Source organism: Nostoc sp. DedVER02 (genome assembly GCF_034530675.2).
In the GTDB taxonomy this organism is placed as follows: domain Bacteria; phylum Cyanobacteriota; class Cyanobacteriia; order Cyanobacteriales; family Nostocaceae; genus Nostoc.
This window is the reverse complement of sequence record NZ_JAVRCP020000001.1, coordinates 115,343-346,028: the sequence shown is the minus strand read 5'-3', so window position 1 is coordinate 346,028 and position 230,686 is coordinate 115,343. Positions and strand designations below refer to the sequence as shown.

Below are 230,686 nucleotides of genomic sequence, written 5' to 3'. Positions count from 1 at the left end.
CCAGCATATTCAGGAATCTTCTAAATTTCAGCCACATTCTGGCTTGAGACAAGCAGCGTCTTTTCCTGGCTATACCTTAATTACCCCACCGGCAGGAGAAGAATCAGAAAACTCTGCTTTCTATACCAAATTACAGACTTACCAACAGGAACTTTTGCAGTTGCCTGTAAACCGTGATTTGATTGTACCTCTACCTCCTGCTAGCTTCCATCTAACTTTAGCGGATTTAATTTGGGACAATGCTTACCTTGATGCCCGCGAAAAAAATCCCAACTTTGACGAAGAGCTAACCTCTTGTTTAGCCGAAACGTTTCAGCAATATCAACAATTGATGACAAACAGGAGTCATCCGATTAAATGGCAAATGCTGGGACTGATACTGATGCCAAGAGCTATAGCCGTTTGTTTAGTACCCCAAGATGAAAGCTGCTACGAGGAAATTATTAAATTTCGCCGAACAATTTATCAAAACCCCAAGTTAATTGCTTTGGGTATTGAGCAGCATTATCATTTTACAGCCCATGTTACATTAGCCTATTTTGGAGAGGTTTCATCTGATTTAGATCGGACAAGCTTTAGCACAAATCTTTCTCAATTGAATGAAAAATGGCTGTTTAATTTGCCAGAATTTTCGATTCATCGCGTCGAATTGCGGAAGTTTGACAACATGACACACTATTATCGTGAACCAGACTGGCCGATTTTAGAATTTTAAATCATTAGTTAGTAGTTAGTAGTTAGTAGTTTCCACTCACTCACTGACAACTAACTACTGATTAATTAGTTATTAGTTATATCTGCCTGAAAATAGATAAATTTATTCAAAACCCGTTTATTTCAAACCAATTTTTTAATTTGCGGGTACATTATAACTTTCAGTTACCCAATGCGTTGCAGGTGGCGGCGGCTTTAATGGATGCTTATGAAGCATTTGTGACCAATGTACAGCTTTAAAGCGGGTGACAGAGTTGAGGCTTCTGATGGTGTGTGAGTTGGAAAGCGAGAACCCGTAATATACGCCCTTGGCGATCGCTCGTAGTAAAATACTAGATGCGATCGTCTCAACGAGGATATAAACATCAGGTGTATGACAAGTTTAACCCAAGTACAGAAAGTAATCTTTACATATATTAAAGTAGAACGGTTACAGGAGTACCAATGTTAACTAGTTCATACAATGCAATTACATCTTTATTGAATATCCGAATGCAACCATGAGATATAGCTTGACCTATGAGTTTTTCCTGATTTGTACCGTGAAAGGCTAAATGAGATGTTTTATATATCTTAAATACAATCACACGTTTTCCTAATGGGTTGTTAGCACCTGGCATGATAATATGACCAGTCTTGAAGTTCTTAAAAATCGGGTCTTTTTTCTTGTAAATAACTCGGTAGTTACCTAGTGGAGTTTCCCAAGCAGGTTTACCAATAGCAATAGGAAAACTTTTTAATACTTGTTTTTTGTGATATACATAAACTCGACGCTCACCCCGGTTGACTATGAGACGAGTTGCTCTTATGGGTTTGTTTTTAGCTGGTACTATTTTAGGTAGAGATTGTGATTGTTGCGTAATCGTTTTAGTCGCAAATAATTGATTTGAATAGCTGGATAAAGAACCTCCTGCATAACACAAAACAAAAGTTACCAAAATTAATATTTTTGATTTTATAAACATTTTAAACAATACAATTTTTTCTATTGACATTGATATGTCTATAAGAATCCGGTTTGATTAATGAAAAATTTTTAAGGCAAAAGCTTTGCTGAACAATGAGTCTAATCTTACTATGCTTTCAAAATTCAATTTAGATTCCTATATTTTAAGCTAAGAAGAAAAACATCAACCTCACCACAACGCACGTATTGCTTGATTATCTAACTCTTGTTTTACTTGTTGAGCTATTTGGTTAGCCCATTTCTTCGATCTTTCCTCCTTAAGCATAATATTGGTTACACTTGTTTCAAAGTCTGGTATCTTTCCAGCTAGCTCTATCTGATTTTGAACAAATTTTACATATTCTCGCTCGTGTTCTGCTAGTAGCCTCCATTCTTTGGGAATATTATTGTTAAATTGTTCTGTGAGTATTATGTAGTTAGATGATTCCTTAATATTTTTTTCTAGTTGAGTAAGAGTTAGCTGATCTATTTGATTTGAATGTATAGATTTTTCTGATTGCTTTACAACTTTTAATGTATCCAAAAATGTTTCTAAATATATCACCTTGGTTCTAATATCTATATAAAGATTAGTGTCAATTTTTTGCTTTGTTGGCAATTGTGCATTAATAGTATAACTGACTGGAATTATATCAGTATTTTCATAATTTTTTTGCATATAATTTAAAAATCGTTTTGAGTTTTTAACTAATGTTCTTATTGTATCCGTGAATTGATCAATTTGTTTTTCATTGTGTTCCAAAGATGACACTGCGGCCCTAGCAGCATTGCTTAAATTAGAATTGTCTAGGGATGCAAAGAGACTGGTGTTCATCTTACGGTCAACAAAATCAGGAAATAGAGCAAATGTTTTTTCCCAATCTACTTTCTGTAAATCAGATTTTTCTGCAATATCTGTAGAATCTTTATTCTCAGATACTAATAACAGATTTTCAGATTTTCTATCTGACTTTACTGCCCTAGTAATCCTATAAACAACATCTACTTTATCTTGTTTTACTTCTCTAGAAACTGCTGCATAAACTACAGTAAATATACTAATGAAAACAAAAGTTGTCCCTAAAATGTATTTAGTGTATCTCAACATATCTCCTACCTATTTAAACTAATAATTAATTATCATGAGTTACTTTTTCAGTATTATTAGAAGCTAACTTAGTCTTATTAATAATCTTATTCCAAGCAATTAAACCTATAAGACTTGCAAAAATACTACCGATTAGTATATGAAATATCATATCAAATAGGAAATTGGCAGTACAATTTTGGTTAACGAATTTACTAGGATTAGGCATAACGGCAGCAGAAACACTACTGACAGCGAAGCCAGTACCCACTAAGGTAATTACTAGTTCTAATCGTTTTTCCCGTTCTTGAGCAGCCTCTTCTAATTCTTTTTTGGTTTTTTGAGCCTTATCTTCCTGTTCAGCTTGGTAAATTGCTACCATATCACGAATTGTATCAATCAACTGCTGAAATAACCTAGTGCCAGGTTCTAAATGCCGATGATAGACTTGGATTTGAGCTATATACAGATTTTTGGTTACGTCTATAAAGTCTTGTAAGAAAGATAAATCATTATCCTGTAATTTCCTCAGTTCGTTGAAAAGAGATTCGTAATTTTGAATATTGGTTGCGATCGTATTCTCGTCATCTGCTAAATTCCGTAGAAGTTTTGAGTACTCAATTGCTTTTGTAGGTAGTTGAAGTAGCAATTCTTTGAAATCTTTTAGTTGTTTAGACCTATCATTTGATATTGCAATTTTCTCAAAATCTTCGATATTTGTTTCTAGTGTGCTGTAGAGTTTTTCTGCTTTCTCAAAACGTGATTTACTGTTGTTATAGGCATATAATATTTTGTGGTAATTGCAAAAAAAATACATTAACTTTTTAGAGACTTGATAAGTATTCTTACAAGTTTTGTGATTTCTCAACCAAACTAAGATGTGGTGTTGTTTGGATGGCTCTGTTTCCCGCGTCTTATATTCAAAAATTGGGTTGCCTAGTAGCTTACATTGACCAGTTAGTGAAGGTGGGGTTTGATTACCAAAGAGTTTAACAACACAATCATCTGCTATTATTTGTAGTTCTTTATGACTATAATCTGGAATTTCAGCATATATGAATAGAGTTTGCCCTATAGATGCCTTGATAGATTTAAGCAGCAAGAGCCCTCTCAGATTAAGAAGTTGTACTAGTTGCTCTAAGGAATTACAGAACAGGGTGAGATCAATAAAGTAAGTATCATGAAGCAGCCAGGGTGAAAGAGAGCCTTTTAGTTCATCTTTGTATTCTGTTAATCGGAACTTGAAATATAAAGTGCCGTCCTTCGACGAGCGAAGTAAGTTTTGTTCATTAACTTTTAATGGGTTTTCTGCATCAGTATTATACTTACCTTGTTGATAGCAAATTAGTTCCTGTTTCAGGTCTTGCAGTGCAGAGATATGGAGAATGTTTCCTAGTTCTACTAAATCCTCCCAAAGTTTTTCAGCCTCTTTCCAAGTATTATCTGGCCCTTTACTAATGTCAGTACGCAGATGGTAAGCGTAGAGAGAGAGCGTGAATATTGGCTGCTTTGGCTTTTCAACTGAGGTTATTTCACTCATTTCTTAGCTTGGGTAATTAGGACTGAGAGGGGGGTTCGCTTTGAGATGATGGTTTGTCCTGACAGGAAGGTTCGCTTTGAGATGATGGTTTGTCCTGAGAGGAGGGTTCACTTGGGCGAACAATATTATTTAGCGATTCAAATGTATTTGGTTCTTGTGTATATCCTCCCGCCCCCCGGCTAGCTGAAGAACTATTGTTTTGTAGTTTGCGAAGCGCATTCTGAATTTGATTATAGATTTGGGGACGTTCTTGACACCATCGAGCTATTGCATCTGATTGTTGTTCAAGTGATTGTTGCTCAAGCAGGTTTTTTCGTAACTCTGCTAGAGAGGCACGATCCTCTTCTGTAAAAAGTGTAGAGTAGTTTTGTTCGATTTCCGTAAAAACTTGGATAAATTGATTGTGCAAAAAATTCATTCGTTTATTCCTTTATTGACCGATGGCACAAAATGCAGCCCAGTGATAAGGCTCGCAAAAAGACTGTTTTTCACCCTGAGCTTGCGAAGGAAAATAGGCTGGTAGAGATATTTTATATGTAAGACCAAGAGACGATTCTTCAATCCACTGTTCCCATTTCACTTTCGTCAAATCCCGCAACCAAATTTGAGCTTGGTTAAGTGCAATGGCTACTGCGCCTTCTTCTAGTTGGGTCAACTCCTTTCTATGTTTTCTCTCTTCCCTATGCTTACTTAAGTTTTCGTAAAATTTGATCATCAAAATGGCTGTGGATTTGTCATCCGCTGCCCAAAAACTAGCGACGATGCTGGGGCTACCTGCAACCAGAAAGCCACTGGGCAATCCGATGTATTCATCACTGATGCTATCAGGGTCTACCATCGCTGTTTCGCAGGCAGAGAGAGTGACAAGGCGGCATTTATCGAGAGTGAGTCCAAAAATTTCGGCTAGGGTAAGTCTTCCATCTTCTTCTTGTTTCTCATTTTTATCTGAGGATTTGCGTTCTGAATTTTTGGGTAGTAGCAGTGCTGATTCTAGGGGAGATGCCAAATTAAACTCACCATGACAGGCGAAGTGGCAACAATGAGATGAATGCAACTTCTCACTTTTTTTGAGAGTATCTTCGTCAATGTCTTCGTTTTTGAATTTATCTTGAGGGGCAAAAAATGATTTGATAACATCAACTTCTAACTCGTCGTAATGCAGATTATTTTTGGAATTTTTGACAGCAAACAAATTGTTGAATTCAGTACGTTGCAGTCTTTGACTTCGTTGCAACAATTGGCAGCTAGGAGCATAACTTACGCCTCCCTGAAATGTGTCTAAAAGGCATTCATCCTGTTGTTGGCATTTATCCTGTTCTTTGGGAAAAGGTAGCGCATGTAATGGCAACAAGTGCAAGAAGTGATGGGGGACTAATATCAATCGATTACAGGTTTTAGCAATCGGAGATAAGATTTCCTTTATATGTAAAATCTTTGCTAATTCTCCCAAACGGCCAGTCAGTTCGCTGTTAAACTTCTCTTTTTGTTCTGATGCGTAGTACATCATCAAATATTCTTTGTACCATTTTTTTAATTTGTCTAAGTCTTTATCGGATGAGAATGTCCAAAAAAGAGGCGGCTGTTTACTCTGCTGCTCTTCATTACGTGTGATAATAAAAGTAATAATTTTATTATTAGTTATATACCACTCGACGATTGCAGTACCCTTTTTAATAAGGGATTGAATCTCCTCAAAACATATCTTACTAACTTGCTGAGTAAATTTAAAATCTGGATCTATTTTGCTAATTTCATTCAGAGCTTCATCCCGTTCTCGTCTCAAATCTTTTAATTTTTCGTTGATGCCATCTATGATTTGTTCTATTTCTTTTATCGGTTTCTTTAATTCTTTTCCAATTTTTATTAACGCTTCCTTACCTTCTTTTTGCCGATATGCACTTGAAATTTTTCTTCGTAAATCATCAAGATTTTTGCAATGTTTTTCATAATCTTCTTGATTGCAGTCGCGGTATAGTTTTTCTTGGGGATATAAACTTTTGTTATCTAGGAGTTCAACAAGGTTACGAGCTTTACTATGTTCTGCATATTCTATAGCACGGGCAAAGTACTCAGGCTGCTTTAGACCTAGTTTTAAACAAACTTCTATTATACTTTGGTAATAAAAGTTACATTTTTCAGCCAATTTTTGTTTATCTACTTCAATATCAGAACCATAAATTATCTCACTTCGCATGTATTCTGTAATATCAATGGCAACATTAAAAGCTTTATATGCTTCTTCATTTTTATTAGTGCATTTGTAAATGTATCCTATATAAGCTTGTGTTATTGCTAACTCTTCGGGAAAATCCTCACGGTTATAAACTTGCAAATTTGAGTTAAAAGCCTTAAATGCCAACTTCAGATTTTTTTCTTTATCTTGTTGTGCTATTTGTAAATAAGCACTACCAAGATTATGCGAATTTGAGTTAAAAGCCTTAAATGCCAACTTCAGATTTTTTTCTTTATTTCGTTGTGTTCTTTGTAGGTAAGCACTACCAAGATTATTTTTAATTCTAGCCTGTTGACTAATATGGTTATCATCCATTAAGGCTTTTAAAACTGAATTAAAAGCATCAATTGCTTCTTCAATCTCTCCCGCCTGAAGATAAGCATTACCAAGGTTGTTCTGAGTTCTTGCCCAGTCTTCAAGAGACTTATCACGAGTATAGCCTGTTAAAGCTGAATTAAAAGCTTTAATTGCTTGTTTTAAATTATCGGCTTTATCTCCCTTTTCCATGTTCAGATAAGCATACCCGATTTCATTTTGAGTCCACGCCCATTCATCAGGAAAATATTTATCTTTGTAGACTTCTAAAGCTGAATTAAAAGCTTTAAGTGCTTGCTTCAAATTATCATACTTATCTCCTCTGATTCTGTGACAGTAGGTTATACCAAGATTATTTTGTGTGCTTGCCCATAGTTTATTATCAGCTTCATGAATGCGGACTTCCAAAGCTAAATTGAAAGCCTCAATCGCTAGTTCCAAGTTTTCCCCTGCCTCACCCCTTATTCGGCGATTGTAAGCACAGCCGAGTTCATGTTGAATCCATGCCCAGTCTTGGCCGCCATTGGTGGTTTTTAGTAATACTTGATAGCCAGCAATAGCTATTTCTGTATTACTGGCTTGACTACCTAGAGGAAAAGACAACATAAACCGACTAAATACTGCGATAAATTGGGCAAATTTTCCCTTTTCTTCTAACTTTGCTTTAGACAGTTGATCGATTGCCCAAGTTTGCAACTCATCAGCAAAATCATCATTGAGTTTGTCTAGGTTTTCTTTTAGTATTTCATGAGGACTTTTCCTGCTTTCTAGAGCTATTTGTAATACCTGATCCAATAAATTCATGATTCTTATCTAATGTGTAGTACTTAATAATTACCTAAAAGAGTATAAATCACAGGCGCGATCGCACTCGTCACAGATGTACAAGCCAAAACCAAGTAGATATACTAAGTCTAGAAAAAATATTATTGGCATAGAAACTTACAGTACTTTTAGCGATATTGAGGACAGTGCTAATTTGCTGGCGATTCTTGCTCTTTGCGGTGCAAATCGCTCAATTTTAGGCTGTCCATCCGCTCTGCTAGCTTGGCTGCTATGGTAGGTGGAATATAATTTTGACTTTTATTATCAACAGTACAAATTGTATCCAAAAGTTCATTCGCTTCATCTCCTTGAGAAAATAGCCTTTTGTAGGCGATTTCACAGTCAGCATTTTTCTTGGCATAATGCGTATGAAATTTATCTAGTAACAAAAATCATTTTTGCATAACTAGTTCTAAAAAATGCTTGCAAAAAGAGTCAACCTAAAAAAATACCTCTTTAGACAGATGCTTATTTTATTTTTCAATAAAAATAAATTATATAACTACAAAAGACTAAACACAATTTCCGTATTTATTCATAAATCATGATACATTTTTATTTTACTTTTCTCAGATTGCCTATATACCCATATATATATGTATAAATCTTAAAGTGAAATGATATTAGGCGATATCAGCTAGATATAAACCATTTTCGCGTTAATGAAAGAAGATGCTAAGAAGCTTCCAAATAAAAAAAGAATCAATCGCTTTGGTAAGCAGGGGGAGAAGAAATCGGATAGTCGTATTGGATACAGAATTGAGTATTTTAATTTTTGGATGTCCCCAAGCAAATCTAAGTTTGTCAAATTTCTGCACATATAAATAAATGGACAGCTAGTTGTACACATAGCAGAGAAAATAAGCTTAAAGATAAATTCTATGATTTTGTCTTTTAGGTAAACCTAGCTTTTTGTCAATGTTCTAAATAAAATTTCTAGCCTAAAATTCCGGTTGTTTATAAACGAGATAAACAGCTTCTAAAAATACATCAGGTGTCACAGCTTCTGGCAACTTTTCTAAATTAATAATAGCTACTACTTGCTCAGCTAACTTTAGAGATAGTGAGGCTTTTGCTTTTGATGACATTGTAGATCGTCGTTGTAAATACTCACGAATAACAGCAAAATCATCGGGTAATAATTGCGAAAAATCGGCGATTGGAATTAACTGTTCGTGAAGTATCTTTGCCTGTTCTGAAATCGTCAATGTTGCAGATGCAGTGGGTGTTTCGGCTTGAATTACAATTGTGCCAGCAGCCAAATCACCTAAGCGTTTTTCACGACTACCCAACATAATTAAAAAAGCGCCAATAAACAACGTCTCATCAAAGGGTCGCAGTAGGGCACGTAGAGTTGCTTGTTGTAGCCCGATGAGTCTGCCATCATCTCGAACCACGCGAATTTTAGCAACCCGTTTCCCAGGGGTTTGCCCAAACCATAAGGTTTCAAAAAATACAAAATAGCTAATGTAAATTGCAAAAGCGATAATGAAGAAAATTGCTAAGAACCAAATATCTAAACTTGGTAAATTTGTAAAAGTATCTTCAATAAAATTTATCAACTGGGTTGAGAAAACAGTCCACGTAAGGACAAACAGAACCAAAGTTACACCCAGCACAGTATAGTCAATTAGCAGTGCTAAAGCTCGATTTCCAATTCCCGCTAGAGTAAATTCCAACTCCACACTTTCTGGAGTTTGGAATGTGATGCGATTAAAAAAGCGCATATTTTAATCAATTGAAAATTATATAGAGTTGAATCAAAGTGTTGAGCTAACGAAAATCTTGTGTAGGAGGTTTTCGTAACTGTAAACCTAGACCCTCACGCCGAGTTCGCAAGTCCAAGTATAAAACAGCTTTTAATGCTTGCCAGAATGGCATTACTAAAACTCCACCTACTAAGCTGCCCACCCAAGAAATAAAATACACAATTCCGTAGATAATAGAACCTTGCTCAAGCTTTAAGAGGAATAAGCTAGGTATATAGTTTAATACAAACAGTAATGGCAGTGTAACGAAAAAAGCAACTAAAACAACGCCTTGAATGCGAAGTACTGAGGCTTTAGTTAATTCCCAACTTCTAGAAACACTTTCGCCACCATTAATATTTTCCTCAACTGCTAGCGGTACCTCAGCTATAACCCAACGCGAGTAGAACCACGTTAGTCCCAACAACAAAATAATTACCATTAAAATTATTGTCAATGTGGTTGTGACTATAACACCAGCAGTACCTAATATCCCCCCTAATAAAGCTACTAACAAAGCAGATAGAATACCACCTGCGATCGCCAATCCAAAATAAACTACCAGCAAAGATATACCTACTTGAAAACCAACTCTTAAAAATGACCACAGACGAGGATTAATATGACTGCTGGCATCGTGGACACTTTCAGGTTGGTAAATTAATTCTCCAAAAGCCAAGCGTGAAATTAGTCCAGAGATGGCTGCATATTTCGCCCAGCCATAGATCGGAACTATAATCCACAAGTGAGCGATCGCAGCCAATTTCAGATAAGTATTCAGATGAGAACGATACAACCGCACCGCAGCACTGACAACATTCCCTACACTCAGTGGTTGTATCTGGCCGGAAGATCCAAAATTTTCAGACATAATGGCAAATTTACCTTGAAACTACGGAGTTCAATTTGAGGCTATCTTAAGCTAAGTTAAACTCAGTGTTCCCAAAATTCATGAATATTCAACGTTGGATTGCGCGACGAGAACCAAATTGGCAGCGTTTGGATGCCTTATTAAAGCAGATAGAAAAAAAAGGCTTAAAGTCCCTACGCGCAGCAGAAATTAGAGAGTTAGCGAGTTTATATCGTTCAGTAGCGGCAGATTTGGCTCGTGCCCGTACCCAGCAAATCGGTAATACTTTGATACAAAGTTTACAATCTTTAACAACTCGTGCCTATACGCAAATTTACCAAGGTTCGCGGCGACAAGAATGGCAGGCAATCCTAGAATTTTACAAATGGGGATTACCATCTATAGTTCAGAAAACATTTCCATATATTGCTGTTGCGACAGCGCTGTTTCTACTAGGGGCGCTAGTAGCTTGGTGGTATTCCTGGCAAAACCCCAGCTTTATGGCTTTGATCGTACCTGAAAGTTTGATTACCAAGGTGCGAGATGAGCATAAATTATGGATGGGGTCAATTGTCGGTGTTGAACCTCTGGCATCTAGTAGTATTACGATCAATAACCTGTCAGTATCCTTTGGTGCTGTTGCCGGTGGTATTACCGTCGGGCTATACACAGCCTATTTGATGGTATTTAATGGCTTATTAATTGGTGCTGTTGGTACTTTAGTTGGTCAAAATAATCTGGCTTATCCTTTCTGGGCCTTTGTATTTCCGCATGGTTCTTTGGAATTACCCGCAATCTTTTTTGCTGGGGGTGCAGGATTTTTATTAGCAAGAGCAATCTTATTTCCTGGTAAATATCGTCGTGGAGATGCACTAAAGTTTTACGGTTCTCAAGCAGTGCAGTTAGTATTTGGGATTGTACCAATGTTGATAATTGCTGGTACAATCGAAGGCTTCTTTTCACCTAATCCCAGTATCCCTGATGCAATTAAATATCTGGCAGGAATGGGATTATTTATACTTTTGGTATTGTATTGTAGCCGCAAGCGAACATTAAATAATTGAGTTAGGTGCGAATTAGTAAATTGAAAAAATATTTTAGAATAAGGGAAATGCTTTTCAGTTAATACTTCACTATGTAAAAAACATCATAAACTAGAGCTAATAAAATCATGGTACAAACACCAAATAAGATATTGACCCTAGAAGAGTTTCTCGCACTACCAGAAACTAAACCGTATTGCGAGTACATAGACGGTAAAATCATTCAAAAACCTATGCCTCAAGGAAAACATAGCACTATTCAAGGAGAACTCTGTCCTACAATCAATTCTGTTATCAAAATCCAAAAGATGGGTTGGGCTTTTCCAGAATTACGTTGCACTTTTGCAGGACGTTCTATAGTTACCGATATCCCTGTATTCTCTTGGGGAAGGCTTCCTGTAGACGAGAATGGTGATATTGCCAATACATTTGCCGCAGCACCCGACTGGATAATTGAAATTCTTTCCCCAGAACAAAGCCATACAAAAGTTACAAAAAAAATCTTACACGCTCTCAATCACGGGACTCAAATGGGTTGGTTAATTGACCCTGATGAGCGCTTTATTGCTGCTTACCCTGCGGGACAACAACCTTTACCTTTTGAGGAAACTGAGTCTGTTTTACCAGTGCCAGAATTTTGTCAGGGGTTACAGTTGACGGTAGGTGATATTTTGGGATGGCTAAAGGTGACTGCGTAACAAATATTTTGTTCAATCTAATTTACTATTTTTATACTTAAAATATATATGCCAAAACGTATCATCACTGGATTATCTGATGAACAACAGGCAATGCTTTCTATCTATATAGAGAGAAGTGGCGATCAATACAAATATCAACTGAATCAATTGAGCAAGAAAAAGTCGCAGCAGTAATCAAAGCTGCTTATGGGGTGAGTGATTATCCTAAGCCTGAGTATATTATTCTATGATTCTGTGTAAATGCACAACCTAACAACGAATAATTTAGGATTGCTACTTAATTTCAGATATTCACCTATAAATACAGATTTTTTATCTCTTTTCTACATGAAGAGATAATCTTAAAGTTGTGTGATTTACTCACTCTCCATTATTTATATCAAACTTAAATTTTTCATCAACATATTTTTATTAAACTAATCTAGACACTCAGATGTCAATAAAAAACATTTTTATAATTAAGATTTAAACACATCTTAATATGTTGTTTATTCATCGTTAACCATGAAAAATGTAACTTGATTAAGGCTGTAATCACAACAGGAAAATATTCCTTCAAGTCAGAGGTAATATGATTTTTTCGACCACCATCTTGAACCGTGTCGTTGCTACTTCATTGGTGACAACTTCTATTGCAGTTAGTCCATTTTTTGGTGCGATCGCACAAGCCGAAACTCTTAATGGTGCAGGAGCAACTTTTCCCGCTCCGCTTTACGAACGTTATGCTCGTGAAGTGAAGAAGAAACATCCAGACTTGAAAATCAACTATCAAGCAATTGGTAGCGGTGGTGGTATTCGTCAAGTCATCGCTGGAACCGTTGACTTTGGTGGTAGCGATGCTGCAATGAAAGATGATGAAATCGCTAAAGTCAAAAATGGTGCAATCTTAGTACCCACAGCAGGCGGTGCAGTTTCTGTGGTTTATAATCTTCCAGGTGTTAATAATCTCAAATTGTCCCGCGCTACATTACCAGCAATTTACTCAGGTCAAATTACCAAATGGGATGACGCGAAAATTAAAGCTGATAATCCAGGTACTAATCTACCAAATCAAACAATTAAATTTGCTGTTCGCGCTGATGGTAGCGGTACAACTTTCATTTTTACAAATCATTTGAGCGCCATTAGCAGTTATTTTAAAGGCAGAGTTGGAGCTAACACTGCTCCAAAATGGAATCTACCAAATGTTCTCAAAGGCAAAGGGAATCCAGGCGTAGCTGCTATAGTATCTCGTACTCCTGGCTCAATCGGTTATGTAGAATATAGCTACGCTGTTCAAAACAAGCTTAAATCAGCGCTAGTACAAAACAAGAAAGGAGAATTTGTTGCTCCTTCTTTACAATCTGCAAATGCAGCTTTGTCAACTGTCACTTTTCCAGCTAATTACCGCGTTTTTGTAGGAGATCCAGGACAAGGTTATCCCATTGTCGGTTTGACTTGGATGATGGTTTACAAACAGTATGGTAATTCTGCTAAAGCTGATGCGATTAAGAAATGGATTAATTGGGTATTGAAAGATGGTCAACAGTATAATGATGACCTCAACTACACCAGAATTCCATCTGATGTGGCAAATCGTGTCCTTCAAACAGTAAATAGCTCTGTCAAACCTTAATTTGCAATCTTTAGGATTTACAGAGAAAATATCCCCCAACCCACTTAAAAAGGGGGATTTTAAAATTCCCCTTTAAAAAGAGAGAATAGGGCGATGAATTACTAATATTCTCTCCTACTAAAGTAGTTAAAAATTCATTCTAGTAGTAATAAAAAATCTATTTTATTGATTTGTAATGGCAAATTCATCAGATGATTCAAATCTAGGCGATGAAAGTTTCAACCTAACTGGCTTTAGTGGCACAAATTTCTGGTTTGACCAAGGTTTTACACGGTTAGTATACTTTTTTGCTGCGATCGCTGTTGCAGTATTATTTTTGATGAGTTGGGTAATCTTATCCGAAGCTCTACCAGCTATTAAGCAGTTTGGACTGGGATTTTTGTGGGGAAAAGATTGGGATACAGGTAATCAGATTTTTGGTGCATTACCCTATATTTATGGAACTTTGGTAAGTAGTGCGATCGCTATTTTATTTGCTGTCCCTGTGGGCATAGCAGTAGCCTTAGTCACCAGTGAAAATTTTTTACCTACATCGCTGCGAACTATCCTAGCATTTGTTGTTGAATTGATTGCAGCAATTCCTAGCGTAATTATCGGTTTATGGGGGATTTTTGTCTTTATTCCAGTTTTAGAACCTCTACAAAAATGGCTAGCTAGCACGTTTAAATGGATACCACTGTTTAACACAGAAGATCCTTCTGGGACTAATATGTTGACTGCTGGAATTATTCTAGCCATCATGATTTTGCCCACAATGGCAGCAATTAGTCGTGATGTTTTAATGGCTATTCCTAAAGAATTACGCAGTGCATCTATGGCTTTGGGTGGTACTCGTTGGGAAACAATTTTTCGAGTCTTGTTACCATCTGGATTTTCTGGAATTGTGAGTGCAGCCATGCTTGCTTTAGGACGTGCTTTAGGTGAAACAATGGCCGTTACTATGGTGATTGGTAACTCTTCTCAAATCAGCGCTTCTTTACTCGATCCAGCTTATACAATTCCCTCTGTATTAGCTAATGAATTTGCCGAAGCGGAACCGGGATTACATATAGGTGCTTTAAGCTATTTGGGATTGATTTTATTTGGGTTAACTTTAGCAGTAAATATTGGCGCTGTACTATTGGTGAAGTGGGTTGGTAGGAAAAATAAATAACACTTTATCATTTAGAAAAACCTTTATTCATCAAACCTTGTAAAACTTATGAGTGGTTATATTCAGTCAGAAACGGATAAATCTTTGGCGACAGAATTATGCAGTCCTCTGCCAACAGAGCGAGTAATATTTACATACACAATGAATGCGATTGCTTTTGGTTTCGCAGGTCTAGCACTCATTCCTTTATTATCAGTTTTATGGGAAATTTTCATCAGGGGAATATCTGGACTCAAATCAGAAATGTTTGTCAAAGCAGTTATTGATAATGGCTTTGGGAATGCCATTCTAGGAACCATAATTATGGTGGTAATTGGTGCTATTTTAAGCATTCCCACAGGGATTATGACAGGAATTTTTTTAGCAGAATTTGGACAAAGCAACATAATTGCTGGTTTTGTTCGTTTTGTCACCAGTATTCTTACAGGCGTGCCTTCAATTGTTGTAAGCGTATTCGCTTATGGTGTGATAGTTTTAGTAACTAAAGGATTTAGTGCGATCGCAGGTGGTTTCGCTTTAGCTGTAATTATGCTACCTGTGATTATACTGACAACAGAAGAATCTTTGAAACTGATTCCCACATCTCAACGTCTCGCCTCTGCTGCTTTAGGTGGAACTCGCTTCCAAACTACTTTTCGTATTGTTGTTACTACTGCAATCCCCGGAATTACTACAGGCATTTTATTAGCTGTCGCTCGTGCTGCTGGGGAAACAGCACCCTTGATTTTTACCGCTTTATTTAGTCTAGATTGGTCAGAAGGATTGTTAAGTCCAACAGCTTCTTTACCAGTATTGATTTTTAACCTCTACAACGACCCTGACCCAGAAAAAAGCCAGTTAGTATGGACTACTTCTATAGTGCTACTCGGCTTAATTTTATGTGTAAGTATTATTTCTCGTTTAGTTATTAGACAGAGAAGAATCAAATGAAAAGAATACAAAATTTAAAAGTCAGATTTCATCAATCCAAATTAATTATTAGTTGTTTTGAATTATCTCTTAGTTTAAAACCACTAAATATCATATAGCAGTCCTAAATGAGTAGTGAAAAATATAGATAAAAAAACGAACTGCAATCGCGCAGCATCTCGTTAGAGAAGAAAGAGACATGTAATTTTCACAAATAATTGATGACTGCTATTTTTAGTAAAATCTTTAAATCTATTTGTTAAATCACCGTTTTCTATTATTCATTCTAACTTTTGAATCCTGAATTATGTTTTGATAATTTTTTATTTCGCACCTTCGAGCAAGCATGAGTAACCTAATTCCAGCTATCAAAGTTAAAAATATCAGTTTTTACTATGGCACAACCAAAGCAATTGAAAAGGTATCAATAGATATTTACCAAAACCAAGTAACTGCAATTATTGGCCCTAGTGGTTGTGGTAAATCTACCTTCATTAAAATTCTTAATCGCATTAGCGAATTAGAAGGGCCTGTGAAAGTTGAAGGAAATGTAGAATTTTTTGGTCAAAATATTTACGATCCTCGTGTCAACATTAATCGGTTACGCCGTCAAATTGGTATGGTGTTTCAAAAACCGAATCCTTTTCCGATAAGCATTTACGAAAATGTTGCTTACGGAATGAGAATAGCAGGTAGACATTCAAAATTGGAATTAGATGAAATAGTTGAATCTGCACTTCACAGCGCTGCTCTTTGGGATGAAGTAAAAGATAAGCTCGATAAATCAGCTTTAGGGCTTTCTGGTGGCCAGCAACAAAGATTGTGTATCGCCCGTGCTTTAGCAGTCAAACCGAAAGTTCTATTGATGGATGAGCCTTGCTCGGCTCTTGACCCCATCGCCACGATGAAAGTTGAGGAACTGCTTCATAGTTTACAGTCTGACTTGACAATTGCGATCGTTACCCACAATATGCAGCAAGCTGCTCGCGTTTCTGATTTTACGGCTTTCTTTAGCACCGACGAAAGTCGCATTGGTCAGATGGTTGAATTTGGTGCTACAGAGCAAATCTTTAACAACCCACTAGACCCTCGTACCCGCGACTATATTTCAGGGCGTTTCGGTTAAGGTATGTTCTAGTAGGGGCGCATAGCTATGCACCCCTACAAATTTCTGTAACTCATCTGATTCGGAACCGCTATATTTATTTTTGTCGAATTATCTCGCGTTATAAGATGCTCATAAAGTGGACTTTAAAAAAGTTACTAATTTATCTTTATAAATAAACTAACTCCTCATTAACCATGAGGAGTATATGATATTAATATTTTTATTTCTACATAGCTCAGAACTTACGCAAACAATGGACTAAGAGAAAGATTTTCATATAGGAGAAATTCATAAATGGCTTCTACCACATATAATTTTGCGTAAGTCCTAATAACTATTTTAAATCGAACCAGACCAAATCCTTTTTCATAATAAAGATGGCATGTAAGTAAAGGCAGGAAAAAAGGGTATAAAAAGTTTATAAGAGAGAAATTTTGAAATATAGCTTTTATATAAATATCTGTTAGCAGTTTATCTGCTGCATGACTACTGTATAACTACGTAATTTCCATGAATATCTCCTTTTAGGAGTAACATAGTGAAACAGCTGCGTTGATTTGTACTGTTTTACTTAATTAAGTTTTGTTTCACCGTTTTGGGAATATGAGTAAACTAATTCCAGCCATCAGAGTCAAAAACTTCAGCTTTTATTACGACACTCAAAAGATAGTTGAAGGCGTGTCAATGGATATTTACCAAAACCAAGTCACGACAATTATTGGTTCTAGTGGTTGTGGCAAGTCTACTTTTCTTAAATCGTTAAATCGCATGAGTGAATTAGAAGAAGCAGATGTAAAGGTTGAAGGAAAAGTAGAATTTTATGGACAAAGTATTTATGAGCGTCGTGTCAACATCAATCGCTTGCGTCGCCAAGTTAGTATGATTTTTCCCAAGCCTAATCTTTTCCCTATGAGCATTTACGATAATGTTGCTTATGGGGTGAAATTAGTTGGATGGCATCCAAAAGTAGAATTAGATAGGATTGTTGAGTCTGCCATCAAAGCTGCTGAACTTTGGGATGAAGTGAAAAATAAGCTGCATAAACCCGCTTTAGAGCTTTCTGGTGGTCAACAACAAAGATTATGTATTGCCCGTGCTTTAGCAGTCAAACCAAACGTATTGTTGATGGATGAACCTTGTTCGGGCCTCGATCCTGCTGGTAGCATGAAAATTGAGAATTTGATTCACAACTTACGTTCTGAATTAACAATTGTAATTGTTACTCACAATATGCAGCAAGTTACTCGTCTATCTGATTTTACTGCTTTCTTTTATAGTAATGAAAATCGGATTACTCAAATGGTTGAATTTGGGACTACGAATAAAATCTTTACTAACCCAGTGGATTCTCGCACCCGGGACTACGTTTTCGCCCGCGTTAGTTGAAGGGTTTCTAAAATTTCAGCTATTCAGAGGTCTATGACATAGTGGAGGCAGAAATTAAGGTTGAATTTAATTTTTGCTTACTTTGAGGTCTTCTTGGGTTGGGCAATGCAGGCTGACATTGACAGTCTTTTTTTATACTATATACTTAAAGAAAACTATCTGCCTAGACCACCTGAACCATAAGATGAAATGTCCTCTGTGCGAATCTACTTCATATTATAAAAATGGTCGTTGCAATGACCAACAGAATTACCTCTGCAAAAATTGTGGCAAACAATTTTTTGAGTCTGCATTACCTTGTTCCCTGCAAATGGACTTGCTTGCTAACAGCAATGGACATACGAAAGTATCTAATACTGATGAGGCGGAACTTTCTTTAGTAAAAAACCTGTCAGAAGAAAAAATCACAGAGCAAGGTCTTGGCTCTTTTAATTTTATATTAGCTGAAGAATTGCTGCAAACTATATTATCGCCTGATTGCCTAGAATCTTCTGTGTTCAGCCAGTTGCTCTTAAAAATTCAGCAAAAAAATGATATTAAAGATAAGTTAGAAATAGGAATATCTCTTTTACTTTTGGATGCAGAAAACTTAAAATTAGATATTAATTCCGAATTATTTTTAGCCAGTATTTGTAAATTTCCTCTCCAAGTTAAAATTGCATTTGCTAACTGGAAAAACCCCAGTATTGGGAAGCAAGATATTGAACTATATAATCGTGGTTATCAACTTGTCCATGTGCCTGAAGGGAAAAATAGTGCTGATGCAAAAATGATTGCATTCGGCGCTTCTATCTTACGCTCTTATCCAAGAGTTAAAGAAATATTAGTCTGTTCTAGCGATGGAATTTTAATTCACCTCTGTAACGAACTTCAAAATCAGGGATTAATTGTCTATTGGGTACGTAGACAAGGACAAAATTTGCATATAGACAATCGAAATACTGGCAAATTAATTGATTATTCCTTAGCAGTTACAACAGAAGTTCCATCCTTTGAAAAAGTAAAAGTGGCTGAGACAATTCAACATTTAATAAAAATTGAAGAGGAGTCAATCAATGCTAAATTAGACAGTTTGGTGGATGTGGCAATTTCATTTCAAGAAAAATGCGAAATCGAGATTAAACATAATCCAAGTTTCCCAGAAATTGAGAAAATGATTTCGATTTTAAATAACTCACTTACAGAATCTATTCAAGAGAAACAAGAGGATTTTACGAAAACATCTAATGAAAAAATATTAGACGAATTACTATTTAAAATTATTCAATATATACAAATTAATTATCCTACAACTAAATTATCTGTGTCTAAGCTAGGTTCAGAGTTACAGAAAATAACCGGAGAATCTCCTAATTCAATTATCAAAAAATTAAAGTTGGGTTCTAGTTTTCTTAAATATTTAAAATCGTCTCCCACATTTACATTAAAAGCGAGTGGGAAAGAATATGAGGTAACAGCACTACTCTGGGAATAGATATTTTCTAGATATTTACGCACAACCTGAGCCTGTAATCCAGTATTCTGTAAACAGATGTAAAGAAATATAAATATTACAATGCAGGATAAAGTTGTCGTTATTGTCGGTGCTAGTGGTGGTATTGGTTCAGCTTTAACACATAAACTTGCGCCCACCGGAGTCCGGTTGGTATTAGCTGCGAGAGATGCAACTCGTTTAACAACACTAGCTACCGATTTAGCAGGGGAAGTTTTAACCGTTCCCACCGATATTACTGACCCCCAACAAGTAGATACTTTGATAAAAAAGACGATCGCTGAGTTTGGTCAAATCGATATTTTGGTAAATGCAGCTGGTGCTGGTATACTCAAACCCTACAATAGCCTGGAACCTGCTGATTTAGACAAAATGCTAGATGTCAACTTAAAAGGCAGCTTTTACACTACTCAAGCGGCTGCTGAAGAGATGCAAAAGCGCAAGTCTGGTCACATCTGTAATGTGGTAGGAATTCTGGGCAAGCATTCGATGGGGATGGCAGCTGCTTATTCTGCTTCTAAGTTTGGTGTTGTCGGTTTTAGCAAGTGCATGGCAGAGGAACTGAAGCGTTTTGGTATCAAGTTCACGCTATTCTACTTTGGTGGGGTAGATTCTCCCTTCTGGGATAATGTCAACTTAAAAGTAGACCGAAAAAAAATGCTCAGTCCTGAAACTGCTGCCAATGCAATTTTCTTTGCCCTTTCTGCCGAACCGCAAGCTGTGCCAATGGAAATTAATATTCAACCTGATAGTCATCTGTTCTTTTAGAGTGGGAGTTCGCCTAAATAATTCCTGCTTAGGAAGGACATGAAAATCTAGCAAAAGAGGCAAAATTTACAGATATATAAGCTGCTATGCTTGATTTTCAATATCTATGAAAATTGATCACGTTCATTTCTATGTAGAAGACGCGAAAGTATGGCGGGATTGGTTTGTACACCATCTTGGTTTTCAACCAGTAGCCGATCGCAGCAATTCATTTCACACTTGTACAGAAGTGGTGAAAAGCGGTGCTGTGTGCTTTTTTCTATCTTCACCACTGTTACCCACAAGTCCAGTAGCGGAGTTTTTGCGTAAATATCCCCCTGGTGTGGCAGATGTCGCTTTTGCTGTGGAAGATGTGGAAGCTGCGATCGCACTTGCTCAAAAACACGGTGCTACAATCCTACAACCCATCCAGGAACGCCAAATAGGTACGGCACTTCTCAAGTGTGGCAAAATTGCCGCTTGGGGTGGATTGACTCATACATTGATAGAAAAGTCATTTGTCAGTAGTCCTTCGTCATTGGTTTTTGACAAAGGACAAATGACAAATGACAACACTTTTATTGCCATAGATCACGTAGTCTTAAATGTGGCAGTTGGTGAATTGGAAAGTGCTGTGGCTTGGTACGAGAATATTTTAGATTTTGAACCCCAGCAGGCTTTTAAAATTAAAACCAATCGTTCTGGTTTACACAGCCAGGTGATGGTTTCCCACAACGGTAGCGTCCAATTACCAATTAATGAACCAGCTTCCGGAAATTCCCAAATTCAAGAATTTTTAGATATCAACCGGGGGCCGGGAATCCAACATCTTGCCTTGCGGACAAATAATCTTGTAAGTGCGATCGCTAAATTACGTGCCAGTGGTTTATCCTTACTCTCAGTTCCTCAAACCTATTACACCCAGCTAAAACAGCGTCCAGGATTGCCTTTATCACTTTTAGAAATTGAGGCGATCGCTCAACAAGAAATTCTCGTAGATTGGCAAGAATATACTTCTGCCGGGGCACAACAAATCGCGCCTTTATTACTGCAAATTTTCACCCAGCCAATATTTGAACAGCCGACATTTTTCTTTGAATTTATTGAGCGCCGTTCCCAAGCTAAAGGTTTTGGCGAAGGTAACTTTCGCGCTTTATTTGAAGCCATTGAAAGCGAACAAATTAAACGTGGTACTCTTCAATGATGCCTGAGTACAAAATATCAATTGAAATTCAGCCAAAAAATAGCCATATATCTGAGATAAACTTAATAAAAATTAACTTTTTCCGCCGATGCTAAGACTGATTACTGACTTCGACGGCCCAATTATTGATGTTTCCGAACGATACTACCGTGTTTATCAATTCTGCTTAGAGAAAACCCGTCGCCCAAACCAAGAAGTGCAAGAACTTCCGAAAGCGGAATTTTGGCAGTTAAAGCGATCGCGCGTTCCTGAAAAACAAATTGCCTTAAATTCCGGGTTAGATGAAGCTCAAGCTCAAGAATTCGCCCAGTTGCGGCGGCAAACTGTGCATACAGAAGCTTATTTCAACTACGACACTCTCGCGCCTGGGGCTGTGGATGCACTGTTAAAAATTCAACAAGCTGGAATTGATTTGGCAGTTATGACTATGCGCCGAGTTCGAGAACTAGATTATGCTTTTAAAAAACACGATTTAGCGAGATTTTTCCCAGAAAATCGTTGTTATTGCTTGAGTAACGACTACGTTAAAACTCGTGATATTGAAGATAAGCCCTTGTTAATGGCTAGGGCATTAAAAGAACTACCTCTGGCTACTGATACTTGGATGGTGGGTGATACCGAAGCCGACATCACCGCAGCTAAAAATTATGATATTAAGGTGATGGCTGTGGAATGTGGTATCCGCGATCGCACTCAATTAGAAATTTACCACCCCGATTTAATTGTTAAAGATTTCAGCGCTGCTGTAGATTTAGTCTTAAAACCTAAACACCTTGTCTAGAAAAGCTATGTAGCTGTCACAGATTGAATTAATTAATCGTATAAATTAAAGCAGGAGTCAGAATAGCAATTCTGACTCCTGACTTGATTATTTGAGAAGAACACATATAAACCATGTATTCTTTATAAAAACTTGCTTACAGGTAGTGGTTTAACGTAGAAAACTACTAACCAACCACAACAATATAAACGTTACGACAGTAGAGAACTGATTCGTTCCCAGAGTGGTAAATGATGATATTTGTGGTAAGAGCCAGCTAGCAACTAGTCCCCCAGCAATTAAGCCAATGATTAAACTTATCAGGGTAAACAAAACTGCTCGGCCAAATTTACCTTCCTTGCGATTGAGGAAGTAAATACTGGTGCCTACCCCAACCACCAATGCTAACTGCAAAATCTGCTCGCCTCCCTCTGGATAAAACAAGCTGATAGAACTCAAACCAAGGAACCAAGCTCCTGGTAAAAGTATATCCGCAGATGTCGGTTGATCCAGCATCCGTTGTAGCCATGCAGGTGACTGCTCACGAGGTGTTGGACTTTCTTTAGGAGGTGATTGCACTCGCAACTCTGGAAACCGGATACGCTCAGGGACTTTAATTTTACCTTCCTGGCGCATCCGTAAGCGATCCATTAAAATCGCATCGTAAGCCGCTTCAATTACTTCTAAATGCTTGGCATCGCCACTATGTTGCTCGAATAGGCGATTACGAGCATCCTGAATTTCATCGAAGCTAGCCTCTTCTGATACCCCAAGTTTTTCGTAGGGATTTTGATCGCTCATGGGAGTTTGTTACTTCAGCCTCAGTCAGCGGCAGTCTTTTGTCGAATAAAAAACAGCTTTAGGTTTTATTTTAATCGAAACTAAAGTTTCTATCTATTTTATGCCCTACCAGGATAGTAGCACGGGTTAGTTTGATTGACTTTGTTGTTTCAATTATAGTCACTTTAACATATCACTATAACTCCGTGTATATCCTCATGTCGTTGCTTAATTCTGGCTTTAATCTAGAATTTGAACGGAAGATTACCTAAAATCCAGAGTTTTTATGAAAAAACCAACTTTACTGCTTTCAATTTGGCAAAAATACTATGCCCTAATAGAGTTTTTTTAATTATACTGAATAATCGCTTGTGGTATATATCCGCAGATCGATTTAAAATTGAAACGTTTTAAGTAGCCACCTAACTAGAATCAAGAAGGTCTTTTGGTGTCAAGAACTCTTGCGGCTAAAGTCAGAGCGCTTATCTACTGTAATTAACAGAAGTTTCGCGTTCTCATTGCCCACAATCGCTGATTACAGTATTTATTTGTGAACGATCAGGATTCTCATACCGTAGCCATGTAGATTCTTAGTTAGTACCAAAATGGCAACTGCGTTTTTACGCAACTCTCTTATTAATCTTACGAATTTTTGTGCAAAGTAATGGTCACGGCTCCTGCTAAGATTCTTGTAGTTGACGACGACCCTGCGGTTCGGAATTTAATCCAACGCTTTTTGATTAAGCAGAACTATCAGGTGGAGGCTGCCGAAGACGGAAAGACAGCCTTAGCTCTATTTGAGCAATTTAACCCTGATTTGGTGATTCTAGATGTGAATCTACCAGATGTAACTGGGTTTAACCTTTGCCAAGAGATGCAAAGTCGTAATGGTGTTTTTGTTTTGATGTTGACTAGTCGTGCTGACGAAGCTGACAAAATTCGTGGCTTTGCCAAAGGTGCTGACGACTATCTCACTAAGCCTTTTGGATTGGGAGAGTTAGAAGTCAGAGTCGGAGCAATTTTGAGACGTCAGCGAGTGATAACGACTGCCGAGCAGAAACGCTTGGTATTTGAAAAACTGATGATCGATCCGGTGCGACGGGAGGTAGCGCTTAATAACCAAGCAGTACCTTTAACTGCTCTGGAATTTGATTTGTTACATTTTTTAGCAAGTCATCCAGGTAGAGTTTGGCGGCGTGCAGAACTCATCCAAGAGGTGTGGGACTATGAATATGTCGGCGACCAGAGGGTTGTAGATGTACATATTGGTCAAATTCGCAAGAAGATTGAAATTGATGCTAGTCAGCCAGCATTAATTCAAACTGTACGTGGCGTAGGCTATAAGTTTGAATCTCCTGCTCACCCTCAACAGTTGGAAGCTAAATCCTGAGTTTATAGTCTAGAGTTTTTTAACTCTTGACTGTTCACTCTTGGGGTAGTGATTAAGTCGGTCGGTGCAATTCAAGCTAACTAGTGGGGGCTGTCATTTGTCCTTTGTCATTGGTCATTGGTAAAAGTTTGCAGTCTGTTTACGTTCCGTAACATAGTTGGATTTATTTCTGACGACTTATCTTAGTAAATTTCATTGGCTTTAGTGAAAGACAAATTTAGACAATCAAACATAAGTAGATATTGCTCAAATACAGACCAGACAGTTATTTGAGCTATTTGGTTTATCCATTTAAAACAGTGAACTTTCTCGCCTATCCACTGAAAAATATTTCTTTCGATTTGACTGTATTAGCAAATATAACGATGCTGAAGGTAGAGTTTGTAGGGGCACATAGCTCGTTAATTTAACCTGAAATCAGCAATCATAAATATCGTCTACTGTATTTGCAAGTTTCATAACAAGTAGTTTAAGCTCTTGTTTTAACCTTTTAAGAGACTTCTAGTTAAAAAAATATCTCATTGTAGGGGCGCAATATCTTGCGCCCCTACAAATATGCAAATAATTTGGGATAATTTATTTTCTGCAAGCCCCTAAGATCAGAATCTACTGATCTTTTTTGTTGTAATATTGCCCCGATATGCTCGATCGCTTCACTATTGGTCAAAATCCCATAAATGGGACACGGTAAACTGTGTCCCATACTAGAGCATGATTTAGAATAACGCCCCGTAATTCGTAATTAAATAGGGGTTTATACCCACGTTTTTATAAACGGCTTGTTTTGTGTCGGGGTTTAAATCCGTCATAAAACATAACTACGAATTACAAATTACGAATTGTTTAAATCAGTACCTATGGGGTATCTAGTAAATTGGCTGTTGCGGGTGATTCAATGCTGGGCGTTTCTACTGAGGAGTGATGGAACAAAGTTTCCAGATAAACTCGGGCAGCGCGGCGATCGCTATCTCCATTTTGGAGTAAAAACAATGATAGTGCCGCCGTCAATACCCTATTTTCATCCCAATCGGGATGGGTTTCTAAGTAGTGTTTTAAGGATTCGTGGAGTGTTTCGGGAATTTCTGTAAAGATGCTAACCGTTGATTTCATGAGATTTTCCTCCTATGAGGATAATCAAAAGGGACAAGTTGTTTGCAGTAAAGCGCCAATTGGCTTCCTCACCCTTACGGGTGATGCCTCCGGCACGCCAAGGGCAAACGGTAGTAACTCAAGAGGGGAAACCCCCTGACGCTCGCGGACTCGCTAACGCTGCGCTATGGCGCTAGCCTCTCCCTTTGGGAGAAGACCGAACTACCTCACCACTCTTTTGTCAGTCCGGCAATCTACGCTTACATCTTAGGTAATATATTTTACACATTTGATGCTAGCAGTTAAACGAACTACAAGAGCAAGCCGAATCATTGTGCGCCAAGAGGGGGTGGGTTTGTCAATGCTGCGAAATGTTAAAAACGATTGTATAAAAAATAAATACGAACGAGATAATCAGTGTTAGAGCCTATTTTTCGTTACTTTACTTTATAAAAACTCAGTCCTTGAAGTTCCTTAGCACTGTTAATTAACAATCCCCAGTCAGAGGGTAAGAAGCCTATTAGCTCGTAGTCAACCTGTGGAAAACTGTTAAAATCCCTGTGGAAACCCTGTGGAATGAGTCAGAAAAATAGCAGGCAATGATAAGAATTACAAAAATGTCATCAGACTATGACATATAAACTCATGAAATTAGCTTCTCAATCTCAGCTATCATCGTGGCTGCCTTCGATACATCCCCAAGTCTGGATTTTCGCAATTGGTAGATTTCTCTCGGAAGTTGGCACCGGCTGTACCCTGTTTTACGCCCCCATTTTTTTTGTGAATGAGGTCGGTTTATCCGCAACCAGTGTTGGGGTAGCCTTGGGTAGCGCCTCGATTTCCGGCATTGTGGGGAGGATTGTAGGTGGTTCTTTAGCTGATTCTGACCATTGGGGTCGCCGCCGCACTTTGTTGCTAGCCACGGCGATTTCAGCAATTGCTTCTCTAGTTTTAGCTACAACCAATGATTTTACTATTTTGGTAATTGGTAGCTTGATTAGCGGTTTAGGCATAGGTTTTTATTGGCCTGCGGCTGAAGCTGTTGTTGCTGACGCTAGCCAGATTGACAATCGCCGCGAAACTTTTGCGATCGCACGACTGGCTGATAATCTTGGGTTAGCGATCGGAATTGCGCTTGCTGGATTTTTAATCGCGGTAATTGGGAGTTATCGATGGCTATTTGTGATTGATGCCATTTCTTTTCTGCTGTTTTTTGGGGTTGTCTATGTAGGAATTAGTGAAACTGAACAGCAGCAGATAGAGGAATCTGAAAAGATAGAACTTTTGGCTTCTTGGATGGCAGTATTAAGCGATCGCCGTTTCCTGGTCTACATAGCAGTTAATATATTCTTTACAATCTATATTTCTCAAATTCATAGCACCCTACCGCTTTACTTCAAAAACTTTGTTATCAAAAGTACTAGCGAAGGATTTGCTCAAACTACGATTAGCGTTTTATTTGCTTGGCATCTGGTGTTCGCCATCATCTGCCAGTTGCCTGTAACTAGCATCTTAAAACGCTGCTCTCACACGCTCGCGCTTACGGTTTCCGCTATTCTCTGGGCAATTGGTTTTGGCCTAATTTGGGTAAGTGGCACTGCCCTATCTGATAATTTAGTTTTGGTAGCGTTGGCATTGGGAGTATTTGCAGTTGCAATTGTTTCTTATACCCCATCAGCTGCTTCTTTAGTGACTGAGTTGGCCCCGGAAAATCAACGCGGCGTTTATTTTTCCATCAACGCTTTGTGCTGGGCTGTTGGCTCATTTATTGGTCATCCGTTGGGTGGATGGGCATTAGATCAACCGCAAAATATTACTGATAGTTTATGGCTAGGATTTATCTTGAGTGTGGCGATCGCTGTGACAATTTTACAGTATCTCAATCGAATTTTAGCTGAGTAGGGGCACTTATTTAGGCAGGGGAGCAGGGAGCAGGGGGAAAGAGGCTTTTTTGATTTTTGCAGAGATGCGGTAATCATAAGTGATTAACCAAACTTGAGATGAAACCCTTTTTGCAGGAAAATTCCAGTATTCTTTCTCCTCTGCCCCTTGCTCCCTGCCCCCTTTCCTCCTCACTGACGACGTTCTTGCAACTTACGATATACCGATTTTAAATCCACTTTATGATGAGCTAAGGCAACCAAAGTATGATATAGCAAATCAGCCACTTCACCTGCGATCGCATCTGCTTCATCATCTTTAAAGGCCATTACCACCTCAGCGGTTTCCTCACCGATCTTTTTCAGAATTTTGTTATCGCCACCTGCGAATAATTTACAGGTATAAGAATTTTCAGTCGGATGATCGCGGCGATCGCATATTATTTGAAACAATTGCGACAATGTATCCCCTGGTGGTGGGACAATATTTCCTTCTATTTGGTGAAAGCAACTGCGTTCTCCAGTATGACAAGCAACATCTCCTAATTGCTCTACCCCTATGAGCAAGGCATCACTATCACAGTCATAACGGATACTTTGCACTTTTTGAATATGTCCAGAAGTCGCCCCTTTATGCCAAAACTCTTGCCGGGAACGGCTCCAAAACCAAGTTTCTTCAGTTTCTAAAGTTTTTTGTAACGATTCTTGATTCATCCACGCCATCATTAGGACAGTGCCATCCAAATAATCTTGGACAATTGCAGGCACTAGACCCCGTTCATCGTAGCGAATTTTTTCAACAGGGATAGCGTTATGCAGCGATCGCGAATCGTTAGAAGACATACCAGCTAGTTTGCTCTAGTGAGAATAAATCATCACTTCACGATACCATTCTGAATAGAGCAACTGAGATGTTTTTTTGAATTTCACTATTTTCTCTAGCTCTAAACAAGAATATTCCGCTCCATAGCAGACTGCATCTTGACAGCACTTAACGCAACTTTGTGAGCTTTTGATGCCTCACCATACCAATGGATGCCCGAGTTAAAAGCTGCTCGGTAAAGATCCTGGTATGCTTCAGATAACCGAGTTTGAATATCTAGAGGCAAGTCTTTATTTGACTTACATAACATATTGTTATTTTTTTGTTCAGCTATTTATATAGGATAGAAATTCTGAGTACTTTTTGACACTATTCTAAGATAGAGCTTTTTATTGCCCACTGTTAGGAGAGAACCTTGGTAAATACCACAATTAAAACAACAAAATCACAAGAAATCTTTGCCGCCGCTCAAAACCTTATGCCCGGAGGAGTCAGTTCTCCAGTTCGTGCCTTTAAATCTGTAGGTGGACAACCCATCGTTTTTGACCGTGTTAAAGGCGCATATATTTGGGATGTAGATAACAACCAATATATAGACTATGTAGGCACTTGGGGCCCAGCTATTTGTGGCCATGCTCATCCAGAAGTAATTGCAGCGTTGCATGAAGCTTTAGAAAAAGGTACCAGTTTTGGCGCTCCCTCCGCGCTAGAAAATGTTTTGGCAGAAATGGTCATCGATGCTGTTCCTAGTATCGAAATGGTCAGATTTGTCAACTCTGGAACTGAAGCCTGTATGGGAGTTTTGCGGCTGATGCGGGCTTTCACCAACCGAGACAAAATCATCAAATTTGAAGGTTGCTACCACGGACACGCCGATACATTTCTAGTAAAGGCAGGTTCTGGGGTTGCCACACTTGGCTTACCAGACTCACCAGGAGTTCCGAAAGCGGCGACTAGCGGTACTCTAACCGCGCCTTTCAATGACCTAGAATCCGTCAGAGCTTTGTTTGAAGAAAACCGCGACGAAATTGCTGGCGTTATTCTTGAGCCAGTTGTTGGTAATGCTGGATTTATTGCACCTGATGCGGGTTTCCTAGAAGGATTACGGGAACTAACTCACGAGTATGGAGCCTTATTAGTATTTGACGAAGTGATGACAGGCTTCCGCATTGCTTACGGTGGCGCTCAAGAAAAATTTGGTGTTACTCCCGATTTAACAACCTTGGGTAAGGTGATTGGTGGTGGTTTACCAGTAGGAGCTTATGGTGGTCGCCGAGATATTATGTCAATGGTTGCCCCTGCCGGCCCCGTATATCAAGCTGGGACTCTTTCTGGTAATCCTTTGGCGATGACTGCTGGGATTAAAACTTTAGAATTGCTGCAAAAACCAGGTACTTACGATTATCTTGAGCGGATTACTAAAAAGCTTGCAGATGGTTTGCTGCAAATTGCTAAAGAAACTGGTCATGCGGCTTGCGGCGGTCAAATTAGCGCCATGTTTGGCTTATTTTTTACCTCTGGCCCAGTTCATAACTACGAAGATGCGAAAAAGTCTGATACAGCCAAATTCGGACGCTTCCATCGGGGTATGTTAGAGCGTGGTGTTTACCTAGCACCCTCTCAATTTGAAGCTGGGTTTACGTCCTTTGCTCACACCGAAAAAGACATCGATCAAACTTTAGCAGTTGCACGGGATGTAATGTCTAATCTGTAACCTGTTAAGGGATTCTCAAATAAACTATCGAACAGAATTCAGGAGTCAGGAGTCAGAAAACAGGTATGAATTCTGTACGAGTGGCGGATAGCGACACGAGAAGGCGAGTCTTCTCGCTTGGCGCTAGCCTCATCACTCAAGTAAGGTCACACCCAATACGGTTCGGTTAAAGGGGAAAGGGAAAAGGGGAAAGGTTTTGAATACATCCTTTACCCTTTTCCCGCAAACCCATTCCCCAAACCACAAGGAAAATGAAAAATGCTTATCCGCACCGTATTGAGGTCACACCTTCGTCATAATTTTGCAATGGCTTTGTCAATGCGATATGCAATATTTAACCTACATTAAGTATATTCATGTTAACAAGGCAAAATTAATTGCCTTTTATAGTTCTCTAAATTCCCCTTATATCTCATAGTCTACAAAAACTAATTCACAAGAAGGCTCTCACCTTCCTGGTGAGAGTTTTGTTTATAGATATTTAAATTATCTGTAGGGTAAGGCATTTTTTCGGAGTCAGGGTTGGAGCTAACTTTAGAAGATATACCAATCATGCTGTAGTTTGCATGGCAATGCTTATAAAAGTATAAAAACCTGCCAAAAGTATTGTGATAAAAATGGTTCTACCCTTGAAGGAGCTACGAAGTGCAGAACAATAAGTCATTTTTTAGTGTACAAAAAATATTAATAGCGTTGCTTGTCTTGAGTACCACCACGATGATGTTTATCAAGTCAAGATTGTCTGAGGCCGAAAGTACAGAAAATATAAATGTAAACAATCTATCAACCAAGGTCGGAACTCAACAACAGATTGAAGAATTAAAAGCAACTATGCTTAAAATTTGGCAGCAACAGGCACAAATAAGGGGTCTCTCCTATGATGTCCCAACAAGTTTTCAAGGGGCAACAATTACTGCGGCAAAACTTACTCCTGAGCAGAAAGTAATTGCTCTCACCTTTGATGATGGGCCATGGCCTGATAGTACCGCCAAAGTACTGGATATTCTTAAACAAAATCAAATTAAAGGAACATTTTTCCTCATTGGACAGAACGTGAAGAATTATCCCAGCTTACTGAAGCGGGAAATTGCTGAAGGTCACGTAATTGGTAATCATACTTGGCATCATTGGTATCAATTTTTGAATCCACAAGCAGCCGCTTATGAAATTGACCACACAGCAGACCTGATTTATCAAGTGACAGGTATTAAAACAAATCTGTTTCGACCACCAGGGGGAATCATGCACAATGGGGTAGCTGATTACGCTAGAAATAGCAAATATGCTATCGTCCTCTGGTCATCTGACTCTGTAGACTACTCGCGTCCTGCTGTACCAAAGTTAATTAATAATGTGTTCAGAAAAGCCAAACCAGGTGGAATTGTGCTGATGCATGATGGTGGTGGTAATCGTTCTAAAACTGTACAAGCTTTACCAGAAATTATTGCCAACTTTCGAAAACAGGGCTATAGCTTTGTTACTATTCCTGAACTTTTAGAAATGCAAGATAAAGACCAAAAGCTGATGGCAAATCAAAAGCAAAACCATTAAGTGCAGTTGCCAATTTATAGCAACAGCCTTGGTAGTTAGGACATCAACAGATGATGAAACTTAGACACAAAAAGACTTTTCACCCAGTCCCTAGTCTCCAGTGCCTTGCTATAACTCGCCGTTATTAAAATAAAAAAACCGTCCAAAATTAACATTGAACGGAATTTTTATTTATTAATACTTTACGCCAAGCTAATTCTGTTACCGATTGTACTAATATCTACGAGTTACAAGTCGGGAGGCAACATTACCTGGTCGATTGCATGAATCACGCCGTTAGTGCCTGTGATGTCTGCTTGTGTCACTTTAGAATCATTAACAGTTACACCAGTACCAGGATCGACCTTAACGTTGATTGCGCCACCTTCAAGGCTTTTAACTTCACCAGACTTCAAATCAGTGGACAAGACCTTACCAGATACTACATGGTAAGTTAAAATCTTGAGCAATACTTCTTTGTTGGCTGGGTTTAACAATTCTTTCAAAGCATCTGCTGGCAATTTAGCAAAAGCTGCATCAGTGGGTGCAAAAATAGTTAAGTTATCTTTGCCTTGCAAAGCTCCAGTCAACCCTGCTGCTTTCAAAGCTTTGGTTAAGGTTTTAAAAGAAGCGTTTGATTCTGCCAAGGCTAACAAGTTTTTACCTTGATTGTTGCTTGCCCCTGGAGGAGTTGTAGTAGGTGTTCCACTGGGTTGAGTTTCCGGGGTTGTACCTGGTGTGGGTGGTGTTGGCTCACTAGGTGTAGCGCTACCACCACGGTTATAAGGAGGCTCATTGAAAATACTTGGTCTGGGATTTGTTACACCACTTCTCTGCGCTACTTGTTTGCGCTTGATATTACCCTTTTCTATTTCGGAAGCAGCCTCAGCAGGTGTGTACTGAGCGTTTACTTGAAGGCGTTGACCTTTGTTATAGGGGGCTTCGTTGAAAATACTGGGGTTAGGATTTAGTACCTCTTTAGCTTCAGATGGTAAAGTAATGAGAAGGCTTAAACTAGTAAATCCTGCTATGCCTGCTAAGGTGGTCAGCAATTTGCTGTTATTTGTCTTCATAAATTTTGTTTGTCTTTTTGTTCACACATTACATAAAGATTTATAACATTTTGCTATGCACAAAATCTAACCATAGAGGGAAGTAAAATTTTTTCCCGGAAGAGTTTTTGTTAGTGAGGTCAAATATCTAACCTTGGATGAAGCTGATAAGTATAAAATATACTTACCACATATTTTATGTAATAAGTAAATTTTTTCTATTACACCAACAATTAAAAAGCCCCACTTGGTGTAGCCTCAACTCTCAAAAAGTATGAAAACTTCACATTTATAACGTAGGAGTTACAATAAACTGTAAGAAACACTACACTTAAGTGCTAATTTATATACAAAGCAGTACGTAAATTAATAGGTGATTAAAAAGTCCTAAATCCCACACGCAATAAGGCAATATCTCGGAATTAGCCATTAATTATTCAACAAAAGCACAGAAACTAATTACCTAGATATCCTAACGTAGTCTCACAGTGGCGGAACTTAAAGTAACTGCTGAAAATTTGCAACTGAGGGGTTAGGTTTATTTATGTATGTCGTATGAAATTATTTAATTATTTGATATTTGAATCAGAAAATCATACTTTTTAAATCGATGATTTCGCCAAAAATCAAGCATGAGTTCAATCATAATCTCAACTAGATAGACAAAAAGCAACTAATGTAAAGAAAAATTACTTTAACTAAAGATACAATTGTAAAGTTTAAGAAGTTGACCAGTTATCAGGTATACAACATGCTGGAATTATACCAATGGGAACTATCTCAATACTCAGAGAAAGTACGCCTAATTCTAGACTTTAAAGGATTAGATTACCGCAAAATAGAGGTTACGCCTGGGATTGGACAAGTAGAACTGTTCCGGCTGACTGGTCAGAAGCAAGTCCCAGTATTAAAGGATCGTAATAAATATATTGCGGATTCTACGGAAATAGCTAAGTATTTAGACTTAGAGTATCCCGATCGCCCAATAATACCCCAAGATCCCAAAAAACGGGGTTTAACTTTGTTGATAGAAGAATGGGCTGATGAGTCTATAGGCATCAAAGGACGGAAAGCACTATTTGCAGCAGTAAGTCAAGATCAAAATTTCCGCAAGTCTTTATTACCCACTTCAACACCAGATATATTTAAAAGTCTGGTTGGAGGAGTACCTACTGACTTACTGACAGTGTTGGGTTTTGGAGTAGGCTATAGTCCAGATGCGATCCAATCAGCGATCGCATCTTTAAAACAAGACCTAGAAGCGTTAACGTTATTATTGGCAGATAGTCCTTATTTAACTGGCGATGAGCCGACTTTAGCTGACTTAGCAGTAGCTGGCTTATCGATATTACTCAAGTTCCCCCCTGGCCCCTATCTGGATTTACCAGCTTCCCTTAGAGGTAAAGGATTACCAATTTTTTCAGAGAATATAGATTATGAACCATTCTTTACCTGGCGCGATCGCATTTACACCCAATTCCGTAAACCATTAATCAGTACCACTTCACCAACAGGGAGTGCGCCAACTTCGATTCAGATTGATTAGATAATTGGGCATTGGGCATTGGCGATGGGGCATTGGGTGGAGAATGACCAATAACCAATGACCAATGACAAATGACAAATGACAAATGACAAATCAGATGAATTCGGGACAGCCATTAGGTTCGGTCATTCAAGGTTCTCTAACTGAAGGTTTAGAAGTACGATTGCATCCTGACATTTCTGTAGAAGATATGCGGGTTGGTAAGTTTCTTGTTGTGCAAGGGATGCGATCGCGCTTTTTTTGTATGCTGACAGATGTAGCATTAGGCGCTGCTAATGCCCGAATTATTGCTAATCCGCCCAATTGGGAAGACACTTTTTTACGAGACGTTCTAGCCGGAAGTGGTACTTATGGTACTATCAACCTCGCGCCGATGTTGATGTTCACTCCCGAAACTGAAGAATCTTTCTCCCCAACAAATGGCAAATCGGCAAATCCCTTTATCCCATCGGTGACGGGTTTGGCTTCATTTGTGCCACAAACCAGCACGACGATGGAATTGTTGCCTGTTAAAACTATTCCTAGCCACTTTAGTCAAGTTTACGAAGCAAGTGTTGATGATTTTCGCCGCGTATTTGGTTGGGAAGATGACCCCCAAAGGCGTAATTTTTCCATCGGGAAACCTTTGGATATGGATGTGCCCGTTTGCATCGATTTAAACCGCTTTGTGGAACGGAGTAATGGGGTTTTTGGGAAATCTGGTACTGGTAAATCCTTTCTAACACGGCTACTTTTAGCTGGCGTTATCCGTAAAAGTGCGGCAGTCAATTTGATTTTTGATATGCACTCTGAGTATGGCTGGGAAGCCGTTGCAGAAGGGAAGAACGTTAATACAGTTAAGGGATTAAAGCAACTTTTCCCTAGTAAAGTAGAAGTTTATACCCTCGACCCAGAATCTACAAAGCGCCGGGGTGTGCGTGATGCTCAAGAACTTTATTTGAGTTACGAGCAAATTGAAGTTGAAGATATTAAGTTATGTAGTCGAGATTTAGGACTCTCCGACGCAGCCCTGGATAACGCCAATATTTTATACAGTGAGTTTGGCAAGTCTTGGATTGTCCAACTGCTAAACATGACTAACGAAGAAATCGAGATGTTCTGCGACGAGAAGCGGGGACACAAAGGCTCGATTATGGCATTGCAGCGCAAACTATTGCGGATGGATAGCTTGAAGTATATGCGAGCGGTTTGCCCCCAAAATTATATTAGTAAAATTGTGCAATGTCTGGAATCTGGGAAGAATGTTGTGATAGAATTTGGTTCCCAGTCTAATATGCTCTCTTATATGTTGGTGACGAATATGATCACCCGACGTATCCACGAGCATTACGTCAAAAAAGCAGATAAATTTCTGCAAAGCAAAAATCCTAGCGATCGCCCCACGCCGTTGATGATTACCATTGAAGAGGCACATCGTTTCCTTGACCCAGCAGTGGTACAAAGCACTATCTTTGGGACTATTGCCCGTGAACTGCGAAAATATTTCGTCACACTTTTGGTAGTTGATCAACGTCCATCGGGTATTGATAATGAGGTTATGTCCCAGATTGGGACTCGGATTACCGCTTTGCTGAATGACGAAAAAGACATTGATGCGATTTTTACGGGTGTATCTGGTGGTAGCGGACTGCGATCGGTACTGGCAAAGTTAGACTCTAAGCAACAAGCTTTAATTTTAGGTCACGCCGTTCCCATGCCAGTAGTAGTACGTACCCGTCCTTACGACGCAACTTTTTACGAAGAAATTGGTGAGCCAGCCTGGGAAGAAAAACCTGACGCGGAAGTATTCGCTGCTGCTGAACTCGCCAAAGCTGATTTGGGATTCTAAAATTATTTGTCATTTGTCATTGGTCATTAGTCCTACCCTGCGGTAAGTTGCTGATTTAATCTACATCAAGATTAATCCGCTACCGACCAATTCCCAATCCCCAATTCCCAATTCGTAACATCCCCCATCCTCACAAGAAAATAAGTTCGGTTATCCGGCTAGTTCTTGGCAACAGAAGAGGGGTTTTTGGGGTCACTATAGATATAGTCAGTAATTTCAAGGAAGCCTAAAAGTTTTTTCCAAATGCGTAATTTTGGATTATAATTTAAACCTTTATCTTAAGAGACTTTACTATCTGGCTGATTTATCGTAATATAAAGTAAGTAAAAGTCATAACGACTTCGGATTTATTAGTTGCTGTCATTAACTACCTAGAAAAATAATTCTCAAAAATAACCAGTGTGCTTATAAGAGATTGAAAAATTTAGGGAAGGTAGGGGAACCTATCTTGGGAGCTTACCGTCTTCATAACGGCTGTAGCAATTGATAATTGTTTTTAGTAGCTTCCAATATTTTTTGATAGATTTACTACCTTTATCGATCAATTTTAGTAAGAAAAAATACATTTTATTTACGGAGTAGAGGACAACGCACCAATGCCTACTGTCAATACCCAAACGGAAAACCTCAACACCAGATTCACGGCTGATATGGTGCGAACCTATCTGCGAGAAATTGGTCGTGTACCACTGCTAACCCGCGAACAAGAGATTGTCTATGGGAAGCAGGTTCAACAAATGATGACACTCATTGATGCCAAAGAGGTTTTGGCGAAGAAACTGCACCGCGAACCAGAGATGTCAGAGTGGGCTGACGTGGTTCACCAATCGGAAACCGAGGTACAACAAACGGTGGCGCAAGGTAAGCGGGCAAAGCAAAAAATGATCGAAGCGAATTTGCGCTTGGTTGTTGCTATTGCGAAAAAATACCAAAAGCGAAATATGGAATTTCTGGATTTAATTCAGGAAGGAACACTAGGATTAGAGCGGGGTGTGGAGAAATTTGACCCAATGAGAGGTTATAAATTCTCGACTTACGCTTACTGGTGGATTCGCCAAGCAATTACCCGCGCGATCGCTCAACAAGGACGTACTATCCGGTTGCCGATCCACATTACCGAAAAACTGAACAAAATCAAGAAAGTGCAGCGTGAATTGGCTCAAACCTTGGGGCGATCGCCTACACCAGCTGAAATTGCCAAAGAACTGGAACTCGAACCGACTCAGATCCGCGAGTACCTGAACATGGCGCGTCAACCAGTATCTTTGGATGTTAAAGTTGGCGATAACCAGGATACTGAGTTGCAAGAAATGCTCGAAGATAGCGGCCCATCACCAGAGTATTACACCAACCAGGAATTCTTACGCCAAGATTTGAACAACCTGCTAGCAGAACTAACCCCGCAACAGCGAGAAGTTTTAGCCCTACGCTTTGGTTTAGAAGATGGCAATGAAATGTCATTGGCGAAAGTGGGTGAGAGATTGAATCTCAGCCGCGAACGTGTCCGTCAACTAGAGCATCAGGCTTTGGCTCATCTGCGTCGCCGTCGCGCCAATGTCCAAGAATACATTGCTAGTTAAATGTGGAGACGCGAAATCCTCGCGTCTCTACACTACCTTAATGATGCGCCTCCTAAACTTCAGGGGGCGATTTTTTTATTAACCTCACCCAATGGCATGAATCTATTGAATGAAGAATATATACTCTAAGTGGTGGTAATCTAAGATGGTTGAGCTAGATTGAACAAAAACTTTAGTTTTTGACAGTTTTCTTTTTTGGACAATAGTAATATAAATCGTGAACAGAGTCTTTCACAATTAAGACTTGGTTATAGTTTAAGTAAGTTCTAGAGAACTTAGTTGATTTTTTAACAGGAGAAGTAGGGTGCTTAACAACCTTTATCAGTTCTTATCTCCCCGCCAGTGGGGAATTTCCCTAGCAAGCTTAGGCTTACTTCTCGGTTTGGGCTTTATAGGCAAGCAGACTCAAGTAGTACCGGTTGCAAATTCTCCATTATCATCGGCTCAAATCCAGAAAAGCAAAACCTCCGAAAGCTCCCTTTTGTCTCAGTTAAGAAGAGTTAGAGAAGAAAGAAGTCAACAGAGAGCGGCTGCTGGGGAGACAGGGATTTTTATGCATAAGAGCGGAAAAACACTTCCTACAACCACAGCGCTGGTTCCAGATTCTCAAGGAGAAGGAGCAACAAAAAGCGCAGAAGGTTTACCAAAAGTGAATTTTCCTGTAAAAGATGGAGTTTATCTCTATGGTCAATCACCAAAATCAAACCAGCTTGGTCAAGGTTACATCATATTTCAGAAGCAACAAGACAAGATAACTGGTGCGCTGTATATGCCCCAGTCAGAATTTAATTGTTTTCAGGGTACGCTCAACAAGTCGGGAGAACTGGCAATGACTGTTAATAGTACGTCAAATGAAGCCAGTACTCCGCAGTCAAATCAGGTAGCTGCAAACAACACACTACCTAGAGTAAGTGAAGATGATTTCAGAAGTTATCCTTACTCTGTGGCTCTGCAAGACTTTTATCAGTTAAATTCCATCACAGCTAGCGATCGCCGCACGTTGCAAATGTGCAATAATCTTTAATTTAATACTCAATTCCTGGTTGTGCTTTAACACCTTGATCGCGGAAAGGGTGCTTAATTAAGGTCATTTCGGTTACGAGGTCAGCACGCTCAATTAAACCAGCAGGTGCGCCTCTGCCTGTAAGAATAACGTGCTTATTAGCTGGTTTTTGCGCCAAACCCGCCAAAACGTCCTCCAATGGTAAATAAGCCATTTTGAGGGCGATATTAATTTCGTCTAACAATACCAGTTGAAAATCTGGGTTGCGAATATATTCTAATGATTTTTCCCAGGCGGCGCTAGCTTTGTCTAAATCGCGATCGCGGTCTTGAGTTTCCCAAGTGAAGCCTTCGCCCATTGCGTGAAATTCTATCTGATCTTCCCAAGAACTGAAAACCCTTTTTTCAGAAGGTTCCCAACTTCCCTTGATGAATTGAACGATCGCTACTTTATACCCGTGACCTAGCGATCGTAACACCATGCCCAAAGCCGCAGTAGTTTTACCTTTACCGTTACCAGTATTTACAATAATTAACCCTTTTTCTGGTACGGCTTCTGCTATACGCTTGTCTTGCACTTCTTTGCGTCGCTGCATCTTTTTGCGGTACTGTTCATCAGTCAGAGATGATGACATTACCTCATCAATTAAGCGCCCAATTTCTTGGTCTTGGTTTAATTCTTGTGGTGTATCGTTTTTCATTAACCTTGTCTAGAAATAACTGTTAAAACTTTCGAGGAGGAACCGATATTCTGTTTAGAATTTAATTTTAGCTAAATCACATAATTGAATATGTCCAGCAAGATTTTTATGTAAAGATATTGATTCTGTGCTAATTTTATTTAACATAATTTCCAAACAAGTATGTAAAACTATATGATATACAAATTTAATTTCTAATTAGAGTTTAATATTACTATTTTAAATAATTTAATATGTTCATTAAAGTAATTTCTCAATATAACTTTGTTATTCTATCCTTTGCTACAGTCATCAGTTAAACTCCCAACTGAGGATATTAGCTTAACTATCATGTAATTGTGCGTTTATGAATGCTGCTGCGTCCATTTTTCCCACAAAGGGCGAACATCCTCTGGTTGTCCATCATAGTTGAGCAATTCGTCTGAAATTATCACCCATGATTGGGCACTGCGTGTCCAAATGTTACCCACTGGACGTAGCCAACTTGTATCATCTAATGTTCCTGCTTTGACGTTAATAGTGTTTGGGTTGTAAGTCCGTTCATGGAACAATCGCGTTCCGCAGTCGCCACAGAACAGGTTATTTACTTCACGTCCGTTATCACTTTTCCGAGTCCAAGCTTTCGGTTTTCCCTGAACAATTGCAACAGCATCTCGTGGTACGGTAAGAGACATTCCAAAAGCACTAGAAGATTGTTTCTGACACTCCTTACAGTGGCATAAATAGAGGGTTAAGGGTTCAGCGTGGATTTCATAACGAACCTGTCCACATTGGCAACCTCCAGTATATGGAATCATAGGTTTTGTTTTATCTCCTTAAAAATTATTCTAATAAACCTTGAGCCGATAAGTTTTATAAGAAGTTTATCAAGACCGTAAGCCTAATGAGATGTGAATGATAATATTCTCACCTTCTAGTTGATAATCCCAGGAGTTTGATATGAATAGTAACACTCGTTTACAGATGATTTTAGCTGATACACCTATTGATACAGTATTATCTGCGATCGCTCAACTAAATTTACCTAACTGGTGGTTAGCCGGTGGTGCAGTCAGGAACACCGTTTGGTCTTCGATTTTTGGTAATGACTGTAAGTTAGTTATTAAAGATTTTGATATTGCATTCTTTGATATAGAGGGAAATCGTTCTCAAGAACTAGCAGCAAAGACGACTCTCACAGAAAAATTTCCTCATGACGAGTTTGATGTCAAAAATCAAGCCAGTTTTGCTCGTTGGCGACTTGGTAGCAGACCTTATACTAGTACAGAAGATGCGATCGCAGAGTGGCTACATACTGCTACTGCTGTCGGAGTTCGATTAGATGCACAAGGCCAATGGCAATTTTTCACTCCCTACGGATTGGATGACTTGTTTGATGGCATTATTCGACCTACGCCAGTACATACTCACAACGTTGATGCCCATAATAAAGCATCTGGATTTTTACAAAAATGTTCTTATCTGCGGTTAGCGTAAGGATACAGTAGATTTTCATTTAAATAAGGGGGCGTACAGCTAGCTGTTCGCTCCTACGAATTATCTATATTTCACTGGATTCAGGATACTGGAACCACAATGTTAATAATTTTCTACCACTGGGAATAATTAAATTAGAACCCCTTTCAAAACAGGATGGGGAATAATACTACTTTATAGGCAAAACTCAATGCCAAATCGTACTGGATACCAAATCAACTCGACTCTTCATGAAGGAATCCAAACAATTATTTATCAAACACAAATACCAAAGACGCAACAGCGAGTTATTCTCAAGTTGCTTAAAAATGAATATCCTACCCTCGAAGCCTTTACTCGTCTGAAAAATGAGTATCAAATTCAGCAAAGTTTAGACCATCCCAATATAGTTAAAGCTATTAGTCTGGAAACCTTTGGTAATCGTGTAGGGCTATTGTTAGAAGACTTTGGCGGTCAATCTTTAGCCGAAATTCCTCAAACAGAAAATTTTGATTTAATTAGCAACTTAAATATTGCTATTCAACTGACTAAAGCTCTAGATTATTTACATAAACACCAAATTATTCATAAAGATATTAAACCTAGCAATATCATCATTAACTCCGAGACAGGCATTGTTAAACTCACTGACTTTGGTATCGCCTCCCGCCTCAATAAGGAAAATCCCCAATTTAATAACCCTAATTGCGTTGAAGGCACACTTGCCTATATGTCTCCCGAACAAACGGGGAGAATGAATCGTATTCTTGATTATCGCACTGACTTTTATTCTCTCGGTGTGACTTTATATGAAATCCTCACTGAGAAAACACCATTTTTAAGTAAAGATTCCTTAGAACTGGTTTATAGCCACATTGCTGTTCAACCGATAAATCCACAGTTATTAAATCCAAAAATTCCTAACGCCATCTCAGAAATTGTACTGAAGCTGATGGCGAAAAATGCAGAAGATAGATATCAAAGTGCTACAGGATTATTAGCAGACTTAGAATTATGCCTTAACCAGTTAAAAACTGAGGGTAAAATTACTGATTTTATTCCAGGTCGTTTAGATGTCTTAAGCCAGTTATTAATCCCTCAAAAATTATATGGTCGTGAAAACCAAGTTAATGAACTATTAGCTGCATTTGAGCGTGTTACATCTGGAACTAGTGAAATGATGCTAGTTTCTGGTTATTCGGGTATTGGTAAATCAGTTTTAGTTAATGAAGTTAATAAACCTATTACTCAGAGAAAAGGTTACTTTATTTCTGGTAAGTTTGACCAATTAAAGCGTAATATACCTTACGCCTCTTTAATTCAAGCTTTTGCTTATTTAATGCGATATTTACTTACAGAAAACAATGAAAAAATAGAAATATGGCGTGAGAAAATATTATTATCTTTAGGAACAAATGGAAAAGTTATTACCGATGTTATTCCAGAAGTAGAACTAATTATTGGTACACAGCCAGAAGTGGCCCAAATCGGGGCAACAGAATCACAAAATCGCTTCAATCGAGTTTTTAAAGAATTTATCCAAGTTTTTACCAAACAAGAACACCCTTTAGTCATATTTTTAGATGACTTACAATGGGCAGATTCAGCTACGTTAAATTTAATCCAACTCCTCATCACTGACACTGACACCAAACATCTATTGTTTATTGGTGCATATAGGGATAATGAAGTTAGTGCAGCACATCCTTTAATTCAAAAAATAGAAGAGATTAAGAATGCTGGCACAGTTGTTAATAATATTGTATTGCAACCTTTAGATTTAGATAATGTGACTCAGCTAGTTACAGAAACTTTACAACAAACAGATATTAACCATAATAAAGAATGCAGCGCTTTTGGCAATAAAATTATCGAACTAGCTGAATTAATTTCTAACAAAACAGGTGGAAATCCATTTTTTATCACACAGCTTATTCAGGCGCTTCATCAAGAAAAGCTTTTAACATTTGACTTCATAAATGCTCAATGGCAGTGGAATTTGGAAGATATTCGAGCGATTGGAATAACCGAAAAAAATGTAGTTGAGCTAGTTGCAAGTCGAGTAGAGAAACTGCCAAAATGTACGCAAAACGTTTTAAAATTAGCAGCTTGTGTAGGTGATAGATTTAGTTTAGATGTTTTATCAATAGTCAATGAAAAATCACCTTCTTTGACAGCCAATGATTTACACTCGGCTTTGCAAGCAGGATTAATTCTACCTTTAAGTGAAGCTTATCGTATTCCTTTAGTTTTTAATCAACAAGAAGCAGTTAATTTAAACTTTGACACTTCACGAGTAGGTTACAAGTTCTTGCATGACAGGGTACAACAAGCAGCATATTCGTTGATTCCAGAAGAACTCAAAAAATCTACTCACTTAAAAATTGGGAAATTGCTTCTACAAAATATTCCAAAGGACGAAATAGAAGCTAATATTTTTGATATCGTCAATCAATTGAATGTAGGTATTGTTAATCTAATAGAGCAATCGGAAAAAACTGAATTGGCACGATTAAATTTAATTGCAGGGAAAAAAGCTAAAGCTTCTACGGCTTACGAAGCTGCACTTAAGTACTTCACAAATGGGATAGAACTTTTAAATATAGATGCTTGGCAAACTGAATACACATTAACTATAAGTTTATATGAAGGAGCCGCAGAAGCAGCTTATCTGGGCGGTAATTTTGAACAGATGCAGCACTGGGCTGAGGTGGTGCAGCAAGAAGCCAAAATCCTTTTAGATAAAGTGAAAGTCTATGAAGTACAGATTATCGCTTCTATCATTCAAAGCAAGCAATTGGAAGCAATTCAGTTAGCAGTATCAATTCTGCAATTGTTAGGAATAAATTTTCCAGACGAACCCACATCAACTGATATTCAGCAGGGAATGGATGAAATTGCTGTTTCTTTAAAAGGGAAAGCGATCGCAGATTTAATTAACTTACCATTAATGTCCGATCCTAACAAGATTGCAGCCATGAGGATATTAATGGGAGTTCTCCCTGCGGCTTTTCAAACTGCTCCTGCAATGATGCCGATTATTGTCTGTAAAATGGTTAATTTGTCCTTAAACTATGGTAATACAGCTGTATCTGGCTATGGTTATAGTCTTTATGGCTTACTTCTTTGTGGAGTTCAAGGAGAAATTAATTCTGGCTATGAATTTGGTAAATTAGCTTCTAGTTTGGTGTCACAATTTGATTCTCAAGAACTCAAGGCCAAGATTCTAACAGTTGTTAGCGCTCATGTTATGCACTGGAAAGAGCATATTAAGGAGACATTAACATCATCAATGTCTGGATATGCTAGTGGTTTAGAAACCGGAGATTTAGAATATGCTGGCTATTGCGGTTACATTTATCCCTATCATTCATTTTGGTTGGGTAAGGAACTTTGGGTTTTAGAAAAAGAACTAACAGCTTATTGTGAATCGCTGAAAAAAATCAATCAACAAGTAGCTTTAACTTGGAATTTAGTATATTTACAAACAGTTTTCAATTTGAAAGGTAATTACGAAAATATAGACTGTTTAATTGGAGAAGCCTACAACGAGCAGAGTATGCTGCCAATTCATCAACAAGTAAATGACCTTTACACAATTAATCATTTATTTGTCAATAAACTAATGCTCTCTTACATATTTGGGGAGTATTTTAAGGCTGTAGAATATGCTGCGATCGCAGAAAAATCTTTAGGTGGCGTAACAGGGTTATTTGTTGTTCCACTCTTTTATTTTTATGATTCTTTAGCACATTTGGCAATATATCATACTGCTAAAGAGACTGAGAAGCAAGGTATCTTAGAAAAAGTCCAAGCTAATCAGCAAAAAATGGAACTCTGGGCTACTCATGCTCCCACGAATCACTTACATAGATTTTATCTAGTGGAGGCAGAGCGCTATCAGATTTTGGGCCAAAAGCTAGAAGCAATGGACTATTATGAAAATTCTATTGCCAAATCTCAAGAGAATGGTTTTCTCCAAGAAGAAGCTTTAGGCTATGAGTTAGCAGGAAAATTTTATCAGTCTCTAGGTAAAGAGTTAATTCATCAAACTTATATAACTAAAGCCTATTATGCCTATATTCGTTGGGGTGCGATCGCTAAAGTTAAGTACTTAGAATCAAAGTATGTTTTTCTAGTAGGACAAACTACCACTGTAGAAACTACTACCTCCAAAATAGATACAATTCACTTTACTACTACCACAACTACTAATAGTAGTTTAAGTGACTTTTTAGACTTTAATACATTCATAAAATTTTCGCAAGCGATTACCAACGAAATTGTTTTGGAAAGTTTATTAGGCAAGCTAATCAAGATTTTATTAGAAAACGCTGCCGCCCAAAAAGTAGTATTACTCCTACTTAAAGAGAATAAACTATATATCGAAGCTTCTGGAAATTCTGCTGACGATGTAGTAACGGTTTTAAGCTCTATTCCTGTTGAAACCTATCAGTATTTACCGCTCTCTGTGATTAATTACGTTTTTCGCACTCAACAATATCTTGTATTGAATGATGCAATAACTACAGAACCATTTAACTTGGATATTTATATTCAGGAATCTAAAACAAAATCAATCTTTTGCTTGCCTATAATTTACCAATCACAGCTTACTGGTATTATTTATCTAGAAAATAAGTTGTCATCAGGAGCTTTTGTTACAGAAAGAGTAGAGGTATTAAAAGTCTTAGTTTCTCAAATGGCTATTGCCATCCAAAATGCCCGTTTGTACACCAGAGAACAAGACAAATCTAAAGAATTAGAACAGTCAATCAAAGATTTACAAGAGACACAACTACAACTTATCCAAAGCGAAAAAATGTCTTCGCTAGGAAATTTAGTTGCAGGTGTAGCACATGAAATTAACAATCCAGTTGGTTTTATTACAGGTAGTATTGCCCAAGCAAAAGATACTGTTAATGATTTAATAGACTATTTACAACTATACCGAGAAAAGTTCCCGAATCCTGGTGCTGAGATTGAAGAAAAAGCCGAAGAAATAGATATAGATTTCCTGCTAAAAGATTTACCCAAAATGATTGATGGGATGACAGTAGGGACACAGCGCATTCGCAATATTAGTACTTCTCTCCGTACTTTTTCACGCGCCGATACTACATCTAAAATATTAGCTAATATTCATGAAGGTATCGATAGTACTTTGTTGATTTTACAGCATCGTCTGAAAGCTGATCAGAAACGTCCGGCAATTCAAGTCATTAGAGAGTATGGAAATATCCCATTGGTAAAATGTTATTTGGGACAATTAAATCAAGTTTTTATGAATATTATTGCAAATGCAATTGATGCTTTAGAAGAAGCAAATATTGGTCGTAGCTTTATAGAAATTCAAGATAATTATCCAAATATTATTACTATTTTAACTAATATAAATGAAGGCAATAATTTGACAATTAAAATTAAAGATAATGCTAAAGGTATGTCAGAAGATGTTAAAGCTTGTATCTTTGAAAACCTATTTACTACCAAAGGTGTAGGAAAAGGTACAGGATTAGGATTATCTATTAGTCGCCAAATTATAGTAGAAAATCATGGTGGAAGTTTGATTTGTGAATCAGTCTTGGGGCAAGGAACACAATTTATAATTTCTATTCCCATTTTGGGATAGTAATTTCTCAGAGTAAAGACACACTAGCAAAGCTATAGCCACAGATACCCGAAGGGTTTGATAATTCGGGTACTTTGTTTATCACTAAGGATTCAAGTATTTTATTTTTTAAACTGTTGAAAAATATCATTTTAATATCAGTAAAAATATTTAAGTCGTAACTTGATTACTTAATCAAATAAACACACATTTGAGCATATTTAGTATTTAAAACTTTATGTGTTACTTGCTATTATAATAATTAATTGTATGCATCAAGCCTTGTAGTAAATTTTTAAGTTATTAACTGAGATAAAAGTAAGTTGTAACTAAATATTTTGCAGATTTAGTTTGATTATATTACTTAAAATATCAGTTATTAGTTTAGTTTACAGCAAGTTAGAAGATGCGAAAATAGTAATAATTAAGGTGGTTATCCTGTGGAAAAAAGAAGAGAAGGTGGGCGGATAGTTCCAAGAGCTATCTCGTTTTTCTTAAATAAGATCGCATTGATTGTACTTGCAGTCACTCTTGTGCTGTTTATTGGAGGTAGGTTTGAGCTAGCAAGCGCAACACAACCTAACGCCGAATTAGAAATTCAAAAATTAACATCTTGTTATGCGTTGGGAACTGATGCCATTGGTAGAGGAAATCTTCTAGAGGGAAAAAATATTTATCGCAACTGTTTTACTCAAGATGCAGTCCTCACTGCCATTTTTCCTGATGGGACAACTCAAACAAATTATGGGACGGATTCTTGGGCGGATTTTGTCTATTCAGTATTTCAAGGAAATGGTTATACAGCTACCCAACACTTGATGGGTACGATAAACATCTCAATTGAGAATAATAAAGCAGTGATGACTTCTTATCTCCATGCGACTCACAAGCGTTCGGAAACTAGCATTGATGTCGCTAATGGTACTTACGAAGATCAAGTTGTCAATGTAAATGGAAACTGGAAAATTCGTAAACGTACTCTCAAACTCATCGATTTCTTGAATCTCAGTTCACCAACGGTTGAGTCAGCAAATACTAATGCCCGAAGCAGTAATTCTTCAGCTAACTTTGTAAGACCAAAAATGTCCGGTTTCAAGAATTAATCTTTCATATCGTATAAGTAAAAAGTAAAAAGTAAAAAATACTTTTTACTTTTTATTCTGTTTAATATATGAATAAAGAAGTTCCCGTAGGCGTAGCCCGTCGTAGATATCGCTCTGAGGATTTACAATTAAGCATGGACTGTTACCGCCACTTCCATTACTTACAATAACGACAGTAATACCAGATTTTGGACACACTCCTAAACAACTAGTGTTAACCACTCGAAATTCACCCCATAATCCCTCAAATTTTAAACGAGATTTTAACCAATTTTCTAGGTCTTCGGAAGGTGTTGAACTTTTGCTAGTTGGATGAAAACTATTTGATTGCTCGTTTGCACATTGTGAACACACAAGTACCAAACCAGACTCCCACTGGGGAGAAACGTTGGGAATAGATGTGTATAACGGGTGAGAATTTATTAATGGCGATGTCTGCTGAGAATCCGATGCAAAACTCTTGATGATACGTTGGAACAATCTTTTAATACGCTTGAGCAGTTTTTTCATAGACAACCACTTAGTTCTGTGAACAATGTGAATTGAATAAAAAGACCTCTCCCTAGTTTTACTACGTAAAACCGTCCCTCTCCGAGGCGGAGAGGGAGAGAGTTGAACTAAAGTTCAAGGAAGGGAGAGGTTTGTTCAAGAGAATAGTGGAAATTTTTCGTTTAGTCTGTTCTGGTACAACATCTCAATAATCAGCGCTTCTGAGCAATTTGCTGCAAGTATGCAATTAGCTGTTCTCCGGCGGTGTCAATGTGTCGTTTCAGTAACCTGACAGCAGCTTTTGTATCGTGCTTTTGACAAGCATCTAAGAGTTGATAGTGTTCCTTTTGCGATCGCTCTTGGTAATCCATCTGTGCTAATTGTACGCGAACATAGCGATCGCAATTAATGTGTAAAGTTTTAATCATCGCCAGCAACCGGGGACGTTCAGCAGTGGCGTACAGCGTCGCGTGAAATTCCCAGTTGAGTTTTGCCAACATACCTGCATCAGTTGCTTGATTTGTCGCTTCCAAAATCACAGCAGCTTTTTCTATATCTGTTTCCCTGAACTTAGGTATTGCTAATTGCATCGCTTTCACTTCCAAAGCGCTACGAATTTCACAAATTTCTTGCGCCTCTTGTGCTGTCAACACCGATACAATCGCACCACGATTTAAATGCAGTGTTACTAATCCTTCTGCTTCTAGCTGCTTAAGGGCTTCGCGCACGGGAATACGACTAACGCCAAATTGAGTGGCGATTTCATCCTGTCTCAGAGATTGTCCTTCCTGAAAAATACCGCGCAGAATCGCTTCCCGCAAAGCATCGGCAATTAAATCTGGCGTACTGCGTTGTTGTTGCAGCACATTGGCTGCTAAGTCATTTAAGTTCATATTATATATTGTATACAAAATACAAAAGATTGTATACAATATCCAAAGTAAGTTTTTTAAATATCCCTTCAATACCACGGGAGACATTTATGAGCATCGCATCTCAACCAGACAGAGTTATTATCTTCGACACCACGCTACGGGATGGCGAACAGTCACCAGGCGCAACCCTCAATGTAGAAGAGAAATTAGCGATCGCTCATCAACTAGCTCTGCTTGGTGTCGATGTAATTGAAGCCGGTTTTGCCGTCGCTAGTCCGGGAGATTTTCAAGCTGTTAAAAGCATTGCCGAACAAGTCGGAATACCTGGTGGGCCGATTATTTGCAGTTTAGCTAGAGCCATTCGCCAAGATATTCACGCCGCCGCCGAAGCTTTGAAAGGTGCGGCTCGTCCGAGAATCCATACGATGATTTCTACCTCAGATATTCACCTGAAATATCAATTGAAAAAGTCTCGTAGCGAAGTATTAGCGATCGCATCAGAAATGATTGCTTATGCCAAATCCTTTGTAGACGATGTAGAATTTTCTCCAATGGATGCTAGCCGCACTGAGCCAGAGTTTCTTTATGAAGTTTTGGAGATGGCGATCGCAGCAGGTGCAACTACAATCAATATTCCTGATACTGTTGGTTACTGCACACCCAAAGAAATCGGAACTCTGATTCAGGGAATTCGAGAAAACGTTCCTAATATCGATGGGGTGATTTTATCCATTCACACTCAAAATGATTTAGGTTTAGCGACAGCTAACGCTTTGGCAGCAATTGAATATGGCGTGCGTCAGGTGGAATGTACCATTAATGGCATTGGGGAACGAGCAGGTAATGCAGCTTTAGAAGAGATTGTAATGGCGTTGCAGGTTCGCAAACCATTCTTCAACCCTTACTTTGGTCGTCCCGTTGATGCCGATACACCCTTGACTAATATTAAGACTCAGGAGATTTATAAAACCTCATCCTTGGTTTCCCAATTAACCGGAATGCTGATTCAGCCCAATAAAGCGATCGTCGGAGCAAATGCTTTTGCCCATGAGTCTGGTATTCACCAAGATGGGATTATCAAGCACCGCGAGACTTATGAAATTATGGAAGCTGCTGCGATCGGTTTACCAGAAAATCGGATTGTTTTGGGCAAGCACTCAGGAAGAAATGCTTTCCGTAGCAGGCTCAAGGAATTGGGTTTTGAATTGAACGAGGCGGATTTGAATAAAGCTTTCAATCGGTTCAAAGAAGTCGCTGATAAGAAAAAAGAAATCTCAGATTGGGATTTAGAAGCGATCGTTCGAGATGAAACGCAGATTCAAGTAGAAAGTGGCTTCCAAATCGAACACGTTCAGGTAATTTGCGGTGACTGCACTTGCCCAACTGCAACCATTACAATTGTTACCCCCGATGGCAAAATTCTCACGGATGCGAGTGTAGGCACTGGCCCAGTGGATGCGGTGTATCAAGCAATCAATCGATTGGTGCAGATTCCCAATCAACTAATTGAGTTTTCCGTCCAATCTGTGACTGGCGGAATTGATGCACTGGGAACTGTGACAGTTCGCTTGAAGCATCAAGAACGGATATTCTCTGGACAAGCATCTGATACTGATATCGTAGTAGCCGCAGCTTACGCTCATATCAACGCTCTAAATCGCCTGTATCGTTATTTGCAAACACAGAGATCCCATTTTGATGAGATGAACCCTGCTGTTGTCTCTGGGTAGATTCTGATGCGTTGTTTGATACAGCCATGAATCGTTGATGTAGAGACGTAAAATTTTACGTCTCTACAAGAGTTTTGGTTGCACAGCTAAGTACAGTTTTGGATAAAATCTTAGCGTATTGGCGTTGCAGATGGACGCATTGGCATTGCAGAGGGACGCATTAGCATTGTAGAACGACGCATTGGCATTGCAGAGGGACGCATTAGCATTGTAGAGGAACGCATTAGCATTGCAGAGAGACGCATTGGCATTGCAGAGAGACGCATTGGCATTGCAGAGCGATGCATTGGCATTGCAGAGAGACGCATTGCCATTGCAGAGAGACGCATTGGCATTACCAAATTTGACTTGCTACAAATTTAATGAAATGCTGTACTAAGCTGATGCGCGTCTAGATTGTACATTGCAATTGTTAAGACTATCCTTTGTCGATGGTCATCTGTCCTTTTAAATACAAATGACAAATGACAAATGACAACATCTTTTTTACCCCTTTGAATACTGAATTAGTGTTCTAGCATTATGTAAATGTAAGACAAAAACAATGTCTGGATGATAATTATGAATCAACAATTAGAGTTGAATGAATACAAACAACAGATTGCCGATTTATACAGCCGCAGAGGCCAAACTTATGATGAGGGCGATTGGCATCCTCGAATTGCTCATCGTTTGGTTGAATATGCACACATTAGCCAAGGACAGCATGTTTTAGACATTGCAACTGGGACAGGCATGGTGGCGATTGAAGCAGCACAGCTTGTCGGTTTGGCAGGTCGAGTTGTTGGAGTAGACATTTCAACTGGGATGCTTGAGCAGGCAAAACGCAAGATTGAGGCGTTGGCGCTGAATAATATTGAGCTTGTACTCGCGGATGCCGAGAAACTGAACTTTCCAGCCAACAGTTTTGATGTTGTTCTATGTTCCTCAGCCCTGATTTGGATGGCTGACGTTCCAGCCGCATTACGCCTTTGGCATCAATTCCTCAAACCTGGTGGACTAATTGGTTTTCATGCATTCGCAGACACAGCTTTTGTGGAAGGGGTAACACTGCAAAAAGTTGCTGAGAAATATGGTGTTTCACTTGCATTCAGTAAACCAACAGGCACTATTGAAAAGTGCCATAACCTAATAAAAACAGCAGGCTTTGAGGCGATTGAAATTAAGTCTGAGCAAGATGGTATTTATATTAGCTTAGAACAGGCAAAGCAAATGTGGGCTGGAAGTTCTCGTCCAGCACCTGGGCAATTTCTAAATCCCCTTTCGCAACTCTCATCTGAGCAACTAGAAGAAGTGAAGGCGGAATTTGAAACAGAATTGGCAGCATTAGTGACGGAACAAGGAATTTGGAACGATCTCACAATTCTTTATACCTTTGGTCGCAAGCCACAATTAACCTCTCCCTGACTTGAACTAAAGTTCAAATCTTTCCCTCTCCGAGTCCGAGAGAGACGGTTTTGCATAGTAAAACCAGGGAGAGGTCTTTTTCATTAGGCGAAATACAGTTCAGATCAGAAATGCGCTGACCGGTCTTGACATCAGAGAGCCTTAATAGTATATTTGTACTATTAAGGCACTTAAGTGTTGCATAAAACTTTAACACTCCCGATTACGCCAACAGGAGAGCAAAATTAATGAAGCTATCTAAGGTAGACTTGAGCAGTTTAGTAGCGATCGCTCATTCTGATGGATATTTGCAGTTGTTGCTCGATCGAGGCGACGAACTAGAGTTTTTGGAAATTCCAGCGCCGATACAAGCTTATGAAGGATTGCAAGAACTGAACGAGGCGATTGCTGAAACGCCTGCACTACCCTTTGAAGAAGAACCAATCGCTATGTTACCAGTTAGCTCATCAATGGCGATCGCTGTCGGATATGATCGCAACGAACAAATTTTGCAAGTTGAGTTCCAAAGTGGATCTGTTTATCAATACTTAGGCGTAGACGAGGATACTTGGGAAGATTTGCATACTTCCGACTCAGTTGGCAGCTTTTTCAATCAAGAGATTAAAGGCAGATATGACTGCGATCGTCTAGATAATGCAGATTATAGTATTGACTAATTAATAAATCTAACAAATTCTGGGAGTTTAAGTCCCCCGCAACTAACAACGTTTTGTTTTGTGGCGGGGTTTAAATCCCATTTGCATTACTTAATTACGAATTACGAATTACGAATTACGAATTACGAATTACGAATTATTTTAACGTGCCCATTGTTGCAAGATATAACCATAAAAAGCGTCTTTATCAACCTGATCCATTGCATAAATTTTCCGACCACCAGGAACTACTTTAGTACGTCCCTGACTCACTCCAGTGGTGACAATTTCTGTTTCCCATTCGCGCAGTTGATAAAATTCTGGATGTCCTAGATAAGCTGTCGCCAACACATCCCAAAAATAATAATCTTGAGGGATAACTAGTGCATAACATTGTCCGGCTAAATCAGAAATAGGATAGTGGCGTTGTCGCCCCATTTTTTGCACTAACTCTGATGTGACTGGGACATTATTAGTTAAATCCAAAGGACACATAATAATTTCAATCTGCGTTTCCCACACCCGCGCCGCCGAAACTGCGTCCCAATAAACATTCCATTCGGCGGAACCATCTTGTCCAGCTTCTAAACTTTTTTCCACATTACCGGAGACATTCAAAGCACCTCCCATCCAAACAATTTTGTGAATCTTGGCTTCAATGTCGGGTGCTTCGTCTAAAGCTACTGCTACAGTGGTCAATGGCCCAGTTACCATCAACGTTACAGGGCTTGATGCGTTACGTAACACCTCGATCATGAAATCTTGGCCTGTTTGTTTAATCAAAGGCGTAGTGATGGTTTCGTGTTGATTGAGAATGGGAAGATGGTCAACGATAAACGAATCACGGCGATAGAGAGTAGGAAATGGATTGATGCCACGTACAGTACTTTCTGCAACTGAAATATGAGAAAATCCCATCAAATCGAGAATTTTACGTGTAGCGCTAACAGCCGGTTGGACATAACAATCAGCCGGTGTGACAACAACGCCGAGGAGTTCAATATGATCCATCGTCAACAGCAGCATGGTTGCTAGATAATCATCTACACCACCATCGTGATCCATTAATACAAGTTGTTTTGACATAAAAGGAGAATTAATATGGATAAGTTTATGGAAACTGCAATTCAAGAAGCAAAACAAGGCAGACAAGAAGGCGGAATTCCGATTGGTTCGGTTCTCGTCAAGGATGGTCAAGTTCTCGGCAAAGGGCACAATAAACGTGTGCAAGATGGCGATCCTGTCACTCACGCCGAAATCGATTGCCTTCGCAATGCTGGGAGAGTTGGCAGCTACAGAGGTACTATACTCTATTCAACCTTAATGCCGTGTTACTTATGCGCTGGGGCAGTGGTGCAATTTGGTATTAAAAAAGTCATCGTCGGAGAATCCAAAACTTTTCCTGGTGCTAAAGAATTTATGGTATCTCACGGTGTGGAAGTAATTGATCTTAATCTTGACGAATGCGAACAAATGATGAGTGAGTTTATTGAAACTAACCCAGAACTTTGGAATGAAGATATCGGTAATTAGTTAGAGGATGTCTGAAAACTTTTTGGTATTGTATTTGAGACTTGTAGATCCCCTTAAAAAGGCTACGGTGTACACACAAGTCTTTTAAAGCTGCTTTACACCTTGACTTGCAATGCCAATGCATCGACTTACAATGCCAATGTATCGACTTGCAATGCCAATGCATCGACCTGCAATGCCAATGTATTGACTTGCAATGCTAGTGTATTGACTTACAACGCCAATGCATCGACCTGCAATGCCAATGTATTGACTTGCAATGCTAATGCATCGACCTGCAATGCCAATGCATCAATTCGTAAAGATTAGCTTACCCTACGTTACGTACCAATTACCCCTCTTCTGTCACTTTCCGAGTATTCTTAATAAAAGGATTAAAAGAAAAAACTCTGGAAGGTAAGCAGGGCAATGGATGTAGAATTACAAATCCTGAAACATTTGGCTAGAGACGCGATGAATCGCCGTCTCTACAATAATCAGCGATCGCCTGTTGAAGAATCGTAATACCGTTTTTTTTTGTAAAGCTACGCCAAATTTCCTTTGCTTCTTATTTCTTTCTTTATGTCCTTCTCTGATGAGACGCTGCGCGAATGCGTCCTTTGCGGTTCGTTCCTCATATAGTTCGACGCACCTTCATACAGAACTGGTATTACAGGAAAAGTAATTACAGCTTCCGGAGTCAAGCCCACTGTTAAGGTGATATGGCCAAGAGATAACTTTTGGATTTATGGTGCAATTGAACCATTGACAGGAGATCATTTCCTTTATGAGTACCCGAAACTGGATGGCGAGTGTTTTCAACAGTTTTTGGACTGGCTATCTCAACAATTAGGCTCAGATTACGCTATTTTACAGGTTGACCAAGCACCTGCTCATACAAGTTCAGCAATTTGTTGGCCAGAAAATATTATTCCTTTGTTTCAACCACCTTCAGCCCCTGAACTCAATCCCATTGAAAGGCTTTGGCAACTCCTCAAAAAACCACTCAAAAATCAACTTTTTTCTTCTTTACAAGCTTTACGCGAGCGCATCCAAGAAATATTCGACCAACTTACTTTTGAGCAAGTAATTTCTGTCTCTTCTTATAACTTTATCCTAGAAGCTCTTTTCTATGCAGCTTCACATGAAATTGGTATTATACCTGGAATGGCTGTAGCTCAAACAGCTACTAGCAATAGTAATGAAATTGCTATTAACTCTAACAATTTACCTAGTAATTCTACTTCTGTTAATTACTTTCAGCCTTTCAATCTAGTTACTTTTGCGTATCAGGGAGGTTTGAAGCAGCACGGAATTCCTAGTGGTGAAACACTAGTATTTGAAACTCAAAACAAAAAGCTTATTGCAGAAGATTTGGTGAAGGCTGCTGTTAATGCACATAAATTACCATCGCAAGTTTTAAACGACCAAAATTATCTAAGTGCAGTTAATTTACAACTCAACGCATTGCCTGATTATGCTGCTGCTGATTGATTGGTTTTTCTTATATTTTTTATAAAGCTAAATCTTATGAGTATACTATAATCGTGTGCTTCTTACCAATATAAATAAAAGCTTTTATATATAGCGATCGCTGCTGTATAAAACAAAGTTAGATATTCACAGAATTTGTACCTATAAGTTCTGTTATTGTGTGCTGAAGGCACAGAAAATCGTATAATCAACAACTTATCAAGTAAAAATTTCGTTTTCTATAGAGAATGACAGAAGTAATTAGAACAGGGAGCCTAAATAACATCGAGTCCATTGAATTTGAAAAGCAGTGTTTGCACCAAGCCAGAGAAATAGGCGATCGCAACAGTGAAGTCATTTGTTTAGCAAGTTTGGGCAATGCTTATCAGTCCATTGGGGAGTACCACTTGGCAATTGAGTTTTATCAGCAGTGGTTGGATATAGCAAAAGAAATAGGCGATCGCTTCGCACAAGCCAAGTCTGTGTCTGGATTGGGCAACGCTTATCAATCACTGGGTAAATACCAGCGAGCGATTGAATTTTATCACCAGTGGTTGAGTATTACGCGAAAAATAGGCGATCGCACAGGGGAAGGCATTTGTCTAGGAAGTTTGGGCAATACTTATGAATACCTGGGCAAGTACGAGCAAGCGATTGAATTTTATCACCAGTGGTTGAGTATTACTAGAAACACAGGCGATCGCACTGGAGAATGTATTTGTCTAGGAAGTTTGGGCAATACTTATGACTCATTGGGACAGTATCAACGGGCAATTGAGTTTTACCATCAATGGTTAGAACTGACAAAATTGAACTGCAATGCCTACGGTGGGCAAAGCCAACGCAATGGAGAGGGCATGGCGCTCAGTGCTTTGGGCAGTGCTTATAAGGCATTAGGACAGTACCAAAGAGCAGTTGAATTTTATCAGTATTCATTAGAAATCAGAAAGAATCTTGACGATAAAAATGCCGAAGCAAATACTTGGTTTAATTTAGGTTTGGTGTTAGAAAAAATCAATCGAGAATCAGAAGCAATGGATGCCTTTTGCAATGCTCGTAGTATTTATCACACAATGGGAATTGATGCAAGTTTGCAAGATTGTAACCATGCGATTGAGCTTCTTTCTGAAAATGTTTCAACCACAGAATCTCGCATCGGACTTGGGAAATGGTTCAGTCATTTGTCACATTTGATCAAAACTGACTCTCACCAATAACATTTTCAATCACTGATTCAGGCAATATGAGGATATTTTAAAAGCTTTTGACTATTTTTAATTCTAAAGATAGATTAAAATCCACTTTTAAAATATCCTCTGAATTGGTGAGGTTATATCAAGAAGATGGGTATTTATTGAATACCGCAACTGAGTTTTTGCCATCAAAGGCAAACACGGTAAACGGGTCTTTTTGATTTCCTATCTCCATCCCAGGAGTGCCTACAGGCATTTGGGGGACAGATAAACCAACTACATTTGGCTTTTCTTGCAGCAAACGTTTGATATCATTTGCTGGGACGTGTCCTTCGATGACATATCCATTAACAATTGCCGTGTGGCAAGATGACAAATTATCCGGCACGTTGTACTTTTGTTTAACTGTTTCAATATCAGGCGTGGAAAAGTCTGTAATTTGAAAACCTTGTGTCTTTAAGTGGTCAATCCACCCGCCACAACAGTTACAAGCGGGGCTATGATATACAGTGGCATTTAACGTTGTTGATTTTGATAGTGTCTGTTTATCTTGGATACGTTTAGTAGTACTTATCAGTTGAGCATTAGCTGCAACAGAAGCAGGAAAAACAGCTTGAGCATTACTTATAGGAGCAGTGCTTCCCAAGATGCCCAACGTCCCTACAGTTAAACAAATTATTACCACTGCACGCAAAGCAGCACGCACCAAGGTGGAAGGTAAAGATTTTTGCCAGCAATAAATAAATTGTTTGTATGACATCTCAGACTTCCTAAGTACAATATTGCATAATTTTGTTGTAACAAATTCTCTTCAAAAAAAACTCTGTATACTTTGCGCTCCTGTGCGAAAACAGTACGCTTTGTCAAGCAACGCCAATGCATCGCCTTACAATCCTAATGCATCGCCTTACAATCCTAATGCATCGCCTTACAATCCTAATGCATCGCTTTACAATCCTAATGCATCGCCTTACAATCCTAATGCATCGCCTTGCAATGCCAATGCGTTGTCTTACAATGGCATTGCATCGCTTTACAACGCCAATGCATCGCCTTGCAATGCCAATGCGTTGTCTTACAATGGCATTGCATCGCCTTACAATGCCAATGCATTACTCTGCATTTAAAAAGACTGCGAATCTTATACGGTAGAAGTCATTGCAAGAGTGCTAGTATGTCAAATATTGGCATTTTGCCGATTCTAAATTGTTCTTTTAGAAGACAACTCTACGACATCAGCCCTTAGTTTTCATATTCTTGTTTCGGCGAAGGTACTGAACTATTAACCCATTTGCACCACTTGTAGGACAACAGCAAGCCATAGAATTACTCACTCAGGCTGTCAGACAAAAGCGAGTTGCTCCAGCGTATCTATTTGTGGGGCCAGATGGTGTAGGAAGAAGTTTAGCAGCCAAGTGCTTTGTGGAATTGCTATTTTCTAGCGAGATGGGAGTCACTGCGGCTTTACAAAACCGTTTGCGTCAGGGGAACCATCCAGCTTTGTTGTGGGTGCAACCAACGTACCAATACCAAGGACAACGATTAACACCAACAGAAGCGGCTGAAAAAGGACTTAAGCGTAAAGCACCACCTGTAATCCGGCTAGAGCAAATTCGGGAAATTACCGAATTTTTAAGTCGTCCACCCTTGGAAGCGCCGAGAAATGTGGTAGTGCTAGAAGAAGCTCAAACAATGGCAGAAGCCGCAGCCAATGCTTTACTTAAAACCTTAGAAGAACCGGGACAGGCGACTTTAATTTTAATTGCACCTACACCTGAGTCGGTTTTGCCAACCTTGGTGTCACGCTGTCAACGCATTCCTTTTTATCGTTTAAATGCAGAGTCTTTGGCTGTTGTTCTCACGCAAACAAATCATCAAGAAATTTTGCAAAATCAGGCAGTATTGAATATAGCAGCTGGCAGTGCGGGAAGTGCGATCGCATCTTACGAGCAATTACAAGCTATTCCCTCAGAGTTACTCGAAGATTTGAAAAAAGCCCCTGCTTCGTACCGCAAAGCTTTAGAGTTAGCCAAAAAAATTGATAAAGATTTAGATACAGAAGCTCAACTGTGGTTAGTTGATTATCTTCAGCAATTTTACTGGCATCTTTGGCATCAACCTAGTATTATTAACCAGCTAGAACAATCTCGCAAATACTTACTTGCTTACGCTCAACCCAGGCTAGTTTGGGAATGTCTGCTTTTATCTATATGTCAGAAATAAAATCCTATTTGCTAACTCTTACACAAAAGCCTCAAACCTTTTAGCAATATTAAATAATATTACTTAAGTACCTATGATTAATTAGTACTAGTGTATTATTAAGATCGAGCTACGTAAAATGTCTCGTAAAGAATGCGGCGAGTTGAAAAGACATTACCCAAAGACACTGAAATTTGCTCAACTTTCAAAACTTCATAGCAAACAAAAGCCTTGTGGGGGATGACCAATAAAGGCTATCCGATTATTATTTTTGAAGATTGTACCTCTGACTTATGATGAACTTCTTGCAGACAATTCCAGTTCTTTTTTTAGGGGCTATTTTGGCTGTGCTTTCCCCTAAAGTTTGTGCTGCTTTCAATGTTCAAGAAGTAGCTAGTCTTGCCCAAGCATCAAGCAATTTGCCAGTAGTCAAATCAGCAGGATTGTCCCCCGATATGGATGTACCTTGGTCAAAAGCCGTGAGAATCGTTGACCCTTTTGAAGGGGAGTTTCTTGGGGTTTTTGACCGCAACTCTTTAGGTGGTTATTTGTACCGTGAGGGTTCAACGCAAGTTCTTAGTTTGTGGACTCCTTCAAGTATTCGAGTCCTCGTAACACTAAATTCGGGTCAAGCAATGTCTTCTTTCTATACCGCAGGTCGAGTATATTCTAGACCTGACTTTATTAGGTTTGTCACTACCAAGAAAGTCGGTAAACTTTTGGTCAAGGTTAGGGAAAAAGTTTTTCAATTAGACGGTTCAACCGGCGCATTTCCTGTCAATAAAGAATTAGCCACTGCTTTAAAAAATGCTCCAGATGAGAATTTAAACATCAGACTAATCTTGGAAGGAGGCCAAACTGTTGATAGCGAAATTGGCAAAGGCACGGTGAAGGCTTGGCGCAGCATTTATTAAACTATATCTCCAGGAAGCTATGCCTACGCATTTTTAACCTAACAACTAATCAAAAGCTGGTATGGGCAATATTTTTCAACAATCAACGGCTAATTAAAGAAAGACTTTGTGTTTCTCTAAGTGGTCACAACTTCTGCCCTGCGTAAATTGATCGCACTTCACCGTTACGACGGATGACTGCTTCACCATTACTAACCTCTACAAGTGTCCAACCGCTTTCACCAATGCTTTCACCCATATTGATGCGGCGAGTCACACCGTCAATTCTAAACAAAGCGGCAGATTTGTTACCTAACTCTAGCAATCCTTCTAAGGTATTGCTTGGAGCAACTGCGATCGCAGTTGCTGGATATACTTGTTCTTGGGTAATAGTTGGTTCTGACTCTGGCGCAAGTGCTGCCCGTAATGGAACCACTGGTAATGCAGGCAGAGGGTTAGGTGTTTGACGCACGGTAATAGGTGCAGTTCGTCCAGCTACAGGTTTTAGTTCTGCTTGGACAGCCGCAGCCAACATACTGACGTTTACAGGCTTGGCAGCTTGTTGCACTTTATTTAGAGCGCTTTTCACAATATTAGGTTGATATCCCTGCAACGCACTGGCAACTTGCGGCATTAGCATAGGACTACCAGGAATTGACGGCAGTGCATTGTGCATTGGCGACGGCGCTTGATAAACGGGAACATAGATCCGCTCAACAACGCTTCCAGAACGGTTAGGGGCTGGTGGTGTATTGTTAGCTAGAAGTGGAAGTGGTGGTAAATTACCAGTTGTTTGGCCGTTACCAAGAGCTATTTGATTAGTATTTCTTTGACTAGAGAATGCAAGTATGCCAGATTTTTGATTGCTTTTTAATTCTTGCTTGTCTATAACTGCTAGCGATCCCAGCATATAGTCAACCAAATCTGCCTGAATGTCTGTTTGTGACTGCCTTTGCGGTACTAGCACTTGCTGGGTGAAGTTGGGATTGAAAAGGTATACAACTCCAGACTGCACTAGACAGAGAATACCAGCGATCGCCACACCTAAAGTTGTTCCCACAATCAGCAATCTGCCCAAAGCCCGACTACTTTTATGGCGCTTTCTACTAACTGGTTTAATACTGCCATTATTAAAGACAAAGGTACTCAAGTGCTTGTGGTTATCTTGAGTAACTGACTGTCCGTTTGGTAATATAATCTGCGGTATCGTAACTGTATGCAACACATTTTCTGGAGCTTGGGAGGAAACTCCAGCAAAAGACTGGCTCGATTTGTTCTGACTACCGTGCCTAATGGTTTGAGAAGGAAGATTATCACTAACATCCAGAATGTAGTCGATATCGGCAAAGAGTTCATCCATTAGACCATCAGCATAGTTATCTATCGACCAAGGCTCGTTGGCGATTAAGTCTTCTGATGGTTCTGGTACTAGGAGACGGGTGCTGGCTTCTTGTAACATAGACGTTCTGGGTTATTGCTAGGACGAGGAAACGCCGCGCCTACTGCCTGGGAATTAGGATTACAGATGAGATATCCAATCCGCCGTCTTCTGGAGACGAGTTGGTTGAGCGTTGGTATTAAAATCAACTTTAATCTGGGGATTGTGGATGATAGCAGTACTAATATTTATGTCATCTATCATACCAATCTCCCCGCTTACTACTATACTCAGTCTTTATCAAGTTTGTGTTAAGCTAACGCTGGAAAATCTTGCTGGCTCTTGGTTTTACGCAATTCTAAATATAATAATAAAGCGTTGACATCGGCTGGGTTTACACCACCGATACGTGCAGCTTGACCAAGAGTGAGTGGTTTTACGTGGGTCAGCTTTTCCCGTGCCTCTTTGGATAGGGTATCAATTGTTGTATAGTCCAAATCCGCAGGTAACTGGCGGTGGGCTTGGCGGGCAATTTGGTCAATCTGATTTTGTTGCCTAGCGAGATAGCCAGAATACTTGATGTCAATTTCTGCACCTTCTTTCTCGGCGCGGTTGAGGTTGGGGTTTCCTAGTCCGAACCTGTCAAGGTCAACGTAATGAAATCCCGGACGGCGCAGTAAGTCGTTGAGTGTAATTGAACCTTTAATTAATTGTTGGGTATCAGATGCGATCGCTATTCCCATTTCATCATGTTCTTTAACTCGTGTAGCTTGCAATCGTTGTTTTTCTGTGGTAATATTACCCTGTTTTTTGGTAAACATATCCCAACGGCGATCGTCAATTAAACCAATTTCTCGTCCCAAGGGTGTCAAACGTTGGTCGGCATTGTCAGAACGCAGTAATAAGCGGTACTCAGAACGACTCGTGAGCATCCGGTAAGGTTCGCGTAAATCTTTTGTACATAGGTCATCAACTAGCGTTCCAATGTAGCTTTGCTCGCGGGTAAACACAATCATTTCTTGAGAACGAACAAATCGAGCCGCGTTAATTCCTGCTACTAGCCCTTGGGCTGCCGCTTCTTCATAACCTGTAGTACCGTTAATCTGCCCAGCACAAAACAGTCCAGCAACCTTTTTGGTCATCAGTGTGGGGTAGCACTGAGTTGCTGGTAAATAGTCATATTCCACAGCATAAGCTGGACGCAGCATCACACATTTTTCCAAACCAGGGAGAGTCCGCAACATAAGCAGTTGCAAATTTTCTGGCAACCCTGTAGAAAACCCTTGGATATAAAGTTCGGGTATATCTCTTCCTTCTGGTTCAATAAAAATTTGATGGCTTTCCTTATCAGCAAAGCGCACAATTTTATCTTCAATACTGGGACAATAACGCGGCCCTTTGGCTTCTACCCAACCGCCATAAACTGGCGACAGGTGCAAATTATCTTGAATTAGGCGATGGGTTTCGGCGGTGGTACGGGTGATGTAGCAAGGTATTTGTTCCCGTTCTACCCACGCATCCGGGTCAAAACTAAACCAGCGCACATCTTCATCTCCTGGCTGGATTAGCATTTTACTATAATCTACCGATCGCTTATCTACCCGTGCTGGGGTTCCAGTTTTGAGTCTTCCGGTTTCAAATCCGAGGCGATTTAGGGTTTGTGTCAATCCTTCAGCCGCAAATTCTCCAGCGCGTCCGGCTGGCATTGATTTATTACCAACCCAAATTTTGCCTCCTAAGAAGGTGCCAGTTGTCAAGATAACTGCTTTACATTGGAACCCTACACCAAAATAAGTTTCAACACCAATGACTTCATCGTTAGCGCCTAGCACCAAATCTGTCACCATACTTTCCCGGATTATCAAGTTTTCTTGATTCTCGACAATATTCTTCATCACTGCTGCATATTCGCGCTTGTCCGTCTGGGCACGTAATGCCCAAACAGCAGGCCCCCGTGAAGAGTTGAGGATACGTTTTTGCAGGTAGGTACGGTCTGCTACCTTACCGATTTCTCCGCCGAGTGCATCTACCTCATGAGTCAACTGAGATTTGGCCGGCCCACCCACTGCTGGATTACAGGGTTGCCAAGCGATTTTATCCAAGTTGAGCGTCAATAACAGGGTACGACAACCGAGGCGTGCAGAGGCAAGAGCCGCTTCGCAACCGGAGTGACCTGCACCGACGACTATGACATCAAAAGCGTCTTGGAATTCAACGGAATTGTGCATGGTCATACTTACAGGATCGGCAAGCTTAGAGTTCTTTTCAATTTTAACTGTTCCAGTGGTTTCAGGGATGTAACTTTCTAATAAAAAAGTTATCAAATTTACTAGTACTCAAATAGAAACAAGTTTTAATTCGGGTATTAAATAGAAAATATATTTTTTTAAAATTTATGACAAAATTCCGGGTAGTTATAAGTTATCAATACCAGATATTTTCATCAAGCCATTACCTTTATCCTTGAATCAACTAAACAATTATTTAAAAATGAAAATCACCATCAAAAAGCAAAGAGATATTACTAGATTTATTAGAAAGGCAAGTTTCATTATTATAGTGATCGGGATGATTTTTATCTTAGTAGCTAGTAATGAGATTACCCATCACAAATTTGCTATAACTGCACAACCATTAAATGTATGCTCTACTAATACTTCATTATCTTGTATTGATACCTCTAAAGAGATAACATCAAAACCATTTATTCCCAACCCGCAATTAAATGCAAAAGAGCGTTTTTTATCTGCGGTTAGCCATAAATTAGCCACAATTCCCCAGGCTGGTACTTATGAATATACTTTGCTGCGAACTTATGGTGCAGTTTTTGTAAATCAAGATGTTGGAATTAAACTACCGCAAAAAAATATCCTGATTAATGAACAAGAAACCCAAGAGTTTCAAGCTACTTTAACAATGGTTCATGTTGATGGCACTAATGATTGTTATTTACAGAAATCGGCAGCTGACGCTCTAAATAAAGCGCGAGTTCAACAACATATACCACTAAAATCTGGTTATGGTTCTGGTGATTGTACTCGCACTTTTAACACGAATTTAAGATTTTGGCAAAAATATGCCAACAATCAAACTTTGGCAAAAGTTCAACAGGGCAAGGAAACAAAAATTCTCGGTTTAGTTGCACCTCCAGGAACTTCACAACATCTCTGGGGATTAGCAATTGATTTACGTGTAGGTAGTAAAGAACAAAGAAAAGCTCTTAATGAAAATGGTTGGTTTCAGACTGTAGAAAATGATGTTCCCCATTGGACTTATGTGGGTTTAACTGAAGATAATTTACCTCTGTTTGGTTTTAATAAACAAGTAGTCAGAGGTATTATTTATTGGATTACACCACTTTAATTGTTAGATAGTATGAAAACTTGGGAATACTAATCTAAAAGATGTATTGTCAGGGATTTAGCTATGCCAAACGAAGCTGCTAACCAGGAGCAAAGTTTCCTGATCGATTTATTAAGAGCAACTTATCAAAATCAGGAAGTATATCCAATTCTGCAACATAACTTAAGCAAACTCAACGATAATTTAGCTTTGATGTTGCGAAAATGGGTCAGCGATCGCTTTGCTAAAGAACCTGCCAATGCTAGTAATATAGTTGGAGTTATTGTCAAGCTTAGTAGAATTATTCAAGGTTTTGAACAAGGGAACCCTGCGAGTAATTTAGAAATTGCGATCGCAGGTTATGAATCAGTTTTACAAGTGTGTACCCGTGAAGCATTTCCCAAAGAATGGGATATCGTTCAGCAAGCTTTGATAACAGCTTATCAGCAACGTCAGCAAATTTTTTCCAGAACCATTGGTGAACTTCGAGAGCATACTGTTCAAACCCAGAGCCAGATTTATACATTAACTGAGCAGTTACAGCATGAATCAGAACAAGCAAAACTACAAGTTAATGAATTAAAAACAATCATTACGCAGTTAAAACAGGAAGTAAGCAATTCTGAGCAAACGCAAGAAATAACGTCTTTAATAGTGGATTTAAAAGAATTAAAACAGCGTCATATTGGTGTAGAGCGGTTTACTACCACGGCTCATATTGAGCAGTTTAATACAGCTATTTTTTATGATATTGAAAATTTAACAATGGGTAGAAGTAACCCTAACTTAAATTTCTCTCTGAAACAAATCCAAACAAATCTGGAAAGCACTAGCTTAGTTAATAAAATTGCTATCCAATGTGCTTATGCTGACTGGAGTGATTCTCGATTAAAACTGTTAAAGAATGAGATTCAAGAACTTGGGATTGAAGCAATTCAAATTTTTGATTACAGTTATAAACGAAATGCAGCAGATATGCAACTAGCGATTGATGTCATGGAATTAGCCCAGACTCGTCCGACGTTGCAAGTTTTCGTTATTATATCAGGTGATGGTGCATTTGCCGCTTTAGCTAAAAAGCTCCATGAATATGGAAAAACTGTAATTGGATGTGCTTACGAAGGACAAATTAATCGCGTTCTCAAATCTGTTTGCGATCGCTTTATACCAATACCTGCTCCTCAAGCAAAAATAGAGGAGATTCCAATTAACGAAGTAAAGAATCAGAGTTCATTAAATGATGATATTTTAGTAGAAACTAAGAAAGTTTTGCAAGGATTAAAGCAAAATGTTGAGCAATTGAATCAGCTTAAGCAAGTTGGTATTCCCATATCTCAAATTCATAAGATATTAAGAGAAAAAATCTCAGCCTTTGACCACAAAAGAGAACAGCACGGTGAAAAATTGACAATCTTCTTGAATAAAGTCATTGAAGAAACAGATATTTATCTATCGATTGAGAACAATAAATTATTTTTAAGAGAAATATTAACCATAGGCTCTAATGGCTCATCAAATAAAGTTGTGAAAGCTTTAAGTGAATCTAGCAATAACTTCAAAGAGATTGTAATTGCTGGTAAATCTTAATACTAATTATTTATGATGTTTTATCAAATAAAGCTTGTTGAGACAAGGAGCTTAAGCCCCTTGTTCAAGAATTATAAGTCGTAGATGCCGAGGGGCTTGTTATTACACATCGCAACCTAAATATTATAACTTACGCAATAATAGCCTAAACACTAATTTTCAGGTAGGGATAATACCTGTGGGAAAGCGCTTTACGTCTACATGAATTACCCCTACCGCGTGTAGTTTTGCATCAGTCCTAGATGTAATCAAATAGCTTCTCTAGGTTTAGCAAAATATTAATTGAAAAGTGGATTTATTATTACTTCACTACTTCACTTCGCTGGGTTCAAACTTCGTTATCTTACCTTTTTTAATCGCTACAATCACATCATAGTGAGAACAGTAAGCGAATGTGACATCATTAGCTTTATTATAAAGGTTAACTACGTGACCTGCACCACCTACCTGAATACCGATTGGCTCTAAATCAGCAAAAAAGAAACGACGTAGTTGATCGCCACTACCAATCTGACCCTTACTTTTAGTCAGCAAATCTAGTTTCTTCGCTACAGATAATTCTTCGGCTGCCGATGCCTGTACTAATGATGGATTGATCGCTTTTAATGGTGCGTCCCAAACTGTAAAAAAACCAACCAAAGCAAAAGTTGTAAGTAAGGGTGCGAGTTTCATTTGTGACTCTCTTGTTTGTTTTATCCTGAACATCCAAAGCATCTCAGGTGAGAGTGAGAGGCGATTGAAATTAAGGCACTATTTTTATGAATTTATCCTTTGAGAAAACTTAGTTGATTCTCAGCCCTTTCTCAGACAATGATAATAGCTACAAGTCACACCAAAATTTAAGTATCTTCTCAACAAAACCTCATTTTAAACTGCGTGATGGCAACTTATAATGAGCAATGCTTTCATTGCAGTGGTGTTATTGTGAGTAGACCCAAAAGACCACATCACTTAATCCATAGAGTTTCAGGACAAACATATCTCTGGCTAGCAATGCTAATTTTTGCGGCATCTGGCGCAGTTACCAGGAAGCTAACAGAAATTGGTGCTGAACATTTTATCGGCGAACGTAATCCGATTTCTTTGTGTAATGTTTTATTTGTGGGAAACCTTTGCGCCTTGATACTTTTAATCCTCATCTATGGGCGACAGTGGAACAAAGCTACTTTAAAACAACTCTCAAGGAAGGATTGGGTTAGTCTAACAGCAGTAGCTATTTTATCGGGAGCATTAGCTCCTGGCTTGGTTTTCCAGGCGCTTGCACTTACACAGGTAAATAATGTTATTTTGGTAGGACGCTTGGAACCGCCTTTAACTCTGGCTTTATCAGTCTGGTTATTGAGAGAACGGGTAAATATTTGGGAATTTATCGGAGCGATCGCAGCATTTGTTGGTGTTATCCTAACTATCATCCTTCAGCCTCCAGCAGATGCCATGATGAATATGGGAGGTTTCAGATTAGGCATAGGGGAACTTTTAGCAGCACTAGGATCTATCGCTGGAACCGCTTCTACGATTATTGGTAAGAAATATCTTTCGCAGATTCCTTTGGGAATTTATAGCATCTTTCGCACTGCATTAGGAACCATAATCTTTTTCTTCATTGCTTTAATCCTCTATGGCAGCGATCATTTTGCTGATGTCCTTTCACCATTTTTATGGCAGTGGATGTTTCTCTATGGTGGGTTAATTGTGGTAGTAGGTCAATCTTTTTGGATTAAAGGCTTGAAAACTTCTACTGTCTCTACAGCTTCCTTAGTTAGCTCATTTAGCCCAATTGTAGGCATTTTAGCAGCTTATTTAATTTTGAGTGAAACTCCAACTTTACCTCAATATATTGGTGGTAGCTTAATTTTAGTAGGCATATTCCTGAGCCAATTTGGTACTTGGCGTAAAACTTCTAGCATTGCGTCTGCCAAAGCAAGTTCTACTCCGGCACAGCAACTGGTAGAAACTGATATGGGATTCAAGGGGATTTGAAGGGTTTAGGCGGAGTCTAACCCATTAGTAATTACAAATTACCGGGACGGGGTAATTGCTGATTTGTCTTTACAAGCTTAGTGAATTCCTGTAAGGTTTTACGATACTTGTCTTCAGCTACTAAAAATAAATTATTATGATTTGCCTCTTCAACCCAAAAATAAAGTTTTGGAGATATTGCAGCATTAAATAATTTTTGTCCATGAGCAAAAGGAATGATTTCATCTGCTTTTCCATGAATTATCAATATCGGGCATTTGATTTTTTTGATTTTATCAAGATTTGGGAATTTATCAAAAGGTAAAATTCGAAATGGTACTATTACTTGAAAAGCGGAAATAAACGAACTTTCAATAATTAAACCAGCTACTGGTTTCTGCATTGCTAAATTGACCGCAGATCCACCACCAACCGAACGACCTAAAACTATAATTCTATCAGGTGGAATTTTTAAATTTTGGGTCAAATAATTGTAAGCACTATCGATATCTTCGTATGCATGGGTTTCTGTAGGCTTCCCTTGACTAGTACCATAACCACGATAATCATAAGCAAAGACACTAAAGCCCCATGTGTGTAATTTTTCTAAAATCTGCTTTATATCTCCTAAATCTTCAGAATTGCCATGAGAATAAAGAATAGTATATTTAGCTTGATTATTTAGCAAATATGTAGCTGATATATTATTTTCCCCACTTTTTAATTTAAAAATTGTTGGATTATCCTGATAGCTAGAAGGTTGAGACAAAAAAATCATGCTATCTGCCCGAAAATATACAAACCCAGCAAAAAATATATAGATAAAGCTTAAAGATTTAACCAGTCGTTGCCAAGTAAAATCTCCAATTAGCAGTTTTGTAAGTTGCATTTTATCCATTAGTTTTTATCAAAACAGAATTCAGGAGTCAGGAGTCAGGAGCCAGAAAACAGATATGAATTTTGAACGAAAGACCAGATAGCGCAGCGTAAAGCCTACGGCATAGCTCCGCTTAGAACGAGTCCACGAGCGTCTGAATAAACGGCGTTTTTGCACCCCCACCAAATTAAAAAGTTGGTGGTCTTCAAGACGCTCACGGACTCATTCTGACTCCTGAATTCTGACTTCTGAATTCTTCTTCAATTTTATGTTTTCTAATACTCAATGTTATGTGAGGTTGTTCTTTATTCAGGTAAGAGCAATTTATGTAGATAATACAGAGGCTTCCCAGAGATCGTTGCTGTTAGATGGGATCGAAGCACTTAAGTCCTTACTACAAACTCCATTAATATGTAAAAATGAGAATACCCAAAACATCAAGGTGAGCGATCGCTCCAAAAGCTAGATTAAAGGATTGACCTGAGCAATGGCAGACCCAACCAATCACAATCAAGCGGGAGAAGTAGCTCCCAGCACTGTTGACCAACAAGCTCCTAGTGTGGCTGAAGAACACGCTCCTAGTACAGATTCCCCCGAAGCCACAGACCTCCCTACCGCTAACACGCCAGATCCGAAAGCCGCAAACCCCGAAGATAATCCCAATGCTGCTAAACCAGCTGCATCACCGAAGCGAGAAAAAGCCGCAGCAGCCGCAACAGAAGAAAAACCCACCGCCGCAGCTAAAGCCGCCAAAAAGGAAAAAGCCCCATCTGTAGAAGATAAGCCATTTGTAGAGTTTATCGAGCAAGACTACTTGCCAGCTTTACAAAAAGCGATCGCTCAACAAGGAGTACAAGATTTACAGGTGTCTTTTGCCAAGCAGAAATTGCCAATTACTGGTTTTGAATCTGCTGAAGAATGTTGGCAAATCATCGGTAGTTGGAAAGAAAAAGGTGTGCGTCAGTTCAACCTGTATTTTCCCGACGAAGATATTCAAGGTAAAAAGGGATTTTCCTGTAACGAAGGCAAAAAACCTAGCACTCTTGAGTCATTCTTAATCGATGAGCGCAAAATCACACTCGATTTATTAGTATTTGGCTTAGTTCAGCGCTTAGATGGTCAAAAGTGGCTAGGTATAAATTAGTCGTTAGGCATTAGTTTTTGACAAAGGACTAATGACCAAATACACTTTAGAGTGTGTGGAAATGATAAGTAATATCATGTCCGCTAGACATAGACATCTCCAAAGATGATTGTAGAGACGTTGCAGTGCTACGTCTTTACAAGGATTTTAGATAACACATATTTAAGTTCTGGAGATGTTTAATCTAAAAAACACTTGATTACTCACTAACACTAGAAAGCAAATCTAAATCCTCAAGTCCTGTCCTCTAGTGGGCAGGATCAATCCAAAATCTAAAATCCATTAACTGCTTTTAACTCAATCAATTATTTTAAAAATTAGCGGCAACTGCTTCTGATTCTATAGTATTACTTTGATTTTCTATATCATAAGTAACTACTGCTTTGAATCGATCGTGTCCCGTATAGCCGCTTTTGTTAGTCAATTCCACAAGAATCTCAGAATTTTCTAAAGGTTTTAACTCAATTTCTTTGTACTGAGACTGAAAATTTTGTAATTTGCCATCTAAGAAATTGCGGATTTCAACTTTAGAAATTTTTACAGTGACACTCTTAGTTTGAGGATTCTCCAAGAGGATAAAGACAGAAGCAAGACCAATATTGCGTTGTGGGTCGTGAGCAATACCCAAAGGCGGTAAATTTTCTTGTCTAGCAATCAGAGTTACTTTTTTAATCAAATTATTGTTATTTTTCATAGTTGTTCTATAAGATAAGGAATGAGTTTGACTTTGAGCATGGGTAGAAGCAATAACACAAATATTAGTTGACCCCGGTATAACCAGTAAAGCAATACAAGTCATTAAAGATGCTTTAATCATAAATTTTAAAAAATAGTGTATGTTAAAATTCGGTAAAGATGAAATAATTCATCTCTACCGAAAATTAGAAGAAATATCATTCCTTAATCAGAGTTAAGTATTCGACCAGACAAAATATGTCTTGAGATTGAGCAATTGCTCCCATGTTAAGTTCGCGTCTTGAGATCCCCAAGGATTTCTGACGCTAAATGTTCCATTTGCTGAATTGTAACTAGTAACAGTATAGGCGTGTTTATTAACTACGCCGTAATTTGCACCATTAACAAACCCAGCAGTTAATACTTTGTTGGAATTGACTAAATCAATTAACTGAGTTTTGCTCATGTTATTAACTTGTTGCGAAGTGGCATCCAAACCAGTTACTTGGCGGGTTACATAATCCATCCAGCCACCGTCAATAGAACTATAAGCATTTGTGGTATTGCCAGGACGACTCCAGCCTAACTCACCCAATTGAGCATAGGCTTTTTCTGCTAGTCCTACCCATAATTCATTGCTAGAATTATTGTAGGAACTACCTTTACTAGCGTAGATTAACTGTCCGTAAGCATCAGTGGGTAAATATTGATCAACTGTGACGTAGTTTGCCACAGCATTATTAAAGAAACGAACGGTGAAGGTATTATCACCATTGTCAATAAACATATTTTGGATGTAGTTGGGCTTTTCCTGAGCTATTGCAGATAGGGTAGCCAGATAATAACAATCTCCCAAATTACCTTGCTTAATATCATTTGCACTAATACCATTTTGGAATAAAGATCCAGTGATTGCTTGATAGTTGCCACTGTTGGATGTGGGGCGATCGCTTCCTAAGAACCACTTCCCAATCAATTTTTCCATTTGTGCAGTACTACTACCAGCATAAAGGTTTCCAAGTGTTGTTTTACTTGTGCTACCTCCCGTCCAATATTGGTTCGCTGTATTCCCATTCACTACATTACCTGAGAGAACACGAACATAATCTAGCATGGTAAAGCGGCTGGCATTACTAACAATAGTCCGAAGATCAACTAATTCAGTAGCATCAATTACGCTATTATCTTCAGTATCACGGAACAGAGAAATCATATCTTTTCTACTTAAATTTCCGTCTGCTGCCAGAGAGCGAGTTAAATTAATCAATCCTCCGTCTTTCAAATTTTGACTATACCAGTCATTATTAGTTCCTTGCACTGTAATAGCACTGGCAAAAACATTATTGATTTCATTGCTTTCAGCTACGTAAGCATAACCATCGGCTTGAGAAAGAAGATAATAATTACCAGCCGCAGTACCATTAGCAATGGTAAGTGTGATTGATTCTGAACTAACACCACCACCGCCAATATCGGCAACGTAATCATAGTTCAAAAATAGATCGTCATTACTAAGAATGGCATCTTTGGAGAGATAAAACTTGCTGTAGCTATAACCTGCACTAGCATTACCTTGGTTCTTGACTTGATAGTTAAGTTGAATGCTACTACCAACTGTTGTGTTACTTGGTGCAGAGACATTTTGAACTATTAAGTCTGGTGCGGGTGTTGTTAGAGAAATCGCACTGGCAAAAACATTATTGTTTTGAGAAGCAGTAACATAGCTATTCTGGTTTACATTTAACCCATAGCTATTATCAGTGCTATATAAATTGATATTTGGATTATTTCCGAGAATACTATTTGTATTGATGAGATTATTTTCACTAGAAAACATCGATTACTCCATTAAAAGTTAAGTATTTTGGCAAAACAAATCCAACAGCCTTTGCAATTTCAAAGGTTGAAAGTCGAATATTTGTTACTCACAAAAATCAAATTAAATACTGATACATTTACGATACGTTTAGTATTGAAAAAATACTGTATATTTTGTGTAAAAAATTACTTTTTATTATAAAGCTACGTAATAAATAAATTGTTAAAGTAATAGATGATGAGTGCTGTTGTGCCAGTTGTCTAAATCCTGGCTCCGATTCTTGGTTCCGTAAACATTGAATGATTGTTGCAACTCTTAATCTTTTGCTTACAAATTTCTAACCCGCACCTTGGTAGACTGAACTTTATACAATTGGATTATTGTGGGCTGTTACGCTTTAACAGAACATTACCCTTGGCTTTCTAGTGAGGCAGTCGCTCAGAGGAGTTTCCTCATGAGGAACTGCACAAAGCCGAAGGGTCTACTTAAGATAATAAAGACGAAAGAGCAATCAAGACATGGTAGATTCCCTCAAAAAACCAGGCTTTGAAGAAATCCGGCCAGGGATTAAAGTCCCGGCAAAAGAAACCTTGTTAACACCTCGGTTTTATACTACCGATTTTGATGAAATGGCGCGGATGGATATTTCCGTCAATGAAGACGAGTTACAAGCCATTCTCGAAGAATTCCGCATTGACTACAACCGTCATCACTTTGTTCGGGATGCGGAGTTTGACCAATCCTGGGATCATATTGACGGGGAAACTCGCAAGTTATTCGTTGAGTTTCTAGAACGCTCCTGTACAGCAGAGTTTTCTGGCTTTTTACTCTATAAAGAACTTGGCCGTCGCTTGAAAGACAAAAGCCCCGTCTTGGCAGAGTGTTTTAACCTGATGTCACGGGATGAAGCGCGTCACGCTGGCTTTTTGAACAAAGCTTTGTCAGACTTTAATCTGTCTCTAGATTTAGGGTTTTTGACTAAGAGCCGCAGTTATACCTTCTTTAAACCGAAATTCATCTTCTACGCTACTTATCTTTCTGAGAAAATCGGTTATTGGCGCTACATTACTATTTATCGCCATTTAGAAGCACATCCTGAAGATCGGGTTTATCCAATCTTCCGGTTCTTTGAGAACTGGTGTCAGGATGAAAACCGTCATGGTGATTTCTTTGATGCGGTTATGAAATCTCAGCCGCAAATGTTGAATGATTGGAAAGCACGGCTGTGGAGTCGGTTCTTCTTATTGTCGGTGTTTGCGACAATGTATCTCAATGACATCCAACGCAAGGACTTTTATGCAACCTTGGGATTGGATGCACGAGAATACGACATCCATGTAATTAAGAAGACTAACGAAAATGCCGGTCGGGTGTTCCCTCTAATGCTAGATGTAGAGAATCCAGAGTTTTATCAGCGCTTGGATATTTGTATTAGCAATAATGAGAAACTGGGTGCGATCGCTAATTCTAACACTCCCAAATTCATACAATTCTTCCAGAAACTGCCACTTTACATTTCCAACGGCTGGCAGTTATTGCGGCTGTACCTAATGAAACCCATTGATACTGTTTCTGCTCAAGGGGCAGTTCGCTAATTGATAACAGGTTTGCGAAAGCTTTAGTGGTTCTGCTGATTGCAGAGCCACTTTTTTTGTCCAGAACCTACTTTGCTGTAGGGGCAATTCATTAACTGTCCCTACATAACCCTTACTTAATCGTTCACGAACAACAAAATTCCCGACTCTCTAAGAAATCAGGAATCTGAGGCTTTAATTTTTACAAATCAAATAGGATTCATATAGCGATTTTGATAGTAAGCCAAAATTTGGTTAAATCGTTGCCGACTTTCTAAACCAGAATTTGCTGCCCAGGAGATGGACAAGCCATCAATTTGACTTTGATTGTAATCAAACTGTTGAGATGATTGGGGAATTAAATCCACTCCTACCCCTTCGATTTGACGTAAATGAGCTACTATCTCTCTATAGACAGCTAAAGGCAAACCAGCGAATTCAATTTTTTCCTTAGTCTCCATCTCTATGAAGCTCCAACATTAAAAGGATTTGAGGAGGGCGTTGTCACTGAAACAGGATTACCATTAGCAGATGTAGCTGATGGCGTTGAGTTGACAGGCCCTTCCCCTACCATTTTGGCAACTTCAATACCAAATTGTTCAAGAATTACAATTGGATTAGAGCCTCCATTCATTTCAATCCGTTTAATTAGTACGCCATTGGCTAATCGCTGTCCAGCTTGTACATAGCGACTTGTCGGCTCATCTGGTACTTTGATGATTGCCTGCGGTTCATTACTAATTAGAACTACACCACTCACAGTAACTGCCCTTGCTAATTCAGGTTGTGCTGGTGGTGGCAATACAGATACTAAGGTGGGGTTGGAGACAACTTGAGGTAAAAGTTTAGGTAAGACTGAAGTCAAAGTAGAATTAACTTTTTTTGGTACAGAAGCAATGTTATTTTTCTTCTGATTTGAAGCTATCTTGGGTGTTGGAAGTTTTCGTACTGCTAACGATGCAGTAGGTAGCTTAGGCAACACGGGAACTGGTCTTCCAGATGTTTTAGGTATTCCGACAACCATCGGCCCTAAAATTTGTGCAAACGGGTCAGTTCGATCTTTTGATATCTGAAGTAACCCTATCCGCTCTGTAGCATTAGTGGATTGAATCAAGCTAACAGATGCGGGAGTAAGTTGTGAAACCTGTTTGGCAGGTATCACTGGATTCTTAAAGGATTGAGCCGCCGATGGCGACTTTGCTGCTATTTTGGGAATCGGCGCAGGAGTGATGGCTTGTTGTGTATCTTCAGAAGCACATCCAGCGATCGCTAAGGTTAAAATAGCTGCAATTGTAATTTTTGAATTTCTGCCCATGAGCTGTTCTCAAAAGCCATTAGAAAATTTAAAAATGGAAATCTACATGCCTGAAATTTGTATCAAAGGCAAAGTATGTTCCCTTTATAACCTAATTTTTTACATTTCAAGGGTTATTTTTAGCACTAACAGCCCAGCAAAACTGCGGATTAAGTTTTTTGGAGTTAATCGTCTGCTACACCCATAAGCTCTTTCATCAAATCCAGACCTTTCTTGACTCTACGGGAAACCGTGACGACACTGATTCCCAGATGTTCTGCAACTTGTTTTTGTGTTAAATCTTGTAAAAACACACATTCCAACACATCGCGGGTGCGTTGTTCAAGTTGAACCAATGCTTGTTGCAAACGAAGTTGGTCTTCTTGTGCCAATTGAAAGCTGCGATAGTGAGGATCTGGAACCAATTCTCCCAAACAAGTAGAGCCTTCTTCTCCATCTTGGATTGGTACATCAAGACTTAAGGGAGAGCGATTTATCCACGCTAATTTAATTTCTTGCCATTCGTTTGGAGAAATTTCTAGTGCTGTTGCTAATTCGGTGTCTGTTGGTTGGCGATTATGCTTTTCACGCCAAGAACGTGACACTCCTATTGCTTGTTGTTGCAGTGCTAACCACTTCCGAGGAATTCGCACAGTGACACCTTTATCTCGGAGATAGTGTTGAATTTCACCCCGAATATAGGGAAGAGCGTAGGAACTAAAGGCGTGTCCTTTAGAAAGCTCAAATTTTTCAATCGCTCTGATTAAACCCAAAGACCCAACCTGGAGCAAATCATCGTAGGTTTCATGACATTGATTCGTCCAGTAATGAGCTTCTTTTCTCACAAGGCCAAAATTGAGTTTTACCAGTTGATTGCGAACATTTTCTGACCGAGATTGCTGATATTCTCGCAACAACTGCCAAATTTCATGTTTTAGTTCATTGGTGACTGTGGTAGTCATAGCACCGTGTTTATTGAGTAAATTAACAATCAATTACTCACTTTTAAATCTAGCTGCGACCGCACAATAGTAAAGATCATATTGTGCTGCTTGTAATAGCAAATACTATGGTAATAATCACTTTTTTGTAGACAAAATTCCATAGATTTGCTGGAGAATCGAGCAAAATTTAAATGGGCGAAATTGGGATTTAGTTTGTTATTTATCTTGAGGATGATCTGTAGCTGCTTTTAGAACTACATAGAAATAAAATATAAAATTAATCACTAAATATCAAACCGAGATTTTACTTAACTTTAATTAATTAATGATGAAGCTAATTTATAGAAATAAAACAACAGCAGTCGTAATTTTGTTGGATGGAAAAAGTTTGATTTACAGTAAAATTACGTGTCTATTCAAGCTATATTCAGCCAATAATAAAAATTTACTAATAATATTTGGAAAATAGTATGTATATTTACGCAAGCCAATATTACAAGGGCAATCTCGCCATTCGTTGTACTGTGGAGATATTGCGGGGCAGAATATCACTCAATACGCTTGGATTAAGAGCTATTGGTAAAAAATTTTGGTTTTTGAAACGCGATAAATCGCCGTCTCTACAAGTGTTTTGGTCTTATCTGAACTGTATTGCTTTATAAAAAACCTATCTACCACCCAAAAAAAGGCAGGGCTGTTTCATTCTTTCAAAGCCTCTTGAAAACTAGGGGACAAGGGAAGGAGGGATTTATCTCTTGTCTCTTTTCGTCTCTGCAAGGCTTTTATAGGAATGAAACAACCCTGAAAATGGGGGCAAAGAAGTTAACTTTTGTGATGAAACCTAGATGCTGACAGAATTGTAGTTCTGAATGCCAGGTTAGTTATCTAACTCCAGAGAATTTAGCCACGACCTGGTTCAACCCGTGCAAAAAATAGACCACGAATCTTGACTTCTTTGGGTTCGCCAGCACCTAAATCTGTATCAGATGGCTGTTCGCTCTCGAAAGTACCAGCAATTTCACCACTAGAGCTATCTACTTTAGCGATTTGCAGAGAAATCTTACCATTTAGATTTTCTGCACGCTTAACGTTAGTGCGGGTAAGTTGTTCATCATCTGCTTGAGCGGGGAGAGCCACAGCATTATCGTAGCCACTGACGACACCGCGACCTTTAGGATCTAGGAAGGCAGCACCGCGATAGGAAGGAACTTTGAAAGTACCTTCAAAGTCCGTGGAGGTGTTAATACTGCTCAAGCTGGGTTGAGTTTGAGCAACCAAGTTTTTGATGGTGAAGAGGAAAGGTACTCGCTCACCGCCAGGAAGCTGCACAGTAATAGCTTGAAAGTCAAGACCATCAGTTTCCACAAAGGTCAAGCTATTATCTGAGTTGATTTTTAGGTCGCCTTGCACCTGGTCAATGGTGGAAGTGTATCTGGTCAACAATTTGCCAGCAACAAATTCTGCTTCTTGGCGTTTATTAGCAGGTTCTTCTTTGATAAAGAAGCTAGTAGGCTCTAGGCAAAGTTCTTTAATGGTGTATGACTGGCTAGAATCAATGGGAATGGAGCCACGGCTTGTTTCTGCTAGTTGGGGGCATTTGTTTGCCAAGCCAGTGCCACGAATTTGGTCGTAAGTGAGTACATCTCTACTACTAGTAGCAGGAGCATCACTACAAGCAGTTATTAGTCCCAAGCACAAAGCGAAGAATGCAACAATTAAAGCGCGATACCTCATGGTCAACCTCAATCTCAAAAATTAATATCTAAGTTGTAAAACTGCATCGAAGCTTTGATCGCTGACGAAAAGCCATCCTCAATTCGGATACTGCGTTGCTCTGGTTGTCAGAGTTGAAGCAAATGTCCGGGCATATAAGTTGGAAGTCGCCACTCAAACTTTTCTCTGCTAAACGTAGTTAAACGTATCGTTCTCTTGAGTTTGGGATGTAAACCCCAGACTGAGTAGCACACTGCATCCATAGTGGATGTATGTAACTAGGGGAGCAAAAAACCAGCAGTTTTACTGTTGGTAGCATTTGTTAGAGTTGGACGGATGGATGAGTAAGCGCTACATAGAGCAGCATAAATGCTTGTCTCAAAGAGTGCGAACAGGAGTGTCTGCTTCGCACTTTGCTTTTGCCAATTGCAAAAGCAGCGTCGCCCAAGTCTTTTTGTATCATGTATGTGACGCTACTACATACAGCCCATTGTTGGATGGGTAAATTAGCCAGATCATACGATTTTTTTTAACTCAAAATCAAAGTACTCAAAATCCAAGAAATTCTCGTCTCGATCGCATCTAGCTGACGTGGAGGCTATGTTAAACTTTACCGCCCCGTCTTAGGAGCGATCGCAATTGCTTTTAATAAAGATACAAATCTAGTTATATTTAACCCTTACTTAGGTAAGTGAAGGTATGAGCGATCACGGTTAGTCTAGAAAAAACCATCTAGAAGCCTACAGAAGGTTGATTTTATTTACTCCTTGTCTAGAGTAACTAGGGAAAATTAAAAATCTCCGGTAAATTTGAGTTGACCTCATTTATACGGAAAGGCTGCGATGAACGATCACAAAAATGTGGAATCAGCAGAGTTGTCTTGTAAACTGCAAGCGATCGCAACTGTGGTGTATGATGCAGTTCAGGATTGTGAAGGCGATACTGTAGCTCTTTTGGCAATGCTTAGGCAATTAGAACAGTTACACCGAGAGATTCGAGATGGGGTTTTTCAAAAGAGTTTGCCTGTTAACCGTCGGCAACTTTACTCACTGCTGAAAGATATTGAGTCTGAGGGAGGCTGGCCTTATATTGAACGGATGAGACTACAAGCCTTTTTAGCGAATTTGCCACAAGAGGCTCCCCCAGAAAATAACCGTGAGGTTTTGGAGAGCGATCGCTCCTTTGCTGATTAGCTCGAAATTAACAACTCTGATCGCCTCATCAACCCAACCGCTAAACCAAGAGCGGTTGCTCATTGAGGCTTTAAGAGTCATTAGTCAATGATAATTTCTTACCTCTGCTTAAAATTTGCGGGTTATGCCATCACAAAGAAGGCGATCGCGCTCCTCAAGATTACGGTTGTGCTTGAGGTAATCACCCACCCAATCGCAACCACGAACCAGTAGATCGTCAAGATTTAAATTCCACAGAATTATCGTGTTGTCATTACTAGCTGATGCTAGTGTTTGACCATCTGGGCTAAAACTGACACTTAACACTGGGGCCCGATGCCCATTCAGACTTTTAATTAATTTACCTTCCCGGCTCCAGAGTTTCACTGTACTGTCCCAACTGGCGGCGGCAAGCAATTCACCATTGGGACTGAAAGTTACAGCATTGACGCTATCGCTGTACCCCTTTAACAAGGTTTTTAACAAGGTACCATCCCGTCGCCACAGTTTCACGGTGTTGTCCCAACTGGCAGAAGCCAGCAACTCATCAGTGGGACTAAAGCTGACACCTAATACCCAACTGTCATGGGGCGAAAAAGTTTTGAGCAACTTGCCTTCGCGGTTCCACAGTTTCACAGTTTGATCATCACTGGCAGAGGCTAAAATCTGACTATCAGGGCTGAAATTCACGCTATTTACCCAACCTTGATGCCCTACTAAGGTTTTGAGTAACTTGCCTTGACGGTTCCAGAGTTTTACAGTGTTATCTTTGCTAGCTGATGCCAAAAATTGACCGTCGGGGCTGAAATTCACGCTCATTACACTATCTTTATGTCCGTGGAGAGTCATGATTAAAGTACCGTTAAGCCGCCAAAGTTTCACAGTTTTGTCGAAACTTCCTGAAGCCAGCATTTCACCTTTGGGGTCAAAACTGACACTTGGAACTTTATTTTTGTGACCCACTAAAGTTTTGTAAAGTCGGGTTCTGAATTCGCCATTACTGGTGTATCTTTGCCAAAGTTTTACGGTGCGATCGCTACTACCAGAAGCCAGCATCTGACCGTTGGGACTCCAAGCAACGCTCAAAACTCGATCCTGATGCCCTTTCAGAATAGACGGTGTTGGGGCATTTAAACTCCATAGTTTCACACTTTTGTCGAAACTTCCTGAAACCAGGAATTTGTTATTTGGACTGAAAGCTAAACTAACAACAGCATCGCTGTGTCCTTTGAAGGTTTTGAGTAAAGTACCAGTGAGACTCCAGAGATTTATGGTATTGTCTTCGCCTGCGGAAGCTAACTTTTTACTATCAGAACTAAAGCTCAAACTCCATACTGTACTGCTATGCTGCCGTAAATTTTTGTAAAGACGAAAGTCAAAACTATCTTTAGTGTCGTTAATTTCTCTCTGCCAAAGTTTCACTGTCTTATCTCGACCTGCTGACGCTAAAAATTTCCCGTCGGGGCTAAAAACAGCTACAATCACACCCTGCCGATGTCCTTGCAAAGTTCTAAGTAGGCTACCATCCCGTCGCCAGATTTTCACTGTCTTGTCGTCGCTGGCCGAGGCGATGAATTGACCATCGGGGCTGAAGTTTACCCAGTTAACCCACCCTCGATGTCCTCTCAGGGTTTTTACTAATGTACCGTCTTTGCGCCAGAGTTTTATAGTTCTATCCTTACTGGCAGTAGCTAACAACTCGCCATCAGGACTGAAATTAACGCTATAAACCCAATCTTTATGTCCTTTCAGGATTTTATATGGCTTGGGGTCAAATTCACCTGTAACCGCGTTTTTGTGCCATATTCGCACTGTTTTGTCGAGACTGACGGAGGCGAGGGTTTGACCATCTGGGTTGAAACTTATACTGGTAACAGCATCAGTGTGACCTTTGAGCGTTTGCAGCAAAGTACCATCAGGATGCCAAATTTTCACCGTCTGATCTCGGCTACCTGATGCGAGGGTTTGACCATCTGGGCTGAAAGTTACTCCCCAGACAATATCAGTATGTCCTTCCAGGCGGTTGACTTCTGTTACCCCATAAACAGCTTGTTGTAGGGCCGTTACCACGCGCATTCGAGTATCTGGTTGCACTCCATCTGCTTGTTTGAGTCCTCTCCAAGCCCGCAAACTTTCTAATAAAGCATCAAACTCTTTATTAGAAGCAAATAGAGCTTCACTAGCAGCAGTAATTCCACTAATGCTCAAGTTAGTTTCACTGCGTTCCGCTCGTAGAGTTTGGCGAATTGCTGCTGTTTTTTGTAAGTCGGCTTGCCACCATAATGCTGCTATTGTTCCCCCCATGATTGCTAGCATCGCGCCGACAATCCGCGCTTCTCGCAGCCGCCGTTGCAACACCAAATTGAGTTGTTCTTGACTAAGCTGTTGGGCTACTTCTGCTTTAGTTTTTTCGAGTTTGATTTTTTCAAATTCTGCGAGCATACCATAGTTATTTTTTTGCCGAATTGGTTCAACTAAATAATCGTGAACTAGCTGGTAGCGATCGCCTAATTCTTCTCTGACTCGCAACACCAAACCTGAACCCACCAATATTTCTAAAATCAGTTCTCCAACTGTGTCAAAGCTTGATATTGGATCTAGATCCTGGTTATTAATTAATGCAGCCGCTAAATCAGCTTTAGCTTTTAATGGTCGCGTCCCTTTTTCATCAGTTAACTCAAATAATAATTTCCAACTTAACCCTTCATTTTCCTGACCGCAGTCTTTAATTACTTCCCCAAGCCAGCGTTCTACCAATTTTGCCGAGCCGCCACAAAGCTTGTATTGTCCAAGGGTGGTGATGTTTTCTATTTGTAATTGAGCGCCGACTATTTGTAATTCAATTGGATGTACTTCATCTAATTCTCCTGTCAAATCCTGGACTAATCGGTTAATTAATTCATCACTCAATTCATAATGCGATCGTTGAGTAAGACTATGAATTATGGCTTTAGCGTCCTGGCTAGAGAATTTTCCTAGATAGTAGCGAATATCTTTATCGAGAATATTTTTATTAATTACCCCTAAATCATATATTCCGATACTATTTTTTTGGCTTAAACGTTCAAATTCTAATAAATAATGTAAATAATCTTCTCTTAAGGAAAGAATAACTTTTACATAAGAAAGATTTAAACACTCACTAAAAAATTGATAAAATTCTATTCTTTGTGTAGGAGCATTACTAATAAAAAAAAATTCTTCAAATTGGTCTAATATAATAATTATTGTATAATTGCGCTCGGTTGCTAACCGAATTTTTTCTAGCAGTATAGTAGGCGTAGAGTCAGGATGAAGTGATATTCCTGTGTATGCTATCACTTGGTTCAAGCTGCTTATTAAAACTGTGAGCCAATCAGTATAAACAGACAAAACAATAGGTATAGGAATGCGTTCTCCGATAGCTTTCCCTATCAATGCAGGGACTAAACCAGCCTTGAGAATTGAGCTTTTACCTACGCCTGATGGCCCATAAATTACTGTGAGTTTATAGTCAGCACGACTAATTCTTTCAATCAAACGATTAACATCTTGCTGTCGTCCAGAAGCTGATATTTCTTGGGCAACTTCTTCAGGAACAAACGGTATTTTTTGAGATTCTAATGCTGGGTTAATTCTAGACCTTTGTGGCTGTAATTGACTTGCTCCAATAAAAGCACGAAAGCCATACTGATGTTCTATTTGAATTTTTTCTTGCTTAAGTTTAAATGCTTCTGTATAGTTATGGCGCTCAAAAAAATAAAGCGATCGCAGTTCCTCTAAAATCTCTAAATAAAGTGATGGTTGATGTTGTAGCTCACAAACTATCCTCGCCCATTCTAGGTTATTGATAGCTTCCTCTGACTCACCTAAATGCCTTTGTGTACGTGCAAGCAAGAGCAGATACCAACTTTCTTCTCGTCGTATTCGCAAAGCATCTCGCAGAGAAATTTCTGTTGCTCCTTCAGAAATTGAAAGTGCTGTATTCACTAATTCATGAGCTAGTATCCAATTCGATTCTGAAGCTGCCACATTTGCCAAAAAACCATAATTTTGAGCAACTTGTGCAGGAGTTCCATAGGTTTTATGTAAATGTAATGACTTTTGAGCTAATTTTTTTAAGTCTTCCCAGGCTTGTAACCGTTGCAGCATTTCACAAGCGGGCAAAATAAATTTAGCAACTAAGTCTTCTCTTTGTACCCCCTCTAATACGTCTAGGCATTGTTTAAACCATAAGAGAGCATGTTCGCAATATCTACTATTACTATTGTGGTGCAAATCTGCCATTCGGTGATAACACAGCCCAAGATGGAATAATACTATTGCTTGCTTGAGTAAAGACGAGGCAAGGGTAGGATGAGAAGATGAGAAGGACAAAGCAGAATTACTCTCCAACTCTGCTATTCTCTTCGTTTCCTGCTGCCATAATGCTAGGCTTCTTTGATAATTGGCTAAAGCACCATTAATTTGATCGTTGGCGTATTTATCTCGCCCTAAGACAAATTCTAAACTAGCTTCTAATCCTGGTGTTAATTTAACACCATATAGGCGCAACAAATCATTACGGGCTGATTCTATTTCGTGGCGGTGTTGAGACTTAGGATCTAAATCTAGGGAAGCATTAGATAAAAATGTTTCAGCACCTGCTTCTAAAACTTTGGCAAATAGAGATTCTGCTTCTTGATGAATCAAAGCAATTAAATCTACTTTTGCCATTTCAAATTTAATTGTGGTTGCAGCCCAACTTTTAAAATCAGGTGCTAATCTAGACAGCAATGATGCCACTTCATCTTGTAGCCACAAGACTACTGGAAATGGAAAAGTTGCAGCATAAATATCTCGTGCTTGATTAATACCTGTAAGTAAGTTTTCTAGATCGAACACAGACTCAATACCAAAAATCATCACAGCATCTGGCAAAGAGTCTGTGGCGACAGCAGGATTATCAAGAGATAGTTCTGAAACTATTGTGTTGTGTAAAGAAGTCGTTGATGAATTGAGAAAGATTTCTCTGATATTGATATCTTTAGTACTTGAGCGAATATTTTCTAACATTTGCTCACGTAATTGCCCATAGTTACACCGAACTAAAATTAGGGCAAATTGACCTTCCGAAAGTGCGATCGCTCTAATCAGTCTTTGCAAGGCATGCTGATTTTCTCTTGTGTAGATATGTAGTGGCTTATCAGTAGTCATTGGTTGTTGAGCATTGGGCATGGGGCATTGGGCATGGGGTATTGGGCATGGGGCATTGGGCATTAGTCCAATGGCAAAAGACAAAGGACTGATGACTAATGACTAATGACTATTAACTTACCCAGTACTATTACTTGTTTTGCTGCCAAGCTAAAACTTTTTCTGTTTCTGCTAGGGCTGGACTGATGCCAAACCAGCGCCCCACAGGATCGCGATATTCAAACAAATACATGCTTCGTAGTAAGCTTTGATAGTCAGACTCGCCTTTAACTCTCTGTTGCTGAACTACTTCAAACAATAATTCCCACTGGGATTCATCAATAGCTAATAGCAAATCGTCGCGGTAGTCCTTAATGACCGCTTCTAGGCAGTCTCTAGAAAAAGGTGGATCTTGTCGTTGCAGGCAGCTATAAAGTAAGCCCAGTAAGTTACGAATGTGGCCACCGCTAACGCGACATATCCGATCTAAGGTTTGGGAATGATCGAATAATTCTGTAATTAATAAAAGCCTTTCATTCAAAGGAACTTCTGGAAAAGCTCTTGCTAAGACTAACTGGCGTACTAGTGACATCCCTGGTTCGTAATCACTGCCATCTCTTTGCCGCACCAATACCATCGGCAGTACTTTTGGCGCAATCCCTCCCCCCAAGCGATTTTTTAGGGTTTCGTACTCATTGGAGAATATTAAGGTTAGGGGAATGGTGTAAACTAGGTGGCATTTGAGTCGGCGTAACTGTTCGCCTCGGTCGATAAAGAGATATTCTGGTTGCGATCGCCCTGATGCTAAGGGACGCATATCAACTCTATCCAAATTATCTACAATTACTACCAGTCCTTTTTGACCCCGCAGCTTTAGCTGTTCAACAGCCTTTTCTAAAATTTCTTCGTTAATCGCTTGCAAAATACTATTGGTACGTGGCTCCAAATATTGCCTCAGTTGATTCCGCATCTGGGTACTATCTTTGGTTTTGGCGGTAATTTTGGCAATACCCAAGGACAATTCTGCTTGTCCAGAAAGCTCTATGGGGCTTTGCAAAAAATCTCCTACTTCTTTAAATAGATTGGTAAAGTAACCACCTTTGAGTTTGATGTTAATGCCTTCTAAACTGGCGCTGACTTGACGGGCTACACTCAGCAAAATATCGCTGATATCAATATCAGCCATGTCTAAGTCTTGACTAGACTCAAAATAAACTACGTGAAATCCCGCTAATTCCAGTTCTGTTTTGAGGCGCTGCAATTCCGTTGATTTACCGCAACCAATGTGACCTGTAAATAACTGGCAGGTTGGCTCATCAGGAGAAATCCGAACTATAGTCCGTTGCAATTCTTCGACAATCTTGCAACCACGGACATCAGCGAAATCTATATAATACTGGCGATCTAGCACGTTACTTATATTGAGCGTGTAGCTTGGGTTACATGCTTTATAAAAACGTGACAAATTGAATGTCGTTTTCATGTATGTAGATGTGTGTAGATGCAGTTTAATTCGTATTTTTTCTACCAACAATCTCTAGCCCGGAGTAGGCATAGGATTAATTCGCAAGTTGGTAGTATCTTGCAGAAGTCAGCACTTATTACAGGATCGGTGTCAGTAGTATGGTAGAGATTTAATTAACCCTAATAACCTTAAGCATATTTGTCCTTTTTACACCTGCTACTGGAGTTTTGACAATCTCTAACTTTTGTTTGAGGCATAAACCTTTATGGCTGAATTAATCAGTAAAAAAGCTACTACATTCTATAGTTCCCTGTTTGTATAGCTGATGAGGTATGGCTGGTATGAATTATAGCAATTTATACAGTGATTCAGGAATACTTAGCTATCACTTCACATTCTATTTGTCAAGAAAACAAAATCAGAAATATTTAAATTAATTTAATTTCGATAATTTAGAGAAGAAATATCTGATAATCATTTGTCAAAAAGACAACAGTGAGTTAAGAATAGACACCGGAAACTTTAATAGGAAGGATGACTAGCACCACGTTGGTTCTGTAGTTACTGTAAAGTGTTACTAAAAATAAAAAAAGTCTTGAGGGGAGCGCCTAATAGATGCTAACAGTGTTTACTGAGATTAATAATGATACAAGCGCATGAAGAGTGTTGAGTTAAAAGATCGCAATGCCACTTGCTTGATGCTGGTAAACTTCAAGTTGAGCAATAAAATAGTGGGGCTTGTACTAAGTACATCAGTATAGAGTCTTTCCATGCACTCAATACTGAGCTTTGTCAATAAATTTGGAATGTAACGAGAAAGGGGTTTCAATGGCTGGCATAATATCAGTTTCTCGCACGGATCTAGCCCAACGTCGGAAAAAATTACGGCGGCGGCGGCAGATGAAAATTATTCAGGCTATCTGGCGAACCTTTGCCATTACTGGTTTGGCAGGTGGATTGCTGTGGGTAGCAGTTCAACCAGTATGGGTGTTAAAAACTCCCAAACAAGTGGTGATGAAATCAGGCAATCAATTACTCTCCGATGAGACAACTAAATCCCTGCTGGTGCTATCTTACCCCCAATCTTTGTGGCGAATTGAACCGGCTGCGATCGCAAACTCTTTGAAAAAACAACCAACTATTGCCCAAGCTATTGTTAAACGCCGCCTATTCCCTCCTGGATTAAACATCGAAATCCAAGAACGAGTCCCTGTAGCGGTGACTCAAACCCCAAGTGTGCAAAATCAAGGCACTGGCAATAAAAAAGTCACAATCGGCTTACTAGATGCAAGTGGAGCCTGGATACCTTTAGAAAAATACACATCACTAAATCCCACTCGGAAATTACCCAATCTCAGAGTAATTGGATCGCCAAAACAATACTGTCTCGACTGGACTCAAATTCATCAAGCTGTCAGTCAAAGTCCCGTTAAAGTGATGGAAATTGATTGTCAAAATCCAGCAAATTTAATTTTGAAAACAGAACTAGGAAATGTACATCTTGGTGTTCCAGGCCCTCAGTTGTCTGAACAAATTAAGGTACTCGCCCAAATGCTCCCTTTAACAGCAAAACTCAATTCCGGCCAAATAGAGTATATTGATCTGAAAAATCCCGAATTTCCCTTAGTACAAATGAACCAAAAAGACCAAAAATTAACTCCCAAAAACCCTAAAAATATCTAGTGTGTTTAATGTATTGATAGCTCCTAGTAAATTAAGAAGCTCTATGCTGATAAATATATTTATTATTTTCGGTTTTCCGGCAGTCCGCACGAAAATCGGCATTAACTTCTAATTAAAATGAGAAGATCAATCATAAAATCTCTTTCGTGAGGAAAATACTCTCAATTGTTACCCTAACATCTAAAGAGTAGGGTATGAGATGTCAGACAATCTAACTTTGATCTGTTGAGGATACTTCCAAAGACAGTTTACTGAAGTTTAAATTTGTAATTTAAAGTACTGTAAAGAGTTGCGTAAAAGCTGCTTTTGGGTAATCAGTTTGGACTATTCTGTACCGTAATTCCTAATTTGGTTACGAAACCTCTAGGAAAATCTTGATTTGTTGACCACACAAGTGAGGGTTCTCGTAAGATAGAGTATTGCTCCAATAAAGTGTCCATTAAGACCCCCCAAACAACAAATTAATCAGGTATAGTCTGACAAGTAAATTCTTGCTTACTTAAACCTTAAAAATTAAGTAAGTGTCAGGTAAATTTTGTGTCTAAAGTTGCAATTATCCCTAATGGTGAAACCTATTAACAATATTATTGAGGTAGATAAGATGCGCTGTAGTGTGTCTTTAGAACTTATGTTTTCCGAGCGGAAGAATGAAGAGATTAATACCTGCTTGAACTTATACAGGTCACTTTTAGATAAATATAGGTATACTTTTCTAGAATTGGCTGTGCGATCGGCTGTCTTAAAAGCTTATCCCGTAGCAAATTTTCACACTGCCAATTCTGTTAGGCTTGGCAGTAGTGAAAACAACAAAGAACAGTGCCATCGTTTTATGGCAGTGTCCAACTATAGTTGACCTTAAGTGAATAACACCTGAAAAAGTCGTTTATCTACCCTTTCGCAAATCCAATGACACTTGATAATAACCAAGGACTCACCTATAAAAATTCCCAATCTCCGGGACAGCCAGCGCTTTCTCTGGCAGTTAACTCCACCAATCCTTTTAATAACTCTGGTTTGAACTTCGGACAAAATCACGATAATAAGAAAATTTCTGCGGAGAATAGCCGAATTGGTGAGATTGTTCCTGGCCGGGTTGCCAACATCAAAGTGATTGGTGTTGGTGGCGGCGGTGGCAATGCCGTTAACCGCATGATCGAATCTGATGTCTCTGGTGTGGAATTTTGGTCAATTAACACTGATGCCCAAGCTTTAACTTTGGCAGGCGCTCCCAGTCGATTACAAATTGGACAAAAGCTAACACGGGGTTTAGGAGCAGGTGGTAATCCTGCTATTGGTCAAAAGGCAGCTGAGGAATCACGAGATGAAATTGCTACAGCTTTAGAGGGTGCTGACCTAGTATTTATTACTGCTGGCATGGGTGGTGGTACTGGGACTGGTGCAGCCCCAATCGTGGCAGAAGTAGCAAAAGAAATGGGCGCTCTTACTGTTGGTGTAGTCACACGTCCATTCGTTTTTGAGGGCCGCCGCCGCACCAGCCAAGCCGAACAAGGGATTGAAGGATTAAAAAGTCGAGTAGATACACTGATTATTATTCCCAACAACAAATTGCTGGAAGTGATCCCCGAACAAACACCTGTGCAAGAAGCTTTTCGCTATGCAGATGACGTGTTGCGTCAAGGGGTGCAAGGTATTTCTGATATCATCACAATTCCCGGTTTGGTAAACGTTGACTTTGCTGATGTCCGAGCTATTATGGCAGATGCGGGATCGGCACTGATGGGAATTGGTGTGAGTTCTGGGAAATCTAGAGCCAGAGAAGCTGCGATCGCAGCTATTTCTTCACCATTACTAGAGTCTTCTATTGAAGGTGCTAGAGGTGTTGTCTTTAATATCACAGGTGGTACTGACCTCACTTTGCATGAAGTGAATGCAGCCGCAGAAGCAATTTATGAGGTAGTTGATCCCAACGCCAATATTATTTTTGGGGCTGTAATTGATGACAGACTCCAAGGCGAGGTAAGAATTACTGTAATAGCCACCGGATTTACAGGTGAAGTGCAAGCTGCGGTACAACAAAGCGTAGCTAACGTTAGAGTAGCTCCCAATACCTCGAAGCGACCAACAACCCAACAACCCGCAGTTAATCCCCAAACTTCAACCCCAAGCGCAAATCCAACTCCCACTCCAACTCCAGAACCAAAAGAAAAACCTGGATTGGATATACCTGACTTCTTGAGAAACCGATCAAAACCACGGAATTAAAAGATTTTGGATTTGAGATTTTAGATTAAATTAGCAGTCTTAGGTTAGGCTGAGTGCTGTATAAAATCTGTTAGTTTCAGGGTTTTACCAAAAGCAGGGATAAGCAATCCGTTGCCATCCCTAATTTTGCTCATTGGCAAATAAATTCATCAACACTATTTAATAGAATGAAATTACTGGACTTTAGACTAAGAAGCACAAAATGACTCAGGGAAACTGAGTTGAAAAAAAGCAAAGTAAAAAATTAGAAAAAAGACAAATCAAGCAGGTTTCGGCTCGGCTTTACGTGAAGAGGAAGTACGCTTTTTGACAATGGGATAGCGAATTCTACGTTGCCGGGGTTGTCCTGCTTTCCACCCAGGAGATTTACCGCGTGGTTTTGGCGGAATGGATGGAGTAGAAACCCTGACCAAAATCCCAGGTATGGCTTGTGCAACTCGTCCAGGGGTAAGTTTAGTGATCTGTTTCTGCCAAGGGAGGGGATTGTCATTGACGATATCACGAGCCAGCCATAACTCCCAAGTCATCAGTGGCATTAAGTCGCTCCATCGGTCACATTGTTGGGGAGTTGACAGTTTAGGGAGCGTCCAATGCAAGCGTTGTTTAATAAACCGATACCAATGGTCAACCGCAAAACGTCGCATGTAAAGTTTCCAAACCTCAGATAAAGGTGGCATTTCTTCACCTACAAATGCCAACCACATCGGTTTATTGACTCGTGGTGAGCCGTCTTCTTGTAGCCTTTCCACCAATATAATTGACATTGTATGGTGTGGAGAAAGACGAAAATGCTTTCTTGTCCACAGGCAAATCTTAACTCTACCGAGTTTGGCATCTTCAAGTTCAATGGTTTGATGCTCGTAGGTTCTCTCTTTAAGGGTTGGTGCATCTGGTCTTGACCATACTGTATGGTCTCCTGCCAGGATAATACGTCCTTGTTTGGGTATTTTTTGACTGTACAGCCCCATCAATTTATTACGCTGCGGTCTGGTATCCTGTGTTGTCTCATAAATACTTGACCACTGACGACGGAATACGGGACACATTGATAAATCTGCCAGACTGTAGGCGTTACGTGTCAGCAATATTGCATCCATCATTTCAAATGTTGCATCTTTTGCCCGGCATAAACTTTGGTATGCTGCTTGACGGAATTCCCTCAGCTGTGCAAAAACATCCATAGCGGTAGATGAAGATTGGTTGTGCTTTTTTCATCTTCCGTTATTGGGGTGCTTATTATTACAGGCATCCCTTTATTTTTCTGCATACCTGTTCTTTGCCGATCGCTTGCTTTAGTCTAAAGTCCAGAAATTAGCCAGGAGTCTGCTGGCTAAAATTTCTTGCTGTGCTTTTGAAACAAAAAACCGGGAAGCCTGACTACGAATGCTTAAACGTAGCCCATCATAGATATCTCTACATCTATAGCAAGGGACTGGGGACTGGGTGAAAAGTCTTTTCGTGTTTAAGTTTCATCATCTGTTGATGTCCTAACCACCAAGGCTTGTGCTATACCACTGCAAACCATTAAACTTATATTAGGTATAAACAAAGCTGCGTGGGTAAATTACCCACGCAAGCGTCTGAAGTAATTCTGTTTTTTGGAGAATAGACACCAAATAAACAATAATTTACATTTATTTTTTAGTTTTTAGTGAGTGTTCAATCGATTGAATAACCTGATGACCGAGATTAGTCCCATCTAGGCGATCAATCTCACGAATTCCTGTAGGACTAGTGACGTTAACTTCAGTTAAGTAGCCACCAATAACATCAATCCCCACAAAAATTAAACCGTCTTGGCGTAAGCGTTCGGCTACTTCGATACAAATTTCATTTTCTCTTGGGGTAATTTCGGTTTGAGCGACTGTACCACCAGTAGCCATGTTATTGCGAAAATCAGTTCCGCTAGATAGGCGATTGAGCGCACCAATCGGTTCGCCATTAAGCAGGATAATTCGCTTATCTCCTGCTTTTGCCTCCGGTAGATAGGTTTGTACCATTACAGGGATTCGACCTTGGAGAGTACTGAGTTCGACAATCGAGTTAAAATTGCGATCGCTTGATTGCAAAAATAAAATTCCTTCTCCAGCTTTGTTTCCCAGTGGTTTGAGAACTGCTGCCCCCTTTGCTTTGACAAATTCTCGGATAAACTCTTTATCAGCACTGACAATCGTTTCTGGAATTGCTTTGGTAAATTGGAGGGCATACATTTTTTCATTTGCCCCTCGGATGCCGCTAGGACTGTTAATCAGCAGGGTTTTATTTTGGTCAATGTAATCCAGAATGTAAGTGGCATAGAGGTAGGAATCATTGACAGGTGGATCTGTCCGCATAAATACGGCATCCATTGTCTCTAAAGAAGTTAAGGAAGAATCGCTCAACTTATACCAAGGACTCGCCGCTACCCAACGTCCCTCGACTAACTGCACTGGTACAAGTTCGACTCGCTGTAGGACAGCCCAAGCTTTGCCCTCCACTACACTCAGCAGATTTGCTTGAGTTACCCAAACTTCGTGTCCCAGAATTTGCGCTGCTTCGATCAGGGCAATGCTGGTATCATGACACGGGTCAAGTAGATGGATGGGATCAATGATAAAAGCCAGTTTCACCCTTTATACCTCAATCACCAAAAAATTAAATGGTTATTCAATTATTATCTCTTGACGATCTTACTAATTGACGTACATCTGTACTGCTGAGTAGAAACTGGAGGGTAAAGTCTTGTGGACAGATGCTTTTGCAAGAAAAAAGTTCGTAAACAGAGTTGTAGTCGATTGTTGCTAGCGATCGCAATATCTTCTAAAGTTACACAGTAGTTAGTAGCTCATCCAGCTTACCTTGACTGTCTAAAGCGTGGATGTCATCACAACCACCAATATGGTCATCATTGATGAAAATTTGCGGTAAAGAACGCCGTCCATTTGCTCTTTGAGCCATTTTATTTCTGGCTGACTCATCTCCGTCAATGCTATATTCGGTAAATTCAACACCCTTACTCTTCAGCAAACTTTTGGCACGGATACAAAACGGGCAAGTCTTCCAGGTGTAAATTTCTACTTTGGCAGCCATAATGTCCTCAACTTGATTTAATACTTCTTAATTTTAGAACGTCCCCACTGGCTGGGGCTGTTTTATTCCTTCATAATTCAATCTACAGAAAAAGTATTTAATGTGGATTGCAAAGTTAATGCTAGCCAAATCTGTAGACTATTGTTATTTTGCATCCTACTTAACAAACTAACAATATTTCAGTTTCAATCCTGGGAATGCCAGTAATTATATTGAGATTGTTTCTATCATTTAACTTTTTTCAAGTACTAAGCGCTAGTTAGAAAGTAGGAATTTTCTGGGCGAGTTTTAGTTTAGCATTTCTTACCTTTAACAAATATGGGTTCAGAAGTGCCTATGCTCCTCCAAACCCATGTATTTAAGCTCCTCCCTACTAAAATTTAGCTGTGCGGTTTAAATTTGGGAAATATTTTTTTTCTTTTTCTTCTGAAGTCCGAAAACACCCAAGCCTAATAATCCTAATGCTGCGGTTGTACTAGGTTCAGGTACTTTTTTCGGTTGAGGTGCAGGAGGTTGATAGTAAGGTGGTACGGGTGTTGGTGCTGGTGCTGGCGCAGGTGTTGGCGCGGGTGTTGGTGCAGGTGTTGGTGCGGGTGTTGGTGCGGGTGTTGGTGCGGGTGTTGGTGCAGGTGTTGGTGCAGGTGTTGGTGCTGGTGTTGGCGCGGGTGTTGGCGCGGGTGTTGGCGCGGGTGTTGGTGCTGGTGTTGGTGCGGGTGTTGGTGCTGGTGTTGGTGCGGGTGTTGGTGCGGGTGTTGGTGCTGGTGTTGGTGCGGGTGTTGGTGCGGGTGTTGGTGCTGGTGTTGGTGCTGGTGTTGGTGCGGGTGTTGGTGCTGGTGTTGGTGCTGGTGTTGGTGCTGGTGTTGGTGCTGGTGTTGGTGCTGGTGTTGGTGCTGGTGTTGGTGTGGTAGCAGGTTTTATACTAGTTTCGCTTAGTGATGTACCGTACTGAAAGCGGATGTTGCCAATCTTAGTGATGTCAAAGTTAGAGGTTAGCCCTGATAGTAGGAAAGTAGCTGAACTTTGAACAAAAGTCCCCGAACTCACGGCTGGATTTGCATCATTAGCGTAACCACTGATGATGCCGTAATTGAATTGCTGTCCACCACCACCTTGGAAAATACCTAAGCCAGCTGTACCCAGACCATAGTGTTGGTCAATGCCAGGAAGTCCTCCAGTATTACTAGTGTTGGGTAATTTCCATTCATTTAGAGCTAGAAGATCAACATTCTTTGTAGTGGTGGAGCCTACGTTTGAGGTTACTGTCGGAGCTAGAGCCGAAACCAGCGATAAGTTGCTTAGGGGAGAACCAGCATAGTCCCAGAAAACTGATGTCAGCACATCAGAAGGGTTTGAGATTCCTACAGAAGAATTGTTAGTCAGGGTCAGCGACAATAAACCATTGTCTAGGTAACTAAAGAGAACTGACGCTGCCAGAGGGTCATTGGATTTGTCGTAGGTATTGGTTCCTGTAGCTGAAAAACTTATAGATCCTAAACTCTTAGGTGCGGGTGCGGGTGCAGGTGCGGGCGCTGGTGCGGGTGCGGGCGCTGGTGCGGGTGCGGGTGCGGGTGCAGGTGCGGGCGCTGGTGCGGGTGCAGGTGCGGGCGCTGGTGCAGGTGCAGGTGCAGGTGCGGGTGCAGGCGCTGGTGAATTTTTTTTGTCGCTACCGCTATTACCGTTACCGTTACCGTTTGATGCCTGTACTTGAGGCATTTGTGACCCTAAAGCCAAGGTGAATGATAATAGACCACAGGTTATATAACCAACTACTTTTTTTGAATATCCTTGAGACATGTAAATCAAACCTCTTTGTCTTAAACAAGATATGGAAAAGCTTCTTAATAATGATGTTGATACAAGCGACATTGACATCATTCACTGATCTAAATTGGCACAAAATAATGAGATATAGTACTGTTTTTGTTAAGCTTTATCTAAAATTTAATAGATGCTAAATAAATGATGTTCTTGCAATCGTCTTACGATAATCCAGCGTTTATACTATGAAAAGCATTTTTGTTAAATTACGTAATCACCCTAGCTTTAATTGGTGTTTTAACTCTTTATTTAAAGTTTATAAATAAATTGCTTAAGTAATCTTGATAGACTATTTATAATGTAATGATAGATATTATTCAAAAAGCCTATTGGCTATGAGTTTGCAATAAATTAGGGAAAGCGATCGCCTTCCCTAAAGTTAAATACTCACGGTAGTCGCAGACAGTGATTATACTGAATTCGCTTATCGACGCACCCAGCCATTGATAGTAAATCGACTATCTCCAAAAGCTTGAGAGGGACAATTCACAGGCAATACTTCGTGCATATAGCGGCTGAGGAAGAATATAATGCTGTTGTTACGAGGTTCAACTGTTTTGAATGTCTCAGCATTTATATATACATTATTTTCAATTGTGCTGTCGTATATCAGCAATTCGCCACCAGAAAATGATTTTGGTTCTCGATAAAAGTAATAAACGTATGTTAGTTCTCTGGTAGCAGTATCTGGACTGCCATTATCATTATGAAGTTTGTAATAGTTACCATCATTATGTGCAGTTAGTTGCCCTTCAATTGTTGATATAGAAAACGATGGTAAGTTTAATTTGCTTATAATATCAGGAATCACTGCTTGAATTCTCTCTAATATCAGTTCTGAAAATTCAGGGAATGAGTAGAGAACCATTGATTGACGATAGTTAATATCGTTTGTAGAAGTATTGCTTGGCAAGAAAGCCGATTCTTTTTCTAGAACGTATTTGAGTAAGTGTTTATGTTCTTCTGGTTTAAGAAAATTATCTATTTGTATATAATCAGAAGCCAGAATATAATCATTTTGCAGTTCTATTTTCTCTGATTGCTGTATAAAGATCGGGGGTTCTGTAACCACGCCTATAAGATGTTCGCTAGGGAAACACAAAACCGAGCGCCCTTCATTGATGGGAATTTGGAATAAATTCTGTAAATTAGATTCTTGCTTGTAGGCGCGAGCCACAATAGTTGCTAAAAGACTGTTCAGTTCAGGCGAATCTGATTTTAAATAAACGGTATATTGATGTCCTCCAGTTAAAAGAAGCTGTACTTTGACATCTTTTGACTCAAATTGCTGTGAAGCCAATTGCATATACCTTCCTTTATATTATTTCTAAAATTAATTAATAACCAGTTCAGAGCTTAAAGTCTCATATACCATTAGACTTTATTCATAAAATAAACAGGAGTCAGGAGTCAGAATACAGGAGTCAGAATACTCCACCCATGAAGGGATGGAGTTTTAAGGCGAGAATATTTTAATTCTTTTCGCGCCACTTGCGGGTGAGGTTTTAAACCAATATTCAGACGCGACGCTCGCAGACTCGCTACCGCTACGCTATCGTGAACTCGCACTTCGCAAGCTATCAACCACTCGTACAGAATTTATGCTGAATTCTGACTCCTGATTTCTGAATTCTTCTTATAAATGTAATTACTGTATCAGCTAAAAACAGAAAAATACCATTAACCAATTGTTCTAACATGTATTTTCCAATATTGTCATTCAGCAAATTCCACATAACTCGACAATGGTTCAACTAAAAATATCTGTTATTTTCCATAGAAAATGCCATAGTTAATAATAACTACGGCATCTTCAACTAGAAATTAAAAATTGCTTTCGGTATTTACCGAGAGTCAACGGCATATTCAATCAGTTGGGCAAGGCGATGGCGTAGGGTTTCTAATCCCAAACGCTGACTCGCTGAAATAAATACCGCTAGGGGGAATTCTTCTCTAGCTAAAGCTAGTGTTTCACTATTTGCTTGATCGATCTTGTTAAAAATAACTAACGCGGGGCCAGGAGTTATTGGCATTTGTGCCAAGATTTCTCTGACTGAACGAATATGACGCAACCAAGCCGGGTGAGACAAATCCACTAAATGTAGTAGGGCATCGGCTTCTGTGACTTCCTCCAAGGTGGCGCGGAAGGCATCCATTAATGATGCAGGTAGTTCGTGTATGAACCCTACCGTATCTGTAATCAGAATTTCCTGATGTTCATTTGTTTCGCCGTAAGGAATTACCAGGCGGCGGGTAGTAGGATCGAGAGTGGCAAATAATTGGTCGGCTGTATAAACTTCTGCGTTAGTGAGAGCGTTCAACAGGGTAGATTTACCAGCGTTGGTATATCCAACTAAAGCCACTGAGGGAATTTCTCGATGCTGCCTTCGTTGCCGTAACCGCGAACGATGAGCCTGCAACTGGTTCACTTCTTTTTGCAGTCGGGAAATACGCTGGCCAATGGCACGGCGTTCTGTTTCTAGTTTGGTTTCACCAGGGCCACGAGTTCCTATACCACCACCCAATCGGGACATGGTACGACCTCTACCTGCTAGTCGCGGTTGCATGTATTCTAGCTGTGCTAGTTCTACTTGCAATTTACCGGCACGGGATTGAGCGCGTTGGGCAAAGATATCTAAAATTACTTCGGTGCGGTCAACTACCCGGATACCAATTTGCATTTCTAAGTTGCGGACTTGGGAGGGTGAAAGGTCGCGGTCGAAGACGACAAGATTAACTCCTAGCGTTTGGGCAGTTAGGGCAATTTCTTGCACTTTACCTTCACCAACTACTGTTTGGGGATGAACGCGCGATCGCTTTTGTTGTATTGTCTGTAATACATCTCCCCCAGCAGTATCAACTAACCGTGCCAATTCTAATAGGGTGTCTTGGAATTGTAGGGGAGTCATCTCACTGGTCATCAGCCCCACAATTAGCACGCGATCATGGTCGGCATCTACTTCCTGAGCGATAAATTCGCGCTGGAATTCTGCTTCCAGATTTTCCACCAGGTCTACTAAATCCTGGTCTGCTAAATCATCCAAATCCATAGGTGGCGATATATTCCAACTTGGAGTTTGAATTTTGCTCTCTTCTACTTTGAAAGCAGCAGGACTAGTAATCAGGGTGCGAGACTCTTGGGGTATTAGATGAGCTAAATAAGCTTCTTTGACATACCCAGTCGCACCACCTCCGCGCCGTGTAAATCCGGCTCCGGTAATATTTAGAACAACTAGAGCATCTAAACGTTGCAACGCCATAGCCGTGAGTGCCGCTTCATTGGGCGGTTCTGGCTTGAGATGGGTGGCAATACAACGAATACCACTGAGTCGTTCTGCACCGTAACGGGGCAATTCCATCGGTGGTATTTGGGTTTGACGTGGTGTACCTACCCCAACGCGAATCACTTGTCCGCGACGGTTAATGTAGGCGCACACAGGCTGATTGACTTCTGTGCTAATTGCTGCCAGACGCTGGGAAAACTCAGGCGTGGTGATGCGATCGCCTGGTATACGCTGGTGATACAGCCGCTGTAGTTGTTTCAGCTGGCTGGACTTTAAACCTTGAAGATTTCCGTAGATAGTTTCTATAGGCGTTTATGACCAGTAAATGGCCCCCCAAATCCTTCTTATGTCTATTTTACAACAGGGTTTAGGCTGCTATCTACATCTTCTGAGGGATGCATTGGGAATTAGTTCGCGGTGCGTATTAATTTGACGCTATTTTGGTGATAGTAACCCACAACTTGAGCAATGTTAACAACACGCGCCGCCTCAGAACAAAGGGCTGTATTGAGAAATATCAGCTGGCAGACTTTTGAAACCATGCTAGCTGAGATTGGAGAGGATAGAGCCTCTCGAATCGCCTATGACCAAGGAACGCTGGAAATTATGACCCCACTGATGCCGCATGAGCATTGGAATTGTTTATTGAAACTACTCATTTTCGTTTTGGGTGAAGAGTTGAATTTAGAAATTTTTCCTACAGGTTCAACGACTTTGAAACGGGAAGATTTGCGGCGTGGTGCGGAACCAGATAGCAGTTACTATATTTGCAATGAAGCGTTGGTGAGGAACAAATCAGAAATTGATTTGAACCGTGACCCAGCACCAGATTTAGTAGTAGAAATAGATTTAACGAGTTCTTCGCTGAATAAATTCGATATTTATGCGTCTTTAGGTATTATGGAAATTTGGCGTTATGACGAGGGTGTGCTGTATATTTACCAACTGCAAGAAGGGCAATATATAGAGCGTAATAATTCGCCAAGTTTTGCACAATTGCCTTTAATTGAAATTGCTCGATTTTTAGAAGAAAGTCAAAGAATTGGCGTGATGAAAATGACGCGGAATTTTCGAGAATGGGTGAAGGGACAAATTTAAGAATTTACGCAGCTACAGAAAGACTGGGGTGAGAGTCTTTCGCCAGTGCTTCACTGCTGTTTGCAATTCCCCCGACAACCAGGGATCAAATTGAGGATAAACTGGCGATCGCGCCACTAATTCCCACCCAGCAGGCTGTAAAATATTTCTCAAAGTTTGCTCCTGAATATGTGGATAATCGGGATTAACTTCGTCTTTTGGCCCAATTCCACCCAAATCTCGCGCACCAGCTTCAATACAAGCGAGTAACCAGCAATCATCCTTAACTAAATTCGGCGGAATTTGAATAGTAATATCTGACGGTAAAATCTGACGTGCTTTAGCAATTACTTTTGGTAACTGATGAGGATTAAAAGGAGGCGCATCAAAGGTTTGCTGATTTCCTGGGCTATGAGGTTGCAGGATGACTTCTTGAATGTGATGGTAACGTTGGTGCAAATGAGATATAGCTTCCAAGGTTTCCCACCAATCATCTACAGTTTCTCCAATTCCCAACAGTAACCCAGTAGTGAAGGGAATCTGCAACTCTCCCGCCCATTGCAATTGTTGTAAACGCACTTCTGGTAATTTACTCGGTGCGTGCCGATGTACACTATTTAACAATGTTGGCGTTAACTGTTCCAACATCAGCCCCATCGAAACATTAACACGCTTGAGTTTTTGCATTTCCTGAAAACTCAATGGCCCCGCATTGGTGTGTGGTAAAAACCCCATAGAAAGCGCTAATTCGCACAAATCATAAATTCGCCCAAACCACGCCTCACGTCTTGAGGAATAGGGATGCACTTCACCACTGAGGATAAGGATTTCACAGACTTTTTCGCTTTGAAGTGATTTTAAAATACTTCCTGCATCTGAAAGAGTCATCCAAGGACTTTTACCCGGTTCACTACGAAAGTTGCAGTAACTACACCGATTAAAGCATTCGTAAGTAGGAACTATTGTATAAGCAGGGCTATAGGTGACAAGACAAGAATTATTAACTGGCATAAGCAGGATAATCTAAAAGAATGCCTACTTCAAACTATATAAATTACCGTGCGATCTTTGTTGTCATTATATTTAAATAAACAAGAACTATTTTGCTTTGTAAATTTCTGGTAACTGCCACCAAGTAATATGGGGATATTCATGATGTTCTTCATGATAGCCAAAATGATAGCATGTGATAAACGACCACCAAATTGGACGAGGAATAGTTTGGGAACGATGAGGCTGAATATAACCTCCTATAGGTTCACTATGAGGTAGAAAAGTCCCAAAATAAAATAATTGGAATGAACTTAAAATCGATGGAATCACCCAAAAATACGTTAGATTAGCATGAGGTATATGGAGAACATGATTAGCTAAGTGATAGATAATAGTTAGCGCAATTATTTGTCTCCAACTCCAGTAACCCATCATAAAATGAAAATACCAGGCAAAGAAATTCTTGTATTTCCCATTATGAAAATCCGGGTCTATCTCGCTTGCTGGATTGTGGTGATGTATCCAATGCTTTTTCAATAACTTTTTATAAGGTAAAAGTCCATAAAGAGATAAGGTTAATGTCCCAATAAAATGATTAATTTTAGTGTTCTGGGGAAGCACTACCCCATGCATGGCATCATGAGATGTAATAAATAATCCTGTATATAAAAATGTTTGCCATAGGATGCTAGGTAATAACATCCAAAATGTTAACCCAGAAATGTCTAAGGAAAGTAATAAACTTAGGCTAATAAGCCATGCAGTAACAATGATAATGGCAATGAAAAGTCCCTTAAACTGAGATTTACTTTTCACTGTTGGGGTCAATTTTGTTTGATGATTGGGTGGTTGTTCCAATTGAATCACGCTTTTACTCCGCCTTGTATTAAATTGAAAATTTCTAATATATAGTCATGATAAAAATCACTAACTACCATTCATAAAACTCTATTAGTAGTCAGTGTTTTGCATTGGACAGCGCCAATGCCCTAATAATATGTACAAACATTAAGATACTTGAACTATTATTACACAAGTAGATGCTATTCTAAAAACTGTTTTTGGTTTTAAGATTGGTTTATACAAGTAATAACACTGGCTATACTAATAGTTTATATAACCAGTATCTTGTCTTTACTACTTTGGATAAAATCTAAGCCTGCAACAAAGACGGTAATAATTAGTGCGTGGTTTAGGAAATGAGGTTAAGTACATCTCGTAGTACGCTATAGCCATTGAGATCCCAAATTAGGTAAGCTAGAAAACCAATCATAGCCAAGCGACCATTCCAAAGTTCAGACTGAGGGGTTAGACCAAGTTCAGCAGCATTGCGGTCTTTGCCATTGTATGCGGTTTCAGTTTTATCGCTAGGATAAAGTGCCATTGTTAAGTTACCTTAAGAAGCTAATTACATTGTTCATATTACTTAACTTACCCAATTGGTGTTATCTGTCTCTAGTTGAAAAGTAGATGCAACTCTAAAGAATGAGATTTTAAGGAGTTCAAGAAATACTTATCTAACAAAAGTTCAATAATAGCTTTTATTAGCCTATAGAGCAGAGGTATTTTTAGGAAACAGATGCTAATGAGAACTTGTAACTTTACTAAAAAACTATTTAAAAAATCTAGCAAAAGTTAGAATGTTTATGGAGCTTTCTTATCCAGACTAATAAACAGTGAATAGGTTTTTTAAACTTAAAGTATGACTCCTACGGTACTAATTACAGGTGCTTCTGAAGGTATTGGTAAAGCAACGGCTCTTTTATTTGCACGGCAAGGATATAACCTGGTACTTGCCGCTCGTAATGCTGACACCTTGGAAGCCTTAGCGCAGGAGGTGCAAAGCATTGGCTGTGCAGCACCATTAACGGTTACTTGCGATGTCACTGAATCATCTCAGGTAAAGACATTAGTGCAAAAAGCATTAGAAAATTATGGTTATATCGATGTGCTGATAAACAATGCGGGCATCTTTGCATCGGGGCCAGTAGAGCAGTTTTCTTTGAGCGATTGGCATCAAATTATAGATACCAATTTATGGGGATATATCCACACAATTAATGCCCTTTTGCCTCATTTTCTCCAGCGTCGAAGTGGAACTATAGTAAATTTAAGTTCCATTGGTGGTAAAGTGCCAACTGCTTACTTGGTTCCCTACTGTACTAGTAAGTTTGGTGTTACCGGATTGACGGAAGCCCTACAAGTAGAATTACATCCAAAAGGTATTCATGTTTGTGGGATTTATCCGAATTTAATTAAGAGTACTTTAATGGAACGAGCAGTTTTTCGGGGCAAGGATGAGCAAGATACTCAAACTCGCCGTGGACAGCTTGAGTATGTGCTGAAAACTCCGGTGGTGGAGAAGCCTGAAGATGTGGCAAATGCTATCTGGGATGCTGTCAAGAATAAGAAGTCAGAAGTGATGGTTGGTTCGGCGAATTTCTCACAAGCTTTGTACCGCTTGTTTCCTGGTTTGATAAAGTGGGTTTCACGGCAAGGGTTGAAGAATCAGGATAACTAATTTTTGCTATTAACCCAAGTTGTATTGTGACTCACATTCTCGTTTAGTCACATAATGGCGATAGCGAAACATTGCTTCTAATTGTGCTTGTACTAACCAACCACTGACAAATTCAACTGTTCCTCCACCAGGCATAGAGAAGGAAATAGCATCAGTTAGTCTAGTTTTGCCATTTTCCGGTTCAAATTCATGTCGATGTACCCAATATTCGAAGGGGCCAGATATTTGTTCGTCGGTAAATAAGCGATATTTATCGCATTCAGTATGACGTGCTAACCAAGTTAATGGTAATGGGCCGAGAAAAAGGCGAAATTCTGTAATAGCGCCCACATTCAGCCCCCCTTCACGACGAACCACTTGGACTGGCTGCCAAGGTGGATTCAGCATTTGCAAAATATCTGGCCTTTCATGAAATTTCCAAACTACTTCTGGTGAGGCATTAATTACTGAGGAATGTTTAAAGTGCAGCATGGAAAGAAAAACCTAAAATTCAACTTTCGGATTCTGTATCAATCTCGATATCTAGGGTATCTTCATCAACCCTCACATACAAAATATTTGGGTTACAGCAAACTTGACAATCTTCTACATAAGATTGCTGTCCTCCAGCACTCAAATCAATAAAAGTTAAGTTCGGTTCACCGCAATAAGCGCAGTAATACTCAGCTGTGTTTTGCATGAAGTTTTGGGACTGGGTATTGGGGACTGGGTATTGGGTATTAGCTACTGGGTATTGACTTTTAATTCCTAGTCCCTAGTCTCTAGTCCCTAGCCCCCAGTAATGGCTGTAGTTCTTTGGGAGATGGGTTGATATAACTCTGAGCATCAGCCAAATGCTTTAGTAGTGTAGACTGTGGTAGAGGCCCTTGCAAGTGACTCCAGGGTAATATTTGGTCTGTAGGCCAATCGGCGTGGACGTAGAAATCTAAATCGGGGATTTGTCCTTTGAGTTGCTTGAAAGCACGTTTGTAGCTACCCAAGGAGTCGCCAAAGTCACGGGTAAGTTGAAGAAGTTGGGACACTCTACGATCGCCTCTCGACAACAAAGCTTGTATAATCGACCAATTATAACTTTCTGGCCGAAACTCTATCCCCTGCGGTTTTAGCTGTTTTTGCAAAAATTGTAACCGCTTTTCTGCTTGCCGATTCACCCCAAACCATTGAAACGGTGTGTGTGCTTTGGGTACGAAGGTGCTGCATCCGTATGTTAAACGCAATCCTGGTGCAGCTTTTTTGATATTACGCATCATCGCCACGGTTTGTTCTAAATCCTCTGCTTCTTCACCGGGAATTCCTGCCATTCCGTAGAGTTTCAAGCTTTTTAATCCGCCAGCTTTGGCATTTATCGCAGCTTGGATAATTTCGTCGTTGTGCAGCTTTTTGTTGATGATTTGCCGGATTTTCTCAGAACCACTCTCTACTGCAATGGTAAGCGATCGCGTGTCTCGTTTTGCCAAAGTTTCTGCTAGCTGGACTGTTACAGTATTTGTTCGCACTGAGGCAATACTGAGACGGACATCATCATACTTTGGTTGACTGATATAATCTAGCAAATCTTCAAACTCTGGATGCTGAGTTACGGAAGCCCCTAATAATCCTAGCCGATTTGTGACTTCTAAACCTTTTGCGATCGCTGGAATTAATGAATTTTCAAGACTGGCTGTTCTAAAAGGCAGTGTGAGATAACTCGCCAAACAAAAGCGGCACATTTCTGGACAACTTCTCACCACTTCCACCATGTAAATATTTTCCCATGCGGCTTTTTCGGTGACTACAGTCGAAGCCGATAGAGTATTTCCCCGATAAGTCTGCTTTTGCACCACTGCGGGAATTTCTGGAGAAATTGGTTTAATTGACTTTACTGCACCATCTCTTGTGTGATATTCGACTTCATACAAACTGGGAATATAAATCCCTGGGACTTGTGCAAGTCTTTTTAGTTGAGTTTGTCTAGAAGCATTTCTGACTTCTTTGTATGCCTCAATGAAATTTCCTAGTAGGTTTTCGCCATCCCCTAGTAAAATTACATCAAAAAAATCTGCAAAAGGTTCGGGGTTAGCTGTAAGAACTGGGCCACCACCAAAAATTAGTGGATGAGAATCATCACGAAAAGTTGCTTGAATGGGAATTTCTAAAGATTCCAGTAAATTTAAAATATTTACATAATCCAGTTCCCAGGAAATGGAAAATCCGATAATTTCCGGTGTTTTGGGGAGTTGTTCGTGAGTATCTGTAAACAGGCGACTCACTTGTACATCATCACGCATTGCCAAAGTTGCCCAAACTACCTGATAGCCAAGGCTAGTGATACCTACGCTATATTCATTGGGAAAGGCGAAGATGATGGGGATAGCGTTGATATCTGGGGTGGTGGGGGTGAACAGGAGGCGTTCAGATTCAAATACAGATGAGGTCATGATAATTCGTAATTCGTAATTCGTAATTCGTAATTAATACAGTTAGACTCGGGCTGACTCAGGTTATATACTACAGGCAGATTGCAATTGATTTTCTTCCTATTATTCACAGAATATATCCTTTTTATGGTGTCAGAGGTTTTAGTTATGGGCAGGGTTATCTATATTTAATTTTAAGCCATAGAATTATCAAGTTGAAAAATAATGTCACACTATTAGCAAGAATAATTGGTAATGCTTGTAGATAAATTCCGTAGATTAACCATAAAAAAACACCAATTATGAATGTAATCAGTGTAATTGAAGAAACATCTTTTGCTGATTTTGTTTGCCATGTTTTAAACATCTGTGGCAAAAAAGAGATTGTGGTTATTGTGGCAGCAGCTAATCCTAAAATTGTCAGAAAATCCATTTATGCAAACCTATAAAATAAAGTTTTTATTAGTTAAAATTTTTAGAGACTTATTTTCATTAAAACTTACGCAAACAATAATCACAACAATGATTTTCAGTTAGGGGCAATCCTCTGTAAAAAGCAGCTTTGCATCTACATTAATTTTCCCTAGCTGATGCTGCGTTACGGAAGGGTTCAAATAGAGAAGGGGTAGTAACAAGTTGACCTAATAATCTGAGAGTTTCTGGTATGTTACTTGGTTGTGGTTTGGGGATAAAATAAACGTCAATTTGTCTAACTTATCCTGCAACTCGTCTAGCTGCTTGGACTTCACCGTAAGGAGTGAGTAATTGTTCGAGATAGTCTTTAGCGAATTGGTCATGAATAAATCTGGTCATGTGTTGATAGTTTGGCGATACAAACCTGTTTATTTACTATTATCTTGCGATTTTTTGAGATAATATTTAGCCCAAGAGTAGCGTTGTGAATCTTTTTTTAGTAGATATTCTGCTGCTTCATGTCGCTTATTCTCATCCTTAGTACTCCTGACTACTCGTTTTATCTCGTCATCTATATCTTCAGGTTTAGCACCGCGTTTAATTGCTTGTTCATACCAATAATCTCCCTTTGGATAGTCACTTTTGTCATAACATACAGCACCCATTAAGGTATAAGGTTGATGACTATCAGGGTGAAACTCCATAGCTTTTTTGGCACAAATCTCTGCATCAGCTAAGTTATCCATATCTCTGAATGCTGCGCCTCTAGTAACTGAAATTGCTGACTTTAGCTTGCTTTCTCTGATTTGGTTTAAGTCTAAGTTAGTAAGTTTTAATGCCTGTTCAGGTTCATCTGCTCTGCGCCAATAACTACTAGCCGTGGGAATATCCCATTTATTTCCAGTGCGGTGAAACTCCTGCTCATAAAACTCTGCTTCTAGCCTGTAATACGCAAGAGCAATTTTCCCGCCAGGAGATAATAGTTGCTCTTCCATAAGCTGCAAAACCAACTTAGGATCTAGCCGTTCTTTTTTCTCTAATTTGACCATGATCGCGTAAAATGGCTCTAGCGGCAGTGAAGGATCTATCAATCCATATTTTCTCTTGAGAATAGCAAAGTGCTTTTGTTGAGCGAGAATAATGATATTTTCACGTCTATTATTTTGTAGCCAGTCAATTTCTGATTCATTAAGTAGCTCTCCCAAATCTATCTTAGATTTTAGGGTAGAGGTGTATTTTTCATTTGCAATTTCTATAATCTCAGTCAGCTTGCGTTTTTTGAGGAAGTTAATATCCTGTTCACCTAAATAATTTGACAATTCAAGCCTTTTAAGAATTTTATACAGGTGACTTTTAGGCGATGAATCCTGAGACTCAGTTGCTTTATACTTAGTTTTTAAGGCAAAAAATTCTCGTGTTTGTTCTAATTCTTGAGCAATGGTAATTGTTTCACTAAGTCCTTGCTGTTCCAGCCAGTTAATTTCTAACTCACTCAAATTATTTTTAGCATCAATGTTTTTGAGTATTAGATATAGTGGACTATATAATGATAAATCAGAGTGTAAATTCGCTTGATATTTCTCTCTTAACTGAGCAAAATGAGTTTCTTTTACTGACTCTTGGTGTTGAAAAATTTCTGCCGTTTCAAAGAGTTCGTTATTGATCAGCCAATTATATTCAGAATTACTTAAACGTTCTGTAAGCTCTAATTTTTTTAGTATTTGATACAGGAAACTATCAGGATATGAGTCTTGATATTTAGTAGCTTTGTACTGAGATTTGAGTTGAGTAAATAGCTTTAATTCTTGAGCAATTTGATTTGTTTCATATAAACCAGTAGCTCTCAGCCATTGAACTTCTAAATCAGTGAGTAAATTGCCTGATTCAAGTTTCAAAAGTATAAAATAGAGATGACTAGATTGCCAGGAACCATTATGCTTTGTAGCTTTATACTTAGACTTTAATTTGGAGAATTCAAATTCTAGATTTCCGAATTCTTGCAATCTATATTGCTGTTCTTGCTTGATAGCTTCTAAAGTCTCCTCAAGCTGAGACTCTCCCAACCAATTAGATTCTAAGTCAAGTAGTTCAATTCCTAAGTCAAGTTTTCGTAGTATGAGATACAGCAAACTAGCGGGTAATGAATCTTCATATTGAGTTGCTTGGTATTTGGACTTTAAAGCAGCAAAGTGTTCTAAGCGATTTTGAGACTCTTTATCCATATTGATAGTAGATGCGATCGCACTTAGCTAATGTGTTATCTGCTACTATAGCAACCTCAGTAGAAAACGGCGAGTCAAGCACTTACCGTTCTTGTTTGCGGTGCTTGCTGCTGTTTAAGTCGCTTGAAAATCGTCGCACTGATATAATCTCACAGAAAATCAGGAATTAAAATCTTAGCAGGAGGCACAATAAGCTGGAACGATTATCAAAACATATCGTTAAGAATGCGTTGCCTTTAAGCTAGAGAATGTTGAAATATAAGAAAATTACATGAATGCTGAAGAATTCTTAAACCAAGGATTAAATCACAGTTTACAGGGCAATTATCAAGGTGCGATCGCTTCTTTCAACCACGCTATAGAAATCAATCCCAATTTTGCTACAGCCTACTGTCAGCGAGGTAATGCTCGTTACTTTTTAGGCGATTATCAAGGAGCGATCGCAGATCATAATCAAGCATTACAAATCGATCCCAATCTCGCCCAATCCTACCACAGTCGGGGTAATGCCTACTTTGCTTTAGAAAAATATGACAAAGCGATCCCTGACTATATCAAAACAATCGAAACTAGTACCCAGTTAGCTGATAATATCAATATTGATATTGCCAATGCTTATCATAATCGTGGTGTAGCTTGTTTTGAAAAAGGCGATCGTCAAGGAGCAATCGCAGATTTTCAACAAGCTTTACAGTGGCATCCCAATTTTGCCGCAGCATATAGCAATCGGGGTAATATTCACCATATTTTAGGAAATTTTCACGAAGCGATCGCAGATCATAACCGAGCATTACAATTAGATCCTAAGTTGGCAGAGGCTTATCATAATCGAGGTAATGCCCACTACTCTTTAGCAGACTATCAAAGTGCGATCGCAGATTACAACCGCGCCCTAGAAATCAACCCCAAGTTTGCCGGAGCATATTATAATCGAGGTTTGGTTCTTGCTCATCTTAAAGAATATCACCGAGCAATTGAGGACTTTAACCAAGCACTAAAGTTCAATCCTGATGATGTGCAAGCTTATTGTGAGCGGGGTCTTGTTCGTAGTACCCTTGAAGATTATAAAGGTGCGATCACAGATTATGACCGAGCCTTACAAGAAAACCCGACTCTAGCTTTAGTATACGGCTTTCGCGCCAATGCTCTGCGCCGACTGGGAGATTATCAAGGTGCAATTGAAGATAGCAATCGCTTATTACAACTTAATCCTAGTTTAGCTGAAGGATATTGCGATCGCGCGGCGGCTCGTCGTTCTCTAGGAGATCATAAAGGAGCAATTAAAGATTACGATCGGGCATTACAGATTAATGATAACTTAGCCGCAGCTTATTATGGTCGGGGGATTGCTCGTGAAGCCCTGCAAGATTTACAGGGAGCAATAGATGATAACACCCAAGCAATAGAGTTGGTTCCTGAATTTTCGCAAGCGTATTGTAATCGAGGAAATGCTCGTCGTCTTTTGGGGGATGAACAAGCAGCAATCGCAGATTATAATCGAGCATTAGAAATTAATCCTAATTTAATTGAAGCATATTACAACCGCGGTTCAACCTATTATGCTTTAGAAGAATACGAAAGTGCGATCGCAGATTACACCCAAGCTTTACAAATAAATCCCCAATCTGCTGCATTTTACAGCGATCGCGCCAATGCTCGCTACGCCCTAGAAGATTATCAAGGCGCAATAGAAGATTATAGTCGGGCGATCGCGATCGACTCTAGTTTTGCTGAAGACTGGTATAATCGTGGTCGAAGCCGTTCTCTATTGAGAGATTTACAGGGAGCGCTTACAGACTTAAACCAAGCCTTACAACTTCAGCCTCATTGGGCTTCAGCTTACATGCTTCGAGCCGATGTCTACCAAAATTTAGGTGATTCTCAAAGAGCAATTGCGGATTTCCAGAAATCCGCAGACTTGTATTACCAAGAGGGAAATATCCAGTATTATCAACAAATTATTGGGCTAATTGAACAGATTCGATGAATTGGGCATTGGGCATTGGGTATTCTCCTTGTCCCCAGTCCCCAATCCCCAGTCCCCAGTCCCTTATTGGGTATTCTCCTTGTCCCCAGTCCCCAATCCCCAGTCCCCAGTCCCTTATTTATTCAAAATGAAAGCGTTCCATGAAGCGCCGGTCAATGCAATCTTTGTAATGCCATAAGAGTTTGTGAGGTGGTAAAGTGAATATGCCTTTTGTTGCTATCGCTTGTCCATCTCCTGTACCAATTAAACTCAAATATTCTTTCTGTGGGTGATAGAGTTTGAGCGATTTACCTAATAAAATTCGCTGCAAATTTTCAAATAAAGGTTTACCTTGTCTAACAGCAAACACCCCAGCTTTCGGACGCGGATAATTTACCATTGTGGCGATGTCACCAGATGCAAATACCTGCGGATGCGTTTGAGATTGCAATGTGTCCTCCACTAAAATAAAACCTTGCTCATCAGTTCCTAGTCCCGCAATTTTTAACCATTCGGGTGCTGAAGCTTGTGTCACCCAAAAAATTTTATTACATTCTAATATCAAACCAGATTCGCACTTAATCTCAAATATTTCTCTAGTTTGCTTGTGGTTTTTAGGTGCGATATTACACACACTTTCTCCAAGATGTAGCTCAATACCTCGCTGGGTGAGAATTTGCTGAATTTGATGCCTTACTGATTGATGGTAATTTGGCATCAGTTCCATCTGACGATGAAATAAATGAATTTCTAGATTTTCAATTGGTTGTTGACATTGATGTAATATCTGATGTAAACGAGATTGCATCGCCAACGCCAATTCTACACCGCCAGCACCACCACCGACGATCGCAATCCTGATCAGTTCTTGAGGATTTTTACCTACAGTCGCAATTAGTTCATCCCAATGTTCCAATAGCTGCGATACTGGTTTAGCTGCGATCGCATATTCTGCTGCACCTGATACAGACACTCTGGCCGGAGTACTGCCAATATCAATAGACAGCACATCAAAATCTACCGCCAATCCGTTAGCACAGAGAACTTTGTTGTTTTCCAAGTCTAGAGCAACTACTGTGTCAATATACAAATTTGCCTGAGCAAAGTTTGCTAAGGGTCGCAAATCAATATGACATTCATCATGGGTGTAAAATCCAGCAATGTATCCTGGTAACATTCCAGAGTAGGCTGTCTTTTGATTTGCAGTAATCAACGTCAAACGCACTCCGGGTAACGGCTTCATTCCAAACATTTTCAGGGCAATTGCATGGCTGTGACCGCCACCAATTAGCACTAAGTCTTTAACTATTGTATGTTGACAGTAATTATTATTTTTTTTCATGCTGTAAAAAATATTTCATTAATCAATAACGCTCAGTTATCAAAAATATATCTGACAATAGATACTTTACAAGAAAAAATTAGTAAAACTCGGCATAAGTCTCCAAAAGAATGTTTAAACATAGCAATTGAACAACTAGGCAATAACACAATAAAAACCAGTCTAACTGTAATTAATGATTTAGAGCAAATTGCCCAAAATCATCCACAGTACCACTGGATAATTATGAATATTCTTAGTAATTTTCTAAGAGAAAAGACTCTTTATCTATCTCAAGAAGAAGTAACAACCAACCTGTCAGTAAAAGTTCGTGCAGATATTCAAGCAGCCCTAACTGTTATTGCTAGAAGAGATGTAAATAAAGACCCAGAAAATGAGCAGCTTGATTTGAGTCACATCGATATGAGAGGAGTAAATCTGAATGGGGCAAATTTACAACAGATAAACCTTTATCAAGCTAATCTTACTGGGGCGAACCTCACAGAAGCTAATCTTGCAGGATCAATTCTCAGTGCAGCTAACTTAGAAGGTGCTAACTTATATTTAGCTAACCTAGAAGGGGCAATCCTTAGTGCAGCTAACTTAAAAGGAGCTAACCTAACAGGAGCTAACCTCCATTATGCAAGCTTATATCTAGCTAATTTGCATGGGGCAATTCTCAATGATGCCATACTTGATAGGGCAAACTTAAGAGAAGTTAAATTATCTGAGTAAAACACCATTTTTGCAAGACGAAAGTTAAAAGGAAGAAAGCTTCCAGTGCAAGCTTTTCAATAATTGTTCAATTTTTGCCTTAATTCACAAGTATATTCGATGTTATTACTTAGTTAAAAGGGTTTTCTGACACCTATTATAATTTTCTGCTAAATGGTATACTATTTTTTCCAAACATCTAAGTAATAATTCTAAGTTGTAAGGAAAATTTTTACCATGTCTTCTAAAAAGACAGACACTTTGTTGAATTGGTTCATAACTATAACAGTTTTATTTGGCTGCTCATTGACGGTAATTTTCTTTGCTTTGTCTAGTATTAAAGAATTGTCAGTTCAGGAAAAAATTCAGTATAGAAACCAAGCGTTAACAACTACTGCAATAGTTTTTCTGGCATCGGCAGCAATGTTTAATACATATTATTCAGCAAAGCGGGCCCAAGCGATGCATAAAAATGCGATCGCAGCTGAGAAAAACCTCGAAATTAGCCTTCAGAATGCCAAACTGAACCAAGACAGATTGACTTCAGAACGCTTTATGGGGGCAATTGCCCAACTTGGTCATGATAAAATTGAAACCCGAACAGGTGCAATTTATGCATTAGAAAGAGTTGCTCAGGATTTTCCTAAAGAACACTGGACAATCATGGAAATCCTCACTGCCTTTGTGCGCGAAAATTCACCTATCCAGTCGGTGAAGGTAGAGCAACAAAAAGCGGAATATTCACCAGATGCTTACTCAGGTCGGCGTAGAGGTGGGTCGCGTCCGACACAGCAGTTGGAGCAAAGCCTTCATGAAGAATTGCCAATTATCCGCACTGATATTCAAGCAGCCTTAACTGTCATCGGTAGACGGAATTTACTCGAAGACCCAAAAGATCAGAAACTTGATTTACGTCATATCGACATCAGACGAGCAGACTTGCTAGGAGTGAATCTGCAACAAGCCGATTTACGTGGTTCTGACTTGAGTGGGGCTGACTTGCGCGGAGCCGACTTGAGTGAAGCTGACCTCAACGGCGCTAAACTCGTTAGGTGTATTCTCTATGAAACAAAGTTACTAAAAGCTAGCCTCTGTGGAGCTAATCTCTGTTGGGCTAATCTCAACCGTGCTAATCTTTCTGGGGCTAACCTGCGTTCAGCCAACCTTTCTGGAGCAAGTCTGCGTGTAGCAAATCTCCAAGGAGCAAACCTTTATAAAGCTAACTTGCAACAAGCAACTTTGAAAGTTGCCAACCTCTCTGGGGCAAAGCTGTTTTTAGCTAACTTGCAAGGTGCAAAACTGGGTAAAGCCAACCTAAATCTGACGGGTTTGATTGGTGCTAACCTTTCTGGGGCTAACCTAAATGGAGCCAACCTTTCAGGGGCTAACTTGAATGCAGCCAAACTCCACCAAACAGAAGTCTATTTTGCCAATCTCTCAGAAGCCAGTTTAACGGAAGCTGACCTGCATCAGGCTAACTTGATTGGAGCAAACCTGCATAGGGCGACCCTTTATCAAGCTAATCTGACTCAGGCTAACTTGATGGGAGCTAACTTTTTAGAAGCTGACCTTCGTGATGTCAAACTGGAAGGGACAATTTTAACAGGGGCTAAAAACTTAGAGTTACACCAGATTAGAAACGCACTTGGCGATCGCACCACTCGTCTACCTGATTATATAGAAGCACCGACAGATTGGCCACAATCAGGTTGAGTTATCACCGCATCAATAGTTATTTGGGCGCATTCTACCGATTTCATTTAATGCTATAGTTTTTACCAAAAGTCTCCGTAAATATTTTGGAGATGAGGAAGAAACATAATTTATGTCTGATAACAAGACAGACACACTCAGAAATTCGTTTATAGTTCTAATATTATTTATTGGATTATTCATTTAGCGAAAAACAAGAAATAGATGAGAGTACTGCCGCCCTCTATGGCTTGTAGGAGAATATAGAAGATAACAATCTTATTTACAGTATTAATAAATATTGAGGGAAAAACCATGCAATCAGCTTTACGTATCACAACCAAAGTTTTACCAGGGAACAAAATAGAAATTGAAATTCCAGAAGCCGAAATAGGCGATAGCGTTGATGTCTTTGTGATTTTACCAGAAAAAGCTGAACCAAAACATCGCTCTGTGCTGGACATTATAGAAGAAAGCCGTAGGAGACACCCTTCTCGAACTGCTGAGGATATAGATATACAACTACAAGAAGAACGCTTATCATGGGACAGCTAATACTTCTAACAAGCGGCTCTATTTATATAGATACTTCAGTGGCTATTTATACCATTGAAGGCAACCCTGATTATTACTCTCTTCTGCAACCACTATGGTCTAAGTTTTATGCAGGAGAAATTCAAATCATCAGCAGTGAATTAATATTAATGGAGGTTTTAGTTGTTCCATTGCGTAATGGTAATAATTCTTTAGTAGCAGACTATGAAGAACTATTATTATCATCTCAAGTACAGTTAATTCCTATTAGTCAATCAATACTGCGACAATCTGCTAATCTTCGGGCTACAAGTAACCTCAAAACACCTGATGCTATTCATGCTGCCACAGCTTTGTCTGTTAATTCTAACCAATTTATTACTAACGATAAAGGCTTTCGTAATGTTTCTGGTTTACCTGTTGTTATCCTCAGTGAAGTTTTAGCATCTTGAACAATGCCTACCCACGATATAATTCATAACCACAATCATAAATTAGTAGACCAAATTAAACGTATTCTTCTGGCGATCGCACCACTCGCCTACCTGATTATATAGAAGCACCGACAGATTGGCGACAATCAGGTTGAGTTATCACCGCATCAATAGTTATTTGGGCGCATTCTACCGATTTCACTTAATGCTATAGTTTTTACCAAAAGTCTCCGTAATAATTATTTTATAGCAGTCCTCAATAATTCGTAAACTTCTTCCCTTCTTCTCTCGGCGCTCTTGGCGGCTTGGCGGTTCGTCAAAAAATAAATCGTCAAACAATACCAGATTGAATTAGCAAAAGGCGATCGCACAACAATCTTACCGGAAAATCTTCAACTACCGGAACATTGGCAAGCTTAAATTTCACCTTCTGAACCTCAACATTGACCCTCTGAACCTCAACATTGACCCTCTGAACCTCAACGTTGACCCTCTGAACCTCAAAGTTGACCTTCTGAACCTCAAAGTTGACCCTCTGAACCTCAAAGTTGACCCTCTGAACCTCAACGTTGACCTTCTGAACCTCAAAGTTGACCCTCTGAACCTCAACGTTGACCCTCTGAACCTCAAAGTTGACCTTCTGAACCTCAAAGTTGACCTTCTGAACCTCAATATTGAGAAATATTTCTTAAGCCAGAGACAAACAATAGGACATTTGTCCTATCGTAGTCATGCTGTAAGAATAAAAAAGGAAGATGCCTATAACAAAGCGGCTGGAAATTTTAGATTTGGTTCGGCATCTTCGGCAACAACTTAATCTTTCTCAGAAACAGTTTGCTGCTAAATTAGGAGTCTCATTTAAAACAGTCAATTGGTGGGAAAATCGGCACACACTGCCTTCACCGTTAGCGCTAAAACTAATAAAAGAAATGTTACGGCAGATGGAAGAACCCGGCAAAAGGCTGCTAAACCAGAATTTTCCAGAAGCAAAATCAGATTATGACTTATAGGGTGAAAACATCTGAACGCAAAGATATCTTTGCTGGTAGTAAAAAGAAAAGCGCAATCATTCGAGAGCAATTCCTAGACTATGGTATTGCTTTGCTATGTGTTGCCTTAGCAGTGGGGGGAACCCTGCTACTGTATGAATATCTCACTCCAACGCCTGCGGCGCTGTTTTTTGCGGCGGTGATGGTGAGTGCTTGGTACGGTGGCTTAGGGCCGGGGTTACTTGCTACGGCTTTGTCTACCTTGGGAGTCAACTACTTCCTTTTACAGCCAATCTATCCGCAAAACACTAGAAATCCGAACGTTTTAGTACCCCTGATTGTGTTCATGCTGACAGCAGGGTTAATCAGTTCCCTCAACGAATCACGCCGCATAGCCCAACGGAAAGCTGAGGAGAGTCTGAAGTCACTACGCGAAAGCGAGGCAAGGTTTGGTCGCTTAACAGAGTCTAATATTATTGGCGTGATTGTCGCCGATCTCAATGGCTTGATTATCGAAGCCAATGATGCCTTTTTGCAAATGCTAAATTATACCCGCGAAGATTTGCGCTCTAGTCGAATTCGCTGGGGCGAAATCACTCCACTCGAATACATTGAGGTGAGTGAGCAATCAATTCAAGAACTGAGAATGGCTGGGAGTTGTAAACCCTTTGAGCAGAAATACATTCGTAAAGATGGCTCTCAAGTTCCCGTTCTCATTGGCTTTGTCCAAGAAGGAGATCGGACAATTATTGGTTTTGTTCTTGACTTGAGCGAACGGCAAGCAGCGCTGCGCGATGTCTGCGACGAGCTTCGCTTACGCAAACTTGCCGAAGCCGAAGCCCAGCGTCGCACTCGCCAAGCAGAAGAAGCTCAGAGCATCCTGCAAATGCTCTTAGAACACGTCCCAGAGGGAATTACTATCACTGGTGGCCCCCCAAATTTCCCAATCATCGCCAACAGCAAACTTGCCCAAGAGCTTTTGGGCAAACCTGGTAAATCCCTGGTTGGCATGACTTCCAGCGACTACGCCAAGTCCTACGGTCTGTTTCTAGCTGATGGTGTAACGCGCCTCACCCCAGAACAACTACCTTTATATCGTGCTACGCGCCACGGTGAAATAATCCGTGATGAGGAGTGCATCATTGAACGTCCTGATGGAACCCGGATTACAGCCAGCGCTAATGTAGTACCGATTCGGGATTTCCAAGGTCAGATTATCGGTGCAATCAATTGCTGGCGCGACATCACTAACCGTAAGCGCATAGAAGAAGCACTGCGGCAACGAGAAACAGAACTTCGCTTAATTACAGATACACTGCCAGTTCTAATTTCCTTTGTAGATTCAGAACAACGCTACCGCTTTAATAACCGAGCTTATGAAGAGTGGTTTGGGCATTCTACAGCAGAAATTTATGGAAAGCATCTTTGGGATGTTATGGGTGAATCTGCTTATGAAGTGGTTCGTCCTTATGTGGAAGAAGTACTTGCAGGAAAACAACTAACTTTTGAAGGTGAAATTCCTTATAAAGATGGTGGGATACGCTACATTAATGCTATCTATGTTCCTCAGTTAGATAAACAGGGAACTGTTGAAGGGTATGTAGTGTTAGTTACTGACATCAGCGAACAGCAAGCTGCGCTACGCGATCGCAAGCTTGCTGAAACTGCTCTAAAACAAATCAACGAAATATTAGAGCAACGGGTTCAAGAGCGAACCATCCAACTAGAAATTGCCAATCAAGAATTAGAATCCTTTTCCTATTCAGTTTCTCACGACTTGCGATCGCCCTTTCGCCACATCGTCGGATTTGTGGAATTGCTGCAAAAGCACCATAGCTCAACAACTTTAGATGAAACGAGTCAGCGCTATTTAAGAATAATTGCAGAAACTGCCAAACAAGCAGGCATACTCATCGACGAGTTGCTGACATTTTCTCGCATGGGGCGCGCCGAGATGCGCTACATCAACCTCAACATGGAAGAATTGGTACAAGAGATAAAACGCGATTTGGTAATAGAAACCCCAGGACGCAAAATCAATTGGCACATCGAAGCACTACCAGAAGTCCAAGGCGATCCCTCCATGCTCCGGCTCGTCCTTCGCAACCTCATGGACAATGCCGTAAAATACACCCAGAATAAAAATCCGGCAGAAATTACTGTTGGAAGTAGTGACAATGAAAACGAAGTTATCTTTTTTGTCCAAGATAACGGCGTTGGTTTTAATATGCAATATATTCACAAGCTATTCGGAGTATTTCAACGCCTGCATAGCGATCCACAATTTGAAGGTACTGGTGTTGGATTGGCAAACGTACAGAGAATTATTCATCGACATCATGGCCGAGTCTGGGCAGAGGCCATAATTGACAATGGAGCCACCTTTTATTTTTCATTGCCTAAGTTGTCGAAGAAGGAAGTTATTAATCAGCCACCCCTTGGCGTACTTTCTGTACCTCATCGTCAACAGGAGAGCAACTGATGAATGTCTTGCGTTTCCTCCTTTTGGAAGATAGTCTCTTAGATACAGAGCTAATCCAAATGGTGCTAACCCAAGGGGAAATTGATTGTGAACTAATTAGAGTCGAAACCGGCGCTGATTTTTTGGCTGCTCTAGAAACAGAGGCTTTTGATTTAATTCTTGCTGATTATGCCTTACCATCTTTTGATGGTATTTCTGCCTTAGAAATTGCCCGAAATCGCTCTTTAGAAGTTCCTTTTATCTTTGTTTCTGCCGCATTGGGCGAAGAATTAGCGATCGAAGCTTTAAAGAATGGTGCAACTGATTATGTATTAAAACAACGATTAGGGCGGTTAGTTCCCTCAGTGCAACGGGCATTGCGAGAAGCCAAAGAGCGCCGAGAGCTAAAGCAAGCAGAGGAGTTGCTACAAAAGAGTGAGGCTAAGTATCGCCGAATTGTTGATACCTCTTATGAGGGAATCTGGATGATTGACTCTGAATCACGAACAGAGTTTGTCAATCAACGGATTTTCGAGATGTTGGGCTATCCGGCTGAAGAGATGCTTGGTCATTCTATATTTGATTTTATAGAAGAGGTTAATGGCATAACAACCGAAGAAATATTAACCTGGCTAAAGCGAGAAGGGAGCGATCTTAAAGAAGGTCGATTGCGCTGCAAAGATGGTTCGTACATCTGGACACTGATTTCTGCTAGAGCAATTTTGAATGAACAGAATGAGTTTTTAGGCGCGATCGCTATGCTAACTGATATTAGCGATCGCAAACGCACCGAATCAGAACGCGATCGCCTTTTACAACTTGAGCAAGTAGCGCGGACGGAAGCAGAAACTGCTAACCGAATCAAAGATGAGTTTTTGGCGGTACTTTCCCATGAATTGCGATCGCCTCTGAATCCCATTCTCGGCTGGGCAAAACTGTTGCAGAGTCGTAAGTTTGATGAAACAGCACTCCAAAAAGCCCTGGCAACTATTGAACGCAATGCTAAATTACAAGCTGAACTAATTGACGATTTGCTAGATGTTTCTCGCATTTTGCAAGGTAAACTTAACCTCAAAATGGCATCAGTCAATCTGGCTTCCACCATTGAAGCAGCAATGGATACAGTGCGTTTAGCAGCAGAGGCTAAAAGTATTCACCTTGAAATGATGCTTGACCCTCAAGGGAAAGTTTTGGGCGATTCAGTCCGCTTACAGCAAGTCTTTTGGAACATTTTATCCAATGCTGTCAAGTTTACACCCGTTGGGGGAAAGGTAAATGTGCAATTGGAGTGTATCGATACCCAAGTCCAAGTTACTGTTACCGATACAGGTAAAGGTATTCACCCTGATTTTTTAAATCATCTGTTCGACTATTTCCGTCAAGGTGATAGTACAACAACTAGAAAGTTTGGTGGCTTAGGATTAGGTTTAGCGATCGCTCGTCACTTAGTTGAGATGCACGGCGGAATGATTGAGGCCGAAAGTCTTGGTGAAGACAAGGGAGCTATCTTCACAGTTAAGTTACCCTTGCTCAAGGACAGTGCAAAAATCAACGATGATACAAAAGTTAAGGGAACCACTACCATTTCTGCCGCCTCGCCTCTGGTGGGTTTACAAGTTTTAATTGTTGATGACAATGCTGATACCCGCGAATTTTTCAGCTTTGTGCTTGAGGAGTCTGGAGCGATCGTTACCACAGTCGCATCAGGAGATGAAGCATTACAAGCGCTAGTCCAGTCAAAGCCAGATATCCTACTCAGTGATATTGGGATGCCAGAGATGAACGGTTATATGCTAATGGAACAGGTGCGGACTCTGGAAGCACAACTAGGGGGAAAAAAGATTCCTGCGATCGCTCTAACTGCTTATGCAGGCGAAATCAATCAGCAGCAAGCAATAAGAGCAGGGTTTCAACAGCACATTGTTAAACCTGTATCACCAGAGGAATTGCTCATGGCGATTTCCAATTTAGTCAGATGTGTTTAGAGATTTCTTCAAAAGCTGAGTAATTAGATAAACCTCATTAACGTTATATAATAATCCGGTTTGATTTGGAGAAAATATCCGTAGGATGTGAGCGCGGAGAGTACTGCATCAAATCCTTGATAATAGTGCGTTACGAACTCCGTTCTAACACACTCTACAATATCAATTTAAATTGCGTGGAATTGCTTCGCTTTATGGACAAAAATATTGTGCCCTTAGCGCTAACCCCCGCAGTTCAGAGGATGTTTGAAAAATAAATTCTGATGGATTTGATAGATGATTTCTATTAAGTACATTTAAGTATTTGTCTAGTACTTCCGTATTTGTACGCTATCAGATATTTATAGATGCCCTTAAAATCAACCTAAATTTATTTCCGTAAGGGGCCAAATATGAAGACTTATGACATGTCTTTCATAAAGACAAATGGGGTCACAAGTTTGTTGGTATTTATCTCAATTATATTTATTTTTTCTGTAACTCTTATTTACTCATTCTTTGAAAGTATTGAAGGATTTTCAAATCAAGAAAAAATTGAATATATTAATCAAGCATTAACAACTCTTGCCATAATCATTGGAGGATTGGCATTAATTACTAATGCTTACTATACTTCCAGGCTTTCGCTAGATGAAAATCAAAATCTATTAACGCAACTCCTTGCTGGAACGCTAACTTGGGATAATAATATCGTAACTGGCATCAATAACACACAAGCAACTATAGAAGAAATTGTTCCAGAGCGCTTTTGTAAAGCAATTGAACAACTGGGAAATGAAAAGATTGAAACGCGATTTGCCGCTATTTATGCTTTAGAGCAAATTGCTAAAGATTCTCACAAAGACCACTGGACAATTATGGAAATTCTCGCTGCTTTTATCCGCGAGAATTCCTCTGTGAATCATGAATATCAGAAAGACTTACAGGGTTCATCAAAACTTCCTACAGATATTCAAACAGCCTTAACTGTAATTGGAAGACGCAATTCACATAAAGATCCGGTAAATCAGAAACTAGACTTACGCAATACAGACCTCAGTAATGCCGACTTAACTGAAGCTAATCTCTCTAGGGCAATCCTCGTAGGAGCTAACTTACAATGGGTCAATTTTACCCGAGCAAATCTCTCGGAGGCAGACTTATCATTAACCAACCTTTGTGGTTCAATCTTCTATGAAGGAAACCTTTCAAAGGCAATCCTTCCAGAAGCCAATTTGCAAGGAGCAATCCTCAGAAAAGCAAATCTTTCAAAGGCAATCTTTTATGATGCCAATCTAGAAGGCGCAATCCTTTGTGATGCCAACTTAGAAGGAGCAATTCTTTGTGATGCCAACCTTTTTGAAATAAACTTTGAAGGTAGCAATCTCCAAGATGCAAATCTGATTGGCAGTAACCTACAAAGAGCAAAACTTGCTGGAGCTAACTTAGAAGGTGTGTTACTCAGTACAGCTAATCTGCAAGATGCCAACTTCCATGAAGCCAACCTCTCTAGGGCAAACATGAGCGAATGTGAAAACCTAGAATTACAGCAGATTGAGCAGGCAATTGGCGATCGCACAACAATCCTACCGGAAAATTTGAACATTCCCCAACACTGGCGGTAAAAAAAGCCCTGGTGAAATAGAATTTATGACTATATAAAGGCAAGACAAAGGCAAGACGCGATAAATCGCCGTCTCTACAAAGGACTGATTATTGTAGAGACGGCGATTTGTCACATCATTACCTCTACGTTAAAAAGTTTACTTTGGTAACAGAGTTTTAGCCTTAACTCAACTGCATTGCTAGATAACACTGTATTTTAGTATTAGGGATGAAATATATCATTAAAAATAACAAATTTATCAAATTTAAATAGATTTTTAGTAAGTTCAACTTATTTATTTTTCATGACAAAACAAATTGACTAAATTTATTTCTGATTGTTGGCACTGTTACAACCCGTCTCTTTGAAAACGTCTACTATATCTGAGTAGTTTCACAAAACAAAACTAATTAATCATCAACATAAATCTCTTAATAATGGAAAATAAATTATTGTTATTCTATCCAGCTAAATTACAGTAGGTTGGGAAAATCTCAATAATTTCCATTTTTTATGAATTCCGAATCGATAAATCTACAATAGTTAACTAACAAATAAAGGAAAAGCTAAGAAATAAAAAAGTAAGAATAAAAGCTTAAGCAATTCAGTTTTTTCTGCGCCACTAGTTAAGAGGTAATCTATGGTGCGAAACTCAAAATTAGGGTACAGAACGTTCCCTAAGTCTATTCTGCGTCCATCCGTTGCTGTAGGTATAATTGCATCTTTGTTGGTTGGCGGAATAGGTTTTTATATAGTAAAACGCTGGCAAAATTATGCAACTCCTGAGACACAAACGCCAGCAACACAATTGCCACAGTTAACAACCGTAACAGCTTTAGGGCGAATTGAACCACAAGGAAAGGTAATTAAACTCTCTGCTGCGGTATCTGCGGACGGAAGTCGGGTAGAAAAGTTGTTAGTGAAGGAAGGAGATAGGGTAAAAGCAGGACAGGTAATTGCGATTTTGAACAGCCGCGATCGCTTGCAAGCAGAATTTCTTGAGGCGCAGGAACAAGTCAAAGTCGCCCAGGCAAACCTAAACCGCACCCAAGCAGGCGCTAAACGTGGTGAAATTGCTGCCCAAAAAGCTGCGATCGCTCGTTTAGAAGCAGAACGCCAAGGTAATAGTAATGCCCAAGCAGCAACAATTGAGCGATTTCAAGCCGAAGTGCGTAACGCCCAGGCAGAAGACGAACGCTATCAGCAGCTGTATCAAAAGGGGGCAATCTCCGCTTCTCAACGGGATAGCAAGCGTTTAAACTTGGAAACCGCCCAGAAAAACCTGCAAGAAGCACAAGCACAGTTAAATCGTACTCAATCAACTAGTCAGCAACAGGTAAAAGAAGCGACGGCAACCCTTGATGAAATTGCTGAAGTGCGAGGAGTAGATGTAAAAGCTGCCCAAGCAGAAGTCAATCGGGCTGTAGCAGCCATGAATTTGGCAAAAGTCAATTTAAAACAGGCTGAAGTGCGATCGCCCCAAAATGGGCAAGTATTTGAGATTCACACCTATCCTGGCGAATTAGTCTCAAATGATGGCATTGCTGATATCGGACAAACCAGCCAGATGTATGTCGTAGCCGAAGTCTACGAAAGCGATATTGGCAAAGTGCATTCCGGCCAAAAAGTAACAGTACTTGGTGATTACCTCCCGATTGAATTGCAGGGAATTGTAGATCGCAAAGGCTTGCAAGTACGGCGGCAAAATGTAGTTAACACAGATCCCGCCAACAATATCGACAACAGAGTAGTAGAAGTTCATATCCGACTAAATGAAGTCTCCAGCCAAAAAGCTGCCACCTTAACCAATATGCAAGTTAAGGCAGTAATTGAATTGTGAAATGGGAATTGGCAATTGGGAATGGGGAATTGGGAATCGGGAATCGGGAATGGGTGAACTCGAAACTTTGGCCTCTGAACTCGAAACTTCGACCTTTGAACTCGGAACTTCGACCTTTGAACTCGGAACTTCGACCTTTGAACTCGAAACTTCGACCTCTGAACTCGGAACTTCGACCTTTGAACTCGGAACTTCGACCTTTGAACTCGGAACTTCGACCTTTGAACTCGGAACTTCGACCTTTGAACTCGAAACTTCGACCTCTGAACTCGGAACTTCGACCTTTGAACTCGGAACTTCAACCTCTGAACTCGGAACTTTGACCTTTGAACTCGGAACTTCAACCTCTGAACTCGGAACTTCAACCTTTGAACTCGGAACTTCAACCTCTGAACTCGGAACTTCAACCTTTGAACTCGAAACTTCAACCTCTGAACACAAACCGTCAAGCTTAGAACTTACTATTCCCCATTCCCAATTCCCAATTCCCCATTCCCCAATACCTAAATTATGGGATTGATTAAACAACTGCGACGGCGAACACCTCTAGGATGGTTACAACTTAATCATGAAAAAAGCCGTCTCTTGGTGGCATTGTCAGGTATTGCCTTTGCGGATCTTCTCATGTTCATGCAACTGGGTTTTCAAACTGCGCTGTATGACAGTAACACTAGATTACATCGCAGTTTGCAAGCAGATATCGTTTTAACCAGTCCCCAAGCGCGTAACTTGCCAAGCTTGTCTACATTTTCTCGTCGGCGACTTTACCAAGCAATGGATATACCAGGCGTGAAGTCAGCAGAACCAATGTATTTCAATAACACAATCTGGAAAAATCCCCAAACACACCGTGAGGCAGGGGTATTAGTTATCGGCTTCAACCCAGACAAGCCAGCTTTTGATTTACCAGATGTTAACCAACAATTACAGGCAATTAAGCTACCGAATACTGTCTTATTCGACCGTGGCGCAAGAGGAGATTATCAAAAAGCGATCGCTCAAATTGACCAAGGTAAAACCCTAACTACCGAAATAGAACGGCGCACAATTACCATCAATGGCTTATTTCAAGTCGGGGCTTCCTTTGGTTCTGATGGCAATTTGATTACTAGCGATCAAAACTTTTTGCGGCTATTTTCTGGGCGACAGTCCAGCAGTGTCAGTCTAGGTTTAATTGTTTTGAAACCAGGCTATGACCCGAAAAAAGTGGCAGCAATGCTCAAAGCCTATCTGAGAGATGATGTCAAAGTCTTAACCCACGCCGAATTTATTGAATTTGAAAACAACTTCTGGAGAACAAATTCGCCAATTGGGTTTATTTTCAGCCTGGGTGTATCAATGGGCTTTGTAGTGGGCGTGATTATTGTCTATCAAGTCCTTTCCACCGATGTGAATGCCCATGTTCGAGAATACGCCACTTTCAAAGCAATGGGATATCGCAATTATTACCTACTAGGTGTGGTGCTTGAAGAATCGTTAATTTTGGCCGCACTAGGTTTCTTCCCCGGATTGGGAGTATCTTTAGCACTTTACCAATTGACTCGCAGTGCGACAAATTTGCCCATGTATATGACAGCGATTCGGGCATTGCAAGTATTAATATTAACTGTCATTATGTGTACAATTTCTGGTGCGATCGCTACCCGCAAACTCCAAGCCACCGATCCTGCTGATATGTTTTAAAAATGGGCATGGGGCATAGGGCATGGAAATACTTACTAATGCCCAATTCCCAATTCCCAATTCCCAATTCCCAATTCCCAATGCCCAATCCCATAATTTCTATTAAAAATCTTGACCACTATTTTGGTCATAGTTCGCTTCGTAAGCAAGTTTTATTTAACATCAACTTAGAGATTAACGTTGGTGAAATTATTATCATGACTGGGCCTTCTGGTTCTGGTAAAACTACCTTGCTGACTCTAGTGGGTGGATTGCGTTCTGCCCAATCTGGTAGTTTGCGGGTGTTGGGGCGAGAACTTTGTGGCGCTAGTGCTGAAGAACTAGTGCAGGCGCGGCGGCATAACGGTTATATTTTCCAAGCACATAACTTGCATGGTAGTTTAACAGCACTCCAAAATGTCAAAATGGCTTTGGAATTGCACAAATATCTTGGGTTAAAAAAGATGCTGGTGAGATCAGCCCAGATGCTAGAACAGGTAGGATTAGGCAATCATTTCAATTATTATCCTGATAAACTATCTGGGGGACAAAAACAAAGAGTAGCGATCGCTCGTGCCTTAGTCAGTCATCCTCAAGTAATCCTAGCGGATGAACCCACCGCCGCCCTTGACAGCCAATCGGGACGAGATGTAGTCAATCTCATGCAAAAACTGGCAAAGGAACAAGGTTGTACAATCTTGATGGTTACTCATGACAACCGCATCCTAGACATTGCCGATCGCATCGTTGAGATGGAAGATGGCAAACTCAAGTCAAAATTAAAAATATTAACTTAGAGTTGATCGCCAGCTAAAAATAGCCCCACACCTTCTTAAGTCTAATTGAACAAAATTTATTAATAGCTCTTTCACGGTAAAATCTAACGGTTTCAATCATCGCAATACATCAAGCGTGAAAACTGACAGCATTTTTTACCGCCTTTTTCAAGAACTTCCTGGGGTCTTTTTTGAATTAATTGGTAATCCACCTCAAACCGCAGAGGATTATAAATTCTCCTCAATTGAAATAAAGCAAACTGCATTCCGCATAGATGGTGTTTTTCTCCCAACGCAAGGGGAAGAAAATCCGATTTACTTTGTTGAAGTCCAGTTTCAAACCGACACAGAAATTTATTCGCGCCTAATTTCCGAGATTTGTTTATACTTACGTCAAAATAAACCTAAAAATTCATGGCGAGGAGTAGTTATCTATCCCAATCGGAGTTTAGATACAGCAGATATCAAGAATTACAGCGAATTTTTCACTAGCAATCGCGTCAGTCGCATTTATCTTAATGAATTAGGTGAAACTGCATCACTACCAGTTGGAATTGCTACTATGAAATTAGTTGTAGATGAAGAGGATATAGCAATTACAGCCGCTAGACAGTTAATAAACAGAACCCAGCAAGAAATTAACATTGAACCACAACGACGGCAGTTACTAGAATTGATAGAGACAATTTTGGTTTATAAGTTTCCAACGATGAGTCGAGAGGAGATTGAAGGTATGTTTGGGTTAAGCGATCTGAAACAAACACGAGTTTATCAAGAAGGCAAGCAAGAAGGCAAGCAAGAGGGCAAGCAAGAGGGAAAACAAGAAGGAGCGCGTGAAGAAAAGTTTAGAATGATACCTTTGTTGTTGAGATTGGGATTGAGTTTTGAAGAAACAGCAAAACAGTTAGGTTTGAGTTTAGAGGAAGTTCAGCAAGAAATGCAAAAACAGCCTTCAAGTCAGGATATGTAACTTACAATTAGCACTCATTACAGCTACCCCTAAATATTCTTGCTATTTCCCATTCCCATAATTTTTAATTTTTTCTATGATTTCGCTCTCCCCTATTCTCCAAGCTCGACTTTCCCAACCCTTAAAGATTGGCTCATTGGAGGTAAAAAGTCGGGTTCTCCAGTCGCCTCTATCTGGGGTGACAGATATGGTGTTTCGCCGTCTCGTGCGTCGCTATGCACCAGATTCGATGATGTATACCGAAATGGTGAATGCTACAGGATTGCATTATGTCAAGCAGTTACCCAAAATTATGGAGGTAGATCCTAATGAACGCCCAATTAGCGTTCAATTATTTGATTGCCGTCCCGATTTTTTGGCAGAAGCAGCAATCAAGGCAGTTGCCGAAGGTGCTGATACTGTTGATATTAATATGGGTTGTCCAGTAAATAAAATTACTAAAAATGGTGGCGGTTCCTCGTTGTTGCGGCAACCAGAAGTAGCAGAGGCAATTGTGCGGGAAGTGGTAAAAGCTGTTGCTGTCCCTGTTACCATCAAAACTCGTATTGGCTGGAATGATAACGAAATTACTATTCTCGATTTTGCCAAGCGGATGGAAGATTCAGGGGCACAAATGATTACAGTTCACGGACGCACCCGTGCCCAAGGATACAATGGTAATGCCCGTTGGGAATGGATTACTCGTGTAAAAGAAGTGCTTTCTATCCCAGTGATTGGAAATGGAGATATTTTCTCAGTTGAAGCGGCGGTGAAATGTTTAGAACAAACTGGCGCTGATGGTGTGATGTGTTCCCGTGGGACTTTGGGTTATCCATTTTTGGTGGGAGAAATCGATCATTTCCTGAAAACTGGGGAGATATTACCGACACCTACTCCGATTCAGCGTTTGGAGTGTGCAAGAGATCATTTACAAGCCTTATGGGAATATAAAGGCGATCGCGGTGTCCGTCAAGCCCGTAAGCACATGACCTGGTATGCTAAAGGTTTCGTAGGTGCTGCCGAACTCCGAGGACAGCTAAGTTTGGTTGAAAAGGTAGATCAAGGTTTGACAATGATTGACCAAGCAATTGAAAAACTGGCTAATGGCTATGAGTTAGAGGAAGAAGCGCAAGGTAGTTTGGTAATGCTTTAAAAATCTTATTTTACCGCTAGCTTGGGGTGATATTGTTGGTTGCTAAAAGTTAAGCGATCGCTTAGATTCTGATATTTTAAGAATTTGGTAAAAAATATAAGAATCATATTTTATTTCTGAAAAATCTAAGTATTTGTAGGGTGTGTTAGGCGTAAGCCGTAACGCACCATCCTTAAGGCTTTGGTGCCGTACTCTTTGCGCTCACACCCTACGCAATACTTGTCGGGTTTTAGGGAAAAGGGGAAGGAGAAAAGGGAAATAAAAAACCTTTAATCGTTTACCCTTTAACCTTTTCCCCAAATCCAATTCCGAGTTAAAAATGCTTTAGCCGAGCAGTATTGACACCCTACGTATCTTTTCAAAAATCAAATAGTAGTCCTAGAGATGTAGTATTACAAACTTTATTCAATAGTTTTGAATAATTTTTCTTTGGGGATTTGAATTACCATTTATTTGTAATTTAACTGAAAACAATCGTAACTAAATAAAGCAAATAGTAACCGACAAGGCATATTTTATGTTAGCTGGCTAATTTTCTGGCTGCATAGATTACAATTGAGTTGATAAAGCAGATCAAAACAAACGTAAGTATATAACAAGGCAGTTTACATTCAAATGTTTGACGGATTTTGGGATAACGTCTTTCGCTACCCCCGATACTTAATTAGTATCGTCTTAGGCTTGTTTCTGAACACCTTTGCGCCGTTAGTGCCATTGTTGAAGCGCCCAGTCACCTTGATCGCCATCTTAGGTTTATTTGTAAGCGGTCTAGTTTTCCTTACTCTGACCCTACGAGCAATGCTGGGCTTGAGTACAATCTAGACTAACGCTTTATCGGAGCTATGCCCTACAGACGGTTGCTCTTGGCGTTGCTCCCGCTTAAGTACTAAGCAACTTGCATCTATTTTTTGTCGTACAACCTCTGTCAGGAGGCTAAATTTTTATGGCTACAAATCGCCGGGTTTCCCGCGTTGCTGAATTGATCAAACGGGAAGTTAGCCAAATGCTGCTCAACGGCATTAAGGATGACCGTGTGGGTACAGGAATGGTAAGTGTTACTGATGTTGATGTTTCCGGCGATCTCCAACACGCCAAAATCTACGTCAGTATCTATGGTACAGATGAAGCTAAGGAAGAAACAATGGCAGGCTTAAAGTCAGCCACGGGTTACGTCCGTAGCGAACTTGGGGCGCGGGTACGGCTACGTCGTACACCAGAGGTCATCTTTCTCGAAGATCGCTCCATAGAACGCGGTAATAAGGTATTGGCACTACTAAGCCAGCTTAACCATGAGCGTCCGCCAGAAAATCTGGTATCTGTAGAAGACAGTACAGACGAAGATGATGAATCATTTGATGAATAAGTAACTTAGATAACAATGTAACTTCAGAACAATTAATCTCAGCAAATCCGCCAAAGAGTTTACAGACGCGATCTAGTCACGTCTGTTTTAATGTAACCATAAACTACATTATGGGTCGGTAGTTGCATCTGTATGCTTTCTGTTACCTTGGTTAGGGCTATGAATCAAGGCTTTAAAGACTCTCACTAACTCTTGTTAGAAAGTAGGAAGTTAACGTAGTTGTGGTGTTATGGCGTTGAATCCGCCCAAGTGATTTAGTTCTTTTGTCTTCTATCTCCTGCCTTATAAATGATGTTTGTCAAAGGAAAGCTGTGTAATAGTAGTGCTTAAAAAAATAAAAATATTACGGGTTTACTTAAGAAATTATTAACCGATACTAGGGTAAAAGCCTTCATAGTGTACTTTAGCCGTTATGTTTTGCAACAGTTTATACCCTAGTATCTGACAAATGTTCTTGTGTTGTTTACCCTTAGATAAATAAGTAGGTAAGCGTAAGTCCTATATAAGATAAAACCTCACCCTCAATCCCTCTCCAAAGTATCGGAGAGGGAAGCCGGAGGCAGGGTGAGGTTTTATATTTAATTTGACCCACTTACTTACCAGCAGTTCTAGAATCGGCTTCAAGGTGATTATTTAATGTGTAAGCAATGCCTGCGGCGGGCTATTCGGTGTCGTAATATGAATTCTTCCCACCCGCCAAATCTTGCCTAAATACATCAATGGCAAGGCTTTCAGGCTTGTCAGATAAAAACCATAAAGCCGCCATAGCAGGTAAAGTTAACTACTCGGAATTTTTTTTGTAAAGCGGATTTTCGATAAATGTCAGGATTCGTTGACTTTCTTAACATTTCTTGAGATAATTTCAGGATATCTAGCGTCAAAATAAAAATAGTTCCGTATAGCAAACTACAAAATACTAGCCACAAGTCTAATTTCTGTAATGTTTGTTCCTAATTATTAACGGGAACACTATCGTAAGTGTTAATTTGTGAGTAAAAACCATGAGTGTGAATACGGTGCCTTCTATCAATTACTACTCTCTCGATTTGATTCAAGACGAAGCACGCCGACTGGTGCAAAAGGGGATGATTAGCCGACAACAGCCAATATATACCCTTTGCCAATACATTCCAGCGAGAGAGTGGGTTTGCGTTGAATGTGAATTAGAGAAATGTGACTTTTTGTTACGCGATCGCATTGGCGACCTAATTGGCCGCGAACAGTGGGACAACGATTAAGGGATTGGGATTTATTTTCGATGTGCTAATGTCACAGTCAACGATCCTATGCCCAATCTGGCAGATAATCTCTGGTTTTTGATGAGCATTGCGCCATACAGAATCTTGCGTTTTTCATTAACACAAAAGTATTTGAGTCTGAATTTATACGACTCCTCAAGTTAAAAGAGGCATCAGAACCGAATGGCACTAAGAAAAGGGACAATCGTTGAGGCAGCAGGGGTGCAGAGGAGCAAAGGAGCAGGGGAGAAAGAAGAAGTTTTAGGCAATTGTGTTCGGATATTTAGAAATTCCCCTCTGCCCCGCTGCTCCCCTGCACCCTCCCCCTCTGCAATCCTTACGCTGCCTACCATTCAGCTTAACTTAGTGCCATTCGCTTCAGAACCATTTCTTCTGTACATCTGATGCTACAGCTTGAGTTTGGTACCTAGATTCTGTGAAGTTCCTACATTGACCCTGTACAAGTGTAGGAACTTCACTTTGGCTCACAATTTATAACATCGCTTACTGGCAGGAAGCGATAGCGTCTTTGTTGTTCAAAGCTAACATCCGTCTTGAAAAGTTTGCTCAGTCGCGCTAACCGACAACAAAGTAAACTTTTACAAGTAAGTTGCTGAACTTTCGCAAAATCCCAAATTCATATAGAGTTATTTTTTAAAAAATCTCAAAAACCATAGAGAAATATATAAATTATTCAACTTGCTCTAAATATTGATTAATGTCTTCAATAATACGGGTAAGTTCAGCTTCAGTAGTCAAGCGGATGTTGAGATTGCGGACAGTCAGCAAAACTTTGGCTGCGAAGGGCGTTGGCCAAATATTAGGATTACAGAAAATTTCTAAAAATACTTCACCCGTATAACGATATTCCATTGGAGGTTGGGGAGTGACTTTACCACCTCCAGGAGTGGGTTTAGCGGCGACAGCTTTTAGGCGCTCCATCAATTGATCTGTCGCTGTCTTTAATTCTCGTGCTGCTTGGGGTGAAAAGCTGAAGGAGACAGAACCTTCAATTAGGTTCAATGTTAGAGGAATTGAAGACATAAGTTTTTTATTAAAGCTTATTGATAAGTATTAATCTTACCGGAAGAATAGACCAAGCTGCCGAGATCGACGACAGAGAAGCCTACTTTTTTGAATAGGAATTACCCAAAAAGACAGTGAAACCCTTGATTTACTGTAGGAGCAATTCATGAAAAACTCCACCCACAAGAGGATGGAGTTTCTGGGAATGGGGAAGAGCCTGTAATGCCCAATGCCCCAAGCGGCGGGGCGGCTATCTCTCTCCATCCCCTTGTGGGTGGAGAGAGATAGCCGCTTTCGATAAATTTCCCCTACATTTTATAGTTGATGCTCAACTTTTATTGAAGATGCGCCTATAGATCGCTGATAGTAGTCACAATATCTTTGATGTATAGCGATCCGATGTGATTTCTGAATCACTCGTAGAGATAAGGGACTGGGGATTGGGGACTGGAGACTGGGAAAAAGGAATAAATGTGTACTGAGTTTTGTTCAAAAATCAAATATAGGGCCACTATTTGATTTTTGAAAAGATACGTAGGGGAGCCAGTCGCGTAGGCGGGTTTCCCGACTTGAGTTTCTTCGTAGCGGTAGCGACAGCGTAACGCGCCAAAGCCTTAAGAGTGGTGTGTTACGGCTTACGCCTAACACACCCTACAAATACTTAGATTTTTTAGAAATCAAATATGATTCCTATATGAGTTCTATATTAATAACAAAATTAATTAAAATCTTTTTGGAATTAATGCTAAATATCTGCTGTTATCTGTAAAGGCATAACTAATACCTGTAGAACTTGTAGCTGTTTTTAGTTATAAAGAATCTCAACAAAATGCTATAAAATATAGAGCCTATAGACAGACTTAATTTTTACTGCGTAAGACTTTGATACATTTGATTAGTGTTTATTTGTCTTCTGAGTTCTACATTAGAAGTCATAGAACTTGATGTGATAAATTATTCATGATTTACGATAACCGCGCCGAAGTGCGAAAGGTTTTAATTATTACCCTATTACTCAACCTGTTTGTAATGGGATTAAAAGCACTTGTGGGTTACTGGACAGGTTCGTTGAGTTTGCTAGCTGATGCGTTGCATAGTGTGACAGATAGCGCCAACAACGTTTTAGGATTAATTGCAAGTAAATTTTCTTCTCCACAACCCGATCGCGAACATCCCTACGGACACAGCAAATTTGAAGCTGTGGGAGCTTTAGGAATTGCTTCATTTTTAGGAATAGCCTGCTTTGAAATTCTGCAAGGAGCAATTGAGCGAATTCTCAAAGGTGGTGGTGAAGCTGTGAGAATATCGCCACCTGAGTTGTGGTTATTACTAATTGTGCTGGGTATAAATATTTTTGTAGCGTTTTACGAACGTAGTGTAGGTAAGCGCGTAGGTAGCTCAATTCTCATTGCTGATGCTACACATACCATGAGTGACATCTGGGTGACAATCTCTGTAATTGCCGGCTTAATAGGAGTTTGGCTAGGTTATCAATGGATGGATCTGGTGTTGGCTTTTCCTGTCGCCTTATTGGTATTTTGGAGTGGCTGGTCAGTTTTAAAAGAGAATTTGCCTTGGCTTGTGGATCAAATTGCGATCGCACCAGAAGCAATTCATGCGATCGCTACTTCTGTTCCAGGTGTAATTAACTGTCATGATATTGCTTCTCGCGGTGTTCTTGGTCGTCAAGTGTTCATTGAAATGCATTTAATAGTAGATGCGTCGGACGTAGAAACAGCCCACCACATCACCGAAGAAGTAGAAAGCCGATTAGAAGAACGTTTCCGTCCAGTGAGAGTTTTAATTCACGTTGAGCCACCAGCATATAAGTCTGAGAAAATCACTTTTGAAACTGGAGCAAACTAGTCTCAGCAATTTCAAATCATCCTTTGTTCAAATAAGAAGCAACCAAATCAGCGACGATCGCAACTAGTTCCCCTGGATCAACTGGTTTAGCCACATGAGTCTGAAAACCTGCTTCTAGCGCACGGCTACGATACTCGCTATCACCATAAGCAGTTAAGGCGATCGCGGGAAGTTTTTCATAAATATCAGGCTTTAGCGCCCGGATCTTGCGGATCAGGGTGTAGCCATCTTCACCAGGCATAGCAATATCACAAATCAGTACATCGGGTTGCAACTCAGACAGTACTTTCAATGCTACCTCTGCCGATGCAACTGCCCTAACGGTGGCTCCATCAGTTTCTAACACAGTAGTAATGTAAAAGCGGCTATCATCATCATCATCAACTACGAGAATGTTTAAGCCAGCAAGGGGAAGAGGAGGTTCCATAACATCTCCATTAATGTTTATCAAATGAAAGTTATTTCTAATGAGATGCTGGTTTTTCTCTATCACCACACCATTGCTAATTTTACTGCGATCGCGTCTATTTTTATAGATAATAATTCAATTTGTCCAACCACAATCCAATAGATGGTTAATTGTTAGCTTAAATTTATAGTTATTGACTGGATACAATCATATTAATTTTTAAATTTATTTACGAGTCAAAAAAATAGACAATGCCCAAACTCAAAACGAGTCAGGTCGGCATTGCCATTTCAAAATATGTGAATCTAAACTACTGCAAATAATTTGAATTATGGAAAAGATTGATCGGCTTTTAGTTAAGTCTGACTACAAAACTTAATTACTCCCATTCAATGGTTCCAGGTGGCTTAGAGGTGATGTCATAAACCACTCGATTTACCCCTTTCACCTCATTCACAATCCGAGTAGAAATCACTTCCAAGACATCGTAAGGGACTCTGGCCCAATCAGCAGTCATGCCATCTTCACTGGTAACAATCCGCAAGACAATGGGGTAAGCGTAAGTACGTTGATCGCCCATAACGCCAACACTACGAATTGGCAGCAATACAGCAAATGCTTGCCAAAAATCATGATACATACCGCGTTGGTTAATTTCTTGCCGCACAATCAAATCAGCATCGCGCAAAATATTTAACCGCTCAGATGTAACTTCCCCCAGAATGCGAATTGCCAACCCAGGCCCAGGAAAAGGTTGTCTTTGGACAATTTCTTCTGGTAAACCAATGGAACGCCCAACTTTGCGGACTTCATCTTTAAATAATTTCCGCAGTGGTTCCACCAATTTAAATCTTAGGTCTTTGGGCAAACCGCCAACATTGTGATGACTCTTAATTTTTACCGCTACCCGCTCACCAGTTTGGGGATCGACGTTGGTATCAGCAGATTCGATGACATCTGGATATAGCGTCCCTTGAGCCAAATAGTCAAAGTGGCCGAGGCGCTTAGATGTTTCCTCAAATACGCTGATAAATTCGTGTCCGATGCGGCGGCGTTTTTCTTCCGGATCTGTAACACCAGCAACCTTAGCTAAAAAGCGATCGCGGGCATTCACATACTCTACAGGAATGTGAAACTGCTCTTGGAAAAGTTTTACCAATCGTTCTGGCTCATACTTTCGCATAAAGCCTTGATCGATAAACACACAAGTTAGTTGCTCGCCAATGGCTTTATACAGCAAGAATGCCAGGGTAGAAGAATCCACTCCCCCAGATAGCGCCAAAAGTACCCGTTTATCACCAACTCTAGAGCGAATTTCCCGAATCGCCTCTTCGACAAAAGCCGCAGTTGTCCAAGTCGGTTCGCAATCGCAGATATGGTAGACAAAATTACGGATTAATGCTAATCCACCAAGAGAATGTACCACTTCTGGATGGAATTGAACGCCGTAAAGTTTCTTTTCGTGGTCAGCAATAGCCGCACAGGGGGTATTTTCTGTATGTGCCAGTAATTCAAAACCTGATGGCATTTGGGTAACAGAGTCTCCGTGACTCATCCACATGGTAGTGCCATCTTCAACATTAGTGAGCAAATCTGTAGGATCGTCAATATATAATGATGCTTTGCCGTATTCACCTCGGTCAGCCCTTGCTACTTCCCCACCGAGTTGGTTTACCATTAGCTGCATCCCATAGCAAACACCCAAGACGGGTATTCCTAAATTCCAGATTTCTGGATCGCAATGGGGAGCCTTCTCACCATAAACCGAACTCGGGCCACCGGAGAGGATGATTCCCTTGGGATTAAGTTGGCGCAATTGTTCAGAAGTAGTGCGATAGGATAAAACTTCAGAGTATACTTGAGTCTCGCGGATGCGACGGGCAATTAACTCAGAATATTGAGAGCCGAAGTCTAAAATTACAATTAATTGGCGATCAAGCCGCCCAACACTTTCCAATGTTTGGGGCGCTTGTTCTGTCTGTATCACCGCTGTATTCATGACGGGAGTATTATGTCTGTTAAGGGTAGATGCTTTGTGGTCTATAGTGATGCTATTATTCAACCTGGGTAGGTCGATAATTGGGTAAAAACCCTAGACAAACGCGAGGTTATGTGCGTTTGTCTAGTCTCGGAGCCGGAGATGGTATTAGAACGATAAACTTACCCTAGTGTGGTTACTTAAAAGATTGTTTATTTGAATTGTTTACGATTATTCATAATAAATTAACATAATTTTCCCATCAACAGAGCAGCAGTTTTACTCTTCACGATAATTTTGCGATCGCGATCGAACATAACCGAGCCACAGACTGTAACTGCTGTGCCCCTTTCGCTATGGCTTTGGATGTATTCTTGAGAACGAACATCAATAGTTTCGGCGATCGCACTGTAAACTTGATTTACCCAATCACTACCAGTTGCAGCATCGAGTGATTTTAAGTATGTTAGTGCTGCTTCGGCGGTAGCACTGTTAAACACAGCTTGGATATCTGGTGATTTTAAACCTGCGATCGCACAGTGCGCTGCTAAAATTTCCCTACGTCCATCAGCCAAGTAGTGATGGGTGTGAAAAATTCCCCCCGCTAGTTTCATCAGCTTTCCGTGATAGCCAAATAATAAAATTTCTTTTACACCCAGCACCTCAGCTTCTACTAACATTGGACCAAGCCAGTTAGCAGTTTTGACCAATTGTTCGGGATTAATCCCTAGTTTACGCGCCAAATCTAGGCCATTTTCGCCGATACAGAATACTAAAGTCTCAAAAAGACTGGCTTTATTTTGTAATTCCGCCCGAAAAACTGCAAGCTGATCTGGCGTACTTAAAGGTTGAGAAATACCAGTTGTGCCTAAAAGCGAAAGTCCTTCCACCACACCAAAAGCAGAATTTGAAGTCCGAACAGCTAGCGATCGCCCTTCGGGTAAAATAATTGTCACCGTGATTTTTTCCCCAGGTGCTAGCATCCTTTGCAAGTTTTCTTTTAGGAGCCTTTGAGCATAAGTATAAATTGCTGGCTTGTCATCAGCATTCGCCTGTTTGCCAATTCCTTCCCCGCCTTTAATGATTACAGCATCATCACCCTGTTCTCGCCATTCCACCAATGCCCAAATCGGTGTATCTTTAGTCAAATCAAGATTATCACCAGGATCGCTGCGAGTTATTGCTAAAGCTGTATTTTCAGATAATCCTGCTACCTGTTCAATGGGGATTTCAGCGATTTGAGACGGTTCAATCAAATCTACAGAGGCAAAAGTTAGGGATTTGCGATCGTGTAACCAATGTAAAGCTGCAACGGCCGCGGCACAGGCAAATACTGGGAGTGTGTATCCAGAACGGGACATTTTTAAATTTAAAAGTCAAAATAATTCTTCAAAATCGCTTGCCCAGTGTCATGCAGAGAAGATAGTTTCAGACGGTAATTGTAGACCAATCTATAGCTTGCTTCCTTCAAAGTAACGTTCCTCATCAGGGGATATAAGCAAAGTTCAAATCAGCACCAGAGGTTTTCATCAGTTGGCTACATTGGGGTTGTTAGGCTGTGTCGTCGTCTGTAACTTGTGGCATTGACTCAATTAGTGCCCTTAGCACCTTATTGACCGATTCTGGTGTTGTAAAAACTTGAGCTACATCTTCATCTAGAACTACAACTTTTAGCAGTTGCTTTCTTCTACTTTTAGCAGCAAAGCGGTTGGGCTTCGCCTTTTTATAATCAAAGTGGTACTCAGCTAAAAGCTCGTCATCTGAATTGTGTGACTCCTCAAAAGGCGTTTTGTTCATAGTCTTCACGCTCCCTTCGAGTGGCTAAACGGGCACTGATAATGCGAATAGCATTAGAACGTTCGGTGAATGAAATTAATAGCAAGCGATTGTTTTGGGAGTGCCCAATAATAATCTCTCGCTTCTCATTCACTGAGTGAGCTTGATCATCAAAAATAACTGCCAGTACATTATCAAAGACGGTCTTAGCTTCTTCAAAGCTGACACCATGCTTTGTTATATTAGCTTTTGCTTCTGATTCATCCCACTCAAACTCCATGTCTAAATCATATCTGATTATTCACAAAGCCAAGCAATCCTATGCAAAAGTCTGCCATTTCAACAATAAGTTCTCCAGCTTCAAACATTAGTTAAACTCCCACTTCTGATAATAGAGTTTCCATAGCTTCCCAAGAAATTCCTTGTTGAATATAACGAGGTGCTTCAGGATTATAAGGACTGGCTACTCGGTCAATGTTGAGGATAATTGCCCCATCTGGTAGAACTGGTACATCTGCATCAAATGCTGTTGGACGCATCAAAGAACTAGAAAAGCCTTTGAAAATAGCAATTGTATCTTCCTCATGGGCAATTTCCACTGTTATAATTAGGACTTCTTGGGGGCGTTTAGCGGTGTATTGTTCCAGTCGCTTGCCAATGGAATTCATTTTTTTAAAGTAGGGGTACGTTGGCGCAGTGAACTGTTATTGTGGTGAGGCTGAACGTCCCTGCTTGCCCAGCTTAATCAGAACAAAATAGCTTAAGTAAACTACATAAACTATTAAACTAGTTATGCCAAGAAAACCTAAGAACTCAGCTTTGCTATTAGCATGAAAATATTCTTTAAATAATAACGGAACCTCGAACCAGACGCGACAATAGGAAGTCTTCATCACATTGGCAGAAAAAGCACAACCCAAAAATGGGATAAACGCTAATGTACCCAAAAGACAATAAACAGTTGTAGCCCACCGCCAAGAGGTAAAAATAAATTTCAAAGCGCCACTGGTTTGATACTCAATTTCATCGTTGATATCTACCCAGAACCACAACGCAATTGGGATTAAAATCTGAGCCATCAACCCAGAGAGAAAGCTAACTGGATACTGGGCAATCATTAAGTAAATTGTGATTGCCACCAGGCTCGAGACTCGCCAGTATATAGTCAATAAGCGTTGTATACCTTCTGCTTTTTGCACAAATGCCCAAATCAGAAGAACTAGCGGAATAATTACCAGGAATAATACTGCCAGTCGGTAATCAATCCAGACGAAAGGGCGAAACCAAATATCATAGTCCATAGTTTTTCTCAAATGATAAATAAAACGTTTCTAACTAAGAGCAAGTATCCATAACTGACAAAACTGTAAGCTATTAGCTAGCTAGTAGTCCATCTATATTACAAACAGTTTAATCAAAGCACAAAATCTAGCCTTGAGACTGCGCTCTAACTTCTTTGTACAAGCAAGTGACTACCCAACTTATACTATTTCACGCAATTGATACTATAAACACGTTTGTAGGGGCATACAGATGTACGCCCCTACAGCCAATTCATGCGTTGCAAAGATTTTTGGAAAGGGTATTATATGGTAAATTTTTAATTTCCTTTCCTAAATCTTTCTATTTGGCAAAAAACAAGCAACTCAAAGATTCTCAACTTAGATTTTGCACCTATCTATAGTAGCGTCAGGGAGCCTCTTAAAAAAGCACCAAGCAGCTATATACTTGCTACTCACGGACAAAACCCTCATATTTTTGAGTATAAAGGTTAGTTTTTAAGATAAAAACTCTCAAAGTTTAACCCTCATACATCCGTAATTCCAGATATTTCACCAAATTTTTCCCGTTGGAGAAAATTATGAAAGAGCAAGAGTACGGTTTTAGCCGAAAGTAGCGTAATGCTAAATTTCAGTCAGTAAATCTTTGGTTGCTTGATGACAAACGAACAGAAAATTAATTTGTTTAAATTTCTAGTCGTCATAAACCCGGCATTCAATTGCATCTGGGTTGTCATCACAATACTGTTCTAGAGAATTTTTTGGCTTGCTTTGGCGCTTGTGGGAAGCTTCAGCTTGCAATTCTTCTACTGCATCCCAAGCAGCAGCACACTCTGGTGAATTGCTGCCGCTAATGTCACAGACAGTACGCGCTTGTTCTACTTCTTCTTGAATTTTATCTTGGATGTCGCTCTTTGCTGTTTCTTGGATGTTGGTCATCGCTTTAGTCTCGTTGTGTGTTGTTAATACTAGTATAGAAAAACTTCAGAAATGGCAGATTTGAGCTTGATTACTAACCATTCTAACTATTTAGCTCATAAGTTAGTATTTTAGCCTATTGATTTATAACCAATACAGGAAACCGCCGCATCTATAATGCATTCATCTTTATTTTTTAAGATTTTGTGGAATCAGTACGATAGATAAACAATCATACAATATATTTAGATGCATCTATTAGAATGACAACCTCATCTGATTGGGATGGAGGAGACAAAAGCTAGCACTAATTCTTATAGGATGCAATTCTTCCCAAAATCAAAAGTCAAAACCTACTAGCCTAAAAAGAGAAAGAAGCTCAAAACTCATGGCAGACCAAATGCAGTGGGCAAATGCCCTATCAACCCGTCATTCTCTGGAAGCCGCCGTTACAGATGTGGTGGAACGAGCTATATCATCGTTAACAGCACCTGCGGATCTAGGACTGGTATTCATTTCGTCTGCTTTTGCGAGTGAGTATTCCCGATTGTTACCCCTGTTAACTGAAAAACTTTCTGTACCAGTGCTAATTGGCTGTAGTGGTGGCGGGGTGATTGGGACGACAGTTGCCGGAAAAACCCAAGAATTGGAAGCTGAACCAGCTATTAGCTTGACTTTAGCACATCTTCCTGGGGTGAAGGTTCAAGTTTTTCATGTTGTTGCTGAAGAATTACCTGACTTAGATAGTTCTCCAGATGCTTGGGTTGATTTGATTGGTGTGCCACCATCACCGACACCTCAGTTCATTTTGCTGTCTAGTTCTTTGGCCTCTGGAATTAATGATTTGTTGCAGGGGTTGGATTTTGCTTATCCAGGATCGGTGATAGTGGGAGGACAGGCTAGTGGTGGAGGCATGGGTGGCCGTGTTGCCCTATTTTGTAATGAGACTGATGGCGAGGAATGCCAAAGCTTGTATCGTGAAGGCACTATTGGTATAGCTTTGACTGGCAATATTGTTTTAGAAACTATTGTCGCTCAAGGATGCCGACCGATTGGCAAACCATTGCAAGTTACAAAAGCCGATCGCAATATCATCTTAGAGTTAGATGAACAAGTGCCGCTAGTGGTGTTGCGAGATTTGATTGCCAGTCTCAGCGAACACGAACGAACTTTAGCACAGCACTCTCTGTTTGTTGGCGTGGCGATGGATGAGTTTAAGCTGGCTTTGCAACAAGGAGACTTTTTAATTCGTGGTATTCTTGGGGTCGATCCAGCAGCTGGGGCGATCGCAATTGGCGATCGCGTCCGTCCTGGTCAAAGGCTGCAATTCCACCTGCGCGATGCCGAAGCCTCGGCTGAAGACTTAGAATTACTTCTCCAAAGTTATCAAACTCAACGAGAATCTGAACCTTCTGCCGTCGCTGCCCTAATGTTTGCCTGTCTAGGGCGTGGCGAAGGGCTATATGGTAAACCAAATTTCGATTCTGAACTATTTCGCCGTTACCTCAGCGATATTCCTGTAGGCGGCTTTTTCTGTGGTGGTGAAATCGGCCCTGTTGGTGGCAGAACCTTCTTACACGCCTACACTTCCGCATTTGGAATTTGTCGCCAAAATCAAAATCAGTTATAAATTAGACTCCTGACTCTTCGCTCTCAATCCACGGTGTCTAGATCCCCGGCTTCTTTAAGAAGTCGGGGATTTAACTTTTACTAATTATTTATAACTGCTACAGCTATTTGTTTAGTATTTAGCTGCCCTTCTATATTTGCAGATATATATAAAGATAAACGTTCTGAAAACTTCTATATATATAAATATATTTCTCGTATAGGGTAGTTTAAATATTAATTTATACCTTGTCTTCCTTCAAAAAAAGCTCGATGATTGATTCAGAAAGTCCATAGCTATAAGTGAGCTAATTAATAATGCCAATATATTTCGTTATTGTTTTTGATTCATAACAAGAATATCTGATATTTATCTGGAATTTATTCATGTCGGAGTTTAAATAATCCAATGCTACAAGGATGGATTCAAATTACATTAACGCTACTAATTATAGTAGCAATTACTCCATTTTTTGGGCGCTACATGGCGCGTGTATTTTTAGAACAAAGGACTTTTCTCGACCCAGTTTTGAATCCGGTTGAGCGGCTGCTTTACGCCTTGGTTGGCGTTACAGGTAAAGAAAATATGACGGGCTGGCAGTATGGGCGGGCAATCGTCTACAGCAACGTAGTAATGGCGTTGCTGCTTTTCTTTATCATTATGAATCAGGGATGGTTGCCCCTCAATCCCACGGGAATAAATGCCCCAACTTGGGATACAGTACTACATACTACTATTTCATTTATTACTAATACCAACCAGCAGCATTATTCTGGTGAAACCTACCTGAGCTATGCCAGTCAAATGTGGGGGCTGGGTTATCACATGTTCACCTCTGCTGGCACTGGTTTGGCAGTAGGAATTGCTTTTATTCGGGGATTGACGGGTAGATCGTTAGGCAACTTTTATGTAGACCTAATTCGCTCAATTACCCGAATTTTGCTGCCTATTTGTATTGTGGGCGGCATTGTTTTGATAGCTGCTGGCGTTCCCGAAACCCTAGCGGGTGTAGCTGTATTCCCGACCTTGGAAGATCCGAATATTAGTCAGGCGATCGCTCGCGGCCCTGTTGCCCATTTTGAAATTATCAAGCAATTAGGAGAAAACGGCGGTGGCTTTTTCGCCATCAACTCAGCACACCCCTTTGAAAATCCCAGCGCATTTACGAATTTAATTCAGATCGTGGCAATGCTTTCAATTCCCACGTCCCTGATCTATACATACGGTTTGTTTGCCAATAACACCAAACAAGCGTTGTTACTCTACGGTATGGTTGGGGTAATTTTTCTAGGATTTCTGATTGTTACTGCCATTGGGGAATACAACGGCAATCCGGCTGTGAATGCACTGCTGGGTAGTCAGCAACCGAATTTAGAGGGTAAAGAAGTCCGGTTTGGTTGGGCGCAATCTGCATTATTTGCGGTAAGTACAACTGGTACTATGTGCGGCGCAGTTAATAGTTTCCATGACTCCTTTATGCCCTCTGGCGGTTTTATTTTTCTTTCTAATATGTTCCTGCAAATTATGTGGGGTGGACAGGGTACAGGAACAGCTTACTTGTTTGCCTATAGCATTTTGGCGGTATTTGTAACAGGTTTGATGGTGGGACGCACGCCAGAATTTTTGGGACGCAAGATTGAAAAGCGGGAAGTCGTACTTGCTAGCTTTCTGATTTTGCTAGTTCACCCCATTGCTATTTTGATTCCGGGGGGAATCGCCTTAGCTTTTCCTGACCAATTGGCAGGGATTAGCAATCCTGGCTTCCACGGCTTTTCTCAAGTGATTTACGAATATGCCTCAGCTGCTGCTAACAACGGTTCTGGGTTTGAAGGTTTAGGAGATTCACAACCTTCTCCGTTAGCGATCGCTACAGGTACAAAAACAACTGCAACCGCTCTGTGGTGGAACTTGAGTACCTGCTTCAGTTTACTAGCTGGACGCTATATCCCAATTTTAGGTTTGCTGTTATTAGCAGATAGTATGTCTCGCAAGCAAGCTGTTCCCTACACCACTGGTACATTGCGAACCGACACCGGACTATTTACAGGCGTTACCGCAGGCGTGATTTTAATCTTGGGCGCACTTACATTCTTCCCAGTGCTGGCATTAGGCCCCATCGCTGAAGCCTTTTTTATCGCTAAAGGTATTGGGTAGGGGTAGAGGCAGGGGAGCAGGGGAGAAATATTAATCCCCAATCCCCAATCCCCAATTACGAATTACGAATTACGAATTACGAATTAATTTAATGTATGCCCACTACTACTGATTCTCCTTCGCCCCGTATTCCATCTGGAACTCGTGACTCGCGCAAGCACACCCCCAAGTCAGATATGCGGGGACTTTATCAAAGAGCAATTCGTGAGTCATTTGTCAAGCTCGATCCTCGAATTACTGTTAAAAATCCAGTTATGTTTGTTGTTTGGGTGGGGACAATTGTCACCTTTTTAGTAACCCTTAACCCAAATCTTTTTGGCACAATCCAGGCAGATGTCAACCAACAACGCTTGTTAAATGGGTTGATTACCTTCATTCTCTTTTTCACCCTCGTTTTTGCTAACTTTGCCGAAGCCGTAGCTGAAGGACGCGGTAAAGCGCAAGCTGATTCACTGCGATCGACGCGATCGGATACGATCGCTAATAAAATCCTCCCTGATGGTTCTGTACAACAAGTAAATTCTACGGAACTGCGACGGGGTGATTTGGTTAAGGTGGTTGCAAATAATATGATTCCCGCCGATGGGGATGTAATTAAAGGCATTGGCTCGGTGGATGAGTCTGCCATCACTGGGGAATCTGCGCCAGTACTGAAACAACCAGGTACAGATATTGCCAGTTCAGTCACAGGAGGTACACGCCTACTCTCAGATGAGTTGACAATTCGGATTAGTGCCGATCCTGGACAAGGCTTTATCGATCGCATGATTTCCTTGGTAGAAGGCGCACAACGCACCAAGACTCCCAATGAAATTGCTTTGACGGTATTATTGGCAGTGCTAACGCAGGTGTTCTTGATTGTAGTGGCAACTATGCCCCCATTTGTTGGCTACATCGCCAACTTTATCACTACAGCCTTTGGGCCAGAAGCGGGAAACAGTTTACGTACTGGTGGTAGCGTTGCTATTTTAATATCACTACTGGTAGCTTTGATTCCCACAACTATCGGTGGTTTGCTCAGTGCGATTGGCATTGCAGGGATGGATAGGGTTGCACAGTTTAACGTCATTGCTACCTCCGGTCGAGCAGTAGAAGCCTGCGGCGACATCAACACCTTGGTGCTAGATAAGACAGGCACGATCACTTTGGGGAATCGGATGGCTGATGAGTTTATTCCTCTGGATAATCACTCATTAGAAGATGTGGCGCGAGTTTCCCTAGCTGCTAGCTTGTTTGACGAAACACCAGAAGGCAAATCAATTGTAGTTTTAGCTGAAAAGTCTCAGGCTGGGATCGATTTCAATATCGACAAAGCCGAAGGTGTGGAATTTTCAGCCAAAACCCGGATGAGTGGCACAAATCTAGCCGATGGCAAACAAATCCGCAAAGGAGCAGTAGATGCCATTAAGGGATTTGTCCGTTCTCGTGGCGGCTACGTTCCTGATGATATAGATGCAGCTTATGAGCGAGTTTCTCGGTTAGGCGGTACACCTTTAGCTGTTTGCCAAGATGACAAAATTTATGGTGTCATCTATCTCAAAGATATTGTCAAACCCGGTCTGCGGGAACGGTTTGACCAACTTCGCCGTATGGGTGTTCGCACCGTCATGCTTACAGGTGACAACCGCATTACCGCTTCAGTAATTGCTAAAGAAGCTGGGGTCGATGATTTCATTGCCGAAGCGACTCCAGAAGACAAAATTGAGGTGATTCGCTCCGAACAATCTCAGGGTAAACTGGTGGCAATGACCGGGGATGGTACTAATGATGCCCCTGCTTTGGCTCAAGCAAACGTGGGTGTGGCAATGAACTCTGGGACACAAGCTGCCAAAGAAGCTGCTAACATGGTGGACTTGGACTCTGACCCTACGAAGTTAATTGACCTAGTAACCATAGGTAAACAGTTGCTAATTACCCGTGGAGCCTTGACAACATTCTCCATCGCTAACGATATTGCCAAGTATTTTGCGATCATTCCGACTATCTTTGCGGCTGCTGGAATTGGCGCACTGAATATTATGGGATTAAAAAGCGCCCAATCTGCGATCGTCTCGGCGTTGATTTACAATGCCTTGATTATTCCGGCACTCATTCCGTTAGCACTCAAAGGGGTGAAATTCTTACCTTTAACGGCAGATCAACTCCTACGCCGCAACATCTTCATCTATGGACTTGGTGGCATCGTTGCTCCCTTTATTGCTATCAAACTGATAGATATTATCTTACCTTTGTCTTAATTTACTATGAAACCTGTTCGTATCCGCCGCACTATCCTTGCATCGCAAGTACTTGAAGAAATAACTGATATCTGGTGTCAATGGCGTAGACAAAAGCTGCCACTGTATTTGTTCTTGGCGATGTGTTTCAACCTAGTGGTTGCACCTCTAGTCTATGCAGCTACTGGCGAACAACTTTCCCGCAGTCAATCTTGGGGATTGGGACTGTTAGGACTGGTGACATTAGGGCTTTCCATCTATTTATTTTTTGTAATGTTTGTACCGGAGAAATTCTAATGAGTTTTGCACGTGAAGCTAGTAGAGCAGTTCGTTCTACCTTGGTACTCTGGGTAATTGGTGCGATTATTTATCCTTTTGTGATGATTGCTATTGGGCAGATTGCGTTTCCGTTTCAGGCGAATGGAAGTCTGCTGAAAAATAGCACCGGTCAAGTTGTGGGTTCTGCTTTGATTGGTCAACCTTTTACTAGCGATCGCTATTTTAACAGTCGTCCCAGTACCACGAGTTACAGCACAGCCGACCCCAAAAAAGATGATGCGGGAGTTTTGAAAACTGGAGTTTCTGGTGCTAGTAACTTGGCTCCCAGTAATCCCGCATTACTGGAACGCATCAAAGGTAAAGATGATCCAGATCCCAGTAAGAAAATTGAAGGTGATTTGACTCGTCTGAAAACCGCAGGAGTGCAGCCGACTGGCGATTTAGTCTACACCTCTGGTTCCAGCCTTGACCCTCATATTACTCCCGAAGCTGCGATCGCGCAAATTGCACGAGTAGCCAAGGCGCGAGGGTTGCAGCCGAACCAACTAGAAACTTTAATTGCCCAAAACACCGACGGCCGCTTTCTCGGCATATTTGGCGAACCTGGAGTTAATGTGTTGAAGCTGAATTTAGCTCTGGATGGGATTAAGAAATAAAGACTATGGGAAATACTAACGACAAGTAATTTTGCATCTCTACTGTTCAGAATTATTATCTAAGGCTCGATCCCCGATTTCTTAAAAAAGTTGTCGGGGATCTTGTTTTTCATGATTAATTAAATAAGACTATATCTCTAAATATATGCCTATTTAAACTTTTTAAACCATTTTATATACCTGCAAAATATATCTGCTAAAAAACATTTTGCTTATAAAATATTGCACAATAATATTAGAGTAAAAAATGTTTTATGTCCAAAAAGACAAACCCTTTAGAACCAAGTTTGTTTGGTGTCTTAATCCAAGCTAATAGCGTTTACTGCGGTATTCATTTAACTGAAATTCAGTTACCCGATCGATGCATTTTTTTAGGGATTTTAAGACAGGATCGAGTTCTTTCAGTAACAGATAATCCTACAGTTTTCGTAGGAGACTACATTTTAGCCATAGCAACCCATCCGATGATGATTCCCGCTCTCAAAGTCACTCTTAAGAAAATTCATTCTGTTTACTATTCCCTTAACAGTTGCTTGCTAGAAGCTAGACCAACAGCCAACCAATTTGATAATTTAGATGACTCAGATGTATCAAACCATTTCAATTCCACATATTACTAAATAGATGAACATTTACTTCTTCTCTTATCATGTAATTGACCCAAATACAATTAAAAATTTAGGTACTACGATTACAACTAAATTTAATGGTGAAATTAGTGAGATTCACTCTAATAATCTGAATAAATAAAGATTTTTAATATGGCTAGCTTGGGGCTTTTACAACTTTATATATCTGGTCAAAAAAGTGTTAATCAATCTACCCTGATTGAAGCAAGCTTGGCAAATACAACACAAAATAACACCAAACCCCAGGACGGTGATATTTCTATTGTAGCGGTCTTTTTGGCTCACATTTCCTTCATGATTGTTTGGGGAATTTTAGTTTATATCGTTTCATCTGTCTGCAAAGCACTAGAAGATCCACCAGAAAATAGGGTGCAAGAAAAAAACGAAATAATAAGCATCAAACATATACAGCAACATCCCTGTAGGAATTGCCGATTTTTTCATAAAAATTCTTATTTAAAGTGTGCAGTAAATCCTGCTATTGCTTTAACTAAAGAAGCGCTTAATTGTTCTGATTACAGTCATAAATAGTTAAAATATGAAAATGTAAAACTATTTTTTGATTTTGCGAAAATGGACATATTTTAATTTTTCACTTCTGGGTTCTGTTGCTAAAGCTTTCAAATTACCATAAGAAGATAACCTTTAATTTCTCAGTTTTAGATTGGAGATGGTATTTATGAATCTCTTGTTACGACCTCTGATCCCGATGGCATTTTTCCTTACTCCCTCTTTAGTTAATCAAGGTAATGATTTGCTTCAACAGCATATAATTTAACAGGTTCAAGAAACCAGAAAATGTTTTGGCTGTAATTTATCGAGAGTTAGTTTTTCTGGGACAAACTTACAAAAAATAGACTTGCGATCGGCAAATCTTCAGGGAGCCAACTTAAAAAATGCTAATCTCCGATATGCAAATTTAGAATGGGCAGATATAGGAATCCGGTTTGATTTGGAGAAAATATCTGTAGGATGTGTTAGCGACAGCGTAACACATCAAACCCGTGATAATAGTGTGTTACGAACTCCGTTCTAACACACGCTACAATACCTAATTTCGTTCAAAAATCAAATAGTAATCCTATATTCGGAATGCAAATCTGCAAGTAGCCGATCTAACTGGAGTAATTCTCAAGAATACATTGCTAGCTATATTTTATGAAATCAAAAGAGACGATATTTGTTATTCCAACTCATCGCCTGAGAGATGTAGCACAGACCATCGAAAAGTATGATGAGAATTTCCGTGCAAATGGTCATGCTGTAAAAATTATCGTCTTTGATGACTCCAGCATTGCCAACCATGAGAAATATTATCCACTTTTAGAGCAGACTAAGACAGTCAATGATGTGTATTATGTCGGCCCTCAGCAGAAAGAAGAATTTATTACATTTTTAAATGAAAGACTGCGCGATCGCAAACTAGAATCACTCGTCAAGAACTTATTCCGACCTAGCTACGGCGGCAATCGCAACTTCACCTTAATGTATACCCTTGGTCATTTAATGGTCAGCGCAGATGACGATATGCGACCAGATGCATTAATTGAAACTAGCCCAGAATCTTTAACAGGCGATGAAATATGTCGAGGAAAATTAATCAAGTCTACCCAACAAGGCGGCTATGTCCATAAATCTTTTGACTTACTCACGGCTTTTAGTGATGTTCTAGGTAAAAGAGCCAGCCAAGTACCAGAAAACTTTGAGGCTGGAGAATTGGTTGTTGATACAGCAATGGATTTAGAAACCAACACAACCAAAGGCTACTTTCGAGAAAACAGCCTCGTATTACAACAGGGAAGAGTCTTGAATAATGCGATTGTCAAGATTGCCCAAACTTTTCGCACAGGAACTAATGATATCGATACACTTGATTTTATTCACATGTATCTTAATGATGAAAATCAAATCAGTCCCAATGACCTGAACGATTTTTATATTCTGACTAATTTTCGACCTGTTATTACCAACAAAAACTGGAGAATGGATTGTGGAGTTGCTGGATATGATAATCAGCTAGGTTTACCACCATTTTTTCCCACTCGGCTTAGATTTGAAGATTATATCTACAGGATTTGGATACAGCAAGAAGGTATTGCAGCTGCACACGTTGATGCTGTCCAGAACCATATTAGAAATAACTATATGCGTAATCCTCTTGCTAGTGAACTTTTTAATGAGGAAATATGCAGCCTGCTGAAAAAGAAGATTAAGAGCAGTGTTTATCATCTTGATGACCTGGGAATCAAGTTTGATTACTCAGGCGAGGTTACATTGCAAGATTCTGAAGAAATCTTAGAAAAAATCTCTGCTATCCACAATCAGGTAGTCAAAGCCTCAATATCTGCCCAAAACGAAGAGCGTAAGCAGTCTCTCCAATTGTTTGCAGAGAACTTATCGAGAGTATTTTATGGATTCGAACCCGACTTTTTTCAGCAAAACGTTTCCAGAATTATTGATGATGTCATTAGCCAATTTCACGGTTCTCTAGAAATATGGCCAACTCTAGTGGAAATTTGTTACTTTTACAAAGATAAAAAGGATTTGCCGCAAATCCGAGTCAAGAATAAGAAGCTAAAGTCCAGAAATGGCGCAAGATTGAGCGAAATTCAATTATAAGCTTTTATCATGCAAATGAGGCATAAGCAGACTTTACGATTCTTCATCCGCAAAAATTTTGTCAGATATAGCTTAGATAACAGCAATCTGATAAGATTTCAAACAAGTAGAATAACTGCTTATTCTCTTTTTCTTTAACCCATTGATTTCGGGTATTTGTTAGGAAAGGAAGATAAAATGTCTCATCTAATGTGGAAAACTCTGGTACTAAGTCCAGTAGTTTTGGGAGTGACGGTGTTGGTTTCCGCTAGGGCTATAGCTACTGAAGTAGTAAGCTCTTCTAAAGATATAAAGGTGAAAACTGCTCAGACAAAAGCACCAATAGCTTCTGATGCTTCAACATTTCTTCAAATAGAACAACCAAAAGTTAATCAGTCATTGGTTGCCCAAAAAACTGATGATAATAAGGTTTTAGAAGAAGTTAACCGCTACGGCAACGAGGGTAAGAACCAGAATTCACTATCTCAAGTCACATCAGTTTCTCAGTTTTCTGATGTACAGCCTACTGACTGGGCATTCCAAGCTTTACAATCCCTGGTTGAACGCTATGGTTGTATTGCTGGATACCCAAATTCTACTTATCGTGGCAATCGGGCACTGACTCGTTATGAATTTGCGGCAGGTTTGAATGCTTGTTTAGATCGGGTTAATGAACTGATTGCCACTGCAACTGCTGACTTGGTGACAAAACAGGATTTAGCAACCCTCCAACGCTTGCAAGAAGAATTCTCGGCAGAACTAGCAACTCTGCGTGGTCGAGTCGATGCCGTAGAAGCACGAACTGCTGAACTAGAAGCAAATCAGTTTTCTACTACCACAAAATTGGTGGGTGAAGCTATTTTTGCCGTTAGCGATATTTTTGGCGGTAACACTGGCGATGCAAATAATACTGTTTTCCAAGATAGGGTACGTTTAGACCTACAAAGCAGTTTCACAGGTAAAGACGTTTTACACACCCGTCTTGCAGCCGGTAATGCACTAGCCTTTAATCAATTGGCGAATGATGGCTCTGCAATCAATACGGCTGAAGGCACGCAAACTTTTCAAATCGGTAGCACTGGTAGCAATTCTGTCATCATAGATTGGCTAGCGTATTATGTACCCATAGGCCCAGCGCAAGTTTACTTGGCGGCCACCGGAGGTATTCATAGCGACTATGTTGCCACTAATAACCCTTACTTTGAGGACTATGATGGCGGTAATGGTGCTTTGTCTACCTTTGCTTCTGAAAGCCCCATTTATCGGATTGGCGGTGGTGCAGGTGCAGCATTGACTCTACCCTTTGGTAGTGGGGGCAGTTTTTTCAAACCAAGTTCGCTAACTATAGGTTACTTGGCATCAAATGCTAGTAATCCTGGAATAAACCAAGGTTTATTGGAGGGTAACTATGCGGCTCTAGGACAGTTGAACTTTAGTGTTGGCGATCGCTTGGCGATCGCTGCTACCTACGTTCACGGTTATAGCGGTGCTGGAGGCGGTAATTTATTCGATCTAGGTGGTGGTTTAGGCAGTGCTAACCGCGTTGTAGGTACTAATCAAGCTAATACCCTAAGCACCCTAAACGCATCTTCCAGTAACTCTTACGGTATAGAAGCAGCTTTCAGACCCAGCGACAAACTATCAATTAGTGGCTTCGTTTCTTACCACGATGTCACAGGCTTTGGTGCTAATGATGATTACGAAGCTTGGAGCTACGGTCTTGGGGTAGCGTTACCTGACTTCGGTAAAAAAGGTAACGTATTGGGTATTTTTGCTGGTGCAGAACCTTATGCGTTGAACCGACCAGGTTTTACTGGTAATGACATCCCTTATCACTTTGAAGGCTTTTACAAGTATCGCGTGTCAGATAATATCTCAATTACTCCTGGTGTAATCTGGTTGACCTCCCCTGGCCAAACCAGCACTAACGATGATGCAATTATCGGTACGCTGAGAACAACTTTCACCTTCTAAATGTTTACAACACTCAGTGCTGAGTGCTGAGTAATGAGTTATGAGTAATGAGTAGCAAGAAGATTACTCAGTACTTCCGTACTATGCTAAAAGACCTGCCCCTTGTGGGCGGTCTTTTACCTCAGCACTTTTCATAGCAATTGGCTGTAGCCAGACAGAGATTTCATCGGTGTCAATTTAAGCTAAAACCACTTTAAAACATTATTCCCAGCCTCTAGCTGGAAATAATGTTTTGGATTACTGGTGTAAATCACCGAGGCAGAGGATAACAGTTAATAACTGTTGATGTTGCTTTTCTGACCATTACTAACCATACCTAATGCATTCATCCGGGAAAATTTTAGATGCTCTAAAGTTTGCTGCATCATTGACGAGTCTGTTTTGTCCATCTTTACTACTAGCAATATGCCATCAGTATAGGGTGCTAGTAGGCTAGTATCTGCTAGTCCCAAAATCGGGGGAGAGTCATAAATCACCAAATCAAAAGCGTTATGGAAATCTATCATTAGTCGCTTCATCTTTTCAGACGAGAGCAACTTTGTGGGATCGGGTGGTATTGGCCCAGAAGTGATTACAGATAATTGGTTCATTGAAGGTAGTTGCCGAATTACCTCACTCATTGGTAGGTTTGTCAAGATTAAATTGCTTAATCCCCATAAGTTATTTAAACCTGATAAGGTATGAATCTTAGGTTGGCGTAAATCAGCATCTACAAGTAGTACTCTTTGTCCCATACCTGTAGCTACCTGAGCTAAATGGAAGGCAATAGTAGATTTACCATCACCAGACATCGCCGAACTAATAACAATGGAAGCAATAGGGCGCTCAGAACTTAAGAATTGGACATTTGTATAAAGTACCCGCAAAGCTTCTAGAAATTTTGCTGAATAATTGTTATTGACTTGATGTGCAAACCCAGGAACGCCTTTAAGAACGGGACTTAGTATTCTGGTTACGGAGAGCTTTTGCGTGGGGATGCGATCGTGAATCCTTTCGATTTGCTCTTCAAATGGTATATTTCCTAACAAGGGGAGTTTGACCTTCCCTTTGAGTACGTCAACGCTATGATAGGTATTGTCAAGCTTTTCCAGCAGTAGGGCAACACTGATTCCTAAAGCTATACTTGCAATCAATCCTGGTATTAAATAACGTTTGATACTCGAATCAGAAATCGGGAATTTTGGTTTACTTGGTGCCTCAAGTAACTGCCAACCAAGTTCTGCTTGAGATATCTGAATTTGGAGGTTTTCACGAGTAGAGAGAAAGCGATTTAGGCTCTCGGTTGTCACCTGTAATTTTCGCTGTAATTCAGTATATTGTCGTGCCAATATTGGCCATTGTTTACGCTGGAGTTCAATTTTACCTTCTACTTTAGCAAGTTCTTGGCTTTGCACTTCTAGAGTTTGAAGTTGAGTCGTTACTTGGGCAATTTTTGTACCCAGAAATCGTTGCTCTTCATTCTTTAGCAAAGGCAAGAGGCTTGCGCGTTTATCCTTCAGTGTTTTGATAGTTGGATTATTATCTTGTAAACGAGTTGACTCTGTAGCAATTTGAACGTCTAGTTGTCGTACTTGATTCAATAACTGCTGATACAAAGTAGCATCATTTAGTACTGCCAGCCTGCCATTTTCTTCTTGCAGAAAAGATAGATTGGCGCGAGCTTCTGCTATTTTTCCATCAATTAATTGTCGTTGCTCTGACAAATTAGTGATTTGATTAACAACTTGTGCAGACTGAGCTTCTGGGTCAACAAAGTCGTATTTTTGCCGGAACGTTTGCAATTCTTTTTGAATCTGATCGACTCGATTTTGGATAAATGGCAGTCGTCCTTCAACAAATTGAATTCCTTGGCGTAACTGCGTTTGCCGCTTTTCCCGACTGTAATTTTGATAATTCTTAGAAATTAGGTTAAGTACAACTTCAATTTGATTTGGATCTTGGTTTCGATAACGAACTTCTATAATCTTAGTTTCAGCGAACCGAGAAATCGTTATGTTGTTGATCAGCGAATTATAGCTAATGTCTGGATACTTAGCTTGCAACTGCTTCACAATCTTTCCCATCAATTCAGGGCTCTTGAGAACCTGAATTTGACTTTCGTAATCAAGACCAGATTTACCTACATTAGGGTCTTTGACAATATCCACTACTTTGGTATCATCATTTACTGGTTCCACTAACAGGCGAAAATTGCCTTCATATACTGGTGGCTCCCGGTTTAGGATCAAGCTAATAAAGATAACTGTCGTTAAAGTAATACTTACTCCTGCAATCACTAGCGCTCGTCGCTTCACAACACTTAGAAGTTGTGGAAAACTCCAATCATTCTCTTCCCCTTCAGACATCGGGAAAGGTTGAGGCTGAAGAAATGGCGGTACAGAGTTACGATTCTGGTTATAACTTGGGGATTGAGAAGAATGATTCTCCATCTATTTAATAATATAATACGTGTTATTTTAGCTACGATTAAATCGAAATTTTTGACTGAAAATACTTAAGTCAGTAACTACACAGAGGTTTATTATTAACAATGAGAGTGGAAACCTTTTTAGTACAACACGTCGTTAATGGGAGGTGCTAATCAAAATTTTGATAATCTGCGGATCTAAATTCATCTCTCAGGTTAATTTTTACTCTCTGTTATACTTAAGTGTACTTAGTTATCACTCTTAAAGTTATAGATTTTTCAAATTTTAGTTGATTAACTAGTGATAATAACATCTTTGTTTTAAAGTATACATTTTTTTAGTTACATGTTATTGCTTAAACCAAAATTAATCTCCAATGATGTGAAAGTGTAAATTTAATGCCGAGAATCAATACTCTTAATATCAATTTAGTAACAGTGCAAAAGTGACTAATAATACTTAAGTAATTTACAATTTTTCAGAAATAAAAATTCATGTCGAAAAAGTAATAAACTTTAATCATTGACAAATTATACAAGAAGTGGACTAGTAAAATCTAGAATAGATATAGGTCTGCAAAATGCTTTGCTAATGAGGGGCACTAATCACTTGGGGGCTAGAAAGACAGATAATTTACGTTATCTCGGATTTAGAATTCAGATAATTTAATTTAATGTATAAATCCTAAGAGACTACTTTTATGAAGTTTCTGTTTATGATATTCTCAAAAGATAAATTTATGATGAAATATATGGGTAGATTTTAAACATCCTTTTCTCATGGTATTGTTGTAAGTAGTTACATATAACACTATTAAATAGAGTACTCTATCTAATAGTGCTAAATGTAATAAATTTTGCTCAAACAATATAAAACTAAGTAAGTGAAACCATTCAAGATTCAATGGACATAGTTCCCCAATTCCTTAGCAAACATAAAGTTTATAGTAGCTGTAAGTTTGCTTGAGGCATCTAGGAAAGTTTTTTATAAGCTAGTAAAAAGCACCATTGTAGGGTAATCTACACCTCTATGATTACCGTAGCCGTTTAGACTGATTCTTTTTGTGTGTTCCCATCTCCAAAAACTTCGTGTATACAGAGTTAAATAAGTATAAATCCTTGTTAAGCGAGCTTAGTTATCAGATATATCTGTGAATACAAGTAAGCTGGATGTATACCAATAAATTTAATCTTATTAATCACTTTGCCTGGAGCAAATTGAAAATATTTGTTAATTCAGGGAAGTAAGTGTGTGTGATTATTAATGGCTTGAGCAGTTCAGTAGTGTCTTTGAATAAAGATTTCTACAGTAGGGTATAAGTGATGAGACTTAATGAATGGATTAATCAAAAACTTTTACAATCCATTTCTACTCGGTTAGATGTTAATGATGACTATTCTCTAAAAACTCAGCAATCCATCAAATTGTCTGTAATCACCCAGTTTTTTCCACCAGACTATGCCCCCACGGGACAGTTGATTGATGAACTGGTGAAACAGTTAGGGCAGCAAGGAGTGGATATTGAGGTTTTTACAAGTCAGCCAGGATATGCATTTGACTCTCAAACTGCTGCTTTAGCAGTTGAGCGTATGGGTGGAATCCGAATTCAGCGATCGCGCACGGCCCAACTTTGGCCGGGGCGAATTCGTGGCAAAGCTGTTAATGGTGTCTTATACACCTTGCGGGCTTTACTGTATATGCTCCGAGCTTGGCGACGCAGTAATGTATTATTAGTAACTACAGCCCCTCCATTTTTGCCAATCATCGGATATCTGGCTTATCTGTTGTTCCGCCTTCCCTATGTTTGCATCCTCTACGATCTTTATCCCGATATTGCGATCGCACTGGGAGTAGTATCTAAGCATAACTGGCTGGCACAGTTATGGCGGGCTATAAACAAACAAATTTGGCTAAACGCTAAGGGAATTGTGGTTCTTAGTCCAGCCATGAAACAGCAAGTGCTAGCAAATTGCCCACAAGTAGCCGATAAGATTTCGGTAATTCACAGTTGGGCGAACCCGGAATTGATTGTGCCAATTCCCAAGCAAGAAAACTGGTTTGCCTTGAAGCATAACCTAGTCAACAAATTTACCGTCCTCTACTCTGGGAATATGGGGCGTTGCCATGATATGGCAACTATCCTGCAAGCTGCCCAACAATTACAAGACGAGCCAGTTCAGTTTGTCTGTATTGGTGGTGGAGCGAAACGGGATGAATTGATTCAAGAAGCGAATCAATTAGGACTGAAAAACTTTACATTTCTGCCCTATCAAGACAAGCAGGTGTTGCCCTATTCTTTAACGGCTTGCGATCTGTCACTAGTAAGTGTAGATGCATCAACCGAGAGTTTAGTCGTTCCTAGCAAGCTTTACTCAGCTTTAGCATCTGGAAGACCCATAGCGGTGATTTGTTCGCAGTATTCATACCTGAGACAACTGGTTGCCGAAGCCAACTGCGGTAGTACCTTTGAGAATGGAGATAGTAATTCTCTAGCTCAATTTATTCGCTTACTCAGTCGCGATCGGCAACTAGGAGAGCGTATGGGCAACTCAGGTCGTCAGTATTTGCGATCGCATTTCACACCTAAGATTATCTCTCAGCAATACTTGGATGTTTTGCAGCAAGCAATACTACCTGATGCTGCGATCGTCATGTCTCAAAGCCAAACAAAATAGTTTTTTCAGAAATTTAAGTACTATTGGTGCTGGTTTTAAAGACTTTCACCTTTATCCCAATTCTCGAAGATACAGGTACAAAAGATTCTCCCTTGCCTTACCAGTGAAACGGTATTAGCGGTGTCAATTATGCAAAATCCAGGTATTTATCGGAAGTATTTGCCATTATCTTTTGAATCTGGCAGTACTTTCTCAATATTTGGAACACAAGGGCAATAAGCACAATAGACAGTACTGTTCTACCAGAGAATTTACCTTTTCTTTAAGCTAGATTCACACTTTGCTTAAAGAAAAAATCTTGCCTATTAGATAATATTTAACTTATTGGAGGGTTATATTTAATGCGTAATTGAAGTAGAAAAACAATTATCAAAAGCAATTCATAAGAACAGCTATTAGTTAGACTTATAACTTTTTATAAGCCTTATTATTATCATGCTTAAGCTATCACAAAAAACTTAAAACTAGTTTTATTTTATGATACTGATAAGTTGAATTAAGATAATTATGAAGTAGTCAAAACTATGTTATGCTTTAAGACATATTGACAGTGGTAAATAACGCTTTTAAAAACATTGGGTAGTTTTATTGCCTAGCGACAAGGTTAAACTTATTACAAATTTCAGAAAAAAATTTTTGATTTTAGAATGTTTTTCAATCTGGTTAGTTTGATTAAATAAAATTTAGTTTTTAACTTTAGGAGATGAGCTTCGATGGTCTTTTTGATCTCAGTTCCTCCAACGTAACCTTCCGAATTTCACTGTTTATTTATTGAAGTGGGAGGTCGAATTGCAGAGAAGGTGTGACCGAAATCGGAAACGTTCAAAACGAAGGGATATCTATTGTCCCAATCATGGCTGTTACCTTGAAAGCAGGAGTCAAAAATATCAATTGTTTGCCGACCAAGCAGGACAGTTGCAGCAACGGGGCATGAGCCGCCGAAGTGCATTGATGTTAGTAGCAAGTCAAACCACAGTTAGTATAGGGGGAGAATGGTTGGAAGCCTTTTGGTGTGACCACTGCCAGCAAACGAAGTGGTATCACGTATGCAAGTCAAACGAACGCACCTATAAAGTTTCTCTAGCGCCACAAGAGCTTTGGCAGCAAGTAACAGGAGTAATCAATCCTGAAGGAAACCCTTCTGTTGGAGAATTTACTCGCAAGCAGGCAAAGATGCTTAACTATCACAACATCAAAGATTTTCAATTTGTCAATTAATGCTTAAAAGCAGTTGTCTTTAATCAATATTATGAGTAGTGGAGAAATTACTTCAAAGCCAGAATTGGTAATTGAAGCTGGACGTAGTGAAGAGCAGTATTGGAAAGACTTGTGGCGCTATCGAGAGCTATTCTATTTTTTGGCTTGGCGTGACATTCTAGTGCGCTACAAACAAACAGTGATTGGTATGCTCTGGGCACTAATTCGACCATTTTTGACCATGATCGTATTCAGTGTCATCTTCGGAAACTTGGCGAAATTACCTTCAGAGGGAACAGCGCCTTATCCAATACTGGTATTTGCTGCCTTGTTACCCTGGCAGTTTTTTTCTAGTTCCCTCAGTGAGTGTAGCAATAGTCTAATTAGTAATGCCAACTTGATTTCTAAAGTATACTTTCCCCGCTTAATTGTGCCTGCTAGTTCGGTGATTGTTAGCTTTGTAGACTTTCTAGTTTCTGCGATAATTCTCTTAGGACTTATGGCTTGGTATGATTTTGTTCCTAATTGGCGGATATTATTATTACCCTTATTTATAAGCATTGCCTTTACTGCTTCATTAGGAGTAGGGCTGTGGTTAGCAGCTTTAAATGTGGAATATCGAGATTTCCGCTATATTGTGCCATTTATTGTGCAGTTTGGTTTATACATATCGCCCGTTGGTTTTAGTAGCAGCATTGTGCCAGAGCAATGGCGTTTACTTTACTATTTAAACCCAATGGTGGGCGTTATTGATGGCTTTCGCTGGGCAATTTTAGGGGGAGAGTCCAAACTTTACTGGGCTGGATTCACACTATCTCTAGGACTAGTTGCCTTGTTACTAGTAAGTGGCATTTGGTACTTCCGCAAAATGGAACGGACATTTGCTGACGTAATTTAGTAAGGACTGTGCAGATGTCTGAGAATATGATTAGTGTTGAGAATTTAAGCAAAAAATATATTATTGCTCACCAGCAAGAGCAAGGTCGTCGCTACAAAGCTTTGCGGGATGTAATTGCTGATGGTGCTACAGCTTTTACCAAGGCATTTATAAAACCTGGGGGCAAAAAAATGCCCAGCCCAACGCGGGAAGAATTTTGGGCATTAAAAGATGTTTCCTTTGAGATTCAACAAGGTGAAGCCATTGGTGTTATTGGACGCAATGGAGCCGGGAAATCCACCCTTTTAAAGGTTCTTAGCAGGATTACCGAACCAACAAGGGGACGTATCACCATTAAAGGGCGAGTAGCAAGCTTATTAGAAGTAGGGACGGGATTTCACCCAGAACTTACGGGACGGGAGAACATTTATCTCAACGGTTCTGTTCTGGGGATGAGTAGAGCCGAAATTAAAAAGAAATTTGATGAAATAGTAGCCTTTGCGGATGTGGAAAAGTTCTTAGATACTCCAGTCAAGCGATATTCTTCAGGAATGTATGTCCGCCTTGCTTTTTCCGTTGCAGCCCATTTAGAGCCAGAGATTTTAATTGTCGATGAAGTTTTGGCTGTAGGCGATTCGGCATTTCAGAAGAAGTGCTTGGGGAAAATGGATGATGTCGCAACGAAAGAGGGAAGAACAGTTTTATTCGTCAGTCATAGTATGCAAGCTATTTCTCAACTCACCAAACGTTGCATACTACTTTCTAAGGGTAGTATTCAGTTTGAAGGTGATACTAGCAAAGCAGTACAGTTATATCTGGCTGGTGGGCAAAAAGATGATTCCAAGGCAGAGGCTTATTATCAAGCTCCAGCGAACAAAACTGGCAACCATATAGCTTGGGCAAAAATCCATACCTCTCAAGAGCATGGAATTCACGATTGGGGCAAACCAATAACTTTTGAGTTTGCACTTCACGTCAGCAACCCTCACGAAAGCTTGCGTTTTTCCTTCCAGGTTGTCAGTGCTCTGGAACAACCTATTTGTGCGCTCTATTTTTTTGAAGCTCATCAAGCTGCATTTTGCCGAGAGAAAGGAACATTTCTTCTTCGGTGTGAGATCCCAAAATTCAGGCTCTACATGGGTTCTTACACCTTAAGAACTTGGTTGGGGCATGGGGCTAATAGCAGAATTTTGCTGGAAAACTTAAGAGAGATTTGTCCGTTTGAGATTTTAATGCCTACTATCGAGCGACCAGACGATCCGTGGCAAGCAGATGAAGGTACTTATATAGAAGATGCCATTTGGCAAGTTACTTAATCTCAAAAAATGTGATTAAAATTCTTTAATAATTTCAAAATATTACAAATTATGGCAATAAATAATGATGTCCAGTTAGGCAAAAATGTCAAAATTTTTCATCCCCATCTTGTGAACCTCTACGGTTGCGTTATTGGTGATGACACGAAAATTGGTACATTTGTGGAAATTCAAAAAGATGTCACTATCGGTAGTCGGTGTAAAATATCATCGCATAGTTTTCTGTGTGAAGGGGTGGTACTAGAAGATGAAGTCTTTATTGGCCATGGAGTCATGTTCACTAATGACCTTTATCCGCGTGCAACCAATGAAGATGGCAGTTTAAAAACTGAAGATGATTGGTATACAGTTAAAACTTTAGTAAAACGCTGTGCATCTATTGGTAGTAATGCTACCATCCTGCCAGGTGTAACTATTGGTGAAAAAGCGATCGTCGGTTCTGGAGCAGTTGTAACTCATGATGTTCCTGATAATGCAATTGTAGTTGGAGTCCCCGCTCGTGCGATCGGGGATGTGCGCGATGGGCTGCGACCCTCTGTAGAAAATCGCCTAAATTTAGAAATATCAGCTAGTAATTTGTAAGAGCCTTAAGTTTTGTGTACGCAATCTATTTATAGATATTAAGTAACTTCTTGGTGGACTCTGAAGCATTGCAAAGATAAAAGTAATTTCCAATTCACCCAGAAACTATGACCACCTTTTAGTGGCAGTAGTTGATAGTGCATAAAAAGTAAATTTTGATTAATTAAAAACAATGGCAAATATTATTAAGCTCGGTGTAATCGGCTATGGTTATTGGGGCCCAAATCTGGTAAGAAATTTTGTAGAAATGCCAGGAGTTCAAGTTAGAACAGTCAGTGATTTTAGCCCACAACTATTGGCAAAGGTACAAGCTCGTTATCCGACAATCCAAGTTACTAAAGATTGTCGAGACATATTTACAGATCCCCAGATTGACGCTGTAGCGATCGCCACACCAGTTTCAACTCACTTTGAATTAGCTTTAGCTGCATTGCAAGCTGGTAAACATGTCCTGGTAGAGAAGCCAATGACAACTACCTCCGACCAAGCAATGCGGCTGATTGAAGAAGCAGAAAAACGCAACCTAGTCTTAATGGTCGATCACACCTTTGTCTATACGGGTGCTGTCCGCAAAATGCACGATTTGATCGCCACTAATTCCTTGGGTGATATTTACTATTACGATTCTGTCCGCGTCAACCTGGGACTGTTTCAGCATGATGTTAATGTCATCTGGGATTTGGCAGTCCACGACCTCTCAATCATGAGCTATCTACTGCCATCTCAACCTTATGCTATCTCTGCTACAGGCATCAGCCATGTTCCTGGAGAACCAGAAAATATCGCCTACTTGACCTTATTCTTTGAAAAAAATCTCATTGCTCACATCAATGTCAATTGGTTAGCACCAGTGAAAATTCGTCGCACATTGATTGGTGGTAGTCAACGGATGATTGTTTACGATGACTTAGAACCAAGTGAAAAAGTCAAGATTTACGACAAGGGTATTACAGTCAATGGCAACTCCGAAAGCGTGTACCAAATGATGATTGGTTATCGTACAGGGGATATGTACTCACCCAAGTTAGATATGACAGAGGCATTGAAAACAGAGGGATTGCACTTCATTCATTGTATTGAACAAGGCGATCGCCCAATTACTGATGGAGAAGCAGGACTGCGGGTAGTCAGAATTCTCGAAGCTGCATCCCAGTCTCTCAAGCAGCAAGGCCGATTAATTGAACTGAATGTGGCAGAGGTAGCAGCGTGATTCCATTTGTAGACCTAAAAACTCAATACTTGAGTATTAAAGACGAAATTGATACTGCTGTTTTAAAAGTACTTGCAAGTACACAATTCGTCTTGGGGAATGAAGTCAAAGCCTTTGAAGAAGAGTTTGCCGCTTACTGCAATGCAGATTATGGCATTGCTGTCAATACAGGTACTAGCGCCCTCCATTTAGGATTATTAGCAGCAGGCATCGGTGCGGGTGATGAAGTGATTACCGTGCCTTTCACCTTCGTTGCGACCACAGCAGCAATTTGTTATACCGGAGCCACCCCTGTTTTCGTAGATATCGATCCTATTTCCTACACAATAGATGTTACCCAAATTGAAAAAGCGATAACCGAACGCACTAAAGCAATTTTACCCGTGCATTTGTACGGTCAACCAGCAGACATGGAGCCAATTTTGGACATTGCTCGCCGTCATGGTTTGGCCGTTATAGAAGATGCCGCTCAAGCTCACGGCGCTGAGTACAAGGGGCAACGTGTAGGTAGTATCGGTGACATTGGCTGTTTTAGCTTTTACCCTGGTAAGAATTTAGGGGCTTACGGTGAGGGAGGCATGGCAGTCACCAATAATCCTGAATATGCCCAGACTATGGGAATGCTGCGCGACTGGGGTCAAGAACGCAGGTATCACCATGTATTGAAGGGTTACAACTATCGCATGGATGGAATTCAGGGAGCGATTTTACGGGTGAAGTTACGCTACATCGAAGACTGGACAGAAGCAAGAAGAACACACGCAGTCCACTATGACCAACTTTTGGCTGAATCTGGTGTAGGTATACCTACTGTAATGCCTTACAGCCGTCACGTTTACCATGTCTATGCAGTGCGATCGCTCCAACGAGATGCATTGCAACAACAGCTACAGGAGCAAGGAGTCCAGACAGGCATTCATTATCCTATTCCCGTACACTTGCAACAGGCTTACGCTGATTTAGGACACGAAGCGGGGGATTTTCCGCACTCAGAAGCAGCATCTAGAGAAGTGCTATCTCTACCTATGTATGCAGAACTCACTACAGAATTACAAACTCAAGTCGTAAAAGCGGTAATTAGCTCAACATGACTGAAACTTTCGGTAATGCCAGAAAGAAGTGTGGGATTGGTAAATCTAATGATATGTAGGATAACTCAATTTTGGAGAAAACAACAATGATCGAATCAACAGAGCAGTTGGTCTCTAAAAGAGAACTAGAGCAAATAAAGACTGAGTATCTTAACCCAACCAAAGATAGAGGAGTTGACCAAAAAATATTAAATTTGATTTCAGATGTGGTCATATCTAGGCTGAACGGTGAACGCATTTTGGAGTTAGGTGTTGGCGATCAAATTTGGACTCCAAAACTATTGGAAAAGTTTGCTGATGTAACGAGTATAGATGGCTCGTCAGGCTTGTTAGCTGCCATGCAGGAAAAATTGGTCGATCAACCTGCTGGCAAGCAATGGACACCAGTATGTTCTCTTTTCGAGGACTATCAGCCAGACCAGCCTTTTGACACTGTCCTGGCAACATTCGTTCTTGAACATGTAGACAATCCTTCGCTGATTCTCCATCTGGCTTACCAGAATTGGCTAAAACCGGGAGGTCAATTAGCAGTTGTAGTGCCTCACGCCCTCAGTTTACATCGTCGTTTGGCAGTCAAGATGGGCTTGGCTTCCTATCCGGGAGAATTAGGTGAATTAGACCGACGTATAGGACATAAGCATGCTTTTATATTTTACGAGATGGAAGAACTAATCTTAGAGGCTGGGTTCCAGATTATTGAGAAAAAGGGAATGTTCACTAAGGCGTTACCTAATAGCATGCTTGTTTCTTGTAGCGATCAACAGCTACAGGGCTTGTTCGAGTTAGGTTTAGATCTTCCCATTGAATACTCAGCAACTATTTACTTTTTGGCACAAAAAAATTAAAATTACTTTTCTAACTTTTGTATTTTGTACATTACTACAATGCGTCTTTACATACTCAAGACCACCAATTAATTAAGCATCTGAATGACTGAAACTTTCACCCTTCAATTTATCGGTCACGCGGGCATTTTCCTCAAGACTCCTAGTGTAAAACTACTGTGCGATCCTTGGCTTAGTGAAAGTGGTGCTTTCCTGCATACTTGGCATCAATACCCACCTAATGATTTTATTGAGCGGCAAAGCCTGTATGATGCAGATTATTTATATATCAGCCATGACCATGATGACCACTTTGACAAGGATTTTCTCAGAGACTTTCCTAAAGACAAAGTAACTGTTATTATTGCTGACTTTATATCAGACACTTTTGCCCAAGAAATTGCTCATCTTGGCTTCCCACGAATTAAGCAGTTACAGGATTGGGAAGAACACAAACTAGGTGATAACCTGAATGTCTTGATTGTTAAAGACTCTTCATTGTACAAGATTGATTCAGCATTACTGATCAAAGTAGGCAATACAAATATCTTGCACAAAAATGACTGTCATATTCCAGATGAAGATATTCCCAAATATCGGAGTCATGGAATTGATTTGCTGTTTGCCCAATTTTCTGGGGCAATGTGGTATCCAGCGACCTATGCCTATGGAGTTAAAAAACAGCAACAGATAGCAGCCAAGCTGAAAAAGGATATGCTAGATAACTTGGTTAACTTTGCCAATGGCATTGATGCCAAAGAGATTGTCCATTCTGCCGGGCCACCTTGCTTTTTAGAAGATGAGCTATTCCACCTGAATTTTTCTGAAAACGGTATTTTCCACGACCAATGGGATGTTTATCAAGAATTAGCGACCAGACTTAATGGTAATTTGCAACTGCTTTTGCCAGGAGATGACGTAGCGATCGCCTCTGATGGTAAATTGCAAGTTAAATCCCTATGCCAGAGTTTTGATTTTAGCGAAAAAGTATCCCTGCTAAATGAATACAAGCGCCAGAGAACTGACATTATTCAATCCTACCTCAAGAGTTTGCCACAACCAGGTCTGGAATTTATGCAAAAATTCACAGACCACCTCCAGCAGCTATTCTCTGCAAGCAATTACCTGACTAATAAAGTCAATGCTCTCGTCAAGTTCATCCTCACTGGTGATATCGGTGGCTGTGTGTATGTTGACACCCGCAATCAGCATTTTGCGGTTATGCAATCATCTATAGAGACTCCGAATTATCAGTTTACCATTGACAGCGCGATCGCGAATCTTCTTGTAGAAGGCAAGGAGGAATGGGAGGATTTATTTTTAAGCATGAGGTTTGCGGCAAAACGTCGACCAGATGTCTATAACTGGCCTTTATTCGCCGTTCTACGTTATGGCAAGGAACCGCAGTTGATTGCCCAAGTTGAAAATGTAATGAGAGAAGCCGAGAATGAAACAATTCTGGTGAGAGATGAGTTTGAAGAATACCAAGTTCAACGTTATTGTCCTCATGCTGGAGCCGATCTTTCTCATGCCAAGATCCAAGATGGCAAATTAATTTGTCCGAGGCATCAATGGGTCTTCGATCTTCATTCTGGCGAGTGCATTGTCGGCGGCAATATGCCTCTGAAAGTTTGTGAAAGTAGCCATGAGAAACCAAGAGTACTGAAATAGCTGATATCTACTTTATTGTTGTTTTTAAATCTTCTTTGTGAGTAATTTTTAGAGAGGTGTTTTATGTCTAATATTTTGGAACAGTACCGCTATCTATGGCCAAGAACCAGCTTACAGACTGATGCTAATTGGCGAATGATAGAAGATAAATTTTATATCCGGGATTTGCCAGAAAATCTCGAAGAACTAGCAAATGATAGTCGATGGCCGGCTTTTTTCCCTTGTCCAATTTGTTTAGTTACTACTGCTGATGGTTCCCAAATTGGCCTAGAAAAAGTTGTCGGAGCCTCAATAGTCAATAGATTTCCCTATGTTTTAGCTCTGAGCTTTTGTACTCAAGAGCTATCACAACGACATCATGTCCGACGCGCCTTCACTGATATGCTGGAAAGCAGTGGTAGCGTTGCTGTCCAGTTTCTCCCTCCGGGCGATCAACTTGACACAGCCATGAATGCAATTGCTACCGTACCCGAAGAAAAGACTCACTCACGCATTGCTTATTCGGGATTAGCAACACACAAAGCGTTAACAAATGACGCACCTGTGTTTGACTCTGCATACATGGTTTACGAAGCAAAACTTGTTAAGCCTGGTAAAGATTTTGAAGGTCAAGCAATTTATTCTCAACCTTGGCTTGACCTTGGTAGCCATAAAGTTTATTTTCTCGAAATCAATGCCATTCAACTGCGACAAGACATAGCCCAAGGCCGTAGTCAAATCCTCTGGCGCAGTTTGCCAGCTTGGGAACCACAGCACGAACTTCAGAAGAGTGTATCTGTGACAGAGAACCAGATTCAAGATAACGGTTACAAAAAAGGATATACACCCCACTACGCCTTTCCATCGGCAGGTACAATCGCCTTTGAAGCCGATGTTGTGGAAAACGGCATGGCGATTCAGTATCTTTCTCCCTTAGCAGAAGATCAAGTAGAAGTCGATAACGATAGAGCTCGCTGGCCTTGCTTCTTCCCATCATCAGCAGGCATGATTACTTCTTGGGCTGAAGATGGAACTCCCAATCTCATGCCTTGTGGGTCAACAACAATTTTAAGCAGACATCCATTGGTAATCACACCTTGCATTTCCTACGCCCAGATTAATGAACGTTATGCTCCGCGTGTAAGTTTGGATATTATCCGCAAAACTGGCAAATTCGGTTGCGGTGTGCCCTTTATTAACGATGTTGTGATTGATGCCATCAAGTACGCAGGTAATATTTCTCTTGCCAAAGATCCGCAAAAGATTGCAAGGTCAGGATTGCAAGTAGAGCCAAATGACTGGGCACCTGTTTTACCTGCTTTACCCATACACTTTGACTGTCAAGTTATAGGTGAGGTAACTTTAGGAACACATATTATGTTCCTCGGAGAAGTTCGCCAGATACGAGTTCGTGCAGATGTAACACCAGAAAATCCCATAGAATGGCTTCCTTGGGCGAATGTATTACCAGTAAATGGCTAGTCGTGATTATGACAACCATCTGAGATCATTTAGGCGATTCCGAAACTAGTTCAGAAGGCAGAAGTACGAAGGTAGAAGGCAGAAGGCAGAAGGAAACCCATGTTTAAAAACGTGGGATTGATCTTGGATACTTTGTATCTTGCGCTACGCGTATCGATACAATTCTTTTTTGAAACTGGGCTTTAGACCCAGCAAATGAGTGTTTTTATTGATGCTCCTTTCATAAAAGCCCTCTGCCCTCTGCCTTTTTTGTAAAATAAAGGCAGATTGATTGTAATCAGTGCTTAAGTTTGCATACATCAATATGTAACTATTACTCGATATATAGTGGACAAAGCTTTCAAGCATGGATATGGGCGCTAGAAGTGTTGCAGTAGTGGAGGTCATTAATGTCTAATGTGCCTAATGTGAGAATACAGGTGGTTAAGGCTGTCCACGGTTCACAAAAACTAAAACAAGATCCTGACTTTGAAATCGGATTAGCAGAGCACTTACGTACTCAGTACGATCGCAGTGCATTACTTGATTTGTACGGACGCTTTGCACTTGGTGAAGGTGATTATGACATATTGATGCGGCGAGTCATTTGGCGTGCAATGGCTCGTCAGTTTGGACATGGCGTGCATATTGATACTAATGTAAATTTTAAACACTTAGAAACCTTTGAGATTGGCAACGGAGTGTTTATCGGCGGACAAACATATATCCGGGGATGGTTTAAAGGTAGATGTGTTATTGGCAACAATGTTTGGATTGGGCCGCAGAGCTACTTTGATGCTAGAGACTTAATTATCGAAGACTATGTAGGCTGGGGTCCAGGAGCAAAAGTTTTATGTTCATCCCACACTGGATTACCGATAGAGGCTCAGATAATCCAAACAGATTTTGAGGTCAAATCCGTAAAAATTGAATCAGGAGCTGACATTGGCGTAAATGCAATTATCCTGCCAGGAGTCACAGTTGGCAAAGGTAGCATTGTCGGAGCGGGAGCAGTGGTCACAAAAGATGTACCACCATATGCGATCGTTGCTGGTGTTCCTGCTAAGTTTTTACGCTGGCGAGAAGGATACGAATCAAACAAAAACATAGAAGATGAAAAATAAGCGAATTTTATTAATTATTGGGGGTCTGTCGTGATAGCTTCAAAACTTGATGTTTTATCGATTCAGCACCACACAGAGTCAATCTTACAAAATGGTTTCACGGTTTTTCCGAATCAGCTTGATCAAAGCTGGTTAGATAAGCTAAATGCAGCTGCCGACCTTGCGACTATTGCGGTCGATCGCGCTCTTTCCTCTGGTATTAGGCTCTCTCATACTTTGCCCAGCTCATACATTTGTGCGGCGCGACGTTTCTATTGCTGGGATCAATCTGCGCGCGATCTCCTAGATCATGACACAGTTCACCTGCTCAGTTCTGCCGTTCTTGGTGAAACGAGGTTATGGGACATGACACTCCTGGAAGCACGGCATCTCCCTGAGGAAACAGATATCGATGCATTCGACTGGGATCAACATATCGAGGGCTTCGATTGGCATAGAGACTTTGAGGTTTCCCACGCCCAATCGTACCTGTGGATGTTTTTCTGTTTAACGGATACTACTGAAGAGAATGGTGCAACTTGGGTAATACCGGGCACACACCGTCAGGAAATTTCCGCAAGATACTCTGTAGAACAACTCAGATCCAGTCGACCGTCATCTGCGGTACAGCTGACTGCCAAGGCTGGAGATCTCGTTGTCATAGATCCAACTATGATTCATTCGGTGGGACAGAATCGAAGCCGTAGCAATCGACGGCTTCTACTGGTTGGACTTTGTCGAGTTGACCACAATCCACTCATGAACCATTGGGCTGTCGTACCTCCCAAGCGGAGGGTACAGTTCTCTCCTCGGGGACAAGCTCTTCTTCAGACGAATAACTGGAGGCTTGATCCCGATTGGGAAGTGCTGCCCGAAAACTGGCAACGACCAATAGATTGGGATCTGAGGAGAAACGCTTCTCAGCTATGGAGACGCGCTAAATCGGCTTTCAAGGGGTTGCGAGAGTCTGTATGATGGTCGCCCAGCATTTGTATCGCGCAAATGGTGACTCCAAGTTGAAGAGTGATTGAAAACGTTTATTTTGCAAGCAGAGTAATTAATTCTAGGCGACTACTTAGCTGGCAACTTAGCATCTGTATCAGTAAAGAGTCGTTGGTGAGCCAGATCAAACCTTTTAGCAGTTTGTTTGTTCAAAGGCGATCGCTCAATGCTGCTAGTTAGGAAAATTAACTATTTATAAACCTTAGTAATTAAACTTTATAGCAAATGGCTGTTTTATTTACCAATCAAGTTCCGACTATTCCCAATTTTACTGATGGTGTTTCCTTTGAATTGGGCATGAAATTCCGCAGCGCCAAGGTAGGACAGATTGCCGGTATTCGCTTCTGGAAAGCCCCTAGCGAGACAGGAACTCATACTGGCAAAATCTGGACAGCAACAGGACAGCTTTTGGGAAGCACTACTTTTACTAACGAGACGGCTTCTGGCTGGCAGGAACAGCTTCTAGAACCGCCAGTTAACATCCAAGCTAACATAACCTATGTGGTCTCTGTCAACGCCAACGCTTATTTTGTGGCCACTTATGATGAACTAGAGATCCCCATAGTCAATGGGGATCTCAGCTCGGTGGCAGACGGCAACAATGGGATGTTTAATGTTAGTGCAAATTCTTTCCCAAGCAGTTCTTTCCGGAATAGCAACTATTATCGCGATATCAACTTTGTAGCTGTCTCACTGCCGACGATTACAAAGATCGGTGGCGACAATCAGATTGGTGCGTCTGCAACTCCCTTGCCTAATCCCTTCGTTGTTCAGATCAAGGATGGTACTGGCAATCCTCAATCTGGGGTCACAGTCAACTTTGCCGTTACTGCTGGTGGGGGGTCAGTCTCGCCTGGAAGTGCAGTTACTGATGCTAGCGGTCAAGCTAGTACCACCTTAACGCTGGGAAGTGCTTTTGGAGCAACCAGTGCTGTGACTAATACTGTCAGTGCTACTGCGACCGAAATCGGTAGCGTTACCTTCTCAGCCGCTGCTAGTCCCTCAGGAGATAGCCAAAATATCCTGACGACTCAAGTACCGAGCATTTCAGATTTCACCGATGGGGTTCCCTATGAATTAGGCATGAAATTCCGCAGCGCCAAGGGAGGACAGATTACCGTCATTCGCTTCTGGAAAGCCCCTAGTGAGACAGGAACTCATCTTGGCAAAATCTGGAGGGCAACAGGAGAGCTTTTGGGAAGCATCACTTTTACTAATGAGACAGCTTCTGGCTGGCAGGAACAGCTTTTAGAACCCCCAGTTAATATTCAAGCTAATACCATTTATGTGGTCTCTGTCAACGCCAACGCTTATTTTGTCGCTACTTATGATCAACTGGGCAGTTCCATAATCAATGGCGATCTCAGCTCAGTGGCAGACAACAACAATGGGGTGTTTAATGTTAGTCCCAATTCTTTCCCAAGCAGTTCTTTTCGGAATACTAACTATTATCGCGACATCGCCTTTGTCGTTGGCAGTACTTTGGTTAAAGTCAGTGGAGACAGTCAGACGGGGACGACGGGGGTGACTCTGCCGAACCCCCTAGTGGTACGAGTCGTAAACGCTCAAAATAATCCCCAGTCAGGAGTCACAGTCAACTTTGCCGTTACCGATGGTGGGGGGTCAGTCTCGCCCGTTAGTGCAGTCACCAATGCTAGCGGTCAAGCAAGCACGAACTTAACCCTGGGATCAGTACCTACTGGACCTGGAGGAGTAGTAGTCACCGCAACGGTGTCTGGCATCGGCAGTGTCACCTTCTCCGCTTCAACAACTCCAACCAACCCCAATGCCATCTATTTGGAAAACTTAAATCCCGGCACAATTAACTGGAAGCTTGTCAACATCGGTAGTGGCGAGATCGCCGGCTATGCCTCGGCGACTAGTGTCAACAAAGGAGAATCGCTAGACATTAAAGTTTCTCTTGGACAAGCTGGACAGTTTACCATCGACGTGTATCGCTTGGGCTACTATGGTGGCAAGGGAGGAAGGCTGATAGCGAGTAGTGGTTCACTCAATGGTACGACCCAACCTGCCTATACTCAAGACCTCAATACCAACTTGGTCGAGTGTAACTGGACAACTTCCTACGTCTTGCAAGTAGGTAATAACTGGACTAGTGGTATTTATGTAGCCAAACTGACCGAACAGGCGACTGGCAAAGAGGCGCATGTGTGGTTTGTGGTGCGCGATGATAATAGCAGTGCTGATGTTCTGTTCCAAAGCAGCGTTTCCACTGTCTTGGCTTATAGCCCTACAGGAGGTCATAGCTTATATCCATTCAATAGTGTTGGGGGACAGAGAGCATTGAAGGTTTCTTACGACCGACCATATTGGCAATCGTATAGTGCAAGCTCCCAAGAGTTTGATACCCCACTGCGAGTGGAATACAATATGCTGCGTTGGCTGGAATCTCAAGCATATGATGTTACCTACGTCACAAACATGGATGTCCACACGAACTCCAACCTGTTGTTGAATCACGAAGTCTTCCTGTCTGTGGGTCATGATGAGTATTGGTCTAAAGAAATACGCGATCATGTTGAGAATGGCCGCAACGGCGGCAAAAATTTGGCATTTTTCTCTGCCAATACTGCTTATTGGCGTGTGAGGTTTGAAAATTCCACTCTTGCTGCTGGGCAAGTGAAACCTGATCGGGTGATGGTATGCTACAAAGGCGATTGGGCAGAAGATCCAGTTGTCCAACAGCAGGGAACATCAGCAGCCACTAATAAATATCGCAGCCCTCAAAACAATCGCCCAGAAAATGCCTTGTTGGGAGTCATGTATACTGGTGCTTTTTTTGGGCCACCTTGGTATAAAGGCTTCAATTATGTAGTCAGTAATAGTTCAGATCCTTACTATGCCTACACTAATCTCCAGCAAGGAGATAGTTTAGCTCTATTAGTAGGCAATGAATGGGATGCAGTTATCAATAATGGGTTTACCCCTCCTGGTCTTGTTACTCTTTCTGAGTCACCAGTAGTTCCTGATGGTATTGCTAATGAATTTGAACCATCCAATGAACCAGGCTTGCCCGCTAACACTAACTACAATATAGCTAATTCAGTCCGCTACACGACCAGTAGTGGAGCTAAAGTCTTTGCCATCGGATCTAATCAGTGGGCGTGGGGGCTAGACAGCGATGGTGTCAGCCCAGCGAGGGAAGATATTCGTGCCAAGCAAATAACTGTTAACGTCCTAGCAGATATGGGAGCTAAACCCCAGGCGCCAAATGCAAACCTCATCGTTCCTTAAAGCATCCCCCAAGGAGTATGTATCGTGACACCATTAAAACGCCGAGAATTTACCCAACTGGCTGCGGCTAGTTTGACTTCCACTATTGTTACCGATCTCTCTAGTAAAGCGCTTGCTCAAAAGAGTCAGGAGGTTCTTTATAAAGCCAAGCTTCTTAAGACATCCAATGATTTAAATCGAGAAGACCAAACTCCACCAATAGAACTGAGCGCTGCTGATGTGAAGACGGGAAAGGTTGTTTCTAGAATTAATGTGCCAGCTCAGTTTGTGGATAATCCATTATCTGTACCGAAAAAGTTTCGGGCTTTCTTTACCGATGAAGCTGACCGGATTACGAAATTGACAGCACTTGGAGATGGGAATCTAGTAATGTCTACAGTCTCTATAAAGAGAAATGGTTATTTCAACCGTCTGCTTTATACTGTCGGAGGTGCTAAAACCTCTCAATTTAGAGCGAAAAAAGTTCTAGATTTGAAGACATCTAATCAGACTATTGAAAGCTTGTTAAGCCTTCCTAAAAATCTACTTTTGTGCATAGTCGGAATTGAGGGTATCCCGCCTTTTTCGTTCAGAATCATTGATTCGAGAAACGGGAAAATTATTTCTGGGGATGAGCTAAATCTACCTCCATTGCCGCCTAGCAATCGATTCGCTAACCTCTGCCAAGATCCGAAGGGAAATATTTTCGCAACCGAGATCAGCTCAGAAGGTATGCCCATTTTAATATCGATGAATTTGGAGGATAAAGCTGTAGTTACGGGCAAGGTCAAAATTAAAAGACTGAACCCACTAAACTTTGAAGGACGCCCTCTATTAAACGATGTTAGAGACTTGAACTTCTCTGCCTCGGGTCAATTGTATGCGGTTGCTGGGGACAAAAGTGGAAAAAAGACTCGCCTGTTTACGGTAGACGTGAAAAGTGGCAAGATGGGGCTAGTAAATGATGATTTTGGAACTGAAAAGTTTGCATTTTCTGTCTAATACAACTTGGTAAAAATCTACTCGAAAAACAGACTATTTTTTCTAAAAAAATGCAAAATAATCGCGTATTAATTACAGGTGGCGCAGGTTTAGTTGGCTCACATATTGCTGATTTGCTAGTTAAAGAGGGAGTTGCCGAAATTATTGTTTTGGATAATTTCACCCGCGGACGACTTGCGAACCTGGCCTGGGCAAAAGAACATGGTCCTCTGGTGATTGTTGAAGGGGATATTCGGGATCAAAAACTTTTAGGGGAAGTGATGCAAGGTGTAGATTATGTTTTTCACCAAGCAGCAATCCGCATTAACCAATGTGCTGAAGAACCCCGTTTGGCGTTGGAAGTGCTAGCTGATGGCACGTTTAATGTTTTGGAGGCCGCAGTCAAAGCGAAAGTAAAAAAAGTAGTCGCCGCTTCTTCTGCTTCTATTTATGGAATGGCAGAGGATTTCCCCACTACGGAATCTCACCATCCTTATAATAACCGTACCCTTTACGGTGCAGCTAAGGTCTTTAATGAAGGATTATTACGTAGTTTCTACGAGATGTACGGTTTAGACTATGTAGGACTACGCTACTTCAATGTCTACGGTCCGCGTATGGATATTTACGGTGTTTATACTGAAGTACTGATCCGGTGGATGGATCGGCTCGCCGCAGGTCAACCACCACTGATTTTTGGTGATGGTAAGCAGACTATGGACTTTGTGTACATTGAAGATATCGCCAGAGCCAATATTTTAGCTGCTAAAGCTGATGTCACAGACGAGGTATTTAATATTGCTAGTGGTGTAGAAAGCAGTTTGGATGACCTCGCCCATACCTTAGCTAAGGTAATGGGATCAGACTTGCAGCCAGAATATACTTCAGAACGCAAAGTTAACCCCGTACAACGGCGACTTGCAGATGTAAGCAAAGCTGAGAAATTATTGGGTTTTGCAGCAGAAGTGTCTTTAGAAGAGGGATTACGTCGGTTGGCGAATTGGTGGCATTCGGAAAAGCAGACGAAGGAAACAAGTAATGTCTGAAATAAAACAAAATATACCGATCGCTAAACCTTGGATGGGTGAAGCTGAGGCAGAGGCAGCTAGGCGGGCAATTATTTCTGGGTGGGTAACGCAGGGGCCGGAAGTCTTGGCTTTTGAGCAAGATTTTGCAGCTTATGTAGGCGCAAAATCTGCTTGCGCTGTTTCCAATTGTACAACAGCCCTACACCTAGCGTTGTTAGCTGTGGGAGTACAGCCTGAGGATGAAGTGATTACTGTGAGTCATTCCTACATTGCTACCGCCAACACCATCCGCTACTGTGGGGCAATCCCCGTGTTTGTGGATATTGAACCACAGACATATAATATTAACCCGGTGTTAATTGAAGATGTAATTAGTGATCGCACCCGCGCGATTTTAGTAGTCCACCAGATGGGGATGCCTTGTGACCTGAAGGCAATTTTGGATATTGCCCACAGTCACAATTTACCAGTAATTGAAGATGCAGCCTGTGCCATCGGTAGTGAAATTCTCTGGGATGGACAGTGGGAGAAAATTGGCAAGCCACATGCAGATATCGCTTGCTTTTCTTTTCACCCCCGCAAAGTAATCACTACTGGTGACGGTGGGATGCTGACCACAAATAATCGCGAATGGGACAAGCAGTTTCGCCTCTGGCGGCAACATGGGATGAGTGTCCCTGATACTGTACGCCACAAAGCAAAACAGGTCATATTTGAAACATATCCTATGTTGGGCTACAACTACCGCATGACTGATATTCAAGCAGCAATCGGGCGAGAACAACTCAAACGTCTGCCAGAAATTGTAGAACGTAGGCGTTATTTGGCACAACGATATCAGGAAAAGCTAGTAGATGTCCCCGGATTAAAATTACCCACTGAACCAACTTGGGCTAAGAGTAACTGGCAGAGTTTTTGTGTACGACTAACAGAGAAATTCGACCAGTTACAGGTCATGCAGGAAATGCTAGATGCTGGTATTTCCACGCGGCGGGGAGTTATGTCCGCTCATCGGGAAAGAGCTTATCAAACGGAAACTTGGTCATGTGGAGTTGATCCAAAAGCTTGTGAGTGTGAAGTTGGAAAATGCGATCGCCTTTCTGAAAGTGAACAAGCACAGGATCATGCCATTATTTTGCCACTTTTCCATCAGATGACTGAACAGGAGCAGGAAAATGTGGTTGAAGTTCTGAAAATTGCTTGCCAGGCTTGAGTGTAGTGATGTAGCAAAATATAGCAAAGGAAATATCAAAGAAAAATGTTACCTTATGGAAAAAATAGCTAACGATACACTCAGCCTTTGGCAAGAAGAAGGCAGCCACCTGATTCAAAAAAACTTCAAGGTGTTTCGTAGCCTTGTCGATCAAACAAGAGATTATGTGCAGCGTGGTAAGTATAATCAGGCAGTTGTATATGGGCAAAGTGCAGCTTTATATGCATTTTTGCAACATTGTGGTTTTTTTTTCAGTCCAGAACTGGAGCAACTTTTTCTCGCCCTTGGACAAAAAACAATACCAACAGGCTCTGATTCTAGAAATAAAATCTCACTGCGTGGAAAAGTCAATCATATTTTGCATGTTGCCACTAGTGTACATAGTATTGGTGGACATTCCAGAATGATTTGGCGCTGGATAGAGCAAGATGACCAGCGTTCACACTCTCTTGTATTGACGCAGCAACCATCAGTATTAGTACCCAAAACCATCAAAGATGCGATACTTAAGACTCAGGGTAAGATCTACTCACTGACGGAAACAATTGGTGATGTGATTTCCTGGGCAAAGCGACTACGCCAAATAGCATTATCGGCTGATATTGTTGTACTGCATATAATGCCAGGTGATGTTATTCCCTTAATTGCATTTTCAAATAAAGAGCAATCTCCACCTGTTATTTTTGTCAATCATGCCGATCATGGTATGTGGTTAGGAGCGAGTATTAGTGATGTAGTTGCCAATCTCCGTTTTTCAGGTATGCGTTTATCGCAAGAGCGCAGAGGGATAGCACCAGAGCGTAACAAGTTACTTCCAATTATTTTAAATCCTCATCATAGAACTTTAACTCGTGTAGAGGCAAAGCGAAAACTTGGCATTGCTGAAAACAGCGTTTTACTACTATCAATTGCTAGATCAGCCAAGTACAAAACAACTGATGGAATTAACTTTGCTGATGTACATGTTCCATTACTAGAGCGATATCAGCAAGCTATTTTAGTAGTTATTGGGGTGAATCCGAGCGAAGATTGGTCTACGGCGATTCAAGATACTCAAGGAAGAATTAAAAGATTTCCAGAGCGTGAAGATACTGACATTTTCTTCCAAGCTGCTGACATATTTGTTGACAGTTTCCCAATTACTTCTAACACATCACTGCTGGAAGCAGGCAGTTATGGTGTACCTTTGGTGACTCGTTTTCCTTACCCAGATGCATATAGAATCGCTGGTCCTGATGCACCAGGTTTTGATGAACATTTGATTCGCGTGCGCAATTTGGAAGAGTACACAGCAGTCTTATCTCACTTACTGGAAGATGAAAAATTTAGATTATCTATTGGTGAACAGACTCAGAAAAACATCATCAAAACACACATCGGCAGCGGCTGGCAAAGTTCTTTAGAAGATATGTATTTACAGGCAACTACCCTTCCCCGAATAACTTTAGCCTCTGAGACAATGAAAGATCAAATGTTCATTGGCGAGCCGGATGTATTATTACCTAAAATTTTTTCTTATGCCACAGGTAAAGACAAAATTAATATTGACGAGTTGATTCAACTACATCCATTTTCTCAAACATTTACTCAAAAGTTGCGCGTATGGATCAATACGGTCAAAATATATGGCATTGGTCGGGGCCGAATCCAACTCCTATTACCTAGTTGGTTTTACTGGCGCTTAAAAAAATTAATATCTGTGAATTAGGCGAAGTTCGTAATCACTGGTAATGGAAACTACTAAATAAACTTCATGAATGTTCTGCACATCAATCAATCTGATATTGGTGGAGGAGCCGCGATCGCAGGCTACCGACTACATGAAGGTTTGCTAGCTCAAGGAATGAATTCGCGCTTGTTGGTAGGAGAAGTTAAAACAAGCAGCGATCGCGTCGCACCTGTCCCCAGTTCTAAGCGCCGGATTGAAAATCAACTTTATCGCTTCGCTTGGCGTTTTGGACTTAACTATATTAACCTGCTCGGCAGTTTTGATATTCCCAAGCTGAGCTTTTATCAAGAGGCAGATGTCCTTAATTTTCATAACCTTCATACTGGCTACTTCAACTACCTGGCAATTCCCTCACTGACAGAAACTAAACCAGCGGTTTTTACACTCCATGATGTGTGGAGCTTTACCGGACATTGTGCCTATAGCTATGATTGCGATCGCTGGAAAATCGGTTGTGGCAAATGTCCCTATCCAGACACTTATCCTGGGATTGGCAGAGATAGTACCCGTTGGGAGTGGAAACTCAAAAACTCGGTTTACAGCCGCTCCAATCTGACTATTGTGACTCCTAGTGGTTGGCTGACTGAGCAAGCGAAGCAAAGTATGCTTAACCACTTTCCCATTCATCACATCCCTTATGGGATTGATACGGAAGCTTATCAACCTCTTGATTGTGAGCAATGTCGTTTGCTGCTTGGCATTCCAATAAGTAAAAAAGTTTTGATGTTTGGCGCTGCAAATATTACAGATTCTCGTAAAGGGGGTGACTTACTATTAAAAGCGCTACAAAGCTTGCCAGAATCTCTGAAAGCTGATATTTTGCTTGTGACTATCGGTGATGGTGGTGAAGTAATCTCAGAGTCAGTAGGAATACCCAATCTGAATCTAGGCTATGTGAGTAGCGATCGCCTTAAGTCCATTGCCTATTCTGCTGCTGACTTATTCATTTTTCCCACGCGTGCAGATAATCTTCCCTTAGTACTGCAAGAAAGTATGGCCTGCGGCACTCCAATGGTATCCTTTAAAATCGGCGGTGTCTCCGATTTAGTGCGCCCAGGTGTCACAGGCTACTTAGCAAACCCAGAAGATGCTGAAGATTTATCTAACGGCATTGTCCAGCTTTTAGAAGATCCTCAACAGCGCGATCGGATGAGTCAAAACTGTCGAGCGATCGCCTTAAAAGAATATCCATTAGAACTACAAGCTAAACGATATATTCAGCTATATCATCAAATTTTGCAAACCTAAACTAGAAGTCACCAGATGAATACCTTTAGGGCTTACAACCATATCTCTCATAAAGAAATATATATTCAATGAAGGAATTAGTAATAATGAGTTGCCCAACCCTAAATGAACTTCCTCCTCCACCACTAGGAAAAACTGGTTGGCCTTGGACAGAAGGCACTCGACCGTTACCTCCAAAAATGCCAGATGGCTCCGAATGGCCAAAAATTAGTATAGTTACGCCTAATTATAACTATGGGCATTTTCTAGAAGAAACTATTCGTTCTGTGTTACTTCAGGGTTACCCTAATTTGGAATATATTGTTGTTGATGGTCTGAGTACTGATAATTCAGTTGAGATTATTAAAAAGTATGAGCCTTGGTTGACATATTGGGAAAGTGAAAAAGATCAAGGCCAATCCAATGCAATTAATAAAGGTTTTAAAAAAGTAACAGGCTCGATTTTAAATTGGTTAAATAGTGATGATGCGTTAATGCCAAATGCCTTAAATGTATTAGGGGAAATCTTTTCTTTAAATCCAGATATTGACTGGATTAGTGGAGGACGACTCCTCAAAGATGAAGATGGTACTTTTAGAGAACTACATTTAGTCTGGCAAAAAAGTTGGCCAATGTACACTATTGGACTACCAGATTTTCCACAGGAAGCAACTTTTTTCTCTGCTGACATTTGGAAATCCACAGGTGGTTTAGACGAAAGCTTAGAATGTGCTTTAGATGTTTTCTTTTTTTATAAAATGCTTTTATACAGTAAAATAGGTGTTTTTACACAATCTCCTATTTCTGTGATGAATATTCACAGTCAACAAAAAACTTACAGATTAGAAATTACAGGTCGTCAACAATACGAAAAAAAAATAATTCAATTAATGATAGGTAAACACGAAAGCCAGATTTGGCAACGCTTGTTAAAGACAAGATTTTCAGACATTGTTTTTCAAGTTTTAAAATTATTTGTAATTTTCAAAGCTAAAAAGCAATTTAAAATTGCTGTGTATAGTTACTGGAATGAAAATACTGATTGCAACAATTGGTTTTTATCAGATTTTTCCGGAATTTAGATTCATAATTAACTAGTGCTGATATTGCAGATTGAGTAGTGAAACCATTAGTTTCCGTTATAATTCCTTGCTATAATGCCGAACGCTTTCTCACAGAAACTATTGAAAGTGTCTTCTCCCAAACCTTTACCGATTATGAAATCATTTTGGTTGATGATGGTTCAACAGATGGCACAGCAGAGGTGATTAAATCCTTTGGTTCTAAAGTTCGAGCAGAATTCGGTTCCAACCGAGGAGCAAGCGCAGCTCGCAACCACGGAACAGCTTTAGCTAAAGGTAAGTTTATTCAGTATCTCGACGCTGATGATTTGTTACGGAATAATGCTTTAGAACGAAGAGTGAATGCTTTAGAGGTTAGTAATGCTGATGTTGCTTACTCAGATTGGCAAAGATTAGAGGAGAATGAAGCAGGTGAATTTTCGCTCGGTAACGTCATTGCAAGGCAGATTGAAGATGTTCATGCTGACAGCGAGATTGCCTTGTTTACTGATTTCTGGTCACCGCCTGCGGCCTTACTTTACCATCGTCGAATCGTAGAAGCCATTGGTGCTTGGAATGAATCGCTCCCCATCATTCAAGATGCTCGCTTTCTCTTAGATGCAGCTTTGATGGGCGGTAAATTTGTTTATGTCCCTGGTGTACAAGCTGATTATCGAGTTCATAAAGCTAATAGTTTATCTCGCCGTAACCCGACTAAATTTGTTTTAGATTGTTTCAATAATGCTTGCCAAGTAGAGGAGTTCTGGAAAGTTAATGGTGGCATAACTCCAGAACGTCAAGTCTCACTAGAGAAAGTTTACGGAGGAGTAGCGCGATTTTTCTTTGAGTACGATCGCTCCAAGTTCTACGAAATCCTGACTAGAATTCACAATTTAAATCCAAACTATCTTCCTTCAGGCCCAAGAACTTTACGCCAGCTTTCAAAATGGTTTGGATATGAACAAGCTGAGGCGATCGCCTTTAACTATCGTCGCCTGAAACACTTTGTTCACAGCTTAACCAAGAAGCTTCCCATTACTTCGACCTAACGTGAAAGTCATTCAAGTTCCGTTCTGTTTTTATCCCGACCCTGTAGGCGGTACTGAGGTATACGTGGAAGCGTTATCTCGGTACTTGCAGCAACAGGGAGTCGAGGTTTTGATTGCGGCTCCTGGGGAAGTTAATCAATCCTATTTATATAATCAGCTAAGAGTACGCCGCTATGCAATATCGAATCAAGTCGAAAATCTACGGGAAATTTATGGAGAAGGCGATCGCCAAGCTGCTTTAGAATTCAGCCGCATCCTCGAAGCAGAACAGCCAGACTTGGTGCATCTCCATGCATTTACCAGCGGCGTTTCTCTAAGCTTAGTGCAAGCTGCTAAACAACGGCAAATCCCTGTTGTGTTTACCTACCATACTCCTACCGTAAGTTGCTTGCGGGGAACGCTGATGCAATGGGGGACAGAGATTTGTAATGGAAAGGTAAATTTAAAAACCTGTAGCCAGTGTACGTTACAGGGGTTGGGACTGGATCAAACTAGTGCCAAGGCGATCGGTAGTCTACCACCCCAGTTAGGACGCTGGCTAGGTAACTTGAATTTACAGGGGGGTGTCTGGACAGCTTTGCGAATGACCGAATTAGTCAGTCTCCGTCATACAGTTTTACATACTCTACTGTCTGAAGTTGCCCATATTGTGGCAGTATGCAATTGGGTCAAAGATGTGCTGCTAGTCAACAACGTTCCGGCAAAAAAAATTACCGTCATCCGCCAAGGGCTTTGTCACAACCTACCCGAAAAAGCCAATTCTAGCCATGAGTGCCTTCAAGCAACCTTAAACATTGCTTTCTTTGGTCGGCTTGACCCCACAAAAGGAATCCATATTTTAATTAAAGCCTTAGGAGGAGTACCTCAGTTACCAATCTGCTTAGACATCTATGGCATTTCCCAGGCGAATAATGCTTATCTACAAGAATTACAGACTCTAGCAGCCAAAGACCCCCGGATTACTTTTAAACCGCCAGTGCCTGCTGAAAAAGTTATGTCAACTTTGACAGACTATGATTTGTTGGCTGTGCCATCCCAATGGTTAGAGACCGGGCCAATGGTGATTTTGGAAGCTTTTGCCGCTGGAGTTCCTGTCATTGGTTCTAACTTAGGCGGCATTGCCGAATTGGTTGAACATGAAGTCAACGGTATTCTCATAGAACCGACTTCTATTGCCGCTTGGAGTCAAGCGTTACAGCGATGCCAGGATAGAGATATGCTGAAGCGGTTGAGTGTTGGTATCAAGCCTCTGCCAACAATGGAGACAGTAGCAAGGCAGATGTTGTTAATTTATCAGACCACAATTGCACAGTATTTATAAAAATTTTTAGTTGTTCAATCTTATAAAAATATGCCAAAAATTCAGGAAAATGAATCTATAAAATCACTCAGAAAAATTGCTCAAAAACTAGGTTTAGGTAAAGCATTACTGCAAATTCATCAATTGAGAGCGCTGACTTTGAAAGGAGCTTTCAAACTTAATTTAGCTAAAAGCCGCTACCTCAAAAAAATACTGACAGCAAAGCCAATTCCAGCAGGTGAAGGGGCGATCGAAGTACATATGCTCCTACATCACAAACGTATCTATGAAGGTTTGTGGGCATTATATTCATTTGCTTACTTTTGTGACAAACCATGTCGGATAGTCGTTCACAATGATGGATCGCTAACTAATATAGATTTAGGATTACTAAATCAATTGTTGCCCCAATGTCAAGTTATAGACAGAGAAACAGCCAATTCAGTAGTACTAAATTATTTTCATCAAGCAGGATTAATAAAATGTGCCCAATTCCGGGAAAAACTTATATTTGCACTAAAACTATTTGACCCCTTCTTTTTTTCCAAGAATAGAGCCTTTATTTTGCTCGATTCTGACGTATTATTTTTTTCTCGCCCTCAAGAGTTGCTTGATGGCATAGAAGCTAATGAAAATCCTGCCGATCTAACTAATTTATACTCTGTAGATAATAGTTATAGATATTCCCTCCAATCAACAGAGTTGGCAACTTTATTAGGGAAAGATTGTATAGAAAGATTTAACCCTGGCGTACTTAGAGCTTATCAAGGTACTCTGGATTTTATGAGGATAGAGCAATATCTGCAATGTAAAGATTTTTGGAATGAAGATGGAACTGCTAATTATTATGCTGAACTGACCCTATGGGCTATGGAACTAACTAGATCAAATGCCTTACCTTTACCAAATACTTACGCTATTTGCCCCGATCCTAAGTCACCGAATGTTGTATCTGGGCATTATTGTGGCGGTGGGTATTGGGCAAGTTTGTTTTATACTCGTGGGTTGCCTTGCCTAGCGTCAAGTTTTCTTGATTAATATTGATGTGGTTCTATAGAAATGTTGGAAAATAGAGAGCAAAAAAAGTTTTTTGTATCGCGTATTTTGTATATACAATACACTAACCCAGGAGGCTATCCGCCCTTAGAGCAAAGTTCCACTATTCTAGCGCAGGCAGGTTGGGAAATTCAATTTTTAGGAATTGAAGTGTTTGGGGCATCAGCTTTATGTTTTCCATCCCATCCTCAGATTGCAGTACAACTAATGCCTTTTTGTTCATCAGGCTGGCGACAAAAGTTGCATTACTTGCAATTTTTTGTTTGGGTGTTAATTTTGACATTACGCTGGCAGCCTCAATGGATATATGCATCAGATTTATTATCTTGTCCAGTTACTTTATTGTTGAGTTTTTTACCTAATATCAAAGTTGTTTATCATGAACATGATTCACCTAACACTACAGCCGAAAGTTGGTTTATTCGCTTTTGTTTGAATACTCGCAAATGGTTAGCAAGCAGAGCTAAAATATGTATTCTCCCAAATCAACAAAGGTTAGAGCAGTTCTCCTCGGATACAGGCGTTAAGCATAATCTTTTTTGTGTATGGAATTGTCCCGCACAAACTGATGCTATTCCTCGGCGTTTATCTGCATCAGAAGATGGTTTGCAAATTTTGTATCACGGTTCTATTGTGCCATCACGTCTACCAATAGCTGTTTTAAAAGCTCTGGCAATGTTGCCTGCTAATGTAAAATTGCGTGTCATTGGCTATGACACAATTGGTCATCAAAGTTATACACAAGAATTACAAGAAATCGCTAAAGAATTGGGAATTGATAGCCGAGTGAATTGTGTGGCTGCTATGCCCCGATATGAACTTTTAAAATGGTGTCGAGAGTGTGATGTTGGGCTGGCATTCATGCCAATAAATGCCAATGATATTAACCAGCAACGCATGGTTGGTGCATCAAATAAGCCCTTTGACTACCTCGCTTGTGGGCTGGCATTACTAGTTTCCGATCTCCCCGAATGGAATAAAATATATGTAGAACCTGGTTACGGATTGGCTTGTAATCCTGACGATCCAGAAAGTATTGCTGCTAGTTTTAAATGGTATCTAGAGCATCCCGTGGAAAGGCAAGAAATGGGCGATCGCGGTAGACAGCGTATTTTCAATGATTGGAATTATCAGCAACAGTTTATGAAGGTTAGTGATAGGTTATGTCAGTATTAAACCAATAAAAAATACTTGAAAAATTTATGCTAGCAATTATAGATACACATCCGATCCAGTATCGCACTCCTGTCTACCGAACTCTCAGCAACCAATTTGGTATTCCAGTAACTGTTATTTACGGTTCTGATTTTAGTATTGTAGGTTACAAAGATCGAGAATTTGGGGTGAAATTTGCATGGGATATTGACCTGCTTTCGGGATATCCATCAGAATTTCTCTCTCAAGTCAAAACCGGAGGGGCGCAGACTTTTGAAAAAGTTTCGGCTCAAGGGTTAACAGCAGTCTTGGCAAAAATAAAACCAAAGGCTTTGCTGATTACAGGATACAATCACCCCTTTTATCGTGGAGTTCTTTATGAGGCATGGAAAGCTAAGTATCCAATTATTTTTCGGGGAGAAACCACTGACCATGCCCAAAAACGCAGTCCATTCAAAGGAGTCTTAAGGGACTCGATCCTATATTGGATGTACCGCCAGTTTGCCAAAACACTCTATATTGGTCAGCACTCTAAAGCTCATTTTCAACGCTTAGGCTGTTCCCAGGAGCAACTAGTTTTCTCACCATACTGTATCAGTACTAGTTTCTTTCAGTGCAGTGAAGGCGATCGCGCCCAGATCCGTCACGTCACTCGCCAGAGTCTAGGCATTGCAGACGAGCAGATTGTACTACTTTTTTCGGGAAAACTTAGCAGTAGAAAAAGGCCAGACCTTTTGCTGCAAGCAGTTAAACAATTGCCTTTAGAAGTTCGCACTCAAATTGTCATTCTCTTTCTTGGCGACGGAGAAATGAAATCATCTTTAGAAAATCTGGCCCAAATTTCACCAGCAGGAACAGTTCATTTTCTGGGATTTCAAAACCAGAGTCAGCTGAGTCCCTATTACCACGCTGCGGACTTTTTGGTATTGCCAAGTGAATATTCTGAGACTTGGGGTTTGGTCGTCAATGAAGCATTACATCACGGATTACCTGCAATTGTCTCCCAAGCTGTTGGTTGTGCGCCAGACCTAATTAATCCAGGTATGACTGGAGAGATTTTTACAACAGGCTCCCTTGAGAGTCTGACTCAAGCAATTGAGCGAAGTCGAATGCTAGTTGGGAGACCTGAGATTCGAGAAGAATGTCGCCAAAAGGTAAGCGCTTATTCCGTAGAAAAGGCAGCAGCAGGTATTGCTAGAGCATATAGAGAAACCATAGCATGAGACTTTTAATAGCTGGATTGTTAGGTGGAACTCATATCGGAGGGGCTTTTTTAAAAGCAGCTAAATACCTTGATTTAAAGTTTAACTTTGTTGATATTGAGCCAGCTTCCGCAGCTCCTAAATGGCTGAAACGAATTAATTGGCATCTGAGAGGAAAATACCCATCACAACTAGAAGGTTTTAGCCAGAAACTAGTATGGGAATGTGAGAATTCCCAACCGGAATTACTTATTTCTACAGGTATTGCTCCGATTAATCAAAAAGCACTACTTCAACTGGATAGGATGGGGATCAAGAAAATTAACTTTCTCACTGACGATCCCTGGAATACAGCTCACTATGCCCCTTGGTTTTTGAAAGCATTACCTCATTACGATATTATTTTTTCTCCTCGCCGGGCTAATATTAACGAACTCGTGCAGGCTGGTTGTCCCAATGTGGAGTATTTACCCTTTGGGTTCGATCGCGAGTTGTTTTATCCTGAAGAGTTCATCAACCCAGAAGCACGACTCCAGTATACTTGTGATGTAGTTTTTGCAGGTGGAGGCGATTGCGATCGCCTAAAGTATATGTCTGCTTTAATTAATTCTGGAATCAATGTCAACCTCTATGGCGGTTATTGGGATTGCTATCCAGAAACTAAAGCTTATAGTGGCGGTATCGCTGACGTTCCGACATTACGTCTGGCGATCGCCTCGGCAAAGATTGCCCTTTGCCTGGTTCGCAAAGCAAATCGAGATGGTAACTGTATGCGAACATTTGAAGTTCCAGCAATAGGAGCTTGTATGCTCACCGAAGATACTCCAGAACATCGAGAAATTTTTGGTGAAGAAGGGGAAGCAGTTTTATATTTCCAAACAATTCCAGAAATGTTGGAGAAAGTACGCTGGTTGCTCAACCACGATACGGAACGTCAACGCCTCGCCCAAAATGCCCACTCATTAATTTTTCACGGCAAGCACACGTACAAAGACCGCCTAGAAACGATGCTTTCTTTGACAGAAAAGCTAGTGTTTAAAAAATGAAACTTAAAATCGCGATCGTAGTACATGGTCGTTTTCATGCCTTTGATTTGGCAAGAGAGCTAATCAACCAAGGGCATGATGTGACATTATTTACAAATTACCCAAAGAAAATTGCAGAAAAATTTGGCATACCCCAAAAAAATGTTCAAACATTTTTACTACATGGTCTTTTAACTCGCGTTATTTATAAACTGCATGGAGTTTTAGCTACTCCTAATTTTGAAGCTTTTTTGCATTCTGCATTTTCCCAATGGGCGGCTCGAATTCTCAATAAATCTGAGTATGACATTGTTCACGTTTTTAGTGGAGTTGCCGAAGAGATTTTTCAGGTACTTTCAGCTAAGGGTGTCTTAAAAACTCTCGTGAGAGGTTCAGCACATATTCTGACCCAATTCCAACTCCTCTCAGAAGAAGAACAGCGAGCTGGTATATCAGTCGATCGGCCAAGTAACTGGATGATTGCCAGGGAGAAGCGAGAATATCAGCTTGCTGATGTAATTTTAGTACTCTCAAGTTTTGCTCAACAATCTTTTAATGAGCAAAACATTAGCCTAGATAAATTGAGAATTCTACCTTTAGGCGCTCAAATAGATAAATTTCGTCCAGTTGAGGAAGTTATTCAAGAACGGTGTCAGCGAATTCTTGCTAAACAACCACTTCATGTATTAATGGTGGGGAATTTTTCATATCGAAAAGGGGCAACTGATTTTGTAAAAATAGCTGAATTAGCCTCTATAAGCTACCAATTTAAATTTGTTGGGACTGTTACCAGTGAAGCTAGTTCACTAGCTGAGAAAAACAGTAAAAATATTAAGTTTATTGCCAAGCAACCCCAATTTGAATTATCCAAATTCTACGCCTGGGCAGATATATTTATTTTTACAACTATTGAAGATGGCTATGCTATGGTATTAGCCCAAGCTCAAGCAGCTGGTTTACCAATTTTGGCTACCACAAACTGTTCAGGCTCTGACATCATCCTCGAAGGACAAACAGGCTGGGTACTGCCAATTCGTAGCCCCGAAAGCTTTGTAGAACGATTAAAGTGGTGTAATGAACATCGCCAAGAACTAGCACAAATGGTCTGGAGAGTTTATGAAAACTTTCAACCCAGAGATTGGGCAGAGGTGGCTACTGACTTTGTTAGCATTCATACAGGTTTATTAAAGCAAAAGCTTGGGTGATTATGCTTACAGACGATCCGCAGCGACAGTGGTTAACTTTTTGGCTATGCATTTGGGTTGTGGTTGTAGCTTTAGTCATCTGCAGTCAGTGGAATAAGAGATTACCTAGCGTCGGTCTGCCGATGATTTATTTAATCCAGCTATCTATTTTGCACTGGTTCGGAGCGATGATTTATGCTTTTCCGTGGTATAATCCCAAGAGCGCCTATTTAATTAGTCAAAAAATCACTTTAACTAATACTGCCATAGGTTTTACCCAAGCAGTTTACGGTGTCATCGCGTTTGCAGTTGGCAGTATTATACTAGCTCCCTTGGTGGAGAAAATACTCAAACCTTCAGGGCGATTATATGTGCCGAGACAGCCTAACCTAAAATTTCCTAACAATTACATTTTATTGGGAGTGTTCTTTTACTTTGTTCTAGGGCCGATTTTAGGTCGCATTCCTAGTATTAGTGTTTTGGTTAACTCCGGTTTTGTGATGTTATCTACTGGGTTATGTTTGGCTTGCTGGAAAGCGTGGTACATGCGCGAAAAACACGCCTTGATGCGATGGCTGCTAATTAGCTGCTGTATACCTTTTGTTAGTATAATCAACTCCGGATTTGCCAGTTTTGGGGTGATGGCGGTGGTGCCTGTGTTGATATTTGTATTCACTTTTTATCGCCCACGCTGGAAATCCATAATCTTATTAGTATTGTTTCTCTCACTAGGCTTATCTTTCTACACTAATTATTTCCGCGATCGCAATCTAATTCGCGCTCAAGTTTGGGGTGGCAAAGGTATAGAGTCAAGAATTGAGCAGTTGCAACAAACGGCAAGTAACTTAGAGTTTTTTGATCCTTCCAAGCAGGCGCATTTAGAACTAATTGATGGTCGTTTAAATCAAAATCCCCAAGTCGGTCAAGGTGTCAGGTACATCAGTAGTGGCGCGATTGAGTATGCAAATGGTGAAACTTTCGCAGAGGCAGCAGTAGCAGTAGTACCTCGAATTCTCTGGCCAGATAAACCAATTAGTGGAGGTAGTGGCGATATTGTCAATCGCTACACAGGTGTGAAGTTTGCTGAAGGAACGAGTGTAGGGGTGGGCAATATTTTAGAGTTCTATATCAACTTTGGAACAGAAGGAGTAATTTTAGGATTTGCTATTCTCGGAATTCTGTTACGAGTAATAGATATCATAGCCGGAAAAAAATTACTCTCTGGTGATTGGGAAGGGTTTACTTTCTGGTTTTTGCCTGGATTAGCTATGATAAATCCTGGCGGTTCGTTAACAGAAATAGTCGGCTCTGTAGCAGGTTCAGTGGTTTTGGTTTATCTGATTAACAAGTTTTATGTGCAAAAAAGAGGTCGTTCAAAAGCTTTAGGAACTACTTCTTATTAATATGACTCCTAACCTCCAACTAATAGTCTGTGTGATTAATCATGAATGCTTTTAAAATTAAGCTTTTCAGCTCGCACTACCCATCAATTTAAAGTATCGCGGAAGTCCCCACCCTCAACAGTCAGCTATAACTATGCAGAAATCAAGAGATCGTTACCACCTTTGGTTTCCAGATTTATTCAACGCAAAAGGAGGAATTCAGCGTTATTCCTCCTTTTGTTTACAGGCATTCCAAAGTCTCTATCCCAATTTTGACTACGACATTTTTATTAAGCACGATACTAAAGTCCCTTCAAATTCTTCTAATTTATGCTTTCATGCCATTGGGAACTGGCCGCTATCTCTACGCACTCCAGCTTTCGCAGCTTACTTAATTAGTCTTGGTTGTTTGCACCGTCCAAGCCTTGTGTTTTCTAGCCATCTTAACTTTAGTGTTGCTGCCTATCGGTTGCGACAACTAACTGGTACTCCATACTGGGCTGTAGGACACGGTATAGATGCTTGGAACATTCAAAATCCAGCTTTACAGACTGCTTTACACCATGCCGATCGCGTTTTAACTGGTAGTCACTATACACGCGATCGCCTCCTCAAAGAACAAAACCTTGATCCAGACAAAGTTGTAGTTCTACCCAATACCTTCGATGCAGATGATTTTCAGATTGCACCCAAGCCTGATAGCCTTCTCAAGCGATATGGTTTGAAACCTGAACAACCAATTATTCTCACCGTTGCTCGCCTTGCCAAATCAGAGCAATACAAAGGTTATGACAAAATTCTGGCTGCTTTACCCCAAATTCGTCAAGCTATTCCTAATATTCATTACGTTTTAGTAGGTAAAGGAGACGATCAATCCCGAATTGAACAGCTAATTTCTCAATATCAACTCCAAGATTGCGTAACCTTAACTGGCTTTGTTTCTGATGAAGAACTTAGCTCTCATTACCATCTGTGCGATCTATTTGCAATGCCAAGTAAAGCAGAAGGATTTGGCATTGTTTACCTAGAGGCTCTCGCCTGCGGTAAACCCACCCTTGGAGGTAATCAAGATGGGGCGCAGGATGCCCTCTGTCACGGAGAATTAGGCGCACTTGTCGATCCTGACGATATAGAAGCGATCGCCAAAACTATAATTCAAATCCTACAGAGAACTTATTCTAATCCTCTAATCTATCAACCAGAGGCATTAAGAGAAAAAGTAATTAAACAATTTGGTTTTGAACAATTTCAAAAGACTCTTGGTAATTACTTAGAGCAATATTTTACATCTATTTAATTTATTTAACATCATAATAAACACAATTAATCAACCATGTTTAATCCAGATTTTATTAAGTTCAGTACTAGCGAAATCGTTAACGATCTCAAAACCAAGGGATACTTTGCTTTTGAAGAAGCGTTAACTCCCCAGTATGTTGAAGAACTACTTCAAGAAATTAACTTCAATCAAATATTGCTGAATAATAATGATGTTGGTGTAGTTACTGCTCAAGACATCAAATTTTTTACTCATTGTTTAGCTGGCTCTAAAAAAACATACGATGTAATTACCTCTAGACAAGTTTTAGATGTATGCAAAGAATATTTTAGCGATGATTATAAATTAACTAATCATCGAGTTTATCAAACATCTCAAAATTCCCACATGCCTTGGCATACAGATAATAATCGTCAGATTGGTAAGCAATTATCCGAAAAGCATAATATGCCAGGTCTGTTGTTTTTATTTTATTTATCTGATGTTGAAAAAAATGCCTTTCAATATATAAAAGACTCTCATAAATGGTCTCGCAAATATAGCCACGAAATTTATCTGAGCGATAGCTATATCGACAAAACATATAGCAAAGATATACTAACATTTCCCATGCGAAAGGGAAGTCTGATCTTATGTGATATCCACGGAATACATAGAGCCGAACCTTTTCAAGATAAAACATATAACAGAACTACCTTGCTTTTTCAAGTCGATCAGGTTGGTAGTGAAAATGTCGGACATGGTGAAAAAAATATAGTGAATACTGAGTACCTTGACAATCTGACTCCAGAGGTGATGGATTACCTCGGATTTGGTTTTAAGAGAGACTACCCAGCTTTTCCTAATACATCAATCGCTACTATGAAACTTCAAGATATTTTGGAGCTACAAAAACAGTTGTTACCCAAGACAGTAGAAGCTCTTAATAAAAACATACTAAAATCTTTATTACCTGCTGAAGCAGTAATTAATGCCAAGCGACTCCTCTGGCATTTTAAATCAAAGTACTCTAAGGAAAAAACAAAGATATAGTAATTAATGAAAATTTTGTTGATAGGTAATTATCAACTAGATGCAATCCAAAGTATGGATATATTTGCTTCTATGTTAGAAAATTACTTAACCCAACTTGGGCATCAAGTCCGAATAATTCGCCCAAATCCTTGGTTTGGCAAAGTTGTTTCATCACCAAATTCGCTCAAGAAATGGTTAGGTTATATCGATAAATTTGTGTTATTTCCAGCACAATTGCGTCGAGCATTATCTTGGGCAGATATAGTTCACATCTGCGATCAGGGGAATGCAGTTTACGTAAAATATTTGGGAAATACACCCCACGTCATTACTTGCCATGATTTATTTCCAATTCGTTCTGGTTTGGGGGAATTTCCTGAATATCGCACTGGATGGACTGGTAAACAATTCCAGCAAATGGTGATGAGGGGACTCAACCAAGGGCATAAAGTTGCTTGTGTTTCAGAACAGACTAAAAGTGATGTTTTACGCCTTTCTTCTCTCTCTAAGAGTGCTGTATCTGTTATTCCTATGGGTTTAAACTATCCATACACCCCTATGTCAGTTACAGAATCTGAACTGCGTTTAAAAGCTTTGGGAATTCCTCAAAATTGTCAATTTATTTTGCATGTAGGGGCAAACCACTGGTACAAAAATAGGTTAGGAGTTTTATCAATCTTTTATCAACTAATTCTACAACTCCAACAGCCAGAATTTCATCTAGTCATGGTAGGTAAATCCATGACTGAGGAAATGCGTCAGTTTATCAAAATGCATAATATAACGCAAAAGGTCATAGAGTTAGTAGAAATTGATAACGAAAACCTCAGAGCTATCTATTCTTCTGCTACAGCTTTACTTTTCCCTTCCCTCTATGAAGGCTTTGGTTGGCCAATCATAGAAGCTCAATCTTGTGGTTGTCCTGTTTTTACATCTAACCGTTCCCCCATGAATGATGTAGGAGGAGAAGCAGCTATATACATAGAACCGGATCGGCCGAAAGAAACCGCAGAAAAGATAATTCGTAATCTACCCACGTTAAAAATGCTGAAAGCAAAAGGATTTGTAAATTCTCAAAAATTCTCAGCAGAGAAAATGATTTCCGAGTATATTAAACTTTATGAGCAAGCCATTAATGAAAAATGAAATATGACAATAAAGTAAAAACAATTTAATTTTATTGTTATTAAATTTTTTTCAACAGCTTAAATGGTGCATCTTACTAGATTGTGCTGCGGATATCCGCTATGAAAGTTCTCCACGTGATTCCCTCTGTTCCTCAAGTACGGGGTGGGCCAAGCCTTGTTGTTCTGGATATGGTTAAGGCATTACGAGCTAATAATGTTGATGTTGAGATTGCCACGACTAACGATAACGGCGATTACTTACTTGATGTTCCTTTAAAAAAACTCATTGAATATAAACAAGTTCCAATCTGGTTTTTCTCTCGCTTTTCACCCTCGATAAAATTTGTCAGAGAATACGCCTTTTCTTGGCAGTTAACAGCATGGCTCTGGGATAATATTTACCAATACGACATTTTACACATTCATGCTATTTTCTCCTATGCATCGACGATGGCAATGGCGATCGCTCGTCTGCAAAATATTCCATATATTGTTATTCCACATGGTTTATTATCCAAATGGTCTTTGCAGCAAAGCGCTTGGAAAAAGCAAATTTACATGAGGCTAATCGAGCAAGCTAACCTCAACCACTCTCAAGCTATCCACCTTACCTCCCAATTAGAAAAGCAAGAGGTTGCTCAATTGGGACTTAGTACCCCCAGTTTTGTCTTACCACACGGACTTTCTCACCCGCCCCAGATTCTCGATGCCCGTTCTCTACTTCGACAACATCTCAACCTACCAGAGGATGAACCAATAATTTTATTTTTATCCCGTTTGCATCCTAAAAAAGGGCTAGACTATCTTATCCCTGCATTAGGCAAACTTATTCATCATCGTTTCACCTTTGCGATCGCAGGCAGTGGTTCGCAAGAGTATGAAGCGGAAATTGAGTCAGCGCTGGTTTCAAATGGTATTCGCGATCGCACCTATATTGCAGGATTTGTTACTGGAGAGACAAAAAACCTCTTTATCCAAGGTTCGGATTTATTTGTCCTGACATCCCACGCCGAAAATTTCGGTTTAGCAGTTTTAGAGGCTTTAGCTGTGGGTGTTCCCGTCCTTGTTACCCCTGGTGTAGCTTTGTCTTCTGTAGTTCAAGAACACCAATTGGGTTACGTTCCAGAATTGGATGTGCTGGCGATCACTAAAGCTATTGAAGAATATCTCACTCATCCTCAAGAAGCTAAAGATATGGGCGATCGCGCTCGTCAAGTGATTAGAGAACAATATACTTGGGACAAAGTTGCAGCCAAAATGGTTGAGATTTATCAATATATTATTTTAAATCATAATTATTGAAAATAGTAAGATCAATTTCAATAAATTTACTACAGCAATTTAGCTATTTGGTAAAATTGAGCAGGATTGTTTTTGAAAAATTATTGAATGTATTAAAACCGCTTAATAATTATATTATCTTTTATGTGTGGCATTGCCGGAATTTTAACGAAAACTGAAATAAAAAATAGCTTAGAAACATTGATGCTGAGAATGCAAATTGCTCTACAGCATCGTGGCCCTGACGATCAAGGAATTTATATCTCTCCAGATAGAGAAGTTGCTTTTGCTCATACTCGCCTTTCTATTCTTGACCTCAGTACCGCAGGACATCAGCCGATGTCTACACTTGATGGACGCTATTGGATTACTTTTAATGGGGAAATTTACAATTTTTTGGAGTTACGACAGACTCTAGAAGCAAAAGGCGAGAAGTTTTATTCACAAACAGATACTGAAGTTATTCTTAAACTTTATCAGCAGCAAGGGGCAGAATGTGTAAGCAATTTGCGGGGAATGTTTGCCTTTGCTATTTGGGATAATCAAGAACAAACCTGCTTTATTGCCCGTGATCCTTTAGGAATTAAACCTTTATACTATTGGCAATCTGGCTCAACTTTAATATTTGCCTCAGAACTTAGGGCAGTTTTAGCATCAAAATTACCTAGCATTGCCTTAAATCCAGAGGGTTTATATGGCTATCTTGTTAGTGGAACAGTACCAGAACCTCACACTCTCATTGCAGGGATTCACTGTTTAGAAGCTGGACATTGGTTACGTTGGCAAGCAGGTAATCTCAGAAAAGAACAATATTGGCAAATTAACTTTACTTCTGAAGAAATTTCTCTGACAGAAGCTAAAGAAAAAGTTCGCAATGCTCTGATTGATTCTATCAAACATCACTTTATCAGCGACGTACCAGTAGGGATTTTTCTGAGTGGTGGAATTGACTCAACCTCAATTGTTGCCTTAGCGCGTCAAACTCAGAAAGGGAGTTTACGCACTTACTCAATTGCTTTTGAAGAAGATGAGTGGAATGAAGGAGAACTTGCCCAAAAAATTGCTCAGGAATTTGGCACAGACCATACGGAATATAAAGTTACGGCATCGTTAGGAAAAGAACTATTACCGAAGTTTTTAGTAAGTATCGATCAACCCAGTATCGACGGCTTCAATACTTTTTGTGTGTCCCAAGTCGCTCACAAAGATGGGACTAAAGTAGTTTTATCTGGATTAGGAGGAGATGAGTTATTCGGCGGTTATAAAACATTTCAACAAGTGCCAAAGATGGTGCGATTGGGTCAGCAACTCCAGAAAATTCAACCCATCAGTACTGGCATTGGTAAGGGATTAGCATCTTGGGGCAAATCACCACGAATCAAGCGTTTAGGAGACTTTTTACAGCAAAAACCGACAACTACAGCAGCTTACCGTAGTTTTAGGGGAATTTTCTCCCAAAGAGAAGCCTGGAAAATTACTCAGCACTATTTCAAAGATTCATGGGATCAACTGCCATCACCCTTTCCTATATGGGAGAAGGAGGTTTTTCAAAGTACAAGCGTATCAACAAGTCTTCCTTCTTTAGAAGACGAAGTGAGCCGACTAGAACTAAGTTGTTATATGCGTAATCAGCTATTACGAGATAGCGATGTTATGAGTATGGCATGGGGGTTAGAATTACGAGTTCCCTTAGTGGATCGCACTTTACTAGAAGCGATCGCATCTATTCCCAGTAAAATGCGTCTTGCACCCGGTAAACAGTTATTAATTCAGGCAGTTCCTGAGTTACCAAGTTGCGTACTTAATCGTCCCAAACGAGGATTCTTTTTTCCCTTTCAAGAGTGGATAGAGAAAGATTGGAACGATTATTTTCCTAATCATGAACTAGGCGCAAATATTAGCCTAATATTATGGTATCGTAATTGGAGTTTAGCGATTTTCCACCATTGGTGGAATGAAATTGCTGGATTATAATTCTCTCCATAATATTCTAGTAATGGAAAATAATATAAATAGGTATATCAGATTAATCAAACAAGGTTTGACTGATTATAAATGGGCATTATACTATTTTCAACTGCTCATTTTAAATCCCAAATACAGGAGATTAATCGCAAATTTATTTTCCTACTTTCTACCGAAAACTCAGAATTTGAAAATTGATATTGAGACTAAAAAAAATATTAAAATCTTCCAAGAAGATGGGTTAGTTGTCTTAGACAACTTTGTGACGAAGACTCAAGTTGAGGAAATGAAGTCATATCTGTCTCCGAAATTATGCTTTGATCGTCATCGTCCAGAAAATGGTAGATTTAATGTACCAAGATTTGCTCATAAATCCTGTATTCATGCCTACTATACACCAGAAGACATAATTGATACTCCTCATCTCTTGGATCTGGCAAATGAAACAAGAGTTTTAAGCATAATAGAGGATAGATTTGGAGCAAAGCCAACAATTTCTTTGATGCAAATTTGGTGGCTATTGTCTGGCTTTGAGATTGAAGCAAATTTAAATGACCGATATTTAACACATCCCGGAGAATTTCATAGAGATGTCGATGACTGGTCAGAAATTAAGTTATTTATATATTTAACTGATGTAGACGAAAATTCTGGATGTCATGCATTTATTAAAAAATCCCATACATGGTTACTATCACCTAAAACGAGAGATTTAGACATTAGCAATCCTGATTTTCCGATAGTAAATAACCTAATAAAAATTACTGGTGAGGCAGGCTTGGCTTGGCTTGAAAATAGCTACGTACTTCACCGCTCTTTCGTTCCTAAAAACAAGGATCGGTTAATTGTAGCGATTACTTACACCTTATCAGCATTACCATTGGGCCCGAAAATTCCCTTAAGATCATATCCAGAAAACAGTCAATTTGATACTTACATCAATAGAATATATTTAAACTAATGCTAATGCAGTAGGACTAGCTGTGGTCATGCAAATAAAGAGTAAATAAATTTTTATCTTGATTTACTCTTTATTTGGAATATTAGGGGCTGAGAGTTCAATTTTTTGCTAGCTTAGAACTGTCTGGTTATTTTTGCCCTACTGTACTAGTTCAAAACGTTAAAGTTTTGGATAAACATGACATGAAAATCCTGCATATTATTCCTTCAGTAGCATCAGTACGAGGTGGGCCTAGTCAAGCAGTTGTGGAGACAGTTAAAGCACTACGAAATTTAGGCATTGATACTGAAATCGTCACTACTAATGATAATGGCAATGATTTATTCGACGTACCTCTTGGTAAGCTTATAGAGTATAAGCAAGTACCAGTTCGGTTTTTTTCACGCTTTTCTCCTAAAGTTAACTTCATAAGAGAATTTGCCTTTTCTAGTCAGTTAACAACATGGTTGTGGCAAAATGCTGCTAAGTATGACTTGTTACATGTCCATGCGATATTTTCCTATGCTTCTACGGTGGCAATGGCGATCGCTCGTCTTCAAGGCATTCCTTACATTATTCGCCCACTAGGACAACTGTGCGAATGGTCGCTTCAGCAAAGTGCCCGCAAAAAACAGATATATCTCAACTTGATCGAACGGGCTAACCTCAACCACTCTCAGGCACTTCACCTTACCTCTGAACAAGAACAGCAAGAAGTTTCTCGTTTAGCTCTTAGCCCTCCTAGCTTTGTTCTACCCCACGGGCTGTCTATTCCTTCTGCTATCCCTAATGCTCGTTCTCTACTTCGAGAACATTTAAAAGTCTCAGTAGATGAACCAATAATTTTATTTTTGTCACGCTTACATCCCAAAAAAGGACTAGACTATCTCATCCCAGCTTTGGGGAAACTCACTAATTACCGTTTCACCTTTGTTGTTGCAGGCAGTGGTTCCAAAGAGTACGAAGCGGAAATTGAGTCTCTTTTAATTTCAAATGGCATTCGCGATCGCACCCATCTGACTGGATTTGTTGCAGGAGAGACAAAAAACTTATTCATACAAGGGTCTGATTTATTTGTCCTCACCTCCTACTCGGAAAATTTCGGAGTAGCTGTCTTAGAAGCTTTAGCTGTCGGTGTTCCCGTCTTGGTTACTCCTGGTGTGGCTTTAGCTGCTGTTGTGCAACAAAATCAGCTTGGTTACGTTCCCGAATTGGATGTGTTAGCGATCGCTAAAGCTGTTGAACAATATCTCACTCATACCCTAGAAACTGAAGATATGGGCGATCGCGCTCGTCAGTTAGTTCTGGATAACTATACCTGGAATCGGATTGCGGAAAATCTCATGGAGATATATACGAAACTTATTAAGTAGAAATGTTGAATGTTGATACAAAACTTTACATACTTGGTTAGAGTAATTCTAAAAAGCCAAAAATAGTCAACAAAACATCATCTCCTCAAGCCAATGAACATAACTGATTTTTTGACACATACATGATTGTAAATAACGGAATTTATCTAATAGTGTATATCCCCATTGTTTGGGTATCGATAAAAGGTAAGGATTCAGTTCTTGAGGCAGGTTTTGGTTCATATTTGTGATACTCCACCTCAACTGTCCCCTTTGTCAATACTCTGTTACCTGAATCCTTACTCTGATTTTACCAATGAAACGTAAATCATAAAAAATCAACTAGGTAATTGGGCAAATTGGATTTATTGCCTGATAATGAAAATTAGTATAGTTGATATATGACATAGATAATCTTATGTGCTTAAGCAAATATTAGCAGAAAATATTGTGGCAGTTACTCTATTTGAATATGGAGAATCATATAACTAAATATGTAAAAAATAGGTTGAATAATGAAGTTTTTATTGAATAATTTTAACGGTTTAAAATATCTTTTGGGTCGATTCTATCAATGTCGTCGCAGCTATTCTTTCATACGCAAAACTCTTCAAGCTGTTAAGTTAGATCGACAAACTCTACTGCTGTGTGACAACTATCAAACTAACTATAAAGTCTTAGATAAAAGTCAGAAAGATACTGTATTTAGCGATCGCTCTCAAGATGACCACATCACATTTCTTCGTCAGACTGCTTTTTCTAGTGGACTGCGATTAAGTGAAAACACTCAGCAATCCTTAATAGAGGCTGCTTCTCAGCGATCTTTGGTTGCTTCTGGAAGCCGCCGAGTTTTCACTTTAGCGGATGCTGTAGCCGATCCTAACCTACGGCAGACAGTGGCGATAGCCACCATTATCGACTCATCCGATTTACCATCTATCCAAGATTTGGCAGCTTCCCCCATTTTACTGAACGTTGTTACTACTTACTTGGGCTATGCTCCTCGAGAAGTTTCTAGCTGGTTTTTTTGGAGCTTTGCCAACCAACTACCCCAAACCGAAAGAGAAGCAGTGTATCAGACGATTCAGTATCATTATGATGTCCACGGTCTAAACTTCATGTATGTCAACTTCTATCTTCTAGATACCGATGCTGACTCTGGTGCCCATGTGTTGATCAGTGGTAGCCATCGGCAAAAGCGTTTACAGCAACTTTTGGGATCTGCGCGCTTGATGGATGAACAGGCATTGAGTTGCTATGGCGCGGAGCGTATAGAAGTTATCACTGGAACAGCCGGCTCTGGCTTTTTTGAAGATGCTTCTTGCTATCATAAAGCCCTGCCACCCAAGACAAGCGATCGCCTAATGTTACAGTTACGTTACTCATAACAACATATTATTGATGACATATTATTCTTTAGGTTTTGGCACTGCACCGATCCTCGGTCGCATTAGTAAGCGCCAAAGTTGGACAGCTTTAGATAAGGCTTATACATCAGGCATTCGTCACTTTGATACAGCGCGCTCCTATGGTTGGGGTGAAGCCGAAGAATTACTGGGTAATTTTCTCTCTCAGCATCCCCGTGAGAGCTACACACTCGTTAGTAAATGTGGTATTCTCCCCACACGCCGATCTCTACTAAAGTCTTTTGCTAAGGCGATCGGTCGTCCCATTTACCATTTTCTACCTGCAAGTCGTCATCTTGTCAAGCAGATTGCAGCTAATAGTTTTCAGCCGACTCACATCTACGATGTTGAAACCCTGAGATTCAGCTTTGAACAAAGCTTGAAAGCACTACGCACAGACTTTTTAGATGTTCTGTTGCTTCATAATTATCAACCTGAGCGATCAGGATTAGAAGCAGTTGTAACATGGTTTCAGCAGATGCAAAAGTTGGGTAAAATTCGACGTTATGGCTTCAGCATTGAAGGCGATTTACTAGCTGGACTACAGCATTTAGATGAAGCTGGCTTGCTTGAGGAATCCGTGATTCAAACTCCCATGTGTTCAGAATTATTTGCCTTACCGCAGCATCTACACCATGTTTCCTTCTTTGTTCACTCTCCTTTCCGGTTTCTGCAAAATCTTCATGAGTTAAATCCCACTCATGAAGCAGATATAATAACTCTCTTTGCTCAAATGCTTGCCACTCTTAACGAAACTATTACTTGTGAGGTCGTGATTGCCTCAATGTTTACATCCGATCACATCCAAGCCAACAGTCGCGCCGCCGTTCTAGCTGCACAAATCTCTCCTGAAACTGTAGCCGCATTTCGGAATGATGTTATCGATATTTTGATTTAGGCTAATAATGTTAAGGCATCTATGCTAGAGAAAATTACTCCTCTCATCCTTACTTACAACGAATCCCCAAATATTCATCGCGTCATCGATCGCCTGACTTGGGCAAACAAGATTATTGTTATTGACAGCTATAGTGATGATGATACTGGAGAAATTCTGCAAAATTATCCTCAAGTTGAAGTCTTCTATCGAAAATTTGACTCATTTGCCAATCAATGTAATTATGGTTTATCAAAAATTGATACTACTTGGGTTCTCTCTCTAGATGCTGACTACATTCTCAGTGAAGAATTAATTGATGAAATTCAATATTTACCAGAAGAAATTGAAATTAATAGTTATATTGTGCCATTTAAATACTGTATATTTGGAAAACCTCTACGCGGTACATTATTACCACCACGTAAAGTTTTATATCAGCGAAAAAAAGCGATTTACCAAAATGATGGACACGCACATCGCGTAATTGTAGAAGGAGATTCTAGAGAACTTTTAGCTTGTATTTACCATGACGACCGTAAACCCCTCAGCCGTTGGTTGTGGGCGCAGGATCGCTATATGGTGATTGAAGCTAAAAAAATACTACAAACTCCAGAAAGTCAACTCAGTTTAGGCGATCGCATCCGTAAACAAAAAATCCTCGCTCCCTTCATCATTTTAATTTATTGCCTGATCCTCAAAGGTGGTATTCTAGACGGCTGGCATGGATGGTATTATGCATTACAGCGTGTACTTGCAGAAATTCTCCTAGCAATTAGGCTGATAGAAGCCGAAAAATTTCCAAATTAAATGTTGGAATTTGGAAGTGTTTTTTTGAACTTATACCTATCAAATTTAAATATTAAATAACCTATGAATTTCGCAGAACAACAAGAAATCGAATTGCAGCGACGCTACTACGCCGAAACAGCCTATGAGTACAACAAAGTCCACGTTAACGAAAACGAAAAGGACGAACACTTTCTGGCATTAAGTCTGATGGTAGCAGCGTTAGATTACCTTGAAATTCAGTCTATTTTGGATGTTGGTTCAGGAACAGGGCGAGTATTAAACTACGTTAAGAAAAAACGGCCTAATATCCAGATACTTGGCATAGAGCCAGTTAAGGAATTGAGGGAAATAGGATATTTAAATGGTTTATCTCGGGACGAACTAATTAATGGTGATGCAACTCAGATTAAGTTTGATAATGGACAGTTTGATCTAGTGTGTGAATTTGGAGTATTACACCACATTAAAAAATCCCAAACAGCAGTATCTGAAATGCTACGAGTTGCCAATAAAGCAATATTCATATCAGACTCTAATAATTTTGGGCAAGGTTCACCATCGGCTAGGTTCATCAAACAACTAATAAACGCTTTTGGCTTATGGGGTTTTGCGGACTTCATCAAAACTAAAGGGAAGGGGTACACTATCTTAGAAGGCGATGGGCTAACTTACTCTTACTCAGTTTTTAATAACTATAAACAAATTAGACATCATTGCCAGAGTGTGCATCTTTTCAATACCAACGGTGCAGGAATGAATCTCTACAGAACAGCAAGCCATGTCGCTTTACTGGGAGTCAAATAATCAAAGACACAGTGCTGCTGATGTAAAAATAATCTTCAAAATTTGTCTTATTGGCGCACCTAAGCAAGCCGATAGATTGGAACCATACTAGGATTGAGTTCGACTCTGGAGGTGATGCTTCAACTTGTCTTGTCCAAGATGCTACCAGAAACTCTTTTAGCAATTTGTCTATTTTAGTATGAAAAATTGTAATGACTAATCAAAGTTTTAGACTGTTAGACAAACTCTCCATAGCTGAAATCAAACGTGATAGCAAACTATCTATAGGACTAGATTTTTTAAGAGCGATCGCAACTATCGAAGTTCTTGTTGGTCATCTTAGAAATTTATACTTTGTTGACTATAACCAGATTTCTATTCAAACCAATCTTTTCGTAAAATTTTTCTATTTTATAACTGGCTTTGGTCATCAAGCAGTTATTGGTTTCTTTGTTCTCAGTGGTTTGTTGATTGGTAACTCAGTTTTCAAGACGTTACAACAACATAAATTTACCTGGAAATCATATCTGATAGCTCGTCTATCACGACTGTGGATTGTTTTAATACCAGCATTACTCCTCGGTCTTACTTGGGATCTAGCAGGTAACTTCCTCAGCCAAGGAGAGTCTATTGTTTATTCAGGTCATCTGGGCACAAATATTATTGTTCAACCAGTTGTAAATAGTATCAGCCCCTCTATATTTCTAGGTAATGTATTTTTCCTACAAAATATTTACTTTCCTACCTTAGGGTCAAACGCAGCACTTTGGAGTCTAAGCCACGAGTTATGGTACTATATAACCTTTCCAGTTATGATGCTGGTAGTTATTAATTTGCAAAGATTTAATCAATGTCTTATCTATACAGTTGTTTTTTTATTTTTACTTTTTGGGATGAAACTTAGGAGTGATGAAGGGTTCTTAATATGGTTATTAGGGAGCTTAGTTTTATTAATTTTTCCAAATAGAAAATTACCACAGCAATATCAGTTGTATTTTTTATTATTAGCATATAGTTTGGTTATAATGACTCTAATAGCGATTAGAATTAATGTCCTTAATAGCCATAGTGATTTGATTTTAGGAATTGTTGTTTCTATTCTAATTCTAGTAATGTCTTTTCAACAAGAAAAAGGAAATAAAAATGTTATTAGCATAATTTCACTTTGGATTTCTAACTTTTCATACACAATTTATTTGACGCATCTCCCATTTTTAATATTCATTCTATCTTTGATAATTAAGGATGAAAGATGGCAACCTGACACTCAGCACTTTTGCTATATTTTGATATTATTATTAATAACTCTCTTATACGCAAGAATCGTATACTTATTAACTGAGAAAAACACACCTCGGATTAGAAACTACTTAAAAATCGCTCTTTCAAGAACAAGGTAATCCAATTCTAGTATTTATACATTTTTGTTGCAGTTTTTAAAGAGAGCATCTTATGATAAAAAAACTAATGTAATGAATTTTGAGTAACTAAATAAAATGTTACTTAAATATAACTTGAATATTTCAAGCACTGCTTGCCCATAATAATATTCCACACAATTTTTAGTATCCGATCGATTTAAATATTTCAACTGTTCAAACTTTAACTTAATCATTATGAATATTCTCGGAATTAACGCTTACCACGGTGATGCTTCAGCTTCTCTCGTCCAAGATGGACAACTGATTGCCGCAGTTGAAGAAGAACGGTTTAATAGAGTTAAACATTGGGCTGGATTTCCCGCAGAATCTATTCGCTATTGCTTAAAAGTTGGTGGCATTAGTGTAGCAGACTTGGATCATGTGGCAGTATCTTTTAACCCCAAAGCTAACCTAAATCGTAAACTCCTTTTTACTCTCAAACAACGTCCTTCCTTATCATCACTTTTAGATCGGTTTAACAAACAAAGTAAATCTACAAGTCTTAAGCAACAGTTAGCAGAAGCTTGTTATTCTACACCTGAAGAGATTCGGGCTACAATCCATAACCTGGAACACCATACAACTCACTTAGCCAGCGCCTTTTTCATTTCACCCTTTGAAAAAGCAGCCATCTTGTCTATTGATGGTATGGGAGACTTTGTGAGTACTTTAGCAGCTGCTGGTGAAGGAAATCATTTAGAATACTTCGATCGCACTCACTATCCTCACTCCATTGGTTATCTTTACAACGCCATCACCCTTTACTTAGGTTTTCCTGCTTATGGTGATGAATATAAGGTGATGGGATTAGCACCTTACGGTGAACCAGAATATTTGGAAGCGTTTCGGCGAATTATTTATCCTAAAGGTGATAGTTTTGAGTTGAATTTAGATTACTTCAATCACCATGAGCAAGGTATTGCCATGAAGTGGGAAGATGGAGCGCCCATTGTTGAACCTTTCCACAGCCCAGAATTAGAAAAATTATTGGGGCCGGCGCGAAATTCTAAATCAGAAGTTACCCAAAAGCATCAGAATATTGCTGCTTCTGTGCAAGCGGTGACGGAAGAAATCATTTTTCATTTAATTAACCGATTGAGCGATCGCTACAAGAGTGAAAATCTCTGTTTAGCGGGTGGTGTAGCAATGAATTCTGTTGCTAATGGCAAGATTACTCAAAATACTCCCTTTAAGAATATCTATATTCCAGTGGGTGCTGCTGACAATGGTACATCAATTGGGGCAGCCTTCTTTATTTGGAATCATCTACTCAAGCAACCACGTAATTTTGTTTTAGATCATGCTTATTGGGGTTCGGAATTTTCTGATGAAGAATGCTTACTAGCATTGCAAGCGCACGATTTGCAACCTCAAATCCGAGATCGGGAAGCACTGCTACACCATGTTGTTGACGCGCTTTGTGAAGGTAAAGTAGTCGGTTGGTTCCAAGGGAGAATGGAGTTTGCTGCTAGGGCTTTGGGTAACAGATCCCTTCTCGCCGATCCGCGTCGTGCTGATATGCGGGATATTATCAACCTGAAAATCAAATTCCGGGAAAAGTTCCGTCCCTTTGCTCCCAGTATTTTGGAAGAACGGGTAGGGGAATTTTTTGAGGTTGATGAACCAGCGCCATTTATGGAAAAAGTCTTTAAAATCCGTCCTGAAAAAAGAGAGCAAATTCCGGCTGTCACCCATGTTGATGGTACTGGACGTTTACAAAGTGTCAGCCGCCAAACCAATCCCCTCTATTGGGATTTGATTAATACCTTTGCTCAACGTACTGGTATTCCCATCGTTTTAAATACGTCTCTCAATGAAAATGAACCGATTGTTCGGACACCTACAGAAGCGATTCAGTGCTTTTTGAGAACTCACATGGATGCATTGGTTTTGGGTTCCTATTATGTAGAACGCAAAGATATTAAATCAGAATCTAAAGTATAGGTGAAGCGATCGCGCATTCATGAGCAACAAGATTCCCGACTTCTGTGACAAGTCGGGAATCTGGGGGTTTGCAAAGTACACAATTACGTCGTTACGGAATATTTAAAAACATGTATAATTTATAGCCAATTATAATATTAAGTTTTCAGTAAAAGGAATTACAAATATCTTAAAGATATAAAGAATCCTAAGTAAGATAGGAATTACACTTGATATATAGTGTAAAAACCCTGAGAAAAGAAATTTTCTTTTTATAGTGCTTATGGATTTAATAGTTGAAAATTTAGCCGCAATTGATGATAAACTTTCCCAGCGTCATATCGACCTCGATCCCGGTGGATATTTCATTATCTACTTGGATAGAGACGCACGGTTAATTTATGCCAAGCATTTTACAAATGTGATTGATGAGCGTGGTTTAGCTATCGATCCAGAAACGGGTAAGGTAATTCCGGCGCGAGAAAAAGTAGAACGAACTTCCACAACAGTTTTTAGCGCGAGAACGGCGAAAGAACTTTGCGTCAAGATTTTTGAAGAAACTCAGCCCTCTCCTGTTACCCAGTTAGATCATGCAGCTTATTTAGGTAGAGAATTTCTTCGGGCTGAGGTGGCTTTAATAACGGGACAAGAGTATGTTCAAGATTAAAGTTAGAAGTGAGGAGTTAATAGTTAGAAACTCCTAACTCTTCACTTTCTTATTACCCATCAGATGATGGCTGATTTATCTGATAGATGTAGTAAGTCGCCATTGGGATAACGGTGGCGGCAATTAACAATCCTACAACCCAAGCAGTAGCGTTACCTTGGTTAGTTTCTTCTGCTTTCTTGTAGGTTCCTTCTACCTGTACATTGTCAGTGATTTGGGGTGGCCCGGGATCGGCTTTTCCAGAAAGGACGGCAACAAGGCGATCGCTCGCATCAAGGAATGCCTGGTTGTATTTGTTACCATCGCGTAACGGCACACTTACTGTTTCAGTAGCTACACTCTCGGCAATGGAGTCAGTGAGTAGAGGTTTGACTTTATCCCCAGTAATAATGGCAGTACCATTGGTAACTGTATCAATAACTAATAAGGTTTGATTAGCTTGGGCTTCTTTTGTGGGAAACCATTTTTCAAACAACTCTTTAGTGAAGCTTTCTGGTGTTTCACCATAGTCGAGGCGGCGAACAGTTACAATTCTAACTTCCTTGTCTGTTTGCTTTGCTAAATCTTCGAGAGCGCTGCTAATCTTGCCTTCATTCAGACGGCTGATGACTTCAGCTTGATCCAAAACCCAGGTGTTATTTCCTGCTGTGAGGCTGGGTATTTGATACACACCTGTGGCTAAAGCAGGTGCGGCAAAAAGCGTTGCTGCTAATATAACCGTCACCAATGGTAGAATCAGCCTAATGAGGTGTTTTTGACTGCTAAATACTTGTTTGAGGAGTTGTTTCATCTTGCGATCCTTAAGGCAGACTTGCACCAAAAATACTACAGAACCACTGCAAAAATCACCTCATTCCCGATTTTCTCCAATATAAAATTTATGCCCCTGTCAGCAGGTATACATTTTAAGGGATTTTTTGATTGCACAAACTTGTTCTGAGAGCGGTTGCAAGCATTAAATTGACAAGAAATACCGCCCATTTTGGAAATTAACCCAAATACTTAGGGCGGAATTTGCAAACCATCTTGAAATGATATCGTATAATCAATGTTTTTTGCAGAATCTAGCATAAGTTTTCATCTCTGCAAGTAGCTTTTCATGCTGTACCCATAAATGGGTGATATCTGCATTTTTCTGATTAGATATTTTAGCTATTTAGCTAAAAATATATCAATATAATATACATGACTATAATTTTAACTAACGACGATGGCATTGATGCCCCTGGTATAAAAGCTCTAATCAAAGCTGTAAACGGCAAAAATTTTATTATCGCTGCTCCTGCCGATCATCAGTCTGGCTGTGGACATCAAGTTACTACCACTCGCGCCATCAACCTCCAGCGACGTTCTGAGACTGAATATGCGATCGCAGGCACTCCCGCCGATTGTATCAGAATTGCTATATCACAAATTAACGCAGATGTCAAATTTGTGCTTTCAGGTATCAATGCTGGGGGAAACTTGGGAGTCGATGCCTACATTTCTGGCACTGTTGCTGCTGTGCGGGAAGCCGCAATGCACGGTATTCCTGGTATTGCCATTTCTCACTATCGCAAAGCCAAGCAAAATTTTGATTGGGATATAGCCGCCAAATTAACAGTTGAAGTTTTAGCAGACTTACTCAAGCGTCCCCTAGAACCGGGAAGCTTTTGGAATGTGAACCTACCGCATCTGCAACCAGGAGAACCAGAACCAGAATTAGTGTTTTGCCAAGCCTGTAACAAACCTTTACCCGTGAACTATCGAGTTGAAGGCGATAATTTTTATTATGTAGGCGAATATAGCAAACGCGATCGCACTCCTGGTAGCGATGTAGATGTATGTTTTTCTGGTAATATCGCGGTAACTCAATTAAGAGTTTAACAATTGAATCAAAAATCCAAAATTGGTATTACTCATTTAACGCTTCTTGAATTAAGGACATATTTCAAGCTTTTGAAAGAAATCTGGTAAAGTTTCAGTGGCGCTGAACACTGATTTTCCAAAAAGGAGAAAAATATGCAGTTTCTCAAAATTGTTCTTGTAACCCTCGTGCTGATGGTGAACTTAGTAATTGCTCAACCCTCTTGGGCTGGCAAAGATTTTACCAAAGGGGCTGACTATGCTGAGGTAACTCAGGCGCTCAATCAGCTTCTAACTGTAAAGGATACACCTGAGCAAGCTGGCTATACACCTGAGCAATTCCAGCAGCGACTAGCACAATTGCAGTCTCAGAAAAATATCATACAAACAGCTAGAAAGCGGGCGCAGTGTCGCAATGAAACTGGAAAGACTTTAGCTGTCTATGCCAATAAACCAAAAAAATCTCCAACTCAACTCTACTTTCTGGGTGCAGGAACAATCACTGATGATGATTGGGATTGCGATGGTATTTACTTACCCGCAGGTTCTCAAGTGGTTTTAGGCCCGAATACTCAACCACAACAACTGACTGAACCAATCGCCGTCAAGTTTGTTGATGGTACACAGTCTATTGCTAGAACTAATCCACTCACTGGCGCAATTGAATTGAATATTGAACCTGCCAAAGTATTCAAGGCGGGTGAGAGTACTTGGTTGCTCCCCACTTTCTCCCAAGCAGATATCGATACGCAAATTCCTACCCCACAACTCATTGACTAATTTCATTTAGAGAATTTAAAGTCCCCTTCAAAAGGGGGCTTAGGGACTATAGGAATCCGGTTTGATTTGGAGAAAATATCCGTAGGATGTGAGCGCAAAGAGTACGGCATCAAACCCATGATAATAGTGCGTTACGAACTCCGTTCTAACACACGCTACAATACCTAATTTCGTTCAAAAATCAAATAGGAATCCTATATACAAGTATTTGATACATTATTAGCAGTTTTTAAAAGAAAATTTTCCAACATTGAACAATCAACTTTTAATTAAGGAAAAATTACAAGCCAAGCTTGAGAAGATTCAAGCTAACAGCGATGGTTCTCCCGTTACCGATTTGCAGCTAGAGAAAACCTTAGCTGAAGAAATTGAACAATTGACGACGGAATTAGAGAGCGTAAATCCTAACCTATATCCTCTTATTAACGCTACTTTTTTGCTAGAAGGAGCTTGGCAACTGCAATATTCCACAGCCAGAGAAATCCGTTCTTTAGTTTCTCTGCCATTGGGATTAAAGCTTGGTAAAGTTTATCAAGTGATTGATGTTGCAAATAAATTGTTTTTCAATCTAGCTAAAGTTAAACATCCTCTGGGGTTAGTATCGGGATATGTCAAAGTAACAGCTAGCTTTGAGCCAGCCAAAGAAGATTTAGAACCTCCACCGAACAAACGCATCAACGTTTATTTTGACAAACGCTACTTATCGATTGAGAAAATTTTTGGTATTAATACTCCCCAACTCAACCCATTTAAGGTTGTCCCAGCTAATAATCCTAATGGCAGAACTGCCACACTAGACATTACTTACTTAGATGAAACCTTAAGAATTGGACGTGGAGGAGATGGTAGTTTATTCATTCTTAGTAAATCCGATGATTTAACTAACTTAATTTCCTCAATTTGAAATTATTTGTGCCAATGAATGAATATGGCTCTCTCAGTGACGCATCTTTTCACCAAAGTAAAACCACGTTCTGCGATGGTAGAGCTTAAAACATTAAATTTAAAGGTAGGTTATGGTATAGAAGAAGATATTAATGCCGATTTGATAAGCCCCAGACAAGTTTTAATTGTTCGGTATGAAGATATTTTAGACTTATCAATTCAACCAGGAGAATTGCGAGAAAATATTGTGGTTGCAGGTATAGAGTTTGATAATTTTATTCCTGGATCTCTGCTAAAATTTGAAAGTGGTGCAGCAATTCGTCTAACTTTTCACTGCGAACCTTGTAAACGAATAGCCCACTTAGTACAATCATTAAAAAGCATCCAAGGCAAAAGAGGAATCTTAGGTGTAGTTATTAAATCAGGTAAAATCCAGGTTGGTAGTAATTTTCAAATTCAGGCTGATAAATTCCCAGCATTATCTGAAAATCCTTATGAGCGATTCCTAAATTTTATCATCAAAATCCCTGCTGGGAAAGTAGTTACATATAAACAAATAATTAAAGGTATAGGAGTTGATAATAGTTATTTAAGAGCTATTCCTACATACCTAAAAAAAACCTCGGCTGCTGATTATCCGCTACATAGAATATTAGACTCTAAAGGTTATTTGATAACTTATGTGAACCAACAAAAAAATAAGTTAGAAGCTGAAGGAGTTAAGGTTTTATCTGAGTTAGATTTATTAGGTAATTTAAATAAAAGTTTTGTAGATGTTGAAAATTATATATGGAATAATAAAAATATCTATTTAGAATAGATGTCTAAGTCATATTTTTTTGAAAAAGCCTTTTATTCTGTAGACTATCTACGTAAGTAAATTTTAAAATCAAAATAAAATACTATAATTTTAACTTTTAATTTGTCTAGATGTAGCTTCCATAAAGTCGAGAAAAACTTTGATCAGCTTATGGATTCCTTCGCTACCTCCTGCAATTAAACCTCCTGTTAGCAATGCATCTAAACAACGAAAAATAATTACTTGAATCGGATTATCGAAATCAACAATTACAAGTGGCTCAATTGAGCGAATACCGATTGCGCTCATTAAAAGACCGAATAAAAGAGATGTCCATAGAGCAATTATTCGTGTCTCAGATTTATAAGCTGCTTTTTGGCGCTCTTTTTGATTTAAATCATCCATTTGGGGCTGAAATATTTTTAATGATTCTTGTTGGTTTTGTGTGAAATTTTGGATGATTTGCTGTTCTAAACTCATTCCTTCGGGCGGTAATCCACTGATTTGAGTTGATTCTAAAGAAGGAAATTGTTGCTGTTGAACTTCCATAAGTCTTATTTTTTCAGTTAGTAAAGCCTTTTCTTGCTGAATACTAATATCTAATTGTTCGACAAATGGGCCTCGCCAAGTAGTTATAAAAACTTCTAAAGAGCGCTCTAACAATAAAGAAATAAACAATAGTAATGTGAGTAATTGGATAATATCATTAACTCCAAATGGTTTTAAAACAAATGGTTTAGATGATAACCAAGTTGAGACAGTTACTACTAAAAAACTAATAATAATTAAGACAATAAATAGAGGAGATTCTGAAGAAAGCTTTTGCAACGTATCTATGCTCCTGTTTCGCTAACACAGCCTGGAGGTGAGAACTACACCTGCTGAGTAACTTAACAACGTTAATTTGAGCGAACAGTAAATAATTTCTCGCTCGGCCATTTTTCTAGGAGGATAATGCGGTATGCCACACGCTTGATGTTTTGTGACACCAGACGCGATAAATCGCCGTCTCTACAAGAGCGATCACACATTGGTCAATTACTTAGGACTTTCATCAAATATTGTGTCAATGTAAACGCATCTACACCCAATTCAGTACGCTCTTGGGCGGCTATTATACCAGCTTTGGAATGCCACCAAGAGGCAGTTGCCACAATATCTTCTACAGGAATCTGTTTAGTTCCTGCTTGCGCCAACAATCCACCCAGTAGCCCAGTTAGCACGTCACCGCTACCGCCGCGTGCCAAGGCGGGTGTACTTTCAGGAATACTCCAAACATCACCTTGAGGGTTTGCGATCGCAGTTCTCGCCCCTTTCAACAAGACTACAGCCCCACTTTGTACGGCTGCTTCCCGTACTGCTTTGATCCTGTCATTGGCATCAGCCACATCAGGAAACAATCGCTGGAATTCGCCAGCGTGGGGTGTGAGTATAGTTACGGCTTGACGTTTTTTTAACGTGGCGATCGCTCCCATAAGTGCCAAGATATTTAAACCATCGGCATCGAGAATCAAAGGGCGATCGCTTGCGATGACTTCTTGAACAATAGGAGTCGCATCTCGTGTTAAACCGGGGCCACAAGCGATCGCATTAAAGGAACTCAAGTCAGTGCTTTCTGGTAATTGTAACTGAGCGATGGCTCCGCCAACACCTTCGGTGAACGCTCCAGTTTCCGTTTCTGGACAACCGACAATTAGCGCTTCCGGTAAGTGTGACACCAAAAGAGATTTCAGCGATTCGGGTACGGCAATGGAAAGCATCCCTACACCACTGGCCCTAGCACCCAAACCAGTTAAAATTGCTCCACCTGCATAGCGCCGCGAACCGCAAATCAGCAGTAAATGCCCTTCCTTATATTTGTGGGTAACTGATGGGCGAGGTAAGGGTAAAGTAGCAAGTGCCGTTGCTGGTGTAATCCGTTTAATTCTGGGTGCATCTTTGAGAACAGCTTCCACATCAGCTAAAGGAATATCAAAATCGATTAACTCAGCTTTGCCGACATATTCCAGCGCCCGATCTTGGAAAAAAGCTAGTTTCCATAGACCCAAGCAAAAAGTATGAGTAGCGCGAATAGCAGTTCCCAATACAACGCCAGTGTCAGTGTGCAAACCTGAAGGTAAATCGATACTATAAATCGGCACAGATAATTCATTTAGCTGATTAATTGCAGAGGCGATGGGATCAGTCAGGTTTTTTTCTAAACCAAACCCAAACAAGCCATCAATTAACAAATCAGAATCTGGAAGTTGCTCAATTGTTTGATAAATGGGAATGCCCAAACTTTGAGCATACTGTAAGTGATGCGAAGTTAACTCTTTAAGCTTAGAAAAAGGAGAATAAATCCAAACTTCATATCCGCGAAAGTGTAATTCACGGGCTACTACTAAAGCATCTCCGCCATTATGACCAGGGCCGACAAGAATTCCGACACGAAATCCTCCTACCTGCGGCTTTAATAAAGTGTTTGAAGCAACATAGCCCTGCTTTTTAAGAGGAGTTGGGGGGATCTCTTCAATCCGACGGGCAATTAATCCCGCCACCTTTTCGATTAAGGCGACTACAGGCATTCCTGCTGCAAAGATCCGATCTTCAATATCGTGCATTTGCCCAGCAGTCACTATTACTTGCGAAATTTTTTCTTGCCTGTTCTGCATCAGCCCTAAGTCCTGTTAGCGGTAGCGGGGTATTTAGCCCGTGCTGAGTTATAAGTTTCAGATTTATTGAAACTTTAGCAGATTTCACACAATTCTTTTTAAGGTAATTCCAAATAAAAAAATATCCTAAAACCGAGGCAAAAATCTTCTCTATCTCTCCTCACTCTGTGTTCTCTGCGCCTCTGTGGTTCGTTTATTTACAGATTTTTAGAGAATAGACTTTGAAATAACTTTTTGATAGCGTCGGCTAATTACTAAACTTGCTCCCATTAAACCCATAACAATTAAACTTTTATTCGCCGTTGGTTCGGGAACCTGTTGAGGAGTTTGCACGTTGAATGTGAGTTTAGCTAAACCTTGAGAAGGCGTTCCAGGGGGATTAAGTTGGTCTTCTTCAGTAAAAGTGATTGTGCCTGTAGCATTTTGAAATAAACCTGTTCCTCCAAAGAGGGTAATAGTACCGCCACCTTTGATAATACCTTCTGCAAAATTAATTTCAGCGCTGTCACTTGCTTTGCCAAATAATTCATTAGCACCGCCATAATATCGATCAGACAATGTGGGTTCCCCATCTAAACCAAACACGCTTGGATCTGAATTAAAAGTATATTTATTAATCGATGGATCTTCAATAGGTTCAAGTTTACCATAGGTTTCACTAATAAAAGAATCCAACCCATAAGGAGCCGATTGGGTACTTTCACCTTTGATAGTTGCTCTAACAATTCCTAAGTCTGGTCTGAAGGTTGGGTCAATAGTGACAAGTGTATTGTAGTCAGCACTAAACGTATAATTATTATAATTAACTTGAGCTTTCACACTTTGCATATTTGACCCTAAACTCACTAGAGTTAAAGTAGCAGTCATGAGCCAGCCTATACGTGAATTAAACATAGTTGTCCTTTTTCGATTAAAATTGCAAAGTTATCTTATGTAAAAAGTCGGTTTAACTTCAACAAAATATAAGTTTTTGTATGTTGGGTAATGCCATCAATAAATTTGATATATATAGATTGCTACTCTATAATAAAATTGCAAATTACATATTTAGTTGATAACTAGTCTTTGCTATTGATACAATTAAATTTTTTAAAATCTTAATTAATACAGTTTTTCCAAAATTCTCACAAAAGTATATTAAATATATTTTGTGAGAATTTCAATGATTTATTTATTGATATTAAATGAATTATTTTTAGATCCAGTTGCAACAAGATTTGAGAAATAGCGATCGCAGCATGTTTGAAAAGTTTTGAGGGGTAACATCAGCAGCAATTTCGCCAATCTTCATAAAATCGATTGTTACCACAACCTCTTCAGCAACAGCTAAGGCCAGCGATCTGGCCCAAATGCTTTTCCATCGGCTTTCTGATGAATGATGAATTATTAACAATTTTTTGATAGAGTGATGCTTTGCCGAACGCTCTTATCTCCATGTCGTCTCAGGTATCGCTTCCCCGATCGCTCGATCCATACCTACCCCTGACTGCTCTTGCGCCCATGCAGGATGTGACAAACCTTTGGTTTATGAAGGTCATTGCCCATTACGGCAGCCCTGACTACTTTTTCACCGAGTATTTCCGCGTCAATGATACCTCACGGCTCAATCGTAGCATTCTAGCAGCAATCACTGAAAACGACACGGGTCGCCCCGTTTTTGCTCAAATGATTGGCGAAAGTATTCCAGACTTAGTAAGAACAGCAATTGATCTGTGCCGCTATAATATCGCTGGAGTTGACTTGAATATGGGCTGTCCAGCACCTAGAATCTATCGCAAAAATGTTGGTGGTGGATTGCTGCTTTTACCAAAAAAAGTGGATCGAATTTTGGCAGAATTGCGGCAGGCAGTGAACGATCGCCCTTTGACCGTCAAAATGCGTGTAGGCTTTGAAAATACGGATACCTTTTACGAAATTCTAGATTTAATCAATCGCCACAGCATTGATTTGCTAAGTTTGCATGGTCGCACAGTAAAAGATATGTACCACGGCGCAGTGAAGTATGATTTGATCGCTGAAGCCGTCAAACGAGTTCATTGTCCAGTGCTTGCCAATGGCAATATCAACTCTGCTACTACTGCTATTGAAGTACTTTCTCAAACAGGCGCGGCGGGTGTGATGGTGGGACGCTGGGCGATTGGGAATCCTTGGATTTTTAGTCAAATTCGGCAGGCTTTGCGAAAAGAGCCGATTACCCCAGTTCCTTTAGTAGAGGTACGCAACTATATCGATCGTTTATGGCAAACCCCCACAGCCGCCAGTATGCCAGAGCGAGCGCGTGTAGGCTACCTGAAAATGTTCCTTAACTACATTGCCCTGAGTGTTGACACTGAAGGTCATTTTTTGCGGCTGATGCGACGGACGCAGACCGAAGTAGAATTGTTTAACCTCTGCGATCGCACTCTCCTTGCTGACAGTACGAAAACTTTAGCCCTAGCAGCCTCCTTGAGGGTGTAATAGCAACTATGTTTGGCAGTTGGTTGATTAAGGGACTTCCAAATAAAAAAATATTCAATAGACCTCTTGGCATTTGTGCTTTTTGCACTCTTAGGGGTAAAGGTTAAAGGGTAAAGGGTAAAGGGAAAATAACAAACCTTTCCCCCTTTCCCCCGCCCCTTATCCCCAGAGGGGGCCCCACCTTCCCCTTTTCCCGACTTTTGCCAAGAGGTCTAATTATTAATTGTGGGGTGGGCAACATGAGCGCCCAGTTTATATGGCGGGCAAGATGCCATTGGTGTCAACTTAAGTTCAAACGCTTATCCCACATGCGTTTTACCCCACCCCTTAATCCCCTCCCCGTGAACGGGGAGGGGAGGTTTTGTCGCTAGACAAAAGCGGGGTGGGGTTCCGACGACTTAATTAGTAATTGAGTAGGCTTGATATAACGTCATTGCTAGGGTTTCACGTTAAGTTGACACCTATGGCAAGATGCCCACCCCACAAGATTGGATAATTTATTTCTTGGAGTTCCCTAATGCTGACATAGCGAGAATCTTTGTGTTACAACTTGGCAGATCAATTTGATACATGGAGTGATTGAATCAAATTTTGGGAATAATCCTCATAGCGTTTGAAAGCATCGTTTTGGTTGGGCTGCACTCTATGAGAGGGCGATTTATCGGGAAAAATTTGATTTTTGGCTGTTTATCTATTGCATTGTGCTGCATTTTGTGGATTTATTTTTCATTAATTCCAGTACACGCAACCTCCACAGGGTCGATTGATAATTTGCGACAACAGCAGCAACAAATGAACCAGCAGCGTCAGAGTGTGGTTAGCGATCGCAATCGCTTAACAAATCTCCAACAAGAGGCGCAAAAACACCTCACTGGTTTAAAGCAAAATCTGCAAACTACAGATAGCTATATTCAAGAGAGCGAATCACGATTACAACTCGCTACTCAACGCCTCCAGCAATTGGAAACAGATTTAGCTGTAGCAGAACGTTCATATCAGGAGCGGCAAATAGCAACAGTAGCACGATTGCGTTATCTCCAGCGATCGCCTGCATCTGTTGGCTGGGCAGTTTTGCTCCAAAGTGAAAATATCAGCGACTTTATCAGCCGTCGTCATCAGTTGAAGTTAGTGTATCAGGCAGACGAACAAATTTTGGCAAAACTCAACGCCCAAGCAAACTTGATAAATCAACAAAGAACGGGTGTAGAACAGCAAAAAAACGAAATTGCCTTGATTCGTGAGCAACTATTAGCACAAAAAGCCGATTATCAAACTCAAGCGCAGTCCCAATCAGAATTGATTCAACGCCTCAATAGCGATCGCCTCGCTCTGGAAGCCGCGCAAAACCAGCTAGAGAGGGAATCCAAAAATCTGGAAGTCTTGATTCAACAAAAGGTAGCAGAAGCCAGAGCCACAGAAGAAGCGCAAACAAAAACCAACAGCCGGACAAGTATCATCATTCGGGGAACTGGAGTTATGGCATATCCTAGCGATGCTTCTACTAGTAGTCCCTTCGGCTGGCGGATACACCCAATCCTTGGCTATCGTCGCTTTCACGCCGGCTTAGATTTTGCCGCTAGCTATGGTAGTAAAATTCGGGCAGCCGATTCGGGAAGAGTAATTTTTGCTGGGTGGTATGGTGGTTATGGCAGAGCGGTAATTATCGACCACGGTAATGGTCTGACAACATTGTATGGACATACCAGCGAGTTGTATGTTTCTGAGGGACAAGTTGTTGAACGTGGACAAGCGATCGCTGCTGTGGGTTCTACAGGTTTCTCAACTGGCCCTCACCTCCACTTTGAAGTGCGTCGCAATGGTACACCCGTAAACCCAGCTAATTATCTGTGAACCAAGTTTCTCTGGGCTGCAAATTTTATCATAAACGTGCTATAATATAAAAGAGTAAGGGCGCGTGGCTCAGTGGATAGAGCAACAGATTCCGGTTCTGTGGGTCGGGGGTTCAAATCCCTCCGCGCTCGTTAATTTACAAGACTAATCGCAAAATCGAAAGGTTATTTTCTATCATATCAATCTAATGTATCCCTAAAACGAAAAAATAGGGGTGACTAGTTGGTTTGAGATAAACTGCTGCAATCGAATTGGGAATTGCAATTCTCACATTATGTTTTATGGTTTCAATCCCTAATAGAGATTTTAGTTAATTGCAATTTACGGACTCGGCATAGCCTTCATTCACGCCCCGAAGTTTCAATCCCTAATAGGGATTTTAGTTAATTGCAATAATATGACTTGCACTTCAACGGTTCATGGAGCCGGAATTGTTTCAATCCCTAATAGGGATTTTGATGAATTGCAATAGTGGCACAATACCTGCTGGCAGCAGAAGTACGAAGTTTCAATCCCTAATAGGGATTTTGATGAATTGCAATTTGATGTGTGAGAATTATCTTCTCAAGGGAATACTTGTAGGTTTCAATCCCTAATAGGGATTTTGATGAATTGCAATAGGACAGGCACTCAGATTCAGGCATGTCAGACTCGTTTCAATCCCTAATAGGGATTTTGATGAATTGCAATCCGTAGGCGTATATGTCTATGGATAGAGTAGAATATGTTTCAATCCCTAATAGGGATTTTGATGAATTGCAATGCCCTTGTTTATCAATTAGATATTCAGCAAATTCGTTTCAATCCCTAATAGGGATTTTGATGAATTGCAATGTTGCTGGAACACCTTCAGCCGGCACAAATTACCCTGTTTCAATCCCTACTAATAGGGATTTTGATGAATTGCAATACTTTAAGAGCGCGATCGCACTTCATAAACTTGTAGTTTCAATCCCTAATAGGGATTTTGATGAATTGCAATAGAACCCGGAACACCCGGACAACCTGGAACACCTGGAGGTTTCAATCCCTAATAGGGATTTTGATGAATTGCAATCAATCATGGTCAAAGTTGCGATCCATGAACTCTTTTGTTTCAATCCCTAATAGGGATTTTGATGAATTGCAATACGAAGCAGGTTTGATGACCGTTCCAGCACTACTTAACGGTTTCAATCCCTAATAGGGATTTTGATGAATTGCAATCATCACACACATTACTAAAGTTCAAGGTATGCAAAGTTTCAATCCCTAATAGGGATTTTGATGAATTGCAATCCAAAAGCATAATTTGGAATCATCCCACCGTTGTAAGTTTCAATCCCTAATAGGGATTTTGATGAATTGCAATCTAGCGAGAATCCAAGTTTCATAAGGGTTATAGATATGTTTCAATCCCTAATAGGGATTTTGATGAATTGCAATATTCAGAAATAATCTCAAATTGACATTGAATTTTTGTTTCAATCCCTAATAGGGATTTTGATGAATTGCAATTTGTATGGCATACACATTAAAAAGCCTTATGTAATATGTTTCAATCCCTAATAGGGATTTTGATGAATTGCAATCACCCTGCTAAAGACATAAAAAGCCCCTCACAACGTTTCAATCCCTAATAGGGATTTTGATGAATTGCAATGTATACCTTCCCATACTCGAACAGTAAGATCGGGGTTTCAATCCCTAATAGGGATTTTGATGAATTGCAATAATTGCGTAGCTTGCCGCCGCAAGCATCGACCCTTTCTGTTTCAATCCCTAATAGGGATTTTGATGAATTGCAATCTTTAGCAACAAGTATTTTACCTTCCTAAATAATGCTGTTTCAATCCCTAATAGGGATTTTGATGAATTGCAATCAGGGTACAGGGTGGTAAATGAGTACTTTGAAATCGTTTCAATCCCTAATAGGGATTTTGATGAATTGCAATATGATTGAGTTGTTGATTGTGGCTGAGTCTGCGCCTGTTTCAATCCCTAATAGGGATTTTGATGAATTGCAATCTCCGTCCTGTTTCCCACTGCCAAATCGTATCGTAATCGTTTCAATCCCTAATAGGGATTTTGATGAATTGCAATCCAAAAATTTATCAGAGCTAATAGTTAATTAATTTGTTTCAATCCCTAATAGGGATTTTGATGAATTGCAATCCAAAAAAGTATCAAATTCACGCAAATCTGAGGCGTTTCAATCCCTAATAGGGATTTTGATGAATTGCAATAAAACAAGCGCTTCAATATTGCGAAGACAGGGAAAGTTTCAATCCCTAATAGGGATTTTGATGAATTGCAATAAAAGTGTCTGAAATTTATAGTTTAGTTCTTTGGCGATTCAATCCCTAATAGGGATTTTGATGAATTGCAATAATAATTTCACAAAAGAAATGGGATGTTTACGGAGTTTCAATCCCTAATAGGGATTTTGATGAATTGCAATGTAATAGTAATATTTTCATTCTCGTATTTCTCTATGTTTCAATCCCTAATAGGGATTTTGATGAATTGCAATCTTGTAAAGGTCAACCCAAAAAGGTTTCAGATTTCAGGTTTCAATCCCTAATAGGGATTTTGATGAATTGCAATTTAAATGCACATTATTATTAGCTGACGGTGTTTTAGTTTCAATCCCTAATAGGGATTTTGATGAATTGCAATATTGGTTTTAGTTGCGATCGCAGTCCTTTGAGTTGTTTCAATCCCTAATAGGGATTTTGATGAATTGCAATTCACGGTCAAAGGGGTGGTTTTGTACGTCTAGGTTTCAATCCCTAATAGGGATTTTGATGAATTGCAATTATCAAGAATTAAATCGATTAGGTTGGTACTGGCGTTTCAATCCCTAATAGGGATTTTGATGAATTGCAATAGCGGGAGCCTGAAACTCAAGCTGTATTTAGTTTTCAAGGTGCGGTTGCGCGATTCTTGAGCAATCATAGCATTAGAGAATTCGTTTGGAAAGAGTGTCAGAAACATTTAAAGGCTGAAACCCGATTTTTGTAGGCATTTCAGAGATTGCGCGGATGATAATAGGGCGATTAGTAGGGTGAAAGTCTTGCTGGTGTTGGGATAGAAGCACTTTTTTGAGGCTGGGGAATTTGTACACCTACCCTTTCGCGCATTTGACATACAGGAACCTAAGCAAAAGGCAATTCAGTAAAAAATAAATGGCTTCAAACCCTATAATACTGTTTGCCGCAATTCAGGAAAAACCTTAGACACCTTATTCAACACATAATCGCCATAAGTTCCGCGAAAATCATGAATGTTAGCGTTATCCCAGCGATCGCCATTATCATGCACCACTATATTATCTAATTCAATGGACTTAACTTCTACATCAAAATTGGGGTCGAAAAAGAAGGGAAACGATAGGCGATGATTTTGAGACTGGTTTTGTACCCGATGAGGTGTAGAACGATACAAACCACCCGTCATTTTATCTAGCATATCGCCGATGTTACAGACAAAGGAACCGGGAATGGGAGGCGCAGCAACCCAACCTGACTTGGATTTAACCTGTAATCCACCGGAGTTGTCTTGTTTGAGAATGGTTAAAACGCCATAATCTGTATGTTCGCCAACACCCCAGATTGGTTTACCATCTGATGGTGATAAATTAGGAGGATAGTTGAAGATGCGAAACAACACTAAAGGATCTGAAGTATAACGGTCAGCAAAGTAAGATTCTTCTAATCCCAAACTCAGGGCGATACCAGTCATGAGAGTATGCCCCAAATCTGTCATCGCCTCCATATATTCAAGAACTGTTTCGCCAAATTGGGGAATGTTGACGGGGAAGAGGTTTGAACCATGCATAGGAGTACCAGCTTGTACTAGCGGGTGTTCATCTGGAAGTTCAGCGCCAAAGTAAATACCTTCTTTCAAGTCGGGTTTACCGGATGTCAGTTCGCCACCAACGGGAAAATAACCTCGCCATGCAATACCTCCCAAAGCCATACGGATTTTAAGTTTAGTTTCCAAATCTTGGGCGAAAAACTGGCGGCTGAGTTCTTCGAGTCGCTGCTGCAAATTTTCGTCTACGCCATGTCCGATAATATAGAAAAATCCCGATTCTCGACACGCTTGTTTAATTTGCGATGCAACGGAATGGAGATTTCCTTTTCGAGAAACCAAGGTGCTGATATCAATAATCGGGACGGATGAAAATTCCTCTACAACTTGCAAGTTTTTCATAACACCCCCCGCAATTTGTTCAATAATACCAAAATGGGCGATCGCTTCTCTCTCAATACGGTTCAGTTAAGATTATTTGATGAAAATAATAAACCCAAAGAGGCGATAAATCGCCGTCAAGACGAAAGACTGATTATTGTAGAGACGGCGATTTATCGCGTCTCTCTATCGCGCCTTTTACCTTAACCGAACAGTATAAGCTTCTCTCCCATCTTGGAAGCATCTACTTCCAGAAGCAATTAATCTAAAATGAGAACCCACAGATTAATTAACTCAGGCTTTAAAAGTGGTTGATTTCAGCACAGCACCGCTAATAGAAGATGCACCCCATATAGAATTATTGCAATGGTTGGCGCGAGGTTCATTGAAGCAAAACCTGTTACGCGCTATCCGGTTGTGGGTTTGGCTACACTCTCTCTATGGGGATGAAGAAGACCGCCTGTTTTTACCTAACCCTTTTTCTTACAAACACTGGCGAGATACTTTCTTTAATGCAACTCATCCGAAAGCAGAATCAGCGCCTAATTTGCATGATGTTAATTGTGCTTGTGCCAAAACCACCGCCCAGTGGTTATTTTATCCCAAAACCGGACTTTTAGAATCTGAGTGGAAGCGATCGCTCCAGCAACATGATGCAATTCCTGATATAGATATAGATGAGTTATTGCAACAGCGTTTATTTGCAGTCACTCGCCGGACTCTTTTCGCCGATTTGCAAATTCTCGCTGACCTTGGCTGGTTGAAAGTTGCAGACAAACAATACTATCGAGTTCAAAATTTTCCATCTCGACCCAGCGCCAGAGAATTAGAACCGGTGAGTAACCGTTTGGGAGTTTATGATTTAGGCTTTCTCAATCCTAACTTAGAAGCGATCGCTCAAAATCTCTCCCAACCCATCCAAAATGTGCAGCGATTTCATTTGGAAGTTGATTACATTATTTCTCAAACCCAAAATCAAGTTGAGAAATGGCTAGATGAATTCCGCAATCTTTGGGAACAGCCAATCATCGCGCCAATTTGCCTTAACTACACTAGCGCTAAGTATGGTGCTGTGGAGTGTATTGTTTATCCTGTCTGTATATATTACGTGCAAAGAGCCATATATCTCTGCGGCTTTGGCAAAACTCCCACAAATCAAGGTGAGTGGTACAACTATCGCTTAGATAAAATTCAAAAAATTACTCCCTTAGATTGGAATGATACGAAATTACCCAAAATACTGCGACAACGGCGAACAACTTTACCGACACCAGATTATATACGTTCCCAAATGCATCAAGCTTGGGGTTTTGACTTTTACTTACCATCTAAATTGATGCTGCTACGGTTCGACCGCACATTTGCTGAGTCCTATCTGAAAGGAACTTCTCGTCATGCTACTTTTAAGCCGATAACCTATCAGTGGGTATTACAACTGATTCAACAAGTTACCTCCGCAAAACATCAGGAAGCATTGCTAAAAATCTTACAAAATCGTCGCAGTGATGATGCTTACTATACTGTAACTTACCGCGATGGAGATCCGAATGTAGGTTTGCGTTTGCGGGCTTGGCGACCAAAAGTAGAGGTGCTTTTACCTTGGGAACTGCGACAGAAAATCACCAAAGAGGTGGAAGCAGAATGGCAATTTTATCAAACAGAATTCAGACTTAGTTCTGATTGCTGAATTCATCTTTAAGAAAATAAGTTGTGAGAATAAAAAATGAGTGCGGCAAAATTAACAGAAAGATTTGAAGCGGCGTTAGTCTATGCTAATCGTCTCCATGCTAACCAGACTCGTAAAGTTAGCGGTATTCCTTATATTTCCCACTTATTGAGTGTGACGGCGTTGGTATTAGAGATGGGTGGGAGTGAAGAGGAAGCGATCGCAGCTTTATTACACGATAGTATAGAAGACCAAGGCGGTAAACCTATCCGTGAGGATATTCGCCAACATTTCGGCGAAACCGTTGTGGAAATTATCGACGGCTGTACAGAGTGGGATACACCACCGAAACCACCTTGGCAAGAACGTAAGAATAGATATATAGAAAAACTTCGTCATGCTTCGCCCTCAATTCGGCGAGTGTCGTTGGCTGATAAACTACATAATGCCAGGTCTTTACTGGCAGATTGGCGACAAATGGGAGATGTTATTTGGGCTGAATTTAGCAGTGGTAAAGAAAAAACTTTGTGGTTTTACCAATCATTAGTGCAAGTGTATCGGGAAACAGGTTCAGATGTGATGATAGAAGAATTGGAACGAGTTATCAGCCAACTATCTTGAGAAAAATATAGTGGCAATATTGTTTGGTTAAGACAAAAGACGCAATAAATCCCCATCTTTTGTAGAGACGGCGATTTATCGCGTCTTTATGATAATTTATCGCATCTTTACCAATACAAGCCACCGCGTTACCAATACAAGCCACCGCATTAACAATGCAAGCCACTGCATTAACAATACAAGCCACCGCATTAACAATGCAAGCCACTGCATTAACAATACAAGCCACCGCATTAACAATGCAAGCCACCGCGTTAACAATGCAAGCCACCGCATTACCAATGCAAGCCACCGCATTACCAATGCAAGCCACCGCATTACCAATGCAAGCCACCGCATTACCAATGCAAGCCACCGCGTTAACAATGCAAGCCACCGCGTTAACAATGCAGAGTATTGTCAAATGAAATCCGCTACGAATTAATGAAATACTGGACTAAGTAAAAACTAATACAATTAAAATCGCTGACCTGTAGTAACTTCAAATCTAACTTCACCTTGGTCGCTAATTCCTAAGTCGCCTCGAATCAAACCAAAAGATGATTTTAGCCGCAATCCCAAGCCGTAACCAAAGCCGCTTCCGGGTTTGTCTCGTAAAACTCCTGGTTCTCCTAACACGGTATCGCTAGACCCAAAATCTGAGGCGAAGTCAGTAAAGACAACTCCCCCTACTGATTGAAAAATTGGGAACCGATATTCTACAGAAGCTAAACCATAACTCCGACCACTGGCAACTTTACCATAACCGTAACCTCTGACAGAATCTATCCCACCAATATTAAAAGCATCGGCGGGTGGGAAATCTCCAAGAGTCGTACCAATTTGTAAATTAATCGCCAACATTTCTGGATTATCAGTCGGTCTACCATTACCTATCCAACTAACTGGCAAATACTGAATATAGTCTCCCCGCAAGCGGTTGCTAGAAATATTCCCTAGTCCAATAGGTATTGCTTGTTCTGTACTCAAGGTGAGAATTGATCCTTGAGTCGGATTGTCTCGGCGATCGCGTCGATCTCTGGATACAGCAAATGATACTGTATATAGGTCATCAATTCCAGTGCCGCTCACAGATAGAGGACTCCCTAATCTATCAACCTGGACAACGTTATAGTCTCCATCGCGTAGACTAATTCTGGTATAGTTGAGTGCTACCGATGTATCCCACTCATCAAAAGATCGTAAAAGTGCTACAGAACCACCAAATCTTCCTTCTCGGACTTTGCTGCCGTCAGCCAATCTGATATCATCGTTGAAGGTTCCCGATGTATTTCGGCTACGAAAAGCTCTAATGCTATAGCCTAAGCGGTTTGGTTCTTCAGAACGATAACGACTAGTGAATTGACCATTAAATTGGACATCTTTACTGCTGAACTGCAAAATTGTATTTAATCTATCGTTCAGTCCGTTAACGTTTTCATCTCTATAACCAACCCGACCGTATAGCCCAACGTCATCATTGTTCCCGCCTCCGAAGATGAGAGAAGGGAAGCTACGCTCTTTAATTACATAAAGAATATTAACACTGTTAGCATCTTCTTTAGGGTAGGCATTGACTTGATTGAATGACTCTAATCTCCTCAAGTGTTGCAAGTCTGCTTGAAGTAAATCTTTACTGAATACCTGACCGGGTTTGAGTTTCAGCAAACCAATGATAAAATCTTTCTGAGTTCGCCCTCTGATTGGCAGACCTCTGCTATTAGTAAAACGAATCTGAATATCTTTGACAACTTTTTGGGATTCCAGTGTTTGGTTATCTGCTAAACTAACTCCGATATAATCACCATATTGGGCATACCCTCCCTCTATGTGGATCGTAGCTTCTGGTGTGACAATCTCACTAGCCCCATCTTGAGTAGATGGTTGCGAGTCTGCAAGGGCCTCTAGATTTTTACCACTCACTAACATTGCTGCAATCGCAACTACAGTTATTTGAACTCGCATATTGAATATCCGTTAGTGTCATTAAGTTTACAGCATAGAGCGGTTCTCTTTTGCGTAAGTTATATATTAACCTTGCTTATTGAGTATCCCAAAATCTGGTTGCTTGTTACGCGATCGCTTTAGTTTAGAAGTTGCGCTGCTGCCACAAGAAGGTATAGTCTGGGAAATAGAACCTCTTCCCAAAAACTATGAAAGAGAAATACTCAGCTTTTAAGCTATTTTTGCTCTTTTTTGGCTTTTTATAGATAATTACAGTGGGCAATTATCTGAAAAATCCACTTACACATAAAAAGCCATGAGACAAAAACCTAAACAACAAATGCGTATATGGGCGGTTTGGTGTCATTTCTCGGCTTTGTTAGGATGGATATTATTAGTTTTTATAGTATTTCTTGGCATTCCTTTATATTTACCTTTAAACCTTTTAGCACCCCTGATGATTTGGCGCTTTAAAAAAGCTCAATATCCCTGGATTGATTTACAAGGAAAAGAATCCTTAAATTTTCAATTTTCTTTAACACTATATACCTTGATTGTCATAGCAATATCTTTAATTTTATTATTAACTAGCTTGAGTATAGTTGTGACTAACAACGGCTCATCTAATCAAATAAAAAACACTTTAGACGGCTTGATAATTGTACTTATGTCATTATTCTCATTCAAACTAGTATTACAATTATTTGTAGTTACTTTTGCCTCTGTCAAAGCTTACAAAGGTGAGCATTATCGTTATCCTTTGACAATTAGAGTTTTACGATAATAAAAATCACATAAATATAGGAAGAAAAATTATATGATTGGAATTGCGATCGCAGGCACTGGATTTGGTCAAAAAGTTCACATCCCTGGATTTCAAGCACATCCTCAGACTGAGGTAGTTGCTGTCTATCACAGAGATATCAATAAAGCCAAAGCCATAGCAGCATCCCATAATATTCCCCACGTCTCCGACTCACTTACGGATATTGTGGCGTTACCAGAAGTGCAAGCAGTCAGCATCTCTACGCCGCCATTTTTACATTATGAAATGGCAAAAACTGTACTGCAAGCTGGAAAACATTTATTATTAGAAAAACCGACAACCTTAAATGCAATTGAAGCTAAAGAACTTTATCAGTTAGCGAAAGCAAAAGGCGTAATTGCGACTGTAGATTTTGAATTTCGCTTTGTACCAGCATGGCAGTTATTTGCTGAATTACTATCAGAAAACTATGTGGGTGAGTTACGCTTAATTAAAATTGATTGGTTAGGTTCTTCTCGTGCTGATACTTCACGCCCTTGGAATTGGTATTCTGACAAAGAAAAAGGAGGCGGTGCATTAGGATCTTTAGGTTCCCACGCCTTCGATTATATTCACTGGTTATTCGGGCCAGTTCGGAGATTAAACGCCTATTTAACTACTGCAATTCCTACACGAATTGACCCTGTGAGTGGAGAATCTAAACCAGTGAATACAGATGACAACTGTATATTAACACTGGAATTAGCTAATGGTACACCTTGCCAACTTTCTATCAGTGCGGTTGTTCATGCACCAAGAACCCATTGGGTAGAAGTGTATGGCGATCGCGGTACATTAATTGTAGGTAGTGAAAATCAAAAAGATTATATCCACGGTTTTCGTGTTTGGGGTTCCCAGCCAGGTAAACCCTTGACGGAAATAGAAATACCAAATCGATTGATTTTTCCCAAAAATTATGCTGATGGGCGCATTTCTGCATTTATCCGCGTAGTAGATGAATGGGTACAAGGAATTGAACGCAATCAGGAAATTACCCCATCACTACGAGAAGGAATTTATTCTCAATTGTTGATGGATTTATCTCATGAATCGCATACAAAAGCGAGTTGGGTAGATGTACCTAGTTTAGAAGAATTCCTTAACCACTAGAGAGAAAATGAACAAAACTCCCCGTATTCCTATCCCGCCGGAAGTCAAGAAATACGTTTTTGAACGTGACAAATATCAATGTCAAAGCTGCGGTAAAACTACTACAGAAACTCACCTTAGCATTGACCATATCATTCCCCTTGCCCGTGGCGGTCAAAATGATATCAGTAATTTACAAACTCTCTGTCTTAGCTGCAATCAGCAGAAAACAGATAATATCGATCCACGTTTTCGACGATATTTTGAGCTTTAGGTTATGATAGTGTGGGCTATTCGTTTCTAGTTTCTATGCCTCAAAATCACAATAGCAATTCTCGAAGATTCCCCAACATTAAAACTACAATTCTTTACTTCTTCACTTTCATGACTGTTTTAGTAATAACCTTTCCCTGGTTATATGAGGTTAAAACGAAAGCTGGGATCGATATATCACCTGGCCGCCATGCAGGAACCTTTTTTGAGAAGCATACCCGCGGACTCTTTAAGTGTGAATGGCTTTATCCCTACCATTGCGATCGCTCCCAGGTTAAATGATGAGTGATGAGTGCTGAGTAATGAGTAATGAGTAATGAGTAATAAGAAGATTACTCAGTACTTCCGCACTACGGTAAAAGCCTCGCCCCTTGTGGGCGGTCTTTATAACTCAGCACTCATCACTCAGCACTCAGCACTTTTCATCGTTCTAGCCTACATCTATCTCAACTGATTTGAGATCGCGCTAACATCAACGGCTAACTTTTTACCCAATTTGAGTAATTGAAGACATTGATTATCTGCTTCATTTCCAACGCTAGTAATGCACACCGGCGCTATCTGACTGTGCAGACAACTAAAATAGAGTTCTTGCGATCGCTGTAGGGAAATGTCAATATTTAGTTGATCCCCGACATCAATCAATCGCTCCAATAGTTGGATATCTGCATTAAAGCTATCATTGGCATCGTGCAACAATTGCCAGAGCGATCGCGCAATTAACTGTTCTAACATCTGCTTACCGTCGGGAATATTCAGCCGACAACGCAGATGTTTTGCTTCAGTCGCGATCGCCTCTAATTCTAAGATGTGACTCCAACTCTTTTGGGGATCGGCAATCTCTTGTTCAAGCGATCGCAATGTCAGCAGACAGCGATGCCCTAAAGCAATATCGGCTGCTACCTGCAACTCTTGTGGTACTACTAGTTCATCTCGGTGAAACGCCATTAATACACCGTAATTATCACGATAGGCTTGAGTATACAACTGTCCTAAACGTGCCAGTGTTTCCTGACTCAGCAGCCCCATAATCCGGTGGCGTTCTTCAGCAAATAGATTCTGTAAGCTGAAAGCATCTTCGCCAAATAGCTGTGTCATTGCCGAGATGGTATGAGCCGCACTAGCTTGTTTTAGTGCCCCAAACAGCTTTTCTTTGATTTGGCTGTACTCACGCCGCCCGCTAAATTGTTGAATGCAGCAGTGGAAATCCCAGCCTCCCAAATGGAGAACAGCAAATACCAAATGCTCGCTTTCCCAAGTAATCTCTGATACCAGCTTTAAATTTCCCACAGCCAGAGTTAGCGATCCCATACGTTGCAGTTGGTAATCTAACTCATTTGCAGCGTAGCAATAAACCTTTTTGTGGTAGCGCTGAGACTGTTTATCAGCAGCATCTTTTCTAGGCAAATTGTGCGTCTGTGCTGGTTTGTGATTGCTAAATAGGGAAGTAATGGCGTAATGGGCTGCAACTTGCTTAAAGCCAAGCTGGGCAGTTAACACGAGTTGCCGATAAATTTCTGCACCGTGTTTGAAGTCATCCACATTACTAGGCGCTAAACCAAGGCGTTTGACAAAACCTTTTTCTAACTGCACGCCAGCCACTTCCCCCGCCAATTCCAAAGCACGGGCGGCGTAGCGCAGAATTTGTGTCCCCTCTGGACGGGAAATTTCTTCAAAAAACCAACCGCAACTAGTGAACATTAACAAAGCGTGACGCTGCATTTCTAATAAGCGCAAAGCGTCTACTTGTTCGGCTGCTGTTAGTTTGTGGGTTTGATGACGGGCGAGAAAACGGTTGACATTGCCAGCAGAGCGATCGCGCAATACTTGGATATATTCATCTCGTGCAAGCCAGGGATCGCGAAATAACTGTCTGCCATGTTCCTGATAAACATCAGTTAGTTGATCCCGCAGCCAATTTAGGGCATCCCGCAGGGGACGACGCCATTTCTGATGCCAGACACCGCCTTCTCCACCGCAACCACAGTCATCTTCCCATCTGCCGACACCGTGGGCGCAACTCCAGGCTGTGACTGACTTCAATTCCACTTCCCAACTGGGAGAATTTAGGCTGAGGTAGTGGGCGAAGTTCGTTACCGTCCAACCTTGTTGAGGAAACTCTTTAGTAAAGGCGTAGGCTAAAGTTTTCTCTGTTCCCTTCTTGTGATGTCCGAAGGTTTCCCCATCTGTCGCCACAGAAATCAACTGTGCTGGACGATGATCCCCACGCACCGCTGAACCGATACGTCCGGCAAAGTGACTGGAATTATAAACCACATCACTAAAACCCATATCCCGCGATATCGGGCCATCGTAGAAGAAGATATCAATGTAGGGTAATTCTTCTCTACTACTGTCTTTGGGGCTATCGGCGATTGCACTCAGAGGTGAAGATGAAGTATCTAGTGTGGGTTTCAAATAACAACGATAGGGACGAGTAGAATCAATCTGACTACCGCCAACTTCGATCCATTCAGGATGGGGACGATCTGGAGTGGGGAGAGGACGACAACGCAGTGCTTGAGATGGTGCAAGAATAATGAAACGAATACCCTCAGCAACAAGAGCTTCTAGGGTTGCATAGTCTACAGCAGTTTCCGCTAACCACATCCCTTCGGGATCGCGCCCAAAGCGGGAGCGGAAGTCTTCTTTACCCCAGCGAATTTGGGTATATTTGTCGCGCTCATTCGCCAAAGGCATAATGATGTGATTGTATACTTGCGCGATCGCATTGCCGTGACCATGCAAGCGTTGGCTACTCTTGGCATCCGCCTCTAAAATACGCTGATAAACCTCCACATCGTAGCGTTCTAGCCACGACATCAGCGTTGCCCCGATATTAAAACTAAAATACTCGTAATTATTGACGATCCCCACCACTTCACCTTGGTCATTTAAGACTCTGGCAAAGGCATTCGGGCGATAGCATTCCCAATGAATCCGCTCATTCCAGTCATGGAAAGGTGCAGCGCTCGGTTGGCGTTCAATTGCGTCCAGATAAGGGTTTTCCCTTGGTGGCTGGTAAAAATGACCATGCACCGTCACATAAACACCATTAGCCTTTCTCAGGGGATCGGTTTCTCTAGTGTTATTAGGATCTGAATGTAATGTTAACGT

Annotated in this window: 195 protein-coding genes, 1 tRNA gene, 2 pseudogenes and 2 CRISPR repeat arrays (2 of these 200 cut by a window edge); of the genes and pseudogenes, 130 read left to right on the top strand and 68 right to left on the bottom strand. The window is 40.1% G+C overall.

The annotated features are described in order from the left end of the window. Window positions 1–715, top strand: the 3' portion of a protein-coding gene (locus tag RMZ41_RS01465; protein WP_322639753.1) for a DUF1868 domain-containing protein. The gene continues 74 nt to the left of window position 1, outside the view; only the last 715 of its 789 coding nucleotides appear in the window; its start codon lies off the left edge, out of view; its stop codon occupies window positions 713–715. A 415-nt stretch (window positions 716–1,130) separates the two neighbouring features. Here the strand turns inward: RMZ41_RS01465 and RMZ41_RS01460 are convergent, their stop codons facing one another. The 9 genes from RMZ41_RS01460 to RMZ41_RS01420 all read right to left on the bottom strand — a co-directional run bounded on the left by RMZ41_RS01460 (window position 1,131) and on the right by RMZ41_RS01420 (window position 10,279). Then, window positions 1,131–1,709: a L,D-transpeptidase gene (locus tag RMZ41_RS01460; protein ID WP_322639752.1), complete on the bottom strand. Its 579-nt coding sequence runs from the start codon at window positions 1,707–1,709 to the stop codon at window positions 1,131–1,133. A gap of 141 nt (window positions 1,710–1,850) precedes the next feature. Beyond that, window positions 1,851–2,768, bottom strand: coding sequence for a hypothetical protein (locus tag RMZ41_RS01455; protein ID WP_322639751.1), 918 nt, complete (start codon window positions 2,766–2,768; stop codon window positions 1,851–1,853). 25 nt (window positions 2,769–2,793) lie between these two features. Beyond that, window positions 2,794–4,287: a hypothetical protein gene (locus RMZ41_RS01450; protein ID WP_322639750.1), complete on the bottom strand. Its 1,494-nt coding sequence runs from the start codon at window positions 4,285–4,287 to the stop codon at window positions 2,794–2,796. Window positions 4,288–4,303: 16 nt separating this feature from the next. Then, window positions 4,304–4,705, bottom strand: a complete 402-nt coding sequence (locus tag RMZ41_RS01445; protein ID WP_322639749.1) for a hypothetical protein — start codon at window positions 4,703–4,705, stop codon at window positions 4,304–4,306. A 12-nt stretch (window positions 4,706–4,717) separates the two neighbouring features. Further along, window positions 4,718–7,243, bottom strand: a complete 2,526-nt coding sequence (locus RMZ41_RS01440) for a CHAT domain-containing protein (protein WP_322639748.1) — start codon at window positions 7,241–7,243, stop codon at window positions 4,718–4,720. A 466-nt stretch (window positions 7,244–7,709) separates the two neighbouring features. Next, window positions 7,710–7,796, bottom strand: coding sequence for a hypothetical protein (locus RMZ41_RS01435; protein ID WP_409874712.1), 87 nt, complete (start codon window positions 7,794–7,796; stop codon window positions 7,710–7,712). 13 nt (window positions 7,797–7,809) lie between these two features. Further along, on the bottom strand, window positions 7,810–8,049 hold the full coding sequence (locus tag RMZ41_RS01430; RefSeq protein ID WP_322639747.1) for a hypothetical protein: 240 nt from the start codon (window positions 8,047–8,049) through the stop codon (window positions 7,810–7,812). A 552-nt stretch (window positions 8,050–8,601) separates the two neighbouring features. After that, entirely contained in the window at window positions 8,602–9,387 is a 786-nt protein-coding gene (locus RMZ41_RS01425) for an RDD family protein (RefSeq protein ID WP_322639746.1), read from the bottom strand. A gap of 46 nt (window positions 9,388–9,433) precedes the next feature. Beyond that, window positions 9,434–10,279 (bottom strand): hypothetical protein, encoded by an 846-nt coding sequence (locus RMZ41_RS01420; protein WP_322639745.1) that lies wholly within the window; start codon window positions 10,277–10,279, stop codon window positions 9,434–9,436. Between the two features lie 80 nt (window positions 10,280–10,359). Here RMZ41_RS01420 and RMZ41_RS01415 point away from each other — a divergent pair, with 80 nt between their 5' ends. The 12 genes from RMZ41_RS01415 to RMZ41_RS01360 all read left to right on the top strand — a co-directional run bounded on the left by RMZ41_RS01415 (window position 10,360) and on the right by RMZ41_RS01360 (window position 22,397). Next, a complete protein-coding gene (locus tag RMZ41_RS01415) occupies window positions 10,360–11,322 on the top strand; it encodes a stage II sporulation protein M (protein WP_322639744.1) in 963 nt (320 codons plus the stop codon). A gap of 107 nt (window positions 11,323–11,429) precedes the next feature. Continuing rightward, complete coding sequence (locus tag RMZ41_RS01410) at window positions 11,430–11,999, top strand: Uma2 family endonuclease (RefSeq protein WP_322639743.1); 570 nt, start codon at window positions 11,430–11,432, stop codon at window positions 11,997–11,999. A gap of 48 nt (window positions 12,000–12,047) precedes the next feature. After that, the gene (locus tag RMZ41_RS01405; RefSeq protein WP_322639742.1) at window positions 12,048–12,176 is read left to right on the top strand and encodes a hypothetical protein; all 129 of its coding nucleotides are present in this window, start codon (window positions 12,048–12,050) and stop codon (window positions 12,174–12,176) included. A 397-nt stretch (window positions 12,177–12,573) separates the two neighbouring features. Then, window positions 12,574–13,617, top strand: coding sequence for a phosphate ABC transporter substrate-binding protein PstS (gene pstS / locus RMZ41_RS01400; RefSeq protein ID WP_322639741.1), 1,044 nt, complete (start codon window positions 12,574–12,576; stop codon window positions 13,615–13,617). 175 nt (window positions 13,618–13,792) lie between these two features. Next, complete coding sequence (gene pstC / locus RMZ41_RS01395; protein WP_322639740.1) at window positions 13,793–14,770, top strand: phosphate ABC transporter permease subunit PstC; 978 nt, start codon at window positions 13,793–13,795, stop codon at window positions 14,768–14,770. A gap of 48 nt (window positions 14,771–14,818) precedes the next feature. Next, a complete protein-coding gene (gene pstA / locus RMZ41_RS01390; protein ID WP_322639739.1) occupies window positions 14,819–15,700 on the top strand; it encodes a phosphate ABC transporter permease PstA in 882 nt (293 codons plus the stop codon). A gap of 325 nt (window positions 15,701–16,025) precedes the next feature. Beyond that, a complete protein-coding gene (gene pstB / locus RMZ41_RS01385) occupies window positions 16,026–16,805 on the top strand; it encodes a phosphate ABC transporter ATP-binding protein PstB (protein ID WP_322639738.1) in 780 nt (259 codons plus the stop codon). 585 nt (window positions 16,806–17,390) lie between these two features. Then, window positions 17,391–18,173: a phosphate ABC transporter ATP-binding protein gene (locus tag RMZ41_RS01380; protein WP_322639737.1), complete on the top strand. Its 783-nt coding sequence runs from the start codon at window positions 17,391–17,393 to the stop codon at window positions 18,171–18,173. Between the two features lie 184 nt (window positions 18,174–18,357). Further along, window positions 18,358–19,647 (top strand): NYN domain-containing protein, encoded by a 1,290-nt coding sequence (locus RMZ41_RS01375; RefSeq protein WP_322639736.1) that lies wholly within the window; start codon window positions 18,358–18,360, stop codon window positions 19,645–19,647. 81 nt (window positions 19,648–19,728) lie between these two features. Next, window positions 19,729–20,433, top strand: coding sequence for an SDR family oxidoreductase (locus RMZ41_RS01370; protein WP_322639735.1), 705 nt, complete (start codon window positions 19,729–19,731; stop codon window positions 20,431–20,433). A 106-nt stretch (window positions 20,434–20,539) separates the two neighbouring features. Further along, window positions 20,540–21,616, top strand: a complete 1,077-nt coding sequence (gene hppD, locus RMZ41_RS01365; RefSeq protein WP_322639734.1) for a 4-hydroxyphenylpyruvate dioxygenase — start codon at window positions 20,540–20,542, stop codon at window positions 21,614–21,616. Window positions 21,617–21,704: 88 nt separating this feature from the next. Next, on the top strand, window positions 21,705–22,397 hold the full coding sequence (locus RMZ41_RS01360; RefSeq protein WP_322639733.1) for an HAD family hydrolase: 693 nt from the start codon (window positions 21,705–21,707) through the stop codon (window positions 22,395–22,397). Between the two features lie 150 nt (window positions 22,398–22,547). Here RMZ41_RS01360 and RMZ41_RS01355 read toward each other — a convergent pair whose 3' ends face one another. Next, the gene (locus RMZ41_RS01355) at window positions 22,548–23,177 is read right to left on the bottom strand and encodes a CPP1-like family protein (RefSeq protein WP_322639732.1); all 630 of its coding nucleotides are present in this window, start codon (window positions 23,175–23,177) and stop codon (window positions 22,548–22,550) included. A gap of 643 nt (window positions 23,178–23,820) precedes the next feature. Here RMZ41_RS01355 and RMZ41_RS01350 point away from each other — a divergent pair. Then, entirely contained in the window at window positions 23,821–24,546 is a 726-nt protein-coding gene (locus RMZ41_RS01350) for a response regulator transcription factor (protein ID WP_322639731.1), read from the top strand. A 918-nt stretch (window positions 24,547–25,464) separates the two neighbouring features. Here the strand turns inward: RMZ41_RS01350 and RMZ41_RS01345 are convergent. Then, window positions 25,465–25,656: pseudogene (locus RMZ41_RS01345) on the bottom strand (DUF2811 domain-containing protein); the annotation flags it as partial. 14 nt (window positions 25,657–25,670) lie between these two features. Here RMZ41_RS01345 and RMZ41_RS01340 point away from each other — a divergent pair. After that, window positions 25,671–25,832 carry a hypothetical protein gene (locus RMZ41_RS01340; protein WP_322639730.1) on the top strand — a complete coding sequence of 54 codons (162 nt, stop codon included), beginning with the start codon at window positions 25,671–25,673 and terminating at the stop codon, window positions 25,830–25,832. A 448-nt stretch (window positions 25,833–26,280) separates the two neighbouring features. Beyond that, window positions 26,281–27,537: an MFS transporter gene (locus tag RMZ41_RS01335; protein WP_322639729.1), complete on the top strand. Its 1,257-nt coding sequence runs from the start codon at window positions 26,281–26,283 to the stop codon at window positions 27,535–27,537. A gap of 170 nt (window positions 27,538–27,707) precedes the next feature. Here RMZ41_RS01335 and hisIE read toward each other — a convergent pair whose 3' ends face one another. Together hisIE and RMZ41_RS01325 are read right to left on the bottom strand one after the other, a co-directional pair. Further along, window positions 27,708–28,358 carry a bifunctional phosphoribosyl-AMP cyclohydrolase/phosphoribosyl-ATP diphosphatase HisIE gene (gene hisIE, locus RMZ41_RS01330; protein ID WP_322639728.1) on the bottom strand — a complete coding sequence of 217 codons (651 nt, stop codon included), beginning with the start codon at window positions 28,356–28,358 and terminating at the stop codon, window positions 27,708–27,710. A 101-nt stretch (window positions 28,359–28,459) separates the two neighbouring features. Then, window positions 28,460–28,648, bottom strand: a complete 189-nt coding sequence (locus tag RMZ41_RS01325; RefSeq protein WP_322639727.1) for a ChaB family protein — start codon at window positions 28,646–28,648, stop codon at window positions 28,460–28,462. Between the two features lie 105 nt (window positions 28,649–28,753). Between RMZ41_RS01325 and hemL the strand changes: the two genes are divergently transcribed. Both hemL and RMZ41_RS01315 read left to right on the top strand, forming a co-directional pair. Beyond that, window positions 28,754–30,052 carry a glutamate-1-semialdehyde 2,1-aminomutase gene (hemL, locus tag RMZ41_RS01320; protein WP_322639726.1) on the top strand — a complete coding sequence of 433 codons (1,299 nt, stop codon included), beginning with the start codon at window positions 28,754–28,756 and terminating at the stop codon, window positions 30,050–30,052. Window positions 30,053–30,697: 645 nt separating this feature from the next. Beyond that, window positions 30,698–31,603, top strand: a complete 906-nt coding sequence (locus RMZ41_RS01315) for a polysaccharide deacetylase family protein (protein ID WP_322639725.1) — start codon at window positions 30,698–30,700, stop codon at window positions 31,601–31,603. Window positions 31,604–31,830: 227 nt separating this feature from the next. On the opposite strand, the gene RMZ41_RS01310 is transcribed toward RMZ41_RS01315, so the two are convergent. Beyond that, window positions 31,831–32,655 (bottom strand): fasciclin domain-containing protein, encoded by an 825-nt coding sequence (locus RMZ41_RS01310; protein WP_322639724.1) that lies wholly within the window; start codon window positions 32,653–32,655, stop codon window positions 31,831–31,833. A gap of 730 nt (window positions 32,656–33,385) precedes the next feature. Between RMZ41_RS01310 and RMZ41_RS01305 the strand changes: the two genes are divergently transcribed. The 4 genes from RMZ41_RS01305 (at window position 33,386) to RMZ41_RS01290 (ending at window position 38,612) form a co-directional block, all read left to right on the top strand. Beyond that, window positions 33,386–34,180, top strand: a complete 795-nt coding sequence (locus RMZ41_RS01305) for a glutathione S-transferase family protein (RefSeq protein WP_322639723.1) — start codon at window positions 33,386–33,388, stop codon at window positions 34,178–34,180. 97 nt (window positions 34,181–34,277) lie between these two features. Continuing rightward, a complete protein-coding gene (locus RMZ41_RS01300; RefSeq protein WP_322639831.1) occupies window positions 34,278–36,008 on the top strand; it encodes an ATP-binding protein in 1,731 nt (576 codons plus the stop codon). A 596-nt stretch (window positions 36,009–36,604) separates the two neighbouring features. Then, window positions 36,605–37,588, top strand: coding sequence for an RNA polymerase sigma factor, RpoD/SigA family (locus RMZ41_RS01295; protein ID WP_322639722.1), 984 nt, complete (start codon window positions 36,605–36,607; stop codon window positions 37,586–37,588). Window positions 37,589–37,892: 304 nt separating this feature from the next. After that, complete coding sequence (locus tag RMZ41_RS01290; protein ID WP_322639721.1) at window positions 37,893–38,612, top strand: hypothetical protein; 720 nt, start codon at window positions 37,893–37,895, stop codon at window positions 38,610–38,612. A gap of 1 nt (window position 38,613) precedes the next feature. On the opposite strand, the gene cobO is transcribed toward RMZ41_RS01290, so the two are convergent. Continuing rightward, the gene (gene cobO / locus RMZ41_RS01285) at window positions 38,614–39,291 is read right to left on the bottom strand and encodes a cob(I)yrinic acid a,c-diamide adenosyltransferase (RefSeq protein WP_322639720.1); all 678 of its coding nucleotides are present in this window, start codon (window positions 39,289–39,291) and stop codon (window positions 38,614–38,616) included. 344 nt (window positions 39,292–39,635) lie between these two features. Continuing rightward, window positions 39,636–40,088 carry a GFA family protein gene (locus RMZ41_RS01280; protein ID WP_322639719.1) on the bottom strand — a complete coding sequence of 151 codons (453 nt, stop codon included), beginning with the start codon at window positions 40,086–40,088 and terminating at the stop codon, window positions 39,636–39,638. A gap of 142 nt (window positions 40,089–40,230) precedes the next feature. On the opposite strand from RMZ41_RS01280, the gene RMZ41_RS01275 reads away from it, so the two are divergent. The 3 genes from RMZ41_RS01275 to RMZ41_RS01265 all read left to right on the top strand — a co-directional run bounded on the left by RMZ41_RS01275 (window position 40,231) and on the right by RMZ41_RS01265 (window position 47,460). After that, the gene (locus RMZ41_RS01275) at window positions 40,231–40,767 is read left to right on the top strand and encodes a nucleotidyltransferase family protein (protein WP_322639718.1); all 537 of its coding nucleotides are present in this window, start codon (window positions 40,231–40,233) and stop codon (window positions 40,765–40,767) included. Between the two features lie 190 nt (window positions 40,768–40,957). After that, on the top strand, window positions 40,958–46,378 hold the full coding sequence (locus tag RMZ41_RS01270; RefSeq protein WP_322639717.1) for an AAA family ATPase: 5,421 nt from the start codon (window positions 40,958–40,960) through the stop codon (window positions 46,376–46,378). A 419-nt stretch (window positions 46,379–46,797) separates the two neighbouring features. After that, a complete protein-coding gene (locus RMZ41_RS01265; protein WP_322639716.1) occupies window positions 46,798–47,460 on the top strand; it encodes a nuclear transport factor 2 family protein in 663 nt (220 codons plus the stop codon). 45 nt (window positions 47,461–47,505) lie between these two features. Here the strand turns inward: RMZ41_RS01265 and RMZ41_RS01260 are convergent, their stop codons facing one another. Both RMZ41_RS01260 and RMZ41_RS01255 read right to left on the bottom strand, forming a co-directional pair. Then, the gene (locus tag RMZ41_RS01260; protein WP_322639715.1) at window positions 47,506–47,970 is read right to left on the bottom strand and encodes a (2Fe-2S) ferredoxin domain-containing protein; all 465 of its coding nucleotides are present in this window, start codon (window positions 47,968–47,970) and stop codon (window positions 47,506–47,508) included. Between the two features lie 191 nt (window positions 47,971–48,161). After that, window positions 48,162–48,842 (bottom strand): GntR family transcriptional regulator, encoded by a 681-nt coding sequence (locus RMZ41_RS01255; RefSeq protein WP_322639714.1) that lies wholly within the window; start codon window positions 48,840–48,842, stop codon window positions 48,162–48,164. A gap of 89 nt (window positions 48,843–48,931) precedes the next feature. Between RMZ41_RS01255 and RMZ41_RS01250 the strand changes: the two genes are divergently transcribed. Next, on the top strand, window positions 48,932–50,554 hold the full coding sequence (locus tag RMZ41_RS01250; protein ID WP_409874692.1) for a 2-isopropylmalate synthase: 1,623 nt from the start codon (window positions 48,932–48,934) through the stop codon (window positions 50,552–50,554). 110 nt (window positions 50,555–50,664) lie between these two features. On the opposite strand, the gene RMZ41_RS01245 is transcribed toward RMZ41_RS01250, so the two are convergent. Further along, the gene (locus tag RMZ41_RS01245) at window positions 50,665–50,889 is read right to left on the bottom strand and encodes a hypothetical protein (protein WP_322734416.1); all 225 of its coding nucleotides are present in this window, start codon (window positions 50,887–50,889) and stop codon (window positions 50,665–50,667) included. Between the two features lie 226 nt (window positions 50,890–51,115). On the opposite strand from RMZ41_RS01245, the gene RMZ41_RS01240 reads away from it, so the two are divergent. Further along, entirely contained in the window at window positions 51,116–51,961 is an 846-nt protein-coding gene (locus RMZ41_RS01240; protein ID WP_322639712.1) for a class I SAM-dependent methyltransferase, read from the top strand. A gap of 227 nt (window positions 51,962–52,188) precedes the next feature. Further along, on the top strand, window positions 52,189–52,617 hold the full coding sequence (locus tag RMZ41_RS01235) for a KTSC domain-containing protein (RefSeq protein ID WP_322639711.1): 429 nt from the start codon (window positions 52,189–52,191) through the stop codon (window positions 52,615–52,617). Window positions 52,618–52,758: 141 nt separating this feature from the next. Here the strand turns inward: RMZ41_RS01235 and RMZ41_RS01230 are convergent, their stop codons facing one another. Then, window positions 52,759–53,682, bottom strand: coding sequence for a nucleoside hydrolase (locus RMZ41_RS01230; protein WP_322639710.1), 924 nt, complete (start codon window positions 53,680–53,682; stop codon window positions 52,759–52,761). 15 nt (window positions 53,683–53,697) lie between these two features. Here RMZ41_RS01230 and RMZ41_RS01225 point away from each other — a divergent pair, with 15 nt between their 5' ends. The 3 genes from RMZ41_RS01225 to RMZ41_RS01215 all read left to right on the top strand — a co-directional run bounded on the left by RMZ41_RS01225 (window position 53,698) and on the right by RMZ41_RS01215 (window position 56,798). Then, entirely contained in the window at window positions 53,698–54,129 is a 432-nt protein-coding gene (locus RMZ41_RS01225) for a nucleoside deaminase (protein WP_322639709.1), read from the top strand. A gap of 648 nt (window positions 54,130–54,777) precedes the next feature. After that, window positions 54,778–55,602 carry an IS630 family transposase gene (locus RMZ41_RS01220; RefSeq protein WP_409874711.1) on the top strand — a complete coding sequence of 275 codons (825 nt, stop codon included), beginning with the start codon at window positions 54,778–54,780 and terminating at the stop codon, window positions 55,600–55,602. 227 nt (window positions 55,603–55,829) lie between these two features. Beyond that, a complete protein-coding gene (locus RMZ41_RS01215) occupies window positions 55,830–56,798 on the top strand; it encodes a tetratricopeptide repeat protein (RefSeq protein ID WP_322641651.1) in 969 nt (322 codons plus the stop codon). Between the two features lie 118 nt (window positions 56,799–56,916). Here RMZ41_RS01215 and RMZ41_RS01210 read toward each other — a convergent pair whose 3' ends face one another. Next, window positions 56,917–57,534, bottom strand: a complete 618-nt coding sequence (locus tag RMZ41_RS01210) for a DUF411 domain-containing protein (RefSeq protein WP_322641650.1) — start codon at window positions 57,532–57,534, stop codon at window positions 56,917–56,919. 82 nt (window positions 57,535–57,616) lie between these two features. Here RMZ41_RS01210 and RMZ41_RS01205 point away from each other — a divergent pair, with 82 nt between their 5' ends. From RMZ41_RS01205 to RMZ41_RS01195, 3 genes are all read left to right on the top strand, one after another. Beyond that, the gene (locus RMZ41_RS01205) at window positions 57,617–57,901 is read left to right on the top strand and encodes a hypothetical protein (RefSeq protein ID WP_322641649.1); all 285 of its coding nucleotides are present in this window, start codon (window positions 57,617–57,619) and stop codon (window positions 57,899–57,901) included. A gap of 154 nt (window positions 57,902–58,055) precedes the next feature. Further along, entirely contained in the window at window positions 58,056–58,997 is a 942-nt protein-coding gene (locus RMZ41_RS01200; RefSeq protein WP_322641658.1) for a DNA polymerase III subunit delta', read from the top strand. 272 nt (window positions 58,998–59,269) lie between these two features. Further along, entirely contained in the window at window positions 59,270–59,890 is a 621-nt protein-coding gene (locus RMZ41_RS01195; RefSeq protein WP_322641648.1) for a hypothetical protein, read from the top strand. Window positions 59,891–60,014: 124 nt separating this feature from the next. Here RMZ41_RS01195 and RMZ41_RS01190 read toward each other — a convergent pair whose 3' ends face one another. From RMZ41_RS01190 to mnmG, 3 genes are read right to left on the bottom strand one after another with little or no spacing between them, the layout of a single operon-like run. After that, window positions 60,015–61,328: a hypothetical protein gene (locus RMZ41_RS01190; protein ID WP_322641647.1), complete on the bottom strand. Its 1,314-nt coding sequence runs from the start codon at window positions 61,326–61,328 to the stop codon at window positions 60,015–60,017. A 60-nt stretch (window positions 61,329–61,388) separates the two neighbouring features. Continuing rightward, window positions 61,389–61,511 (bottom strand): hypothetical protein, encoded by a 123-nt coding sequence (locus RMZ41_RS01185; RefSeq protein WP_322641646.1) that lies wholly within the window; start codon window positions 61,509–61,511, stop codon window positions 61,389–61,391. 47 nt (window positions 61,512–61,558) lie between these two features. Next, on the bottom strand, window positions 61,559–63,481 hold the full coding sequence (gene mnmG, locus RMZ41_RS01180; RefSeq protein WP_322641657.1) for a tRNA uridine-5-carboxymethylaminomethyl(34) synthesis enzyme MnmG: 1,923 nt from the start codon (window positions 63,479–63,481) through the stop codon (window positions 61,559–61,561). A gap of 256 nt (window positions 63,482–63,737) precedes the next feature. Here mnmG and RMZ41_RS01175 point away from each other — a divergent pair, with 256 nt between their 5' ends. Beyond that, window positions 63,738–64,610 (top strand): D-alanyl-D-alanine carboxypeptidase family protein, encoded by an 873-nt coding sequence (locus RMZ41_RS01175; RefSeq protein WP_322641645.1) that lies wholly within the window; start codon window positions 63,738–63,740, stop codon window positions 64,608–64,610. A gap of 63 nt (window positions 64,611–64,673) precedes the next feature. Beyond that, window positions 64,674–66,176 carry an NYN domain-containing protein gene (locus RMZ41_RS01170; protein ID WP_322641644.1) on the top strand — a complete coding sequence of 501 codons (1,503 nt, stop codon included), beginning with the start codon at window positions 64,674–64,676 and terminating at the stop codon, window positions 66,174–66,176. A gap of 309 nt (window positions 66,177–66,485) precedes the next feature. Here RMZ41_RS01170 and RMZ41_RS01165 read toward each other — a convergent pair whose 3' ends face one another. Further along, window positions 66,486–66,848: a hypothetical protein gene (locus RMZ41_RS01165; RefSeq protein WP_322641643.1), complete on the bottom strand. Its 363-nt coding sequence runs from the start codon at window positions 66,846–66,848 to the stop codon at window positions 66,486–66,488. Between the two features lie 321 nt (window positions 66,849–67,169). Here RMZ41_RS01165 and RMZ41_RS01160 point away from each other — a divergent pair, with 321 nt between their 5' ends. Beyond that, window positions 67,170–68,156 carry a DMT family transporter gene (locus RMZ41_RS01160; protein WP_409874710.1) on the top strand — a complete coding sequence of 329 codons (987 nt, stop codon included), beginning with the start codon at window positions 67,170–67,172 and terminating at the stop codon, window positions 68,154–68,156. A 31-nt stretch (window positions 68,157–68,187) separates the two neighbouring features. Here the strand turns inward: RMZ41_RS01160 and RMZ41_RS01155 are convergent, their stop codons facing one another. Further along, window positions 68,188–69,033, bottom strand: a complete 846-nt coding sequence (locus tag RMZ41_RS01155; protein WP_322641641.1) for an alpha/beta hydrolase — start codon at window positions 69,031–69,033, stop codon at window positions 68,188–68,190. A gap of 466 nt (window positions 69,034–69,499) precedes the next feature. Between RMZ41_RS01155 and RMZ41_RS01150 the strand changes: the two genes are divergently transcribed. Further along, on the top strand, window positions 69,500–70,156 hold the full coding sequence (locus tag RMZ41_RS01150) for a DUF2996 domain-containing protein (protein ID WP_322641640.1): 657 nt from the start codon (window positions 69,500–69,502) through the stop codon (window positions 70,154–70,156). Window positions 70,157–70,466: 310 nt separating this feature from the next. Here the strand turns inward: RMZ41_RS01150 and RMZ41_RS01145 are convergent, their stop codons facing one another. Then, on the bottom strand, window positions 70,467–70,850 hold the full coding sequence (locus RMZ41_RS01145; RefSeq protein WP_409874691.1) for a hypothetical protein: 384 nt from the start codon (window positions 70,848–70,850) through the stop codon (window positions 70,467–70,469). Between the two features lie 216 nt (window positions 70,851–71,066). After that, window positions 71,067–72,668, bottom strand: coding sequence for a C2 family cysteine protease (locus RMZ41_RS01140; RefSeq protein WP_409874690.1), 1,602 nt, complete (start codon window positions 72,666–72,668; stop codon window positions 71,067–71,069). 500 nt (window positions 72,669–73,168) lie between these two features. Here RMZ41_RS01140 and acsF point away from each other — a divergent pair, with 500 nt between their 5' ends. After that, a complete protein-coding gene (acsF, locus tag RMZ41_RS01135) occupies window positions 73,169–74,245 on the top strand; it encodes a magnesium-protoporphyrin IX monomethyl ester (oxidative) cyclase (protein WP_322641637.1) in 1,077 nt (358 codons plus the stop codon). Window positions 74,246–74,433: 188 nt separating this feature from the next. Here acsF and RMZ41_RS01130 read toward each other — a convergent pair whose 3' ends face one another. The 4 genes from RMZ41_RS01130 to RMZ41_RS01115 form a co-directional block, all read right to left on the bottom strand. Then, a complete protein-coding gene (locus tag RMZ41_RS01130) occupies window positions 74,434–74,685 on the bottom strand; it encodes a hypothetical protein (RefSeq protein ID WP_322641636.1) in 252 nt (83 codons plus the stop codon). A 2-nt stretch (window positions 74,686–74,687) separates the two neighbouring features. Continuing rightward, window positions 74,688–75,539 carry a hypothetical protein gene (locus RMZ41_RS01125; protein WP_322641635.1) on the bottom strand — a complete coding sequence of 284 codons (852 nt, stop codon included), beginning with the start codon at window positions 75,537–75,539 and terminating at the stop codon, window positions 74,688–74,690. Window positions 75,540–75,703: 164 nt separating this feature from the next. Then, on the bottom strand, window positions 75,704–76,480 hold the full coding sequence (locus RMZ41_RS01120; RefSeq protein ID WP_322641634.1) for an RNA polymerase sigma factor SigF: 777 nt from the start codon (window positions 76,478–76,480) through the stop codon (window positions 75,704–75,706). Window positions 76,481–77,362: 882 nt separating this feature from the next. Beyond that, window positions 77,363–78,196, bottom strand: coding sequence for a photosystem II manganese-stabilizing polypeptide (locus RMZ41_RS01115; RefSeq protein WP_322641633.1), 834 nt, complete (start codon window positions 78,194–78,196; stop codon window positions 77,363–77,365). 821 nt (window positions 78,197–79,017) lie between these two features. On the opposite strand from RMZ41_RS01115, the gene RMZ41_RS01110 reads away from it, so the two are divergent. Then, window positions 79,018–79,368: a hypothetical protein gene (locus tag RMZ41_RS01110; protein ID WP_322641632.1), complete on the top strand. Its 351-nt coding sequence runs from the start codon at window positions 79,018–79,020 to the stop codon at window positions 79,366–79,368. Between the two features lie 108 nt (window positions 79,369–79,476). Here the strand turns inward: RMZ41_RS01110 and RMZ41_RS01105 are convergent, their stop codons facing one another. Together RMZ41_RS01105 and RMZ41_RS01100 are read right to left on the bottom strand one after the other, a co-directional pair. Then, the gene (locus RMZ41_RS01105) at window positions 79,477–84,522 is read right to left on the bottom strand and encodes an eIF2A-related protein (protein WP_322641656.1); all 5,046 of its coding nucleotides are present in this window, start codon (window positions 84,520–84,522) and stop codon (window positions 79,477–79,479) included. Between the two features lie 130 nt (window positions 84,523–84,652). Next, the gene (locus RMZ41_RS01100; protein ID WP_322641631.1) at window positions 84,653–85,984 is read right to left on the bottom strand and encodes a P-loop NTPase fold protein; all 1,332 of its coding nucleotides are present in this window, start codon (window positions 85,982–85,984) and stop codon (window positions 84,653–84,655) included. An 810-nt stretch (window positions 85,985–86,794) separates the two neighbouring features. On the opposite strand from RMZ41_RS01100, the gene RMZ41_RS01095 reads away from it, so the two are divergent. From RMZ41_RS01095 to ftsZ, 3 genes are all read left to right on the top strand, one after another. Further along, window positions 86,795–87,649 (top strand): cell division protein FtsQ/DivIB, encoded by an 855-nt coding sequence (locus RMZ41_RS01095; protein WP_322641630.1) that lies wholly within the window; start codon window positions 86,795–86,797, stop codon window positions 87,647–87,649. A 562-nt stretch (window positions 87,650–88,211) separates the two neighbouring features. Further along, window positions 88,212–88,502 (top strand): hypothetical protein, encoded by a 291-nt coding sequence (locus RMZ41_RS01090; RefSeq protein ID WP_322641629.1) that lies wholly within the window; start codon window positions 88,212–88,214, stop codon window positions 88,500–88,502. A gap of 53 nt (window positions 88,503–88,555) precedes the next feature. Then, the gene (gene ftsZ, locus RMZ41_RS01085) at window positions 88,556–89,872 is read left to right on the top strand and encodes a cell division protein FtsZ (protein WP_322641628.1); all 1,317 of its coding nucleotides are present in this window, start codon (window positions 88,556–88,558) and stop codon (window positions 89,870–89,872) included. 260 nt (window positions 89,873–90,132) lie between these two features. Here ftsZ and RMZ41_RS01080 read toward each other — a convergent pair whose 3' ends face one another. From RMZ41_RS01080 to hflX, 6 genes are all read right to left on the bottom strand, one after another. Beyond that, window positions 90,133–91,053 carry a hypothetical protein gene (locus RMZ41_RS01080; RefSeq protein ID WP_322641627.1) on the bottom strand — a complete coding sequence of 307 codons (921 nt, stop codon included), beginning with the start codon at window positions 91,051–91,053 and terminating at the stop codon, window positions 90,133–90,135. Between the two features lie 453 nt (window positions 91,054–91,506). Then, on the bottom strand, window positions 91,507–92,481 hold the full coding sequence (gene gshB / locus RMZ41_RS01075; RefSeq protein WP_322641626.1) for a glutathione synthase: 975 nt from the start codon (window positions 92,479–92,481) through the stop codon (window positions 91,507–91,509). 196 nt (window positions 92,482–92,677) lie between these two features. Next, window positions 92,678–92,941, bottom strand: coding sequence for a glutaredoxin 3 (gene grxC, locus RMZ41_RS01070; protein ID WP_322641625.1), 264 nt, complete (start codon window positions 92,939–92,941; stop codon window positions 92,678–92,680). A gap of 393 nt (window positions 92,942–93,334) precedes the next feature. Continuing rightward, the gene (locus RMZ41_RS01065; RefSeq protein ID WP_409874689.1) at window positions 93,335–94,735 is read right to left on the bottom strand and encodes an XDD4 family exosortase-dependent surface protein; all 1,401 of its coding nucleotides are present in this window, start codon (window positions 94,733–94,735) and stop codon (window positions 93,335–93,337) included. 448 nt (window positions 94,736–95,183) lie between these two features. Further along, entirely contained in the window at window positions 95,184–96,065 is an 882-nt protein-coding gene (locus RMZ41_RS01060; RefSeq protein WP_322641624.1) for a 2OG-Fe(II) oxygenase, read from the bottom strand. 538 nt (window positions 96,066–96,603) lie between these two features. Beyond that, window positions 96,604–98,349 (bottom strand): GTPase HflX, encoded by a 1,746-nt coding sequence (gene hflX / locus RMZ41_RS01055; protein ID WP_322641654.1) that lies wholly within the window; start codon window positions 98,347–98,349, stop codon window positions 96,604–96,606. A 162-nt stretch (window positions 98,350–98,511) separates the two neighbouring features. Here hflX and RMZ41_RS01050 point away from each other — a divergent pair, with 162 nt between their 5' ends. Further along, window positions 98,512–99,141 (top strand): Uma2 family endonuclease, encoded by a 630-nt coding sequence (locus tag RMZ41_RS01050; RefSeq protein ID WP_322641623.1) that lies wholly within the window; start codon window positions 98,512–98,514, stop codon window positions 99,139–99,141. Window positions 99,142–99,153: 12 nt separating this feature from the next. Here RMZ41_RS01050 and cofG read toward each other — a convergent pair whose 3' ends face one another. The 3 genes from cofG to RMZ41_RS01035 all read right to left on the bottom strand — a co-directional run bounded on the left by cofG (window position 99,154) and on the right by RMZ41_RS01035 (window position 101,497). Beyond that, window positions 99,154–100,131 carry a 7,8-didemethyl-8-hydroxy-5-deazariboflavin synthase subunit CofG gene (gene cofG / locus RMZ41_RS01045; RefSeq protein WP_322641622.1) on the bottom strand — a complete coding sequence of 326 codons (978 nt, stop codon included), beginning with the start codon at window positions 100,129–100,131 and terminating at the stop codon, window positions 99,154–99,156. Between the two features lie 87 nt (window positions 100,132–100,218). Further along, complete coding sequence (gene crtW, locus RMZ41_RS01040) at window positions 100,219–100,980, bottom strand: beta-carotene ketolase CrtW (protein ID WP_322641621.1); 762 nt, start codon at window positions 100,978–100,980, stop codon at window positions 100,219–100,221. A 325-nt stretch (window positions 100,981–101,305) separates the two neighbouring features. After that, window positions 101,306–101,497 (bottom strand): chlorophyll a/b-binding protein, encoded by a 192-nt coding sequence (locus RMZ41_RS01035; RefSeq protein WP_322641620.1) that lies wholly within the window; start codon window positions 101,495–101,497, stop codon window positions 101,306–101,308. A gap of 318 nt (window positions 101,498–101,815) precedes the next feature. On the opposite strand from RMZ41_RS01035, the gene RMZ41_RS01030 reads away from it, so the two are divergent. Then, window positions 101,816–102,634 (top strand): SDR family oxidoreductase, encoded by an 819-nt coding sequence (locus RMZ41_RS01030; protein WP_322641619.1) that lies wholly within the window; start codon window positions 101,816–101,818, stop codon window positions 102,632–102,634. Between the two features lie 9 nt (window positions 102,635–102,643). Here RMZ41_RS01030 and RMZ41_RS01025 read toward each other — a convergent pair whose 3' ends face one another. The 5 genes from RMZ41_RS01025 to RMZ41_RS01005 all read right to left on the bottom strand — a co-directional run bounded on the left by RMZ41_RS01025 (window position 102,644) and on the right by RMZ41_RS01005 (window position 107,666). Continuing rightward, window positions 102,644–103,105 carry an SRPBCC family protein gene (locus RMZ41_RS01025; RefSeq protein WP_322641618.1) on the bottom strand — a complete coding sequence of 154 codons (462 nt, stop codon included), beginning with the start codon at window positions 103,103–103,105 and terminating at the stop codon, window positions 102,644–102,646. A gap of 19 nt (window positions 103,106–103,124) precedes the next feature. Continuing rightward, window positions 103,125–103,313, bottom strand: coding sequence for a CPXCG motif-containing cysteine-rich protein (locus tag RMZ41_RS01020; protein WP_012411100.1), 189 nt, complete (start codon window positions 103,311–103,313; stop codon window positions 103,125–103,127). Between the two features lie 82 nt (window positions 103,314–103,395). Beyond that, window positions 103,396–105,051, bottom strand: a complete 1,656-nt coding sequence (locus RMZ41_RS01015) for a radical SAM protein (RefSeq protein WP_322641617.1) — start codon at window positions 105,049–105,051, stop codon at window positions 103,396–103,398. A 157-nt stretch (window positions 105,052–105,208) separates the two neighbouring features. After that, complete coding sequence (locus RMZ41_RS01010; protein ID WP_322641653.1) at window positions 105,209–105,406, bottom strand: SemiSWEET transporter; 198 nt, start codon at window positions 105,404–105,406, stop codon at window positions 105,209–105,211. A 466-nt stretch (window positions 105,407–105,872) separates the two neighbouring features. Further along, complete coding sequence (locus RMZ41_RS01005) at window positions 105,873–107,666, bottom strand: hypothetical protein (protein ID WP_322641616.1); 1,794 nt, start codon at window positions 107,664–107,666, stop codon at window positions 105,873–105,875. Window positions 107,667–107,937: 271 nt separating this feature from the next. Here RMZ41_RS01005 and RMZ41_RS01000 point away from each other — a divergent pair, with 271 nt between their 5' ends. After that, window positions 107,938–109,653: a tetratricopeptide repeat protein gene (locus RMZ41_RS01000; protein ID WP_322641615.1), complete on the top strand. Its 1,716-nt coding sequence runs from the start codon at window positions 107,938–107,940 to the stop codon at window positions 109,651–109,653. Window positions 109,654–109,771: 118 nt separating this feature from the next. On the opposite strand, the gene RMZ41_RS00995 is transcribed toward RMZ41_RS01000, so the two are convergent. Then, window positions 109,772–110,974, bottom strand: a complete 1,203-nt coding sequence (locus RMZ41_RS00995; protein ID WP_322640426.1) for an FAD-dependent oxidoreductase — start codon at window positions 110,972–110,974, stop codon at window positions 109,772–109,774. On the opposite strand from RMZ41_RS00995, the gene RMZ41_RS00990 reads away from it, so the two are divergent. The 17 genes from RMZ41_RS00990 (at window position 110,945) to RMZ41_RS00910 (ending at window position 130,328) form a co-directional block, all read left to right on the top strand. Further along, window positions 110,945–111,688 (top strand): pentapeptide repeat-containing protein, encoded by a 744-nt coding sequence (locus RMZ41_RS00990; RefSeq protein WP_322640425.1) that lies wholly within the window; start codon window positions 110,945–110,947, stop codon window positions 111,686–111,688. The genes RMZ41_RS00995 and RMZ41_RS00990 overlap by 30 nt on opposite strands. Window positions 111,689–111,904: 216 nt before the next feature. Continuing rightward, window positions 111,905–113,380 (top strand): pentapeptide repeat-containing protein, encoded by a 1,476-nt coding sequence (locus tag RMZ41_RS00985; RefSeq protein WP_322640424.1) that lies wholly within the window; start codon window positions 111,905–111,907, stop codon window positions 113,378–113,380. A gap of 294 nt (window positions 113,381–113,674) precedes the next feature. Next, window positions 113,675–113,914 carry a hypothetical protein gene (locus RMZ41_RS00980; protein WP_322640423.1) on the top strand — a complete coding sequence of 80 codons (240 nt, stop codon included), beginning with the start codon at window positions 113,675–113,677 and terminating at the stop codon, window positions 113,912–113,914. Then, complete coding sequence (locus RMZ41_RS00975; RefSeq protein ID WP_322640422.1) at window positions 113,902–114,345, top strand: PIN domain-containing protein; 444 nt, start codon at window positions 113,902–113,904, stop codon at window positions 114,343–114,345. Before RMZ41_RS00980 ends, RMZ41_RS00975 begins: the two co-directional genes overlap by 13 nt. Window positions 114,346–115,082: 737 nt before the next feature. Beyond that, window positions 115,083–115,337 (top strand): helix-turn-helix transcriptional regulator, encoded by a 255-nt coding sequence (locus RMZ41_RS00970; RefSeq protein WP_322640421.1) that lies wholly within the window; start codon window positions 115,083–115,085, stop codon window positions 115,335–115,337. Further along, a complete protein-coding gene (locus RMZ41_RS00965; RefSeq protein WP_322640420.1) occupies window positions 115,327–117,798 on the top strand; it encodes a PAS domain S-box protein in 2,472 nt (823 codons plus the stop codon). Before RMZ41_RS00970 ends, RMZ41_RS00965 begins: the two co-directional genes overlap by 11 nt. Continuing rightward, window positions 117,798–119,762 carry a response regulator gene (locus RMZ41_RS00960; RefSeq protein WP_322640419.1) on the top strand — a complete coding sequence of 655 codons (1,965 nt, stop codon included), beginning with the start codon at window positions 117,798–117,800 and terminating at the stop codon, window positions 119,760–119,762. The genes RMZ41_RS00965 and RMZ41_RS00960 overlap by 1 nt, the downstream gene beginning before the upstream one ends. Window positions 119,763–120,169: 407 nt before the next feature. After that, the gene (locus tag RMZ41_RS00955; protein WP_322734444.1) at window positions 120,170–121,366 is read left to right on the top strand and encodes a pentapeptide repeat-containing protein; all 1,197 of its coding nucleotides are present in this window, start codon (window positions 120,170–120,172) and stop codon (window positions 121,364–121,366) included. A gap of 621 nt (window positions 121,367–121,987) precedes the next feature. After that, window positions 121,988–123,187: an ABC exporter membrane fusion protein gene (locus tag RMZ41_RS00950; RefSeq protein WP_322640417.1), complete on the top strand. Its 1,200-nt coding sequence runs from the start codon at window positions 121,988–121,990 to the stop codon at window positions 123,185–123,187. Window position 123,188: 1 nt separating this feature from the next. After that, a complete protein-coding gene (locus RMZ41_RS00945) occupies window positions 123,189–123,707 on the top strand; it encodes a hypothetical protein (RefSeq protein ID WP_322734443.1) in 519 nt (172 codons plus the stop codon). Next, window positions 123,698–124,870 (top strand): ABC transporter permease DevC, encoded by a 1,173-nt coding sequence (gene devC / locus RMZ41_RS00940; RefSeq protein ID WP_322643587.1) that lies wholly within the window; start codon window positions 123,698–123,700, stop codon window positions 124,868–124,870. The genes RMZ41_RS00945 and devC overlap by 10 nt, the downstream gene beginning before the upstream one ends. Window positions 124,871–124,908: 38 nt before the next feature. After that, window positions 124,909–125,646, top strand: coding sequence for a DevA family ABC transporter ATP-binding protein (locus RMZ41_RS00935; protein ID WP_322643586.1), 738 nt, complete (start codon window positions 124,909–124,911; stop codon window positions 125,644–125,646). A 115-nt stretch (window positions 125,647–125,761) separates the two neighbouring features. Beyond that, a complete protein-coding gene (locus RMZ41_RS00930) occupies window positions 125,762–126,595 on the top strand; it encodes an Rpn family recombination-promoting nuclease/putative transposase (protein WP_322643585.1) in 834 nt (277 codons plus the stop codon). 76 nt (window positions 126,596–126,671) lie between these two features. Then, a complete protein-coding gene (dusB, locus tag RMZ41_RS00925) occupies window positions 126,672–127,727 on the top strand; it encodes a tRNA dihydrouridine synthase DusB (protein WP_322643584.1) in 1,056 nt (351 codons plus the stop codon). A gap of 615 nt (window positions 127,728–128,342) precedes the next feature. Next, window positions 128,343–128,549, top strand: coding sequence for a DUF751 family protein (locus RMZ41_RS00920; protein WP_322643583.1), 207 nt, complete (start codon window positions 128,343–128,345; stop codon window positions 128,547–128,549). 121 nt (window positions 128,550–128,670) lie between these two features. Continuing rightward, window positions 128,671–129,090 (top strand): 30S ribosome-binding factor RbfA, encoded by a 420-nt coding sequence (gene rbfA, locus RMZ41_RS00915; RefSeq protein ID WP_322643582.1) that lies wholly within the window; start codon window positions 128,671–128,673, stop codon window positions 129,088–129,090. Window positions 129,091–130,091: 1,001 nt separating this feature from the next. Then, the gene (locus RMZ41_RS00910) at window positions 130,092–130,328 is read left to right on the top strand and encodes a DUF4327 family protein (protein WP_012407481.1); all 237 of its coding nucleotides are present in this window, start codon (window positions 130,092–130,094) and stop codon (window positions 130,326–130,328) included. A 690-nt stretch (window positions 130,329–131,018) separates the two neighbouring features. Here RMZ41_RS00910 and RMZ41_RS00905 read toward each other — a convergent pair. Next, window positions 131,019–131,372, bottom strand: a complete 354-nt coding sequence (locus RMZ41_RS00905) for a hypothetical protein (RefSeq protein WP_322643581.1) — start codon at window positions 131,370–131,372, stop codon at window positions 131,019–131,021. 942 nt (window positions 131,373–132,314) lie between these two features. On the opposite strand from RMZ41_RS00905, the gene RMZ41_RS00900 reads away from it, so the two are divergent. Further along, entirely contained in the window at window positions 132,315–133,220 is a 906-nt protein-coding gene (locus RMZ41_RS00900; RefSeq protein WP_322643580.1) for a cation diffusion facilitator family transporter, read from the top strand. Between the two features lie 16 nt (window positions 133,221–133,236). On the opposite strand, the gene RMZ41_RS00895 is transcribed toward RMZ41_RS00900, so the two are convergent. From RMZ41_RS00895 to RMZ41_RS00860, 8 genes are all read right to left on the bottom strand, one after another. Next, window positions 133,237–133,647 carry a response regulator gene (locus RMZ41_RS00895; RefSeq protein ID WP_322643579.1) on the bottom strand — a complete coding sequence of 137 codons (411 nt, stop codon included), beginning with the start codon at window positions 133,645–133,647 and terminating at the stop codon, window positions 133,237–133,239. Window positions 133,648–134,008: 361 nt separating this feature from the next. Then, window positions 134,009–135,628: a glutamine-hydrolyzing GMP synthase gene (gene guaA, locus RMZ41_RS00890; protein WP_322643578.1), complete on the bottom strand. Its 1,620-nt coding sequence runs from the start codon at window positions 135,626–135,628 to the stop codon at window positions 134,009–134,011. Between the two features lie 224 nt (window positions 135,629–135,852). Next, a complete protein-coding gene (cbiD, locus tag RMZ41_RS00885) occupies window positions 135,853–136,968 on the bottom strand; it encodes a cobalt-precorrin-5B (C(1))-methyltransferase CbiD (protein WP_322643577.1) in 1,116 nt (371 codons plus the stop codon). 190 nt (window positions 136,969–137,158) lie between these two features. Beyond that, window positions 137,159–137,404 carry a hypothetical protein gene (locus tag RMZ41_RS00880; protein ID WP_322643576.1) on the bottom strand — a complete coding sequence of 82 codons (246 nt, stop codon included), beginning with the start codon at window positions 137,402–137,404 and terminating at the stop codon, window positions 137,159–137,161. Next, entirely contained in the window at window positions 137,385–137,663 is a 279-nt protein-coding gene (locus RMZ41_RS00875; RefSeq protein WP_322643575.1) for a BrnT family toxin, read from the bottom strand. The genes RMZ41_RS00880 and RMZ41_RS00875 overlap by 20 nt, the downstream gene beginning before the upstream one ends. A 91-nt stretch (window positions 137,664–137,754) precedes the next feature. Then, on the bottom strand, window positions 137,755–138,051 hold the full coding sequence (locus RMZ41_RS00870; RefSeq protein ID WP_322643574.1) for a hypothetical protein: 297 nt from the start codon (window positions 138,049–138,051) through the stop codon (window positions 137,755–137,757). 36 nt (window positions 138,052–138,087) lie between these two features. Beyond that, on the bottom strand, window positions 138,088–138,684 hold the full coding sequence (locus RMZ41_RS00865; protein ID WP_322643573.1) for a DUF3177 family protein: 597 nt from the start codon (window positions 138,682–138,684) through the stop codon (window positions 138,088–138,090). 672 nt (window positions 138,685–139,356) lie between these two features. Continuing rightward, window positions 139,357–139,602, bottom strand: a complete 246-nt coding sequence (locus RMZ41_RS00860; RefSeq protein WP_322643572.1) for a Calvin cycle protein CP12 — start codon at window positions 139,600–139,602, stop codon at window positions 139,357–139,359. A 367-nt stretch (window positions 139,603–139,969) separates the two neighbouring features. Here RMZ41_RS00860 and RMZ41_RS00855 point away from each other — a divergent pair, with 367 nt between their 5' ends. From RMZ41_RS00855 to RMZ41_RS00810, 10 genes are all read left to right on the top strand, one after another. Further along, window positions 139,970–141,211, top strand: coding sequence for an FIST N-terminal domain-containing protein (locus RMZ41_RS00855; protein ID WP_322643571.1), 1,242 nt, complete (start codon window positions 139,970–139,972; stop codon window positions 141,209–141,211). Window positions 141,212–141,598: 387 nt separating this feature from the next. Beyond that, complete coding sequence (kdpA, locus tag RMZ41_RS00850; protein ID WP_322643570.1) at window positions 141,599–143,344, top strand: potassium-transporting ATPase subunit KdpA; 1,746 nt, start codon at window positions 141,599–141,601, stop codon at window positions 143,342–143,344. A gap of 95 nt (window positions 143,345–143,439) precedes the next feature. Continuing rightward, the gene (gene kdpB, locus RMZ41_RS00845) at window positions 143,440–145,581 is read left to right on the top strand and encodes a potassium-transporting ATPase subunit KdpB (protein ID WP_322643569.1); all 2,142 of its coding nucleotides are present in this window, start codon (window positions 143,440–143,442) and stop codon (window positions 145,579–145,581) included. A 6-nt stretch (window positions 145,582–145,587) separates the two neighbouring features. Further along, on the top strand, window positions 145,588–145,857 hold the full coding sequence (locus tag RMZ41_RS00840) for a potassium-transporting ATPase subunit F (protein ID WP_322643568.1): 270 nt from the start codon (window positions 145,588–145,590) through the stop codon (window positions 145,855–145,857). Then, on the top strand, window positions 145,857–146,495 hold the full coding sequence (gene kdpC / locus RMZ41_RS00835) for a K(+)-transporting ATPase subunit C (RefSeq protein WP_322643567.1): 639 nt from the start codon (window positions 145,857–145,859) through the stop codon (window positions 146,493–146,495). Before RMZ41_RS00840 ends, kdpC begins: the two co-directional genes overlap by 1 nt. 254 nt (window positions 146,496–146,749) lie before the next feature. Next, window positions 146,750–147,115 carry a TrkA C-terminal domain-containing protein gene (locus RMZ41_RS00830; RefSeq protein ID WP_322643566.1) on the top strand — a complete coding sequence of 122 codons (366 nt, stop codon included), beginning with the start codon at window positions 146,750–146,752 and terminating at the stop codon, window positions 147,113–147,115. Window positions 147,116–147,256: 141 nt separating this feature from the next. Beyond that, window positions 147,257–147,655 carry a hypothetical protein gene (locus RMZ41_RS00825; protein WP_322643565.1) on the top strand — a complete coding sequence of 133 codons (399 nt, stop codon included), beginning with the start codon at window positions 147,257–147,259 and terminating at the stop codon, window positions 147,653–147,655. Between the two features lie 322 nt (window positions 147,656–147,977). After that, window positions 147,978–148,160 (top strand): pentapeptide repeat-containing protein, encoded by a 183-nt coding sequence (locus tag RMZ41_RS00820; RefSeq protein WP_409874709.1) that lies wholly within the window; start codon window positions 147,978–147,980, stop codon window positions 148,158–148,160. A gap of 122 nt (window positions 148,161–148,282) precedes the next feature. Then, on the top strand, window positions 148,283–149,743 hold the full coding sequence (locus RMZ41_RS00815) for a hypothetical protein (protein WP_322643563.1): 1,461 nt from the start codon (window positions 148,283–148,285) through the stop codon (window positions 149,741–149,743). 177 nt (window positions 149,744–149,920) lie between these two features. Beyond that, window positions 149,921–151,696 carry an iron uptake porin gene (locus RMZ41_RS00810; protein WP_322643562.1) on the top strand — a complete coding sequence of 592 codons (1,776 nt, stop codon included), beginning with the start codon at window positions 149,921–149,923 and terminating at the stop codon, window positions 151,694–151,696. 272 nt (window positions 151,697–151,968) lie between these two features. On the opposite strand, the gene RMZ41_RS00805 is transcribed toward RMZ41_RS00810, so the two are convergent. Continuing rightward, the gene (locus RMZ41_RS00805) at window positions 151,969–154,125 is read right to left on the bottom strand and encodes a polysaccharide biosynthesis tyrosine autokinase (RefSeq protein ID WP_322643561.1); all 2,157 of its coding nucleotides are present in this window, start codon (window positions 154,123–154,125) and stop codon (window positions 151,969–151,971) included. A gap of 1,301 nt (window positions 154,126–155,426) precedes the next feature. Between RMZ41_RS00805 and RMZ41_RS00800 the strand changes: the two genes are divergently transcribed. The 34 genes from RMZ41_RS00800 to RMZ41_RS00635 all read left to right on the top strand — a co-directional run bounded on the left by RMZ41_RS00800 (window position 155,427) and on the right by RMZ41_RS00635 (window position 197,897). Beyond that, window positions 155,427–156,779 carry a glycosyltransferase family 4 protein gene (locus tag RMZ41_RS00800; protein ID WP_322643560.1) on the top strand — a complete coding sequence of 451 codons (1,353 nt, stop codon included), beginning with the start codon at window positions 155,427–155,429 and terminating at the stop codon, window positions 156,777–156,779. A gap of 789 nt (window positions 156,780–157,568) precedes the next feature. Beyond that, on the top strand, window positions 157,569–157,997 hold the full coding sequence (locus tag RMZ41_RS00795) for a hypothetical protein (protein ID WP_322643559.1): 429 nt from the start codon (window positions 157,569–157,571) through the stop codon (window positions 157,995–157,997). Between the two features lie 31 nt (window positions 157,998–158,028). Further along, window positions 158,029–158,874 carry an ABC transporter permease gene (locus RMZ41_RS00790; RefSeq protein ID WP_322643558.1) on the top strand — a complete coding sequence of 282 codons (846 nt, stop codon included), beginning with the start codon at window positions 158,029–158,031 and terminating at the stop codon, window positions 158,872–158,874. Window positions 158,875–158,888: 14 nt separating this feature from the next. Continuing rightward, window positions 158,889–160,169 carry a polysaccharide ABC transporter ATP-binding protein gene (locus RMZ41_RS00785; protein ID WP_322643557.1) on the top strand — a complete coding sequence of 427 codons (1,281 nt, stop codon included), beginning with the start codon at window positions 158,889–158,891 and terminating at the stop codon, window positions 160,167–160,169. A gap of 51 nt (window positions 160,170–160,220) precedes the next feature. Next, window positions 160,221–160,751, top strand: coding sequence for an acyltransferase (locus RMZ41_RS00780; protein ID WP_322643556.1), 531 nt, complete (start codon window positions 160,221–160,223; stop codon window positions 160,749–160,751). 172 nt (window positions 160,752–160,923) lie between these two features. Then, entirely contained in the window at window positions 160,924–161,961 is a 1,038-nt protein-coding gene (locus RMZ41_RS00775) for a Gfo/Idh/MocA family oxidoreductase (RefSeq protein ID WP_322643555.1), read from the top strand. Beyond that, on the top strand, window positions 161,958–163,052 hold the full coding sequence (locus RMZ41_RS00770) for a DegT/DnrJ/EryC1/StrS family aminotransferase (RefSeq protein WP_322643554.1): 1,095 nt from the start codon (window positions 161,958–161,960) through the stop codon (window positions 163,050–163,052). The genes RMZ41_RS00775 and RMZ41_RS00770 overlap by 4 nt, the downstream gene beginning before the upstream one ends. Window positions 163,053–163,138: 86 nt before the next feature. After that, entirely contained in the window at window positions 163,139–163,897 is a 759-nt protein-coding gene (locus RMZ41_RS00765) for a class I SAM-dependent methyltransferase (RefSeq protein ID WP_322643553.1), read from the top strand. A gap of 84 nt (window positions 163,898–163,981) precedes the next feature. Continuing rightward, entirely contained in the window at window positions 163,982–165,547 is a 1,566-nt protein-coding gene (locus tag RMZ41_RS00760; protein WP_322643552.1) for a Rieske 2Fe-2S domain-containing protein, read from the top strand. A gap of 63 nt (window positions 165,548–165,610) precedes the next feature. Then, complete coding sequence (locus tag RMZ41_RS00755) at window positions 165,611–167,008, top strand: flavin reductase (protein WP_322643551.1); 1,398 nt, start codon at window positions 165,611–165,613, stop codon at window positions 167,006–167,008. A 389-nt stretch (window positions 167,009–167,397) separates the two neighbouring features. Next, window positions 167,398–168,111, top strand: coding sequence for an acyltransferase (locus tag RMZ41_RS00750; protein ID WP_322643550.1), 714 nt, complete (start codon window positions 167,398–167,400; stop codon window positions 168,109–168,111). A gap of 30 nt (window positions 168,112–168,141) precedes the next feature. Then, window positions 168,142–169,065 (top strand): phytanoyl-CoA dioxygenase family protein, encoded by a 924-nt coding sequence (locus tag RMZ41_RS00745; protein WP_409874688.1) that lies wholly within the window; start codon window positions 168,142–168,144, stop codon window positions 169,063–169,065. Between the two features lie 252 nt (window positions 169,066–169,317). After that, window positions 169,318–172,347 carry a N,N-dimethylformamidase beta subunit family domain-containing protein gene (locus tag RMZ41_RS00740; protein ID WP_322643549.1) on the top strand — a complete coding sequence of 1,010 codons (3,030 nt, stop codon included), beginning with the start codon at window positions 169,318–169,320 and terminating at the stop codon, window positions 172,345–172,347. A gap of 24 nt (window positions 172,348–172,371) precedes the next feature. Further along, entirely contained in the window at window positions 172,372–173,328 is a 957-nt protein-coding gene (locus RMZ41_RS00735; RefSeq protein ID WP_322643548.1) for a hypothetical protein, read from the top strand. 50 nt (window positions 173,329–173,378) lie between these two features. Next, window positions 173,379–174,353, top strand: coding sequence for an NAD-dependent epimerase/dehydratase family protein (locus tag RMZ41_RS00730; protein WP_322643547.1), 975 nt, complete (start codon window positions 173,379–173,381; stop codon window positions 174,351–174,353). Next, window positions 174,346–175,548 carry a DegT/DnrJ/EryC1/StrS family aminotransferase gene (locus RMZ41_RS00725; protein ID WP_322643546.1) on the top strand — a complete coding sequence of 401 codons (1,203 nt, stop codon included), beginning with the start codon at window positions 174,346–174,348 and terminating at the stop codon, window positions 175,546–175,548. Before RMZ41_RS00730 ends, RMZ41_RS00725 begins: the two co-directional genes overlap by 8 nt. Further along, entirely contained in the window at window positions 175,532–177,256 is a 1,725-nt protein-coding gene (locus RMZ41_RS00720) for a glycosyl transferase family 1 (protein WP_322643545.1), read from the top strand. The genes RMZ41_RS00725 and RMZ41_RS00720 overlap by 17 nt, the downstream gene beginning before the upstream one ends. A 45-nt stretch (window positions 177,257–177,301) precedes the next feature. Then, entirely contained in the window at window positions 177,302–178,525 is a 1,224-nt protein-coding gene (locus RMZ41_RS00715) for a glycosyltransferase family 4 protein (RefSeq protein WP_322643544.1), read from the top strand. A 68-nt stretch (window positions 178,526–178,593) separates the two neighbouring features. Then, window positions 178,594–179,586, top strand: coding sequence for a glycosyltransferase family 2 protein (locus RMZ41_RS00710; RefSeq protein WP_322643543.1), 993 nt, complete (start codon window positions 178,594–178,596; stop codon window positions 179,584–179,586). Between the two features lie 38 nt (window positions 179,587–179,624). Further along, window positions 179,625–180,614, top strand: coding sequence for a glycosyltransferase (locus tag RMZ41_RS00705; protein WP_322643542.1), 990 nt, complete (start codon window positions 179,625–179,627; stop codon window positions 180,612–180,614). Between the two features lies 1 nt (window position 180,615). Further along, complete coding sequence (locus RMZ41_RS00700; protein WP_322643541.1) at window positions 180,616–181,935, top strand: glycosyltransferase family 4 protein; 1,320 nt, start codon at window positions 180,616–180,618, stop codon at window positions 181,933–181,935. Window positions 181,936–181,965: 30 nt separating this feature from the next. Continuing rightward, the gene (locus RMZ41_RS00695; RefSeq protein ID WP_322643540.1) at window positions 181,966–182,952 is read left to right on the top strand and encodes a hypothetical protein; all 987 of its coding nucleotides are present in this window, start codon (window positions 181,966–181,968) and stop codon (window positions 182,950–182,952) included. Between the two features lie 21 nt (window positions 182,953–182,973). Next, complete coding sequence (locus RMZ41_RS00690; protein WP_322643539.1) at window positions 182,974–184,146, top strand: glycosyltransferase; 1,173 nt, start codon at window positions 182,974–182,976, stop codon at window positions 184,144–184,146. A gap of 26 nt (window positions 184,147–184,172) precedes the next feature. Beyond that, the gene (locus RMZ41_RS00685) at window positions 184,173–185,348 is read left to right on the top strand and encodes a glycosyltransferase family 4 protein (RefSeq protein ID WP_322643538.1); all 1,176 of its coding nucleotides are present in this window, start codon (window positions 184,173–184,175) and stop codon (window positions 185,346–185,348) included. Continuing rightward, the gene (locus tag RMZ41_RS00680; RefSeq protein ID WP_322643537.1) at window positions 185,345–186,373 is read left to right on the top strand and encodes a glycosyltransferase; all 1,029 of its coding nucleotides are present in this window, start codon (window positions 185,345–185,347) and stop codon (window positions 186,371–186,373) included. Before RMZ41_RS00685 ends, RMZ41_RS00680 begins: the two co-directional genes overlap by 4 nt. Next, a complete protein-coding gene (locus RMZ41_RS00675; RefSeq protein ID WP_322643536.1) occupies window positions 186,370–187,557 on the top strand; it encodes a glycosyltransferase family 4 protein in 1,188 nt (395 codons plus the stop codon). Before RMZ41_RS00680 ends, RMZ41_RS00675 begins: the two co-directional genes overlap by 4 nt. 2 nt (window positions 187,558–187,559) lie before the next feature. After that, window positions 187,560–188,939 (top strand): hypothetical protein, encoded by a 1,380-nt coding sequence (locus RMZ41_RS00670; RefSeq protein ID WP_322643535.1) that lies wholly within the window; start codon window positions 187,560–187,562, stop codon window positions 188,937–188,939. 133 nt (window positions 188,940–189,072) lie between these two features. Beyond that, window positions 189,073–190,215, top strand: a complete 1,143-nt coding sequence (locus RMZ41_RS00665; RefSeq protein ID WP_322643534.1) for a glycosyltransferase — start codon at window positions 189,073–189,075, stop codon at window positions 190,213–190,215. Window positions 190,216–190,251: 36 nt separating this feature from the next. Continuing rightward, on the top strand, window positions 190,252–191,229 hold the full coding sequence (locus RMZ41_RS00660) for a phytanoyl-CoA dioxygenase family protein (RefSeq protein ID WP_322643533.1): 978 nt from the start codon (window positions 190,252–190,254) through the stop codon (window positions 191,227–191,229). A gap of 6 nt (window positions 191,230–191,235) precedes the next feature. Next, on the top strand, window positions 191,236–192,357 hold the full coding sequence (locus RMZ41_RS00655; protein ID WP_322643532.1) for a glycosyltransferase family 1 protein: 1,122 nt from the start codon (window positions 191,236–191,238) through the stop codon (window positions 192,355–192,357). A gap of 101 nt (window positions 192,358–192,458) precedes the next feature. Beyond that, the gene (locus RMZ41_RS00650; protein ID WP_322643531.1) at window positions 192,459–193,640 is read left to right on the top strand and encodes a glycosyltransferase; all 1,182 of its coding nucleotides are present in this window, start codon (window positions 192,459–192,461) and stop codon (window positions 193,638–193,640) included. A gap of 123 nt (window positions 193,641–193,763) precedes the next feature. Then, window positions 193,764–195,593, top strand: a complete 1,830-nt coding sequence (gene asnB, locus RMZ41_RS00645; protein WP_322643530.1) for an asparagine synthase (glutamine-hydrolyzing) — start codon at window positions 193,764–193,766, stop codon at window positions 195,591–195,593. A 178-nt stretch (window positions 195,594–195,771) separates the two neighbouring features. Next, on the top strand, window positions 195,772–196,545 hold the full coding sequence (locus RMZ41_RS00640) for a phytanoyl-CoA dioxygenase family protein (protein ID WP_322734442.1): 774 nt from the start codon (window positions 195,772–195,774) through the stop codon (window positions 196,543–196,545). Between the two features lie 182 nt (window positions 196,546–196,727). Beyond that, on the top strand, window positions 196,728–197,897 hold the full coding sequence (locus RMZ41_RS00635) for a glycosyltransferase (RefSeq protein WP_322643528.1): 1,170 nt from the start codon (window positions 196,728–196,730) through the stop codon (window positions 197,895–197,897). 66 nt (window positions 197,898–197,963) lie between these two features. Here RMZ41_RS00635 and RMZ41_RS00630 read toward each other — a convergent pair. After that, a pseudogene (locus RMZ41_RS00630) lies at window positions 197,964–198,083 on the bottom strand (IS4 family transposase); the annotation flags it as partial. Window positions 198,084–198,403: 320 nt separating this feature from the next. On the opposite strand from RMZ41_RS00630, the gene RMZ41_RS00625 reads away from it, so the two are divergent. The 7 genes from RMZ41_RS00625 (at window position 198,404) to RMZ41_RS00595 (ending at window position 205,745) form a co-directional block, all read left to right on the top strand. Further along, entirely contained in the window at window positions 198,404–199,264 is an 861-nt protein-coding gene (locus tag RMZ41_RS00625; RefSeq protein ID WP_409874687.1) for a hypothetical protein, read from the top strand. A gap of 13 nt (window positions 199,265–199,277) precedes the next feature. Continuing rightward, a complete protein-coding gene (locus tag RMZ41_RS00620; RefSeq protein WP_322643526.1) occupies window positions 199,278–200,180 on the top strand; it encodes an aldo/keto reductase in 903 nt (300 codons plus the stop codon). Between the two features lie 21 nt (window positions 200,181–200,201). Beyond that, a complete protein-coding gene (locus tag RMZ41_RS00615; RefSeq protein WP_322643525.1) occupies window positions 200,202–200,969 on the top strand; it encodes a glycosyltransferase family 2 protein in 768 nt (255 codons plus the stop codon). A 63-nt stretch (window positions 200,970–201,032) separates the two neighbouring features. Then, window positions 201,033–201,755, top strand: a complete 723-nt coding sequence (locus tag RMZ41_RS00610; RefSeq protein ID WP_322643524.1) for a class I SAM-dependent methyltransferase — start codon at window positions 201,033–201,035, stop codon at window positions 201,753–201,755. A 191-nt stretch (window positions 201,756–201,946) separates the two neighbouring features. Then, window positions 201,947–203,134 (top strand): acyltransferase, encoded by a 1,188-nt coding sequence (locus RMZ41_RS00605; RefSeq protein WP_322643523.1) that lies wholly within the window; start codon window positions 201,947–201,949, stop codon window positions 203,132–203,134. 216 nt (window positions 203,135–203,350) lie between these two features. Further along, on the top strand, window positions 203,351–205,099 hold the full coding sequence (locus tag RMZ41_RS00600) for a carbamoyltransferase (protein WP_322643522.1): 1,749 nt from the start codon (window positions 203,351–203,353) through the stop codon (window positions 205,097–205,099). Window positions 205,100–205,361: 262 nt separating this feature from the next. Continuing rightward, window positions 205,362–205,745 carry a DUF4346 domain-containing protein gene (locus RMZ41_RS00595; protein ID WP_322643521.1) on the top strand — a complete coding sequence of 128 codons (384 nt, stop codon included), beginning with the start codon at window positions 205,362–205,364 and terminating at the stop codon, window positions 205,743–205,745. 52 nt (window positions 205,746–205,797) lie between these two features. Here RMZ41_RS00595 and psb32 read toward each other — a convergent pair whose 3' ends face one another. After that, the gene (psb32, locus tag RMZ41_RS00590) at window positions 205,798–206,535 is read right to left on the bottom strand and encodes a photosystem II repair protein Psb32 (protein ID WP_322643520.1); all 738 of its coding nucleotides are present in this window, start codon (window positions 206,533–206,535) and stop codon (window positions 205,798–205,800) included. Between the two features lie 395 nt (window positions 206,536–206,930). Between psb32 and surE the strand changes: the two genes are divergently transcribed. From surE to RMZ41_RS00570, 4 genes are all read left to right on the top strand, one after another. Beyond that, a complete protein-coding gene (gene surE, locus RMZ41_RS00585; protein ID WP_322643519.1) occupies window positions 206,931–207,611 on the top strand; it encodes a 5'/3'-nucleotidase SurE in 681 nt (226 codons plus the stop codon). Window positions 207,612–207,746: 135 nt separating this feature from the next. Beyond that, window positions 207,747–208,370: a hypothetical protein gene (locus tag RMZ41_RS00580; protein ID WP_322643518.1), complete on the top strand. Its 624-nt coding sequence runs from the start codon at window positions 207,747–207,749 to the stop codon at window positions 208,368–208,370. A gap of 250 nt (window positions 208,371–208,620) precedes the next feature. After that, a complete protein-coding gene (locus RMZ41_RS00575; protein ID WP_322643517.1) occupies window positions 208,621–209,274 on the top strand; it encodes a PAP/fibrillin family protein in 654 nt (217 codons plus the stop codon). Between the two features lie 24 nt (window positions 209,275–209,298). Then, window positions 209,299–210,075: an MGMT family protein gene (locus RMZ41_RS00570; protein ID WP_322643516.1), complete on the top strand. Its 777-nt coding sequence runs from the start codon at window positions 209,299–209,301 to the stop codon at window positions 210,073–210,075. Between the two features lie 90 nt (window positions 210,076–210,165). Here RMZ41_RS00570 and RMZ41_RS00565 read toward each other — a convergent pair whose 3' ends face one another. From RMZ41_RS00565 to RMZ41_RS00555, 3 genes are all read right to left on the bottom strand, one after another. Then, window positions 210,166–210,882, bottom strand: coding sequence for a hypothetical protein (locus RMZ41_RS00565; protein ID WP_322643515.1), 717 nt, complete (start codon window positions 210,880–210,882; stop codon window positions 210,166–210,168). A 206-nt stretch (window positions 210,883–211,088) separates the two neighbouring features. Next, entirely contained in the window at window positions 211,089–212,708 is a 1,620-nt protein-coding gene (locus RMZ41_RS00560; protein ID WP_322643513.1) for an NAD(P)H-hydrate dehydratase, read from the bottom strand. A 207-nt stretch (window positions 212,709–212,915) separates the two neighbouring features. Beyond that, window positions 212,916–213,602: a hypothetical protein gene (locus RMZ41_RS00555; RefSeq protein WP_322643512.1), complete on the bottom strand. Its 687-nt coding sequence runs from the start codon at window positions 213,600–213,602 to the stop codon at window positions 212,916–212,918. A gap of 540 nt (window positions 213,603–214,142) precedes the next feature. Here RMZ41_RS00555 and RMZ41_RS00550 point away from each other — a divergent pair. The 3 genes from RMZ41_RS00550 to RMZ41_RS00540 all read left to right on the top strand — a co-directional run bounded on the left by RMZ41_RS00550 (window position 214,143) and on the right by RMZ41_RS00540 (window position 217,147). Further along, the gene (locus RMZ41_RS00550; RefSeq protein ID WP_322643590.1) at window positions 214,143–215,165 is read left to right on the top strand and encodes a tRNA-dihydrouridine synthase family protein; all 1,023 of its coding nucleotides are present in this window, start codon (window positions 214,143–214,145) and stop codon (window positions 215,163–215,165) included. A gap of 645 nt (window positions 215,166–215,810) precedes the next feature. Beyond that, entirely contained in the window at window positions 215,811–217,016 is a 1,206-nt protein-coding gene (locus RMZ41_RS00545) for a murein hydrolase activator EnvC family protein (RefSeq protein WP_322643511.1), read from the top strand. Window positions 217,017–217,074: 58 nt separating this feature from the next. Beyond that, window positions 217,075–217,147: transfer RNA gene (locus RMZ41_RS00540), tRNA-Arg, on the top strand. Window positions 217,148–217,300: 153 nt separating this feature from the next. Further along, a CRISPR array of direct repeats spans window positions 217,301–217,850; the repeat unit is 37 nt; unit sequence GTTTCAATCCCTAATAGGGATTTTGATGAATTGCAAT. Between the two features lie 110 nt (window positions 217,851–217,960). Then, window positions 217,961–219,885: a CRISPR direct-repeat array (repeat unit 37 nt; unit sequence GTTTCAATCCCTAATAGGGATTTTGATGAATTGCAAT). Window positions 219,886–220,196: 311 nt separating this feature from the next. Here RMZ41_RS00540 and RMZ41_RS00535 read toward each other — a convergent pair. Continuing rightward, a complete protein-coding gene (locus RMZ41_RS00535; RefSeq protein ID WP_322643510.1) occupies window positions 220,197–221,213 on the bottom strand; it encodes an isopenicillin N synthase family dioxygenase in 1,017 nt (338 codons plus the stop codon). A 15-nt stretch (window positions 221,214–221,228) separates the two neighbouring features. Here RMZ41_RS00535 and RMZ41_RS00530 point away from each other — a divergent pair, with 15 nt between their 5' ends. From RMZ41_RS00530 to RMZ41_RS00520, 3 genes are all read left to right on the top strand, one after another. Further along, window positions 221,229–221,399 (top strand): hypothetical protein, encoded by a 171-nt coding sequence (locus tag RMZ41_RS00530; RefSeq protein ID WP_322734440.1) that lies wholly within the window; start codon window positions 221,229–221,231, stop codon window positions 221,397–221,399. 100 nt (window positions 221,400–221,499) lie between these two features. Continuing rightward, window positions 221,500–222,879 carry a TIGR03985 family CRISPR-associated protein gene (locus RMZ41_RS00525; protein WP_322643508.1) on the top strand — a complete coding sequence of 460 codons (1,380 nt, stop codon included), beginning with the start codon at window positions 221,500–221,502 and terminating at the stop codon, window positions 222,877–222,879. Window positions 222,880–222,915: 36 nt separating this feature from the next. After that, window positions 222,916–223,479, top strand: a complete 564-nt coding sequence (locus tag RMZ41_RS00520) for an HD domain-containing protein (protein WP_322643507.1) — start codon at window positions 222,916–222,918, stop codon at window positions 223,477–223,479. On the opposite strand, the gene RMZ41_RS00515 is transcribed toward RMZ41_RS00520, so the two are convergent. Further along, window positions 223,463–223,855 carry a hypothetical protein gene (locus RMZ41_RS00515; protein ID WP_322643506.1) on the bottom strand — a complete coding sequence of 131 codons (393 nt, stop codon included), beginning with the start codon at window positions 223,853–223,855 and terminating at the stop codon, window positions 223,463–223,465. The genes RMZ41_RS00520 and RMZ41_RS00515 overlap by 17 nt on opposite strands. 80 nt (window positions 223,856–223,935) lie before the next feature. Beyond that, window positions 223,936–225,423, bottom strand: coding sequence for a BamA/TamA family outer membrane protein (locus tag RMZ41_RS00510; protein ID WP_322643505.1), 1,488 nt, complete (start codon window positions 225,421–225,423; stop codon window positions 223,936–223,938). Window positions 225,424–225,502: 79 nt separating this feature from the next. Between RMZ41_RS00510 and RMZ41_RS00505 the strand changes: the two genes are divergently transcribed. The 5 genes from RMZ41_RS00505 (at window position 225,503) to RMZ41_RS00485 (ending at window position 228,023) form a co-directional block, all read left to right on the top strand. Next, on the top strand, window positions 225,503–225,637 hold the full coding sequence (locus tag RMZ41_RS00505; RefSeq protein WP_322643591.1) for a hypothetical protein: 135 nt from the start codon (window positions 225,503–225,505) through the stop codon (window positions 225,635–225,637). A gap of 81 nt (window positions 225,638–225,718) precedes the next feature. Continuing rightward, entirely contained in the window at window positions 225,719–226,186 is a 468-nt protein-coding gene (locus RMZ41_RS00500; protein ID WP_322643504.1) for a DUF4870 domain-containing protein, read from the top strand. Window positions 226,187–226,219: 33 nt separating this feature from the next. Then, on the top strand, window positions 226,220–227,317 hold the full coding sequence (locus RMZ41_RS00495; protein ID WP_322643503.1) for a Gfo/Idh/MocA family oxidoreductase: 1,098 nt from the start codon (window positions 226,220–226,222) through the stop codon (window positions 227,315–227,317). Window positions 227,318–227,324: 7 nt separating this feature from the next. Next, window positions 227,325–227,570 carry an HNH endonuclease gene (locus tag RMZ41_RS00490; protein WP_322643502.1) on the top strand — a complete coding sequence of 82 codons (246 nt, stop codon included), beginning with the start codon at window positions 227,325–227,327 and terminating at the stop codon, window positions 227,568–227,570. Between the two features lie 315 nt (window positions 227,571–227,885). Then, complete coding sequence (locus RMZ41_RS00485) at window positions 227,886–228,023, top strand: hypothetical protein (protein ID WP_322643500.1); 138 nt, start codon at window positions 227,886–227,888, stop codon at window positions 228,021–228,023. Here the strand turns inward: RMZ41_RS00485 and RMZ41_RS00480 are convergent. After that, window positions 228,011–230,686, bottom strand: the 3' portion of a protein-coding gene (locus tag RMZ41_RS00480; RefSeq protein WP_322643499.1) for a DUF3536 domain-containing protein. The gene runs 39 nt beyond the window's last position; 2,676 of the gene's 2,715 nt are visible here — the last part of the coding sequence; its start codon lies off the right edge, out of view; its stop codon occupies window positions 228,011–228,013. The genes RMZ41_RS00485 and RMZ41_RS00480 overlap by 13 nt on opposite strands.

Excerpts from the sequence above, each read along its gene's own strand:
- RMZ41_RS01460 (WP_322639752.1), bottom strand. The coding sequence starts at position 1,709 with ATGTCAATAGAAAAAATTGTATTGTTTAAAATGTTTATAAAATCAAAA.
- RMZ41_RS01455 (WP_322639751.1), bottom strand. The coding sequence starts at position 2,768 with ATGTTGAGATACACTAAATACATTTTAGGGACAACTTTTGTTTTCATT.
- RMZ41_RS01450 (WP_322639750.1), bottom strand. The coding sequence starts at position 4,287 with ATGAGTGAAATAACCTCAGTTGAAAAGCCAAAGCAGCCAATATTCACG.
- RMZ41_RS01445 (WP_322639749.1), bottom strand. The coding sequence starts at position 4,705 with ATGAATTTTTTGCACAATCAATTTATCCAAGTTTTTACGGAAATCGAA.
- RMZ41_RS01425 (WP_322639746.1), bottom strand. The coding sequence starts at position 9,387 with ATGCGCTTTTTTAATCGCATCACATTCCAAACTCCAGAAAGTGTGGAG.
- RMZ41_RS01420 (WP_322639745.1), bottom strand. The coding sequence starts at position 10,279 with ATGTCTGAAAATTTTGGATCTTCCGGCCAGATACAACCACTGAGTGTA.
- RMZ41_RS01415 (WP_322639744.1), top strand. The coding sequence starts at position 10,360 with ATGAATATTCAACGTTGGATTGCGCGACGAGAACCAAATTGGCAGCGT.
- RMZ41_RS01410 (WP_322639743.1), top strand. The coding sequence starts at position 11,430 with ATGGTACAAACACCAAATAAGATATTGACCCTAGAAGAGTTTCTCGCA.
- RMZ41_RS01405 (WP_322639742.1), top strand. The coding sequence starts at position 12,048 with ATGCCAAAACGTATCATCACTGGATTATCTGATGAACAACAGGCAATG.
- pstS (WP_322639741.1), top strand. The coding sequence starts at position 12,574 with ATGATTTTTTCGACCACCATCTTGAACCGTGTCGTTGCTACTTCATTG.
- pstC (WP_322639740.1), top strand. The coding sequence starts at position 13,793 with ATGGCAAATTCATCAGATGATTCAAATCTAGGCGATGAAAGTTTCAAC.
- pstA (WP_322639739.1), top strand. The coding sequence starts at position 14,819 with ATGAGTGGTTATATTCAGTCAGAAACGGATAAATCTTTGGCGACAGAA.
- pstB (WP_322639738.1), top strand. The coding sequence starts at position 16,026 with ATGAGTAACCTAATTCCAGCTATCAAAGTTAAAAATATCAGTTTTTAC.
- RMZ41_RS01380 (WP_322639737.1), top strand. The coding sequence starts at position 17,391 with ATGAGTAAACTAATTCCAGCCATCAGAGTCAAAAACTTCAGCTTTTAT.
- RMZ41_RS01375 (WP_322639736.1), top strand. The coding sequence starts at position 18,358 with ATGAAATGTCCTCTGTGCGAATCTACTTCATATTATAAAAATGGTCGT.
- RMZ41_RS01370 (WP_322639735.1), top strand. The coding sequence starts at position 19,729 with ATGCAGGATAAAGTTGTCGTTATTGTCGGTGCTAGTGGTGGTATTGGT.
- hppD (WP_322639734.1), top strand. The coding sequence starts at position 20,540 with ATGAAAATTGATCACGTTCATTTCTATGTAGAAGACGCGAAAGTATGG.
- RMZ41_RS01360 (WP_322639733.1), top strand. The coding sequence starts at position 21,705 with ATGCTAAGACTGATTACTGACTTCGACGGCCCAATTATTGATGTTTCC.
- RMZ41_RS01355 (WP_322639732.1), bottom strand. The coding sequence starts at position 23,177 with ATGAGCGATCAAAATCCCTACGAAAAACTTGGGGTATCAGAAGAGGCT.
- RMZ41_RS01350 (WP_322639731.1), top strand. The coding sequence starts at position 23,821 with ATGGTCACGGCTCCTGCTAAGATTCTTGTAGTTGACGACGACCCTGCG.
- RMZ41_RS01340 (WP_322639730.1), top strand. The coding sequence starts at position 25,671 with ATGAGGATAATCAAAAGGGACAAGTTGTTTGCAGTAAAGCGCCAATTG.
- RMZ41_RS01335 (WP_322639729.1), top strand. The coding sequence starts at position 26,281 with ATGAAATTAGCTTCTCAATCTCAGCTATCATCGTGGCTGCCTTCGATA.
- hisIE (WP_322639728.1), bottom strand. The coding sequence starts at position 28,358 with ATGTCTTCTAACGATTCGCGATCGCTGCATAACGCTATCCCTGTTGAA.
- RMZ41_RS01325 (WP_322639727.1), bottom strand. The coding sequence starts at position 28,648 with ATGTTATGTAAGTCAAATAAAGACTTGCCTCTAGATATTCAAACTCGG.
- RMZ41_RS01310 (WP_322639724.1), bottom strand. The coding sequence starts at position 32,655 with ATGAAGACAAATAACAGCAAATTGCTGACCACCTTAGCAGGCATAGCA.
- RMZ41_RS01305 (WP_322639723.1), top strand. The coding sequence starts at position 33,386 with ATGCTGGAATTATACCAATGGGAACTATCTCAATACTCAGAGAAAGTA.
- RMZ41_RS01300 (WP_322639831.1), top strand. The coding sequence starts at position 34,278 with ATGAATTCGGGACAGCCATTAGGTTCGGTCATTCAAGGTTCTCTAACT.
- RMZ41_RS01295 (WP_322639722.1), top strand. The coding sequence starts at position 36,605 with ATGCCTACTGTCAATACCCAAACGGAAAACCTCAACACCAGATTCACG.
- cobO (WP_322639720.1), bottom strand. The coding sequence starts at position 39,291 with ATGAAAAACGATACACCACAAGAATTAAACCAAGACCAAGAAATTGGG.
- RMZ41_RS01280 (WP_322639719.1), bottom strand. The coding sequence starts at position 40,088 with ATGATTCCATATACTGGAGGTTGCCAATGTGGACAGGTTCGTTATGAA.
- RMZ41_RS01275 (WP_322639718.1), top strand. The coding sequence starts at position 40,231 with ATGAATAGTAACACTCGTTTACAGATGATTTTAGCTGATACACCTATT.
- RMZ41_RS01270 (WP_322639717.1), top strand. The coding sequence starts at position 40,958 with ATGCCAAATCGTACTGGATACCAAATCAACTCGACTCTTCATGAAGGA.
- RMZ41_RS01260 (WP_322639715.1), bottom strand. The coding sequence starts at position 47,970 with ATGAAAAAACTGCTCAAGCGTATTAAAAGATTGTTCCAACGTATCATC.
- RMZ41_RS01255 (WP_322639714.1), bottom strand. The coding sequence starts at position 48,842 with ATGAACTTAAATGACTTAGCAGCCAATGTGCTGCAACAACAACGCAGT.
- RMZ41_RS01250 (WP_409874692.1), top strand. The coding sequence starts at position 48,932 with ATGAGCATCGCATCTCAACCAGACAGAGTTATTATCTTCGACACCACG.
- RMZ41_RS01245 (WP_322734416.1), bottom strand. The coding sequence starts at position 50,889 with ATGCCAATGCGTCTCTCTGCAATGGCAATGCGTCTCTCTGCAATGCCA.
- RMZ41_RS01240 (WP_322639712.1), top strand. The coding sequence starts at position 51,116 with ATGAATCAACAATTAGAGTTGAATGAATACAAACAACAGATTGCCGAT.
- RMZ41_RS01235 (WP_322639711.1), top strand. The coding sequence starts at position 52,189 with ATGAAGCTATCTAAGGTAGACTTGAGCAGTTTAGTAGCGATCGCTCAT.
- RMZ41_RS01230 (WP_322639710.1), bottom strand. The coding sequence starts at position 53,682 with ATGTCAAAACAACTTGTATTAATGGATCACGATGGTGGTGTAGATGAT.
- RMZ41_RS01225 (WP_322639709.1), top strand. The coding sequence starts at position 53,698 with ATGGATAAGTTTATGGAAACTGCAATTCAAGAAGCAAAACAAGGCAGA.
- RMZ41_RS01215 (WP_322641651.1), top strand. The coding sequence starts at position 55,830 with ATGACAGAAGTAATTAGAACAGGGAGCCTAAATAACATCGAGTCCATT.
- RMZ41_RS01210 (WP_322641650.1), bottom strand. The coding sequence starts at position 57,534 with ATGTCATACAAACAATTTATTTATTGCTGGCAAAAATCTTTACCTTCC.
- RMZ41_RS01195 (WP_322641648.1), top strand. The coding sequence starts at position 59,270 with ATGATGAACTTCTTGCAGACAATTCCAGTTCTTTTTTTAGGGGCTATT.
- RMZ41_RS01190 (WP_322641647.1), bottom strand. The coding sequence starts at position 61,328 with ATGTTACAAGAAGCCAGCACCCGTCTCCTAGTACCAGAACCATCAGAA.
- RMZ41_RS01185 (WP_322641646.1), bottom strand. The coding sequence starts at position 61,511 with ATGATAGATGACATAAATATTAGTACTGCTATCATCCACAATCCCCAG.
- mnmG (WP_322641657.1), bottom strand. The coding sequence starts at position 63,481 with ATGACCATGCACAATTCCGTTGAATTCCAAGACGCTTTTGATGTCATA.
- RMZ41_RS01175 (WP_322641645.1), top strand. The coding sequence starts at position 63,738 with ATGAAAATCACCATCAAAAAGCAAAGAGATATTACTAGATTTATTAGA.
- RMZ41_RS01170 (WP_322641644.1), top strand. The coding sequence starts at position 64,674 with ATGCCAAACGAAGCTGCTAACCAGGAGCAAAGTTTCCTGATCGATTTA.
- RMZ41_RS01165 (WP_322641643.1), bottom strand. The coding sequence starts at position 66,848 with ATGAAACTCGCACCCTTACTTACAACTTTTGCTTTGGTTGGTTTTTTT.
- RMZ41_RS01160 (WP_409874710.1), top strand. The coding sequence starts at position 67,170 with ATGCTAATTTTTGCGGCATCTGGCGCAGTTACCAGGAAGCTAACAGAA.
- RMZ41_RS01155 (WP_322641641.1), bottom strand. The coding sequence starts at position 69,033 with ATGGATAAAATGCAACTTACAAAACTGCTAATTGGAGATTTTACTTGG.
- RMZ41_RS01150 (WP_322641640.1), top strand. The coding sequence starts at position 69,500 with ATGGCAGACCCAACCAATCACAATCAAGCGGGAGAAGTAGCTCCCAGC.
- RMZ41_RS01145 (WP_409874691.1), bottom strand. The coding sequence starts at position 70,850 with ATGAAAAATAACAATAATTTGATTAAAAAAGTAACTCTGATTGCTAGA.
- RMZ41_RS01140 (WP_409874690.1), bottom strand. The coding sequence starts at position 72,668 with ATGTTTTCTAGTGAAAATAATCTCATCAATACAAATAGTATTCTCGGA.
- acsF (WP_322641637.1), top strand. The coding sequence starts at position 73,169 with ATGGTAGATTCCCTCAAAAAACCAGGCTTTGAAGAAATCCGGCCAGGG.
- RMZ41_RS01130 (WP_322641636.1), bottom strand. The coding sequence starts at position 74,685 with ATGGAGACTAAGGAAAAAATTGAATTCGCTGGTTTGCCTTTAGCTGTC.
- RMZ41_RS01125 (WP_322641635.1), bottom strand. The coding sequence starts at position 75,539 with ATGGGCAGAAATTCAAAAATTACAATTGCAGCTATTTTAACCTTAGCG.
- RMZ41_RS01120 (WP_322641634.1), bottom strand. The coding sequence starts at position 76,480 with ATGACTACCACAGTCACCAATGAACTAAAACATGAAATTTGGCAGTTG.
- RMZ41_RS01115 (WP_322641633.1), bottom strand. The coding sequence starts at position 78,196 with ATGAGGTATCGCGCTTTAATTGTTGCATTCTTCGCTTTGTGCTTGGGA.
- RMZ41_RS01110 (WP_322641632.1), top strand. The coding sequence starts at position 79,018 with ATGAACGATCACAAAAATGTGGAATCAGCAGAGTTGTCTTGTAAACTG.
- RMZ41_RS01105 (WP_322641656.1), bottom strand. The coding sequence starts at position 84,522 with ATGACTACTGATAAGCCACTACATATCTACACAAGAGAAAATCAGCAT.
- RMZ41_RS01100 (WP_322641631.1), bottom strand. The coding sequence starts at position 85,984 with ATGAAAACGACATTCAATTTGTCACGTTTTTATAAAGCATGTAACCCA.
- RMZ41_RS01095 (WP_322641630.1), top strand. The coding sequence starts at position 86,795 with ATGGCTGGCATAATATCAGTTTCTCGCACGGATCTAGCCCAACGTCGG.
- RMZ41_RS01090 (WP_322641629.1), top strand. The coding sequence starts at position 88,212 with ATGGTGAAACCTATTAACAATATTATTGAGGTAGATAAGATGCGCTGT.
- ftsZ (WP_322641628.1), top strand. The coding sequence starts at position 88,556 with ATGACACTTGATAATAACCAAGGACTCACCTATAAAAATTCCCAATCT.
- RMZ41_RS01080 (WP_322641627.1), bottom strand. The coding sequence starts at position 91,053 with ATGGATGTTTTTGCACAGCTGAGGGAATTCCGTCAAGCAGCATACCAA.
- grxC (WP_322641625.1), bottom strand. The coding sequence starts at position 92,941 with ATGGCTGCCAAAGTAGAAATTTACACCTGGAAGACTTGCCCGTTTTGT.
- RMZ41_RS01065 (WP_409874689.1), bottom strand. The coding sequence starts at position 94,735 with ATGTCTCAAGGATATTCAAAAAAAGTAGTTGGTTATATAACCTGTGGT.
- RMZ41_RS01060 (WP_322641624.1), bottom strand. The coding sequence starts at position 96,065 with ATGCAATTGGCTTCACAGCAATTTGAGTCAAAAGATGTCAAAGTACAG.
- RMZ41_RS01050 (WP_322641623.1), top strand. The coding sequence starts at position 98,512 with ATGTTAACAACACGCGCCGCCTCAGAACAAAGGGCTGTATTGAGAAAT.
- cofG (WP_322641622.1), bottom strand. The coding sequence starts at position 100,131 with ATGCCAGTTAATAATTCTTGTCTTGTCACCTATAGCCCTGCTTATACA.
- RMZ41_RS01035 (WP_322641620.1), bottom strand. The coding sequence starts at position 101,497 with ATGGCACTTTATCCTAGCGATAAAACTGAAACCGCATACAATGGCAAA.
- RMZ41_RS01030 (WP_322641619.1), top strand. The coding sequence starts at position 101,816 with ATGACTCCTACGGTACTAATTACAGGTGCTTCTGAAGGTATTGGTAAA.
- RMZ41_RS01025 (WP_322641618.1), bottom strand. The coding sequence starts at position 103,105 with ATGCTGCACTTTAAACATTCCTCAGTAATTAATGCCTCACCAGAAGTA.
- RMZ41_RS01020 (WP_012411100.1), bottom strand. The coding sequence starts at position 103,313 with ATGCAAAACACAGCTGAGTATTACTGCGCTTATTGCGGTGAACCGAAC.
- RMZ41_RS01015 (WP_322641617.1), bottom strand. The coding sequence starts at position 105,051 with ATGACCTCATCTGTATTTGAATCTGAACGCCTCCTGTTCACCCCCACC.
- RMZ41_RS01005 (WP_322641616.1), bottom strand. The coding sequence starts at position 107,666 with ATGGATAAAGAGTCTCAAAATCGCTTAGAACACTTTGCTGCTTTAAAG.
- RMZ41_RS01000 (WP_322641615.1), top strand. The coding sequence starts at position 107,938 with ATGAATGCTGAAGAATTCTTAAACCAAGGATTAAATCACAGTTTACAG.
- RMZ41_RS00990 (WP_322640425.1), top strand. The coding sequence starts at position 110,945 with ATGTTGACAGTAATTATTATTTTTTTTCATGCTGTAAAAAATATTTCA.
- RMZ41_RS00995 (WP_322640426.1), bottom strand. The coding sequence starts at position 110,974 with ATGAAAAAAAATAATAATTACTGTCAACATACAATAGTTAAAGACTTA.
- RMZ41_RS00985 (WP_322640424.1), top strand. The coding sequence starts at position 111,905 with ATGTCTTCTAAAAAGACAGACACTTTGTTGAATTGGTTCATAACTATA.
- RMZ41_RS00980 (WP_322640423.1), top strand. The coding sequence starts at position 113,675 with ATGCAATCAGCTTTACGTATCACAACCAAAGTTTTACCAGGGAACAAA.
- RMZ41_RS00975 (WP_322640422.1), top strand. The coding sequence starts at position 113,902 with ATGGGACAGCTAATACTTCTAACAAGCGGCTCTATTTATATAGATACT.
- RMZ41_RS00970 (WP_322640421.1), top strand. The coding sequence starts at position 115,083 with ATGCCTATAACAAAGCGGCTGGAAATTTTAGATTTGGTTCGGCATCTT.
- RMZ41_RS00965 (WP_322640420.1), top strand. The coding sequence starts at position 115,327 with ATGACTTATAGGGTGAAAACATCTGAACGCAAAGATATCTTTGCTGGT.
- RMZ41_RS00960 (WP_322640419.1), top strand. The coding sequence starts at position 117,798 with ATGAATGTCTTGCGTTTCCTCCTTTTGGAAGATAGTCTCTTAGATACA.
- RMZ41_RS00955 (WP_322734444.1), top strand. The coding sequence starts at position 120,170 with ATGTCTTTCATAAAGACAAATGGGGTCACAAGTTTGTTGGTATTTATC.
- RMZ41_RS00950 (WP_322640417.1), top strand. The coding sequence starts at position 121,988 with ATGGTGCGAAACTCAAAATTAGGGTACAGAACGTTCCCTAAGTCTATT.
- RMZ41_RS00945 (WP_322734443.1), top strand. The coding sequence starts at position 123,189 with ATGGGAATTGGCAATTGGGAATGGGGAATTGGGAATCGGGAATCGGGA.
- devC (WP_322643587.1), top strand. The coding sequence starts at position 123,698 with ATGGGATTGATTAAACAACTGCGACGGCGAACACCTCTAGGATGGTTA.
- RMZ41_RS00935 (WP_322643586.1), top strand. The coding sequence starts at position 124,909 with ATGCCCAATTCCCAATTCCCAATTCCCAATTCCCAATTCCCAATGCCC.
- dusB (WP_322643584.1), top strand. The coding sequence starts at position 126,672 with ATGATTTCGCTCTCCCCTATTCTCCAAGCTCGACTTTCCCAACCCTTA.
- RMZ41_RS00920 (WP_322643583.1), top strand. The coding sequence starts at position 128,343 with ATGTTTGACGGATTTTGGGATAACGTCTTTCGCTACCCCCGATACTTA.
- rbfA (WP_322643582.1), top strand. The coding sequence starts at position 128,671 with ATGGCTACAAATCGCCGGGTTTCCCGCGTTGCTGAATTGATCAAACGG.
- RMZ41_RS00910 (WP_012407481.1), top strand. The coding sequence starts at position 130,092 with ATGAGTGTGAATACGGTGCCTTCTATCAATTACTACTCTCTCGATTTG.
- RMZ41_RS00905 (WP_322643581.1), bottom strand. The coding sequence starts at position 131,372 with ATGTCTTCAATTCCTCTAACATTGAACCTAATTGAAGGTTCTGTCTCC.
- RMZ41_RS00900 (WP_322643580.1), top strand. The coding sequence starts at position 132,315 with ATGATTTACGATAACCGCGCCGAAGTGCGAAAGGTTTTAATTATTACC.
- RMZ41_RS00895 (WP_322643579.1), bottom strand. The coding sequence starts at position 133,647 with ATGGAACCTCCTCTTCCCCTTGCTGGCTTAAACATTCTCGTAGTTGAT.
- guaA (WP_322643578.1), bottom strand. The coding sequence starts at position 135,628 with ATGAATACAGCGGTGATACAGACAGAACAAGCGCCCCAAACATTGGAA.
- cbiD (WP_322643577.1), bottom strand. The coding sequence starts at position 136,968 with ATGTCCCGTTCTGGATACACACTCCCAGTATTTGCCTGTGCCGCGGCC.
- RMZ41_RS00880 (WP_322643576.1), bottom strand. The coding sequence starts at position 137,404 with ATGAACAAAACGCCTTTTGAGGAGTCACACAATTCAGATGACGAGCTT.
- RMZ41_RS00875 (WP_322643575.1), bottom strand. The coding sequence starts at position 137,663 with ATGGAGTTTGAGTGGGATGAATCAGAAGCAAAAGCTAATATAACAAAG.
- RMZ41_RS00870 (WP_322643574.1), bottom strand. The coding sequence starts at position 138,051 with ATGAATTCCATTGGCAAGCGACTGGAACAATACACCGCTAAACGCCCC.
- RMZ41_RS00865 (WP_322643573.1), bottom strand. The coding sequence starts at position 138,684 with ATGGACTATGATATTTGGTTTCGCCCTTTCGTCTGGATTGATTACCGA.
- RMZ41_RS00860 (WP_322643572.1), bottom strand. The coding sequence starts at position 139,602 with ATGACCAACATCCAAGAAACAGCAAAGAGCGACATCCAAGATAAAATT.
- RMZ41_RS00855 (WP_322643571.1), top strand. The coding sequence starts at position 139,970 with ATGGCAGACCAAATGCAGTGGGCAAATGCCCTATCAACCCGTCATTCT.
- kdpA (WP_322643570.1), top strand. The coding sequence starts at position 141,599 with ATGCTACAAGGATGGATTCAAATTACATTAACGCTACTAATTATAGTA.
- kdpB (WP_322643569.1), top strand. The coding sequence starts at position 143,440 with ATGCCCACTACTACTGATTCTCCTTCGCCCCGTATTCCATCTGGAACT.
- RMZ41_RS00840 (WP_322643568.1), top strand. The coding sequence starts at position 145,588 with ATGAAACCTGTTCGTATCCGCCGCACTATCCTTGCATCGCAAGTACTT.
- kdpC (WP_322643567.1), top strand. The coding sequence starts at position 145,857 with ATGAGTTTTGCACGTGAAGCTAGTAGAGCAGTTCGTTCTACCTTGGTA.
- RMZ41_RS00830 (WP_322643566.1), top strand. The coding sequence starts at position 146,750 with ATGTCCAAAAAGACAAACCCTTTAGAACCAAGTTTGTTTGGTGTCTTA.
- RMZ41_RS00825 (WP_322643565.1), top strand. The coding sequence starts at position 147,257 with ATGGCTAGCTTGGGGCTTTTACAACTTTATATATCTGGTCAAAAAAGT.
- RMZ41_RS00815 (WP_322643563.1), top strand. The coding sequence starts at position 148,283 with ATGAAATCAAAAGAGACGATATTTGTTATTCCAACTCATCGCCTGAGA.
- RMZ41_RS00810 (WP_322643562.1), top strand. The coding sequence starts at position 149,921 with ATGTCTCATCTAATGTGGAAAACTCTGGTACTAAGTCCAGTAGTTTTG.
- RMZ41_RS00805 (WP_322643561.1), bottom strand. The coding sequence starts at position 154,125 with ATGGAGAATCATTCTTCTCAATCCCCAAGTTATAACCAGAATCGTAAC.
- RMZ41_RS00800 (WP_322643560.1), top strand. The coding sequence starts at position 155,427 with ATGAGACTTAATGAATGGATTAATCAAAAACTTTTACAATCCATTTCT.
- RMZ41_RS00790 (WP_322643558.1), top strand. The coding sequence starts at position 158,029 with ATGAGTAGTGGAGAAATTACTTCAAAGCCAGAATTGGTAATTGAAGCT.
- RMZ41_RS00785 (WP_322643557.1), top strand. The coding sequence starts at position 158,889 with ATGTCTGAGAATATGATTAGTGTTGAGAATTTAAGCAAAAAATATATT.
- RMZ41_RS00780 (WP_322643556.1), top strand. The coding sequence starts at position 160,221 with ATGGCAATAAATAATGATGTCCAGTTAGGCAAAAATGTCAAAATTTTT.
- RMZ41_RS00775 (WP_322643555.1), top strand. The coding sequence starts at position 160,924 with ATGGCAAATATTATTAAGCTCGGTGTAATCGGCTATGGTTATTGGGGC.
- RMZ41_RS00765 (WP_322643553.1), top strand. The coding sequence starts at position 163,139 with ATGATCGAATCAACAGAGCAGTTGGTCTCTAAAAGAGAACTAGAGCAA.
- RMZ41_RS00760 (WP_322643552.1), top strand. The coding sequence starts at position 163,982 with ATGACTGAAACTTTCACCCTTCAATTTATCGGTCACGCGGGCATTTTC.
- RMZ41_RS00755 (WP_322643551.1), top strand. The coding sequence starts at position 165,611 with ATGTCTAATATTTTGGAACAGTACCGCTATCTATGGCCAAGAACCAGC.
- RMZ41_RS00750 (WP_322643550.1), top strand. The coding sequence starts at position 167,398 with ATGTCTAATGTGCCTAATGTGAGAATACAGGTGGTTAAGGCTGTCCAC.
- RMZ41_RS00740 (WP_322643549.1), top strand. The coding sequence starts at position 169,318 with ATGGCTGTTTTATTTACCAATCAAGTTCCGACTATTCCCAATTTTACT.
- RMZ41_RS00730 (WP_322643547.1), top strand. The coding sequence starts at position 173,379 with ATGCAAAATAATCGCGTATTAATTACAGGTGGCGCAGGTTTAGTTGGC.
- RMZ41_RS00725 (WP_322643546.1), top strand. The coding sequence starts at position 174,346 with ATGTCTGAAATAAAACAAAATATACCGATCGCTAAACCTTGGATGGGT.
- RMZ41_RS00715 (WP_322643544.1), top strand. The coding sequence starts at position 177,302 with ATGAATGTTCTGCACATCAATCAATCTGATATTGGTGGAGGAGCCGCG.
- RMZ41_RS00710 (WP_322643543.1), top strand. The coding sequence starts at position 178,594 with ATGAAGGAATTAGTAATAATGAGTTGCCCAACCCTAAATGAACTTCCT.
- RMZ41_RS00695 (WP_322643540.1), top strand. The coding sequence starts at position 181,966 with ATGCCAAAAATTCAGGAAAATGAATCTATAAAATCACTCAGAAAAATT.
- RMZ41_RS00690 (WP_322643539.1), top strand. The coding sequence starts at position 182,974 with ATGTTGGAAAATAGAGAGCAAAAAAAGTTTTTTGTATCGCGTATTTTG.
- RMZ41_RS00685 (WP_322643538.1), top strand. The coding sequence starts at position 184,173 with ATGCTAGCAATTATAGATACACATCCGATCCAGTATCGCACTCCTGTC.
- RMZ41_RS00680 (WP_322643537.1), top strand. The coding sequence starts at position 185,345 with ATGAGACTTTTAATAGCTGGATTGTTAGGTGGAACTCATATCGGAGGG.
- RMZ41_RS00675 (WP_322643536.1), top strand. The coding sequence starts at position 186,370 with ATGAAACTTAAAATCGCGATCGTAGTACATGGTCGTTTTCATGCCTTT.
- RMZ41_RS00670 (WP_322643535.1), top strand. The coding sequence starts at position 187,560 with ATGCTTACAGACGATCCGCAGCGACAGTGGTTAACTTTTTGGCTATGC.
- RMZ41_RS00665 (WP_322643534.1), top strand. The coding sequence starts at position 189,073 with ATGCAGAAATCAAGAGATCGTTACCACCTTTGGTTTCCAGATTTATTC.
- RMZ41_RS00660 (WP_322643533.1), top strand. The coding sequence starts at position 190,252 with ATGTTTAATCCAGATTTTATTAAGTTCAGTACTAGCGAAATCGTTAAC.
- RMZ41_RS00655 (WP_322643532.1), top strand. The coding sequence starts at position 191,236 with ATGAAAATTTTGTTGATAGGTAATTATCAACTAGATGCAATCCAAAGT.
- RMZ41_RS00650 (WP_322643531.1), top strand. The coding sequence starts at position 192,459 with ATGAAAGTTCTCCACGTGATTCCCTCTGTTCCTCAAGTACGGGGTGGG.
- asnB (WP_322643530.1), top strand. The coding sequence starts at position 193,764 with ATGTGTGGCATTGCCGGAATTTTAACGAAAACTGAAATAAAAAATAGC.
- RMZ41_RS00635 (WP_322643528.1), top strand. The coding sequence starts at position 196,728 with ATGAAAATCCTGCATATTATTCCTTCAGTAGCATCAGTACGAGGTGGG.
- RMZ41_RS00620 (WP_322643526.1), top strand. The coding sequence starts at position 199,278 with ATGACATATTATTCTTTAGGTTTTGGCACTGCACCGATCCTCGGTCGC.
- RMZ41_RS00615 (WP_322643525.1), top strand. The coding sequence starts at position 200,202 with ATGCTAGAGAAAATTACTCCTCTCATCCTTACTTACAACGAATCCCCA.
- RMZ41_RS00610 (WP_322643524.1), top strand. The coding sequence starts at position 201,033 with ATGAATTTCGCAGAACAACAAGAAATCGAATTGCAGCGACGCTACTAC.
- RMZ41_RS00605 (WP_322643523.1), top strand. The coding sequence starts at position 201,947 with ATGACTAATCAAAGTTTTAGACTGTTAGACAAACTCTCCATAGCTGAA.
- RMZ41_RS00600 (WP_322643522.1), top strand. The coding sequence starts at position 203,351 with ATGAATATTCTCGGAATTAACGCTTACCACGGTGATGCTTCAGCTTCT.
- RMZ41_RS00595 (WP_322643521.1), top strand. The coding sequence starts at position 205,362 with ATGGATTTAATAGTTGAAAATTTAGCCGCAATTGATGATAAACTTTCC.
- psb32 (WP_322643520.1), bottom strand. The coding sequence starts at position 206,535 with ATGAAACAACTCCTCAAACAAGTATTTAGCAGTCAAAAACACCTCATT.
- surE (WP_322643519.1), top strand. The coding sequence starts at position 206,931 with ATGACTATAATTTTAACTAACGACGATGGCATTGATGCCCCTGGTATA.
- RMZ41_RS00580 (WP_322643518.1), top strand. The coding sequence starts at position 207,747 with ATGCAGTTTCTCAAAATTGTTCTTGTAACCCTCGTGCTGATGGTGAAC.
- RMZ41_RS00570 (WP_322643516.1), top strand. The coding sequence starts at position 209,299 with ATGGCTCTCTCAGTGACGCATCTTTTCACCAAAGTAAAACCACGTTCT.
- RMZ41_RS00560 (WP_322643513.1), bottom strand. The coding sequence starts at position 212,708 with ATGCAGAACAGGCAAGAAAAAATTTCGCAAGTAATAGTGACTGCTGGG.
- RMZ41_RS00555 (WP_322643512.1), bottom strand. The coding sequence starts at position 213,602 with ATGTTTAATTCACGTATAGGCTGGCTCATGACTGCTACTTTAACTCTA.
- RMZ41_RS00550 (WP_322643590.1), top strand. The coding sequence starts at position 214,143 with ATGTCGTCTCAGGTATCGCTTCCCCGATCGCTCGATCCATACCTACCC.
- RMZ41_RS00545 (WP_322643511.1), top strand. The coding sequence starts at position 215,811 with ATGAGAGGGCGATTTATCGGGAAAAATTTGATTTTTGGCTGTTTATCT.
- RMZ41_RS00535 (WP_322643510.1), bottom strand. The coding sequence starts at position 221,213 with ATGAAAAACTTGCAAGTTGTAGAGGAATTTTCATCCGTCCCGATTATT.
- RMZ41_RS00520 (WP_322643507.1), top strand. The coding sequence starts at position 222,916 with ATGAGTGCGGCAAAATTAACAGAAAGATTTGAAGCGGCGTTAGTCTAT.
- RMZ41_RS00510 (WP_322643505.1), bottom strand. The coding sequence starts at position 225,423 with ATGCGAGTTCAAATAACTGTAGTTGCGATTGCAGCAATGTTAGTGAGT.
- RMZ41_RS00500 (WP_322643504.1), top strand. The coding sequence starts at position 225,719 with ATGAGACAAAAACCTAAACAACAAATGCGTATATGGGCGGTTTGGTGT.
- RMZ41_RS00495 (WP_322643503.1), top strand. The coding sequence starts at position 226,220 with ATGATTGGAATTGCGATCGCAGGCACTGGATTTGGTCAAAAAGTTCAC.
- RMZ41_RS00490 (WP_322643502.1), top strand. The coding sequence starts at position 227,325 with ATGAACAAAACTCCCCGTATTCCTATCCCGCCGGAAGTCAAGAAATAC.
- RMZ41_RS00485 (WP_322643500.1), top strand. The coding sequence starts at position 227,886 with ATGAGTAATAAGAAGATTACTCAGTACTTCCGCACTACGGTAAAAGCC.